At 35.8% G+C, this 230686-nt stretch carries 232 protein-coding genes, 1 other RNA gene, 4 pseudogenes, 4 riboswitches and 1 other annotated feature (2 of these 242 running past the window's edge); of the genes and pseudogenes, 46 read left to right on the top strand and 191 right to left on the bottom strand.

Features of this window, described 5'->3' with window-relative positions; genetic code table 11:
- On the top strand, positions 1-617 hold the 3' portion of the coding sequence (locus tag BLE01S_RS05915; RefSeq protein ID WP_066138316.1) for a DUF3900 domain-containing protein. Its footprint begins 454 nt before the window's first position; only the last 617 of its 1071 coding nucleotides appear in the window; its start codon lies beyond the left edge, outside the window; it ends in the stop codon at positions 615-617.
- A 776-nt stretch (positions 618-1393) separates the two neighbouring features.
- On the opposite strand, the gene BLE01S_RS05910 is transcribed toward BLE01S_RS05915, so the two are convergent.
- Positions 1394-2350 (bottom strand): tRNA dihydrouridine synthase, encoded by a 957-nt coding sequence (locus BLE01S_RS05910; RefSeq protein WP_066138314.1) that lies wholly within the window; start codon positions 2348-2350, stop codon positions 1394-1396.
- A gap of 494 nt (positions 2351-2844) precedes the next feature.
- Positions 2845-6015, bottom strand: coding sequence for an ATP-binding cassette domain-containing protein (locus BLE01S_RS05905; protein ID WP_066138311.1), 3171 nt, complete (start codon positions 6013-6015; stop codon positions 2845-2847).
- 762 nt (positions 6016-6777) lie between these two features.
- Here BLE01S_RS05905 and BLE01S_RS05900 point away from each other — a divergent pair.
- Positions 6778-7392, top strand: a complete 615-nt coding sequence (locus BLE01S_RS05900; RefSeq protein ID WP_066138308.1) for a 3D domain-containing protein — start codon at positions 6778-6780, stop codon at positions 7390-7392.
- Between the two features lie 75 nt (positions 7393-7467).
- Here the strand turns inward: BLE01S_RS05900 and BLE01S_RS05895 are convergent, their stop codons facing one another.
- From BLE01S_RS05895 to cysK, 7 genes are all read right to left on the bottom strand, one after another.
- Positions 7468-7770 carry a hypothetical protein gene (locus BLE01S_RS05895; protein ID WP_066138306.1) on the bottom strand — a complete coding sequence of 101 codons (303 nt, stop codon included), beginning with the start codon at positions 7768-7770 and terminating at the stop codon, positions 7468-7470.
- Between the two features lie 71 nt (positions 7771-7841).
- A complete protein-coding gene (metA, locus tag BLE01S_RS05890; protein ID WP_066138303.1) occupies positions 7842-8747 on the bottom strand; it encodes a homoserine O-acetyltransferase MetA in 906 nt (301 codons plus the stop codon).
- Positions 8748-8859: 112 nt separating this feature from the next.
- Complete coding sequence (locus BLE01S_RS05885) at positions 8860-9255, bottom strand: glyoxalase superfamily protein (protein WP_066138301.1); 396 nt, start codon at positions 9253-9255, stop codon at positions 8860-8862.
- A gap of 116 nt (positions 9256-9371) precedes the next feature.
- Positions 9372-10379: an aliphatic sulfonate ABC transporter substrate-binding protein gene (locus BLE01S_RS05880; protein WP_066138298.1), complete on the bottom strand. Its 1008-nt coding sequence runs from the start codon at positions 10377-10379 to the stop codon at positions 9372-9374.
- A gap of 32 nt (positions 10380-10411) precedes the next feature.
- The gene (locus tag BLE01S_RS05875) at positions 10412-11170 is read right to left on the bottom strand and encodes an ABC transporter permease (RefSeq protein WP_066138295.1); all 759 of its coding nucleotides are present in this window, start codon (positions 11168-11170) and stop codon (positions 10412-10414) included.
- Entirely contained in the window at positions 11103-11945 is an 843-nt protein-coding gene (locus tag BLE01S_RS05870; protein WP_066138292.1) for an ABC transporter ATP-binding protein, read from the bottom strand. The genes BLE01S_RS05875 and BLE01S_RS05870 overlap by 68 nt, the downstream gene beginning before the upstream one ends.
- Before the next feature lie 223 nt (positions 11946-12168).
- Positions 12169-13101 (bottom strand): cysteine synthase A, encoded by a 933-nt coding sequence (gene cysK / locus BLE01S_RS05865; protein WP_066138289.1) that lies wholly within the window; start codon positions 13099-13101, stop codon positions 12169-12171.
- A 173-nt stretch (positions 13102-13274) separates the two neighbouring features.
- Here cysK and BLE01S_RS05860 point away from each other — a divergent pair, with 173 nt between their 5' ends.
- Entirely contained in the window at positions 13275-14978 is a 1704-nt protein-coding gene (locus BLE01S_RS05860) for a transglutaminase domain-containing protein (RefSeq protein ID WP_082788596.1), read from the top strand.
- 59 nt (positions 14979-15037) lie between these two features.
- On the opposite strand, the gene BLE01S_RS05855 is transcribed toward BLE01S_RS05860, so the two are convergent.
- From BLE01S_RS05855 to BLE01S_RS05845, 3 genes are all read right to left on the bottom strand, one after another.
- Entirely contained in the window at positions 15038-16819 is a 1782-nt protein-coding gene (locus BLE01S_RS05855; RefSeq protein WP_066138286.1) for an ABC transporter ATP-binding protein, read from the bottom strand.
- Positions 16820-18538, bottom strand: coding sequence for an ABC transporter ATP-binding protein (locus tag BLE01S_RS05850; RefSeq protein WP_066138283.1), 1719 nt, complete (start codon positions 18536-18538; stop codon positions 16820-16822). It abuts the gene before it with no gap.
- Between the two features lie 148 nt (positions 18539-18686).
- A complete protein-coding gene (locus BLE01S_RS05845) occupies positions 18687-18968 on the bottom strand; it encodes a hypothetical protein (protein WP_066138281.1) in 282 nt (93 codons plus the stop codon).
- Positions 18969-19166: 198 nt separating this feature from the next.
- On the opposite strand from BLE01S_RS05845, the gene BLE01S_RS05840 reads away from it, so the two are divergent.
- Positions 19167-20525 (top strand): sodium-dependent transporter, encoded by a 1359-nt coding sequence (locus BLE01S_RS05840; protein WP_066138279.1) that lies wholly within the window; start codon positions 19167-19169, stop codon positions 20523-20525.
- Positions 20526-20541: 16 nt separating this feature from the next.
- On the top strand, positions 20542-21069 hold the full coding sequence (gene msrA, locus BLE01S_RS05835) for a peptide-methionine (S)-S-oxide reductase MsrA (protein ID WP_066138276.1): 528 nt from the start codon (positions 20542-20544) through the stop codon (positions 21067-21069).
- Positions 21070-21140: 71 nt separating this feature from the next.
- Here the strand turns inward: msrA (BLE01S_RS05835) and BLE01S_RS05830 are convergent, their stop codons facing one another.
- From BLE01S_RS05830 to thiT, 3 genes are all read right to left on the bottom strand, one after another.
- Positions 21141-22703, bottom strand: coding sequence for an FAD-dependent oxidoreductase (locus tag BLE01S_RS05830; RefSeq protein ID WP_066138273.1), 1563 nt, complete (start codon positions 22701-22703; stop codon positions 21141-21143).
- A gap of 201 nt (positions 22704-22904) precedes the next feature.
- A complete protein-coding gene (locus BLE01S_RS05825) occupies positions 22905-23087 on the bottom strand; it encodes a cold-shock protein (protein ID WP_066138270.1) in 183 nt (60 codons plus the stop codon).
- A gap of 82 nt (positions 23088-23169) precedes the next feature.
- Positions 23170-23772 (bottom strand): energy-coupled thiamine transporter ThiT, encoded by a 603-nt coding sequence (gene thiT / locus BLE01S_RS05820; RefSeq protein WP_066138268.1) that lies wholly within the window; start codon positions 23770-23772, stop codon positions 23170-23172.
- Between the two features lie 70 nt (positions 23773-23842).
- Positions 23843-23941, bottom strand: a riboswitch (TPP riboswitch).
- A 159-nt stretch (positions 23942-24100) separates the two neighbouring features.
- On the opposite strand from thiT, the gene BLE01S_RS05815 reads away from it, so the two are divergent.
- On the top strand, positions 24101-25720 hold the full coding sequence (locus BLE01S_RS05815; RefSeq protein ID WP_066138265.1) for an ABC-F family ATP-binding cassette domain-containing protein: 1620 nt from the start codon (positions 24101-24103) through the stop codon (positions 25718-25720).
- A 173-nt stretch (positions 25721-25893) separates the two neighbouring features.
- Here BLE01S_RS05815 and BLE01S_RS05810 read toward each other — a convergent pair whose 3' ends face one another.
- From BLE01S_RS05810 to BLE01S_RS05785, 6 genes are all read right to left on the bottom strand, one after another.
- A complete protein-coding gene (locus BLE01S_RS05810; RefSeq protein WP_066138262.1) occupies positions 25894-26763 on the bottom strand; it encodes a DUF421 domain-containing protein in 870 nt (289 codons plus the stop codon).
- 17 nt (positions 26764-26780) lie between these two features.
- On the bottom strand, positions 26781-26987 hold the full coding sequence (locus BLE01S_RS05805; RefSeq protein WP_066138259.1) for a DUF1657 domain-containing protein: 207 nt from the start codon (positions 26985-26987) through the stop codon (positions 26781-26783).
- A gap of 95 nt (positions 26988-27082) precedes the next feature.
- A complete protein-coding gene (locus tag BLE01S_RS05800) occupies positions 27083-27286 on the bottom strand; it encodes a DUF1657 domain-containing protein (RefSeq protein WP_066138256.1) in 204 nt (67 codons plus the stop codon).
- Between the two features lie 132 nt (positions 27287-27418).
- Complete coding sequence (locus tag BLE01S_RS05795; RefSeq protein WP_066138253.1) at positions 27419-28486, bottom strand: AI-2E family transporter; 1068 nt, start codon at positions 28484-28486, stop codon at positions 27419-27421.
- A 121-nt stretch (positions 28487-28607) separates the two neighbouring features.
- Positions 28608-29576, bottom strand: coding sequence for an oxygen-dependent tRNA uridine(34) hydroxylase TrhO (gene trhO / locus BLE01S_RS05790; RefSeq protein WP_066138249.1), 969 nt, complete (start codon positions 29574-29576; stop codon positions 28608-28610).
- Positions 29577-29767: 191 nt separating this feature from the next.
- Positions 29768-31222, bottom strand: coding sequence for an Msr family ABC-F type ribosomal protection protein (locus tag BLE01S_RS05785; RefSeq protein WP_066138246.1), 1455 nt, complete (start codon positions 31220-31222; stop codon positions 29768-29770).
- 431 nt (positions 31223-31653) lie between these two features.
- Here BLE01S_RS05785 and BLE01S_RS05780 point away from each other — a divergent pair, with 431 nt between their 5' ends.
- On the top strand, positions 31654-31932 hold the full coding sequence (locus tag BLE01S_RS05780) for a DUF2277 domain-containing protein (RefSeq protein WP_066138243.1): 279 nt from the start codon (positions 31654-31656) through the stop codon (positions 31930-31932).
- Positions 31933-32105: 173 nt separating this feature from the next.
- Here BLE01S_RS05780 and BLE01S_RS05775 read toward each other — a convergent pair whose 3' ends face one another.
- A complete protein-coding gene (locus tag BLE01S_RS05775; RefSeq protein ID WP_066138239.1) occupies positions 32106-32954 on the bottom strand; it encodes a deoxyribonuclease IV in 849 nt (282 codons plus the stop codon).
- A gap of 21 nt (positions 32955-32975) precedes the next feature.
- A complete protein-coding gene (locus BLE01S_RS05770; RefSeq protein WP_066138236.1) occupies positions 32976-33785 on the bottom strand; it encodes an Fpg/Nei family DNA glycosylase in 810 nt (269 codons plus the stop codon).
- Positions 33786-34163: 378 nt separating this feature from the next.
- Between BLE01S_RS05770 and BLE01S_RS05765 the strand changes: the two genes are divergently transcribed.
- Positions 34164-35054, top strand: a complete 891-nt coding sequence (locus tag BLE01S_RS05765; protein ID WP_066138233.1) for a YitT family protein — start codon at positions 34164-34166, stop codon at positions 35052-35054.
- 71 nt (positions 35055-35125) lie between these two features.
- Here BLE01S_RS05765 and BLE01S_RS05760 read toward each other — a convergent pair whose 3' ends face one another.
- A complete protein-coding gene (locus BLE01S_RS05760) occupies positions 35126-36349 on the bottom strand; it encodes an MFS transporter (RefSeq protein ID WP_066138230.1) in 1224 nt (407 codons plus the stop codon).
- Positions 36342-36683: a DUF1033 family protein gene (locus BLE01S_RS05755; protein WP_066138227.1), complete on the bottom strand. Its 342-nt coding sequence runs from the start codon at positions 36681-36683 to the stop codon at positions 36342-36344. Before BLE01S_RS05755 ends, BLE01S_RS05760 begins: the two co-directional genes overlap by 8 nt.
- A gap of 129 nt (positions 36684-36812) precedes the next feature.
- Here BLE01S_RS05755 and BLE01S_RS05750 point away from each other — a divergent pair, with 129 nt between their 5' ends.
- The 4 genes from BLE01S_RS05750 to BLE01S_RS20360 all read left to right on the top strand — a co-directional run bounded on the left by BLE01S_RS05750 (position 36813) and on the right by BLE01S_RS20360 (position 39152).
- Complete coding sequence (locus BLE01S_RS05750; RefSeq protein WP_066138224.1) at positions 36813-37052, top strand: YkuS family protein; 240 nt, start codon at positions 36813-36815, stop codon at positions 37050-37052.
- 407 nt (positions 37053-37459) lie between these two features.
- A complete protein-coding gene (locus tag BLE01S_RS05745; RefSeq protein ID WP_066138221.1) occupies positions 37460-38038 on the top strand; it encodes a LemA family protein in 579 nt (192 codons plus the stop codon).
- The gene (locus BLE01S_RS05740) at positions 38038-38793 is read left to right on the top strand and encodes a TPM domain-containing protein (protein WP_066138218.1); all 756 of its coding nucleotides are present in this window, start codon (positions 38038-38040) and stop codon (positions 38791-38793) included. Before BLE01S_RS05745 ends, BLE01S_RS05740 begins: the two co-directional genes overlap by 1 nt.
- Before the next feature lie 80 nt (positions 38794-38873).
- Entirely contained in the window at positions 38874-39152 is a 279-nt protein-coding gene (locus tag BLE01S_RS20360) for an acylphosphatase (RefSeq protein ID WP_082788594.1), read from the top strand.
- A 49-nt stretch (positions 39153-39201) separates the two neighbouring features.
- Here the strand turns inward: BLE01S_RS20360 and BLE01S_RS05735 are convergent, their stop codons facing one another.
- The 3 genes from BLE01S_RS05735 to BLE01S_RS05725 form a co-directional block, all read right to left on the bottom strand.
- The gene (locus tag BLE01S_RS05735) at positions 39202-41118 is read right to left on the bottom strand and encodes a vWA domain-containing protein (RefSeq protein WP_066138215.1); all 1917 of its coding nucleotides are present in this window, start codon (positions 41116-41118) and stop codon (positions 39202-39204) included.
- An 11-nt stretch (positions 41119-41129) separates the two neighbouring features.
- A complete protein-coding gene (locus BLE01S_RS05730) occupies positions 41130-42005 on the bottom strand; it encodes an ATP-binding protein (protein ID WP_066138211.1) in 876 nt (291 codons plus the stop codon).
- Positions 42006-42177: 172 nt separating this feature from the next.
- Positions 42178-42699, bottom strand: a complete 522-nt coding sequence (locus BLE01S_RS05725) for a Rok-like winged helix domain-containing protein (RefSeq protein ID WP_066138208.1) — start codon at positions 42697-42699, stop codon at positions 42178-42180.
- A 234-nt stretch (positions 42700-42933) separates the two neighbouring features.
- Between BLE01S_RS05725 and BLE01S_RS05720 the strand changes: the two genes are divergently transcribed.
- The gene (locus tag BLE01S_RS05720) at positions 42934-44418 is read left to right on the top strand and encodes an aldehyde dehydrogenase family protein (RefSeq protein WP_066138205.1); all 1485 of its coding nucleotides are present in this window, start codon (positions 42934-42936) and stop codon (positions 44416-44418) included.
- Between the two features lie 127 nt (positions 44419-44545).
- Positions 44546-44668, top strand: coding sequence for a sporulation histidine kinase inhibitor Sda (sda, locus tag BLE01S_RS05715; protein ID WP_066138202.1), 123 nt, complete (start codon positions 44546-44548; stop codon positions 44666-44668).
- A 101-nt stretch (positions 44669-44769) separates the two neighbouring features.
- Here sda and BLE01S_RS05710 read toward each other — a convergent pair whose 3' ends face one another.
- The 4 genes from BLE01S_RS05710 to BLE01S_RS05695 all read right to left on the bottom strand — a co-directional run bounded on the left by BLE01S_RS05710 (position 44770) and on the right by BLE01S_RS05695 (position 50748).
- The gene (locus BLE01S_RS05710) at positions 44770-45606 is read right to left on the bottom strand and encodes a DUF2935 domain-containing protein (protein WP_066138199.1); all 837 of its coding nucleotides are present in this window, start codon (positions 45604-45606) and stop codon (positions 44770-44772) included.
- Positions 45607-45933: 327 nt separating this feature from the next.
- Positions 45934-46275: a zinc ribbon domain-containing protein YjdM gene (locus BLE01S_RS05705; protein ID WP_066138196.1), complete on the bottom strand. Its 342-nt coding sequence runs from the start codon at positions 46273-46275 to the stop codon at positions 45934-45936.
- Between the two features lie 283 nt (positions 46276-46558).
- Positions 46559-47809, bottom strand: coding sequence for a 2-oxoglutarate dehydrogenase complex dihydrolipoyllysine-residue succinyltransferase (gene odhB, locus BLE01S_RS05700; RefSeq protein WP_066138193.1), 1251 nt, complete (start codon positions 47807-47809; stop codon positions 46559-46561).
- Between the two features lie 98 nt (positions 47810-47907).
- Positions 47908-50748 carry a 2-oxoglutarate dehydrogenase E1 component gene (locus BLE01S_RS05695; protein ID WP_066138190.1) on the bottom strand — a complete coding sequence of 947 codons (2841 nt, stop codon included), beginning with the start codon at positions 50746-50748 and terminating at the stop codon, positions 47908-47910.
- A gap of 369 nt (positions 50749-51117) precedes the next feature.
- On the opposite strand from BLE01S_RS05695, the gene BLE01S_RS05690 reads away from it, so the two are divergent.
- From BLE01S_RS05690 to BLE01S_RS05680, 3 genes are all read left to right on the top strand, one after another.
- Positions 51118-51561 carry an Hsp20/alpha crystallin family protein gene (locus BLE01S_RS05690; RefSeq protein WP_066138187.1) on the top strand — a complete coding sequence of 148 codons (444 nt, stop codon included), beginning with the start codon at positions 51118-51120 and terminating at the stop codon, positions 51559-51561.
- Positions 51562-51661: 100 nt separating this feature from the next.
- Complete coding sequence (locus tag BLE01S_RS05685) at positions 51662-52141, top strand: hypothetical protein (RefSeq protein WP_066138185.1); 480 nt, start codon at positions 51662-51664, stop codon at positions 52139-52141.
- A 646-nt stretch (positions 52142-52787) separates the two neighbouring features.
- Positions 52788-54050, top strand: a complete 1263-nt coding sequence (locus BLE01S_RS05680; RefSeq protein WP_066138182.1) for an MFS transporter — start codon at positions 52788-52790, stop codon at positions 54048-54050.
- Positions 54051-54112: 62 nt separating this feature from the next.
- On the opposite strand, the gene panF is transcribed toward BLE01S_RS05680, so the two are convergent.
- The 5 genes and pseudogenes from panF to BLE01S_RS05655 form a co-directional block, all read right to left on the bottom strand.
- A complete protein-coding gene (gene panF / locus BLE01S_RS05675) occupies positions 54113-55552 on the bottom strand; it encodes a sodium/pantothenate symporter (protein WP_066138179.1) in 1440 nt (479 codons plus the stop codon).
- Positions 55549-55830 (bottom strand): YhdT family protein, encoded by a 282-nt coding sequence (locus BLE01S_RS05670; protein ID WP_066138176.1) that lies wholly within the window; start codon positions 55828-55830, stop codon positions 55549-55551. The genes panF and BLE01S_RS05670 overlap by 4 nt, the downstream gene beginning before the upstream one ends.
- Before the next feature lie 198 nt (positions 55831-56028).
- Positions 56029-56742 carry a class I SAM-dependent methyltransferase gene (locus BLE01S_RS05665; RefSeq protein ID WP_231955925.1) on the bottom strand — a complete coding sequence of 238 codons (714 nt, stop codon included), beginning with the start codon at positions 56740-56742 and terminating at the stop codon, positions 56029-56031.
- A gap of 257 nt (positions 56743-56999) precedes the next feature.
- Positions 57000-57436: pseudogene (locus BLE01S_RS05660) on the bottom strand (NADPH-dependent FMN reductase).
- A gap of 12 nt (positions 57437-57448) precedes the next feature.
- Positions 57449-58507, bottom strand: coding sequence for an LLM class flavin-dependent oxidoreductase (locus BLE01S_RS05655; protein WP_066138170.1), 1059 nt, complete (start codon positions 58505-58507; stop codon positions 57449-57451).
- A 387-nt stretch (positions 58508-58894) separates the two neighbouring features.
- On the opposite strand from BLE01S_RS05655, the gene BLE01S_RS05650 reads away from it, so the two are divergent.
- Positions 58895-59671 carry a DUF2268 domain-containing putative Zn-dependent protease gene (locus BLE01S_RS05650; protein ID WP_066138167.1) on the top strand — a complete coding sequence of 259 codons (777 nt, stop codon included), beginning with the start codon at positions 58895-58897 and terminating at the stop codon, positions 59669-59671.
- 89 nt (positions 59672-59760) lie between these two features.
- Here BLE01S_RS05650 and BLE01S_RS05645 read toward each other — a convergent pair whose 3' ends face one another.
- The 3 genes from BLE01S_RS05645 to BLE01S_RS05635 all read right to left on the bottom strand — a co-directional run bounded on the left by BLE01S_RS05645 (position 59761) and on the right by BLE01S_RS05635 (position 61513).
- Positions 59761-60012, bottom strand: coding sequence for a hypothetical protein (locus tag BLE01S_RS05645; protein ID WP_066138164.1), 252 nt, complete (start codon positions 60010-60012; stop codon positions 59761-59763).
- A gap of 706 nt (positions 60013-60718) precedes the next feature.
- Positions 60719-61081 carry an ArsR/SmtB family transcription factor gene (locus BLE01S_RS05640; RefSeq protein ID WP_066138162.1) on the bottom strand — a complete coding sequence of 121 codons (363 nt, stop codon included), beginning with the start codon at positions 61079-61081 and terminating at the stop codon, positions 60719-60721.
- The gene (locus tag BLE01S_RS05635) at positions 61082-61513 is read right to left on the bottom strand and encodes an SRPBCC family protein (RefSeq protein ID WP_066138159.1); all 432 of its coding nucleotides are present in this window, start codon (positions 61511-61513) and stop codon (positions 61082-61084) included.
- A 535-nt stretch (positions 61514-62048) separates the two neighbouring features.
- Between BLE01S_RS05635 and BLE01S_RS05630 the strand changes: the two genes are divergently transcribed.
- Positions 62049-62459 (top strand): DUF5342 family protein, encoded by a 411-nt coding sequence (locus BLE01S_RS05630; protein WP_066138156.1) that lies wholly within the window; start codon positions 62049-62051, stop codon positions 62457-62459.
- 287 nt (positions 62460-62746) lie between these two features.
- Here the strand turns inward: BLE01S_RS05630 and BLE01S_RS21265 are convergent, their stop codons facing one another.
- A complete protein-coding gene (locus tag BLE01S_RS21265; protein WP_274379900.1) occupies positions 62747-62869 on the bottom strand; it encodes a hypothetical protein in 123 nt (40 codons plus the stop codon).
- Between the two features lie 184 nt (positions 62870-63053).
- On the opposite strand from BLE01S_RS21265, the gene BLE01S_RS05625 reads away from it, so the two are divergent.
- The gene (locus tag BLE01S_RS05625; protein ID WP_066138154.1) at positions 63054-64649 is read left to right on the top strand and encodes an acetolactate synthase large subunit; all 1596 of its coding nucleotides are present in this window, start codon (positions 63054-63056) and stop codon (positions 64647-64649) included.
- A 61-nt stretch (positions 64650-64710) separates the two neighbouring features.
- Complete coding sequence (locus BLE01S_RS05620) at positions 64711-66030, top strand: PQQ-dependent sugar dehydrogenase (protein ID WP_231955924.1); 1320 nt, start codon at positions 64711-64713, stop codon at positions 66028-66030.
- On the opposite strand, the gene BLE01S_RS05615 is transcribed toward BLE01S_RS05620, so the two are convergent.
- The 9 genes from BLE01S_RS05615 to BLE01S_RS05575 all read right to left on the bottom strand — a co-directional run bounded on the left by BLE01S_RS05615 (position 66017) and on the right by BLE01S_RS05575 (position 76527).
- Entirely contained in the window at positions 66017-66580 is a 564-nt protein-coding gene (locus BLE01S_RS05615; RefSeq protein WP_066138148.1) for a hypothetical protein, read from the bottom strand. The genes BLE01S_RS05620 and BLE01S_RS05615 overlap by 14 nt on opposite strands.
- Before the next feature lie 215 nt (positions 66581-66795).
- Positions 66796-67737, bottom strand: a complete 942-nt coding sequence (locus BLE01S_RS05610; protein WP_082788668.1) for a polysaccharide deacetylase family protein — start codon at positions 67735-67737, stop codon at positions 66796-66798.
- Positions 67738-67934: 197 nt separating this feature from the next.
- Positions 67935-70526: an ABC transporter permease gene (locus BLE01S_RS05605; RefSeq protein ID WP_066138142.1), complete on the bottom strand. Its 2592-nt coding sequence runs from the start codon at positions 70524-70526 to the stop codon at positions 67935-67937.
- Positions 70523-71206 carry an ABC transporter ATP-binding protein gene (locus BLE01S_RS05600; protein WP_066138139.1) on the bottom strand — a complete coding sequence of 228 codons (684 nt, stop codon included), beginning with the start codon at positions 71204-71206 and terminating at the stop codon, positions 70523-70525. Before BLE01S_RS05600 ends, BLE01S_RS05605 begins: the two co-directional genes overlap by 4 nt.
- A 130-nt stretch (positions 71207-71336) precedes the next feature.
- Positions 71337-72338 (bottom strand): sensor histidine kinase, encoded by a 1002-nt coding sequence (locus BLE01S_RS05595; RefSeq protein WP_066138136.1) that lies wholly within the window; start codon positions 72336-72338, stop codon positions 71337-71339.
- 1 nt (position 72339) lies between these two features.
- Entirely contained in the window at positions 72340-73023 is a 684-nt protein-coding gene (locus BLE01S_RS05590) for a response regulator transcription factor (protein WP_066138134.1), read from the bottom strand.
- Positions 73024-73340: 317 nt separating this feature from the next.
- Entirely contained in the window at positions 73341-74558 is a 1218-nt protein-coding gene (locus BLE01S_RS05585; protein WP_066138131.1) for an MFS transporter, read from the bottom strand.
- 21 nt (positions 74559-74579) lie between these two features.
- Positions 74580-75581, bottom strand: a complete 1002-nt coding sequence (locus BLE01S_RS05580) for an ROK family transcriptional regulator (protein WP_066140952.1) — start codon at positions 75579-75581, stop codon at positions 74580-74582.
- A 370-nt stretch (positions 75582-75951) separates the two neighbouring features.
- Entirely contained in the window at positions 75952-76527 is a 576-nt protein-coding gene (locus BLE01S_RS05575) for a maltose acetyltransferase domain-containing protein (RefSeq protein ID WP_066138128.1), read from the bottom strand.
- 240 nt (positions 76528-76767) lie between these two features.
- On the opposite strand from BLE01S_RS05575, the gene BLE01S_RS21075 reads away from it, so the two are divergent.
- Positions 76768-77184, top strand: a complete 417-nt coding sequence (locus BLE01S_RS21075; RefSeq protein WP_231955923.1) for a YuzC family spore coat inner layer protein — start codon at positions 76768-76770, stop codon at positions 77182-77184.
- Between the two features lie 98 nt (positions 77185-77282).
- Here BLE01S_RS21075 and BLE01S_RS05565 read toward each other — a convergent pair whose 3' ends face one another.
- The 5 genes from BLE01S_RS05565 to BLE01S_RS05545 all read right to left on the bottom strand — a co-directional run bounded on the left by BLE01S_RS05565 (position 77283) and on the right by BLE01S_RS05545 (position 80327).
- On the bottom strand, positions 77283-77468 hold the full coding sequence (locus BLE01S_RS05565) for an H-type small acid-soluble spore protein (protein ID WP_066138125.1): 186 nt from the start codon (positions 77466-77468) through the stop codon (positions 77283-77285).
- Positions 77469-77631: 163 nt separating this feature from the next.
- Positions 77632-78051, bottom strand: coding sequence for a DUF1801 domain-containing protein (locus tag BLE01S_RS05560; RefSeq protein WP_066138122.1), 420 nt, complete (start codon positions 78049-78051; stop codon positions 77632-77634).
- A 46-nt stretch (positions 78052-78097) separates the two neighbouring features.
- A complete protein-coding gene (locus BLE01S_RS05555) occupies positions 78098-78895 on the bottom strand; it encodes an HAD family hydrolase (protein WP_066138119.1) in 798 nt (265 codons plus the stop codon).
- Positions 78896-79024: 129 nt separating this feature from the next.
- Positions 79025-80023 (bottom strand): LLM class flavin-dependent oxidoreductase, encoded by a 999-nt coding sequence (locus BLE01S_RS05550; RefSeq protein ID WP_066138116.1) that lies wholly within the window; start codon positions 80021-80023, stop codon positions 79025-79027.
- Positions 80024-80042: 19 nt separating this feature from the next.
- Positions 80043-80327, bottom strand: a complete 285-nt coding sequence (locus tag BLE01S_RS05545) for a DUF3219 family protein (protein ID WP_066138113.1) — start codon at positions 80325-80327, stop codon at positions 80043-80045.
- Between the two features lie 806 nt (positions 80328-81133).
- On the opposite strand from BLE01S_RS05545, the gene BLE01S_RS05540 reads away from it, so the two are divergent.
- A complete protein-coding gene (locus BLE01S_RS05540; protein ID WP_066138108.1) occupies positions 81134-81838 on the top strand; it encodes a DUF421 domain-containing protein in 705 nt (234 codons plus the stop codon).
- A gap of 305 nt (positions 81839-82143) precedes the next feature.
- On the opposite strand, the gene BLE01S_RS05535 is transcribed toward BLE01S_RS05540, so the two are convergent.
- Both BLE01S_RS05535 and BLE01S_RS05530 read right to left on the bottom strand, forming a co-directional pair.
- Positions 82144-83589, bottom strand: coding sequence for a UDP-N-acetylmuramoyl-L-alanyl-D-glutamate--2,6-diaminopimelate ligase (locus BLE01S_RS05535; protein ID WP_066138105.1), 1446 nt, complete (start codon positions 83587-83589; stop codon positions 82144-82146).
- 191 nt (positions 83590-83780) lie between these two features.
- Positions 83781-83957 carry a hypothetical protein gene (locus BLE01S_RS05530; protein ID WP_231955922.1) on the bottom strand — a complete coding sequence of 59 codons (177 nt, stop codon included), beginning with the start codon at positions 83955-83957 and terminating at the stop codon, positions 83781-83783.
- Between the two features lie 572 nt (positions 83958-84529).
- On the opposite strand from BLE01S_RS05530, the gene BLE01S_RS05525 reads away from it, so the two are divergent.
- A complete protein-coding gene (locus BLE01S_RS05525) occupies positions 84530-85204 on the top strand; it encodes a DUF421 domain-containing protein (protein WP_066138099.1) in 675 nt (224 codons plus the stop codon).
- 12 nt (positions 85205-85216) lie between these two features.
- On the opposite strand, the gene BLE01S_RS05520 is transcribed toward BLE01S_RS05525, so the two are convergent.
- Both BLE01S_RS05520 and BLE01S_RS05515 read right to left on the bottom strand, forming a co-directional pair.
- Positions 85217-85789, bottom strand: coding sequence for a DUF6944 family repetitive protein (locus BLE01S_RS05520; protein ID WP_066138095.1), 573 nt, complete (start codon positions 85787-85789; stop codon positions 85217-85219).
- A gap of 117 nt (positions 85790-85906) precedes the next feature.
- Positions 85907-86533, bottom strand: coding sequence for a phosphatase PAP2 family protein (locus tag BLE01S_RS05515; RefSeq protein WP_066138092.1), 627 nt, complete (start codon positions 86531-86533; stop codon positions 85907-85909).
- Positions 86534-86915: 382 nt separating this feature from the next.
- On the opposite strand from BLE01S_RS05515, the gene BLE01S_RS05510 reads away from it, so the two are divergent.
- Complete coding sequence (locus BLE01S_RS05510) at positions 86916-87344, top strand: VOC family protein (protein WP_066138089.1); 429 nt, start codon at positions 86916-86918, stop codon at positions 87342-87344.
- Between the two features lie 69 nt (positions 87345-87413).
- Here the strand turns inward: BLE01S_RS05510 and BLE01S_RS05505 are convergent, their stop codons facing one another.
- The gene (locus BLE01S_RS05505) at positions 87414-88700 is read right to left on the bottom strand and encodes a nucleobase:cation symporter-2 family protein (protein ID WP_285864267.1); all 1287 of its coding nucleotides are present in this window, start codon (positions 88698-88700) and stop codon (positions 87414-87416) included.
- A gap of 215 nt (positions 88701-88915) precedes the next feature.
- Here BLE01S_RS05505 and BLE01S_RS05500 point away from each other — a divergent pair, with 215 nt between their 5' ends.
- The gene (locus BLE01S_RS05500; RefSeq protein WP_066138086.1) at positions 88916-89890 is read left to right on the top strand and encodes a Rieske 2Fe-2S domain-containing protein; all 975 of its coding nucleotides are present in this window, start codon (positions 88916-88918) and stop codon (positions 89888-89890) included.
- 206 nt (positions 89891-90096) lie between these two features.
- On the opposite strand, the gene BLE01S_RS05495 is transcribed toward BLE01S_RS05500, so the two are convergent.
- From BLE01S_RS05495 to BLE01S_RS05450, 10 genes are all read right to left on the bottom strand, one after another.
- Complete coding sequence (locus BLE01S_RS05495) at positions 90097-90351, bottom strand: hypothetical protein (protein WP_066138083.1); 255 nt, start codon at positions 90349-90351, stop codon at positions 90097-90099.
- 269 nt (positions 90352-90620) lie between these two features.
- Positions 90621-91442, bottom strand: coding sequence for a sugar phosphate isomerase/epimerase family protein (locus BLE01S_RS05490; protein WP_066138079.1), 822 nt, complete (start codon positions 91440-91442; stop codon positions 90621-90623).
- Positions 91443-91452: 10 nt separating this feature from the next.
- Positions 91453-92616 (bottom strand): dihydrodipicolinate synthase family protein, encoded by a 1164-nt coding sequence (locus BLE01S_RS05485; protein ID WP_066138076.1) that lies wholly within the window; start codon positions 92614-92616, stop codon positions 91453-91455.
- Positions 92585-93778 carry a Gfo/Idh/MocA family protein gene (locus BLE01S_RS05480; RefSeq protein ID WP_066138073.1) on the bottom strand — a complete coding sequence of 398 codons (1194 nt, stop codon included), beginning with the start codon at positions 93776-93778 and terminating at the stop codon, positions 92585-92587. The genes BLE01S_RS05485 and BLE01S_RS05480 overlap by 32 nt, the downstream gene beginning before the upstream one ends.
- Before the next feature lie 180 nt (positions 93779-93958).
- Positions 93959-95221: a TRAP transporter large permease gene (locus tag BLE01S_RS05475; protein WP_066138070.1), complete on the bottom strand. Its 1263-nt coding sequence runs from the start codon at positions 95219-95221 to the stop codon at positions 93959-93961.
- A complete protein-coding gene (locus tag BLE01S_RS05470) occupies positions 95218-95739 on the bottom strand; it encodes a TRAP transporter small permease (protein ID WP_066138067.1) in 522 nt (173 codons plus the stop codon). Before BLE01S_RS05470 ends, BLE01S_RS05475 begins: the two co-directional genes overlap by 4 nt.
- 57 nt (positions 95740-95796) lie before the next feature.
- A complete protein-coding gene (locus BLE01S_RS05465; RefSeq protein ID WP_066138065.1) occupies positions 95797-96834 on the bottom strand; it encodes a TRAP transporter substrate-binding protein in 1038 nt (345 codons plus the stop codon).
- A gap of 159 nt (positions 96835-96993) precedes the next feature.
- On the bottom strand, positions 96994-97815 hold the full coding sequence (locus tag BLE01S_RS05460) for a helix-turn-helix transcriptional regulator (RefSeq protein ID WP_066138062.1): 822 nt from the start codon (positions 97813-97815) through the stop codon (positions 96994-96996).
- Positions 97816-97930: 115 nt separating this feature from the next.
- Positions 97931-98803: a cation diffusion facilitator family transporter gene (locus tag BLE01S_RS05455; protein ID WP_066138059.1), complete on the bottom strand. Its 873-nt coding sequence runs from the start codon at positions 98801-98803 to the stop codon at positions 97931-97933.
- A 348-nt stretch (positions 98804-99151) separates the two neighbouring features.
- Positions 99152-99820, bottom strand: coding sequence for a carboxymuconolactone decarboxylase family protein (locus BLE01S_RS05450; RefSeq protein WP_066138056.1), 669 nt, complete (start codon positions 99818-99820; stop codon positions 99152-99154).
- A 136-nt stretch (positions 99821-99956) separates the two neighbouring features.
- Positions 99957-100066: riboswitch (SAM riboswitch) on the bottom strand.
- Between the two features lie 221 nt (positions 100067-100287).
- A riboswitch (cobalamin riboswitch) is annotated at positions 100288-100485 on the top strand.
- Between the two features lie 124 nt (positions 100486-100609).
- Here BLE01S_RS05450 and BLE01S_RS05445 point away from each other — a divergent pair.
- From BLE01S_RS05445 to BLE01S_RS05425, 5 genes and pseudogenes are all read left to right on the top strand, one after another.
- Positions 100610-101473, top strand: coding sequence for a ribonucleotide reductase N-terminal alpha domain-containing protein (locus tag BLE01S_RS05445; RefSeq protein WP_066138054.1), 864 nt, complete (start codon positions 100610-100612; stop codon positions 101471-101473).
- A gap of 236 nt (positions 101474-101709) precedes the next feature.
- The gene (locus BLE01S_RS21070; protein WP_066138051.1) at positions 101710-102561 is read left to right on the top strand and encodes an HNH endonuclease; all 852 of its coding nucleotides are present in this window, start codon (positions 101710-101712) and stop codon (positions 102559-102561) included.
- Positions 102562-102670: 109 nt separating this feature from the next.
- Positions 102671-104113: pseudogene (locus BLE01S_RS05435) on the top strand (ribonucleoside-diphosphate reductase subunit alpha); the annotation flags it as partial.
- The gene (locus BLE01S_RS05430) at positions 104101-104535 is read left to right on the top strand and encodes a flavodoxin (protein ID WP_066138048.1); all 435 of its coding nucleotides are present in this window, start codon (positions 104101-104103) and stop codon (positions 104533-104535) included. The pseudogene BLE01S_RS05435 and the gene BLE01S_RS05430, both read left to right, overlap by 13 nt.
- Positions 104520-105560, top strand: a complete 1041-nt coding sequence (locus tag BLE01S_RS05425; RefSeq protein WP_231955921.1) for a ribonucleotide-diphosphate reductase subunit beta — start codon at positions 104520-104522, stop codon at positions 105558-105560. Before BLE01S_RS05430 ends, BLE01S_RS05425 begins: the two co-directional genes overlap by 16 nt.
- A 99-nt stretch (positions 105561-105659) precedes the next feature.
- Here BLE01S_RS05425 and cspD (BLE01S_RS05420) read toward each other — a convergent pair whose 3' ends face one another.
- The 3 genes from cspD (BLE01S_RS05420) to ku all read right to left on the bottom strand — a co-directional run bounded on the left by cspD (BLE01S_RS05420) (position 105660) and on the right by ku (position 107912).
- Positions 105660-105860 carry a cold-shock protein CspD gene (gene cspD / locus BLE01S_RS05420; RefSeq protein WP_066138041.1) on the bottom strand — a complete coding sequence of 67 codons (201 nt, stop codon included), beginning with the start codon at positions 105858-105860 and terminating at the stop codon, positions 105660-105662.
- A 513-nt stretch (positions 105861-106373) separates the two neighbouring features.
- The gene (locus tag BLE01S_RS05415; RefSeq protein WP_066138038.1) at positions 106374-107012 is read right to left on the bottom strand and encodes a phosphatase PAP2 family protein; all 639 of its coding nucleotides are present in this window, start codon (positions 107010-107012) and stop codon (positions 106374-106376) included.
- Positions 107013-107081: 69 nt separating this feature from the next.
- Complete coding sequence (ku, locus tag BLE01S_RS05410) at positions 107082-107912, bottom strand: non-homologous end joining protein Ku (protein ID WP_066138035.1); 831 nt, start codon at positions 107910-107912, stop codon at positions 107082-107084.
- Positions 107913-108064: 152 nt separating this feature from the next.
- On the opposite strand from ku, the gene ligD reads away from it, so the two are divergent.
- Complete coding sequence (gene ligD / locus BLE01S_RS05405; protein ID WP_326255776.1) at positions 108065-109885, top strand: DNA ligase D; 1821 nt, start codon at positions 108065-108067, stop codon at positions 109883-109885.
- A gap of 109 nt (positions 109886-109994) precedes the next feature.
- Here the strand turns inward: ligD and BLE01S_RS05400 are convergent, their stop codons facing one another.
- The 3 genes and pseudogenes from BLE01S_RS05400 to BLE01S_RS05390 all read right to left on the bottom strand — a co-directional run bounded on the left by BLE01S_RS05400 (position 109995) and on the right by BLE01S_RS05390 (position 112621).
- Positions 109995-110738 carry a hypothetical protein gene (locus BLE01S_RS05400; protein ID WP_066138030.1) on the bottom strand — a complete coding sequence of 248 codons (744 nt, stop codon included), beginning with the start codon at positions 110736-110738 and terminating at the stop codon, positions 109995-109997.
- Between the two features lie 790 nt (positions 110739-111528).
- Positions 111529-111927 (bottom strand): annotated as a pseudogene (gene imm47, locus BLE01S_RS05395) (Imm47 family immunity protein); the annotation flags it as partial.
- Between the two features lie 373 nt (positions 111928-112300).
- Complete coding sequence (locus BLE01S_RS05390; RefSeq protein ID WP_066138027.1) at positions 112301-112621, bottom strand: DUF4870 domain-containing protein; 321 nt, start codon at positions 112619-112621, stop codon at positions 112301-112303.
- Between the two features lie 136 nt (positions 112622-112757).
- Here BLE01S_RS05390 and uptA point away from each other — a divergent pair, with 136 nt between their 5' ends.
- The 3 genes from uptA (at position 112758) to BLE01S_RS05375 (ending at position 115723) form a co-directional block, all read left to right on the top strand.
- Positions 112758-113354 (top strand): undecaprenyl phosphate transporter UptA, encoded by a 597-nt coding sequence (gene uptA / locus BLE01S_RS05385; protein WP_066138024.1) that lies wholly within the window; start codon positions 112758-112760, stop codon positions 113352-113354.
- 271 nt (positions 113355-113625) lie between these two features.
- Positions 113626-114189 (top strand): GNAT family N-acetyltransferase, encoded by a 564-nt coding sequence (locus BLE01S_RS05380; protein ID WP_066138021.1) that lies wholly within the window; start codon positions 113626-113628, stop codon positions 114187-114189.
- Between the two features lie 157 nt (positions 114190-114346).
- Positions 114347-115723: an MATE family efflux transporter gene (locus BLE01S_RS05375; RefSeq protein ID WP_066138018.1), complete on the top strand. Its 1377-nt coding sequence runs from the start codon at positions 114347-114349 to the stop codon at positions 115721-115723.
- 127 nt (positions 115724-115850) lie between these two features.
- Here the strand turns inward: BLE01S_RS05375 and BLE01S_RS05370 are convergent, their stop codons facing one another.
- Positions 115851-116669: a CAP domain-containing protein gene (locus BLE01S_RS05370; protein ID WP_066138015.1), complete on the bottom strand. Its 819-nt coding sequence runs from the start codon at positions 116667-116669 to the stop codon at positions 115851-115853.
- A 394-nt stretch (positions 116670-117063) separates the two neighbouring features.
- Here BLE01S_RS05370 and BLE01S_RS05365 point away from each other — a divergent pair, with 394 nt between their 5' ends.
- Complete coding sequence (locus tag BLE01S_RS05365; protein WP_066140943.1) at positions 117064-117306, top strand: DNA alkylation repair protein; 243 nt, start codon at positions 117064-117066, stop codon at positions 117304-117306.
- Between the two features lie 364 nt (positions 117307-117670).
- Here BLE01S_RS05365 and BLE01S_RS05360 read toward each other — a convergent pair whose 3' ends face one another.
- From BLE01S_RS05360 to BLE01S_RS05310, 12 genes are all read right to left on the bottom strand, one after another.
- Positions 117671-119128 carry a lmo1851 family serine protease gene (locus tag BLE01S_RS05360; RefSeq protein ID WP_231955920.1) on the bottom strand — a complete coding sequence of 486 codons (1458 nt, stop codon included), beginning with the start codon at positions 119126-119128 and terminating at the stop codon, positions 117671-117673.
- Positions 119129-119334: 206 nt separating this feature from the next.
- Positions 119335-120216 (bottom strand): D-alanyl-D-alanine carboxypeptidase family protein, encoded by an 882-nt coding sequence (locus BLE01S_RS05355; RefSeq protein ID WP_066138009.1) that lies wholly within the window; start codon positions 120214-120216, stop codon positions 119335-119337.
- 41 nt (positions 120217-120257) lie between these two features.
- Complete coding sequence (gene deoD, locus BLE01S_RS05350) at positions 120258-120965, bottom strand: purine-nucleoside phosphorylase (RefSeq protein WP_066138007.1); 708 nt, start codon at positions 120963-120965, stop codon at positions 120258-120260.
- Between the two features lie 146 nt (positions 120966-121111).
- Positions 121112-121282 (bottom strand): YozD family protein, encoded by a 171-nt coding sequence (locus tag BLE01S_RS20350; RefSeq protein WP_082788593.1) that lies wholly within the window; start codon positions 121280-121282, stop codon positions 121112-121114.
- A gap of 57 nt (positions 121283-121339) precedes the next feature.
- Positions 121340-121564, bottom strand: a complete 225-nt coding sequence (locus BLE01S_RS05345) for a YozE family protein (RefSeq protein ID WP_066138005.1) — start codon at positions 121562-121564, stop codon at positions 121340-121342.
- A gap of 288 nt (positions 121565-121852) precedes the next feature.
- A complete protein-coding gene (locus tag BLE01S_RS05340) occupies positions 121853-122008 on the bottom strand; it encodes a YjcZ family sporulation protein (RefSeq protein WP_066137999.1) in 156 nt (51 codons plus the stop codon).
- 118 nt (positions 122009-122126) lie between these two features.
- Positions 122127-122627 carry a PTS sugar transporter subunit IIA gene (locus BLE01S_RS05335; protein WP_066137996.1) on the bottom strand — a complete coding sequence of 167 codons (501 nt, stop codon included), beginning with the start codon at positions 122625-122627 and terminating at the stop codon, positions 122127-122129.
- 54 nt (positions 122628-122681) lie between these two features.
- The gene (gene msrB, locus BLE01S_RS05330) at positions 122682-123107 is read right to left on the bottom strand and encodes a peptide-methionine (R)-S-oxide reductase MsrB (protein WP_066137994.1); all 426 of its coding nucleotides are present in this window, start codon (positions 123105-123107) and stop codon (positions 122682-122684) included.
- Positions 123100-123645: a peptide-methionine (S)-S-oxide reductase MsrA gene (gene msrA, locus BLE01S_RS05325; protein WP_066137991.1), complete on the bottom strand. Its 546-nt coding sequence runs from the start codon at positions 123643-123645 to the stop codon at positions 123100-123102. Before msrA (BLE01S_RS05325) ends, msrB begins: the two co-directional genes overlap by 8 nt.
- A gap of 30 nt (positions 123646-123675) precedes the next feature.
- Positions 123676-124260, bottom strand: a complete 585-nt coding sequence (locus BLE01S_RS05320) for a YpmS family protein (RefSeq protein WP_066137989.1) — start codon at positions 124258-124260, stop codon at positions 123676-123678.
- Positions 124261-124274: 14 nt separating this feature from the next.
- The gene (locus BLE01S_RS05315) at positions 124275-125066 is read right to left on the bottom strand and encodes an SGNH/GDSL hydrolase family protein (RefSeq protein WP_066137987.1); all 792 of its coding nucleotides are present in this window, start codon (positions 125064-125066) and stop codon (positions 124275-124277) included.
- Between the two features lie 139 nt (positions 125067-125205).
- Positions 125206-126048, bottom strand: coding sequence for a DegV family protein (locus tag BLE01S_RS05310; protein ID WP_066137984.1), 843 nt, complete (start codon positions 126046-126048; stop codon positions 125206-125208).
- Between the two features lie 174 nt (positions 126049-126222).
- Here BLE01S_RS05310 and trhA point away from each other — a divergent pair, with 174 nt between their 5' ends.
- Complete coding sequence (gene trhA / locus BLE01S_RS05305) at positions 126223-126873, top strand: PAQR family membrane homeostasis protein TrhA (protein ID WP_066137981.1); 651 nt, start codon at positions 126223-126225, stop codon at positions 126871-126873.
- Positions 126874-126931: 58 nt separating this feature from the next.
- Here the strand turns inward: trhA and BLE01S_RS05300 are convergent, their stop codons facing one another.
- The 10 genes from BLE01S_RS05300 to mntR form a co-directional block, all read right to left on the bottom strand.
- Entirely contained in the window at positions 126932-127417 is a 486-nt protein-coding gene (locus BLE01S_RS05300; protein ID WP_066137978.1) for a dihydrofolate reductase, read from the bottom strand.
- Positions 127414-128208 (bottom strand): thymidylate synthase, encoded by a 795-nt coding sequence (locus BLE01S_RS05295; RefSeq protein ID WP_066137976.1) that lies wholly within the window; start codon positions 128206-128208, stop codon positions 127414-127416. Before BLE01S_RS05295 ends, BLE01S_RS05300 begins: the two co-directional genes overlap by 4 nt.
- An 11-nt stretch (positions 128209-128219) precedes the next feature.
- Positions 128220-128915, bottom strand: coding sequence for an anthrax toxin lethal factor-related metalloendopeptidase (locus tag BLE01S_RS05290; RefSeq protein ID WP_066137973.1), 696 nt, complete (start codon positions 128913-128915; stop codon positions 128220-128222).
- Between the two features lie 133 nt (positions 128916-129048).
- Positions 129049-129654, bottom strand: coding sequence for a YpjP family protein (locus tag BLE01S_RS05285; protein ID WP_066137970.1), 606 nt, complete (start codon positions 129652-129654; stop codon positions 129049-129051).
- Between the two features lie 351 nt (positions 129655-130005).
- Positions 130006-130443, bottom strand: a complete 438-nt coding sequence (locus BLE01S_RS05280; RefSeq protein WP_066137967.1) for a BrxA/BrxB family bacilliredoxin — start codon at positions 130441-130443, stop codon at positions 130006-130008.
- A gap of 20 nt (positions 130444-130463) precedes the next feature.
- A complete protein-coding gene (locus BLE01S_RS05275; RefSeq protein WP_066137965.1) occupies positions 130464-131597 on the bottom strand; it encodes a conserved virulence factor C family protein in 1134 nt (377 codons plus the stop codon).
- A 133-nt stretch (positions 131598-131730) separates the two neighbouring features.
- Entirely contained in the window at positions 131731-133620 is a 1890-nt protein-coding gene (locus tag BLE01S_RS05270; protein WP_066140940.1) for an ABC-F family ATP-binding cassette domain-containing protein, read from the bottom strand.
- A 111-nt stretch (positions 133621-133731) separates the two neighbouring features.
- Positions 133732-134436, bottom strand: coding sequence for an AIM24 family protein (locus BLE01S_RS05265; RefSeq protein ID WP_066137962.1), 705 nt, complete (start codon positions 134434-134436; stop codon positions 133732-133734).
- A gap of 25 nt (positions 134437-134461) precedes the next feature.
- Positions 134462-135139 carry a class I SAM-dependent methyltransferase gene (locus BLE01S_RS05260; protein ID WP_066137959.1) on the bottom strand — a complete coding sequence of 226 codons (678 nt, stop codon included), beginning with the start codon at positions 135137-135139 and terminating at the stop codon, positions 134462-134464.
- A 50-nt stretch (positions 135140-135189) separates the two neighbouring features.
- Positions 135190-135633, bottom strand: coding sequence for a transcriptional regulator MntR (gene mntR, locus BLE01S_RS05255; protein WP_066137956.1), 444 nt, complete (start codon positions 135631-135633; stop codon positions 135190-135192).
- A 240-nt stretch (positions 135634-135873) separates the two neighbouring features.
- On the opposite strand from mntR, the gene cspD (BLE01S_RS05250) reads away from it, so the two are divergent.
- Complete coding sequence (gene cspD, locus BLE01S_RS05250) at positions 135874-136077, top strand: cold-shock protein CspD (RefSeq protein WP_066137954.1); 204 nt, start codon at positions 135874-135876, stop codon at positions 136075-136077.
- 62 nt (positions 136078-136139) lie between these two features.
- Here the strand turns inward: cspD (BLE01S_RS05250) and BLE01S_RS20345 are convergent, their stop codons facing one another.
- Together BLE01S_RS20345 and BLE01S_RS05245 are read right to left on the bottom strand one after the other, a co-directional pair.
- Positions 136140-136319, bottom strand: coding sequence for a zinc-finger domain-containing protein (locus BLE01S_RS20345; RefSeq protein WP_082788592.1), 180 nt, complete (start codon positions 136317-136319; stop codon positions 136140-136142).
- A gap of 23 nt (positions 136320-136342) precedes the next feature.
- Complete coding sequence (locus BLE01S_RS05245; protein WP_231955919.1) at positions 136343-137002, bottom strand: reverse transcriptase-like protein; 660 nt, start codon at positions 137000-137002, stop codon at positions 136343-136345.
- Positions 137003-137091: 89 nt separating this feature from the next.
- Between BLE01S_RS05245 and BLE01S_RS05240 the strand changes: the two genes are divergently transcribed.
- A complete protein-coding gene (locus BLE01S_RS05240) occupies positions 137092-137478 on the top strand; it encodes a reverse transcriptase-like protein (protein ID WP_066137947.1) in 387 nt (128 codons plus the stop codon).
- 105 nt (positions 137479-137583) lie between these two features.
- On the opposite strand, the gene BLE01S_RS05235 is transcribed toward BLE01S_RS05240, so the two are convergent.
- From BLE01S_RS05235 to aroC, 14 genes and pseudogenes are all read right to left on the bottom strand, one after another.
- On the bottom strand, positions 137584-138054 hold the full coding sequence (locus BLE01S_RS05235; protein ID WP_066137944.1) for a YndM family protein: 471 nt from the start codon (positions 138052-138054) through the stop codon (positions 137584-137586).
- A 147-nt stretch (positions 138055-138201) separates the two neighbouring features.
- Positions 138202-138676, bottom strand: a pseudogene (locus BLE01S_RS05230) (amino acid permease); the annotation flags it as partial.
- 206 nt (positions 138677-138882) lie between these two features.
- Positions 138883-139380 (bottom strand): DUF3231 family protein, encoded by a 498-nt coding sequence (locus BLE01S_RS05225; protein WP_066137938.1) that lies wholly within the window; start codon positions 139378-139380, stop codon positions 138883-138885.
- A gap of 256 nt (positions 139381-139636) precedes the next feature.
- Positions 139637-139921: a DUF6123 family protein gene (locus BLE01S_RS05220; protein ID WP_231955918.1), complete on the bottom strand. Its 285-nt coding sequence runs from the start codon at positions 139919-139921 to the stop codon at positions 139637-139639.
- Between the two features lie 143 nt (positions 139922-140064).
- Positions 140065-140976, bottom strand: coding sequence for a 5'-3' exonuclease (locus BLE01S_RS05215; RefSeq protein ID WP_066137937.1), 912 nt, complete (start codon positions 140974-140976; stop codon positions 140065-140067).
- Between the two features lie 64 nt (positions 140977-141040).
- Positions 141041-141886: a sulfurtransferase gene (locus BLE01S_RS05210; protein ID WP_066137933.1), complete on the bottom strand. Its 846-nt coding sequence runs from the start codon at positions 141884-141886 to the stop codon at positions 141041-141043.
- 26 nt (positions 141887-141912) lie between these two features.
- Entirely contained in the window at positions 141913-145515 is a 3603-nt protein-coding gene (locus BLE01S_RS05205; RefSeq protein ID WP_066137928.1) for a dynamin family protein, read from the bottom strand.
- Between the two features lie 422 nt (positions 145516-145937).
- On the bottom strand, positions 145938-147200 hold the full coding sequence (cypC, locus tag BLE01S_RS05200) for a CYP152 family fatty-acid peroxygenase CypC (RefSeq protein WP_274379899.1): 1263 nt from the start codon (positions 147198-147200) through the stop codon (positions 145938-145940).
- Positions 147201-147398: 198 nt separating this feature from the next.
- Entirely contained in the window at positions 147399-147908 is a 510-nt protein-coding gene (locus BLE01S_RS05195) for an isoprenylcysteine carboxyl methyltransferase family protein (RefSeq protein WP_066137924.1), read from the bottom strand.
- Positions 147908-148990, bottom strand: coding sequence for a type III polyketide synthase (locus BLE01S_RS05190; protein ID WP_066140931.1), 1083 nt, complete (start codon positions 148988-148990; stop codon positions 147908-147910). Before BLE01S_RS05190 ends, BLE01S_RS05195 begins: the two co-directional genes overlap by 1 nt.
- Before the next feature lie 147 nt (positions 148991-149137).
- The gene (gene aroA / locus BLE01S_RS05185) at positions 149138-150427 is read right to left on the bottom strand and encodes a 3-phosphoshikimate 1-carboxyvinyltransferase (protein WP_274379898.1); all 1290 of its coding nucleotides are present in this window, start codon (positions 150425-150427) and stop codon (positions 149138-149140) included.
- 12 nt (positions 150428-150439) lie between these two features.
- On the bottom strand, positions 150440-151549 hold the full coding sequence (locus BLE01S_RS05180) for a prephenate dehydrogenase (RefSeq protein WP_066140926.1): 1110 nt from the start codon (positions 151547-151549) through the stop codon (positions 150440-150442).
- A gap of 18 nt (positions 151550-151567) precedes the next feature.
- Positions 151568-152647 (bottom strand): histidinol-phosphate transaminase, encoded by a 1080-nt coding sequence (hisC, locus tag BLE01S_RS05175; RefSeq protein WP_066137921.1) that lies wholly within the window; start codon positions 152645-152647, stop codon positions 151568-151570.
- Positions 152648-152685: 38 nt separating this feature from the next.
- Positions 152686-153858, bottom strand: coding sequence for a chorismate synthase (aroC, locus tag BLE01S_RS05170; protein ID WP_066137918.1), 1173 nt, complete (start codon positions 153856-153858; stop codon positions 152686-152688).
- A 55-nt stretch (positions 153859-153913) separates the two neighbouring features.
- Positions 153914-154142: a binding site (T-box leader), on the bottom strand.
- Positions 154143-154511: 369 nt separating this feature from the next.
- On the opposite strand from aroC, the gene BLE01S_RS05165 reads away from it, so the two are divergent.
- Positions 154512-155600, top strand: a complete 1089-nt coding sequence (locus BLE01S_RS05165; RefSeq protein WP_411825150.1) for a bifunctional 3-deoxy-7-phosphoheptulonate synthase/chorismate mutase — start codon at positions 154512-154514, stop codon at positions 155598-155600.
- A 72-nt stretch (positions 155601-155672) separates the two neighbouring features.
- Here BLE01S_RS05165 and BLE01S_RS05160 read toward each other — a convergent pair whose 3' ends face one another.
- The 12 genes from BLE01S_RS05160 to BLE01S_RS05105 all read right to left on the bottom strand — a co-directional run bounded on the left by BLE01S_RS05160 (position 155673) and on the right by BLE01S_RS05105 (position 164813).
- Positions 155673-156977, bottom strand: a complete 1305-nt coding sequence (locus BLE01S_RS05160; protein ID WP_066137915.1) for a nucleobase:cation symporter-2 family protein — start codon at positions 156975-156977, stop codon at positions 155673-155675.
- Positions 156974-157561 (bottom strand): xanthine phosphoribosyltransferase, encoded by a 588-nt coding sequence (locus BLE01S_RS05155; RefSeq protein WP_066137912.1) that lies wholly within the window; start codon positions 157559-157561, stop codon positions 156974-156976. The genes BLE01S_RS05160 and BLE01S_RS05155 overlap by 4 nt, the downstream gene beginning before the upstream one ends.
- Positions 157562-157702: 141 nt before the next feature.
- Positions 157703-157804: riboswitch (purine riboswitch) on the bottom strand.
- 80 nt (positions 157805-157884) lie between these two features.
- The gene (locus BLE01S_RS05150; RefSeq protein WP_066137909.1) at positions 157885-159813 is read right to left on the bottom strand and encodes an ATP-dependent DNA helicase; all 1929 of its coding nucleotides are present in this window, start codon (positions 159811-159813) and stop codon (positions 157885-157887) included.
- Positions 159814-159877: 64 nt separating this feature from the next.
- Positions 159878-160057, bottom strand: coding sequence for a hypothetical protein (locus tag BLE01S_RS05145; RefSeq protein ID WP_066137902.1), 180 nt, complete (start codon positions 160055-160057; stop codon positions 159878-159880).
- A 57-nt stretch (positions 160058-160114) separates the two neighbouring features.
- Positions 160115-161263, bottom strand: a complete 1149-nt coding sequence (locus BLE01S_RS05140) for a THUMP domain-containing class I SAM-dependent RNA methyltransferase (protein ID WP_111703450.1) — start codon at positions 161261-161263, stop codon at positions 160115-160117.
- A 167-nt stretch (positions 161264-161430) separates the two neighbouring features.
- Positions 161431-161832: RNase P RNA component class B (gene rnpB / locus BLE01S_RS05135), an RNA gene on the bottom strand.
- Positions 161833-161903: 71 nt separating this feature from the next.
- Positions 161904-162203 carry a cell division regulator GpsB gene (gene gpsB, locus BLE01S_RS05130; RefSeq protein ID WP_066137898.1) on the bottom strand — a complete coding sequence of 100 codons (300 nt, stop codon included), beginning with the start codon at positions 162201-162203 and terminating at the stop codon, positions 161904-161906.
- Between the two features lie 103 nt (positions 162204-162306).
- Positions 162307-162852, bottom strand: a complete 546-nt coding sequence (locus BLE01S_RS05125; protein WP_066137891.1) for an SLOG family protein — start codon at positions 162850-162852, stop codon at positions 162307-162309.
- Positions 162853-162919: 67 nt separating this feature from the next.
- Entirely contained in the window at positions 162920-163240 is a 321-nt protein-coding gene (locus BLE01S_RS05120; protein WP_411825151.1) for a CotD family spore coat protein, read from the bottom strand.
- Between the two features lie 249 nt (positions 163241-163489).
- The gene (locus BLE01S_RS05115; RefSeq protein ID WP_066137883.1) at positions 163490-163972 is read right to left on the bottom strand and encodes a YppG family protein; all 483 of its coding nucleotides are present in this window, start codon (positions 163970-163972) and stop codon (positions 163490-163492) included.
- An 84-nt stretch (positions 163973-164056) separates the two neighbouring features.
- Positions 164057-164437, bottom strand: a complete 381-nt coding sequence (locus tag BLE01S_RS05110; protein ID WP_066137880.1) for a YppE family protein — start codon at positions 164435-164437, stop codon at positions 164057-164059.
- A gap of 178 nt (positions 164438-164615) precedes the next feature.
- Positions 164616-164813: a hypothetical protein gene (locus BLE01S_RS05105; RefSeq protein ID WP_066137877.1), complete on the bottom strand. Its 198-nt coding sequence runs from the start codon at positions 164811-164813 to the stop codon at positions 164616-164618.
- A 338-nt stretch (positions 164814-165151) separates the two neighbouring features.
- On the opposite strand from BLE01S_RS05105, the gene recU reads away from it, so the two are divergent.
- Positions 165152-165760 carry a Holliday junction resolvase RecU gene (recU, locus tag BLE01S_RS05100; RefSeq protein ID WP_066137872.1) on the top strand — a complete coding sequence of 203 codons (609 nt, stop codon included), beginning with the start codon at positions 165152-165154 and terminating at the stop codon, positions 165758-165760.
- A gap of 45 nt (positions 165761-165805) precedes the next feature.
- Complete coding sequence (locus tag BLE01S_RS05095) at positions 165806-168484, top strand: PBP1A family penicillin-binding protein (RefSeq protein WP_066137867.1); 2679 nt, start codon at positions 165806-165808, stop codon at positions 168482-168484.
- Positions 168485-168694: 210 nt separating this feature from the next.
- Here the strand turns inward: BLE01S_RS05095 and BLE01S_RS05090 are convergent, their stop codons facing one another.
- From BLE01S_RS05090 to BLE01S_RS05015, 17 genes are all read right to left on the bottom strand, one after another.
- Positions 168695-169150: a YpoC family protein gene (locus BLE01S_RS05090; RefSeq protein WP_066137865.1), complete on the bottom strand. Its 456-nt coding sequence runs from the start codon at positions 169148-169150 to the stop codon at positions 168695-168697.
- The gene (gene nth / locus BLE01S_RS05085; RefSeq protein WP_066137863.1) at positions 169137-169802 is read right to left on the bottom strand and encodes an endonuclease III; all 666 of its coding nucleotides are present in this window, start codon (positions 169800-169802) and stop codon (positions 169137-169139) included. Before nth ends, BLE01S_RS05090 begins: the two co-directional genes overlap by 14 nt.
- A gap of 33 nt (positions 169803-169835) precedes the next feature.
- Positions 169836-170531: a DnaD domain-containing protein gene (locus tag BLE01S_RS05080; protein ID WP_066137861.1), complete on the bottom strand. Its 696-nt coding sequence runs from the start codon at positions 170529-170531 to the stop codon at positions 169836-169838.
- An 89-nt stretch (positions 170532-170620) separates the two neighbouring features.
- Entirely contained in the window at positions 170621-171913 is a 1293-nt protein-coding gene (asnS, locus tag BLE01S_RS05075) for an asparagine--tRNA ligase (RefSeq protein ID WP_145981926.1), read from the bottom strand.
- 47 nt (positions 171914-171960) lie between these two features.
- Complete coding sequence (locus tag BLE01S_RS05070) at positions 171961-173160, bottom strand: pyridoxal phosphate-dependent aminotransferase (protein ID WP_066137856.1); 1200 nt, start codon at positions 173158-173160, stop codon at positions 171961-171963.
- A 17-nt stretch (positions 173161-173177) separates the two neighbouring features.
- Positions 173178-173654, bottom strand: coding sequence for a cell wall elongation regulator TseB-like domain-containing protein (locus tag BLE01S_RS05065; protein WP_066137855.1), 477 nt, complete (start codon positions 173652-173654; stop codon positions 173178-173180).
- Positions 173655-173675: 21 nt separating this feature from the next.
- Entirely contained in the window at positions 173676-173810 is a 135-nt protein-coding gene (locus BLE01S_RS21260; RefSeq protein ID WP_274379897.1) for a hypothetical protein, read from the bottom strand.
- Positions 173811-174006: 196 nt separating this feature from the next.
- Entirely contained in the window at positions 174007-176808 is a 2802-nt protein-coding gene (gene dinG / locus BLE01S_RS05060; protein WP_066137853.1) for an ATP-dependent DNA helicase DinG, read from the bottom strand.
- 257 nt (positions 176809-177065) lie between these two features.
- On the bottom strand, positions 177066-177452 hold the full coding sequence (gene panD, locus BLE01S_RS05055; RefSeq protein ID WP_066137851.1) for an aspartate 1-decarboxylase: 387 nt from the start codon (positions 177450-177452) through the stop codon (positions 177066-177068).
- Complete coding sequence (gene panC, locus BLE01S_RS05050) at positions 177437-178312, bottom strand: pantoate--beta-alanine ligase (RefSeq protein WP_066137848.1); 876 nt, start codon at positions 178310-178312, stop codon at positions 177437-177439. The genes panD and panC overlap by 16 nt, the downstream gene beginning before the upstream one ends.
- 1 nt (position 178313) lies before the next feature.
- Positions 178314-179147 (bottom strand): 3-methyl-2-oxobutanoate hydroxymethyltransferase, encoded by an 834-nt coding sequence (panB, locus tag BLE01S_RS05045; RefSeq protein ID WP_066137845.1) that lies wholly within the window; start codon positions 179145-179147, stop codon positions 178314-178316.
- A 271-nt stretch (positions 179148-179418) separates the two neighbouring features.
- Positions 179419-180402, bottom strand: coding sequence for a biotin--[acetyl-CoA-carboxylase] ligase (locus BLE01S_RS05040; RefSeq protein WP_066137842.1), 984 nt, complete (start codon positions 180400-180402; stop codon positions 179419-179421).
- Entirely contained in the window at positions 180387-181580 is a 1194-nt protein-coding gene (locus tag BLE01S_RS05035; protein ID WP_066137839.1) for a CCA tRNA nucleotidyltransferase, read from the bottom strand. Before BLE01S_RS05035 ends, BLE01S_RS05040 begins: the two co-directional genes overlap by 16 nt.
- The gene (gene bshA / locus BLE01S_RS05030; protein ID WP_066137836.1) at positions 181580-182725 is read right to left on the bottom strand and encodes an N-acetyl-alpha-D-glucosaminyl L-malate synthase BshA; all 1146 of its coding nucleotides are present in this window, start codon (positions 182723-182725) and stop codon (positions 181580-181582) included. The genes BLE01S_RS05035 and bshA overlap by 1 nt, the downstream gene beginning before the upstream one ends.
- Positions 182722-183441 (bottom strand): bacillithiol biosynthesis deacetylase BshB1, encoded by a 720-nt coding sequence (bshB1, locus tag BLE01S_RS05025; RefSeq protein ID WP_066137835.1) that lies wholly within the window; start codon positions 183439-183441, stop codon positions 182722-182724. Before bshB1 ends, bshA begins: the two co-directional genes overlap by 4 nt.
- 15 nt (positions 183442-183456) lie before the next feature.
- Positions 183457-184260 (bottom strand): 4-hydroxy-tetrahydrodipicolinate reductase, encoded by an 804-nt coding sequence (gene dapB / locus BLE01S_RS05020; protein ID WP_066137830.1) that lies wholly within the window; start codon positions 184258-184260, stop codon positions 183457-183459.
- A gap of 1 nt (position 184261) precedes the next feature.
- Complete coding sequence (locus BLE01S_RS05015; RefSeq protein ID WP_066140912.1) at positions 184262-184600, bottom strand: nucleotide pyrophosphohydrolase; 339 nt, start codon at positions 184598-184600, stop codon at positions 184262-184264.
- Between the two features lie 248 nt (positions 184601-184848).
- On the opposite strand from BLE01S_RS05015, the gene BLE01S_RS05010 reads away from it, so the two are divergent.
- Positions 184849-185724: a YitT family protein gene (locus BLE01S_RS05010; protein ID WP_066137827.1), complete on the top strand. Its 876-nt coding sequence runs from the start codon at positions 184849-184851 to the stop codon at positions 185722-185724.
- Between the two features lie 255 nt (positions 185725-185979).
- Here BLE01S_RS05010 and BLE01S_RS05005 read toward each other — a convergent pair whose 3' ends face one another.
- From BLE01S_RS05005 to ndk, 13 genes are all read right to left on the bottom strand, one after another.
- Positions 185980-186660, bottom strand: a complete 681-nt coding sequence (locus BLE01S_RS05005; RefSeq protein WP_066137825.1) for a zinc metallopeptidase — start codon at positions 186658-186660, stop codon at positions 185980-185982.
- Between the two features lie 56 nt (positions 186661-186716).
- Positions 186717-187505, bottom strand: coding sequence for a sporulation protein YpjB (gene ypjB, locus BLE01S_RS05000; RefSeq protein ID WP_066137824.1), 789 nt, complete (start codon positions 187503-187505; stop codon positions 186717-186719).
- A 90-nt stretch (positions 187506-187595) separates the two neighbouring features.
- Entirely contained in the window at positions 187596-188189 is a 594-nt protein-coding gene (gene lhaT, locus BLE01S_RS04995) for a lipoprotein heptaprenylglyceryl N-acetyltransferase LhaT (RefSeq protein ID WP_066137821.1), read from the bottom strand.
- 73 nt (positions 188190-188262) lie between these two features.
- Positions 188263-189030: a menaquinol-cytochrome c reductase cytochrome b/c subunit gene (locus BLE01S_RS04990; RefSeq protein WP_066137819.1), complete on the bottom strand. Its 768-nt coding sequence runs from the start codon at positions 189028-189030 to the stop codon at positions 188263-188265.
- A gap of 58 nt (positions 189031-189088) precedes the next feature.
- Positions 189089-189763 (bottom strand): menaquinol-cytochrome c reductase cytochrome b subunit, encoded by a 675-nt coding sequence (gene qcrB, locus BLE01S_RS04985; protein ID WP_066137818.1) that lies wholly within the window; start codon positions 189761-189763, stop codon positions 189089-189091.
- Between the two features lie 14 nt (positions 189764-189777).
- Positions 189778-190293, bottom strand: a complete 516-nt coding sequence (locus BLE01S_RS04980) for a QcrA and Rieske domain-containing protein (protein WP_066137815.1) — start codon at positions 190291-190293, stop codon at positions 189778-189780.
- Positions 190294-190443: 150 nt separating this feature from the next.
- Positions 190444-190902, bottom strand: coding sequence for a YpiF family protein (locus BLE01S_RS04975; RefSeq protein ID WP_066137813.1), 459 nt, complete (start codon positions 190900-190902; stop codon positions 190444-190446).
- Between the two features lie 136 nt (positions 190903-191038).
- The gene (locus tag BLE01S_RS04970) at positions 191039-191584 is read right to left on the bottom strand and encodes a ReoY family proteolytic degradation factor (protein ID WP_066137810.1); all 546 of its coding nucleotides are present in this window, start codon (positions 191582-191584) and stop codon (positions 191039-191041) included.
- Between the two features lie 27 nt (positions 191585-191611).
- The gene (locus BLE01S_RS04965; RefSeq protein WP_066137807.1) at positions 191612-192874 is read right to left on the bottom strand and encodes a tetratricopeptide repeat protein; all 1263 of its coding nucleotides are present in this window, start codon (positions 192872-192874) and stop codon (positions 191612-191614) included.
- Between the two features lie 26 nt (positions 192875-192900).
- Complete coding sequence (locus BLE01S_RS04960; protein ID WP_066137804.1) at positions 192901-193788, bottom strand: hypothetical protein; 888 nt, start codon at positions 193786-193788, stop codon at positions 192901-192903.
- Positions 193789-193888: 100 nt separating this feature from the next.
- The gene (gene aroB, locus BLE01S_RS04955) at positions 193889-194965 is read right to left on the bottom strand and encodes a 3-dehydroquinate synthase (RefSeq protein ID WP_066137801.1); all 1077 of its coding nucleotides are present in this window, start codon (positions 194963-194965) and stop codon (positions 193889-193891) included.
- 25 nt (positions 194966-194990) lie between these two features.
- Positions 194991-195770 carry a CheR family methyltransferase gene (locus BLE01S_RS04950; protein ID WP_066137799.1) on the bottom strand — a complete coding sequence of 260 codons (780 nt, stop codon included), beginning with the start codon at positions 195768-195770 and terminating at the stop codon, positions 194991-194993.
- Positions 195771-195884: 114 nt separating this feature from the next.
- Positions 195885-196331, bottom strand: coding sequence for a nucleoside-diphosphate kinase (gene ndk / locus BLE01S_RS04945; protein WP_066137796.1), 447 nt, complete (start codon positions 196329-196331; stop codon positions 195885-195887).
- Between the two features lie 336 nt (positions 196332-196667).
- Between ndk and BLE01S_RS20710 the strand changes: the two genes are divergently transcribed.
- Entirely contained in the window at positions 196668-196805 is a 138-nt protein-coding gene (locus BLE01S_RS20710) for a hypothetical protein (RefSeq protein ID WP_157419483.1), read from the top strand.
- Positions 196806-196930: 125 nt separating this feature from the next.
- Here BLE01S_RS20710 and hepT read toward each other — a convergent pair whose 3' ends face one another.
- From hepT to prsW, 19 genes are all read right to left on the bottom strand, one after another.
- Positions 196931-197893 carry a heptaprenyl diphosphate synthase component II gene (gene hepT, locus BLE01S_RS04940; protein ID WP_066137793.1) on the bottom strand — a complete coding sequence of 321 codons (963 nt, stop codon included), beginning with the start codon at positions 197891-197893 and terminating at the stop codon, positions 196931-196933.
- Between the two features lie 18 nt (positions 197894-197911).
- Positions 197912-198616 (bottom strand): demethylmenaquinone methyltransferase, encoded by a 705-nt coding sequence (locus tag BLE01S_RS04935; protein ID WP_066137792.1) that lies wholly within the window; start codon positions 198614-198616, stop codon positions 197912-197914.
- 3 nt (positions 198617-198619) lie between these two features.
- Positions 198620-199441 (bottom strand): heptaprenyl diphosphate synthase component 1, encoded by an 822-nt coding sequence (locus tag BLE01S_RS04930; RefSeq protein ID WP_066137791.1) that lies wholly within the window; start codon positions 199439-199441, stop codon positions 198620-198622.
- A 124-nt stretch (positions 199442-199565) separates the two neighbouring features.
- Positions 199566-199805, bottom strand: a complete 240-nt coding sequence (gene mtrB / locus BLE01S_RS04925; RefSeq protein ID WP_066137790.1) for a trp RNA-binding attenuation protein MtrB — start codon at positions 199803-199805, stop codon at positions 199566-199568.
- Positions 199806-199847: 42 nt separating this feature from the next.
- Positions 199848-200414 (bottom strand): GTP cyclohydrolase I FolE, encoded by a 567-nt coding sequence (folE, locus tag BLE01S_RS04920; protein ID WP_066137787.1) that lies wholly within the window; start codon positions 200412-200414, stop codon positions 199848-199850.
- Between the two features lie 201 nt (positions 200415-200615).
- Positions 200616-200888 carry a non-specific DNA-binding protein Hbs gene (gene hbs, locus BLE01S_RS04915; protein WP_066137785.1) on the bottom strand — a complete coding sequence of 91 codons (273 nt, stop codon included), beginning with the start codon at positions 200886-200888 and terminating at the stop codon, positions 200616-200618.
- Positions 200889-201121: 233 nt separating this feature from the next.
- On the bottom strand, positions 201122-202600 hold the full coding sequence (gene spoIVA / locus BLE01S_RS04910) for a stage IV sporulation protein A (RefSeq protein WP_066137782.1): 1479 nt from the start codon (positions 202598-202600) through the stop codon (positions 201122-201124).
- A 160-nt stretch (positions 202601-202760) separates the two neighbouring features.
- Positions 202761-203465, bottom strand: a complete 705-nt coding sequence (locus BLE01S_RS04905) for a YphF family lipoprotein (protein WP_066137779.1) — start codon at positions 203463-203465, stop codon at positions 202761-202763.
- 58 nt (positions 203466-203523) lie between these two features.
- Entirely contained in the window at positions 203524-203724 is a 201-nt protein-coding gene (locus tag BLE01S_RS04900; RefSeq protein ID WP_066137776.1) for a DUF2768 domain-containing protein, read from the bottom strand.
- A gap of 269 nt (positions 203725-203993) precedes the next feature.
- The gene (locus BLE01S_RS04895; protein ID WP_066137774.1) at positions 203994-205049 is read right to left on the bottom strand and encodes an NAD(P)H-dependent glycerol-3-phosphate dehydrogenase; all 1056 of its coding nucleotides are present in this window, start codon (positions 205047-205049) and stop codon (positions 203994-203996) included.
- Positions 205050-205291: 242 nt separating this feature from the next.
- Entirely contained in the window at positions 205292-206602 is a 1311-nt protein-coding gene (gene der / locus BLE01S_RS04890) for a ribosome biogenesis GTPase Der (protein WP_066140909.1), read from the bottom strand.
- 164 nt (positions 206603-206766) lie between these two features.
- Positions 206767-207363 (bottom strand): YphA family membrane protein, encoded by a 597-nt coding sequence (locus tag BLE01S_RS04885; RefSeq protein WP_066137772.1) that lies wholly within the window; start codon positions 207361-207363, stop codon positions 206767-206769.
- 137 nt (positions 207364-207500) lie between these two features.
- Positions 207501-208637, bottom strand: a complete 1137-nt coding sequence (gene rpsA / locus BLE01S_RS04880; RefSeq protein WP_066137768.1) for a 30S ribosomal protein S1 — start codon at positions 208635-208637, stop codon at positions 207501-207503.
- A gap of 145 nt (positions 208638-208782) precedes the next feature.
- Positions 208783-209367: a lysophospholipid acyltransferase family protein gene (locus tag BLE01S_RS04875; protein ID WP_066137766.1), complete on the bottom strand. Its 585-nt coding sequence runs from the start codon at positions 209365-209367 to the stop codon at positions 208783-208785.
- Positions 209364-210047 carry a (d)CMP kinase gene (cmk, locus tag BLE01S_RS04870; protein ID WP_066137760.1) on the bottom strand — a complete coding sequence of 228 codons (684 nt, stop codon included), beginning with the start codon at positions 210045-210047 and terminating at the stop codon, positions 209364-209366. Before cmk ends, BLE01S_RS04875 begins: the two co-directional genes overlap by 4 nt.
- Positions 210048-210443: 396 nt before the next feature.
- Entirely contained in the window at positions 210444-211094 is a 651-nt protein-coding gene (locus BLE01S_RS04865; protein WP_066137758.1) for a flagellar brake protein, read from the bottom strand.
- A gap of 129 nt (positions 211095-211223) precedes the next feature.
- Positions 211224-212573 carry a germination protein YpeB gene (gene ypeB, locus BLE01S_RS04860; RefSeq protein ID WP_066137756.1) on the bottom strand — a complete coding sequence of 450 codons (1350 nt, stop codon included), beginning with the start codon at positions 212571-212573 and terminating at the stop codon, positions 211224-211226.
- A 15-nt stretch (positions 212574-212588) separates the two neighbouring features.
- On the bottom strand, positions 212589-213362 hold the full coding sequence (gene sleB, locus BLE01S_RS04855) for a spore cortex-lytic enzyme (protein WP_411825158.1): 774 nt from the start codon (positions 213360-213362) through the stop codon (positions 212589-212591).
- 265 nt (positions 213363-213627) lie between these two features.
- Entirely contained in the window at positions 213628-214317 is a 690-nt protein-coding gene (gene prsW, locus BLE01S_RS04850) for a glutamic-type intramembrane protease PrsW (protein ID WP_066137752.1), read from the bottom strand.
- Between the two features lie 104 nt (positions 214318-214421).
- Here prsW and BLE01S_RS04845 point away from each other — a divergent pair, with 104 nt between their 5' ends.
- Positions 214422-215402 (top strand): asparaginase, encoded by a 981-nt coding sequence (locus tag BLE01S_RS04845; RefSeq protein WP_066137748.1) that lies wholly within the window; start codon positions 214422-214424, stop codon positions 215400-215402.
- 381 nt (positions 215403-215783) lie between these two features.
- Here BLE01S_RS04845 and BLE01S_RS04840 read toward each other — a convergent pair whose 3' ends face one another.
- The 11 genes from BLE01S_RS04840 to BLE01S_RS04790 all read right to left on the bottom strand — a co-directional run bounded on the left by BLE01S_RS04840 (position 215784) and on the right by BLE01S_RS04790 (position 227413).
- Entirely contained in the window at positions 215784-216752 is a 969-nt protein-coding gene (locus tag BLE01S_RS04840) for a YpdA family putative bacillithiol disulfide reductase (protein WP_066137746.1), read from the bottom strand.
- A gap of 188 nt (positions 216753-216940) precedes the next feature.
- Positions 216941-217513: an adaptor protein MecA gene (locus BLE01S_RS04835; RefSeq protein ID WP_066137745.1), complete on the bottom strand. Its 573-nt coding sequence runs from the start codon at positions 217511-217513 to the stop codon at positions 216941-216943.
- Between the two features lie 75 nt (positions 217514-217588).
- Positions 217589-218368, bottom strand: a complete 780-nt coding sequence (locus BLE01S_RS04830; RefSeq protein ID WP_066137743.1) for a metallophosphoesterase — start codon at positions 218366-218368, stop codon at positions 217589-217591.
- A gap of 396 nt (positions 218369-218764) precedes the next feature.
- Entirely contained in the window at positions 218765-220186 is a 1422-nt protein-coding gene (locus tag BLE01S_RS04825) for an MDR family MFS transporter (protein ID WP_066137741.1), read from the bottom strand.
- Positions 220187-220212: 26 nt separating this feature from the next.
- On the bottom strand, positions 220213-220788 hold the full coding sequence (locus BLE01S_RS04820; RefSeq protein ID WP_066137739.1) for a TetR/AcrR family transcriptional regulator: 576 nt from the start codon (positions 220786-220788) through the stop codon (positions 220213-220215).
- A gap of 145 nt (positions 220789-220933) precedes the next feature.
- On the bottom strand, positions 220934-221983 hold the full coding sequence (locus tag BLE01S_RS04815; RefSeq protein WP_066137737.1) for a C45 family autoproteolytic acyltransferase/hydrolase: 1050 nt from the start codon (positions 221981-221983) through the stop codon (positions 220934-220936).
- 464 nt (positions 221984-222447) lie between these two features.
- Positions 222448-223437 (bottom strand): SEC-C domain-containing protein, encoded by a 990-nt coding sequence (locus BLE01S_RS04810; RefSeq protein WP_066137736.1) that lies wholly within the window; start codon positions 223435-223437, stop codon positions 222448-222450.
- 321 nt (positions 223438-223758) lie between these two features.
- Complete coding sequence (locus BLE01S_RS04805) at positions 223759-224751, bottom strand: SPFH domain-containing protein (protein WP_066140906.1); 993 nt, start codon at positions 224749-224751, stop codon at positions 223759-223761.
- 63 nt (positions 224752-224814) lie between these two features.
- A complete protein-coding gene (locus tag BLE01S_RS04800) occupies positions 224815-225618 on the bottom strand; it encodes a TPM domain-containing protein (protein ID WP_326255645.1) in 804 nt (267 codons plus the stop codon).
- The gene (locus BLE01S_RS04795; RefSeq protein ID WP_066137732.1) at positions 225615-226643 is read right to left on the bottom strand and encodes a TFIIB-type zinc ribbon-containing protein; all 1029 of its coding nucleotides are present in this window, start codon (positions 226641-226643) and stop codon (positions 225615-225617) included. Before BLE01S_RS04795 ends, BLE01S_RS04800 begins: the two co-directional genes overlap by 4 nt.
- Before the next feature lie 92 nt (positions 226644-226735).
- Positions 226736-227413 (bottom strand): PspA/IM30 family protein, encoded by a 678-nt coding sequence (locus BLE01S_RS04790; RefSeq protein WP_066137730.1) that lies wholly within the window; start codon positions 227411-227413, stop codon positions 226736-226738.
- A gap of 423 nt (positions 227414-227836) precedes the next feature.
- Here BLE01S_RS04790 and BLE01S_RS04785 point away from each other — a divergent pair, with 423 nt between their 5' ends.
- Positions 227837-228211: a hypothetical protein gene (locus BLE01S_RS04785; RefSeq protein WP_066137728.1), complete on the top strand. Its 375-nt coding sequence runs from the start codon at positions 227837-227839 to the stop codon at positions 228209-228211.
- A 145-nt stretch (positions 228212-228356) separates the two neighbouring features.
- Here the strand turns inward: BLE01S_RS04785 and BLE01S_RS04780 are convergent, their stop codons facing one another.
- The 4 genes from BLE01S_RS04780 to BLE01S_RS04765 form a co-directional block, all read right to left on the bottom strand.
- Entirely contained in the window at positions 228357-229007 is a 651-nt protein-coding gene (locus BLE01S_RS04780; protein ID WP_231955917.1) for a DsbA family protein, read from the bottom strand.
- A 54-nt stretch (positions 229008-229061) separates the two neighbouring features.
- Positions 229062-229910 (bottom strand): M56 family metallopeptidase, encoded by an 849-nt coding sequence (locus tag BLE01S_RS04775; RefSeq protein ID WP_066137723.1) that lies wholly within the window; start codon positions 229908-229910, stop codon positions 229062-229064.
- Between the two features lie 6 nt (positions 229911-229916).
- A complete protein-coding gene (locus tag BLE01S_RS04770) occupies positions 229917-230327 on the bottom strand; it encodes a BlaI/MecI/CopY family transcriptional regulator (protein ID WP_066140903.1) in 411 nt (136 codons plus the stop codon).
- A gap of 347 nt (positions 230328-230674) precedes the next feature.
- Positions 230675-230686: the end of an ABC transporter ATP-binding protein gene (locus tag BLE01S_RS04765; RefSeq protein ID WP_066137721.1), read on the bottom strand. It continues 597 nt past the right edge of the window; 12 of the gene's 609 nt are visible here — the last part of the coding sequence; its start codon lies beyond the right edge, outside the window; its stop codon occupies positions 230675-230677.

The raw sequence follows: 230686 nt of genomic DNA, 5'->3' as shown, positions 1-230686 counted from the left end.
TAGCTTCGATTGCAGACGAATCAACTTTAATCCGCAACGTAGAAATGGCGATTACTACAAAAAACATGAAGTCGATCCAATATCCTTATATGCCTGAAGAAGGAATGATCGAAGCAAGCGAATTAAAAATTCATCAATCCTCCCACGCACGCTACTTCGAGGACTTCTTGAAATTCGTGGAATACGGTGAATCGATGCCGGAAATATTAAGGACACAAGTCAAAACGATGGTGGAAGAACATTTTACCGAAGTATTAGCAGATAACAGCGAAGAGTTAGAGCAATTTGAAAAAGAAATGGAGATTTGGGAAGCAAGCCCACAGCGAGAAATCCAAGAAAGATTAACGACCGAACAAGTAGTAGAAGCATCTGCACAAATCGTTGAACTTGCTCCTGAAACTGAGTTGAAAATGACAGTTGGCGATACTTCTATTAAAGGATACCTTGCCGATTTTGGCGAGAGCATTCATCTAGCAAAAGTAAATGACAAATATGTTTTACTTGTAGAAGCTGATTCTATTACATTTGAAAAAGGGGTTTCACCTATTGAGTTTCATAGACCCGATGATTTGCAGGAGATTATTGGGAAGATAAATGGAAATAAGATAGGAGTATAGTAGTTATTTAGAGGTTAGATTCATATTATAAAAAATGATATGTCCAATTTCGTGACCATTAGAGGAAATAATATAACTCTGCTCTTTAACTTGTGGCAGGTTTCCTGTCACTCAATCAGTTGATTATGGTATTAATTCATAGGGATAGCTTCGGCTATCTCTTTATATTTCGTTCCTATACATTGATTTCACGGAGTTTAGTTAGCCCTTTCAATCTCTTTTCTTATTCTTACCGTGATATAATGCGAGCTATTCAAATTACAGTTCCCTTTTCGTTCCCTTATATTCTTTAATTTTATCACCTCATTGATTCCCTTTCTAAGTAACTCATATCGCCTAAACTATTATGGCTTTTTGGGCTTTCACCACCCAAAAAAACATTGAAAAGAGCCAAAATCTCATGCCTTCAATCCCATACGAGAAAAAGGGATTTTCACGCCTTGTTTATTCAAAATGCCGATTTTTCGGTTAACAAATAAAGTGTAGAAAAAAATCGATCCTCTTGAGGCGGTATGAGATGATAATTGGATTTATATTGAAATAAACGAGTGGAATAATGGATAACCCGAGACATGGCAAGGTAAATAACAGAATAAAGGAAAGAGGGAATAGAACTCTTGTCCCTCTTTCCTGCATCTATTACCCCAGTTTTCTATTGAAAAAAACGAGCAATTATTGAATTCAGACTGTTGAGGCGAAGGGACAGACTTAAGTCTTACTTTACTTTTACTTGAAATCGGTACACTCCTCCCTCTCCTCGTGCCATAAATATTCTTTCACTTAAAGTTATGGAGTAATGCACGCACTTCATCTGTTGACTCTGTACTAATCAATTCATTTCTTAATTCACTTGCTCCTCGAAATCCGCGGACATATATCTTGAAAAAGCGACGAAGAGGTTTGAATGGACGTGGCTCCAATTCTTTTGAATATTTATCGTGGAGATCCAGATGCACCCTTAAGAGATCTAGCAATTCTTCACTGCTATGGTCTTTCGTCTCTTTTTCAAAGGCAAACGGATTTTTAAAAATACCTCGCCCAATCATCACTCCATCCACACCGTATTGATCAACAAGCTTCAAGCCCGTTTGACGGTCAGGAATATCTCCATTAATCGTCAAAAGTGTATCTGGTGCTACTTGATCACGCAATTTCTTAATCTCTGGAATCAGATCCCAATGAGCATCTACTTTACTCATTTCCTCTGTTGTACGCAGATGAATGGAAAGATTTACGATGTCTTGTTGCAATAAGTGAGTTAACCAGTCTTGCCATTCGTCTACATTCGTGTAACCAAGCCTCGTCTTTACACTTACCGGCAAGCCTCCTGCTTTTGCTGCTTGTATGAGGTTTGCTGCAACGTCTGGACGGCGGATAAGCCCGCTACCTTTCCCATTCTGTGCTACATTTGGTACAGGGCAGCCCATATTGATATCCACCCCCCGATAACCTTGTTTTTTCATATCAATACTCATTTTTCGGAAGTATTCGGGCTTGTCCCCCCATATATGAGCCACGATTGGTTGTTCATCTTCTGTGAAAGTTAAACGCCCACGCACACTGTGGTTTCCCTCTGGATGACAATAACTCTCTGTGTTTGTAAACTCAGTAAAAAACACATCAGGTCTAGCTGCTTCACTCACTACATGGCGAAACACAACATCCGTCACATCTTCCATTGGTGCTAGTACAAAAAACGGTCGTGGTAAATCACGCCAAAAATTATCTTTCATATTTAAATTCGAATCCTCTCATTATGGGACACTAGGCCAAACCCTTGTCCCTAAAATAAAAAGCAAAGGTTCCCCTGCTTCTATTACACTTATACCATGCTTAAGCACTTTTTAACAAACTGATCGGAAATGTTTATTTTCATTAGACAATTCCTATTTTTTAACTTTATAAGTCTAAATAGCCAGTTACAATCATACATGTTCATTCTCTTCTATTCAAATGATTTTATCACACGATCGATTACCAAGATTTGCTCCGATCTTGTATAAAATTATTTGCTTCCAACTCTGCGTTATCCACCGAGACTCTCCCCTTCTGCTGGACACACAATCGCCATTTTATACCCGAATAAATCACCTTTTTATATTCTTATAAACCAACAAGCTCCACTTCCGGATAACATGAAAACTCATTTGCAATTTTTTATTGCAAATGAGTAATAGTCATCACCTGATATCTAACTTTGATTTAAAATATGACTCGCTATTAACATTTATTTATTTTGCTCAAGACATTCATAAACTGCCATCATATCTCGTTTATTTAACTCACGAATACGATTGAAAATGGGTATATCAGCAACAACCTCATTATATAAGCTTTTATCAACAGCATCACGTACTTTTCCAGTTAGCCATGTTTGCACTTCTATCCCATCGACGATTTCCTTACGTCCTTCTTCATTGATGCCAGTTGCATAACAACTGATGCACGGAATTGTTAATTTAAACACGCCATCATGTAGATTATCTTCTGATATAACTTTCTTTCCTTTACAGAATGGACATGGATGGCTTTTTTTAATTTTATTCATTTGGGTAATTAATTTTTTATAACCAAAAGCTTCATACACATAGGTTAGTTTTTTGTATTTTCCATTCGTGAAATACTTATCAATAATAATCTCTCTTGTTTCATTGATATGAGGAAAATCACATATCGTCACTTGATTATTGTTGCTTATGGATTCGATTTTGTCTTTTACTGTGTCCCAGAATGGTAAGATATTTTGTAATACTATTTCGTAACCCGTAAAGCTTGATTGTTCTAATTCAAATATTTTCAATGCAACTTGTGTTTTTCTGGGCAGTAAGGAAACATCTTCTGTTAAGATCATATCGCCACCTACAATCGATTTCAGTTTGACGAGCGCAGGCATATCACCAACAATTTCCATTACTTGGTCAATCGACTGATTGATCATTTCACGAATATCTGTGTCTTCAAATTTAAGCAGTTTATGGTGGTTTAAAACAGTACCCTCGCAAATTGGACATGTAATCTTTTCTTTGGATGCTTTCATTTGTTCTTTAATAATTGATTTTGAAACGACAATATACATACCAAGGATGGTATTAAAACCTACCCATGTTCTTCGCGCTTTACTTTTCTTATCATAAAATGACTTCTCATAATAGCCGTACCAAAATATATGCTTTTCTTCCTCTGACATCTCATTATAACTCGTTGTCAGGTCAAAGCCGAGCTCATTCTTAATTTCTTCAAATAGAAATTCTAATTTTGAATATTGATAAAATTTCAATACCTCCATTAGTTCTGGATAGAAGAGACCATCCCAGAATGGAAGATTTTTGTCTTGAATAACAAGATCTTTATCGAATATTTCAATCTTAAGACGTCCCGAACATGATGGGCAATGATTGCCCTGAGAAAAGAAATCAAAACTTCTCGTATCTTTATTAGTCGGATGCGACGCTATAATATGGTTAATTATGCCACCAATTTCAAAAAGAAAACTATATTGACTATACAAATGCCTTTCAAAATCTATGGCAATGACAGGTGCAATGGTATTTGAATCATGTTCACTATAAATCAAACGGGCCATGGATGATAGACTTTTTAAAATGCCGCCTTTATAGATGTTTTCTGCATTTTTAAAATAGTCCATATGATTTTCTTTTAAATACTTAATGCCCTTTTTTTGCTTAAGAGTGGAATATATTGACGCTGGAGCTGCAAAAACTTCTCTATTGTTTGGATGAAAATAAACATCATGGCTGACAACTTCAAGATGCTCCACAGGTGTAATCTTTCTCTTACCAAAATCACCGATATAATCAGAACTTTCCAGCATATAGGCATTATGTTCAATCATTATGATAGAGACAGATTCATCTTGCAGAATGTCCCTGACACTATCAATGAACTGGTTTAGTATATTTTGTGATAAACCTTTTGAAGGTTCGTCAAAAATAAACAGCGTATGAGCCTTTCTTGAGTTTGAAAATAGCTCTGAAACCAGATGGACACATTGAAATTCACCTGTCGACAAAGTCTGTGTTTTCCTTTCCAACGTCAAATAACCAAGTCCCAGTTTGATCAATAGACTTAAGCGTTTATGAGCAATGGCTTCATTTGGAAGCTCCTCAACAATGTCTTCAATTGAGCGCTGAAAAATATCATCAATTTCGTCACTATATTTGTTGATTTTCTGCTTGATATCAAGAAATGTTGCAACAGTTGAACGACTTGTAATCGACTGGTTTCTGTCCTGTCCTACCATGACCAGTTTATCTTTTGGATATCGCTTGAGAAAATCTTTAGCTATACACTCATTTACAAGTGTAGACTTACCACATCCAGATTCACCCGTAATAGTTACTAGTCTATTTTTCGGAATTTGAATTTCAGCCACTTGAATATTACGACAGTAAAGGTCATTAAATTGATAGTATTCTGTTGGCTTAACTTTATTGCGTTCTTGAAAAACAGGGTTTGGGCGCGGGGATTCTTCGACAATTTTTCCACCGTATTTACCACTGCCAGGCCCAAAGAACACTTGATCATCAGTTGTTTTTAAAACTGTATCAGAATGATCAATAAGCAAAATTTGATTCTTACAGCCCAATTGTTTAATCTGCTCTAAAATTTTTAAAAGGGTTTGATGATCAAGACCAACAGAGATTTCATCAATAATAATCACAGCATTTTCACTGGCTGCCATGAATTCCGCTAAGTAAAGTCGTGTTAATTCCCCTCCTGACAATGTGCCCATGATCCGATTTAAGGTTAAGTAACCGATATTCATATGTATGATATTACTAAGAATACGTTGTTTTTCTTCACTAATATGTAATTCCTCTGAAAGAGAAAGAATCGATTCAACGCTTAAATTGTTGATGTCTGAGATACTATGTGGTTGACTCCTTAATTCTATCGTATTTTTTTCTACTTCATGATTAAAGCGCCTGCCCCCACACTTTTTACATTCGACCTTATTTGTAGTACCGCGTCCTTTGCACTTGGGACACCAGCCTAATTCATTATTAAAGGAAAACATTTCTGGCGAAAGATTATATTTTTCTGCAAGCCTCACCCGAAGCTCTTTAAACACGCCAGTATGAGTACCAACCGTTGAACGTGGATTAGAAGAAATCGATGATCTCCCTAGAAATAGAATCAAAGGCATGTCCTCCATCTTGACGGCACTAAAATTCGTTTCCATTATATTAGGAAACAAATATTGATATTCAGCCTTAGGCAATAAGGAAACAAGACGCTTCTTGGATTCATCACCAATGGTTTGACAAAATGTACTTTTACCAGATCCGGATAAACCAGCAATTCCTAATGATTGATCCTCCGGCAATACAGCATCTAAACGACTAATATTATTAGCAATTAATTGATTAATTTTCATCAGATATTCCCTCCATTCTCTATATAGTATTTCCATGCAAGCACTACTTCAAATAAATTTATCACATTCATTAAAAAGGTCACATTTCTTGTTCTAGAAACGCGCCCTATAATTTTTATTTAATAGAGGTCGTCATACATTCCTTCTACACTTTTTCGAGTTGTGAAAATCCATATTCGTGACCCTTTAATCCGCTTTTTTGCTGACTTCCGTTTGATGAAGGTATAGGTTGGTATTTTCATCTAATATTTCTTTTAAAGTCCAAGTAATATATGTTCTAATTATCTAGCTAATCCACTTCTATTACTTTACCATTTACGATTCCATCCCTCCATTCACTTGGCTCAGCACAAATTGGAATTTGTGTCCTACTACTGACTTAAAGCTATTTTCCTTTCACACGTGTCCAAAATCTATTAACCTCTGTTAGTATATTTAAAAAAATCCTACTTTTTCTCTCTCCATCTACATGTTCTGAAATCAATATCTTTATATACTTCATCTATTAGAACTGCTCCCAATTAAATACCTACGTTTCTTTTTGAAGCAACACAACCTCCCCTATCATACTAACTAAAATTAAGAGTGTCCTTAGCAGTACTTCCAAACATCAATTTATCTTTCTATTCCGTTTTACTATTTGGAGTAGATTATCGTAACTCAGCTCTCTCTTTTGTAACACAATTACTATATTCATGACATATGATTGTTACATTAAATTGATATACTAACTCTACTATTCAAGAAGAGGGGACCATTCATTTGAAAAAGATAGTAATTACTATGATTACAGCTTGTTTTCTAGTATTTGGCTTTTCGGGAGTCTCATCGGCCGCAGCACCTACTACATACAAAGTCCAAAAAGGCGACACTTTGTGGAAGATTGCCAAGAAACATAAAGTAACTGTCAATCAATTAAAAAGCTGGAATAGCTTAAAAAAAGACATGATTAAACCAAAACAAGTTTTAAAGATTACTAAACCTAAAGCTAAAGCTACACCTACAAAAAAAGCAGTATCTAAAAAAGCTGCTCCAAGCAAGAAGGTAGCTACAAATAAAAAAGTTACAACAAATAAAAAACCTAAATTTAAAACAATGACAGTTAAAGCAACAGCTTATACTGCTGGTTGTAAAGGCTGTAGTGGTATCACTGCTACGGGAATAAACTTAAAGAAAAATCCTAATGCTAAAGTCATTTCTGTAGATCCAAAAGTAATTCCCCTCGGAACTAAAGTTTATGTAGATGGATATGGGGAAGCAATTGCAGGAGACACTGGCGGTGTCATTAAAGGAAATAAAATTGACTTGCACATGCCAACTAAAAAGAAAGCTTTTAGTTGGGGCGTTAAAACTGTAAAAATTAAAGTTTATCAGTAGAATATAAAAAATCGGATGCAAATAAGCATCCGATTTTTTATATGGTAGCCTACCTCTAAGAGAATAACGCGATTACTAAAGCCAATTGTTCACTTCGATGCGAATTGGATCATCTAATTGATAAAGCTGAATAAACGCTTCCGCAGCTTCTAACGTTTCAAAATCATTTCTACAAACGCAATTGCCGGTAATTTCGATTTCTTCTCCATCGGAATCAGTCATGGAAAATACACCGCCTTCATCTGACATACATAGCCCATTGCGCAATATGTATACATACGGACGGCATGAAGTAAAGTGTATCAGTATACTGAAATAAGATCCTATCTCAACATTTTTATCATTATTATCGTAAAGACTTTTACTTTTCCAAAACATACATACTCCCCTTTTTACGTTTTAAATCTTTTATATTGTAGAAAAAACTGATCATTATCTGATCAGTTTCTCTACTTCCAATCAAATGGTGTTTGTTGATACACATAGTAATTTAACCAATTAGAAAATAATAAATGACTATGAGAACGCCATGAATTAACGGGTTTTTCGCTTGGATCGTCGTTTGGAAAATAGTTTTCCGGCGGAGCGATCGTTATTCCTTTCTCTAAATCGCGTTGATATTCTTCATTCAGTGTAGTAGTTTCATATTCTAGATGCCCAGTAATCATAATATTTTTTCCATCTTTAGAAGTGATAATGAATGGTCCTGCATCGCCTGAAGATAGTAACGTCAATTCGGGATGGGCAAGGATTTCATCTTCGTGAACGCTCGTGTAACGAGAATGTGGCGCTGGAAAGTGATCATCAAAACCACGAACAAGTTTTATTGTTCGGTCTGAAATTTGATGTGGAAAAATACCGAAGACTTTCTCGGAAAGCTTAAATTTATCTATACCATAATGATAAAAAAGTGCTGCTTGCGCTCCCCAACAAATATGCATAACGGAGGTTACTCGCGTTTTCGTCCACTCCATTATTTTTTTCAATTCCTCCCAATAATTAACATCTTCAAACTGCAAATGTTCAATCGGGGCACCAGTAATGATCATGCCATCAAAATACTTATCTTTCACATCAGAATATGTTGTATAAAACTGATCAAGATGTGATTTACTTACATTTTTCGATTCATGGGTTTCCATATGTAAAAACGATACATTCACTTGCAGTGGTGTGTTCCCAAGAAGCCGAAGTAAATGAACTTCCGTTTTTTGTTTTTCTGGCATTAAGTTTAAAATTAAAATATTTAAAGGACGAATGTCTTGTGTAATAGCCCGCTCTTCATCCATTACGAATATCTTTTCTTTTTCTAATATTTCTCTTGCGGGCATTTCTTTCGGAATATTAATTGGCAATATGAAATCCTCCTTGCGTGAAAAAACTAATACAACCAATTATAGAGTTATTTGAGAATTTCGGCAACATCATTTCTCTTAATATTTCATAAACTCCAAGTATATCCCCTTATCATCGCTTTTTTTCTAGAGCAATATTTTCGTAAAAAACCAATCTATTATTAAAAGGGTCATGGACCGTTAATTCTACTAGATTCCATGGGGTATCTTCGATGCCCGGTCGCGCATACTTATAGTTTTTAGCAAGCAATTTAGATTGGAACCCCTTAATATTTTCTAATTCGATTCTAATAGCAGCGCCAGGGCTACTGTCAGCATGATGCTCGGATAGATGTAAAATGCAGTCACCTTTTGATATTTGTATATATAATGGGAAATCCTTTTCAAACCGGTGCTCCCAATCTACTGTATATTCCAAAAAGTCCACATAAAATTCTTTCGCCTTTTGTACATCAAAAATCCTCAAAATGGGGGTGGTATTTTTTATAACCACTTCCTGCATCTCCATGTATTCACTCCTCCTCTTTTCATTGGTATTAATTACATGATATCATTGACACTCTTACTTGGGTATAAATAAAACAGGCATGCTGTATTCTACATACCTGTTTTAGATAGTAATCTTTAATTATCGATAGAATTAAGATGCGACAAATCAATCATACCTTCGATATCATTGCTTGTTATATATCCAGCTTCTTTGCTAATATCCGCCATTTCTTGAATTACCTGTTCGTTTACGTCAGTCGTAACTTGTAATCTTTTAAAAGCAGCAGCAGTTTCTTCTTTATTTATCTCTTTACCTGTGAGATCTTTAATATGCTTAATAACCAACTCTTGCGCTTCCTCGGGATTTTCTTGGATAAATATAACAGCTTGTTTATGTGCTTTTAAATAAGACGTAACAAGGTCTTTATTTCCCATAAACGCCTCGCTTGCAGCTACCACTGTATTAGTTGAATCTTTTCCCCATGCGAATTGATCCCAATCTAGAAGAAGTTTCCCTTTTGCTTGTGTTTCAAGGATATTCCCCCAAGGTTCTTGGGTTGCAGCAGCATCAACTGATTTTTGAACAAATAATGTAGCAGTATCTGCTGGCGCGGCTGCAAACAGCTCAACTGTCCCACCATTTTCTTTCGCTTTTAAATTTACTGTTTGTAACGCTTTTCTTAGCATAACGTCCTGGGTGCTCCCAATAACAGGAATGGCAACTCTTTTCCCATCGAGGTCCTCCAGTTTTTCAATATTGCTATCTTCACTTGCAACAAGAACGGCGCCACCATTTACTGCTCCAGATATAATATGAAATTTCGGATTTTTTACGTAAAAATTTAGTAGCGGACCTGGACCAACAGTTCCTACATCAATTGCTTTAGTCGTCATTGCTTCCATGAACAAACCGCCATTACTCACAGTCTTTGTTTCTATTTCAACGTTCTCACCAAATGAATCTTCAAAATACTTATTTTCAAGCGCAACAATTGTAGCGATATGCGTTAAATTGGGAAAGTATCCAATCTTTACAGTCTGTTTGTCACTGTTTTCATTGCTTGTGCCTTCCCCTTGTGAGCATGCGCTTAAAATTCCAATCAATAAAATAGCAGTAATAGTGATAATTAATTTTCTAAACATCCTTTATTCTCCTCTTTGTTGTTTTTATTTATTTAATGCTGATTAACTCCCCATTTTGTTTGAACAGAACGTTCCAAACGCATAAACACAACATTATCCATAATCGTTCCTATCACAGCGATAATGATCATTACAGAAATAACAAGGTCCATTTGCCCGAGTGACCTACCTGTTTCAAGTAACTGTCCTAATCCTCCACCAGCACCAAGCAATTCTCCAGCCATTAATGCTCTCCAGGAAAAAGCCCAAGCAATCCGCAAACCGGATAATAGTTGTGGAACCGATGCTGGCATAATCACTGTGCGCAGAAAATGAAATCCGCTTGAACCAAACGTCTTTGCCACACGCTGGTATAACTGCGGAACATTTTTGAAGCCACTTGTTGCACTGATCGTCATCGTCCAGGTGGCACCGATTGTAACAATAAATAAAATGGCGAAATCATTTAGGCCAAACCAAATGATTGCAAGGGGAAACCAGACAATGCTCGGTATAGATTGAAGTGCGGTTACTAAAAAACCAAGTGTATCTTCAACTATTTTAAATCTCCATATGAGATAACCCATCATAATACCTAAAATAATAGCAATGGAAAAACCAATTAAAATCCTACTAAAACTTTTACCTATTGCTGCTGTAATTTGTCCATTAATCAAACCATTGAATAGCGTTTCGAATATTTGAGTCAACCGGGGAAACATGAAATCCGGGAGACCGGAAAATCTAGATGTGACTTCCCATATCGCCGCTATCATCGCGATGAATATGATCCGTCTTAAAGCTGTAGTCATCTCCCATCTCCTCCTTCAACACTTTTTCAATTTCCTCTTGTAGAATCGATAATATTTTTTGCTCCGTATGAAGTGTCACACTATCCGGCATGACGCCATCTTTCGTTGTGGGTACTGTAATTACCTCTTTTATTTTTCCTGGACGTGTAGCAAATACAATCACTTTTTCTGACAACAAAACCGCTTCCCTAATATTATGTGTGACAAAAAAGATCGTTACTTTTGTTTTTCGCCAAATATCAAGTAGCTCTTTATGAAGAACCATTCTTGTTTGCTCATCAAGTGCTGAAAATGGTTCATCCATCAGTAAAATATCTGGCTCCATGACAAGCGCGCGAGCTATGGCTACCCTTTGCTTCATCCCACCAGAAAGCTGATGCGGATAAGCATTAATATATTTACTTAGATGGACCATTTTTAATATATCAAGCGCCTTCTCTTTCGCTTTTTCTTTCGTCATTTTTTTCAAATGCAAACCATAAATAACATTTTCAAGTACAGTAAGCCAAGGGAATAACCCTGCTTCCTGAAAAACAACAACACGATCTGGACCCGGTTTTTCTACTTTTCTTCCCATAATCTTAATTTCACCTTGATCTGCTTTTTCCAAACCAGAAATTAAGTATAGCAGTGTAGATTTACCACATCCTGAGGGACCGACAATCGAAACAAAACTGCCCTTTTCGACTTGCATATGAATGTCATCTAACACTAGTACATTTTGATTCTTTTCATTAGTAAATTTTTTCTTTATTCCATCAATTGTTAGATACATATTTTCACCCCAAAAACATAATCTTTAGTAAGCACTTCTCTATTATTATTAATCTTATCAATTTAGTCAACTATAGATTTAAATAATATACAGAGCCCTAGTTATTAGCAAGGGGGATCTGTATATAAAAATAGTTATTTACTAGATCTGTTTGGACACACTACACTCATAAAGTAATTATTCTTCTAATAAGGATGTATCGTGTAAATCTAATCATCAATTCCTATTCTTTTCTAAACAAATCGCTTGATAAGTATCTTTCTCCTGAATCTGGTGCAATACAAACTACAGTTTGATTGGGTGATAATCGTTTAGCTACTTGTAAGGCAGCATAAACAGATGCCCCGCCTGAAGGCCCAAGTAGGATTCCTTCTAATGCTGCCAGCTTTCGAACAGTACTATACGCTTGTTCATCCTCAATTTGAATGATTTCGTCGTATACAGATGTATTTAATATAGGGGGAATGAAACCAGGACTCGTTCCAACTAGTTTATGTTTGCCTGGCTCTCCTCCTGATAATACAGGTGATCCAGCTGGTTCAACGACATGTACTGTAATCGAATCATCATATTCTTTTAGTGTCTCGCCGGTGCCTGTAATTGTGCCACCAGTACCAGATGTGCCCACAAATGCGGCTAAGTCTTTTCCGTTCTCTTCAATAGCTTCAATAATTTCTTGAGCTGTCGTCGTGCGGTGGATATCAGCGTTTGCTTCATTTTCAAATTGCATTGGTACAAAGCTATTAGGTGTTGTCGCTGCAATTTCTTGTGCCTTTTGGATAGCGCCAGGCATTTTCTCTTCGCTTGGTGTAAGCACAACTTTAGCTCCATAAGCTTTTAATATATTAATACGCTCCATTGTTGCGGAATCTGGCATAACAATGATTGAATCGTATCCCCTAGCAGCCGCATTCATAGCCAAACCAATTCCAGTGTTTCCCGATGTTGGTTCAATAATAGTAGCACCTGTAGTAAGTAAACCAGATTTTTCAGCTTCTATTATCATATTATAGGCTGCTCGATCTTTCACACTGCGACTTGGATTAAAATACTCAAGTTTCACGTATACTTCAGCACTATGTGGATTAGAGAGATGATTTAGTCTCACTAATGGTGTATGACCAATCAACTCGGCAATATTATCGACTACTTTCATGCTTCTCGCCCTTTCTCCCGTTCTGTATTAAACATAGTGTGTATTATAGCAAATACAATGGTAATTAATCAAACAAGAATACAGTGAATTAAAGCTTCCTATATCATTTCCCCTATTGTTTACCTAGATCCAAGGGGATATTGAACAACTGGAAAATCCTAAGGAGGAAGGAAATGCAGAAAAACAGACTGCTTGCAATCATAATTATATTTGCTATTTTTCTAGAAACTGCATGCACGATTGATTCCTTTCCTGTTAGTAGTAATACTACGAAGGAAGAAAAGAGTGAAGGCGATAAATATGAAGCACTTGCCGAAGAATTAAATAGGGAGTTAGCACTTAAAACTGTACAATTGACTGGGTACGCTGAGATTGTTGGGGCCACTTTAGAAGAGCCAATTCATCAATTTTTTGCCGTAAACCGTGAATTCACTATCAAAGGAAATGTAGAAAATTACAGCCATTTAAAAGGTCCATACGTTTGGATAAAAATGGAGCATCTGGACAGTGATATGGCGAATCATACATATGAATATTATTCGCCTTTGGTAAATGGTGAATACGAGCAAATCATTCACTTTTTTAATGGGGAAGGAAAATATTCCATACAAATTATGCTACCTAATAATGAACGAAATAATTATTTTTCTGAACTTGCTACATTTGAAGTAATAAATGTCAATCCGAAAATAGAGAGAGATATTATATACACTCCGTTTGCTATTAAATCTGGACTTGTAATGGATAAACCTCTTACTGGTTTAATCCAAAGCGATAAAGTAGTTTCTTTGTCAGGTAAGCTTTTGAAAGCAGATGGAGATGACACTATCATGTTGCAAATAAAAAAGGATGATGAATCGTGGCAACATATCATCCCTCTTAAAGATGGTGAATTTTCATATGATCTTCCACTATTCTTCGGACAAGGTATTCATGAAGTGCACGTGCTTGTTCCAGATTTAAAATTAGAAGATAGTTATCAATACGCAAGCACCATGCTTGTAGATAATACTTCTGATAAACAAATGGAACCAATTGAATTTCACCGAGGTTATGAAGAGCGCGGAATTCAATTAGAATCTCCTTCAATTGGAGGCAAAAATATTGACCTGCTATTACAAATAAAAGGTGAAATTGATTCAGCGATTCAAAATGCAAGTGAGATCACCCATTTATATGTTAGGACAAAAAAGGACCAGGATGAGGCACTTGATATCATCCCAGTTCAAAATTTTGCATTTGATGATACTGTATATTTACGTTTTGGTCCTGGGAAGTATGATGTAACGATTAATATTCCAGAACCTAGAAAAGAAAACAGTGCCTATTTCAGTTTTACCTCTGTCGCTACATTTACAGCCAATAATATAGCGCCTAGTGATCACCGCGATTTACTACCATCTCGTGGTATTCAATCAGATTTCCCTGAAATTATCGAGCTAGCAAGCAAGATTACAAAGGATAAACAAAATAATCATGAAAAAGCGAAGGCTATTTACGAATATACAGCTAAAAATATCGCATATGATGTAGAAAAATTTCATCATTATAATTTTGAATGGGATGATAGTGCTATTAAGACATTAGAAACAGAAAAAGGTGTCTGCCAGGATTATGCCTATCTAGCTGCCGCTCTTCTTCGTGCAAGTCATATAGAAGCAAGATTCGTTACAGGTACAGCGGGAGCTGGGCATGTGAAAGATAATCACGCTTGGGTTGAAGCGAAAGTAGATGGAGATTGGCTCGTTATGGATCCTACATGGGGATCAGGTTATATAAAGAACGACCAATTTGTTGCACATTACACGGATGAATATTTCGACCCCAATGAAATAGAGTTTAAAAAGACGCATATTCGCGAAAAACCCGAATATTAAAATACACAAGAATAGCTGTCAATCAAAGAATTGACAGCTATCTGATAATTTTAGTTTGTTTAACTACTCTCTTGCTTTATTTGGCTATGGAAAAGTCCATAATAGAATCCTTTATTTTTAAGTAATATATCATGTGTTCCTTTTTCAATAAGTTTACCATTGTCTAAAACTAAAATTTGATCAGCTTTTTGAATGGTGTTTAATCTATGCGCGATTACAAAGCTTGTTCTTCCTTTCATTAAGCGTTGCATCGCTTCCTGAATTCGCATTTCTGTAATCGTGTCGATATTACTTGTAGCCTCATCCAAAATTAATATCGAAGGATTTGATAACATCGCTCTAGCAATGGATAATAGCTGCTTTTGTCCTTGGCTAATACCACTTCCATCTTGTTTTAAGACTGTATCATATTGATTGGGTAGTTTCATAATAAAGGAATGAGCGTTCGCCATATCCGCAGCTCGTTGCACCTCTTCATCTGTTGCGTCTAATTTACCATAACGGATATTTTCTTTAATAGAACCTTGAAATAAATATGAATCTTGTAATACGAATCCCATCTTGCTACGGAGGTTATCGCGTTTAATATTTGTTACATCATGTCCATCCACAGTAATTAGACCAGAATCTGGTTCATAAAAGCGTGCAAGTAAATTAATGATCGTTGTTTTTCCCGCCCCCGTTGGTCCAACGAGCGCTATTGTCTCTCCAGGCATCACTTGAAAGCTAACATCCGTGATTGTTTGTTGATCATCTCCATATGAAAAAGATACTTGCTGAAATTCCACTTGACCAATCACTTTTGATAATCGAATGCTTGCTTGGTTATCTCGCTCTTTTTCTTCATCTAAAATATCGAATACCCTTTCCGCTCCTGCCACAGCAGATAATAGTGTATTAAATTGATTGGCAAGATCATTCAGCGGTCGCGTAAACTGACGAGAGTATTCAGTAAATACGATTATTACTCCAATTGTTACATATCCATTGACTGCCAATATTCCCCCTACCCCCGCAATAATAGCAAAGCTTAAGTTGTTAAGCATATTCATTAATTTCGGAATAAAGCCGGAATATGTTTGAGCCCAATAACCCGCATTTTTTAACCGTTCGTTTTTTTCCATAAATTCAGCGATCATCTTTTCTTCTTGTGAAAATGTTTTTACGATCGTTTGGCCTGAAATTGTTTCTTGGATAAATCCATTCATATCTCCTAGATATCTCTGTTGTTCTTTAAATAACTTACCGGTTCGGTTTGTAATCCACTTCATACCGAAGTACATAAATGGAACAACAGATAAGGTAATTAACGTTAAAGTTGGACTCAGTACTAGCATGACAGTAATCGTTCCAACAAGTGTTAGTATACTTGAAAAAACTTGAATAACAGAACTGTTTAACGTTTGACTCACATTATCAATATCATTTGTTAGCCGACTCATCAGTTCACCGTGCTGACGTTTATCAAAAAATTTGATAGGTAATCGATGCAACTGGTGGAAAAGTTGTGTTCGCATCGTAAAAACAGTCCTTTGACTAATACCAATCATCCAATAGTTTTGTAGAAAACTAGATAATGAAAAGCAAAAGTATACCGCTGCAATAAATATTAAAACAAGTTCGATCGTACTTCCTTGTTTACTCGTAATGTAACTGTCAACTGTTTTACCTATTAGATAAGGGCCTAGCAGTCCTAATCCAGAACTTAGTAATACCATAAAAAGAACGATTATAAGCTGTCCTCTATGCACATCGAGATATTTCCAAACCCGCAATAATGTATCTTTCCAATTTTTCGCTTTTAAAGGCGGGCGATTGGATGCTTGTATTCTACTAGACATCTAAAGCGCCTCCTTAGCTAATTGTGACTGGCATATATTTTGATAGAGTTCAGATGTCTCCATTAAGTGTTGATGGGTACCATTAGCAATAATTTTACCTTCATATAAAAGGACAATCTGATCAGCTTCCATTGCGGTAGTAATTTTTTGTGTAATAATAAATGTTGTACAATCATATTTTTTGAGCGCAGATAAAAGATTGGCTTCCGTCTTCATGTCAAGGGCACTTGTACTATCATCTAAAAATAATAGTTTGGGTTTTCTGATAAGTGCTCTAGCTATCGAGATTCTTTGTTTTTGACCCCCTGATAGATTTACTCCCTTTTGTCCAATTTTCGTTTCATATTTCTGCGGTAGATTTTCAATCGTCTTATGAATTTGTGCGTCTTTCGCACTTTCTATTATTTCCTCGCTTGAAGCATCTTCTTTTCCCCAAGCGATATTGTCTTTCACTGTCCCTGTAAACAGAATAGATTCTTGAGGAACGAATCCAATCTGTTTTCTTAGCTTTTCCAACGTCATTTTTCTAATATCTATTCCATCAATCTTGATAGTACCTTTATCAATATCATATAATCTCGGAATAAGTTGGAATAAAGCTGATTTTCCAGATCCGGTTGCTCCCATCACAGCAACTGTATCACCGGGTTCTACGCTAAAAGATAAGTTTGATAAAACTGGTTTTGGTGTACCGGGATAGGTAAACGTTACATTTTTAAAATCAACAGCTCCATTTGCTATCGTTTTCTTAGAGCTAGATTTTGTATCCATTAAATCTACATCCGTTGTCAGTACCTCCGATATTCTTAAAGAGGATGCTCTTCCTCTTGAGATAGCCATTATTATAAAAGTTAACATGGAAAGCGCCGAAGTAATTCGAAATCCGTAATTTATAATAGCAACGACATTCCCTACTTGCATACCGCCTTGATTTACTCGGATACTCCCATACCATAATATAGCCAAAATCGCTAAGTTCATTACAAAAAGCAATATCGGAGCAGTTACTTCAACTAAACGTAAAGCCTTCACCGTTTGATTTTGCAAATTTTTATTTGCAAGCTTAAATCTATTTTCTTCATAATTCCTTCTAATAAATGCTTTAATTAAACGCATTCCAATTAAATTCTCTTGCATGACATTATTCACTTTATCTAATTTATTTTGAACAGATTGAAATATTTTTCCACTTCTGTTCATCATCCACATTAATAAAACAATCAGGATGGGTATTGGTATAATTAGAAACAGTGCTAGCCTAACATCTACTAACAACGCCATGATAGCTCCACCTATAACAAGTAGTGGCGCACGAAGCGCAATGCGCAAACTCATAAAAACCATATTTTGAATTTGAGTCACATCATTTGTTAAACGAGTAATGAGTGAGGATGTTTGAAAATGTGATAAATTATTAAAAGAAAAAGACTGCACTTTCTTAAATAAAGCTGCTCTCACGTCATACCCAAAGCTTTGGCTTGCGTGGGAGGAAAAGAAAGAATTCACTATCCCTGCAATAAAACCAAATAAAGACATGCCGACCATGATTCCTCCCCACTTCATGACTGCGCTTACATCATTTTGCATGATCCCTTGATCGATTATTTTAGCGATAAATAAAGGATGGAAAAGTTCTACAGTCAGTTCTACTAACATCAGTCCCCATGCAACAGCCATCGCTAATCGGTATGGCTTTAAATAGGTTAATATTCTCCTCATCTAACAATCCCCCATATGAAATCGATCGTTTTCTAGCCATATATGTAATATTAAAATACAAATAGAAAAATGTCATGTGAAGTGGACTGACGTGATCAATAATAATCCCCGCCTACTAAGGGCGAGGAATTTTTTCTTCTTCCATTTATTAACTTTTATTTCCAGCATTTCTTTTCATTTTTCCAGTGAGGAATTCTTCGGAAAACTCCATAATCGGGTTGTTCCTTGCTATGCCAGCTACATTCGGAGTACCAGTAGCGTTCAACTTCTTCATTATATTTTGAACAGAACTTGGCAACTTTTCTTTTTGATATTTTTGAATGCCGTACATAGCCACACCAATTCCAAGCGTTGCCATGAGTGAAACCCACATCTTATTCGCTTTTTTCGTTCTGTCATTTCTTAATGGTATAACCGAATTAGATTTCACAGAACAGCACCCCTCTATTCCTTATTATGTCCTTCGTTTATAATTTAGGACACTATTTATTATTTGTCAGGAAGGAACAGCTTATACAGATTCTTGGCTTACAAAAAATCTCATGTTTAAAAACTGGTTTTTAAAGCATATATGCCTTATGATTATGAAGGTTATTTAATGGAATTTGATATGTAAAGGAGTATTTGGATGGATCAACATCGAGAGCAATGGTCTTCAAAATTAGGTTTTATCTTGGCAGCTGCAGGTTCAGCAATTGGACTTGGTGCCATTTGGAAATTTCCGTACGTTGCTGGGACGACAGGCGGCGGGGCTTTCTTTCTTGTTTTTCTATTATTCACAGTAGTAATAGGCCTCCCCATACTACTTGCCGAATTTACAATTGGTCGCGGATCTCAAAAGGATGCAGTTCGAGCGTATCAATTCTTTGCCCCAGGGACTAATTGGCATTGGTTAGGCAAAATGGGCATGGCAGCTAGTTTCATTTTATTATCTTTTTACAGTGTTGTAGGTGGATGGATTTTTATTTATTTATACAATACAATAACTGGTAAGCTTGCTGGGCTAACAGAACAAGATTATGGCCAGCTTTTTTCCACTTCCATTTCCCAGCCATACACCGCGGTTGGTGCCCAATTTATTTTTATAGCTGTAACTATTTGGATTGTTGCACAAGGAGTGCAAAAAGGAATCGAGCGGGCAAATCAAATAATGATGCCAGCGCTATTTATTTCTTTTATCATTTTAATTATTAGATCGGTAACACTCGAAGGTGCAAGCGAAGGAATAGCATTTTTCCTTTTACCTGATTTCTCTGCATTAAACTCAAAAACAATCTTGTATGCTTTGGGACAATCCTTTTTCGCATTGAGTGTAGGTATCTCAGTAATGGTCACTTATAGTTCTTATTTATCAAAAACAGAAAGCTTGCCAAAGTCTGCTTCTGTCATCGTTTTAATGAATATTTTCATTTCATTGCTCGCTGGTTTAGCAATATTTCCTGCGGTCTTTTCATTAGGGATGGAACCTACTGAAGGTCCTGGGCTTCTGTTCGTAGTATTACCAGCCGTCTTTGATCAAATGCCATATGGTATGATTTTTCTTAGCATTTTTCTCTTGCTATTTCTATTTGCTACCCTTACATCTGCATTTTCCATGCTTGAAATTATCGTAGCAGCTATAGCAAAAGATGATGCATCTAAACGAAAAAAGATAACATGGATAACAGGCTTCTTCGTTTTTCTTGCAGGTATTCCATCAGCCCTTTCATTCGGAGTTTTAGATGATGTATTAATTTTTAATAAATCTATTTTTGATGCTGCTGATTTTCTCGTTTCCAATATTTTATTGCCTATTGGCGCATTAGCTATATCTTTATTTGCGGCTTATAAAATACCTAAGCATTCTTTATTTAATGAAATCCGGACCGGAACTGGTAAAGCAAAATTGATTTTTGCAATTTGGTACTTCTTAATACGATATATTGCACCTGCGGCTATCATCATTGTTTTTCTTGATGTAATTGGTTTTTGGAAATGGTTATTTTAATTTAGGAGGTTTGATCATGACGAATAAATTAGATGTTGCAACATTTGCTGGTGGTTGTTTTTGGTGTATGGTAAAACCCTTTGATCAATGGGATGGCATTCATGGAGTCGTGTCAGGGTATATGGGTGGATACATTGATAATCCAACCTATGAGGATGTGAAGTCAGGTAATACCGGTCATTATGAAGTTGTACAAATTACATATGATCCCGCTATATTCACTTACGAACAGCTATTAGAAATTTTTTGGCAACAAATTGATCCAACTGATGCTGGAGGGCAATTTCAAGATAGAGGCGATTCTTACAGAGCTGCTATTTTTTATCACAATGATGAACAATTGTCTACTGCGAAAAAGTCCAAGATAGATTTAGCTCAATCTGGTAAATTTAATCAACCAATCGTAACTGAAATTATTAAAGCAACTCACTTCTATCCTGCTGAAGAATATCATCAAGACTTTTATAAGAAAAATGAAGAAGATTATTTGGCAGACCGAAATAATTCAGGAAGAGATACGTTCATCGAAAAATATTGGAAATAACATTTTCCATAGTCAATCGACTAATTTATAATAGCGGATATTCTCCTACCTTGAGCATATCCGCTATTATTTTATGACTTGGTATAATCGATACTATTAGGATCTATTTTCTTTAAAGGTCTCGCTGCCGGCCCTTCCATTACTTCCCCTTCAAAGGAGAATCTTGAACCGTGACATGGACAATCCCAAGTTTTATCTCCCCCATTCCAGTTCACTTCACAACCCATATGGGTACATGTCGTGTCAACAACAAATAATTCTCCTGTTTCAGTCTTATAGGCCCCTGCTCTTGCCCCTTTAATCGTTACAACAGAACCTTCACCTTCTTTTATGTCTTTCAATTCTTTGTCAGGCCGCTCTAACTTTCCACCAATAAGATTGGTTGCCACATTCACATTTTCTTTAATTATCTCTTTTATGCTTGGATCTACGACAAATCTTGATGGAGTGTATAAATCTTCATAAGGGTTCGCTTTGCCAATGATTAAATCTGTGATAAGCAAAGCTGCAACTGTACTCGTTGTCATTCCCCATTTCCTAAACCCTGTTGCTATAAAAATATTCTCATGCCCTGCCGATATTTTTCCGATGTATGGAACCTTATCAACTGTAACTAAATCTTGAGCTGACCACCGGTATAAAATATTTTTTGTATTGAAATTTTCTTTAGCGAATTTTTCCAGCGCTTCATAATGTTTCATTTCAACCTTTCCTTGACCAGTTTTATGTCCATCACCACTAAATAGAAGGAATTCTTCCCCGTTTATTGTAACGGATCTAATGGAGCGGGTCGGCTGTTCAGCATTAATGTACATGCCACCTGGAAATGTCTTTTCAGGCTTTGCTGCAATAACATAAGAACGTTCAGGATGCATGCGAGCAAAATACCCTCTCCCATCATGAAAGGGAAAATGTGAGCTGGATATTACATATTTTGCAGTCACTTTCGATTCATTTTTAAAATGGACGATTGCCGGATTTCCATCTTCCATCCGAGTAGCCACAGAGTTCTCATAAATCTCTCCCCCGTTTTCCTTTATATAGTCCAGTAATCGTGTCACATACTGCAGGGGATGAAACTGTGCTTGATTTTTCATTATGACAGCAGCTTTAACATTTAAATCAAGTGGGATACTTTCCGTATACTCGCCATCAATACCAAGCTTCCGATAAGCTTCCGCTTCTTTTTCGAGGTCTGCTAAGTAATCACTAGAAGTTGTATAAAGATAAGCATCTTCTTTTCGATATTCACACTCAATTCCATGTAAGTCTATATTATTTTCGATATATTTTGCTGCATTTAAGTTAGCCTCATAGTATAACCTGGCCTTCTCCTTACCAAAGTGTTGGATTAATTCATCGTAAATCAGTCCATGTTGAGCTGTGATTTTTGCAGTAGTATGTCCTGTAGTGCCATTAAGTACTGAACTTGCTTCAAAAATTGCTACTTTAAACCCTTCTTTTATGAGTGCATATGCAGTTGTAATCCCTGTAATTCCACCTCCAATGATAGCTACTTCTACTTCGATATCATTCTTTAGTTGCGTAAACGATTTCATTTCTGTTGATTTGATCCAATATGATTCTGTTTCTTTAGGAAGTTGCCCGTCATTATTAGTATTTTTCACATTCATATTAATGCCTCCTTTTTCACTCTCTACTTGATATCCCCTAATCAGTAGTAAAACATGCGCAAAATAATACAAATCTGACGATATAAAGGATTTCTTAGTATCGATATTCTTCGAGCTGGTGAGAGGACATTATATTGTCTCTCAAAAAAACAACTCCCACATAAAAATGTGGAAGTTGTTTGTCTGTTGTTATATCAACAATTAACTTATTACTGGTAACACTCTAGTTTCTTTTTCCATTTCTGACTTGCAGATAGGACAAACTGTTTTTTCTTCAGTAGAAAAGGCATCTCTCATCCAACAAGAACAATCTTCATTTGTGCATGACCAGACAACTGTTTCTTCTTCAGGGATAGGCTCCTGAGGTCCCCTTCTATATGCCATGGCTTAGATCCCCCTTCTCATAATAGTTCTATTATACGCTAAAAACCAAGATAATCCAAATCGCTCTTCAATAAATCATCTATTAAGAGGCTTTACTTTTATGTAGGGAAATATCCCTTTTATTTGTTTTTATTAGCTCGGGTCTGATGGACATTACTATACAGATAACAATCGTACATAGTAGAAAAGAAAAAATCATTGTCGTACCGTTCATGATAAAGGAAAAAACAATCGGAGTTTTACCTGCTTCATAAGCGTATTTAGCAAAGAAAATAACTCCTGCAATAAAATGCCAAAAGTAGCGAGCTAAGCTTCCAAGAAGGACACCAATAGTAATGGTGCATATCATTAAAGCTTTCTTTCCTTCAGAAGCTAATTTTTTTACAGCAGGCGCAAGCAAACCGGCAAACCCAATAAAACTAAAAGCAATAAAATATTCTATGAAGCCCTGTAGTGGTGTTACGATATAATAATCACCGATAGCAATTTGTAATAGACCCCATAATAATCCAGAAATAAAGGCAGTCTTGATTCCCCATCTGAACGCTACGATAAAAATTGGAACCATCGCAAATGAGATAGAGATTGAAGGTGTAGGCTTGATGGATGGAAGCAAATCCAAAACGAGTGCCATTGCAGCAAAAATGGACGCTTCAATCATTGCCTGTAAAGAAATTCTTTTCATAAAAAAACCCCCTATGATTTAAGTTCTGCACGTATCCATAGGGGAATAGAAATAGTGCATAAAAACACTATTTCTTATTCAGCCACATTCCTGCGCTAGTATTAACTAACAGGTTCGAAGGGTCAGGATTATTATCCACTCTCAGCATATAGCTCCCCCTGTGGTACGTCGATTCAATTATGCTCAACCCTCATTATATACTAGATGTAAGAGATTGCAACTAGATCGTACAAAAAATCAGACAATTCCTCTTTTGTAAATAATAAGACGTGACAACTAAAACATGCTATAATACTTTGATAACGTTATATTGGAGGATGTGTGCATTTTGATTACTGTTAATAATGTTGGTCTCCGTTTTGGTGATCGCAAATTATTCGAAGATATAAATATTAAATTTACGCCTGGAAATTGCTATGGCTTAATTGGTGCAAATGGAGCTGGGAAATCTACTTTCCTTAAAATTTTATCAGGCGAACTTGAGGCTCAAACAGGAACTGTATCTATGACTCCCGGTGAGCGACTTGCTGTTTTAAAACAAGACCACTTTCAATACGAAGAAGAAGAAGTATTGAAAGTAGTTATGATGGGTCACACTCGCTTATATGAAATCATGCAAGAAAAAGATGCAATCTATATGAAAGCTGATTTTTCAGAGGCAGACGGCATGCGTGCTGCTGAACTTGAAGGAGAATTTGCCGAATTAAATGGTTGGGAAGCAGAATCTGAAGCAGCGATTTTGCTTAAAGGTCTAGGTATTGATGAAACTTCACATGATAAGAAAATGGCAGAACTTTCTGGTTCAGATAAAATCAAAGTTCTACTTGCACAAGCTCTTTTCGGTAAGCCCGATGTTTTATTACTGGATGAGCCGACAAACCACCTTGATTTAAAAGCAATTCAATGGTTGGAAGAATTTCTAATTAACTTTGAAAATACGGTTATCGTTGTATCGCATGATCGTTATTTCTTAAATAAAGTTTGTACCCATATCGCAGACTTGGATTTTGCAAAAATACAAGTTTATGCTGGAAACTACGATTTCTGGTACGAATCAAGTCAACTTGCTCAGCGTATGGCTTCAGATGCAAACAAAAAGAAGGAAGAGAAAATAAAAGAACTACAAGCTTTTATTGCGCGCTTTAGTGCGAATGCTTCCAAATCAAAGCAAGCTACTTCCCGTAAAAAGTCTTTAGAGAAAATCACATTAGATGATATTCAACCATCCTCTCGCCGCTATCCATTTGTTGGATTTAGCCCAGAAAGGGAGATCGGAAACGACTTACTTAGAGTAGAAGGACTTACTAAAACAATTGATGGCGTAAAAGTGCTTGATAATATCAGTTTCATCATGAATAAAGATGATAAAATTGCGCTTGTCGGAAAAAATGAGATTGCCAAAACTACACTATTCAAAATCTTAACTGGAGAAATCGAACCCGATGAAGGATCTTTTAAATGGGGTATTACAACATCTCAAGCATACTTCCCTAAAGATAATTCGGAGTTCTTCGAAGGCAGCGAATTAAATCTTGTTGATTGGCTGCGTCAATTTTCTCCACAGGATGATAGTGAGAGCTTCCTACGTGGTTTCTTAGGTAGAATGTTATTCTCTGGTGAAGAAGTATTGAAAAAAGCTTCTGTATTATCTGGAGGCGAGAAAGTAAGATGTATGCTTTCAAAAATGATGTTAAGTGGAGCGAATGTACTACTACTTGATGAACCTACAAACCATTTAGACTTAGAGTCGATTACAGCGCTCAATGATGGCTTAATTAGTTTTAAAGGATCTATGATATTCGCTTCCCATGACCATCAATTCATTCAAACAATCTCTAATCGAATTATCGATCTTACACCTAAAGGAATGATCGATAAAGAAATGAGCTACGACGAATACCTTGCAGACGAAAAACTACAAAAACAAGTCGAAGAAATGTACGCTTAATAAAGAAAAGCGGAAGGCCCTCGACGTTGCCACACAGGAAGTGGTATATTCTAGTCGAGTGTCCTTTTAGACAAGATAAGGAAAACGAATGTTAACTTATCACAAGGATATTCACACCATACAAATCTAAAACCCTGGAGCATGAGTGCTTTCCAGGGTTTTAATTTGGCTTTTTATTCATTGGCAAGCAAATGTTCTGATTTTTTTATCACTCGTTCAAGAATTTCGGCATTCTTTTTATACATTTCTTTCACATCTTTTAGATCAGTTTCAAGCGCATACGACTCCATGTCTGCCTGACACTTTTTTAGAGACATTAATAATTTTTTTCGCGGATTTGCTGTCGGTACATTTATTTTATCATCATAAATGTCAACAGTCAGCGTTCCATAAGAATCCACTTGTCCAATATATACATTATCAAGTGCAACATTTAATTTTTCCAATTCTACCTCTAACCACGCTCTCGTATGCCCACCAGCCGCAAGTGCTGAGTCTACTACCTCCCCTTCAAGTATAACCATTTGAGGTACTTTTTCGGGCGCGACATCCATTTGCATATCTTTTGGGGTTAGTGGTTGCTTTTCTTTTTTCAGTAACACATTTAATTCGCCATCTGCTTCCAATATAGCAAATTCAACGTCTGCTACTTGAAATGCATTTTTCTTGCGTAGTAATTGCATCAATTCATCCACCGTATATTTTTCTTTTGATAAATTTTCTTCCTGAATCTTTCCATCTTGAATAACAATCGTAGATGTTCCTTCAATAAAGTTTCTCGCCTTTTTGCTTTTTAATCCGATAACTCCAGCAAAAAACGGGATAGCAGTCCATACAACCAAACTATATAACCCATGTGCAAAGTTTGACTCAATCCCTGTTGACATTTCAGCAGCAATACTACCAATCGTGATACCAGCAACATATTCAAAAAAAGACAAATGAGACAGTTGTTTTTTCCCTAGCCATTTCATTAGCAAAAATAAAACAATTACTAAAGTTGCCGACCTAATTATTACTTCAAACCAACTTGGAAGATCCATTGTAATAACCCTCCCTCTCAAGACTTTCTATATTGTAGTTCTTCCGCTTTCATATATTCTACTCTTAACTGTAAACTTTGAGCGACTTGTTCTACATCCAACATACATTCGTGAAAGATAGCCCGCGCCTGTTCATCAGAAGCAACTTGAGCATAGTGAGAAAATTCGGATTGCATAGCTTTTATACTTGCAAGTGAACCTTTTATATTTGAGATAATCGTCAATTTCATTCATCTCCTTTTATAAAATCCATCACATACTTTATTATTGTTGAAAAGGAACAGAGTGAATAGATATTCACCCTGCCCCTATTTATCAATTATTGATTGTATTGTGGCTCTTCTTGCAATATTTCTTGCATTCTCGGTTCTAAGGAGTTTATCACAGATTGTGTTTGTTCTGCTGCCATTTTATATAATTGTTTTGCTTGTTCATTATCAGTTTCTAGAGCAAAACCTTCCAAGCTTGCATGTGCACTTTTTAATCCTACAATTGTTTGTTTCACATTAGTAATGACAGTCATAATGAGACATCTCCTTCTTCAGTATATTTTTGGTCGCAAAAGATACCTTTTATAGGATGTGGAGGAAAAGGAGAAAGTATAAGTTGTAAATAATAACAAAAAAGACCTACAAATGTAGGTCCAATAAATTTTTTATTCCAGTTTTATATAACGGTATAAATGACTAACAATTACTTTCAATAGTGCATATGTCGGTACGGCTAAGATTAACCCTAATAACCCTGCAAATTGTCCAGCGACCAGTAAAACAAATATAATGGTCAAAGGATGCATATTTAATGCTTTTCCCATTACAAGTGGGGAAATAAAATTACTCTCTGTTTGCTGGGCGACAACAGCCACTATTGCAACTAACAATGCTTGGAGTGGAGATGTAAGCAAACCTACAATAATTGCTGGAAATGTCCCAATCCAGGGACCAACAAAAGGAATGACATTTGTTACCATCGCAAGTACACCCAGTACAAGTGAATATTCAAGACCGATAATTAAGTATCCAATGTAAGCCAGTAAACCTACACAAAAGCTAACAATTAGTTGACCTTGTATGTATGAACTTAATGCCTCATCCATTTCTACCAATATCTTTTCCGCTTCCACTTGATGCTTTTTAGGCAGAATTTTCATTAGAAATTTAGGCGCTTGCTTTCCATCCTTTAACATAAAGAACAAAACGAAGGGAATTAATACAAGCACCATCACAATATTTGCTATAAAGCCTACTGTTTCAGCAATAGTTGATGCAATATTTTGGAACATGCTTTGTGCGTTTTCTTCAAACTTAGCAGTTAGTTTGTCAATCGAAAGATAATCATTTTGTATTTGCTGAAACCATTCATTTTGCGATAAACTAGTTAGTTTATCTTGAAGAATTTGTGCATATCCTGGAAAGTTTTTAATTAAATTATCAAATTGCATTTGTAATTTAGGCCCTATTAAGAATACAAGTCCGGTAATAATCCCGCCAATGGCGATAAATGTAATAAGAATTGCCAATGTACGTGGTATTTTCTTAGACAAAAAATTCACGATAGGTCTCATTAAATAATATAAGACGCCAGCTAAGATAATAGGTGGAAATAAAGTTGTAATAATAACTACAAGTGGTGTAAAAATAAAACTGATCTTCGTTCCTAACCAAATAATTAAAAAAATCATGATGATCGCTACACCAAATTTAAACCATTTTTCCTTTTGCATGAATTCTCCTCTTCTCTATCTGTATCATTACTAGTTATTATCGCATGAATGGCACGAATTTCAATAATAAACTAATATAAATAAATACCTGGCACCCATAATTTTGGATACCAGGTACTAATTAATTAACAGACATTTCTTTTTCTAAAGCTTGAAGTCGTGTTTGTACTTCTTCTTCTGTGAGTTCGTGTTCTTTAATGTATAAATTTCTAGGGTGAACCCGACATTCATCAGTGCAGCTTCTCAAATATTTATGTTCATTCTCTTCCGAACTGAGAAATTGTTTATTGCATTCAGGATTTGCGCAGTTGATATAACGTTCGCATGGCTCCCCATCAAAATAATCGCGACCAACGATAACGTGCTCTTTCTGATTAACTGGAACAGCAATTCTTTCATCAAAAACATAGCATTGTCCATCCCAAAGCTCGCCTTGCACAACAGGATCTTTCCCGTATGTGACAATTCCCCCGTGGAGCTGTGATACATCTTCAAAACCTTCTTCGAGTAACCAACCGGAGAACTTTTCGCAGCGAATACCACCTGTGCAATACGTCAATATTTTCTTACCTTCGAACTGATGCTTATTTTCGCGCACCCAATCTGGCAATTCACGGAACGTAGTAATATCTGGCCGTATCGCTCCTCTAAAATGTCCAAGATCGAATTCATAGTCATTTCTAGCGTCTAAAACGACTGTATCCTCTTGTAGCATCGCCTCATAAAATTCTTCTGGGCTTAAATAATTTCCAGTTACTTCTTTTGGATTGACATCATCCTCGAGTCTAAAAGTGACAAGCTCTTGACGCGGACGAACATGCATTTTTTTAAAGGCATGTTTATCAGCATCATCAATTTTGAATGGCATATCAGCAAAACGAGGATCATTATGCATCATTTCCATATATTGATTGGTCTGTTCAATTGATCCTGAGACTGTCCCGTTTATACCTTCGGCAGCAACAAGAATTCTTCCTTTTAATCCAAGCTCTTTACAAAATGTGAGATGTTCGCTCGCAAATTGTTCTGGATCTTCAATTGTTACGTATTGATAATACAATAATACTTTATAATTTAGATTTTCCGACACAAAAAATTCCACCTATCGATTTATATTTGCAAGATATAGAATCGGTTGCCTTAAGATTATACTATCTTTTATTATTCTTGGCAAACCAATACCTTGCACAAATTGCTATAGCACTATGTGTAAGAAGTTAATAATTATTTTATGCAATTTATAAGCCGTTGAGTATTGTCTCAACGGCTTATCTTTTTGCATTAAATTAAATTTACTTTTTTTGTATCAATATGATACTGCACATCAGCTACATTCTTTGTGAATGTTTGATCATGCGATACGAATACAATCGTTCCCTCATATGCAGCCATAAATCGTTCTAATGCTACGATCGCATGGATATCTAAAAAATTATTCGGTTCGTCTAACAATAAAATATTATATTCCCCGAGGAAGAGCTGACAAAGTTGGAGACGTATCGCTTCTCCGCCGCTTAACGACTTCACAGCTTTCAGAATATCTGTATCAACAAATTGCATTGCATGTAAAACACTTCTTAAAAACCCTTCGTCATATTCTGAACGTTGTTTTAAGAATTGCAATACCGTTTCGTTACTTACAAATTGATAACTCATTTGACGAAAGTAACCAATTTTTGCCTTTGGAGAGATGGTTAAACCTGCACCATTGATTGCTATATGATGAAGCAACGTACTTTTACCAACACCATTTGCACCAGTAATCGCTATTTTTTTACCAAGTGGTAGTTGGAAGCTTACCTCATTTAATAACATGTTATCCTTCACATGAAGGGTTAATCTGTCTGCCATAATTGGAAACTTATTATGCAATTCCAAAGCTTTTGATTGACGGAATACAATTTGCTTTTCTTCCTTTACAGCCTCAACTTTATCAAGCTTTTCTATTCGCTGTTTAATCGCTTTGGTTATGCGATGTACCGCTTTTTGGCTCGTAGCTTTTGATTTTGTCTCAAACATACGATTTGCTTTTGCTTTCGTTTCTTTTTTTGACATACTGCCTGCTTGAGCAATTTTTTCAGCTTTTAGCATTTTATCTTTCGCTGCTTTTTCGAGACGATCTTTCTCTTTTATGAACTGTTCATAACCTTGGCTTTGTTGTTCTCTTTCTATCTGCTTTTGAGCCATATATTCGCTATAATTTCCTGTATAAACGCGCACTTTACCATCACACACTTCCCAAATGGTTGTAACAAGTTCGTCTAAAACTGTGCGATCATGACTAATTAATACAAGTGCTCCATAGTAGTATCGCAATTCATTGAGTAAGAACGAAATGCCAGCTTGGTCCAAGTGTGTTGTAGGCTCATCTACAAGTAAAATTTCATAATAATGCGTAAATAATTGTGCGAGCTTCAGCCTTGTTTGCTCCCCACCGCTCAACTGCTCAGTATTCTGTGGGACTGCTAATTTTCCGAGCAATGTTCTATCTGCTTTTGCAACGGATGGAGCTTCAAGTTGTTCAAAATAACCAGACTCCATGTAGCACTTCATTTTCCCGCTTGTCGGTTGAATCTTGCCAGCAAGTAACTTTAATAATGTACTTTTCCCTGCGCCATTTCTTCCAACGATACCGATGCGATCAAATTGATGTATAGCTAAGCTTTCAATCTTTAATACTTCTTTATCTAAATAGTTCACACTAATATTTTCAAGTTCAAAACATATTTGTTCCATATTCGCTACCCCCGAAATTTTGTAATTTCGTATCGATAGCTAGGATCGATACGAGCTTGTATAACTAAGCTCGTATTAATAGAATAGTAACATCATCATATATAATTCCTCCAAATAAATAAACATACGGTCTGTAATGGCATATATATCCCGTAGAACGATAACCTTTTACTACCTCTCTAAGCTTACATGTTATGAACGCCCCTGATTAGAAAAATTGTAAAAATGCCTTGTTTATCGTTCCATAAAATCTTCTTCCGATTATAACTTTTTGTCCTAGCCAAATCAAACGCTAAAAAAATATACGTTGTACAAGTTCGCAATATGGATTCTAAAAGGTAGCAGCATATGCTTGTTTAGCATGCTACATGTCTATATAGATCTCTTAGTATGATACAATCGATAAAATAATAAAGAAGGAGGACAACGATATGTGTCGAAATATAAAAACATTATTTAACTTCGAGCCTTCAGCTACCGAGGATGAGATTTTTGCAGCTTCACTTCAATTTGTACGTAAGGTCTCTGGCTTTAACAAGCCGTCGCAGGCAAACGAGGAAGTATTTAATCGAGCTGTAGAAGAAGTAACTATCATTACGCAGAACTTACTAGACTCACTAGTGACCAACGCCAATCCGCGTTCCAGAGAAGTTGAAGCAGAAAAAGCGCGGATTAGAAACGCTAAAAGATTTGGAATGAAACATAATTAAGTTGATCAAATATCAATATTAATAGCAAACTAATACTAACTTTCATCCCAATTGTAACGTTATTAGGTCAGTCTTATAAAAAAAGAACGAATAACCTTCGAAACAAAATCAGCGGCGTGCTTAAAAAGCGCATCGTTGATTTCCTAACAAAGAGATTCATAAGATTATCTCCATCACCATCCCGAAGCATTCCCCCATTTTTTCTGCAGTAGCTCTATCTCCTTTTGATGTGGCATTTCTTCTTTTGGTGTTTCCAATATAAAAGGAATGTTTGCAAGCTGAGGCGTTTGTACTAACTGGTCAAATTGATCCTCCGTAATGTATCCTGGCCCAAAAATAGGAGCATGTCGATCCTTTCCTACACGTGTTTCATACTTCGAATTATTAAAATGAATCAGCTTTAATGCTCCAAAATAGTCAAGTTCCATGCCTTTACTTAGCACGCTATCCCAATTATCACCATCCCATAAGCCGCAAGAGAATGCATGGCAGGTATCAAAACAAAATCCTATTTTTTCATGATAAGTGCATAATTTGCGTATTTGAACTAATTCTTCCAAGGTTGTTCCAATCGCTCCGGGCAAACCTGCATTATTTTCAAGTAATAGCTTTGCATTTCCGTCCCATCTTTGAAGAATTTCATTCAGCATATCAATGACAAGTTGGTAGCTTGCAATGGGATCTGTATGACTAATCTGTTTGCCAAAATGCACAACTACACCAATAGAGCCACATGCCTCGGCGATATCTAAATCATTTAACAATGAACGAATTACTAATTCGCGTTTTTTCTTATTTTGGGGCGTCAAACTAGTTGGATAAGGCGAATGGCTGACAGACATAAGCGACTTTTCTTCGCAAAATGCCTTGCATTGCATTGCATCTTCATGACTAAAATTTTTCACTGCTAAACTTTTTGGATTTTTAGGGAAATATTGAAAAGCTGCAGCATTCATTCGGAACGCTTGCATTGCAGCTCCTAAATAACCCTCTCTAATAGAAGTATGGCAACCGAATTTCATATGAATTCTCCTTATGCATGTCTAGTGCTGACAATTTCCACAGTAAAATGTATTACGAGCAGAAATCTCTACTTTCAAAATTGGTGATCTACATCGCTTACACGGTTTTCTTTCTTGATCATGGACGTACATCTTGTTTTTGTAACCGCCAGTCTGGCTATCCCCTTGAAAAAGAGGTTCATCCATATAACCACCGCTTTGAATGGCTTGCTCTAAAATAAATTTGATCGATTCGTATAAGCGAACCTTATCCCCCTCTTTTAGTCCATTCATTTTTCTTTCTGGTAGCAATTGCGCATTCCATAAAATTTCATCCGAATAGCGATTACCGATCCCCGCAAGGAATCTTTGATTAAGAAGTGTTGTTTTCATCGTTCCTCTTCTGTTTTTTATTATTTCCAGAAAAACATCTAGTGAAAAGTTCTTATCAATTGGTTCTGGACCAATATCTTGAATTTCCTCCTTTAACTTTTCTGCTGATAGCAGATGTAGATAACCTAACCGAAGCCCGATAAAATACAAATGGTGATCTCCAAAGCTTAGCTGTACTTGTACCGTGCGATTTGGTTTGTTGTCTGCTTGTCCATAAAACATCCAACCACCAAGCATAAGATGTAGTAATAGACAGGAACCATTTTGCAGCCGAAAAATTAAATATTTGCCCCTTCTTTCTACGTTTTTAATTTTCTGATGTAATACATGATCTTTAAAATATTCCAATGACACATTGATTGATTTTTTTCGGTTGATCACAATATCGGTTATTGTTTGATCAAGGATTTTTTGCTGCAACAGTAATTTGTAAGTTTCCATTTCGGGGAGTTCTGGCATTGTTAGCCCTCCATTATTAAAGATTATAATCCCATTATCCCTCAATTAAAGAAAATCATGATAATTAACTGAGATACTCCTTACACTTTCCGAATATTGTTTGTGATCACCGATTCTCCTTTTAGGGGGAGGGTTTTTTTCATAAAGATAGCGCCTATTTTGAAATGATAGTAATCAATACATGTGCTCTTATATCTTTAAATAATTAAAAAAACGTTATATAAATCGTTTAAGTTCTTTTCGGTATTGATACGTAAACTTTTTTCCCCTAATTGTTTCAATCACTGACAGAGGGATCGTGTTTAATATTTATAGATGCTTATAGTGTCCAGCTCTTCAATTTTTGATTATAATAAAATAAAGTGAAAGGATGATGAGATGGATATTCCTCAACAAATAACACCGCAAATTAAACACAAAAGCTTGCCTAGGAAAATTTTATTTTGGCGAATTGCACTTATAACACTTGGTGCTGTACTAATGGCAGTAGCCTTGGAGCTATTTTTAGTTCCAAATAATATTTTAGATGGCGGAATTACAGGTATATCGATTATTTTAGCTCATTTAACCGGTTGGCGACTCGGGTTTATTATTTTCATTTTAAACATTCCATTTATATACCTAGGATATAAACAAATTGGAAAAACCTTCGCATTCACTACTTTTTATGGTATTTTCATATTATCTATCGCTTCTATTTTTCTCCATGATGCCATAGTAGTTACCGATGATCTGCTTCTCGACACTGTATTTGGTGGTATCGTTCTTGGGATAGGTGTTGGAATTGTAATCAGATATGGTGGCTCTCTTGATGGTACAGAAGTTCTATCTATTTTACTCAGTAATAAACTACCTTTTTCCGTTGGAGAAGTAATTATGTTTTTTAACTTTTTTATTTTTGCGACAGCAGGTTTTATATTTAGTTGGGAACGGGCAATGTACTCGATCATTACATACTTTGTGGCATTTAAGGTAATAGACATTGTGATCGAAGGATTGGATGAATCTAAATCGGCTTGGATTATCAGTGAGCATGCAGACGAAATAGGTAATGCTATTCTAGCTCGACTAGGTCGTGGAGTGACCTATTTAAAAGGTGAAGGCGCCTACACTGGCGACGATAAAAAAGTGATATTTTGTGTGATTACTCGTCTAGAGGAAGCGAAACTTAAATCAATTATTGAAGAATTAGACGATAGCGCCTTTCTAGCAGTGTCCAATATTGCTGAAGTTCGCGGTGGTCGATTTAGAAAGAAACACATTCATTAAAAAACTCGTTGCTATTTTTTGCAACGAGTTTTTTACTTCAATTACATTTGAGTTTTTCAACCATTTTGCGCTTACTCCGCATTTAACTCACGAACTTTCTCATCACTAGGCAATAGCCACGTAAATATGCCGAATAATGGCAACAAACTACATAGAATCATTACAAATTTGATACTGTAAAGATCTGCAAGTGTACCGAGTAATACTGCGCCGACAGCACCCATTCCAAAAGCAAAGCCGACAATTAATCCAGATACCATCCCAATTTTCTGCGGAACGAGTTCCTGTGCATAGACTACGGTAACACTAAAACTAGATGTGATAATAAATCCAATTAGAAAAAATAATGGGATGATCCATCCTACTGATACATATGGTAATAAAATGGTTAATGGTGCTGCTCCTGCCATTGATAAAAAGATTATATTCCTGCGACCGAAACGATCTGCTAATGGTCCTCCTAAAAATGTTCCCAGTACACCAGCAAACATAAATATAAATATGTATAATTGCGCCTGTTTTATCGATAAACCATAATCATTAATTAAATAAAACTGATAAAAGTTCCCAATGCCCGCGGAATACCAAGAGCGTGCAAAAACAAGAAAAACAAGTAAAGCCATTGCCGCTTTAATTTTTGGTTGAAGTGGTATTTTAGTCTCATCAATCGACTTTTTCTTCGGTTTATACATATCGATCTCTAGACGAGTCTTATACCACCGTGAAACAAACAACAATAGTATAATGCCCATTAAAGCAACAAAAGTAAAACCGAGCGCTCCTTTTTGGCCAAAGCGTATAAATATGAAGGCTGTAAATACTGGTGCTAAAGATTGCCCAAAGTTTCCACCTACTTGATAGATTGATTGTGCCAGACCACGTTTTGCCCCTGCAGCCATGTATGCTACACGTGATCCTTCAGGATGAAATATAGCTGACCCAAGTCCGATAAAGAAAACGGAAAGTAGTATAAAATAATAATTGGTTGATAGGCCAAAACCGATCAATCCGATCATACTTAGTAGCATACCAAATGGTAATAGGAACGGTGTTGGTTTTCTATCGGAAAAGTAGCCAAAGACAGGTTGCATAAGTGAAGAAGTCATATTAATTACAAAGGCGATCCAGCCTAATTGTGCGTAAGATAGACCAAGCGATTCCTCGAAAATCGGATTCATTGCTGGAATTACAGCTTGAATGGCATCATTAAAAAGATGACTACCACTGATGGCAAACAATACACCATATACGGTAGCCATCTGTTGTACATTATTTTTAGTTTGAGCACTATTCATTTCCATCTCTCTTTTCGAGTTGAGCTAACGTTAGATCGCTGAATGGTTCGTCGTTTTTCATTAATAAAAGACCATAATATAATTGCAAGTCATCATCACAACTTGTGCAAAATACATACTCACCTTCATTCCAAAAAGCTGCCATTGTATTTTTTTTAACCTTTACACATTGATATTTAGTCTGCAAAGCTGAAAACTGTTGTAAATAATATTCAATGGCGGATAACTGATCTTTAAAATCTTTAGATTCAATGATGGCTTCTTGCCAACCTTTAAAAAACCACCATGGTTCTGATTCACCTTTTGTTGTAATAACTTTCCATTTGTCGTACACAGTAAAACCTCCACATTTTTAAAAATGATAATATGTAGTTTATTATACATTACCATTTTGTCTAATACACTTTTTGAATATTTCATGCTAAAAAAGGACAACTTTATGTATAAGGGAGGTGTATGTTTTATGGCGATTATTGGAGTAGAAGAATCATTAACAAATGTACAGCAAGCACTGCAAGAGAAAGGACATGAAGTGATTTCTATTCGAAACGAATCTGATGTAGCGAACTGTGATTGTTGCGTCGTTTCAGGAATAGATTCAAACGTCATGGGTATGCAAACAGTGGCCATGGAAGGATCAGTAATTGAAGCAAGTGGGTTGACAGCTGATGAAGTCTGTCAGGCTGTGGAAAGCAGAATATGATATAAATTAATTCGTTTATTACTCACTAGTGAGTCCGTTATTCCAAAAGGAGCTTGAAACCTAAGCTCCTTTTTAATTGAAATAGCATTCTTAATGTTCACACTTATTGGCTATGTAAGTATAAAAGATAAATCTTTTATTGATTTTACTTTCGTTTACTCGCCATCTACTGTCCTTCAAGTAAGAAATACTGGCCCCACCACTTTTAATAAGTAATATACTCGGGTAAGCATTCTGTATAAGCACCGACCTCCTTTCCCTTCTAGTTATTTAGTTTCAAGAAGCTATATGTTTCTTAATATGAATTATATTGAATTTCAAGTATAATTCTTATTGAATGATTTTTAAAAACAGAATGAAACTTTTCGGCGATTCATTCGTTATTATTGTGTGAGGAGTGGTGAAAAATGAAAAAAGGCTTAGGAGCTATTATCGGTATTATCGTCGTTATCGCTCTCATAGCATTTCCTTTAATAGGGAGTTACAATGGCTTTGTCAATGCAGAAGAAGATGTCGATCAGAAATATGCTCAAATTGAAAATCAGCTTCAACGAAGAATGGATTTAATTCCCAACTTAGTAAGTACTGTAAAAGGTTATGCGAGTCACGAAAAAGATGTGATGGACGACATTGCTAGTGCACGATCACGATTAGCAGGTGCTGATTCATTGAAAGAACAAGCAAATGCCGATGCGCAATTAACCGGTGCTTTGGGTCGATTGTTAGTTATCTCGGAAAATTATCCTGACCTAAAAGCCGACACACAGTTCACACAGTTGATGGATGAGCTTTCTGGTACAGAAAATAGAATTGCTGTAGCACGTATGGATTATAATGACCAGGTCACATTATTTAATAAAAAAGTAAAACAATTTCCTGGTCGACTCGTATCAGCCATTTTTGGTTTTGATGAAAAAGCATACTTCAAAGCAGACGAAGGTGCAAAAGAAGCGCCGAAGGTTGACTTTGAAGGGAATGAGGATTAATGAAACCCGTTCATTCTATTTTCCCTTCTTTTTTGATTATATTATTTTGTCTACTAAGCAATCAGGCACATGCAGCTAATGTGCCTGCACCTGTAGGCGATATATATATTCAAGATTTCGCTGAAGTTTTATCCAAAGAACAGAAAAAAGAATTAAATGAACTTGGTACTTTATTAGATGAGCAGACAGGTGCTCAAATCGTCATATTATCAGTAGACTCACTCCAAGGCCAACAAGTTGAAGAATTTGCATTAGAGGCTTTTCGACAATACAAGCTTGGGGATGCGCAAAAAAACAATGGAGTGCTATTACTATTGGCACTTAATGACCGAAAAATCCGGATTGAAGTTGGTTACGGTTTGGAAGGTGCTTTGCCAGATGGAAAAGTAGGTCGGATTTTACAAAGCTACGCTTTACCATATTTAGAAGAAGAAAATTTCAGTATGGCACTTATGAATACGTATAAACAACTTTTTAATGAAGTTTCTGCTGAGTATAAGCTAGATAACCGCACAGATACGAAAGCTTTTGAGCCTGAAACAAGTGACGGTCCTTCTTTAATTACAATAATTATCTTTTCATTGATTGCGCTCGGAATTGTCTTTCTAGATATGCGTTTCCTTGGGGGAGCATTAACTTTAAGCATATTACGAATGTTGGCTGTCATTTTATCACGCGGTGGTGGAGGTGGCAACGGCCCACGGGGTGGTGGTGGAGGTTCATCTGGTGGCGGCGGTGCTAGTAGAGGCTGGTAAGATTTCTCACCTTGAAAAATGTTTTTCAAGACTTTCGCCTTAAATGAGCAAATCCACATTTTACAAAGGAGTGTCATGTTATTTCATATTCAGTTCACGTTATTGTCCGAGGCAAGGTTCAAGGCGTTGGCTTCCGATTTTTCACCCAACAACTAGCAAACAAATATCACTTAGACGGCTGGGTAAGAAATCTACATGATGGAAATGTTGAAATTCATGCGGAAGGAAAAAATAGTGAATTAGATGCTTTTTTAGAAAAATTGAAATCAGGTACTTCTCCCTTTGCACATATCGAACAAATGATAATAAATACCTCAGATGAGTTAAAAGGTTATTCCTCATTTAAAATTAAATACTAAGTACTAAAAATCCATCGTCCGAATCTGGGAGATGGATTTTTATTTCACTTTATCTAATTGATTGGAATAATAATTTTCTCAAAAGCGGGAACAACATATCAGGAAGCTTATCAATAGAAGGTACGACTAAGCTATACGGACCGTAGATATTTTGGAACACTTTCCTTTGTTCCTCCTCTACCCCATTCATTGATAAAAATATATTAAAAACCTCTATTCCGCGTTTCCTCGCTTCTTGGACTGCCTCATGTGTATCTATAATTCCATTTTGGCTATATCCATAAGCAGCAGGCTCACCGTCCGAAAAAATCAACAGAAATTTTTGTTCTTCTATTCTCTGATACAATCGTTCACTACAAACTCTGATTGCATATCCGTCACGATTATCTTCTTCGGCCTCTAATTGTAAAATCTCAGGACCTGACTTTGCATGAAGGGAGGTGGAAAAATCAATTACCTTTTTAAAATAATTAGGCTGATCTTTCTCAGAAGCTTCACCAGCATCTTCCCAAAATCCCGTTATCTCATGCGGAACTTTTACCGATTTTAATGCTTCATGGAATAAGGTGATCCCTAGTTTCGTTTCCTCCATTTTGTCTTGCATAGATGCAGAACAATCGATTAATAAACCAAAAACTGCATTTATTTCATTGGAAGGCTCATTTTTTTTGTAAAATAGACGCGGTTGTTCTTCTGTAAAAAAGCGAAGTATTTTTTTATTAAGTCTCCCATATAATAAATCTGTACGTGGTTGAATTTTTTTATGTTCTAATGTAATATCAATAACATTTTTTAATTTTTTTTGGTAGAGACTAACATTTTTTTTATATCCTGCATATTTATTTATTTCATCTTGTGATGGAATAACTTTCGGCAAGAAGATCGGCCTCGCATATTTATTTTCTTTTCCATATGGAGTACCCCCTTTCCCGCTTTCAATTTCCATGCTTTCCATTGATTGAAGATCAGAAAAATCTTTATTTGAACTTTTTCTAGCTGAGCCTTGGACAATCGCTAGTGCTTGATCACCTGCTTCGCCTTCCCTTGCTTCATTTGCAAGGATATCCGTTTGCGTACCTTGCTCAAGGTCAAATTGCATAAAGCTTTTACCCGGATCACTTGTTTCACGATGCCATGTTTTCATTTCTTCGTTAAATACTTCTTCGTCCCCACTTGCACTTTCTTCTGCTTGATCATCGTTTTTAAGTGGGTCTTTACGTAATAACTCTGAATATGTCTGTCCACTTACATCTTCTGCATCCAGTTGTGGTAAATGAAAATAATCATTGATCATATCTTTATTTATATAGCTCTCTACTAGTTCAGCAATTTGCAAAGATATGTCAGCAACTTCTGCTGTCGTAGTTGCATCAAATAATTTCTCTAAATTACTGCGGTATAGAGGTAACATTTCATTTACTTGAGCATTTAATTGAGGATAACTGATATTGGGGCTATCCGTATTTAAGAGAATATATGCCAAATTATATATCGCATCAAGTTGAAAGCTTTTTGCCACATTCACAGTTAATTGTGATTGAAAATAGTTCATATAAATTTGTCTTCTTACAGTAAACTCTTTTATCATGCCAGGTCTTATTTTTTTACATTCTTCTTCAATTCTTAAATCTTCTGCTAGTTTAAAAAGTTGCTTAATAAATCGTGGATGTTTATAACCTTCTACTTGTTCATAAAACTTAATTGCTGATGGAAAGTTTGTAAATTGTATATTTCCAAGCGCTCTTAAAAAAACATCACTTTTCATGCCAGCTCGCATTATGTCAACTGGACGATGATTCCAAAAGTGACTCACATATACTCTTTTCTCACTTTTATCTAGATAGGAGTGAACACGAAATTCTGTTTCATACTCATAATCTTTTGTTAAAGTTCTTGTTAGATCTGCTAACTCCATTAATAACATGGAGTCTATTTTTTCATCATTAAAATGGATGAATCGATACAATATGCACCCTCCTAAGAAAACAAAGTGGCCGCAATATTCATTACAGCTGACTTCTCCCTCTCTTCTTCCAATTTATCTACGATTCCTCTTTGAATGGCACGAAGTGGAGGCAAATACTCAGCAAGATCGCATGTATCAATTAGGGCACGAATAGAAGCCGCTTCTTCCGGAATTTGTCCATTGCTTACTTGCGTAATTAAGTCTTCGGATAGTTTAACGAATGTATCAATCATTGCTTCATTACGAAGATTGCTTTCATTCACTAATACTTTTTTTAATATGTCATTTTGAACATACGGAATATCTATCACAACAAAACGATTCTTTAGAGCTTCGTTTAACTGCACCGTTCCAATATATCCTTCATTAATTGCAGCAATCACACCAAAGGTTCTTTTTGCTTTAATCACTTCGCCCGTAAAGGGATTAAATAATGTTCTTCGGTAATCGAGTACACTGTTTAAAATCGGTAAAGTTTCTGGTTTTGCCATATTAATTTCATCAATATATAGTAAATGTCCCATATTCATTGATTTGACAACTGGACCAGGGACAAATTCGATTGTATTTACTCCTGCTTCCACTCCAATTGTTTTAAATCCTAGCAATGCTTCAGCATCCATATCTACAGAGCAGTTAATACTATGCATAGGTTGTTTGAACAAATGAGAAAGTGTTTCAGCAAGCTTTGTTTTACCCGAGCCCGTTGGCCCTTTTAGTAATACGTTTTTACCAAGTGAAAGTGCGATGATTGCATCTGTCAATATGTTTTCATCTGCTGCAATAAACCTACTTTCATTTATTCCTTCGTCATCTACATTTGAAAATATAAGGTGACGGTCTAGCATAACCTTCTCAATATCGGCAGGTAATTCAACTTTATTCATTATTCATTTCCTTCCCATTTAAAATCATGTTTTTTATACTCTCTCCCTATCTTATCAAATTTAAAAACATTATTAAAAAAAAAGCATGCAAAAGGCAGGCTTTTCAATGGAAACTCAGTATTCGCTTTTTTGGCATTTATCTAAAAAGTCATCATTGCATTCCCTTTTCTATTTATTCAACATCACCATTTCCTATTAATATCACTTCATTAGCTCGCTTCGTTTGGTAAGTATATAAGCCCCGACCAATTTTTGAAATATTTTCATCATGCTTTTCAATGGTATGCATAAAGGTGGTCATATTAGCAATTTTAAAATCAGTACGTTCTTCAATCAGTCTTTTCAATTCTGCACCACGAATTGGTGTCGTACGTTCCTTTAATATAGTGATTGCTGACTCACGCATTTTAGTTGTCTTACTACGGCGAGAAGGACGGTTTTTTTTATTTTTAGAGGGCTTTGATGTTTGATGAATATTTTCACTTTTTATTTCACTTTCTATAAAAGGTGCGGTCGATTCTATATAATGAAGTTCGGAAGAAACCTCCTCCTCAACAGGTTGATCTTTTGTATCTATTTCTCTAAGACGACTGAATATAAAAGCTCTCTCTTTTTGTAATTCTCGCATCAAACGCTCTTCCGTATCAATCATTTGTTCTAATCTCATTTTCAAAGCCATTCTTTCTGTAAACATCTTCCATCCCCTCCACCAAATGATAATTATCTATATTAATAATATAATAAATGGGAAATTAGTAAAGTGATTTTTTGGAAAATTCCTTACATTTAAACATCATGTAGTTACTAATAGAAATTCAACTATTTATTATTAATTTACTTGTTTTTATAAATTAGATCTAGTAAACTACTATTTGTAAGCGCTATCAATATTATTGAATGATTTTTTATTATTTTAAGGAGGAATTCAATGAGCCAAGTTACGATCGAAATAAACGAGAAACTACAAAAATTTCTGCAAGGTACTAAAAAGATGTATATCAATGGAGATTTTGTTGAGAGTGTCTCTGGTAAAACGTTCGAAACTCCGAATCCTGCAACTGGAGATGCGCTTGCTACCTTATATGAAGCTGATGAGCAAGATATTGATAAAGCTGTTAAAGCTGCTCGGAATGCATTCGATGATGGAGAATGGTCGAAGATGAGTGCTGCATCAAGAAGCAGACTCATGTACAAACTAGCAGATTTGATGGAAGAAAATAAAGAAGCATTGGCACAATTAGAAACGCTTGATAATGGAAAACCGATCAGTGAAACGATGAATGCAGATATTCCTCTCGCGATTGAACATATGCGCTATTATGCCGGATGGTCGACTAAAATTACTGGTCAGACCATACCAGTAGCCGGACCATATTTTACGTATACCCGCCATGAAGCCGTAGGAGTGGTTGGTCAAATTATTCCTTGGAACTTCCCATTGCTAATGGCAATGTGGAAAATGGGTGCTGCACTTGCTACAGGCTGTACGATTATTTTAAAACCTGCAGAACAAACACCCCTCTCCGCATTATATTTAGCTGAGCTCATTGAAGAGGCAGGTTTCCCGCCGGGAGTTATTAATATTGTTCCAGGATTTGGCGGAACTGCTGGACAAGCTCTCGTTGATCATTCTCAAGTTGATAAAATAGCTTTTACCGGTTCTACTGAAGTCGGAAAATTAATTATGCAAAGAGCTTCTACTACTTTAAAAAGAGTAACGCTAGAACTGGGTGGGAAATCACCTAATATTATTTTACCCGACGCAGATTTAACAAAAGCAATACCAGGTGCATTAAATGGTGTCATGTTTAATCAAGGACAGGTTTGTTGTGCTGGGTCTCGAGTATTTATTCAAAAGAAAAATTTTGATAATGTAGTGGCAGATATGGCATCACACGCCAAAAACATTAAACAAGGAGCGGGATTAAATCAAGATACACAAATAGGACCTTTGGTATCTTCTGTTCAGCAAAATCGGGTATTAAATTATATAGAGAAGGGAATTAATGAAGGGGCAGAACTGCTTACTGGGGGGCAAAAGCCGCGTGAAGAAGGTTTTTTTGTAGAACCAACCATCTTTGCGGATGTAAACGATGATATGACGATTGCAAAAGAAGAAATTTTTGGACCCGTTATTGCTGCGATGCCATACGAAGATTTAGACGAAGTGATAGATAGAGCAAATAATAGTGAATATGGACTTGCAGCAGGACTGTGGACTCAGGATGTAGCAAGCGCTCATTATGTAGCAAACAAACTTCGGGCTGGCACAGTGTGGGTGAATTGCTATAATGCTTTTGATGCGGCCGCACCATTTGGTGGATTTAAACAATCAGGTATCGGTCGTGAAATGGGATCGTACGCACTGAATAATTATACTGAAGTTAAAAGCGTATGGATTGCTATGGAATAATTAGAATGAATGTCGTTTATATTAATTGAATAATAATTTCGTAGTTAATACTTTTCTTTTTGTTTCAAACAGTGTAGAATAATTAAATATAGAGAATTATTCAATTTCAAGAGGAGGTTTTGCACGGATGAGAGTTATGACTAACGAACAGCTTGTTGCAGCCTATCGAGATGCGAAAAAGAATGATCACGGAGATAATGTCGTTAGATTGTTGAAATCTGAAATTAGAAAACGCGGGTTAAATCCTTGATGGTCAAACTACTTCTCTATTTAATAGAATAAATAAAAGTATAGCGTGCGAGATCACTTGCACGCTTTTTTTGTTTTTATATAACCATCTAAATTTATTTATTACTTTTCAAATCTAGGTGAAGTAGGATCACACTCAGGCTCTGGTGTATTAGATGATTTAGCTAATTGATTTAGATAATAGCATTCTTCGCGAAACATATGATCTGCCATTAAAGCAGGAAAATTCCCAAGAATTTTTTCAGAAATTTCTAGTTCCAATATTTCATTTAAAAACAATTGAAACGCCTCTATCTCTAACTTTATATCATTGTTCATTCTATCTAATGCCGGGAAGTGATGTGCTTTTGTACGTATAAAACCGGCGAATTCTACTGCTTTTAAATAAAGATGATTAAAGTCTTGATTGAATTCAGCGCTTTTCTTTTTAAATGCTTTTTCCGTTGCATCGAGTTTATCTTCAATTGCCCCAGCATGCCCAGAAGCATCTTGCAGCCAAAGTAAGTGATGGTGTAATTCATGTACAATTGGTGGAGATTCTTTCCTCTTATAATAACTAATAATCCGTTCAAATTCTTCTAGTTCGTTAACCATATGATTCATAAAAGTTGGAGAAAGGTGAAATGTGATTTTATTAAAAAGCAACTTTTCCAAGATGGATAGTTTAAATTTTTTCAATCCAAGCACCTGTGGTTCAATTTGCGCTAATAATTTTAATGCATTTTCTAATGTATTTAGCTGTCTTGCGTCGGTTAATAATCGATCAAAATTGCTTTTAAATGTCTTAGCAATTGCGATATCATTTTTCTCTGATGGACCTAATGAATCAAGGATAAATCGAGAATGATCCCCGAAAACTTGTAACCAGAATTCATATTCAAACTTTACCTCTTTTAATATAATGGACAATAAGTTGGCCTCCTTTATACGCCTGCTCATGAAAGCATATTCTATTCTTTTGTTTTCATACCTATAAAAATACAGTTATAACTTTGTAAGGTTTAGTGTTAAATGAACATTATGTCAAAGAAAAAGAACCTATATTGATGGAAATACTAATCAATATAGGTTCTTACTTATGTAAAATGGATAGCGTACTTTTTATATAATTGTTCATATTAATGTTGATCGGTTAGGCTCTCCGTTCCAAACCTAACTCTACAAATATACTCCTATAAATCTATGTTTGTTTTATTGTCATCATATTTGCTCGTTATCTGTTACTTAGTGGCATTGATTAAACTCCCACCCTACGATTACATTCTTTTAGACCTTTTTAACAAATTCAGATTTGAGTTTCATAGCTCCGAAACCATCAATTTTGCAATCAATATCATGATCACCGTCTACCAAACGAATACTTTTTACTTTTGTACCTATTTTTACAACGGATGAACTACCTTTTACTTTCAGGTCTTTGATTACTGTTACTGAATCACCATCGTTCAAAACATTACCATTTGCATCCTTAACAATCTTTTTATCTTCAATCATTTCTGCCTCTGTCTCGATTGCCCACTCATAGGCACATTCTGGGCACACCAAGAGACTCCCATCTTCATAAGTATATTGTGAATTACATTTTGGGCATTTTGGTAAATCAACCATTAATCATTTCCTCCGTCCATAATTGTTCGTTCCTTGATAAATTATCTTCAATCCTCTTCTCTTAACATAAGTGTACAAGAAGCTACTTATATGTTGCCATAGTCTTCTTATAAAGACAAACCTTGACTAAGGTATTTAAGATATAAGTCTATAGAGTTATATTTAGACATTAATAACTAGACAAATATAAAACACCCCATTAGATATTAGTGTCTAATGGGGGAAATTAGGATAATTTTATTTAAAGCTAATATATTAATACTCTTTTATGATCGAGTGAAAATCAGCCTTCTAGTAGTAGATCTTCTGGATTCTCTAGTAATTGTTTAATCGTTACTAGAAATCCAACGGCTTCTTTTCCATCAATTACACGATGATCATAAGATAGAGCGACATACATCATAGGGCGATTTTCCATATTCTCAGCATCGATTGCAACAGGGCGTGTTTGTATTGTATGCATACCAAGGATCCCTACTTGTGTTCCATTTAAGATCGGTGTCGATAATAATGATCCAAATACCCCACCGTTTGTAATCGTAAACGTACCACCTTGCAGATCACTTAATGCTAATTTATTGTCACGCGCCTTTTTCGCTACTGCAAGAATATCCCCTTCAATTTCTGAGAAGTTTTTGCGGTCACAATCGCGAATGACTGGGACAACAAGCCCTTCATCCGTTGATACAGCAACACCGATATCATAGAACTTTTTCAAAACTAGTTCATCACCATCTAGCTCAGAATTTACTGCTGGATATTTTTTTAATGCGGCAACTACAGCTTTTGTGAAAAATGACATAAAACCAAGACGAACGTCATGTTGTTCATAGAATTTATCTTTTTTACGCTTACGTAAATTCATGACAGCTGACATATCAATTTCATTAAACGTTGTTAACATTGCAGTGTTTTGCTGTACTTCGACAAGTCTTTTAGCAATTGTTTGACGACGTCGTGACATACGAACGCGCTCTACAGGCTTTCCATCATTTTGATTATATGTTGGAGCTGCCTTAGGAGTAGCGGCTTTTTCCGGTGCTGGTTGCTTTGGTTCATTAGAAAATGATGTAACATCTTGTTTGCGAACTCGTCCTAGCGGATCTATCGTTGGAACTTCACTAAGATCGATCCCTTTTTCTCTAGCGAGCTTGCGCGCTGCAGGAGAAGCAATTGGGCGATCTTTTCCTTCATCCTTTGTAGTTTCTTCTATTACTGGCTGAGCTTCTGATTGAGCAGGTGCTTGTTTTTCTTCCGCTGCTTTTTGTGGTTCACTAGATGTTTCGGAACCTGATGTAGCTCCAGCTTCAACAATTGCTATTACATCCCCAACTTGGACAGTATCCCCTTCAGATGCTTTTAGCTCTTGTACAACTCCTGCTTCTTCGGAAATTACCTCTACGTTGACTTTGTCTGTCTCTAATTCAACGATGTACTCTCCTTTTTCAACATGATCGCCTGGTTTTTTTAACCATTGCGCAATTGTACCTTCTGTTATCGATTCTGCCAGTTCTGGAACTTTGATTTCTGCCACTTTAAAATCCTCCTCTAATATATAAAGCGATGTCAGCTGTTAATAAGCAACTACTTCTGGTTTGAATTAACAAAACTACAAAAGTTTTTGGTTCAAGTTTATTTCGTGAATGCGGCTTGAAGAATTCGAGTTTGTTCTTTTCTATGGATAGTTGGATCTCCCTCAGAAGGACTTGAACGTCTACGACGACCAATGTATCTAACTTCCGCACCCTCTAAGGCGATTTTTCTTAAATATGGTTCAACATGTAACCATCCACCCATATTTTTTGGCTCTTCTTGTACCCAAACAAGATCTTTTGCGTTCGGATAGCGATTAAAGATAGTCGTTAATTCTTGTGTTGGAAAAGGATATAATTCCTCCACTCTTACAATGTGAAGCCAATCTACATCTTCTTTATCTTTTAAATGTTCTTCCAAATCAATCGCTACTTTACCACTACAAAGAATGATACGCTCTACAGAATCATAATTACTTCCGAGCCCTTTTTGTTCAAGAACAGATTGGAAACTACCTTCTGATAGATCTGTTATATCGGCTGCAGCAAGCGGATGACGTAGTAAACTCTTCGGTGTCATAACTACTAATGGTCTAACCCATTCTTCCCTTAACATAGCTGCTTGTCTTCTTAACAAATGAAAGTACTGTCCTGCGGTAGATGCGTTAGCTACAGTCCAGTTATTTTCAGCTGCACTTTGCAAAAATCTTTCTACCCTTCCACTTGAATGCTCAGGACCTTGTCCTTCATATGCATGGGGCAGTAACATAACTAAACCAGATTTTTGTCCCCATTTTGCTCTACCGGAAGAAATAAACTGATCAAAGAAAACTTGGGCCATATTAGCAAAGTCTCCAAATTGCGCTTCCCATATTACTAGAGTCTCAGGTGCGAAAACATTGTACCCATATTCGAAACCAACTACAGCCGCTTCTGTTAATGGACTATTGTAAACGACAAATGAGGATTTCACATCTTTCAAATGATGCATCGGGATGTATTCTTCTCCTGTTTTCTCATCATGTAATACAAGGTTTCTTTGTGCAAACGTTCCACGTTGAGAATCTTGACCAGTAAATCGAATCGGTGTTCCATCTTTTAAAATAGAACCAAATGCAAGTGATTCTGCATGCGCCCAGTCAATTTTGCTTTCGCCTTCAACAAGATTGGATCTTCTTTTTAAAATACGGCTAAGCTTCTGAAATACATTAAAGTTTTCAGGCCACTCTAAAAGTTCTTGATTAATAGTTTTTAACACATCTGCCTGAACATTTGTTTTTAATTCTCTGTGACCGTTTACTATATGTTCCGGAGGGTTCATAGCAGTATCCCGTTCACCATCTTTATTCGTGACAGAATCATAAGATTTTTGTAATTTCGCTTGAATTTCTTCATCAATCTGTGTTGCTTCTTCTTTTTGCAATATCCCTTTTTCGATAAGACGTTCAGTATAGATTTCTTTCACTGTTGGATGTTTACTTACCACATTGTACATGAGTGGATTTGTAACCATCGGCTCGTCCATTTCGTTGTGACCAAAACGTCTATAACCGACTAAATCAACTACGAAGTCTTTATGAAACTTTTGACGATATTTATAAGCCAATATTGCTGTAGCAATTACAGCTTCTGGATCATCCGCATTTACATGAACAATCGGTACTTCAAAACCTTTTGCTATATCTGAAGCATATTTAGTTGAACGTGAATCAGAACTTTCGGTAGTAAAACCGATCATGTTATTCGCGATGATATGAATTGTTCCGCCAGTATCATAGCCCTTTAAACGTCCCATATTTAATGTTTCCTGTACAATACCTTCTCCAGGAAAAGCGGCATCTCCATGAACTGAAATAGCAACACAGCTTGCTTTATCTTGATCCGGATAACCGGCTTTGTTTCGATCCTCTTGGGCTGCTCGTGTATATCCATCAACGATAGGTCCAACAACCTCAAGATGACTCGGATTATTAGCCAAGGTAATTCTAGTATTCGCTGTACTTCCTCTTTTGACTTTACGATCGGCACCTAGGTGATATTTCACATCACCTGTCCATCCGTACGTAATCCCGATTGAACCCTCAGAAGGGATCAAATCTTTGTTCGGGGCATGTTGAAACTCTGAAAAAATCAATTTATATGGCTTTTCGAGAACATGTGCCAGTACATTAAGACGCCCACGGTGAGCCATACCTATATTAACAGTTCTCGTACCTGTTTCTACTGTAGAACCAATGATTTGATCCATTAATGGAACGAGCGTATCTAGTCCTTCAATGGAAAATCTCTTTTGACCAACAAATGTTCTATGGATAAATTTTTCAAAACCTTCTACTTCTGCAAGTCGATATAATAAAGCAATTCTTTGTTTTTTTGATAGATTAGGATAGAAACTTTCTGACTCAATTTGTTTTTGCAACCAATTTTTCTCTTCCAAGTCATGTACTTGATGATATTCAAATGCAAGTTTCTGAGTATACACTTTTTTCAAGTGAGTAATCGCATCCAAACCGTCTTTTAAGTCTGACGGAGCATTTGGTGAAATAAAAGATGCGGGAATTTGTTTTAAATCTTCTTCTGTCAAATTGTATTCCGCGATATCTATTCTTCTGATATCAGGTATCTTATCACTTAACGGCCTAATATCTGCAGCCAAATGACCATATGTCCGAATATTATCAGCCAATTTCACGGCAGCTACAATTTTACTATACATATCTGGATTAGCTGGTATTTGAAAAGATACATCTGCCTGCCCTTTTGTCGTTTCAGATTCAATTACAGGTGAGGGTGCCCCCCATTGTTCAAACATTCCTTTTAATTCGGGATCAACACTCTCTGGATCATTGACATACCGGTCGTATTCTTCAATTACATACCCAAGGTTTGGTCCCGAGAATTCTTGCCAAGGTGTTCCTTGATATGACGCACGTTTACTCATTAATAATACGCCTCCACAATTTTCGACGATATTTTTTTCTTAGATTAATTAAACGATGTAATTATGTATTACTGAAGCATTTTCAAAAAACGCTTACACCTCCATTTTAACACTGTAAATGAACAAATTAAAGTATTAATATCATTTACATCGTTTCCATGACCGTTATTTAATTTAGATATTACAACAGTACTTTCTTATAAAGGAACTATTAAAATTCCATATACAATCTTACTACTATTAAGCAAAAAATCAAACGGTTTTGTTTCAAGTTTACTATTTAATTTTATTTTGCGTAATTTTTCAATTTCTTTTTTTTCGATGACGCATATATATAAATAGAAAGGTAATGATTGTGGGGTGAAAAATATGATTCCTTGGGGAAGTTTCCCATTCAAAGATGAATTTAAAAAAATGGCTGAGGAAATGAAACCGGGTGATATTCAATCTTATGTAAATGATATGATGCGGAAGTTTAATATTTCACAATTCCCTGATACGCAAGAAAAGTCACCAAGCACATCAGAAGATACTGCGTTAGGGAGTAATGTGTTCGAAACATTTGATTACGTTTATATAAGATTGACCTTACCGAAGGAAGTAACACTTAAACAATTACGTATTTTTCATACTTCCAATCAGGCAATTCTTGAAAACATACACGAAGAAGGGAGCAGAAAAGTAATCGTTCTCCCTTGTGTTGTTAAAAAAAAGGGAGCTACTGCCCAAGTGAAAGATAATATTCTAGAGATAAAGATCCCTAAAAGTGATGATCTACAATTTACCGAGATTTCTATCTCTGAAAAACTCTGATTAAATAATAATGTTTAATTACAATGGAATAAGTGAAAACATCTATTAATCATTGGCAAAACATTTTTATAATATATGACGATTATTAAGGAGTAATAATTTGTTTACATTTAATGATATGATGACTTTTGTCATTGCTTTTTTTGTAACATTACCACTTGTGGCACTTATTCATTCTTTAGGTCATCTCTTCTTCGCAAAATTATTTGGCGGCAAAATTAAATTAGCATTGGGTAGGGGTAAAACTCTATTATCTTATGGCATTTTTGAATTGCGTCTTGTTTACTTTTTTGACTCAGAATGCCATTATCAACAATTAAAGATTAACAATAAGTGGACTCACTGTCTCGTTCATGCAGGTGGAATCATTTTTAATATCTTAGCAATTGTCTTGGTAAATTCGTCTATCTACTTAGGCATTTTACCAAAACATTTATTCTTTTATCAGTTCGTATATTTTTCAGTTTATTATATATTCTTTTCTCTCCTCCCTATTCAATATGGGGAAAATCATTTTAGTGATGGAAAATCCATTGTGACAATTATTCGAACTGGTTCCCCACCGGATTTATTTGACTAAATATATTTCTTAAGTATAAGTTTTTCAAGCATTGCCTTAGCAAGCTAAGGCATGGAAAAATATATGATGTATGTTATTAATAGAAACAATTGGATTAGGACGGGCTTGTAATATAAGTTTGACTTCCTTGTCGATTTCTCCAAATTCAGGAGATTTTGCAAAATAACCAATTTCCCCTGTCCAACAACCTCAAAAAGCACACCTTTTTCCTTATTATAAGGGTCAATCGTTGAACATGGGATTTTCCCCTACGTAATTTGAATAGTTGTATCACGCATCGAGTAGATTACAGCATTACACTTGATCTTCCTCGATACCCATGTTGGTGATGTTTTCCCAAGATACAGGTACGGGCAATTGTATTTTATATGTTTGCTTCAATCATTCATAGTGTTAAATGGATTGAAGCAAACAGCCCAGTCTTCCCCGCCTTGATGCTACAGATCAGCTATTTCATCACTTTCGAATCCTTGTTTGTTTAATCATGCTGATTACTTATTAATTCTTACCTTTCTATCTTTATTTAACTAATGAACATACTTATTTTGCCCTTTGTTACATTTGATTTCTTACCTATTCTACAAATGAAGGATAAATAATTAAAATTAGTAAATATTAATTTTACTATGTGTGAAAGGAAATAGCCATGGGACAAAATCAAAATGAAGTTAGGGCAAGTAGTGGAATATCCGAGAAAAAGTGGGCCATTCTTTCTATCGCTTCAATCCCACTAATCATGACATTGGGGAATTCCATGCTTATTCCAATTTTACCTCAATTGGAGAAAGAACTTGATATTACAAAGCTGCAATCAAGCTATATTATTACTGTTTATTCCATCGTAGCAATAATCCTTATACCGATTGCGGGTTTTCTATCTGATAAGTTTGGGCGGAAAATTGTAATAGTCCCTTCGTTAATTATCACTGGAATTGGTGGGATTATCGCTGGATGGGCATCTTGGCAAATGGATTCTGCATTTATGTGGATTATTATCGGAAGGGTTCTACAAGGTATTGGTGCTGCCGGAGCTTTTCCTATCGTTCTTCCTCTTGTTGGAGATTTATTCAAGGATGATAAAGACGTAAGTACCACTTTGGGATTAATAGAGACCTCTAATACATTTGGAAAGGTGTTAAGTCCTGTTCTCGGCTCTCTCTTAGCAGGTTTGGTTTGGTTTCTACCGTTTTTTTCTATTCCGGTATTTAGTCTCATTTCTTTAATTTTAATTTTATTCTTAGTAAAAAAACCGAAAAATGACAAGCATGAGTTATCTTTTGGCAGATTCTCCAAAAACACCAAAGAAATATTTAAAGCACACCGAAGATGGTTAATAGCCGTTTTTATTATTGGGGCAATATTAATGTTTATTTTATTTGGGTTGCTTTTTTATTTATCCTCCATTTTGGAAGATAATTATGGATATGATGGTATAAAGAAAGGTTTCTTGTTAGCGATACCTTTAGCTGCTTTATGTATCGCTTCATTTACTGCTGGGAGAGTAATTAAGGATAGTTTAATAAAAATGAAATGGATTTCATTTTTTGGCATCGTCTTGGTAGGTGCTACTGTAGCTGCAACTATGATATCTGATAAGTTTATTTATTTGATTATTGTTTTTTCTTTTTGTGGAATTGGAATTGGCGCTGCTCTGCCTTGTTTAGACGCCATTTTAACACAAAGCATAGAAAAAGAAATGCGTGGTACGATTACATCCATTTTCAGTTCTATGCGCTTTGCAGGAGTAGCTGCAGGGCCTCCAGTTATTGCGTTATTAATGAAAGGAAATAATATTGACATGATTCTCCTGCTTGTCGGTCTTAGTCTTATTGGCGCTTTGCTTGCCCTTATAGCAATAAAACCTGAGAAAGAAAAGCAAGCCATAGAAATAAAGCCTGTTTTAGAGTAATTGATTTTTTCTTTGGCACAGCCCACAGGAGATAAGGATCTTCTGTGGGCTTAACCTGTTTATTAGTATGTAATACGTTTATGTTTAGCGGATGTTGATATAGACACAAGGACAAATACGATAAGAGAAATGAAGACAGGTAGCACAACCGTGTGCATACCAAAAGCATCTGGATACCATAAATGAAAAAATATATATGATCCCATACCTGCAACCATGGAGCTAATAGCTCCATATTTATTTCCTCTATGCCAATATAGACCGAGCACAACAGGCCATATAAATACAGCTTCCAATCCTCCAAAAGAAAATAAATTTAGCCAAATGAGTAATTCAGGAGGGTGAATCGCTAAAAGAAAAACTGCTCCGCCGATTAAAGCGGTTGTCCAAAAACTAATTGTCTTTATTTTAGATATTTCCGCCTTTGGGTTAATATAACCAACATATAAATCTTTCACTATTGCCGATGCAACAAGCAATAGCAATGAATCCACAGTTGACATAATTGCTGCCATAGGTGCGGCCAATACGATCCCCGCTGCCCATGGCGGCAAAATAGAAAGTGCTAAAGTTGGCATCACCGTATCTGGTACATTAATACCTGGTATGATCACTCTCGCAAACACTCCAGCAAGGTGCATACCGAGCATAATAATTCCAATCACAATCGTACCAATGATGATTGCCTTATGCATCGATCGAGCATTTTTATATGACATTGCTCTTACAGAAACTTGTGGCAACCCAACTACACCCACTCCTACGAGAATCCAAAACGAAGAAATGTATAATGGCGTTAAACTCTTGTCAGAGCCATATGGACTTAATAAATTGGGGTTCTCGTTTCTGAGCTCGGTCATAATGTTTTCTATGCCACCACCCGCGATAATGGCTGCAACTACAATGATGATTGTTCCTCCAAGCATAATCATTCCTTGGATACCGTCTGTAATCGCAACTGCGCGAAATCCACCGATAATAACATAAATCATAACGGAAACAGCAAAAATGAACAAAGCTGTTGTATACGAAACGCCAACAACCGATTCAATTAGCCTTGCGCCCCCTACCCACTGCGCCGTCATTGCTGAGAATAGAAATATAATAATACTAATCGCTGAGATAATGCTTACCCAATGAGAGTTGTACCTGCTTTTCAAAAAGTCGGTTAAAGTAACTGCGTCGTATTTTCTAGCCATTATAGCGAACTTCTTCCCAAGCACCATAAGAAGAAAGTATCCAGATACAACTTGAGTCATAGCTAATAATACCCATGCGAGTCCGTAATGATAGGCTGCACCGGGCCCACCGAGAAAACTACTTGCACTTCCGTATGTAGCGATCATTGTCATCGCCAATACAAATCCACCCAACTGCCTACTTCCAAGAAAATACTCTTGTAAAAATGAATCCGAAGTTTTTATATATTTTGCCGCGTATATCCCCGCAATGAAAATGATGATAAGAAAGAATAATAAAGGCAAGATGACTTGAATATTCACTTCTTTTCCCCTTCCTCATCATCAAATGGAATATCTTTGAATAAAAACTTTATAGCTATAGAAACGAGAAAAACCATTACAATAAATCCAAGCACACAACTATAAAAGAACCATGCTGGCAATCCAAATACATATGAATATTCTTCAACTGGCTTTTTACCTAATCCAAATGCAAAACCAAACCACCATAGAAAATGAATAATTACTAAAATAACACCAATCCACGCTTCTTTATGTGCTATTTTAAAACGCCAGTCCATTCTTTCTTTTTCTTCCATCCAAAAACTTCTCCTTTTCTTGTTGAGCTAATCTTTCATATTATATAGAAATGAAGGTATAGACACAATAAAAAAGAAAAGTCATAGGACTCCACGTATTCATTAAATATTCGTTTATTATTTATAAATCTAACTTCACCCATTCATCGCTTGCAACATTCGATTTGAAAAGCACTTTAATATATAAGATCGAATAATTCAAATACAACATCTAAAAACTCGGAAACCTAGGATATCCTTGTATTTTGTTGTAAAATACTCGTGTTGTTCAAGAATTTCAAATATATTTTCATCTATATTTTCAGATAGTGAAAAATCAGTAGCATTTTGCACTTCATTTTTAGCTAATTGAAGCTTAAATTTCTCAACATTTACTTGGGTAAATCCAGCTTTCTGGAGAAGATTATGCCATTCTTTTTCTGTTAATAATTGAGTAACTCCATAAAAATCGACAATTGTTTTTAGATCTTTTTCAGCTAATGATTTTTCAAGAACCATTTCAGTGGCGATCAATACACCATTCTGTTTTAATACTCTTTTAAATTCACTTATTGTTAGACATATATCTGTAAAACAAATAACTGATTCTGAAAGGATCATGTCAAACATCCTCTCCTCAAAAGGAAGTTTTTCAGTGCTCCCTTCCTTCACCTTGATCGGCAATTGTATGGATGAAAATCTCTTTCTAGCTTTATCTAACATAATTTTGTTAGAATCTAATGCTGTCACTTGGCATTGATACCGTTCAGCAATATATGCAGATGTTTGCCCTGTTCCACATCCTGCATCAAGAATCAATTTTGTTTCATCTATTTTTTCTTTAGATAAAAGCTCTTTGGTTAGTTGAAGCCCCCCCGGATGTGCTCCGCCAACTCCTAATGCTGACAAACAGTCAAGATAAGTATAATTCAATTCAAGTCCCATCCTTTTTAGAAAATGTACATTATTTTATGATCATGGAAATAATTGGTTCACCGATTAAAAATGAAGCTGGAATAAAAGTATTTAACCAATGAAAAAACCGAACTATTTACGAAACGACGGTTAGGTTTCGTAATAGTACGGTTTTCTTTGTTTTTTTTACTTTGTTTATTAAAACATCATTTGGCTTTATGCAGGGGCGTTTTAGTTATTTCCTAGCTACATTCATTGTTTTAAAGGACTGAATATCAAAAATCATATTTAGCTTCTTGTGCTTCTCTAAGTTTTGTATAGGTATCTGTTAACGAAATGGTATCTTCAACTAGACGTTCCTTCTAAAAAGGATATCATCATTTACAACTTCCTTACGATTAAAATCTTTTTCTTTGATAAATATATAAGTTTGAACAAAAAATGTTCTTTCATGTTCCTGGAATAGAAACCTGGAAAATAGGCGTTCCTATCATAATCGCATCAGCTTCCATCATCTGTTTTGCCACAAATCCAGTATCGGCTTCATATTCCAAATAATTACGTCCATCACTAAACTGAACATTATATTCCGCTAAGTCGATTAGCGTATATTCTGCTTCTGGATATTGCTCGAGACTTCCTTAGAAATATAATTCATTGCTTTTTTTGTTTTAGAACCAACAATTGAACCCGATAACCCTACAATTTTCATATTTATTTACTCCTATTTTTTTACTGTATACTTTCTGATAGCTGGTAAAATTTCGGTGCCGATTATCTCGATATTTTTCGCTAATTTATCAAATGGCATCCCCCCGAAATCCATCTGGGCGAGATAACGTTGATGACCAAATAGCTCATGTTGATATAATATTTTTTCGATGATTTCTTGTGGACTACCTATATTAATAACATTACGTTTATCTGCTGCCTGTGCGAATGCTTGTTTCGGAAATCCTTGTCCGTTTGTTAGAATCATCCCTTCATTAATATAGGGATACATCTCCCTCATAGCCTCTTGTGTTGTTTCTGCTGCATAGAAAAAACCAGTTGTACCAACTGGTAGAATAGCTGGGTCAAAACCATTACTAATAACAGTATCTCTGTATGCGTCAATCGTATTTTTAAAAATACTAGCGGAACCTCCTAATGTAGCCAGCATCATTGGAACACCAGCATAACCAGCTTTCATGGCACTAGCAGGGGTACCACCAACTGCACGCCAAATGGGGAGTGAGCCATGCATAGGTCTAGGTAAAACTTTAGCATTCCTTAAAGGCTCGCGAAAATCTCCGCTCCAATTAACTACTTCTTCTTCATTGAGCTTAAGTAATAAATCAAACTTTTCTTCAAACAACGCTTCGTAATCCCGGACTTTATAGCCTAATAAATCAAAAAGTCCTATACGAGATGCACGACCAGCAACGATTTCAGCTCGACCATCTGAGATCAAGTCAATAGTCGAAAAATCTTCAAACACTCTAACGGGATCCGATGTACTGATAATCGTAGAAGAACTAGAAATTTTTATTTTTTCTGTCGCTTGCGCAATAGCTGCTAAAACAACAGAATGTGCTTGAGTTGTAAAATATTCTTGATGACTTTCTCCTACACTAAAAACATCAATACCCGCTTGTTCAGCTAGTTTAGCTAATTCAATGATTTCGTGTATCCGTTGCTTTTCTGATATACGCTTTCCAGTGTAAGGATTTGGAATATGGTCCCCTAATGTATAAAGGCCAAATTCTAGACCCTTACCTTGGTTGATTCTATACTTTTCCACAATATTCAACCTTTCTCTATATAACCTTAGTTTTCTATTGCAACTTACACTATTATTACACATAAATTTTAGCTTAATAAGCGAAGGATTCTATGCAGAAAAAAAAGATGATAATAGCACAAAATTATCTTGCGGTGAAAGCAGGTATATTAGTTGGCAAGCGCTAGCCTAGTGTGAAAAACGAAATATACTAAATCAAAACCAAAAATATAAAAAAAGCAATACACATTGCAGCTGTACGACAACCTTTTTATACTTTTATGCAGCGTTTGGGTCGAGTATAAAGACCCTATATATTACAAATGCACTATTATTAAATGTCGGAACGTTTATATAGCAAATACCATATTGTATTTTAAGCATAATATGGAATTTAGGGGTGCTGGTATGGGTGTAATTAGAACAGATAAATGGTTAATTGATTCATATCATAAGCCAATTAAAATATGTGAAAAAATACGAATGCACTTTAATGATGCCTCAGCAGCTGATATCTATGATTATTTAATTTCACATGGAATGTATCATCCTATCAGGAACGGAGACATTGTAGTAGATAAGTTACAAAAAAACAAAGTGTGGAAAATTGTACAAGATGAAAATCTTCAACTTCAAAAAGCTTGGGATGGTCCAAATATTCCTATCTTTATTTTTCCATCAGCTGCGAACAATAGAATCTTAAATCAGGACTTTAATGGTAAGTCAGGTTTGGCTTTCAAAGATAAATTGTTTTTATTTATTGCTGATACTAACACAGAAATGGAAATAAGGGCTTTGTTTACTCATGAGTATAATCATGTTTGTCGATTATCAAAGTATAAAAAAAACGAAGAGGATTACGTCTTGTTGGACACGATTATCTTAGAAGGAATTGCTGAAAATGCGGTACGTGAAAGATTCGGGGATAGGCTTTTAGCTAGGTGGACATCGTATTATTCAAATGACAAAATAAAGCATATGTGGAGTAATGTCATTTTTCCGAATCGAAATATTTCAAAAAGTGATCGTGAACATCAAAACATATTATACGGATTACGTTCCCATCCAAAAATGTTAGGGTATTGTGTTGGATTTTATTTAGTGAAAAAATATATGGAAGCAACGAATAAATCATGTAAGGATCTACTAAATATCGAAACAAATACTATTGCTCAATTAGATTGAAGATACAATATACTTGAAAATAAAACAGACGAAAAAGAATTCTCGTCTGTTTTGTTGGGCTAATTTAATTAATAACATGGTTAAATCAATTACCAAAAGAATAGAGATAGAACGGCCAATGAAGTAATAAAACCAAGAGCGATTCCAGCTCCCCAGCCCCAGCCCCAACCGCCGTAACCAAAACCGCCCAAATTCCTAGTGCGGTCTAATGGTTGAAGATACACTCTATTGTCGGTAACTCGATGAATGATCCCTCTATGTGTCCTCCCGTCACGGGTTCTAATTTCAACAGCTCTACCCATATGTCTTTGACAAAGTCCTTGATAATGTCCAACTGACATGATTTCACCCCCATTTACATATGAACCGTACGACATTATATGTAATGAAAAAAATATCGTAATGGACAAGTGCAATAGGTTATTAGTGGAAACTCATATTCTTTGACATTCACTTTCAACAAGATTCTCGAATATGCAATAGGAAGGAATCTCTCTCTTCTATTTTTTCCTAACTGACCAACATTCTTTTGACCTGAACCACTCGAGTCTTTACGGTCAGTTATCCCCACTTATCCTTCTTCGATTTCTCTAAGCCTTGAAGTAGTTTTTTACTGCCTCTTCGGAAACATATACTTATCCGGAACGTCTAAAACAATTTGTTATGGGTAGACATACCCTAAGCGGATTATTTGCCTTATGGACGTTTTTTATAATGCCTAATGCATTTTAAACATATATTGCCATGGGACCATCGATTTAGTGGAATAATTATCAACTCCAAACAAATATGAAACCGGACGAATGAAAACCAGAGGAAACGTCTTCTCACCACAGTAGATGAGCAAGAACGTTTCATGGTTGATGATGCGATTCAATTAATTAATCGATTAGGGGAGATTAAACGAGAATATATGGAGGGTGCAATTTATATATTGCACATAATGAGAATCATGCATCGATTGTACCTACAACGATGAGTCGAGCAATAATGACTTATTTTATGTTTATATAGACTGGAAGCAGGCATATGACATTCTTACTGATCTTACCTCTCTAATTCTTTTTCCATCAGTTTTACGCCATTATCCTTTTGATCTTCAACAATATGTTTAAGGTTAGAAAGCTTATTCTCCCAAAATTGTTCATAAAAAGAAATCCAATCTTTTAATTCCGCTAATGGTTCTGCTTGCAACTGGTACCGTTTTTCTCTTCCCACTTTTCGACCACTTACTAATTTCGCTTCTGAAAGAATGTAAAGATGTTTCGCAATGGCTGTACGGCTCATTGTAAATTGAGCGGTTATTGCTGAAATTGGCAATTCCTTTTCAGCAAGTAATTGAAGTACCTTTCTGCGAGTTGGATCAGCAATAGCTTGAAAAACATCGTATTTTTGTACCGACTGATTCACTTAACCTTCCACAATCTTTCGCAGTTTCTCTATTATGCCTGTCCAACCTTTATTCATACGTTCGCGAATAATAGAAACTTTTTCACCGGCTTTTGGAACGATCGCTTCCCCATCTTTCCAACCACTATGAATAAGTGTAAATTCTGTTTTGCCACCCAAATCTTTCAGAATAAATGAAACGATCCAACCATCTGTATCCCACGTAAAGGAAAGGCGATTTGGTACCTCTATCTCAATTACCTTACAAGGCGATGGGCCAAAAGGTGATTGCAAATGAAATTCATGTCCTTGTTTTAACTGAAAATCATTTGGCATGAACCATGATTCAATTCCTTCAGATGTAGATACCTTTTCCCAGACTTTCTCAATAGGCGCATCAAAAATAACCATCTGTATAACGTCTTGTGCAGTATTTTGTTTATCTTTTTCCATCTTTTAACCCTTCTCTCTCGTTTGATAAAACCATTTAGTTTCACTTTTATTTTATAACACCTTTTGGTTTCATGTCTATATTAACTCAAAAAATATTTGAATAATAATGATAAGCTTTTCAGTAGTAGTAAAGAATATTGTCTTTACGTCTCTTAAGTATTTATATGTACGATTATTATCTAATCATCAAGTTCTCTCGTAAGAAAGAGTAAATAATAAATGCATATTATAAGTAATATTTACTCGATTATGCTTTATTCGCATTTATGAATATTTTGTGAAGTTAAAAGTAAGTCCCATGTCATCTCACTTTGGCATAGTAATTAAATGATAGAATTAGTTCCTTATTTAGGAAAAGTCCGTTTACGGTAGAAATCCATCGCAAGATAATGTTAAGGTTTAAATAGTTAGCTTTTCTCATGAAACTTTCATCTTTTTCTTTTTGGTTTCTTATTTTGATTAGCTACTATTAAAATACAAAAAATAATGCACTTTGAGAAAAAACTTAGATTACAATATACAAGGAGGCATACACATGTTTCAAGATTTTGAAGTAAAACCAATGTTCGAGGGTCAAACGCATGAACGCCATCAGTTTACACTAAATATTGAAGGGCATAGTTATCAAGGAATCTATCATGAGGAAGAAATTCAGTGGTTCCATCCACATCCGCAAAATACGCTTGAAGAAGATATCTTTACTGGGGTTGAATCAAAAGTATCAGATTTGATGGCTAACCAAGTTCAATCTTTTGAAGTAAAGCCAATGTTTGAAGGTCAAGTACATGAACGTCAACAATTCACATTAAACGTAGATGGAGATAACTACCAAGGGATTTTTCATGACGGAGAAATTCAATGGTTTCATCCACTTCCAAAAAATAAACTCGAAGAAGATGTTCTTGAAGACATTGAATTGAATGTTTCTGACTTGATAAAAGATTAACACTCTGTAAAACCCATACAAAAAAAAGGATAGAATAGCAGGAGTAATTGCTCTTCTATCCTTTTTTTGTATGTAATGTGATAACTTGCGTTGACTTAAAATTACGTCGACGTCCAATGTCTTGTAGAATTTCTGTCATGTCATATATATAAATTATTAAACGATCATGATTAGGGTGCTTTCCCTTCTATCATTATTGTTTTTTCATCCCTGCTTTATAACCTTTATTATAAGCCTTTACATACTCCTCTCCTCACGTTATCAGTATTTATAGGCTGCTTTTCTTCTTATTTTAGCCCTTGTTCTCTTCCAGTCACATATTGTTCCTTTTTTATTATTTCAAACCTCTCACTATTGCCTATGGTAAACCCCTCTTCAAATATTAATTCTGTTTTTGGGGATTTCATCAAAATGTAATTCTTCCTGCTCTAAACATTGCTCATAACCCTTTTAGATAATTTATTATGGTTCAATCATTTTATTTGGCAAACTTATGTAATTTTTCAAATTAAACACTCAAAGTTCTCCATAATTCATACTTTCATACTCTATAACACATACTAGTTTGAAAATACATACCACAGGGGAGCTACTATGAAATCAACAGACGTATTCATACAGTGTTTAGAAAATGAAGGTGTCGAATATATTTTTGGCATTCCCGGGAAAGAAACGCTCGATCTAGTCGATTCCATTTCTAAGTCTAAGCAGATCCAGTTCATCAATGTTCGGCATGAGCAAGGGGCAGCGTTTATGGCAGACGTATATGGACGACTATCTAATCGGGTAGGCGTGTGTTTATCTACATTAGGCCCTGGTGCAACAAATTTGGTAACTGGGATTGCTAGCGCTAATTTAGATCATTCCCCGGTTGTTGCAGTTGTCGGACAAGCTAGCATAGTGAAACAGCATAATGAATCACATCAATACATCAACATTATCAAGCTAATGGATCCAGTTACAAAATGGTCTGTAGAAATAAAAGATGCAAACACGATCCCGGTAATTATTCGTAAAGCGTTCCGATTAGCAATGTCCGATAAGCCTGGTTCTGTTGTTATTGAATTACCGGAGAACATAGCTATAGAGGCTGGGATTTCCAGGGCATTGCCTGTTACCCACGTTCCAGAGAATGTGCCGACAACAGAAGCTACGCAGCAGGCAGTCAAGATAATCAGCCAGTCACAAAGACCATTTGTCATCGTAGGTAATGGTGCGATTAGACAAAGGGCAACAGAAGAACTTCAAATATTCGTTGAACAACTTCAAGCGCCTGTTACACATAGTTTTATGGCCAAGGGGATATTGGCGAAAGACGATGTACTTAACTTTTTTTCGTTTGGATTTCAAGAAAATGATGATATATTACGCGGTATTTCGGAAGCTGATTTACTGATTGTGATTGGTTTTGATTTTGTAGAGAGAATGCCCAAAGACTGGAATAAAACAAAGATCCCAATAATACATTTAGATACCTTGCCGGCAGAGGTTGATGAACATTATCCAGTTCAAATAGAGTTAGTTGGAAATTTAAAAGAAACGCTAAAAATCATGAATACTTTTGATGGTTTAGCTACACCATGGTGTCCTTCAGGAAATCTTAAGAAGCAAATAGCACAAAACTATCAAATAGAATGGAATCATGAGCATATCCGATCTTTGCCATTAACAACGGAAAATATTTTACATGTTATTGAAGGTCTCTCATCAGAAAAAACGATTATTATTTCTGATGTTGGCGCACATAAACTTTCAATTGCTCGCACATTTCAACCTAAAGCACCTAATCGTTTAATTATCTCAAACGGTTTTGCTTCCATGGGAATTGCACTTCCTGGTTCGATTGGGGTTAAGTTAGCTTGCCCAAATGATCCTGTAATCTGTATTACTGGTGATGGTGGAGCATTAATGAATATTTCTGAAATAGAGACCGCAAGACGATTAGGTCTTTCATTCATCATCATTGTTCTTAACGATTCCGTATTAAAATTGGAAGAGCAAATGATGATGCAGAAGTTTGGAAATAGCGATGGTGTGACATATGGAAATCCCGATTTTGTTCAATTGGCACAAAGCTTCGGAATAAATGGAGTGAGAGCAAATGATATACATCAATTTAGGCAACTGTTATCTTCAGCTCTACATGCTCAAAAAGATATCACACTTATCGATGTTCCTCTAAATACTTAGAATAAGACCCCCCCTCTTAAGAATAGTTATGAATATACCTATTTTTGGGAGGATGGACAACTTGAGTCAAACTGAATTACTTAAAAGAAAAGTAAACGTCGAGGATATTGCCCTTCCTAAGGGGTATAAAATTGATGTGTTTGCTCGCGGACTAACAACACCTATTAATATTACGTTCAGCGATGATGGCGACATGTTAGTTGGTGATGCGGGAATTACGTCAGGGAATGGTAAGATATTCAGGCTTACTGCAAGTGGACCCCAATTAATAGCAAAAGGATTTAATCCACCGTTAACAGGGATCACTTTTTATAAGGGGGATATCTATGTTTCCCACCGTGGATTTATTACGAAAGTGAAGCCAGATGGTAAGAAAGAAAATGTTCTTTCAGGGCTTCCTAGCTTTGGAGACCATCATAATAATCGGGTTATTTTTGGACCTGACGGAAAGATGTATTTTGGTCAAGGTACTGCTACCAATTCTGGGATTGTCGGTGAAGATAATGACTGGGTAGAAAAATATCCATTCTTTCATGACTACCCTGGTGGATTTACTCCATTAAATGGCCATAACTTTAAATCCAGCAATATTTTATCCAACTCACCTGATGACAATATTTGGACAGGGGCTTATTCTCCTTTCGGTGTTCCTTCTTATCAAGGTGAGTTAATTAAAGGGATCACGAGAGCCAATGGAAGTATTTTACGTGCCAATCCAGATGGATCGGAGCTTGAATTAATTGCTTGGGGATTAAGAAATCCATTTCGGTTAAGGTTCGATCGTCAAAATCGCTTATTTTGTGGTAACCATGGGATAGACGTGAGAGGTAGCCGCCCGATTGCTAATTCGCCTGATGAATTCCAATGGATCAGATCAGGTATCTGGTATGGTTGGCCAGATTATACAGGAGGAATGCCTGTTACTGACCCCTTCTTTAGACCGGAAGGAAAATCTCAACCAACTTTTTTACTTACACAGCATCCGATGCAACCGCCAAAACCGATCACTACATTCGCTCCTCATTCAGCGATTATGGGATTTGACTTCAATTTTGATCCTGATTTCGCTCCAGTTGAAGAAGCATATATTGCCGAATTTGGCAGTAATGCCCCTACAACAACCGGCGGGAAACCTGCTCCAAAAGTGGGTCACCGTATCTCACGAATTAATGTTAACTCTGGGAAAGTTACGACTTTTGCTATTAATAAATCAGGGCTTGCTGCATCTGCTACAGGGGGTGGTGGTTTAGAAAGACCCATTGATGTTATCTTCGGAAAAAGAAAAGACATGTACATTGCTGATTTCGGCATTACAAATCCTAATAGCTCCTATCCATTCGAACCACAATCCGGCATAATATGGAAGATTACGAAATTATGATGCTTTTTAATCTTCCAAAACAAACAATACTCAATTCAACCCATAGCCAACTGTAGAAAAGGGAGAATAAAATGATCGCTCCTCCAGTAAAAAAAGAAAACGATGTTGAAACAGTGGGTCCTAAAACAGGAAACTTAATTATATATAGTAGGGTCGTAATTCCTAGCGTTAATATCATGGTGCTGCCTAAAATAATATTTAGCCTTCTTTTGAAAAAACAGAAGGAAATACCAATCCCAAACCCTAGTAAACCCGTTGTGAATGGAAAAACAATTAGCTCACTTGGTTGAATGATTAGTAATAAAAGCATGGTTAACATATAGCTAAGTAATCCAAAGGGCAGTGATAGAGCTGTGCATAAAAGTAATGGCGCTGTTGCTAATGGACTAATCAAGTATCCGATTCCTGGAAATAACCCTCCTGCTGATTGAAATATCGCTGCTAAGCAACTAAAATAAGCAATCAATACAAGTTTATTCGTTTTAGATAATCGTATAAAGTGGAGATGCATTTTTTCAGCATCATCTGCAATTACTTTAAATATATACACAATTCTCTCCCCCCATCGAATCTTTTATAGTATATGATTGGAGGGTAATCTATCTTGACTATCTTTCATTAACAATTAGTCAGAATTGAATAAGATTTATGTAAAAACGAATGAAAAAGTAGTTCCGTTATGTACCCTGTACACCTAGACGGAACTACTTTATTATTGGCATTTTACTGTAATTTTAGGGATTTAGTTTTGCATTCAATGATGCTTCATTCTTTATTCTCCACACGTTTTTCACTCATCAGATCACTTACAGTTCCTATCCTAAGTTCCTTCGCTTTAATTTCCGTTATCATTGTCTTTAGTCCTTCTGCAACAGGTTTTGTTGGATGCATGAGAACCATTGATCCATTTTCTACTTTTGACACGACTCGACTCACCATTTCGGATGTTTCAGGTTTTCTCCAATCAACTGTATCAACCGTCCACAGAATTGTTTTCATATCGAGGTCATGAGCCACTTGAATTGTATTTTGGTTAAAACTTCCACTTGGTGGAGCAAACCATTTTGTTTTTTTACCAAGGGTTGCTTCAATAATATCGTTGGTCTTTTTTATTTCTTCTAATGTATCAGCCTTTGATCGTTGTTGGAGGTCGGGATGGCTGTAAGCATGGTTGCCAATCTCATGACCCTCTTTATCAATCATCATCGCTAGTTTCGGATTCTTTTTAACCCAACTACCATCGAAAAAGAATGTTGCCTTTACTCGATGGTCTTTTAATGTTTGAAGAATAGTGGGGATATACTCATTTCCCCATGCAACATTGATTAAAAGCGATACCATTGGTTTTTCTGGGTTACCTCTATAGATCGGTTCAGGTGGTAAATCTTTCAAATGAATATTTGGAGATATTTGATTAAATACAATTTTACTTTTATCAAACTTACCGTTTGCTTTCATTTTTTTGTAACTGGATTGAATATTTACTTCCATTCCATTGTATCCAGGTATTGCCTTCCACACACTATCTACTCTCGCGTCAATCGCTTCTTCCTTATTTTGCTCACTAAATAATTCAATTTCCTTGTAAAGCTCATCTTTATTTACTTTGGAAGCAGAAAGTCCATATATTGTATCGGAACTCTGTGCCATCGTTGCATGACCACCTATTGTTAATGCTAAGGCGCATCCAATCAATAGATGTTTCATGATATATCCCTCTTTCATCATGCTCGCCCCTTTATAAACACATAATGATAATCAAGTAAACTCCAATCTAACGAAGGTTGGTTTAGAGATATTTTGCGTGCAATTACCTCCTCCCTTAGTTATATAAAAGATATTTTTAGGTTTCCCTTTTACGATAAGACTATACTAAGGTTTGAATGCGGGCCTGGCCTGATAACTTATAAGCTTTCTTGCTTTAATGCATCAATTATATTTTCTTTTTTTACTTTTGCGCTAGAATATAGCATCGCTGAACTTACAATGAGAAATACTGCTGCGATCACATAAAAAATATTTATCCAAGGTAAAACAAAACCATAGTCAAAGCTGTTCATCAATGACCTATGGATTAAATACATCACAATTATACTTATGGGAAGTCCGTACAACAATGACTTCATTCCATAAAAGATACTTTCATAGTTGATCATTTTATTAAAGCCTTGCGGTGTCATCCCCACAGACTTTAACATTGCAAATTCTCTTTTCCGAAGTGAGATACTCGTTGAGATCGTATTAAAAATATTTGCAATTGATATCCCGGTAATGAGCACGATAAATCCATAAGTAAATACGGACATTAACAAGATCATCTGTTCTTCCTGTTGTCTGCCTTGATACACATTGTGAACATAGATATTGTCCTCTTTCATTTCCTCGATTTCCTGTTGTGTTGCCATTGGATCCTTACTTTTTAAGAAAAGCCTTGACCTAACATTAACATTACTCTTTTCACTAATCATTTGATCCAATACTTGTTCAGAGACAATCATATCTACATTGCCTATCCCCGCTGGAAAAACTCCCATCGGAAATTGATCCGTCAATGCGGCGATTTGTACAGATTTCAAATATTTCTCTTCTTCTGTTTCTCCATCTAAATAATAAAAATCTAGGCTTTCGCCAATTTTGGTGTGAATAGCTTTTGTTTCAACAAATTTACCTACTTCCATATCCTCATAAGGAATCGTATCAATTACAATAGCAGATAATTTTTTTATGTCTGTTAGCTGATTATAATCCGCATCAATCTTTTTTGCATATGCTTTTAGACTCTTCTCATCTAATGCATGGATACTAATAAAGTAAGAATATTTTCCATTTTTGATCATGCTCTTATCCACCTCCACCATATCTTGCAGTTCATTAGCAATGGAGGATTGGTTAATCCAGGAGGACACACCCGCTTCTTTCATGACAGTAGATTCTGTTACACCATCAAGAGAAGCAATTGTATTCATTAATCGATCATCGGTAATTTCAGCGTCGATCGTTACTTCGATATCATAATTTACTCCATCTTGTGAGAGTACAAGTGACTTAGTTAAACTAGAGGTGAAAAATGATACCGCCAAGAATAGAACAATGCTTATAACGAGTGAGAATACAGTTGCTTGGTATCTACGTTTATTTCTTTTTAAGTTTTTCAAGCCTATTTCCGCTTCTATACCGAAAAGTTTGCGAATGAACTTTGACGTTTTTACTGCTTTACCTGTAAGCTTCACATCTGACGTTTGTCGAATTGCATCAATAGCCGAGATTTTAGATGCTTTAATTGCTGGTGAATAGGTTGAAATAAAAATCGTCAGCATTGATACAGCACATGCAATCAAGATCGATAATGGTGTGATGACCACCGTTAATTTTTCAGTAATCCCTAATGCCCCTTCAATGATGGAATTAATAAACCAAAAGGTGGTACCTATTCCAACTAGTCCAGCAATAACTCCGATTGGGATACTTATCAACCCAATGATAACTCCCTCAAAAAACACCGAGTTTCTCTTTTGCCTTTTTGTGGCTCCCACACTCGCGAGCATGCCTAAGTGACGAGAACGTTCAGAGACTGAAATCGCAAAAGCATTATATATTAACGAAATGGAGCCAATAATTATTATTGCCATAATGATTGCTGACAGAGAATACAGCGTGGTACTCAAGCCTTCATTATTCGTCACTCCATAATATCTCAGTAAGCTATTATTAAAACCAAATTTTTTTATTCCATTTTTCTTTGCTAATTTTTCCGCATGACCATACAGTTCACCTTTAACCTTGTTTAAAACAACTGTAGCATCGACTGAGTCATCTACCCCAACCATCCCTTCATCTATATAAGTTATGATCGTATAACCAGGGGCCCATGTAGGTTCCCATGTGGGACGTTTAATGAAACCAACTACAGTATATTTTTCTGTTGTTTTATCTTTTATTGTTTCTAGTATTTCGTTTTCCTTCATTTCTAATGAATAAGTCTGATCTAATGGCTTATCATCCCCCTCGGCTTTGAATCGTTCACCAACATCAAGGGTTAAAATATCGTCCAACGCATACTTAACTTTTGCATTCGTAGCAATTTCTTCCGAAATAACCACTTCATTGGCTGCTTTTGGAAGCCGCCCTTCACTTAATTCAATCGGAAATTGTTTAAAACCTTGTTTGTTATACTCCTTGATAAATAAATACGGTTTATTATCATTCTGGCTCCCTTTCAAGAATGCGTAGCCACGATCCCTTGAAATGACAACTGCTTTTGTAGCTTCATCGTTTTTAACTGCTTCCAGCTGATTTTTGTTCACATCCTCGTAAAGGACATGCCATTCTCCTTCATCGGCAATTGTTTGCTTTTGCATTAATTTGATAAAAGAAACACCAAGCGTCGCAACAGCTGTCACCATGGCTACAGAAATAATAACACCAATAATCGTCACAAGCGTTCGTCTCTTGTTTTGCTTCAAATGTCTTACAGTTAATTTATTAACAATATTCATGGGCGGATCACCTCGTCCTTGGCAATCCTGCCATCTTGAATGGAAATAACCCTGTCCGCTTGCAAAGCAATCCGCTCATCATGCGTAATAATAATTAGCGTTTGATTATAGGTTTTATTAAACATTTTTAATAAATCAACGATTTCTCCACTATTCTTACTGTCCAAATTACCAGTTGGCTCATCAGCCAACATTATCGCCGGATTGCTAATTAACGCTCTGCCAATCGAAACCCTTTGCTGTTGTCCACCTGAAAGTTGGTTTGGCAAATGGCTTAAGCGTTTCTGTAAATTTAACGTTTGTACAATATTATCAAACTGTCGCTGATCTACTTTATGTTCATCTAGTAACAGTGGCAGCGTAATATTCTCCTCTACAGTTAGGACCGGAATCAAATTATAAAACTGATAAATCAACCCTATTTGTCTGCGGCGAAAAATTGCTAGCTGTGTTTCATTTAGCTGATAAATATCTGTATTATCTACCAGAACTTTTCCGATTGATGGCCTATCTACACCACCAAGCATATGCAATAGCGTTGATTTTCCCGAACCAGAAGGACCAATAATCGCAAGAAATTCCCCTTTTTTCACGGAGAAAGAGACATCATCAAGCGCAGTTACTGCTGTTTCGCCTTTTCCGTACACTTTAGACAGATTTTCTATTTTTAAAATATCCATAATGTAAAACCTCCATAAATTTTGCTGATGGTCATAGTTTATCTGTCTAAAATGACTTTCAAGTGACTTTAAAATGACAATTTAGTCACTTAACTTTCTTTTGTTGTAAGTATTAGTTTAGACATCACCGCTAAATAACTTGTTTGTAAAATTTAACCCGAAACTGTGTGCCACTTTCTTTGTCACTTCTCACATCAATATCACCGTTTTGACTTGTAATAATGCTGTGGGCCATCGCTAGGCCAATGCCGATACTTCCATCACTGGCGTTCTTTCCTTTATAAAAACGTTTAAAAATATGGCGGATATCCTCTTCGGCGATTCCTTTACCATTATCAGTAATAACAATTTCTGTAAACAAAGGGTTTGCCGAATACAAAATATCAATTGCACCACCTTCACGCGTATGCTCCACACAGTTTTTTAATATATTAATCACGGCTTCGGCTGTCCAATTGAGGTCACCAATGAATGTGACAGTGTCGTCACCTTTTATCGAAACGGTTTGTTCTTTAATATCCAACGGAATGAGAATCGGCTCTAATGCCTTTTGAATCAACTTTTCGACTACTATTGATTCTTTTTTGAATTGCGCTGTTCCCGCATCGATTTTCGACAGCTTTAATAAGGAAGATACAAGCCATTCAATCCGTTCAAGCTGGATCCGAATATTACGGGTGAACTCTGTTTTTTTTGTTTCTGGCAGATTAGTATCACTTAATAAATCAGCCATTACCATCATGGATGTAAGGGGTGTTTTAAGCTGATGGGATATATCTGAAATGGCATTCGTCAAATGTATTTTATCTTGACGTAATAGCGATCCTTGTTCTGACAGCATTAGTGTCACTTTATACATTTCGCTCTTCAAAATACTAAGCTCCCCTTCTTCATTATCACGGACATCAAGCGTGTAGTCTCCAGCGCTAATTTGGCGCAAATAGCTAGAAAGCTTTTCAATTTCATGATATCTCCAGCGCGTAAATATAACACTACATCCGATTAGTAGTGTAGAAGTGGCAAGAATAAATAGAATCGAAATCGGCGAAATGAAAATTGCTACACCTATGACTATCAAGCCGATCAAGCACATTACAAGTAAATAAATCCGAATCTCTTTATTTCGAAGCATGCTAATCACCAACCTTATAACCAAAGCCACGTACCGTTTTGATAATCATCGGAGTTTGCGGATGGTCCTCCAACTTTTCACGCAGCCTTTTTATGTAAACAGTCAATGTATTATCATTCACAAAGTCCCCTGCTACATCCCAAATCTGCTCTAGAAGCTGGTTTCTCGAGAGCACCTGTCCGAGATGATTAGCAAAAATAAGTAATAAGCGATACTCTAAAGCAGTCAATGGAATCTCAACATCTTTTTTAAAAACTTTTCCTTCAAGCGTATTAATTCGGATATTTTCTATATCGATCATCGCTTTTATCTGATTTTGCTTTTGATATCTTCGCAATACTGATTTGATCCTTGATAGTAGTTCACGAATTCGAAAAGGCTTTGTTATATAATCATCTGCTCCCATATCAAGCCCCATTACAACATTGACCTCATCATCATTCGCTGTTAAAAAAATGACAGGAATATCACTCCGCTCTTTCACAATCGTACATAATTCATAACCACTTCCATCTGGTAACGATAAATCAAACAAGCATAAGGCAATTTGATCTAACTCTTTCGCAAGCATCTTTTTTGCAGAGGTGATATCGTGGCAAAGAATCGTAGAAAATTGTTCCTGTTGCAGCGAATATTCCAGACCAGATGCAATTATTTTATCATCTTCCACTAGCAAAATTTTCATCTATTGATCATCCTAACTTAATTATGAAATTTAACTACATACGATTTGCAATTCATGAACATTGAAAATACTAATCTCTTTTCAACAAAAAAATCCTTTATATATGGAAGGACAATAATTTCTGTCCAAATTCAATACAAAGGATACAATTTATCATTAAGAATAAACTAATAACATAACTTGGTAAAGGACTGTAAGATGAAATTATAAGCATGAGTCTCATAAATCACTGGTGAATAGCAGGATATAATAAAGATTTAACAATTAACCTGACTTATTACTAACGCTTATTCCTTTTAACGTATTATCCCTCTCATTTATGCTTTTAAATCAATATCTTCCTTACTCTGAAATAGTCTAGTTTTCATCAAAGTATTCACTTTTTCAGAACTAATTAGCATCAAAATAATATAAACAATAATAAAAATAGAGAAAATACCAATGGATAATTGAGATGCCATCAAGCCTAGAAGTGGTGGCAAGAAAGTACTTCCTGTATAAGCAACGGCCATTTGATACCCCATAATTCTTTGAGAATGTTCTTTACCAAAACGCACAGGCGTCTCATGAAGCATACACGGGTAAATCGGTGCTAACCCTAACCCGACAAATATAAAGCCTACAAGCGAGAAACTAACTGGTATTGGCAATATTAAAAGAATAGCCCCAATTAATGCCGTAATTTGTCCTGTCCGAATAAGGATTAGATTACTTATCTTCAATGTAATAAATCCTGTCACCAATCTACCAATTGTAATTCCAGCGTAAAAAAAGGAAATCCATTTCGCTGCCGTCGCTGGTGAAAGTTCTTTTATATTTACGAGAAAACTACTTCCCCATAATCCCATCGTCGCTTCCACACCACAATAAAAAAAGAATGACACAAATGCTAATTTGACCCCTTTAATTTGTAATGGTTTGACATTTTGAAGGTTCACATCAGGAGAGTAATCAGAGTCCTCTGTTATCTCTACTTGTCTATTTTTCGCAACTTTATTCCATAATGGGAGAGTAACTAATAGTAGTACTACCAAGGAAAATTGAATGATTGCAATAGCAACATAACCACTTCTCCATGAAAATTGACCTGAAATAAATACTGACATAATAATCGGTCCAAGAGTGGCACCGACTCCCCAGAAGCAATGTAGCCAACTCATATGATGAGCTTTATAATGTGTTGCAACATAGTTATTTAATGCTGCATCGACAGCTCCCCCGCCCAATCCAAGTGGAATAGCACATATAATTAACCATATAAGGGATGATGAAAAAGAAAAACCTAGTAAAGCAATAGCTGTCATGAAAACACTGATAACAGTGACTTTACCCGTCCCTATCATTTTAATGACCTTTCCACTTAATAAACTTGAGACGATTGTCCCTCCAGCGATAACCATATACAGAAAGCCGGCAGTCTCAAGTGGTAATCCGTATTCTGGCTGCATGACTGGCCATGCGGCACCCAACATTGAATCCGGCAATCCTAAACTAATAAAAGCCATATATATGATAATTAAAAAGAATGTTGCCATAGTATAAATCCTCTCTCGATATCAATTATTGGTAATCATATGTTCAAGCGCAAGATACTGTAATCCATTTAGATAGTCCTCTTTCCAATTACTTAAAACTAACCTTGGAAGATGTTCCTTTGGCACATACTGAGCAGCTTCTATAGCGATATTTTTAAGAATTATTTCATCCATTTCTTCTTTGGAGAAAATAACCGTATGAGGATTAATGATGGCAACGAATGAAGCAATTAAACGTCCCATTGCTTGTATTTCATGCTCTCTACTAAAGCGTACCTTTCCTACATTTTTCCCTGCTCTTTCTTTAAGTGCTTGAAAGAAATTACGGTCATCGTACAATGGTACGAAGGAAACCTCTCCCGTAAAAAATGTACTTCCTCTAACCACATCTCCATTGAGGAGGATACCTGCTCCTGGTCCATTCTTTCCGGAATACACATACACAAGTGATTGATTTTCTTCTCTCTTGTTCATATGATGAAACCCTAATACAGCAGCATTCATGTCGTTTTCTACTACTACTGGTATAGTAAACACTTTTTCATAATAGGCTTTTAGATCAATATTATGAAAACGCTCATAACTTGGGATATAGAATATTCGGCCATTGTCGACAGCACCTGGCACACCAATAGCAATGGAATTTATTTTCGGATAAGCTGTAATATTCTTTTTTATCAACTCCGTTAATGAATCAAGGTCATCTTGAACCATGACTTGTTCTATTCCTTTTTCCTTTACTTCGCCCACACAGTTAAAAATAGTAGATACCGTCTTGTCTTCTTCTAAAAAAAGTGCCAAACCTAGCATATAATCGGGATTATAAGTATAGCGTTGCGCTCTTCTGCCCCCGCTTGAATCATCTAATCCAGATTCATACACTTCGCCTTCTCTTTCCATTTGTGCGATAACCTTACTTACAGTCGGAAAGCTAATATCCAGATGCTGGCTAATTTCTACCTTTGTAGCACTTTCCAGTTGTAATAAAGTTGTTCGAATAGCACGTGGTATGACCTTTTTCATAGATTTTGGGGTTATAAAGTGTTTATCCAATAAATTCACCCTCTTAATCAATTAATAGTATAGATTGACTAGCATTATAAGATTTTGAAGAATTGGTTCTGTCTAAGGTCTACTCAGTATTTTTATCTGGTTATGCAAGGGCATATAAATTGCTACTTTTGGATGTATTGTCATGTTATCAACTGTCTCTTTACTAAGAGAGCAATTGCCAATCATATTAGCCTGCTCCTCCTTGTCTATGCCTTTCAAGAAATAATTTACAATCAGGCTCCACTACTAAATTGTACAAAGTACCTTTCAAATTCTTTTAACTTGTTTATTTATATTATGAATTGACTGGCATTCGACATATTTTTTTGAAAAGTTTTTCTTATTTTGCGAGCTTTGTATCTTCTATGCGTTTAATTATTCTCGCAGGATTTCCTGCTACGACAACATTATCCGGTACATCTTTAGTTACAACTGCAGCAGACGCAATGACAGCGTTATCTCCAATTGAAATGCCCGGGTTTATTGTTGCTCTTCCACCAATCCATACATTATTTCCTATTGTAACTGATTTTCCAAATTCTGGTCCCGCAATTCGTTCAAGTGGATCCAAAGGATGTGCAGCAGTATAAATATGTACGCCTGGAGCAAGTAAACAATCATCACCTATCTGTACTTCGCAAACATCTAAGATCACACAATCATAATTCGCATAAAAGTTTTCTCCAACGTGAATATTATAACCATAATCACATTTGAAACTTGGCTCAACGTGTATATTATTTCCGGTTGACCCGAAAAGATCCTTTAATAGTTCCGTTCTTATACTTTCTTCTGTCTCAATTGTTTGATTGTATAGGCGACTAAGTCTTCTTGCATTAATCCGATCTCTCGTTAATTCTGGATCTGCAGCATCATATAACTCACCAATTAGCATTTTTTCTTTTTCCGTTCTCATGTTGATTCTCCTCTTTTCTATCAGTATATAATGTTTCAAAACCACTTATTAAAGTGGTTTAATAAGTCTGTTTAGAGTACCATACAACACAAGTATTACGCAAACTAGTTTTATTTAGATCCTTATAATTACAATAACTTCGTAAAATGATAAGTAAAAATTAAAAACGTATGATAAGCATCTTCTAAAACCTTACATAAGATAAATGATGTAGTCCACCAAGTAAAATGAGGGATGCTTGTGTATTATACTCCTAATGTATACTATCCATTTCACTGTTGCCATCAGCGAAGGAAAACGCTAGGAGCTGGTGGGTATAGGTCTCTGCCATTACAAGTAGGAAGTACGGTTAGGGCTCCACATAACTATCCACCTATAGATATCCATGAACTGAATCAATCAGCGAAAAAACTTCAAATTCTTATGAAACAGGCTCAGTTATTTGTAAACAAAATCACTCATTCGCCACAATTTGCTCACGACCTAATGGATGCAGCCCAAAAGTCTGATCAAAAAAAAGTCGAAAAATTAATTTTATCTACAGGAATTACAGTTAACATCAAAAATCATTTTACACCAGACGGAATTAAGATTGAATTAAACAATACTGATAGTGAAGGAGCTTGCTGTTCATTAATTGTAGGACTGAAATGGTAGTTTTGTTACCGTATTTGTGCTAACTGCATACATGGTAAATCCAGAAAATGAAAGTAAAAAACTGCCACCTTTATCTCAAGATAAAGGTGACAGTTTTTTTAATTCTCTTCTAAATCCGATATATCTACATCTGATCTTTCTTCAAGAGGGCGTGGATCTCTTACATGTACTGTTGCTGTCATACCATCTTCATTTAGCTTATCTATCCACACTGAAGCACCTTTATAATGGACATCTATATCGCCTGACGAAGAAAGAATTTGTTTTAACCGATTAATATCCATGATTCACTCACTCCTTGTTATTTTTCATTATATATTTTTAGAAAATAAGTGAATTTTATGTAAGTAAATAATTTATAGTTTAGAGGAAAAATCCAAAAAAAAGGATAACTCAAGTCCGATTTTCATCGAAAATGCACGTTATCCATTTTATGTAATTTGCACATTAGTTTTTTGGGTAAGTTTCTTCCAAAAATACAATAGATTGATTTATTAACGTTTTTAAAACATCCACGTCAATGTCTGCTACTTTATTGATATACACACAAGCCTTACCTGAAGTGTGCTTACCGAATTTCCCTAATAATTCTTCCCGTTCATCACCAGGGGCAAAATATAAACTAATTTTCGCTTTTCGTGGCGAGAAACCGACGAGTGGAGCATCACCTTCGTGACCTGATTCATATCTATAATGATAGGTACCAAATCCAATAATACTCGGTCCCCACATTTTCGCTTCATAACCTGTTGTTTCAGTAAATATATCTAATAACTGATAAGCATCTTCACGTTTCTTGAGGCTTTCTACTCTTTCTATAAACTCAATAACACTATTATCTGTTTCTTTTGTTTTTAATTCATACATGTTAGAAAAGTCCCCCTTTCATACACATCCTCATCTATATTTCTTATTAAACACTTTTAACTGTAAAATTTTCCAATATATCAAAAAGGCCCTCTAAATGCTGAATTTCGTAAGTAGGAACGACTTCATTCCGCTCTTTTTCATGACGGTTAATCCAAACCGATTTGATTCCAGCTCGATTAGCTCCTAGAATATCAGTCATCAAATTATCTCCAACCATGAGTACTTCATCTTTCTCTAGTGACATCAGAGACAATGCGTGTTCGAAAATGGAGGGATCTGGCTTACCCTTTCCAAAGCCACCAGAAATAACAATTTGGTCAAAGTATGGGGTAAGCTCTGGAGTGATCTTAAGTTTCGTATTTTGTAAATCTGGCGAACCATTTGTGAGAAGTAAAAGGCGATAATTCTCTTTTAGTGTATCTAAAACATTAAAAGTTTCTTCGTAAACAAATGGTAGCTTTCTCCGTTCTTCAGGGAAACGTTCTGCTAGTTCGTATCCAAAATTAGTATCATCAATACCCATCTTTTTTAACCCTTCTGTCCATGCTTCTTTACGATAACCAGGAACAATCTCCTTCATTTTTCTGAAATGGTCATGATCATCTAAAAAATTTCCCCATAACCCTTCAAATGGATTAATTCCTATCATTTGCGTAAATGAATACGTTTCGTATGTAGAATACAAATTACTTGCTGCTTCCCTTACTGCTTCTTCAAGCTTGGCTGGATCAACCCTATATCGATTTTCTGCTACTTTACAAGTTGCCACAAAGGCTTCCTTTACGCTTTTCTGATCCCATAGAAGTGTGTCGTCTAAGTCGAAAAAAATTGCTTTAATCATTTTATTCCCCACTTTTTCATCATTTTATATTTAACACTAGTTTACCATTACTTAAGAATGAAAGACTATCTTTTATGAATATTCATCAGATTGACATGTTCAATTATTATTTACTCTTTTTATATTTTATTAAGAAAGTATTTCTTTCGCTATACATCTATATGATTGAATTCGATCTCCCGGTGAATATGTAATTGTATTGATCATCATTTCATCGGCTTTATATGTATTTTTTAATTCTATTAATTTCCGTTTTAATTCTTGAGGATTGCCAATCACCATATTTCGTTTCATACTCTCTATTTTTTCAGATTCTCTTATAGTCAGTTTATAATTTTTCGCATCTTGAATAGACGGTACACCTTGGTGGGCGTCCCCTTTATCTTTTTGTATAGACCAAATCAATGAACTTAACGCAATCTCTTCCGCTTTTTCTGTCGTTTCCGCGCAAATAGCTGAAACAGTTACAATGATTTGAGGTTTTTGTGTTTGTTCTCTTGGTTTAAAATGATCCAAATATTGCTGTACGATAAAAGATCCATCATTATCGCTCATAAAATGGCCAAATGTATATGGGATACCATTTTTCGCAGCTAGTAAAGCACTTTTTTCACTAGTACCAAGAAGCCAAGGTACTGGCGCAATTTCTGGTTGCGGAGAAGCCGATACCTTCGAAAATTCATGTTCTTCAGGGAAGGTATTATCTAAAAAGTTAAGCAGATCATTTATTAAGCTAGGAAACCTCCAAACATTTTGTAAAAATTTATCTGATAATGCATTGGTTGCTTCAGCAGATCCCCCTGGTGCTCGTCCTATACCAATATCTATTCTATTTGGAAACAATGTAGCTAGCATATTAAATACTTCGGCAATTTTATACGGTTTATAATGAGGCAATAAAACAGCTCCCGAACCGATACGAATTTTTTTTGTATTCGCTCCAATATAACTTAACATAACTTCTGGTGCTGAACATGCAAGTCCAGGTAAGTCATGATGTTCGGCAATCCAATAGCGTGTATAACCCAAAGCCTCACCAGTTTGAGCTAAACGCATTGACTCATTCAATGCCTCTTTCGCAGTTTGATTTGCAGAAATTGGTGATTGATCTAATATACTTAACCTCATTGCAACCAAGCCTTCTTTCTTAATTATTCACTTCAATCAAAGTCAATGTAAAAATACCTATTTGATCTTTTTTATATAAATTTGTAAGGGAGGTTGAATAATGGTAGATTTTCCCCTTAAATGCTACATCATTATCTGGAATCTTCACATCAAATATTCCCTCATACAATAAGGTTGTAATATCATGGTATTGCTCACTCGTTACGTCAAATTCCACTGAAACCTTATATAAATTGTTCACTTTTTCTTCTATACATTTACTTACCTTGATAGTAGTATCATTTAAGATTAATTCACTTAGCAAATGATTTTCTCCCCTCTATCAATTTTTTAAAAATGAAATGAAGTTTCGTTCTACCCAATAATGAGCTAAACCTTGTTACGATCTCTAAATTCTAATAATACCAATTTTCATGGCTTCGTCATGGACTAGCTTAACAAATTATTGACCACTTTATCATTATTCTTCGTTCTTGCTAATTTTATTAAAAGTCTATCAATAATATTAACTTCTTCATTTTGTTTGAAATAAATTTAGTTGATTGATCAACATCAGTGGGGATGGATATCCTTTATTACATTTGAGATTTATGTACTACCCCATTATTATAATATATCTATTTCAGTCAGCAAACGCTTATTAATCAGTTGTATCCATGATCATATGTAAGCTTTGATTCTTTGGCTTTTAAAAAACACCATCGGAACATAAGTTCTAATTATTGTAATGGTTAAATAACACAAATACAAGTAGTTACTACCTTAATTTGTTGAGACTCCTGCGGCTAAATCCGCAAGCCTTATACCTACTGGTTAAACGGGTGGGATTCTTGCATGACTTTGATAGCCGCATTCCATACAAGCTACAAATCTTCAATGGGAATATCCAAAGACAAAAAAGCCATTAGACTATTAGTCAGAAAATATATGCTTATTATCATTCATAAATGGATATTACTATCTAGATGAGTAAAACAATAATCAAGCGGGTGAATCTCCATATCAAATTTCCTATGTTCCGGAAACTTCCAATGAGTATTCATTCCTTGAATTATAAAGCTTAATATTGATGAATGGAAATACTATTGATAAAGGGAAAGGTGAATACGCATGGATTTTTTCCATAGTCAAGAATCTTTGACTGCAATGCAATGGATACTGCGAGCTGTTGTTGCTTACTTCTTTATGCTTATTACGGCAAAATTAATGGGACAACGGTCTATTTCACAGTTAAGATTACTTGATTTTGTTATTGCTTTAATCATTGGAAATATCATTGCCCATCCATTGTCAGATGAGGGTTTAGGCTTAAAAGGATCCATGATCACAATGAGCGTACTCGTTGTTTTATATACATCAAGCGTTATTGTAAGTTTAAAGTCGGAAAAACTAAGAAATTTTTTTGATTCATCTCCACTTCCCCTGATTAAGAATGGAAAAATTTTGTACAAAAACTTGGGCAAAGCTAGAATTACACTTGATGACCTGATGGCGGAATTAAGGAAAGCAAGTGTTGAAGATATTCAAAAAGTCGCCCTCGCCTTGTGGGAATCGGGTGGGACTCTATCCTTTTTTCTAAAACCTCAATATCAGCCGGTAACACCATTGGATTTAAATTTCCCTCCCAAATCTTTTGTATTTCCCAGAACAATTATTAAAGAAAGGAAAATTGATGTATCTCTATTGCATGCGATGGGCCGAGAGGAAAACTGGCTGAAATTAAAGATAAAATCAACATACAATGCTGACATTCACAATATTTTATTAGCAACCATTGATGAAACTGAACATATTACTATTTTTTTATACGAATAGGAATTACTTTGCCTCTTGCATTTTTGTATCGCTTTTTGCAATTGAAATATATGCCTTTATAATATTTTTAGTATATGTCTTATTTTATGGGCAATATGTTCCATGAACGATGAATTTATGATTGATAAGGATAACGAAGGTGTTGCAATGTTAACCCTTTAAGAAATAGATGGGGATATCGTAAACAATACGGTTAGCTTTACAGTAAAAAAAATATTAAATCATTGTAATAATAATCCTTTATTATGAAATAGGATTCTTATTATTAAACTCCATATTTTTGCACCGTTTATTAAAAGATGCAATTAATCAATGGAGTGCAGAAATCGTATTGTTTCTCCATCAGTAGTTGTTGGTAAAAAAAATTGTTGCTTATACTTCTCTGTGCCTTTTCCAGTAATAATAATCCAATCCCCATCTTCCGCCTCATCCTTAGCATATCGAATGGCTAATGTTCGATCTGGTATTATTACCGCTTTCGAAGGAGAGTTTACTCCGTGTAGTATTTCTACCATTTTTTCATAAGATATTTGGTTTAAATCATCTAATGTTAAAATCACTTTATCACTTAATTCATAAGATATATTCAACATGCCTATTCTCTTACTTTTATCACGATTCCCTCTAAATCCAAAAACATGGAATATACGTTTCGCTCCAAGTTCTCGTGCTGTACTTAAGCAGTTGAAGAATGCTTCTGATGTGTGCGCATAATCAATAACGACAGTCGCTTCTTTTGGCTGTTTAATCAACTCAAAACGACCTGGAACACCCTGAAATGTTTGTAAAGATTGGATAATTATTTCTCCAGGGATGTTAAGTTTTCTTCCTGTTAAAAATGCCATAGCCGCATTATACACATTATGTATCCCTAAGATTTTGAGCTTCAATTGATATTGATGGTCTCCTTCAAAAATAGTGGCTATTCCGGGCTCGTTTTTTTTATAACGTGTGATTTGTAAATGATTGTCCTCTGCGTCTCCCATCGCAAATATATTTTGTCCATTGTTTTGAAGTGAACGGAAAAGTCTTTCTCCCCAACTATTATAGCTATTAATAATGCCCTTTCCTTCCGGCTTTAGTTTATTAAATAAAGTCGATTTAACGGAAAAATACTCATCCATATCTTGATGATAATCAAGATGGTCATGGTCGAGATTTGTAAATAAGCAGTAATCAAATTCAATTCCATCAATACGAAACTGAGATAAACCATGTGAAGAGACCTCTATGATAACGACATCATCTTGACAATTAGAAAGGTGTCTATGCAATTCAAGGGCATCAATCGTTGTATTAACAGAAGGTAGTTTCTGTCCATTTACAACATTATGAATCGTTCCAAATAAAGAACAAGATAATCCTACATTTTCAAGGATATGTTTTAGCATAAAGGATGTTGTTGTTTTCCCATTTGTACCTGTTATACCTATAATAGTGTGCTTTTTAGAAGATGTTTGATAAAAATTTTTAGCAATGTGTGCGAGTGCTAATCGACTGTTAGAAACCTTAATATAAGGTATATTTAATAGATCCATTTCTTTCTCTCCAACTACAGCGCTCGCACCTGCAGCTATTGCATTCTCTATATATTGATGACCATCTTGCTGAAATCCGGAAATTGCTATAAATAAGTCGTTTAGACCGATTTCAGCTGAGTTGGCTGATACTCCTTCCACCTCTATATCATAAAACGATTTATCAAAGTTATTATATGCTATAACATTTTCTAAGAGTTGACTTAATTTCATTTTTCCTTGCTCCTTTTAAATTAAAATTGCAATTGTAGAATTTCTTTTTATCCAGAAGTTCTTTTTAATATTTCCTATGTTCGTGTTTTCTTACCCCAATTATTTATCTTTTCTAAATGTTTATATAGGATCCCCCAATCTAATCAATGACTAGATGGGGGATATTTGTGGTATAGAGAAGTTTCAGAAAATTATTTATTGTTTCCGGATTGTTGTTGATTCTGTCCTTGCATTCCAGTTCCCATGCCCATCATATTCGCGGCGATCGGCATCATGCTTTTCATATTATTTCCACCTTTACCACTCATCATCTGATATGTTGCGATACCTACTCCCACTGAAGCAAAGACTGGTAAAACTTTATCCATTGACATCTTCACCAACATCACCTCAAAATTTATATTTTGTTCATTAACTGAACCTTATTATCTTGTCTTAAAACAACGTAATCATTTAAGGTGTTTGTTACCAAATAAATTTGTGTGATTAAGTTCCCGCACATGGTTTTTATCATTAAAGGAAGAAGTACAACTTTGAAGAGAATAACTTAACGTGGTCAGTGTCATTATTATAATATTGGTAGCCGTTTGGATGCCTTTTTTAATGGTTTATGATTATGAAGATGAATTGTCATTTGTGGTAGTGGGAATGGTAAAAAAGAAGGGATGATGTCAACCATTTTATCCTTGGGCTTATTATTTGGCTGTGATGGTGTGGATGAAGATGAACCAGATCCAACTGAAGAACCATCTGAACAAATGGAAGATAACTCCCAATAATAAAAGCATTATAAACAAATGGCTGGCAAGCCAAAGTCAGCCTTTATTTATAATGCAGGATATCACTCCAAATTGGAATAATTTTACTATTATTAGATGTATTGTGTAGACAAAAAGCAAATTATCATCATGAATTTTGATGAGACTGGAGTATGGATAAAATGAAAGTTATGTATCTAACTATTGAACTTATTATTGGTTTTTTTCTTCTTTTTATTATCGTCAAGTTCGTTGGAAAAAAAATCATTAATCAAATTACTCCCTTTACATTTATTGCCTCCATCGTGTTAGGAGAATTACTAGGGAACGCATTATATGACCCTAAAATCGGGGTATTTTATGTTATTTACTCGATGGCATTATGGAGCATTTTACTCTTTATTGTTGAGTATCTAGGACAAAAGTTTTTATCTTTTCGAGGCTTCTTTGAAGGAAAACCGTCTGCTCTTATTAAAAACGGGATCGTTGATCGTGAAGAATTGAAAAAAAATCGTATGAATATTAATCAACTACAAAGCTTACTTCGCCAAAGTGAAACCTTTTCCATTCGAGAAGTTGCCTTTTGTTTTTTAGAGGCGAACGGCTCGCTTAGCATTCTCAAAAAGACAAAGCATCAAAAAACTACGCAAGAAGATTTCAATATTCCAATAAAGTCTGTGTATGTTCCCGTCACGATCATACGTGATGGCGTAGTGTTATGGGATGAACTAAATGGATTAGAATTTGATGAAGCATGGTTAAAAACACAACTGACTTCACAAGGTATTTCTGATTATAAAGATATTTTTGTAGCTGAATGGTTGGAAGATGACGGATTGTTTGTACAAACTTTTTAAAGAAGAAGGCAATCATCTATTATTTTCCTCTGTGACTTCCTCCAATTGACCAATAAGAGAAAGCACAGAACCTACAGCTTGTATCCAACTTCCATTTACTTGTAGCGCTTGCCCCTCATTACTTTTTTTTTCATGAGCATGTTCTAGTTCATAAATTCCTCCTATTGCCTGTAATGAATTACCGATAACCTGTAATATATTACCAATAACGTTATATGCTTGTGCTGACGATCCAGTAGGTTCTATTTCATCTGCGAGGGAGATACCTCCTCCTAAAGCTTGTATCAAATTACCTTTGATTGTTAACAACTGCTTTGTTTCTTCCTTAAAGTTAATGATCATTCCCGCAGTAATAGTGCTATTACCAACCGCTTGAACTTCGTTACCTAACTTGTCTAGTGTAAATGTCTCTTGCCCATCAGCTATTAATGAATTTCCTGTTGCTTGAAGGACATTCCCCCATAGGTCTAAGCTTGATCTATATTCACTAGTAAGTACACTTGATGGTGTATTTCCAACTGCAGAAGTAATAGTTCCAATTGCTTGAATCCAGGAGCCAATAATTTCTTTAAGTTGATTATTCATCCTTGATCGCCCCATCACTTATAACCTTATTATATTGTATTCATAAGGTCGTTCATGCGTTAACTCACTTGAAGTTATTTATCAAATCCATTTAAAATTAGGATTAGGCATGATTAATCATGTACCATTTTTTTGAATAAGTGCTGATGCAAACTGATATAAATATATAATCAAGAAGAGGTACAAAACACCATAACATGCTCCAGCAACAACATCTGTTAGATAATGCACTCCGAGATACACCCTGCTTACAGCTATGAGGATAACGATTATTAAGGTTAAGAATAGCCATAACAGCCGATGCTTTATTCCCACTTTCAAAATACGCACAAATAAATATAACAAAAAGCCTATAAAAGCAATAGAATTCATTGTATGTCCACTTGGAAAGCTATAGTCGCCAACTTCTATTAACGCATTGAACGATGGACGCTCTCTTTCAAACCATTCTTTTAACATATAGTTGGCTCCCCTTACTCCCCAAAACGTGAACATCACAAAGAAAGATTCAAGATAGCATTTCTTCATTAACAGAAAAACTGTCACTATGATAGCTAATAAAAGCAAAAATTTTATTGAACCAATTTCAGTAAAAAAGTAAAACAATTCATTAAAAGATGCTGTACGAATATCCTCGAAAAACATCAGAATTTTTACATCATACGTATTTATTAGAGGTTGTTCAACCGTTAAGGCCAATCCGATAGCCAAGAATAAACAGATCACAATCGTCATCCACTTCATTTTTTACCTCCAATAGTTTAAGACATGCAGCCATTTAACAGATTGATCCTTTGGCACACCCTATTCTTTGAAAAACTTCTATTATATTGTGTTTTATCGCTATCTATTTATATAAACATTCCTACTCCTCTTAGTGGGTTTCTTCATAAACTTATATCTTCATTTTATTATGAATTCTTCCTATTCATAGGATATAAATTTGTTGACACGTCTTCCACAATTCTTTTTAGTTTCTCCTTCATTTAAGAAAGTATTTTGAAAAGCAAAAAGGTATTGAGGATGCCTCAAAAAAACTCGCATTTCATTATGTATTTTTGATTTTATCCTGTTAAATGCTAAACTAAGATAAAAGATTTACATTTTAATACTTAGGAGTGAGTAAATGGCTATTAACGTGTACCTTAATTTTAATGGCAATTGCCGAGAAGCCGTAGCGTTTTATGCTAATGTTTTCGGAACAGAAAGACCAAAAATAACGACATTTGGAGAATTGACGCCTGATCCAGAATTTACTCTTCCTGAGGAAGCAAAAAATTTAGTTATGCACACTCGCCTTCGCCTCAATGGAAGCAATGTTATGTTTTCTGATACATTTCCTGGTATGCCTTTCGTTGTAGGGAATAACATAAGCCTTGCATTTGTCAGTGAGAATTTGGATGAAGTTAAATCTGCCTTCAATCAACTAAAAGAAGGCGGTAAGGTAGGTATGGAACTTCAAGAAACATTTTGGAGCAAATGCTATGGGCAGCTAACAGATAAATTTGGAATCGAATGGCAATTAAATTTCGGCAGTGATGAAGAGGCTTTTTAATTTTATACACGAAAAAGGCGATTGAACTTTTAAGAAAAGAATCTATCGCCTTTTGATTACCTACTTTATTCAGCTTTCTTTTTCTTCAGGAATCGCCAAATTTAAAATGACAGTTGCCAGCGCTCCAACGGTAATTCCAGATGATAATATGTAATTAGCCCAATCAGGTACAATGGATAATACTTCTTGCGGTAAAATAGTAACAGCGATCGTTAACAAAATAGGAATGCCAATAACCATCATGTTTCGATCATCAATCATTATTGGTTGGATGACTTTCATACCATTCGTCACAATGGCAACACATACGATACCGAAGATTCCATTTATTACTGGTTCAGGAATACAAGTAATGGCAGTTGAAAGTTTCGGCATAAGACCAAGGCAAACAAGAATAATGCCACTTGCTATAATTGCCATTCTACTTGCAACACCAGTAATAGCAAGTAACCCAGCATTAGAAGAATATCCAGTCATCGGGGTACTGCCAAATAGCGAACCAACAAGACAACCGAGTCCTTCACCAACAGATGCGCGATTTAACCGCTTTTCATCTAATTTTTCTCCAGTAACGGAGGACACGACAAACCAAGTTCCAGTCGTTTCTATTAAAATTATTAAGTAAACAAATACCATTGTAACAATAGCACCCACATTAAACACTGGCTTTCCAAATGGAAAAAACGTTGGTAAAGAAAACCAACTTGCGTCTTTAACAGGTGTAAAATCAACAGTTCCAAGCAAGCTTGCTGCTACAGTACCTGCTACAATCGCAATAATTACTGACACAATCCGAAAAAAGGTACCAATCCCTCGAACTCTGCGCCCAAGCAACATACAAATAATTAACACACCTGCTGAAACAACCGCAACAACAATATTATCACCTATATTTCCTTCCGCGTGATAGATATTATTTAGCCCTATCGGCATTAAAGCAATTCCGACAATAATGATTACGGTCCCTCCTACAAGAGGTGGGATAATCTTTCTCACCGCTTTTGCAAACCATTTTAATGGATAGCCAATAAGCGTAATAATAATTGCTCCAGGAATTAAACTCCCAGCAATTGCTCCAAGTCCGAGTTTTCCACCAATCGCTGCAATTGCTCCAATTGGTACATAGGAGGGACCTTGAACAACAGGCAATTTAATTCCTGCCCCTGTTTGTATTAAGGTTGCAATTCCTGTTGCTAGAAAACACATTTGTACAAAAAACGATGTATTTTCTGTACTTAAAGAAAGAAGACCAGCAATAATAATTGGAGCGATATATAAATCCATTGCCAAAACATGCTGTAGACCGAGAAGGAATGCTTTTTGATAACTGATTTTATCGTTCACACCGATAATCATATTGTTTTCTGCTTTTTTCTCCACCCCATAACTCTTCCTCTCTAATCGTAAATTTAAAACATTTGATTGAATTATATATAATAAAAAAGAATTTGTATAGTGAAAAACGAACATTTTTAATTGTATAACCATATTTGGTTCGCCTTTGGTATTGACCGAATCGCTTTCTCAAATTAAAATAAGAAAGAGAAACTTAACTGCGGAGGGATTCATACATGTTACAAGATAAAGTATTACTAGAAGATTGGCTCGTTGCTTGCCGTTCAGAAGACGTCAAAGAAAAACCTATTCAAGTTATTCTTATGGGTGAGCGTCTTGCCATTTTTAGAAATAGTAAAGGAGTACATGCATTTAAAGATTTATGTATTCATCGGGGAGCAGCATTATCTTTAGGTGAGGTGAAAAATGACTGTTTAGTATGCCCGTATCATGCATGGGAATATGAGGATAGCGGCGCATGTGTCAAAATCCCTCAGCTTCCAGAAGAAAGAGCCATCCCCCGAAAAGCAAAAGCAATCTCTTACGGTTGTATAGAAAAATACGGATTAATATGGATTAATTTTGCAGGAAATAAACCTAACTTATTCCATTACCCACCAATGGAAGACAAAAGTTATCATAATGTTATCTGGGGACCTCAAGAAGTTGTAGCAAAACCACCGCGCATCATCGAAAATTTTCTCGATGTAGGACATCTTGCAGTTGTTCATGAAGGTTTTTTAGGGACGGAAAGTCATCGCGAAGTCCAAGATTATAAGGTACACAAAGAGAATGGTAGAATTTTTTCAGATGAAATTGCTATATATCAGCCTGACCCAGATGGTTCAGGTACTCCAAAGTATGTTTATTATACATATGAAATTCATCGCCCTTTCACAGTGAGCTTTACAAAGAGGGATCGCGAGCATGGTAATTTAATGACCATTTTATTAACAGTTCGTCCTATTAATGAAGAGAAATCTGTTGCCTATGGTATATTATCATTTAATTACGAAACTGGTTTGTCAGATGAAGAGATTATTCAATTCCAAGACGATATTTTTATTCAGGACAAGCCGATTGTTGAAAATCAAAAACCGGAAGAACTACCGCTTGATCTACAAATCGAGCTTTCACTCATTTGTGACCGTATGAGTATCTCCTATCGTCAATACTTGAAAGAGCTTGGAGTTGTACTAGGAACAGCGTAAAGTTAATAGAATGGTAGCAAAATCCCACATGTAGGTATAGAAATACTTTACTGTGGGATTTTCCAATGGCAAACATGGTAATTGAATAATACACAAAATATTCAGATTTTATTTTTTTCATTAAAACAGTCTATCTCCGTTTCTATATTTCCCTACGAAAAAAATGAGTAAAGTTGCCCTATTAATCTGCTTCCAACACCTTTTTATTAATAATACGGATAACCTCCATACGGATATGTTGGATATGGATAGGTTATTGGTACTGGATATAGATAGGGTGTTGGATACGGATAACCAGCATATCCAGCTCCTGGTGACGCCAATGCCCCAAGTGTAAGGCCACCTAAAACGCCTCCGATGAACGGTGTGCCAAATCCTCCCAAGCCATGATTTGGGCCAGAATGATGCCCTCCATGATTCCCGCCTTGAGCTCTTCCATACACATTATTTAAATCCATCATTATTTTTCAGCTCTCTTTCTGCAAAAATAATCACCCATTATACAATATGCAAGATAAACGTCTATGGAGTAGGCATAGCTAATTAATATGTATGAAAAGTGTCCCTATATAAGATAAGGTGAGTTTTTTTAAAAACAACCATCTTAAGGTTTTTGCACACTTAAAATAGTTTCATTCTCACTTCCTATCTTTTTTAATATTTCCCCATTTTTCAAAGATCAAAAAAGTGCATCCTTAAAGGATGCACTTTTTGTCAATACTCATTTTTATTATACAAATTCTAAATAACGCTCTTTTATCTGCCCTAATACTTGATCCCCTGGACGATTCCAAATCTCTTCATTAAATATTTCAACCTCAATCGGGCCTTTATATCCTGCCTTTTCTACTGCATTTCTTATTTTCCTTAAATCAATCACACCGTCCCCCATCATCCCTCTCCCCATCAACAAATCAGGAGTAGGAACGATCCAGTCTGAGACATGATAACCTAAGATTTTTCCACTTGCGCGGGAAATTTGATTATATAAATCTGGATCCCACCAAACATGAAATACATCAACAACTACCCCTACCGCATCCGTCTTGAATTGTTCTACAAGTGTATTAGCTTGGTTTAATGTGACGATGACGCTTCTTTCCGCTGCATACATAGGATGAAGTGGCTCAATTCCTAATTTAATACCATGCTCTTGAGCAAACGGAATGATTTGCTCAATTCCTTCAGCTACCATTTTTCGAGCAGCGTCGATATCCTTATCAGGTGCTGGACCGCAGACAAGTACCAATACGTCAGTACCTAATTCAGCTGCCTCCTCTATTGCCCTTTTATTATCTTCAATTCTTTCTTGGCGCTCCAAGTTTGTAGCTGCTGGGAACATTCCACCTCTACAAAGACTGGAAACACTTAGGCCAGCATCCTGTACTACTTTTTTACTTTCAGCTAAACCCAGTTCCGTTAATTTGTGCCTCCATATTGCGATTGAAGGGATATCAGCACGTGCACATCCGTCTACAGCTTCACGAAGATTCCATTTATCCGTTGTAATTTGATTTAAGCTAAGCCGCTCTATCGTTTCTATGTTTCCCATTTTTCCTCTCCTATTCGATTCCTGAAATGGATAATATTTTTTGCATCTTATTGGCAGCGTGGTGTGGGTCAACTAGTAATCCTGCTTCATCTGCTAGTAAAAATAGTTCAGATAGATGGGTTATCGATCTGGCACTTTCTGCTCCACCGATCATCCGGAAATGCTTTTGATGTCCATTTAAATATGCCATAAATACGATTCCGGTTTTATAGGAATAAGTAGGCTGTTGAAATATATGTCTAGATAAAGGGACCGTTTTTTCTAAAACAGAATTATATTTACTGATATCTCCATTATCAAGTGCATGCAGAGCTACTGCAGCAGCCGGCGCAATCGCATCAAAGATACCTAATAATGCGTGACTATAGCCTTTTTCGTCACCACGGATTAATGAAGGATAATTAAAATCATCACCAGTATACATTTTCACATCTTCAGGTAATAATCTTCTCATTTCAATCTCTCGGTCCGCATCTAAAAGCGATATTTTTATTCCATCTACCTTTTCACGATTATCCCAAATAATATTAAGGCAAACTTCCATTGCCTCATCGATATTTTTATGTCCCCAATAGCCTTTTAATGCGGGATCAAACATATCTCCGAGCCAATGGAGAATGACAGGTTGGGAAACTTGCTGTAAAATCTTGCTATACACTCTGTCATAATCTTCTGGACCATCTGCACAGGCAGCGAGTGCCCTACTTGCCATTAATATAATTTGACCACCTTCGTTTTCAATAAAGCTACATTGTTCTTCGTATGCTGCTTCCACTTGTTCCAATGTAACTTGTGCGCTAGGTAATAATTGGTCAGTACCTGCGCCACAGGCAATCCGTCCACCAACTGACCGAGCCTCCGCGACTGAGCGTTGAATTAACTCCTGTGCGCCATTCCAACTAAGCCCCATTCCGCGTTGCGCTGTATCCATCGCCTCGGCAACGGACAATCCTAGCGACCATAAATGGCGACGATAAGCTAATGTATCTTCCCAATCTATTTGCGGATTAGTAAGTGGGTCTGTATTTGCTAATGGATCACAAACTACATGCGCTGCTGAAAACGCAATTCTATTTTGAAATGGCGTTGTCGGAATTTCAAATACCGAAGATTGACTAGGCTCATAATAACTAAATGTACCGTTAGCTCTTGGTAACTTTAACTTTTTCCCCATGAGATGCACCTCCAATAGTCAATTCCGGAATATCAATCCAACGGCGCTCTTCCCAAGATTTTAACCCAAGGTCTGATAACTGCGTTCCTTTTGCCCCTTCAAGTAAATCCCAAGGAAATGATTCATCGTTTACAATATGTTTTAAAAACAGTTCCCACTGCACTTTGAAACCGTTATCTAACACATCGTTTGTTGGTACTTCTTCCCACTGATCCATAAAATCGAAAGGGTTTTCAATATCAGGGTTCCAAACTGGCTTCGGCGTATTTACACGATGTTGGACTTTACAATCACGCAGTCCAGCCACAGCACTACCTTCTGTACCATCTACTTGGATTGTGAGGAGATCATCGCGGTTCACTCTCACTGTCCATGAAGAATTGGCTTGGACAATAATGCCGCCTTCCAATTCGAATGTTGCGTAAGCTGCATCATCCGCTGTACATGTATAAGGCTCTCCTAGTTCATCCCATCTTTTCGGTATATGTGTAGCTCCGAGACAAGAAACACTTTGCACATTTCCAAATAAGTTATCAAGTACATAACGCCAGTGCGCAAACATATCTACTATGATTCCACCACCATCTTCTTTCCGATAATTCCATGAAGGGCGTTGACCTGGTTGCCAATCTCCCTCAAATACCCAGTAACCGAATTCCATGCGAACAGAAAGTATTTCTCCAAAAAATCCCGAATCAACAAGTCTTTTAAGTTTCATAATACCTGGAAGGAATAATTTATCTTGCACTACCCCATTCTTTACGCCCGCTTCATATGCCAAACGTGCAAGCTCAAGTGATTCTTCCACACTAGTCGCTGTTGGCTTTTCACAATAAATATGTTTCCCCGCCTTAATAGCTTTTCGTATATCCTTTGCACGTCGAACAGTCGTTTGAGAATCAAAGTAAATAATGTCTTCAGAATTACTTAAACATGTATCTAAATCCGTACTCCAACGATTAATACCATGTTCTTCTGCTAATGATCTTAATTTATTTTCGTTTCTTCCAACTAAAATAGGATTAGGCATAATAACGTCACCATTCGGGAGTGTCACTCCACCTTGCTTTCGAATAGCGACAATTGAGCGGATCAAATGCTGATTTGTCCCCATTCTTCCTGTAACTCCATTCATAATAATTCCGACATTAATATTCGACATAAAAACACCTCTTCTTTTTAATTTGATGAATAGATCTTATATTTATTTTATATTTGATAAGAAAAAACGTCTTATCTATATGAGAAACCAATTCGCATTATCGGAAATGATTCAATTAGCTTAGGAATTACTTGCTTTCTTCTCAAAAATACAAATTAGCGATCTTTTAATCTACCATGTTCACATAAATTTCTCTGGTAAAAATAACGATATTTGCGGAATGAAAGTAAGCACCAATAACGTAATAATAAGAACAATAATAAAGGGAATGGCACCTCTCGTGACTGACGTAACGGACATATTACTAATCCCAGAAGCTACATATAAATTTAGCCCAAATGGTGGAGTTAACATTCCAATCGCTAGATTTATAATCATGATTACACCAAAATGAATTGGGTCAATCCCCATTTCAATAACGATTGGTAAAAAAAGTGGAACTAAAATCAACACCGCTGCACTGGAATCCATAAACATTCCCACTAATAATAAAACGATTGTGACAATAATTAAAAAAATGAATGGAGTTGTCGCAAATTCCATGATGTTCGACGCTAATTTAGTTGGTAGCTGCTCATATGTTAAATACCAACTGAATGTTTTAGCAGATGCTATAATAAACATAATCATTGCCGAAGTGACAACAGATCTTTTAGTGACAGTAAATAATTTTTTAATGGAAAGTTCCTTATATACGAAAAAACCAATCAGTAAACTGTACACAATTGCTACTGCAGCTGCTTCAGTCGGGGTAAAATATCCTTTATATATTCCTCCTAAAATAATAACAGGCATCATAATTCCCCAAATCGCACCTTTTGCTGCAATCCACAACTCTTTCAGACTTACTCGTTTATCCGGTTGATGCCCTTGCTTTTTTGCAATAATATAACTTACAACCATTAATACAATCCCAATAAAAATACCAGGTATAATGCCTGCAATGAATAGCTTGCTAATGGAGACTTCAGCAATCGCCCCATACACTAATAACGTAATACTTGGTGGTATAATAATCCCTAAAGAGCCGGCTGCACACATTAAGCCAACCGCAAATCTTGGCGAGTACCCAGCATCTTTTAACGACGGAATCATAATACTCCCAATAGCCGCAACAGTTGCTGGACTCGATCCAGATAGTGCAGCAAAAACCATGGAAGAAAGAACTCCCGCAATTGGCAATCCACCCGTTGTCCATCCAACTAATTTTTTAGCCAAATCTATTAACCTTTTTGATGTGCCACCCGCAAGCATTAAATCACCGGCAAAAACAAAGAAAGGTATTGCCATTAAAGTAAATGAATCAATTCCGGAGAACATGGTCCGACCAAACGTATCGATAGAGATGTTTCCTTGAAACATGGCAATAAAGCTAGATAACCCAATAGCTGCAGCAATAGGAGCACCGAGTAACATTAATAAAATAAAAATGACAATGATCATAGTTTTGTCATCTCCTCATGAGAGTTACTTATAGTCGCCTTATCTGCTCTAAGATTTCTTATTTCATCTAAAAAAATTTGAAAAAAGCGAATAAGCATTAAGGTCCCACCAACAGGAATAGCTAAATAAGGAATATACATTGGCATCCCTAAAGATGGAGTGACACTACCATATTGCATGACATTTAAAATCGATTTACAACCGGATAAGATAATAACGATACAAAAAACCATAGCTATAACATTTGCTAAAATAGCAAAAAACTTCTTCATTAGGTTAGGTAATATAATTACAAGTGCGTCTACCGTTGCGTGAGCCTTTTCTCTTACTGCAATACTACTGCCTATAAAAATAAACCAAATAATTAAGTATCTAGCTACTTCCTCCGACCAGTGGAGTGAATAATTAAATAAATATCTCAGAACTACTTGTGCAAAAACTAATAATGAAGTAAATATCAATGTAGTAACAGCTATATACTCCTCGATGTAATTTAATAGTTTATTAACCTTTTTCAAAAAATCCCCTCCCTATTTAAATGGGACGGCAAAAGCCGTCCCGTTAGTTGTTATTTGCTAATTTCCTTCTTCCTTAACCGCATCTAATAATTCTTTTGCACCCTCAATTTTCATAAACTCATCAAAGACATCATCGGTTAGTTCTAAAAATTCCTCTTTATCTTCTTCCTCGAATTCAGTAATCTGTATTCCCGATTCTTCTAGCACTTTCATATACCCTTCTTCATCAGCAGTAGCTAAATCCCATTGCCACTTAGTTACTTCCTCAGCAACTTCATCAATCGCCTTTTGAAGGTCTGTTGGAAGGTCCTTATAAAATTCGTCACTAATAAGTAACACATATCCCATATAACCATGTGCACTTAATGTTAAATAATCTTGTACTTCATAAAATTTTTTACTATTCACATTTGATAATGGATTTTCCTGCCCATCAACCGTTTTCGTTTGAAGCGCTGTATAAAGTTCAGCAAAGTCAATCGAAACCCCACCAGCATTTAACGCTTTAAATTGAGAAATTAATAGCGGACTTTGTGAAGCACGCATCTTTAATCCAGATAGGTCTTTCGGGGACTCAATGGGATGCTTCGAATTAGTAAAATGCTTAAAACCTCCATCCCAGTATCCAAGTCCTCTTAAACCTTGCTTTTCCAACCTTTCATTAAGCATATCGCCTAACTTACCATGCATCGCTTTATAAGCAACTTCTTTATCAGCAAATAAGTAAGGTAAGTCAAAAATCTCAAATTGTTTCACAAATGATGGTAGAACACCTGTAAAAGGAGCATTCATTTGAATGGTGCCGGATTGCATTTGTTCAGTTATTTCCCTATCAGAACCCAATTGCGAATCAGGAAAGATTTCCACCTTAATTTGTCCCTTTGTCTTCTCTTCTATTAGCTCAGCAAACTTTTCTGCGGCTTTCCCTTTTGCAGTTGTCCCACTTACAACATGTGCAAACTTTATAACATATTCCTTTTTCTTTCCTTCTCCCCCACTTTCTCCATTATCAGTTGTTGTTGATTTGTTACAACCAGCTAATATGATAGAAAATAGCAAAATACAAACAGGAATTGCTCCCCAAATTTTCTTCAATACATCACTCCTCCTCTTAATTAAAGCGCTTACATTATTTGTATCCATTATGTAATGTAAATCTTTGATTGTCTTATAAGATTAGGAGATAAATTCTTAATTTCGGAAAAACATATGTGGCCAAGCAACTATTTTTAAAAAATAAGATAGCGAAGCTTGTTATTCTATGCTCTCTTTTTTAATAGTCCTAAATTTATTTGGCGACATACCTACGATATTTCTAAATGTACGATAAAACGTTGAAAGTGTTTCGTATCCTACTTCAAAACAAATAGAAACAATGTCCTTATCTGATTCAATTAGCAATTCCTTTGCGCGATTAATTCTTACTTTTTGCAAATATTGTAATGGCGTTTCATGAAATTTCGATTTAAAAATATCATTGATATAACGAGTGGATATACCGAATGTTGCGGATAAATTTTCAGCTGTAATATTCTCAAAATAACGCGTATCAATATAATTTCGCAATCTTAATGATCTCATATCATTTGCATCTTCAGATTTCTTCTCCTTATTGAAACGGATTAAAATCAATAGTAATTCATATAAGTAAACCGGTGCTGCATACTTGCAGAGAGGGTCATAGTCGGTTTGTTCAAATAAGATTTTTCGCAATATTTGTCTTACTTCACTTGCACGAACAACATCAAGTTGATAATGCTGTGAGTGTTGTTGAAGCCCATTTAATAATCCCTCTTCTATATGATGACCTAAAGCAGTTGGAGAAAAGGCCAACACTAGAACTGATAATTTGGCATGTGCAGTAATAGAATGAACAGAGTTAGGGACAATTAACACAACCCGATCTTTAGAAAATTCATATTTTTTGTCATCTAGCGTCAATTCACCTTCTCCATTTAACGCATATAAAATTTGAAAATGATCATGATAATGGTCTGAAATATGATTGCCGCGATGGTGCTGATTCTCATATAAATGAACTTCAGTTATTGGTGTACGAGTCTTTTGTAATTGCATGTTAATCTCCTTTATATTCAGAATGTTACACAATTTATATTTTACTGTAATATGTGACACTCTACAAGATACATGAATAAGACACCAAAAATGATTGGTGTCTTATTCTCACGATTTATATATCTGGTTCCACATGTACATGCACGTCATACACATCATGTTCATTAATTAATATTTTTTCTACTTTTGTCGAGATATCATGAGCAGTGTTTATATCTAAAGTGGAATCAACTAAAATGACTATATCCACTACCGCATTATTGCCGTAATTTCTCGCCTTCATTTCTTTTACTCCCATTACACCTCTTACATTTTGAATTGTTTTTTTATAAGTTTCAATCTCTTCCTCATCAAAGCCATCAGTTAATAGATGGGAAGTATCACGAAAAATCTCCCAGGCTGTCTTACAAATTAAAAGACCAACAATAACAGCTGTTAACGGATCAAGCCATGGCAGGCCGAGTTGCGTCCCAAAAATACCTATTGCTGTTCCAATACTAACCCAAGCATCGGATATATTATCTTTCGCTGCGGCCATCACCGCTTGACTATTTACTTTCTTCGCCAACTTACGATTATACATATATACCAGATACATGAGAAGAGCTGAAAACACACCTACCCAGCCAGCGAGCATGTCTGGCGATTCTTTCGTAGCATCGAACAGCGATTTTATTGCGCCATAAACTACTTGCAATCCCACCGTCATCATTATAAATGAAGCGATCATGGAAGCAATTGTTTCACTTTTCCAATGTCCATATAGATGGTCTTCGTCGGCTGGTCTTTGGGATAACTTCAATCCAATTAATAAAGCAATAGAAGCAACTATATCTGTTGTATTGTTAAAGCCATCAGCTTTTAATGCTTCTGAATGACTGATAACACCAATAAATAACTTCAAAAAGGCCAAAAATAAATAAGCAATAATACCAATAATTGCTCCACGTTCTGCTAACTTTAAGTTAGCATATTTTTGTTGATCCATAAAAATAATCCCTCCATTACTCTTGTATATGGTATCAACTAGGTAGCTAGTGGGTCTATAGCAACGTTTTGTCCTCTCTTCATGTTTATAGCTGGTAGCTAAGATTATTGGTCATGGCAAAGAATTTAAATTAAGTAAAAAGATAAAATCTGCGAAGTTTTAATTAATTTTACCTGACCGCTGATTTTTATCCATTATTGTGTACGAATATCATTGTTTTGAGCAATTGTTTTTCCGATCAAAAATAGCAGTTCTACTAGTCAAAGAAATAACGACTTGTAGAACTGCTATTTAAGTTGTATAAAATGATGTGTTTCGATTCTAGCTTCCCATTATTTTCACGAATCTTTATTCGTCATACGCAATTAATGCATTGACGCTATGCGCTAACGCTGAACCCGCTTTAAGAGCAACAGCGACAAAAACAGCCTCAGAAATTTCTTCTAAACTAGCTTCTGCCTTTTTAGCTGCCTTTGTATGAAGATCGATACAGTACGGGCATCCTGTTGTGTGGGCAACAGCAACTGCAATAAGCTCCTTTTCTTTTACACTTAGTTCTCCAGCTGCTAATGCCTGCTTATCAAAATCAATAAAGCTTTTAAACGCATCGCCACTCAGTTTTGAAAACTCCGCTATGCGATTGAAATAGGCCGCTTTATATAGCTCATCATCTTTTTGACCATCAAATGAATTCAAAGCATTTACTCCGTGAGCAAAAGCCGAACCCGCTTTTAATGCCGTAGCAACAAAAACAGCTTCCGCCACTTCTTCCTTCGTAGCCTCGACTTTTTTTGCTTCAGTGACATGTAAGTCGATGCAATATGGACACCCAGTCACATGTGCAACTGCTACTGCGATGAGTTCTTTAAGTTTAACTGACAGCTTACCTTCCGCTAGCGCTTTTCCATTAAAATCAAAAAATGCTGAAAATTGTTCAGGTGCATGCTTTTTCAATTCCGTTATTCTACGAAAATTCGACTTTTTATAAAGACTTTCTACCTTTTGTGTTGTTGACATCATAACTTCCCCCTGTTGATAGTATTTTTATGTATAAACATACCGCTTGTCCAGCGCTTCCAACAATTAAACCTTCCTTTACAAACAAAAAAACCACTTCTGATTAGGAAGAGGTTAGATGTATGTATCGGGCTCTCCCTTATCTTTCAAACTGTATCAGTTTGCTGGAATTGGCACCTTTTTGCTTGGAAGCAAGGGTTGCCGCGGGATCATAGGACCAGTTCCTTCCCCGACTCTTTATAAGGAATAAAATATAATGTTTAATGTAACTTCATTTTAACTATAAATGAAATTACTGTCAAGGCTGAATTGCGAAAAAATTCACACACCTAGATTCAAATCTAGATTTTATTACCTTATCTTATATTTCGGATGGTTTTCTGTTGCGATTCTTTTTTACACATGCTATTATCAATTAAGTACAACACTATATTTAGTGTCTGTACACAAAAACAAATACTACATATTGAATTTCTGCATGTCAAGGTGCCTAATCAAGGCTTAATAGGGAATCCGGTTAAACGCCGGAACTGTCCCCGCAACTGTAAATGTGTACGAACGGGAAATCCACTGCAATAGTTAGTTTAATGACTAATAATCATGCGGGAAGGCCCCAAGTAGGTTAATACATGAGTCAGGAGACCTGCCTTACTTGTCTGAGTTTCAATTCTTCGGGGATTGGGAAGATGAAACGATAGTGACAGTATTTTTCTGTCTTTTTTCTATCGTTCCATCCGCCTTTCCTTGAGGGCGGATTTTTTTATTATAACGAAAGATTAGGTGGTAAAAATGACAACATTCATTACAAAAGATCATGGTAACAGGAAATTGGAGTTTGACAAAGAACGGCTATTTGCATTTATAGAAAATAACACCTCCATTACCTCCACACAATACAAAGAGAAAATCGTTCGAAGTATAGAATCTAAAAATGAATTAAAAGCTAACCATATCACTGACCTTCTTATTCATACAGCATTAGAAAATGTAGATGAAGCAAACACACAATGGACATATGATGCTGCAAAATTATATTTAAAGAATCTCTATAATAAAGCGAGCCAAAACCGCGCATATGACAAGGAATTAAAATATGGCGATTTTTACGGATTATTAAAAACATTAGCTGGTAAAGGCATTTATTCTCCAAATATATTAAAAAAATATAGTAGAGAAGAAATTATAGAATTAGCTAGTTTAATCGACCCTGATCGCGATCTATTATTTGACTATATTGGTCTACATACTTTAGCTACGAGATATTTAGCAACAGACCATCAGAAAAACACATTTGAATTACCTCAAGAACGTTGGCTAGTTATTGCTCTTCATCTAATGCAAGACGAACCCATCGAGAAAAGATCAGAACTTGTCGCTGAAAGTTATTGGGCTTTATCTAACCTGTATATGACGGTTGCAACTCCAACGCTAGCAAATGCCGGCCTTGCTCATGGACAGTTATCTAGCTGCTTTATCGATACAGTCGATGATTCGCTTATGGGCATTTATAATAGTAATACAGATGTAGCAAGACTATCTAAAGACGGTGGCGGTATTGGTGTTTATATGGGGAAAGTAAGAAGTCGTGGTAGTTCGATTAAAGGATTTAAAGGGGCATCTTCTGGGGTTGAACGTAGCCCTCTTGTAGCGTAAGTTACGAGTAATAAAGGTGGTCAATTGCGGGAAACTCCGAGTATCTCGAGGTAGGATACCATGCAGTAATGACATGGCGAACCCTAAAAATCCAAGAGTGCGGACAATCCGCAGCCGAGCTACCTAGCACGCTAGGTAGAAGGTTCAACGACTAAGTAGTTATTAGAGAGATCTTATAGCTCGAACCACCTATCCACTTCTTCCAATTTTTTTATAGAAATGGGAGGTATTATTCCATGACTTATAATAAAAATTATATTAGAAAAAAATTCCCTTTTGACTGTAAATTTTGTGGTATAACATTTCATGCATATAAAAAAGGAAAAGCAACACAAAAGTATTGTAGTCAAAAATGTTCTAACGAAGCTCAAAAAAACGGTAAAGAATACTTATGTGAAATTTGTAAGGCAATTGTTATACGTACTCCTGGAAACATAAAGAAAAAAATTTATTGTAGCAAAAAGTGCGCCGATATCGGGAAAATTGGAGTGCCTGTTAACACAACAGAAAAGGTAAAATTCACCTGTATAATTTGTAAGAAAACTGAAAATTTACTTCCTTGTTATGCTAAGGCGAAAGTAGTTTGCTCAAGAAATTGTGCTGCTACACTACTTTCACAAAGAGGTACTATTTCAGTGGCTTGCACGAATTGCAACTCTATGATTATAAGGAATAAATCAAGAGTAAGAGGAAAATTGAACTTTTGTTGTGATGAATGTATGATTACTCATTTTAGGGAGTCAGACTTTATGAAAGGCGAAAACAATCCAAATTTTCTTGGCGGTACAATAAAATATTATGGTCCTGATTGGCATAACCAACGAAGATTGGCTAGAAAAAGAGATCTTTATACATGTCAAGATTGTGGCATCACTGAGATAGAACGCGACAAAGAACTAGATGTGCATCACAAGATTCCATTTAGATTTTTTGAGTATAGTAATGACGCAAATAATCTTAACAACTTAATTTCTCTTTGCTCTGATTGCCATAGAAAGTGTCATACAGGAGAACTAAATCCTTCCAGGTACGATAAAACAAAAATAAAAATACCGTTCGGCTCAAAAGGGAAAACAAAATACCGTTAAATTAATAAGGGAATGTGGATAAAGATATAGTCTGTTCTGTACAGCGATGTACAGAGATAGGCAGAAATGACCTATCCCTCTAATTTTTTTAGAGAGTAACAATTAAAGTCTTCCATGGATAAAACAATTAAATAATACAGCTGTCAGCGTGGATCAGCTCGGTCGTAGAAAAGGTGCCATTGCTGTTTATCTTGATGTATGGCATGCGGATATCCTATCATTTCTCGACTTGAAGCTTAATAATGGTGATGAGAGGCAAAGAGCACATGATATTTTCACTGGGGTTTGCTTGCCAGACTTATTTATGGAGCAAGTGGAAAGACGAGGAGATTGGTACTTGTTTGATCCACATGAAGTGAAAAGCGTCATGGGTTATTCGCTTGAAGATTTATATGATGAGAAAAAAGGATCTGGTTCTTTCAGAGAAAAATATGATGAGTGTATTCAAAGTAATGCTTTGAATAAGACTAAGATCCCCGCTATTCAGATCATGGCAAGAATCATGAAATCACAATTAGAAACAGGTACTCCTTTCATGTTCTATCGGGATGAAGTCAATCGTAAAAATCCCAACAAACATGAGGGTATGATATATTCTAGTAATTTGTGTACAGAAATAATGCAAAATATGTCCCCTACTGTGCAATATGATGAAACAGTTGATGGTGACACGATTATCACATATAAAAAAGCTGGCGACTTCGTTGTTTGCAACCTCTCTTCTATTAACCTTGGAAAAGCTGTATATGCAAATAATGACAACCAAGACTTATTAAAACGATTAATCCCTATCCAAGTAAGAATGCTAGATAATGTAATTGACCTTAATACGATTGATGTGAAACAAGCTACAATTACTAATAAAAAGTATAGAGCTGTAGGATTAGGTACTTTCGGTTGGCATCATCTATTAGCATTGAAAGGAATTAAGTGGGAATCAAAACAAGCTGTTACATTCGCTGATGAACTGTATGAATTTATTTCTCAATTAACAATCAAAGCAAGTGTGGAGTTAGCGAAAGAAAAAGGAGCATATTCTAAATTTGTAGGCAGCGACTGGCAAACAGGTGAATATTTCAGACAACGCGGCTATTTAAAAGGCCCTAAGGCAGATACTTGGACTGAATTGATGAATGAAGTAGCTGAACACGGAATGAGAAATGGATATCTTATGGCTGTTGCACCTAACTCAAGTACATCCGTAATCGCTGGCTCAACTGCTAGCATTGATCCAATTTTCAAAGCCTTCTACCATGAAGAAAAGAAAGATTATAAATTACCAGTTGTTGCACCAGACCTAGATCACAATACGTATGATATTTATCGCCGATCTGCTTATATCGTGGATCAACGTTGGTCTGTTCAACAAAATGCAGCAAGACAACGTCATATTGATCAATCTATCTCATTTAACTTCTACGTCCCAAATAATATTAAAGCACAAGTAATGCTAGACTTGCACTTACAAGCTTGGGATTCCGGGTTAAAAACAACTTATTACGTTCGGTCTACTGCATCGGACATCGAGGACTGTGTCTGGTGCGAATCTTAATATGTTATGCAAGCTATAGTGGAAACACGAAAGAAGTTGCAGAACTAATAGAACAAAGGTTATTAGAAGAGGTAAATCATTCAGTGTTTGTATATCGAATTGGAACAGGGATCATACCTGATCCCTCCCTTTTCGATTTGATTATGATTGGAACTTTTACATGGGGCAAAGGCGCAACACCAGATGATGTCAAAGATTTTGTGTATGAGATTGGCTATAAACCACCTAATGTCTTTATTTTCGGCACAGGAGATACACAATTTGGCGGCGACACATTATTTTGCCATGCGGCTGAAAAACTTGCAAAATTTTATCAATCTACTTACAAGCCATTAAAAATAGAGCAAAGTCCAAGAGGATCACAAGAAAATACAGTGATAGAATGGACAGAAGGAGTGTTAAAACATTGTCTCAAACATTAACAAAAGTAAAAATATTAGAACCCATTAATCCAAATAAATCAACAGCCCTTTTTGGTGGCAAAGCAAGTGGCATATTGAACTGGAATGATATCGCCTATCCACATTTTTATACTCACCGCGAACAAATTCGTGCTTTGTTTTGGCGTGCAAGCGAAGTAGATATGACTCAAGACACGAAACAATTTTCTACACTGTCTGAAGAAGAACAAAATGCCTTTTTAAAGATAATTGGGTTACTAGCAACTTTAGATGGTCCCCAAACAGATATTGCTGGTAGAATATCTAATTTATCTACTGATCCATCCGTTAAATCGATTATGGCCACAATTGCTGACCAAGAGAGCGAACATAATCATAGCTATGCTTACGTACTATCATCTGTCGCTACACTGCATAAGCAAAATGAATCTTTTGAAACGGGTCGCAAAGACGAAGTACTCTTAAAACGTAATGAACGAATTATGGAAGTGTACAATGAATTTTCCGAAAATCCTACGATCGCAAATTTATTAAAAGCCATGGTTTATACTACCCTACTTGAAGGTTTGTTCTTCTATTCTGGATTCGCATTTTTCTATAATCTTGCTAGAAATCAAAAGATGGTTGGTACATCCACGATGATCTCTTACATCAACCGTGATGAACTCCAGCATGGACGCTTTATAAGTGACCTATTTCGCGCCACACTAGCAGAAAATCCGGAGTACAACACAGCAGAATTCACAGACTGGGTGTATGATCAATTTCGCCACTCCGTTGAACAAGAAACAATATGGAGTAAATATGTGCTTGCTGGGATTGATGGAATCGATCTTCTGGAGATGGAAGGATATATTAAATATCGCGCCAATAAAATGCTTCGTTTATTGGGGTTAAGTGATATTTATGAAGGATATACAGACAATCCAATGAAGTGGATTCGTGCATATGTAGATAATTTCGATGACACTAAAACAGATTTCTTCGAACAGAAATCAAGACAATATACAAAAACGAGTGATTTAAACGGATTCGATGAACTGTAAATGAAATCTTTCAGAATTAAGAACAATGCAAAAAAGCAGCCAATCGGCTGCTTTTTTGTTATAAAAAAACTGCCCCTAGAGGCAGTTTTAAATGAACTATTATAGTTTAACAACGTTTTCTGCTTGTGGGCCACGTTGTCCTTCAACGATTTCAAATTCAACTTGTTGACCTTCGTCAAGTGATTTGTAACCTTCGCCTTGAATAGCGCTGAAATGTACGAATACGTCATTTCCGCCTTCAACTTCGATAAAACCGAATCCTTTTTCACTGTTAAACCATTTTACTGTTCCTGTTGCCATGGGTAAAAACCTCCAAAAATTTTTTAATATGTTACTCATATTTACGGTGTAAATAAAACTTCACATATTATAAACAAGATCCACATCAGTGGTAGATATTCTTTATAATATGCAAAAACTTCAAACTCCATAGATAACAATATTATTCGTAATGCAGCCAGCATCTCGCGGTAAATTACAGGAAAAACATAAATGCTCTATTTGTCTTTCAAAACAACGAAAGCCCTTCCTCTCTCTCGTCCTTGCGGCTCCATGACCGCTCCAGTGAGATTTGTCTGTACAAAACAATGAGTTTTCACAATCGCTCATTGGAGGAAAAAGGATTTTAGTAGCTGATCAAGCATCAGCCAAAACTTAAGTTCTTTATTATCATACATGAGGTGCATACAAATTGCAAGAAGATGAAGGAAAATCTTTTAAAGCCCTTATAAAAAAGCGCTATCATTTTTATATAAAAGTATTAATTCCTAAACAAATTTCTTTTACCTATGTTTAGGATTATAACACTTTTTTTTAAACTTTCAACATTTTTATCAAACTTTTGTAAAAAAAATTACTTATCGTTACCCATATGACACCAGCGACATATCCTGCAATGATATCAGTTGGATAATGGACACCAAGATAAATGCGGCTTAGCCCGATGATAATAATTAATGTTGCCGCCATTACCATACAAACAATCGTTAGCTTCACCATTCCATTCATCTTATATAATATAAGGGCAATTCCCCCAAATAAAATGACAGATCCCATTGCATGTCCACTGGGGAAACTAAAACCACTTTCCGAGACAATCCGTAACATATCAGGCCTCTCGCGCTGAAAGAAAGCTTTTAAAAGCTTATTTAATATACCTGCACCTACTCCTACAGAAGTAATTAAATACAGCCCGTATAAATAGTTCCTACGATAAAAAAGGTAGCAAAAGAAAATGATAGTTATTATACTGACTCCCTTAACAGAGCCGATAAAAGTAACAGCAAGGAAAAAGGTTGTTAAAGGAGCCGATATCATACCTTGGATACTCTCGATGATTGCCGTGTCAAATTGCTTTAATGCTTTTCTATTTACAAATATTGCAATGATCGTAAATAAGAAAACACATAAAGCAATCAAAAAAACTGAGATACTCACTTTATGTTTATGCATTTAAATCCTCTTTTTACTTGATAATAACATAAATCTTTGATCTCATAAAGCTTAAAAAATGAAAGCCCATTACTTCGCTACATCCTTTTTGGCTGTCGCTTTCTTTCGTCCAGGCTTTTTCTTTGTTGTTGGTTTTGTTTTATCTATGGAAGCCTGTAAAGCCGCCATCAATTCATTCATATTTGCTGCTGGTTGTTTCTGTTTGACTGTTACCATTTCTTTTCCACTTTTCTTTGCTTCTATAAGATCAAGCACTTGAGATCTATATTCATCATTATATTTCTCCGGCTCAAATGTTGATGTTAACTGGTCGATTAATAAGATGGCTGTATCAATTTCTTTTTTTGATACTTCGTCTGCAGTCGATATATTTGGTACCTCTGCCGCCTTGCGTACTTCATCAGGGTAATGTATTGTTTCCATTAGCAATACTCCCTCAAACACTCTAATTACCGCAAGTTGTTCTTTTGAACGTATCATTATTTTGGCAATCCCCGCCTTTTCAGACTGTATAAGTGCTTTGCGAAGTAGTCCATACGCTTTTGTACTACCATCTGGAGACATAAAATAACTGCGATTATAATAGATAGGATCAATTTCATCTATTTTTATAAAGTCAATAATCTCCACAGCTTTTTCTGCCTTAGAAGCACTGAGTTCCTTTAATTCTTCCTCTTCTACTATGACGAACTTTCCCTTCGTTACTTCATAGCCTTTCACAATTTCTTTTAACTCAAGCTCTTTTTCACAGACGGGACATATTTTTTCATATTTAATTGGTGTATGACATTCTTTATGAAGGGAACGGAATTTTACATCTTTATCTTCTGTTGCTGCATGCAGCTTTATTGGAATATTGACAAGACCAAAGCTGATACTACCTTTCCACATCGTGTGCAAATTCTCACCTTCTTTTCTTTTATCTTTAGTATTTACTTAATAAGATCTCAAACATCCCTATCAAGTTTTGGTAAAAATATATGAATTGGTAAAGCTAAAAACATGTATTGTACTGAATATATTTAATGAAGAGGTGTTAACTTTTGAAACCCATGCTCCCAACCTTAGCCTTTCATCCTCCAAGCCAAGGAAATTGGTTTTTTGAAATAAAATATGATGGCTTTCGTTGTATTCTTGATTGGAGTGAAGATGAATGTTTTTTATGGAGTAGAAACGGAAGGGATTTACTTCCTCTATTTCCTGAAGTAAAGAAATTTCTAGATAGATCTCAAGCTATTGCTGCTGATTTACTTCCTTTAAAAATCGATGGTGAACTTGTAATCCTCCAAACCGACGCAAAAGCAAATTTTTTAGCCATTCAAAAAAGAGGTAGATTGCGTTCAAAAGAAAAAATTGATATCGCGGCAGAGACAAGAGCATGTAAATTGCTTGTTTTTGACCTTTTATCCACTAATAGTATTGATACTACTTCGCTCCCCTATATAAAAAGAAAAGCAAAATTGTTATCCATATGCGTGTCATTACAATTTTCGTTGGCTCCATCCATTCAAACAGAAAAAGTCGTGCAATATATACCTTATTATTCCGATTATCAGGTAATTTCTGAAAAAGTGGTGCATGAGGATAGTGAAGGAATTGTAGCAAAGTTAGGCTCCAGCTTATGGGAAGAGGGCAAAAGAACGTCCACGTGGCTAAAAATGAAGAATTGGAAAATAGTCTCTTGCTTTATAACAGCTTTGGATGAAAAGAATGGGTATTTCCATGTTGGTGTATGGAAAAATGATAAAATTCAAGCTCTTGGCCTTTTTATTAATGGGTTAGATAAAGAAACAAAAATGGCTCTAAAAAATGCAATAAGGAAAAATTCCGATGTGAAAAATGGTAATTTCCTGAGAATTCAGCCTAGTATTTGTCTTGATCTATATTATTTAGAATGGAGTGAAGACAATCTTCGCGAACCTTTCTTTAAGTGTTTACGATTTGATTTACTTCCGGAACATTGCACATTTGAAACATTTTCAATTGATAATGCTGTTTTTCCTGAAGAGGTTACAATTTCAAATCCTGATAAATTACTATGGGATAAACAAGACGTAACAAAGTTGGCCTATCTACGTTATCTAAGAGGTATCTCTAGTTTCATGTTACCTTTTCTTCAAGATCGCCCATTAACAGTCATCCGCGCGCCTCACGGCATTTTCGGTGAGGCTTTTTTTCAAAAGAAACGCCCTGAGACTGCGCCAGATTATATACAGTCATTTATACAAGAGAATTCAGCCATGATCATATGTAATGATTTAAAAACTTTAATCTGGCTTGGTAATCAGCTTGCGATAGAATTTCATGTGCCTTTTCAAACGATAAAAAGCAATTATGTTAGCGAAATTGTATTTGATCTGGATCCACCTTCGCGAAAGGAATTTTCCCTAGCCATCCAGGCAGCTTTTCTACTGAAACAAGTGTTTGATACGTTAAATTTAACCACTTTCATTAAAATCTCCGGTAATAAAGGAATGCAAATCTATGTACCGCTTCCTGACGAACAATTTACATGGAAAGAAACACGGCTTTTTACAGAATTTATCGCCAACTTTCTAATTACTACAGAACCTCATGCTTTTACAACGGAAAGGTTGAAAAAAAACCGACAGGGCAAACTATATGTTGATTTCATTCAGCATGCGGAAGGTAAAACAATTATCACTCCTTACTCCGTTAGAAACAATGAAGATGCGCTTGTCGCTGCACCGCTATTTTGGCATGAAATAACAGAGGATTTAAGACCGGAAATGTTCACTATGAATAAGGTATTAGATAGAGTAAATATTTTAGGCGATCCATTTGCGACTTTTTTTTCATGTAAAAGAAACCAACCTTTTGATCATGTCTTAAAATTGATTCAAACAGAGTAACTTTTATATACTTATTATGGACCTTCTGCTAATTACACTCTTATCAGTGGTGATGATTATCTTGTTTCCCACTGATAAGCGCCCTTCACAACCTCTCTGTGCCTCTCTTCTATAAATACACTAATAAGCATAAACATAAATATTTTTGGTCTTCTGTAAGACGGCTTTCAAAACTCAACACTGGAGTGTTTGGTTGAAACAGTGCCTGCATTTTAATAGGCATGAACCCTTTTTTGATCCTCATCAATACTTTTTCATCTGTGGATAATATATAATCTGCATATTGTCTTTTTAAATGGTAGGTTTTTGAACCAATTAATATCTCTTTTTCTCTAGAATTTATTTGTGTAATTATTAGAGGTATCTTATTATCTTGAATAAAAATAACCGCATCATTTGAATTCACATGAATATAAGAGATATTTGCTGACCCTTGTTGCTCTAGCCTAAACATTAATTTTGCTTTTGTAGTTTCACTAAGCTTATTTCTACTTCGCTTCTCCTTTCCTTTCACCATAGATATCGAAAAACGGCAGATTCCATCAGCAGAATAAATATCAAAGTATGAAAAGGATGATGGCGATCGGAGTAAGATATAGGATTGCGCTTTACTCATTGTAAAATCCTTAGAACTAATTAAAGTTGAAACTTCACGGTTTTTTCCCGAAAAATATACATACTTCAGAAAAAAATTAAATAAACAGAGTGACACAACAATACCAGCTAAATTGACATGTAAAAAATCAACCTGTTTAATGCTAGGTAGAATGATAGTAATAAAAACCAATGAAAATAACACTGTTTGATTCATGTACAAGCGAGTCATTCGAGAATAATAGTCTTTTATATTCATACGATTCCCTTCCCCCTGCTAGGATTATATGAACCATAGGAACAATTTAGGACTTTTCTTGTGAAAACCTTACATTCTTTGTATTAAAATCGGGGAAAGCAAGTAACTCTATGTAAAATATTAATTTTTTATACTAAGAGGAAGACTGTAATAGATAACCGAACTACTAATGAAATCAATACTCCACAATTGTAGAAGCGGTTTGTTCGAATAAACATTTATCACGGTTAATTCTACATTTTGGATCATCTAAATTAAAAGTAGTAGCTTAACTTTCTTTTTTCCTCATGTTTAAAGCTTGTATCCGTAGAAATATTTTTGCCCCTTTTCCCAATCTTTAATGGAAAGTCTATCTATATAATCAATAAAATCCTTTTTAAGTTTACCCAAAAATAAAGCTTAACCTTTATATGAAAACAGGCATCCCAAAAATGAATTTTTGGATGTTTTAAGTCTTTTAAAAGGAAAGGGTCTACTACATAATACTGTTGATTTCCGCTCCAAGGGGACGCTTTCCGCGGGGCGGTTCGTGAGCTTCCTCGTCGCTTCGCTTCTGCGGGATCTCACATAGACCGCTGATCCCGCAAGAGTCGCCCCCTTCCGCTACAATCAACGCGATCTGCTAAAATCAATATTCAAGTTTAACAAAGACAAAAGGAAAAAGCCCCCAAAAAATGTGTTGAAATTTTATTGTCCAAAACAAAATAAAACACAAAAAAGAGAGCTTCTTCATGAAAATTTATACCACACTTTCCCAAGATATTTATACTACTAAAAGGGCAATTATTGACTTTTCTTCAAAATCAAGAAAAAAGTCAATAGAATCTTTTATAATAATAGCTGTATCACTAATTTCATTCCACTCTTCAAGTAACACTAATAAGTAAGGTATTATATCCAAAGAAAGTGAAGTTACAGCGGCTGATGCAAAAGTATTGATTGTTTCCGTCGTTCCCTTATTAAGAAATCGAAGATTATTTGAGCCCCTTAAGTCCTCATGAGTTGCTACAGATAAAAATACTCTGACACATAAATTCAAAACATCTTTATCTTTAGTCTGATTCATTATTTGAATCAATAAAGGTTTTTGAGTAAAATCCCCTATTTTAAATAATTCTATTAAGTAAAATAAAACATCCGACTCTGTAACAGCTTTTAACATATTTTCTTTGATTATAGAATCGGACAGAGTTGATTTTCATATACTATTCATAAGGTTTCCTATGCTCCTCATAAACACGCCTACTTTCATTCATTGAATAGTTTTATATTTTCTCTTAGCACTTTAAGTTCTCATGTTAGAGTAACTCTATATATCGGAATTATCCATTTGCTAACGGCTGATTCTCCTATTTTCTTCATATTAAATTCACATTTTCTTCTTTAAAACAAAACCTTATCTTTGAATCCCTCGTCCAACATTTTTGTTTCTCTTTCATAGATTTAATATTTCTAAGTATCAAAAATTCTATAACGCATCACCAATACAGTGCATCCATACTAAACCCACTAAAAAAGCACATCACTATTAAGTGATGCACTAGACATTTGTTCATTTATTCTTATAACACTCGAAAAATAAATGGGATCCGATACGCTTGACCTTCGTATGCTTTGATCGCTCCGATGATCGTAAAAATAAAACCAAGTAGACCTACAATCGGTAATAGAATAAAACCAATTAAAACGATCATAGAGATGGCTGCAACTATTCCGTAAACAGTATAGGAAATTAAGAAATTTAAGTATTCCCTTCCGTGATAGTCTATGAAAGATGATTCATCTTTTTTAATCAACCAAATAATTAAAGGTCCTATGACTGCAGTAAAAAAACTCGACACGTAAATTACTGTGGCTAAAGTTCTCTCTGTACTATTTTCCATTACTTCCACTCCCTTAAATATCTCTTATTATATAGTACGATTTCTCATTCTAAAAGTTTCATAAAAATACTTATTTATTTATACAAGCATATTATTCAGTATAGGGAATTTCTACTGAATTTAAAGGGGGATTTAAATGGATCATCAGTGGATTGTTCATATTTTGCAAACATTAGGTGAGTACGGATTTTTTGGGATTGCTCTTGCACTTATGTTAGAAGTTATTCCTAGTGAAATCGTTCTTGGCTATGGTGGATATTTAATTGCTTCAGGAAAAATTTCATTTCTATCCGCTTTAATGGCTGGTGTACTTGGAGGAACAATTGCACAATTATTTCTTTATTGGCTCGGTATTTATGGCGGTCGTCCCTTTTTCGATAAATATGGAAAGTTCTTGCTAATTAACTCTAAACATTTGGACGCTTCGGAAAAATGGTTTCAAAAGTATGGAACAATTGTCATCTTTACAGCAAGATTCATCCCAATAGTAAGACATGCTATATCCATTCCAGCTGGGATCGCTAAAATGCCTTTTCATCAATTTAGTATTTATACAGCGGCGGCAATGATCCCATGGACTGTCCTATTTCTCTTTATCGGGATTCAATTGGAGTCTCATTGGGATGAAATTGGACAGGTTGCTCACGTCTACTTAAAGCCGATTATCATCATTGCCACCGTCTGTTTATGCTGCTACTTCCTTTACCATTTTATATCAAAAAACAAACAATAGAGAACTGTCGAAATCAGTCGAAAAAAAGTGAAAAATATTTTGTTTTTTCTATTTGCAAAACTGATTTTTTTTTGTATGATGTCAATAGAAATATCTTGAAAATTAAATATTAGCTCATAATTGAGGGAAGGCAAATGGTGCGCCACCAGTCCTGTTCTTTGGCTGGTCCTAGTGGGTTCGATTCCCACCCCGAAATTTTTTATGCAACTTTAAAAAATTTCGAGGGTAGGAACGAATCTACGGGACTACCCTGCCCAGGAGGGGGTTCATAATGCTGAAAAAACGTGAATTAACTTGGCATGAATGTCATGCATTATATGATTTAATGGCGCACCCGGATGTTTTCCCTTTTGTACGACAAAAAGCATATTCTTATGAAGAGTTTATGTTTGTAACGAAACAAACAATCGAGGCCGAAGAACGTGGAGAATTAATTTCAAGAACGATCATTGATGAATGGGAAAATCCCATTGGTACGATCAATCTTTATGATATAGAAGGTTTAGCCGGATTTTTAGGTACTTGGATCGGTAAACCTTACCATGGTAAAGGTTACAATATATTAGCAAAGGAAAGCTTTTTTCAAGAATTATTTTTCGAAAAAGAGATTGAAACGATATATATGCGTATTCGCAATGAAAATATTCGTTCCAGAAAAGCTGCTGAAAAATTTCCCTACGTTATTCAAGCAAATGAAACACGTCCTACTATATTCAAACAGTTAAATCAGGATAAATATCTTTATGATTTATATGAAGTTCCTAAAGATTTATTTACGATGAATTATATTCGACATTCCAATGAATCAGAAGAATTACAACCACTTGAAGCTTAGTAAAGATCTAAAAACCAACCAGTACCTCCTGGTTGGTTTATTATTAGGTCTCACTCTTTGTTTACATAATAATATTATCGACATTTAAATAATGTATATTTAATGATATTATGCTATAATCTTATCTTAATGAAATTTTTTGTAAGTGAGGGTAAAAATGAAACAAACAGATAATTTACGAGAAAAACTTCTACAACTTTGGGTGATTTTACTTCCCTTATTAATCACCCAGCTAGCAATGTTTTCTATGACCTTTTTTGATATTATGATGACCGGGAAATATTCTGCCCATCATTTAGCCGGTGTCGCTGTTGGATCATCCTTGTGGGTTCCAGTATCTACGGGGCTTAGTGGTATTCTTTTAGCTATTACGCCGATTGTTGCCCATTTAATTGGAGCAAAGAAAAAACAAGATGTTCCTTTTTCCGTTGTCCAAGGGATTTACGCTGGCGCTGCAATGGCAGTTGTTATCATTATAATTGGAACTATCATTTTGAGACCAATATTAGACTCTATGCATTTAGAAAATGATGTAAGGCATGTTGCTACTAATTATTTATTGAGTCTGGCTTTCGGAATAGTACCACTCTTCATCTATAATGTTCTTCGTTCCTTTATTGATGCGCTTGGAAAAACAAGAGTAACGATGGTCATAACACTTAGCTCATTACCTATTAACTTTGTGTTAAATTACATATTCATATTTGGGAAATTGGGGCTACCTGCGTTAGGCGGTATTGGAGCCGGTATTGCGTCTGCTATCACTTACTGGCTTATTACCTTGATTGCCATTTGGGTTATCCATACGAAAAGGCCTTTTATGGATTTTGGCTTATTTAATACATTGCATCGCATCCATTTGCGCAAATGGAAAGAAATTTTTGCGCTTGGACTTCCGATCGGATTGTCCATATTTATTGAAACAAGTATTTTTTCGGCTGTTACATTATTTATGAGTGAATTTGGTACGAAAGTAATTGCAGCCCATCAAGCAGCACTTAATTTCTCTTCTCTACTTTATATGGTTCCTTTAAGCATCTCGATGGCACTTACTATTCTTATAGGCTTTGAAGCTGGAGCTGGTAGACATAAAGACGCGCGTTCCTATAGCATGCTTGGAATTATTGGCGGTGTAAGTTTATCACTTGTAATGGGATTATTATTATTTATATTTCGTGGAGAAGTTGCACAACTGTATAGTGATGATATAGATGTGGTTAAACTAACATCACAATTTTTGCTTTTTGCAGTATTCTTTCAACTATCAGATGCTGTTCAAGCACCGATTCAAGGAGCGTTAAGAGGCTATAAAGATGTAAATATTACGTTTATTATGGCTCTCATTTCATTTTGGGTAATAGGATTACCTTTTGGTTTCATATTAACCAAATTTACAGAGCTTGGTCCCTATGGGTATTGGCTTGGTTTAATTACTGGTTTAGCTGTTGGTGCTGTTACACTTTCATTTCGCTTACGATATGTACAAAATAAAAATCAAGGTTATAAAGGACAACAGAGAGAAGATCTATCATAATCTTTATTGCTTTAGCACTTTCTCCTTATATACAAGGACACTATGATTTATAAAATGCTTTTTCATAAAAAAGGAACGGGTGCAGCCTAATGGCTCCCCCGTTCCTTTTTTTATATTTAGAGAAATATTATTTACCAATAAATTGTTGTGTCCAGTAGTTACCATTAGCATCATGTCCAATTCCAATATGTGTGAAATCATTGCTTAAAATATTCGCACGGTGACCAGCGCTATTCATCCAAGCAGTTACTACTTCTTGAGGTGTACGTTGACCCATGGCAATATTTTCACCTGCAGAACGATACGTAATACCGAATTTCTTCATCATATCGAATGGTGATCCGTATGTCGGACTATTATGATCAAAGTAATTATTTGCAGACATGTCTCTTGATTTTTCACGTGCTACTTTACTTAATTCAACATCTACTTTTAATGGTGCTAAACCATTTTTTGTTCTTTCTTGGTTTGTTAAATCAAAAACTTGCTGTTCAAATTCGCTTAATTGTGAATTTGTTTCTGTGGCAGGCTTATCCTCTTGAGTTGGTTTTTCCTCTACTTTAGGTGTTTCTTCTTGTACTGGTTTTTGCTCAACCACTGGCGCTTTTTCTTGTTCCACTGGTTTTTCTTGTTCAACAGGCTTTTGTACCGGCTGTTCAACTGATTTTTCTTGTTCTTCAGGTGCAGTAGGCTCTTCGACAGGTTGTTGTGGTTTTGCAGCTTCAGAATGATATATTTCTTTAAAATTATTTTTCTTCCAACTAATATTCAACTTCTTAAATATTTGCTCACACCAATCAGCATTACTTGATAGATTAGCAGTATCAAACTGATAATAAACTACCTTAGTTTTAATAGGTTGAACTTGAGCCGCATCTGCTTTCCCCGCAAAAGGTGCAGCCATGATTGCTACCGCAGCAGCAGTTGTAAATATGATTTTTTTCATTTCTTTTTTCCTCCCCAAAACTTCTTTTCTAGTACAAAAATATCTTAACATATGATTTTTGTAATATTTAAGGGAGGATATACCAGTTTCATAGAAACATAAACTTTTTTTGATATTTTATAGATTGTTACATGTATCAAGTCTTATGAATTCTACTTTTTTAGCAAATTAGCATTTTAACTTACTTTGGCGCTATTTCCATTTATGTATAGCTGTTGCCATAAACTACTATGTAATACATATTGACAGTTTTTTTTATTCGGCTTTTCGTTACAATTGTTACGCATATATAACAAATATTATATTTCTTTACATTCATTACTTTCCTGTGCTGATTATCTGGCGTGTATATGGACAAACTATACATATGACTATTTATTGGAGGTAAGATATGATGACCACTAAATATTGTTGCCCTAATTGTAAAACAAATCGATCTCGCTTTAATATCATTGATCAAATTGCTCATGCAGTAAGACTGGATCCCCAATCAGGAGAAACAATTGAGCAATTCGAATCAATGGAAGATGCTGGCCCTTTTCATACAACCTATAATGGCCCTTCACGAAGAATACAATGCGGATCATGTGGCTTAATAGAAGATGAACATACCTTTATCAAGTTTGGAGAAAAATAATGAAATACAGCCGTTTATACGTTGCATAGAACATGGCGATTTTATTTGAGAAACCATAATATCGGATGACAATAGTCATTGGTACAAACTCATGATACTAGTTTGGAAGCATCTTGTAGAGGAAAGTATCTTTTTTCCTTTACAAGCCTTTTTACTAGGGTAAAAGAGCAATTTCACCAGCGACCATCCGAAAGATATAGGCGATCGAAATGTTTATATTTGGCATAGCTATGGCTCTCTACATACTGCCTGTAGTTACATGGGATAGAGCTCTCCATTACTTTTCAGAATTTAAATATATAAATACAAAAAAACTGCCGTGGTTTTTCACGACAGCATGATTCTAAAAACATTATATGATGTGTTATTTTCCTTTTGTTAATAATTCGATCGCTTTCTTCACTTGTGGATCATCTTTTAAAATCTTTTCACGGATCTTTTCCATTAAAGCTGCAGTAGATTCTCCTTGAAGTATCCCGTTAGGTTCAAGCTTTACAGTTTGTTGAAATTCCTTTACAGCTTCAACAGTTTTCTCATCGTAATGTGTGTCAACTGTACCAGGATCAAAACCAAGTACTTTTAACATTTCTTTAGCAGATTTCACTTCATTTGCAACAGAATCTTTTTTAAATTCTTTATCTGGATCAATATACGATAATTCTGCATAAGCTGGAAGCGCTACTGCAAAATCAGGTTCAATACCTTTTTCATGAATCCAATTGCCATTGGGTGTTAACCATTTTGCCATTGTATATTTAATGTTAGATCCATCTTTGAAATCTTTAGTCGTTTGCACTGTCCCTTTACCGAATGATTTTTCACCGACTAATTGGATATTAGCTGATTCTTTAAAGGCTGCGGCTAAAATCTCCGATGCACTTGCACTACCTCGATCAATGAGCATAACAGTTGGCACGTCTATTTTCTGTCCACCACTAGCTGGAAATTCTTCCTTACTTCCATCTTTATATGCAACTTGAAATAGTAATTTTCCTTTCGGTACAAATAAATTAGAAATATTAATCGCTTGATCAAGTAATCCGCCTGGATTCTGTCTTACATCGATAATTAATGATTTCATACCTTTATCTTCCATCTCTTTTAATGCGGCCTCTAAATCTTTATCAGTATGGCTAGAAAAACTTGTGATTTGAATCTTTGCAACACCATTTTCTAACATTTCCGCATACACAGTATTGATCGGAATTTCATCTCTCGTAATTGTTACATCTATAAGTTCCTCTTTCTCTCCACGTTGGATTTGAAGAGCCACCTTTGTTCCTTTTTTCCCTCTGATCAATAGAACAGCTTCGTTTGCACTCATTCCTTGAATATTTTCTTCATCCACCATAATAATTTTATCTTTCGGTCTAATTCCCGCTTTTTCTGCAGGTGAGCCCTTAATAGGAGAAACTACAACAATGTTTCCGTTTAGTTCCTGTATTTCTGCACCAATACCTTGAAATGACGATGAAATACTTTCGCTAAACTGACTTGCTTCTTCTTTTGTCATATAATCTGAATATGGATCTTCTAATGCATTAAGCATCCCGTTTATGGCTCCATTTACAAGCTCATCTTGATTAAGATCTTCAAAATATTTTTTTTCTAACTCATCATATGCTTGATACAATTTAGTAAAATTCTTTCGCTCTGGAACTACCACATTCACTGCTTTCTCATCACCTAAACCAAGTGCAATGAGGGTAATACCGGCAGTGGAGAAAACAAGTAAAAAAATCAACATGACAAATGTAAATTTTTTCATGCGAATATGACTATTTTTATTTGTGGTTTCTTCTGTTTCATTATTATCTTCCATTCTATTCACCACTTTCATTCTCGACAGCTGAAACACGTTGTAACAGCCCTCTATTTCTTTTATAAAGCATACTGCAAGCTAGGATATGGATGCGAAAAGATAATATGTATGATCTAATATTAATGAAAAAACTCCCATTTAGGGAGTTTTCTATCATCACCTAGTCATTTTATTTTAACATCTCTAGTATTTAATTAAATGTCAATTTAAATTTTTTCTACTTCTTGGAAAAACTCCTCAAGTGTCCAATCGTTTTCATAAACCCATTTGGCTACCTTTTCGCCTACATAGCGGAAATGCCATGGTTCATATTGATAGCCTGTAATTCCTTCTTTATCTTTTGGATACCTAAGTATATAGCCAAAACGATGGGCATTCTTTTTGAGCCACTTACCGTCTGCTGTATCACCAAAATCTTCTGTGAGAAGGAAGTTGGCTTCTTGACTTGAAATGTCCATTGAAAGTCCTGATTGATGTTCACTATTCCCTGGATTCGCAACAACTTGCATCGCTTTCTTTTCGCCAATTCTTGCGATTTCTGCATCCAGTATTGTTGTTTGTCGGTTGTATGAACGATATCCTGAAACTGCAAATAAGTGAATATTGTCCTTTTTAGCTTCCGCAAACATTTTTTCAAGAGCTACTGCGGCTTCTTTTCGCAAATAACTTTTTTCTATATCTTCATCGCCGAAAGAAAAAGCTACTTTCGGACGCACCAAATCATCTGGCTCATAATTTCCCGGTAAGGCAAATTCTTTATTTACCAAAGCAACAATGTTACTAGGATTTTTTATTTCTAACTTATTATTTACTTCTTGTATATCATTAAAATATGTTGCCTCAAGTGCTATTTCAGATATTTCATTCGAGCTATCTTGCTTCTGTTCTCCATTTTCTTCATCGATGTTATTATCAGGTTCTTTTTGTTCTTCTGGTTTCTCAAGTTCCGAATCTGAAGTCATATTATTATCATCTTCTATTGTTTCTTCCGTCGGTGATTCCGGTTGTTCTTTTTTCTGAAACGGATTTTGCAAGGAACATCCTGTTAATAATAAAACCGCTGTAATCATGTACAATACTTTTTTCATATTTCTCCACTTCTTTTCAACCTACGTAAGATTTCGTATTTTTATGCTTTTTTGATAGCTGCGTCTAATGCCACTTGAATCATTTCATTAAAAGTAGTTTGTCGTTCTTCCGCTGTTGTTTCTTCACCTGTTAAAATATGATCGCTCACCGTTAGTACAGAAAGTGCTTTTCTGCCATATTTTGCTGCTAGTGTATAAAGTGCTGAAGTTTCCATTTCTATCGCAAGAATACCATATTGTGCCCATTTTTCGTGTTCTGCATTATCATTATAAAACATATCTGCAGTGAACACATTTCCTACCTTTAATTTTAAGCCCTTTTCCAGTCCTGTCTCATATGCGTTTTTCAGTAAATCAAATGATGCTGTTGGTGCATAGTCAACACCGCCAAAAGTTAGTCGATTCATTTGTGAATCAGTTGAAGCAGTCATTGCTAAAATGACATCACGGACTTGTACATCTTTTTGAATCGCTCCGCATGTACCAACCCTTATTAAATTCTGAACGTTATAGCTATTCATTAATTCATTTATATAAATTGATATCGACGGAACGCCCATCCCAGTTCCTTGGACGGAAATTCTTTTTCCTTTATACTCACCGGTGAATCCGAACATATTCCGTACTTCATTATAGCATATTACATTTTCTAAAAACGTTTCAGCGATGTATTTTGCCCGAAGTGGATCTCCCGGCAAAAGAACTGTTTCTGCTATTTGATTTTCTGATGCACCGATATGTATACTCATTATTATTTCCTCCTAATCATTACAATCAACTATTTACATTTTAATTGTTTCGCCTATATCATGCAAATATTCGAGCATAGGGTAATGGAATGAAAAATAACGCCAGCTATTAGCTGACGTATCATATACATTCTTTTATATGAGATTTATTCTTCAGAATCTTCATCAATGATACTTTTTTCAATGAGATAATCAAATGTAATATCTGCTAAAACATCCGATTCTTCTTCGCTAGGTGTGTACCCTCTCTGAAGTAGCTCCCGATAGAAAAATTCAGCGATCTCTTCCGTGTCGATAATTACTTCCATTTCACGCATTATAATCGCCCCTTATCATCATATTTCTATCAATAAGCCCGTATTTGACGAAACGATTTATTTATTTTCCGCTTCTACATATAAATCCCATGCATAATCAAACAATGACATATTAGCTATATAATGACCATTTAGCTCCAAATAGTTGGAGAGAAGATGGTAATCATCTGAACTTTTTGGGAATTCATGGTCATGATAAGCAGCATTAGCAAACTCACTAAGCTCATCTTTCTTAATTGCATGACGGTATTTCATTAAAAAGTGATAAAAAGATTTATTCATGAAGACTAGTCCGCCTCTCTATTTACATTGCTCTCATAAATATAGCGGATTGTAAGCTCACGGTAAATATAATTCACTTAAAAAAATCATCTTGAGTTCCATTCAATTTCATTCAAAAAAATAATTATTTTCCAAATGCACAGAATGATTCTTTGCTTACACATCCCTCCATATACTTTTCTTACTTATAAATGTATGCATATGCTAATATTTCATGCAAATGTTCATCTAATAAAAAAAACCCTGAAAAGAGTTATTTATTTCTCTCAGGGCTTCAAAATTGGATATTTAATTAGGGAAGCACCAGCATGCACCAATAATGATTAGCAGAATAAATAATACGACGATAAGGGCGAAGCCGCCGCCTCTTCCGCCACCACATTCATTACCGTATCCGTAAGCTGGATAAACTCCATCACAACAGCCATAGTTTTCATAAAACATAATATCACTCCTTAGTCTTATATTGCTTTCGCTGATATTCTATGTAGAATTTGGATGGGTGTATGTGCTATCGCCTATAAAACAAAAAAACACCCGTAATCAACAGGTGTTAAAAAAGTTATTTCATTGTTATTTCCATAATTACTGTTTCTCCAGCTGTCACATGTCCAAGCGGTTGTTTTGTAATAGAGGCTACATCATCACCATTAGTAATAATAATTGGCGTAATCGTACTAGCTGCTTTTTCAGTAACAAGGGCATGATCAAACTCAACTAATGTATCCCCTTTGTTTACCTTATCGCCCTCTTTAATAAATGTTGTAAAACCTTCACCTTTCATACCTACGGTCTCAATACCAATGTGGAGTAGTATTTCTGCACCATTTTTTGCTTTAATGCCAATGGCATGCTTAGTAGGGAAAACCTGAATTATCTCTCCATCAACAGGTGCTACAACCTTCCCGTTTTCAGGATTAACTGCCATTCCATCTCCCATCATATTTTGGGAAAAAACTGGATCTGGCACTTCTCCTAATTCTATAAGTTGTCCACTAAGATGGGAAACAACTGTAATTGTTTTTGAGACCTCTTCTTTTTTACCAAATAATTTTTTCAACATAATAATTCCGCCTTTCATAGATGTTAACAAGTATTATATTTACACAAATAAAGTTTATTTGAAAATATCTTTATACTGAGCATAGCCCTCTTCTTCCAGTTTCTCTTTAGGTATAAAGCGAAGAGCAGCCGAGTTTATACAATATCTTAATTTCGTTGGGCCTGGTCCATCCGGAAAAACATGACCTAAATGAGAATCAGCTTCTTTGCTTCTAACTTCTGTTCGGATCATACCGTGGCTCATATCTTTCTTTTCAAGCAGTTCCTCTTCGTCGATTCCTTTCGTAAAACTAGGCCAACCACAACCAGCATCATACTTATCAGTTGAACTGAATAGTGGCTTTCCTGATATGATATCTACATAAATACCATCGTCTTCATTATCCCAATATTCATTTTGAAACGGAGGCTCTGTTCCATTGTTTTGCGTGACATTGAGTTGCATAGGTGTTAGTTTATTCTTTAGCTCTTTGTTATTCATGAGACTCCCTCCAATGTCTTTGTATAAAACCAGCACGACCTGAACCCATTTGATAAGATGTATATCTTTGCGGGTTCTTTTTATAAAATTGCTGATGATAATCTTCCGCAGGATAGAATGTCTGGGCTTTTTCTATCGGAACTACAATTGGCCGATCAAATCTTCCGCTATCTTCTAAATCTTTTTTAGACTGTTCAGCAAGAAGTTTTTGTTGCTCTGTATGATAATAAATGACAGGGCGATAAGAAACCCCTCGATCATAGAATTGACCACCACTATCAGTCGGATCAATCTGCATCCAAAATAAATCCAATAATTTATCATACGAAAATACAGTCGGATCAAATGTAATTTGCACAGCTTCTGTATGACCAGTTAGCCCAGAACAAACTTCCTCATATGTAGGATTTTCTGTTGTTCCACCTGTGTAGCCTGAGATAACAGCTGAAATTCCCGGCTGCTCATCAAACGGTTTCACCATGCACCAAAAACAACCTCCGGCAAATGTGGCTATTTCTTGTCTATTATTATCTTCCATCCTATTCACATCCTCTCACTCAACTCGTTATTAATCGACTGGCACGAACATTCTCATCGAAATGTTATTTTCGACTAAATCAAAACTCTTTGCTTTAACCGTGATGCCACTATTTAACTTCATTTTATTTAATGCAACATATACTTCTTTATCATTAGGTTGAAGAATGACCCATTCTGGAAATTTGTATGCATCTCCTATTAACTTTAGTATATACGAGGCAGGTAATTTAACATCACCGAGAGAAAGCACCTTTTGCTTTAATAAGAGATCACCATTTTCTAATGCAATTGGTTCAAAGGTCATTTTTAACTGCATCGTTTGTGAGAAAACTTTTATTTCTCCATACAGCTCTACTTCATCTGTCAATAAAACTTGATAATGTACTGGTCCATTAAGGCCTTCTTCCTCAATATAATGGTTAATCAGTTTGTTTAAATCCTTTTTACTCGTTTGAATGACAAATTCAGAATCATTAGTATTGGATGTTGTGATTTTCGGAATAGGTTCTTGATCTGTTGAAATAAATAATAACATTGCCAAACCTATAATAACTATGATGTTAATTAAAAACAATATAATAAAGAGGGGTTTCCAAATGTTTTTTTTATTCAAAGTACCACACCTTTTTAATCAAATAAACTTTTAAGCAGCTGTTCCTGTTCTAGATGCAGGTAAACTCGTTCTGCAATCAATTCATACCCTCTATTATTGGGATGAAAGTAATCTGTATAAAGAAGACTTTCCTCATTATTCTCGAAAATATCTGCAACAGGTACAAATAGCGCTTGATCAAATGAAGCAATTTCTCTTGAACTTGCTTCATTCCAATTTTCCACTATTTCGTTCATTTCCTTAATATCCGAGAACCATTTGATAAACGGATTATATATCCCTATTAAAACGATACCTGTATCGATATTATACTCACGAATTGTCTTTAAAATCTCTTGTAATCTTTCACTGTACCCATTTGCTGCTGTAATAAACTTATCTATTTGCAAGCCCATCATATTGTTTTTGAACACTTGCATGACGTCATTGCCACCGATTGTAATAATAACCATATCCGCATTAGTAATAGCAGTTTTCACTTCTTCCTGCTTCAAACGTTTTAGGAGTTGATCACTTCTATTTCCTCTAACACCAAAATTTTGAAAATTTGCAGTTGAAATTAACTTACTATCTTCCATTTTTGATTGTAAATAAGGAATATATCCACCTAAATCCTGAATATCCCCTACCCCCTGTGTCAAAGAGTCCCCAACAGCAACAACAGAGATATCTCTAGGTACAAAATCAATAGGTGGATTTTGTTTCAGTTCACGAGAAAATAAACGTTCTTCTTGACTAGATATTGTGGCGGAACATCCAGATAATATGACCAAAAAGGTGAGTAAAAATAATAATAATTTTTTCATTCGTTGTTTTCATCCTTTTTATTAAATCAGAATTATTATAACACGATAAGGTCAAACGAAAACAAAAAATGGCTAAACCTAAATGGGTAACAAAAATAACGATCCATAGAGACCGCAATGCTCATACATGCACATAACGCTACTCAGCATGATACATAAAACCTATTGCCCCTTCCCCTGCATGTGTACCTATGATGGGAGTAGTATCTTCGATCTCTACCATCTCGAAGCCAGTAAGTTCTTCAATTTTATGTTTAACTTTCAAAGCAAGTTCTAGCCCATTTGCATGTGCTAAACCTACACTTCTAATCGTTTTACCTTCAATGTCTTCTGTGAATTGTTTAATCAAAAACTTTATGGCCTGTGATTGATTTCTAACCTTGGCTACAGGGGATAATTCTCCATCTTCTAACATTGCAATTGGCTTGATGTTAAGTAGAGAGCCTATCATTGCTTTACTTTTTCCAATCCTACCGCCTTTTGCGAGATTCTCCAATGTGTCCACGACAAGAAATAATTTTGTGTTGCTACGCACATCATGTAATTCTTCAATAATATCATTTACTTGTTTTCCTTCATTCACCAAACTAACAGCTCTCTTAACTTGAAAAGCTAATGCTTTAGAAATAAATAAAGAATCAACCACGGTTACTTTGGTTTTACTCATTTTAGCAGCCGCTCTTGCGGCCTCAACAGTCCCACTCATCTTTCCAGTCATATGAATAGATAAGACTTCGCTGCCATCCTCGCCTAATTCATCGTATAATTTTACAAATTCACCTATAGCAGGTTGAGAACTTTTAGGAAGTTCTGGGGATAATTTCATTTTTTGCATAAAAGTTTTTGGTGTAATTTCAATTCTGTCTAAGTAAGTCTCTCCATTAATAGTGACGGATAAAGGGATAACGTGTATGTTTAATGCGTCTATTTCAGGCATAGATAAATCACACGTTGAATCTGTTACAATTTTAATTTTATTCAAGTAGTCACATCCTTATAAGCTTCACATATATTATACAGGTTTCGCGCTTAGAAGCATAGAATTGACTCCTTTATTATTCCTCTTACTGACTTAGCCTTTAAACCTTACTCCTCGTATTTGCTTTTCACTGACTGTGACGATAAAATGAACAGATAAGGGATTGGAGGTTTTCCAATGGAAACTACTTTTTATACCGACGGAGAGTCATATAACTGGAAAGAAGAACTTGCTAATGCTATTACACATGGGATCGGCTTTCTTTTAAGTATTCCAGCACTTGTTATATTAATTGTATCAGCAGCACAAAAAGGTGAACCACTTCAAATCGTAAGCTTTACTATATTTGGCATTTCCATGTTACTACTCTATTTATTTTCAACTATGCTGCATAGTTTCAAGCCCTCCAAAGCAAAGAATGTGTTTGCGATACTTGACCATTCCGCCATTTATCTATTAATTGCGGGTACATATACACCACTTGTATTGGTAGCAGTAAACGGGGCATTGGGATGGACTTTGTTTGGGATTGTCTGGGGATTGGCAATAGCCGGAATCACTTTAAAATGTTTTTTAATTAATCGATTTCGTGTACTATCTACTGTCTTCTATCTAATTATGGGCTGGTTAGTCATTATTGCTATTGAACCTCTTTACTCGAGTCTTAGTGGCGCTGGGTTTGGATTATTACTAACTGGTGGATTATTATATTCAGTCGGAGCCATTTTTTATATATGGCGCAACTTACCATACTCCCATGCAATTTGGCACCTGTTTGTCATCGCTGGAAGTGCATGCATGTTTTTCTGTATATTATTTTATGTTTAAGGCTTCTTTAAAAGAGCCTATCTCTAAAAGAAAAAAAGCGGGCCCGAGGCTCGCTTTTTTATTTTCTCTTATACATTTGAAAGAAATAATCATATGGGTTTTTTTCGTCTTTCAATCCTTTTTTTTCGGAGATCAACGTCCAATCATCCCAATTTAATATAGGAAAATACGTGTCACCTTCAAAAGTAGCATGGATTTTAGTTACGTATAATTGATCAACTTCATCTATAAAAAGTTTAAAAATCTCTGATCCACCTGTAATAAAGACTTCAGAGTCATTTTGTTCTGCCCAGTTTAAAAGTTCCTGTTTGGAATTTAATACAAGGCAGCCTTCCTGTTTATAGTTGGAATCATGAGTTAATATAATGTTTGTACGCCCAGGTAGCGGCCTGCCGATAGATTCATAAGTTTTTCTTCCCATTACAATGGCATGTCCCATTGTTGTTTCTTTAAAGTATTTTAAATCAGCTGGTAAACGCCACGGTAAATCATTATCCTTACCAATTAATCGATTCTCATCTTCTGCCCATAAAAAAGAAATCATACACTTACCGCCCCTTTAATATGTGGATGTGGATCATAATTTTCTAATGTAAAATCATCAAAGGTAAATTCAAATAAATCTTTGACTTCAGGATTGATCTTCATTGTAGGAAGTGACCGCGGTTCACGACTTAGTTGTAACTTTACTTGGTCAAGATGATTCGAATAAATATGTGCATCTCCAAGCGTATGTACAAATTCGCCTGGTTCTAAATTTGTGACCTGTGCCATCATCATAGTCAATAAAGCATATGAAGCAATATTAAATGGAACCCCAAGAAAGATATCCGCGGACCTTTGATAAAGTTGGCAAGACAACTTTCCGTCAGCAACATAAAACTGAAATAGACAATGACATGGAGGTAAAGCCATTTTATTAATTTCGCCCACATTCCATGCATTTACAATCATCCGGCGTGAATCAGGATTGGTTTTTATTTGTTGGAGTACATCTTTGATTTGATCAATCGTTGAGCCATCTGCGGTTTGCCATGAGCGCCATTGTTTCCCATATACTGGACCTAATTCGCCATTCTCATCCGCCCATTCATTCCATATCCTTACTCCATTCTCTTGTAAATACGCAATATTCGTATCTCCTGCTAAGAACCAAAGTAGTTCATGGATAATTGATTTTGTATGGAGTTTTTTTGTAGTAACTAGCGGAAAACCTTTTTGTAAGTCAAATTTCATCTGGTAACCAAATGTACTAATTGTACCAGTTCCTGTTCTATCTTCTTTCTTTGTGCCCTTCTCAAGTACATCACTAATTAAATCTAAGTATTGTTTCAATTTAACCCATCCTAACGATTAATATAATCTGATAATGAAGCATACGTATCTGGAGCAAGTTGTTTCAATTTCATTCGATTTTCTTTAGAGATAAAGTATAACGCAAAGCTTTCTGCAAAATACTCTTCTTTGTAATTCAGAAAATAACTTTGCTCTGGAAATAAAGCTTTCGCTTCTTGTTCCCATGCTAATGTAATATCCGCCATAATGCTATCATTTTGCATGTAATTATATATAGAGTGAGCAATTTCATGATATTCAAGATTAATTGAACCATGGCCTTCCCCTTGTTCGCTATGGCCAATTTTTATAAGTATCAATTTGGAACCACCTATACCTGGTAAGTCATCCCATACGATATCAGGCGGATAACCTCTTGGTACAATTCCTTCTAAATGTGCCGCGCTTGGATTATCTGTTAGTTTTCCCGTGAATAAAATTACTTTCATTCCTTTTTGCTTCATATCTTGCAATATAACGGTTGGAAGAGCAGCAATCCTGTCGATTATTTCCCTTACTTCAACCTCATTGAACCTATCTTCTGGAATAACAATAATATCTTTTATTAATTCCATAGATTGTATCTCTATATTTTTATATAAGTAACTGTCCTTTAAAAGCAGTCCATTATATTGGGGATTTGATAAGCCTGTCCCTATCACAATGATGCTAATTATTATTGGAAAAACAATCCACTTTTTCACCACACTCTTCAGCTTCCTTTATAATGATAAATTCTAGTAAGTTAATAAAATGTACTTTATTATACCATTTTTACTCACTATTTAAGAGTGTGATATTTTACCAGAAAAAAACAAGCACGTCATGCGTACTTGCTCTTTAAACTGCTTTCCATTTTGGCGGGGTATTTTTATCCCAATATATTGTGCCAAGCGTATAATGCGTTTGAAACTGATCATGATAAGTATGATAATGAAAATTAAAAGTATACCCTTCCAAAGGGGGCTTGTCCCGCCTTACATGGAAGCGAATAATATCTTGCTGCGTTTCGTTATTAAAAATATGAAAAATCTTTTCACTTACACCGCCTCCCGGTGTTTCGGTGATTTCTAAATTTACCAATGCATCTTCTGGAAATTGTGTAGCTGTCATTTGAATAGCTGATTCAATGTTAGGTAATACAACCTCACGGAATTCATTCTCAATTACATTGGATATCTTTGGTCCAAATTTCAAGAATGCTTGCCGCTCAGCTTCCACTGTCATATCAGCTATAAATTGATCTTTGTCTAGTTTGTCATCTTCGGATTGTAAGCTAGCTTCAACTGTTGTTGAATGCGCAGATTGGTCAGCAGAAGAAGCTCCTCTTTGCTGAGATTTCGGAACACCTTGTTCCTCCGACCATAATGCATGTGACGGTGTGACTGTCCCGAATGTTAGAATGGATACAATCACGATTAGTGATTTTCTAAGCCATTGTTTCATCGCCGCTAATCCCTTCTTTAGTTTCTTTCTTATATCATATACTTTTTTATACGAATATTCTATAATTAAGTTCCGTTATTTTTAAAATGGTAATAATTCTATACTAAGGTATAATAGATTTATTGCAATAGAACAAAGGAGGTACCGGCATGCAAGCAGCGCTTATCAATATTGGAGCTTTCGTAATGATCGGATATTTTGTATATTTAGCGATTGCAGATTAGAGCTAAGGGCTTTGGCCCGTAGCTCTATTTTTAACTTTAATATTTATAAACAATTTCGTCTAACTTTGACGTACAGAAAATGCTAATGCTACCTTAGATCGCAATTCTTGTGGCGGCATTAGGTTTTTTATTCGCAATGTTTCTGAAATGCAGTTGTCAAGTTTTGGACAATCTCTTCTACGTCATTATCCTCAATATCTTCTCTAGGAATAAAATGCACTACTTCTTTTCCTTTTAATAATGCCATAGATGGAGATGATGGTTCGTAATCAGTAAAGTATTCTCGCATTTTACTTGTTGCTTCTTTATCTTGACCAGCAAAAACTGTTACAAGTTGATCGGGTTTTGAATTACTGGATGTAACAGCTTGCACCGCTGCCGGTCTAGCAAGCCCTGCAGCACACCCACAGACAGAATTAATTACGACTAATGTAGTACCTTTTGCTGTTTCCATAAATTGTTCAACTTCATTTTCAGATATTAACTCCTTAAAATCAGCCTGTATTAATTCTTCTCTCATTGGTTTTACTATTTGTTTCATATATTCTTCGTATGCCATTGACATAAATGATTCCTCCTTGTTTACTAGTTTTTTTGTCTTGCCTCCGTCATTTGTTTCCAGACTGATCCTTGCGCTGCTTCTCCGCCTTCAATTCGTTCAATTGCCATTTTGATTTGTAATTGAACTTCAAATTCTGGATCATCGGCTGCTGACCTTAATGCTGGAAGAACACTCTCATCTCCTACTTCATATAAAAACATTGCAGCTCTCCAGCGCACAATTTTACTTTTATCTTGTAAAGCCTCGCTCATTTCATTCATTGCTTCCGCAAAACCTAAATCTGATAAACAATCTCCAGCAGTTCTTCTCACTGGCACAGTCTTATCCCTTAACGCTTTATATAAAAGAGGAAGAATTGCCGGATCTTCCACCATACCCATGTATACTACTGCAAGACGACGAATAGACGACCTTTCGTCTTCAAGCGCCTTTTCTAATAAAGGAATATCTTCAACAGTTGGATCTTCCATTTGCTCCAACATCTGATACCGCATTTTCCAATCTGGATGATCTAAGTCTTTCGGGAATAGTTTTATTAACTTTTTTGCTTCCCTAGTTTCTCCACTAGCAGTTGGATCTTGTGCATGTTCAATAAGTTGTTGCAATCTTTCGCTTGGATAAGCAGCTCCAAGTTCATCTGCAACTTCTTTACCAATCTGTTCTAACTCACCATATCGCACTCCAAAATCTTTCCATTTTCTTAAGAGCACATAATTTTCACCATCAAGCTGAGCAGCTTCCATCGCTTCAATGAAAGACTCTGACAATGCCACTCTCTTCTCTTCAGTTCCTGAATTTAATTTTATTTGAACTGGAATGTCTTTGAACATTAATACATGCACATTTACTTCTCCAAAATGTTCATCAGGTTTAGTCTCTTCTTCACCATAATCACTAACTGCTTCCCCAAAAGCTAGTCGTACTTGGGGTAGTATCTCTTGCCAACTATATTTACCGTTTCTTTCAACAGCTAAAAAGTCGGCAACATGATATACACCTTTCACACCCTCTATTTCAAGGATTGACTTAATAATAGCAGGCGCCTCGTTAGCTTGCTCTTTTTTATAATTGTTACTTTTACCTGCTGCGAGCTCTGTATCCAAGTTAATTTTCATCGTATTCGGACTAGGCGTTGGCTCGATTGTTTTAATATTCATATCGTTCCACCTTTCATGACCTTCATATGACAATAAGGTTAACATCATTTATTGTATCATAGGCCCTAATGTCAGCTCTAACTTAGTGACTTCTTTCGCCATAAAGGTAAGTCTCAAGCTAACATCTATCTTATTACTCTTCAAATTCTGATAGATATGTCCATCTATCTATCAAATGTTCCAACGTCATGTTCTTTTGTTGACTTTCCTCCATTAATTGTTGTGCAGCTTCAAAGTCACTACCTACTTGTTGTAGTTCCAGATTAATTATTTCTAAACGTTCTTCGACGTCTGCAATCTCACTTTCAATACTTTCCCATTCCTTCTTCTCTTTGAATGTCATTTTTTTCTTTTTATCATTTTTATTTTGCGGTGGTGTATCTTGACTGTTTTTTTGCTTTGAAGAGGGAGTAGTGATTTCTTCTTTTTCTTCAGATTCCAAGTAATCAGAATACGAGCCGAAATATTGTTGGATTTTCCCCTCCCCTTGAAACACTAATAGTTGATTAGCAGTTTTATCAAGAAAATAACGATCATGAGATACTGAAATTACGACACCTGGAAATTCCTCGATATAATTTTCTAATACCGTTAATGTTGCAGTATCCAGATCATTAGTAGGTTCGTCAAGAAGTAATACATTTGGCTTTTCCATTAACAATTTTAATAAGAACAACCTTCTTCTTTCCCCACCAGATAACTTTTTTATTGGTGTTCCGTGTGTACTAGTTGGAAATAGAAATCGTTCAAGCATTTGGACAGCAGAGATTGTCTCTCCTCCAGAAGTTTCTAACACTTCCCCTGTTTCTCGAATATAAGCAATCATTCGTTGATTTTCATCCATCACTTCATTTTCTTGGGTATAATAAGCGATTTTTACTGTCTGACCGATATGTAGTTCGCCATGATCCAATGTTAACTGACCAGCTAACAGGTTTAATAAAGTTGATTTACCACTACCATTTTTCCCGACGATACCAAATCTATCTCCAGGTTTTACGAGCCAATCAAACTTATTTAAAATCAATTTATTTTCAAACGTTTTTTCCGCTTCAATAAATTCAAACACCTGTTTCCCTAATCTGCTTCCTTGTAAAGCAATATCTACGTTTTCTTTCAGCGGGACTTTCCCTAAATCAGACTCGAGAGAATCGAATCGATTAATTCGGGCTTTTTGTTTAGTTGATCTCGCCTTTGCGCCTCGTTTAATCCACGCTAATTCTCTTCTATATAAATTACGTCTTTTGTCCTCGGCTTGCAGTTCTTGCTCTTCTCTTAATGCTTTCGCCTCAATAAATGATTGATAATTTCCTTTATATGAATATAGCTTCCCATGATCCAATTCCAAAATTCTATTAGCAATATTATCAAGAAAATACCTATCATGTGTGACGATCATTACTGCGTTAGGATATTTACCTAAATACCCTTCCAGCCATCTAATACTTTGATAATCAAGATGGTTTGTAGGCTCGTCTAATAGTAGTAAATCTGGCGTTTCTATTAATACTTGTGCTAAAGCAACCCGCTTTTTCTGCCCACCAGATAATGTCCCAACCTTTTGAGATATATCATCTAGACCTAGTTTGGACAGGATCACTTTTGCATCTGTGCTCGCTTCCCAGCCATTTTCGGCGTCCATTTGCTTTTGCAATCGAAATAGATTTTCTTGCAGCTTTTCGCTTTCAGGTTCAGCAGCTAATTGTAGCAATGCCTCTTCATGGGCCTTCATTAATCTTATTATTGGTGCATCACTTTGATACACTTGGTCTAGAATCGTCAGCGCTTCATCAAGATCAGGTATTTGCGGTAAATATCCGATTGAATAATCCTTTGGATGAATAAATTGTCCAGCATCAGCATCATCTACACCAGCAATTATCTTTAATAAACTTGATTTACCAGTACCGTTCACACCAATAATACCAATCCGTTCTTTCTCTTGAATATGAAATGTTATATCATCAAACAGTTGCTTCTCTCCATATGTTTTTGTGATTTTATCTACAGAAAATATTTTCAATTTCGACCATTCCAATCATTTTATTTCCTTATTCTTATTTTGTATTGTAACATGCTAAGGTGATCATTGTATGCAAATCCAAGGCATCTCTCTAACGAAAAGGAAAGCTGGTTAACTACTACTTGGTTGGGTGAAGTATGTTTCTTCATACGGTTGAACAACCACGAACCCATCTCCTTCAAATTTCATCTGAATGGATTCACCGCTACCACGCCCAAGAAAGGTCTTAAATGATATATCCGTAACAAATTCCGGTTGAAGATTACCAGACCATGCTACCGTCGCATTTGGATCTGTAAAAACTGGATTATTCGGTGATACAAGGAGAGTTAGTGGTTCATAGTGTGTTGTTATAGCTACCATACCAACGCCTCCCATTTTCACATTAAAGAGACCACCTGCAAGCATTCCAGCAACCCGCTTCATTAATTTAATATCCCAATTGAGTTCAGATTCAAATGCAAGTAGATTATTTCCATTCACGAAAATAGATTCATTATTTAGGTTCAAAATAGAAATCTTTTTACCATTATCCGCTAAATATAATTTTCCACAACCAGATGCTTTCATAAGCGACGTACCTTCTCCAGTAAAAGCTTTTTTAAATAGCTTTCCGATACCGTGCTCTAATATCCCTTCTCGGACAAATTTAATATTTCCGCGATAAGAAACCATAGATCCAGCTTTTGCCCACACGTCCCCATTTACATTTACTTCTAGAAACCTTGGTGTTTCCAGCTCAAATAGTCCTTGTTCCTTATCTTCCTGTTTCGTTTCTTCAATGAATTCATTAATAGAATAACGCTGTTCGGTCATATATACCTTCCCCTCCCATTCATTTTTAACTTTCTCGTTGCAGTATAAACAATTGCATAAAAGTGAGTGCTTGTTTTAATTCGGTTGATAGGCCGAGTAAAAGCTTTTCAGATACGCCTTTTTTGTATACACCTTTTTCCGCAATTTTTCTCCAGCCATTTTCTCTAGCAAGTCGTTCAAATTCCCATGGCATCATTGTATTACATATCGCATTTTTTCCAATTAATCTTGGATAACTATTTTCACGCGGTTTCGCCGTTGGTCCTAATATTCCGATACATGCGTAACCGCCATTTTTAGTAATTCTATGTATTTCGTAAAGCGATTTAAATGGATCTTTCGTCCATTCTAGACAATTAATCGCAATAACACCTGTAAAACTTTCATCTCGAAATGGCAGATCTTGCACATCTCCTGTGATAAAATGAATATTTTCATTATTTTCTTTCGCTAGCCTGATCATTTCTTCCGATATATCTATTCCGATTACATGATAACCTTGCTCCATTAGCAACTTGGAACCATAACCATCGCCACAACCTATATCGATAATATCCACACCATAAGGAATATGCTTCCTAAAAAAAGGTATGATATCTTTACGACTCCCTTTTTCCCACATATCCACACTATTTGTATGCCAATAAGAAGCTTTTTGATTCCATGAAGTTTTGACATCTTCATTCCAAGAGTATTCACTCATCTTTAACCCTCCTCTCTATTTATACAAATCAGTATAAAAAAAGAACCAGGTTATATTGGTTCTTTATCACTTACTTCCTCTTCGCTATTTAAGTGCAGCAATTCTAATTCTTTTACTCGTTTGGAATCAGCTTCGAAATATTGAACGAGGTCACCTATTCTATCGATTGAATTCCAACTCAAATGATGTTCGATGCCTTCCACATCTTCATAAATGTTTTCTTCCTTTACACCGATTATATGCAAAAACTTTTCTAGGAGATCATGACGTTCTACAAGTCTCCTGCCTATTTTCTTTCCTTTTGACGTGAGTATTAGTCCTCTATATTTCTCGTAAATAAGATAGCTATCTCGGTCTAACTTTTGGACCATCTTAGTAACTGATGATGGATGAACAGCTAAAGCTTCTGCTATATCAGAGACTCGAGCGTATCCTTTATTTTCAATTAATAAATATATTTGTTCAATATAATCTTCCATACTAGGTGTTGGCATTCTATCCCTACCCCTTATAAGTATTTATAAGCATCTAAAAGTTTACTATATAGCTTTGCTTTTCACAAGGATAGGCATACTCATCTCATCCAAAGCTTTCTATTGTTTCAATAAATAGATAATAAGGCAATCGCCTTTACATTGAAAGTGTTTTATCGTAATATAAAAATATCATCTATATACCGATGATAATATTTTTGATAGCACATTGTGCTGTATGATTTAGGAGGAATAAGTACTATGCAAAACGGTAAAGTAAAATGGTTTAATAATGAAAAAGGATTTGGCTTTCTTGAAATTGAAGGCGGCGACGATGTATTCGTTCATTTCTCAGCAATTTTAGGTGAAGGCTTCAAATCATTAGAAGAAGGCGAAGAAGTTTCTTTTGAAATTGTAGAAGGAAATCGTGGACCTCAAGCAGCTAATGTAACTAAACTTTCATAATATAATTGTAAAAGCTGGCAAAAAATTTGCCAGCTTTTATATTTAACCAGAGGTTCTATTCCTCATTTTAATAAGGTTTTTCCTTTAGTCTGAATATGTTTTCCGACAGTACATTGCTTTATACAAAATGTATGTGCTTGAGCTTTACTATATGTCTTCCTATGGTATGTTTTTAAAAAACAACCTTCACAATAAGTAGATAGTAATTCATCTATTTCTTTAATTATTTGACAACGCTTCATATTTATAACCTTTCTGCCATGGATTAAACCATTTTCGAATGGCTCTGAATTATTTTGTTTTCAAGTGCTTGGGTAGCAAGTTTATCCGCCTCTTTGTTTTCCGTTCTTGAGATGATTTCATATGAAGGCTTTATACCTAACTTTGTAATTTTTGCTTCAATTCTATCCAGCCATTTATTTAAAGTCTTTTCGTAACACGGCCACTCTCCTGCCAACTGTTTTAGGACACCTTGAGAATCTCCTCTAAATATACATGGCAATTGTTTCATCCCTATCTCTTCCAATGATGATAGTGACTGATACAACGCCGCGTACTCTGCTTCATTATTGGTTTCAAGCTCATCTAATTTTGCATTTATTCTATATCTATATGTGGCATTTCCTTTTTCATAATAAATAACGATACCAATCCCTGATTCACTAGTATCTCTATCAAAGCCTCCATCAAAATAAACAACTGGGTTTTTCGGTTCACTTTCCATCTTTTGTTTCAGTTTTTCATACTCTTTTCTGTTCCATTCTCTCCCCATCTCATCCATAATGGTTATATCCTTTATTCTTCCTGTTTTCTGTAAATCCACGAGCAATGGATCTGTATATTTTTCTTCTATCCATTCGGATTCAAATGGAACTGCGATTGTTTTTGTGCCTTGATAAGTAATTTTTAATTTTATTTTCATCATTAGTCACACCTTTCGTTTAAGGCGAATCTGTTCTTTATTATGATACTTCCCGGAGGTTTTATTATTAATCATTGAAAGGAGAATTTCAAATGGTTGAGGTTTATATTGATGGTGCGAGCGCTGGTGACCCAGGATTAAGTGGTGCTGGAATTTTCATTAGAAATAACGGAAAAGTAGAAAGCTTCTCTATTCCATTAGGTGTAATGGACAATCATGAAGCAGAATTTCATGCTTTAATTTCAAGCTTAGATATCTGTTTGGAAAATGGATATTCCATCATCTCTGTACGCTCCGATTCTTCCGCGGTTGTTAACGCAATAGAAAAGGAATATGTACGTAATGTGAAATATCGACCACTATTAAATACAGCTTTGGAATTATCAAATAGGTTCGATTTATTTTTCATAAAGTGGATACCCTCCAAAGGGAACAAACAAGCAGATCGATTAGCTCGGAAAGCCATTTACGAACGATGACATAATACTAAACATATTATTTTATCCAGAATTTAAATATTGTATTTACAAAAACATTTAATTTAATAAGGGGAACTCCTATTTGGTTTCCCCTTTCCGTAATGATTAAGTTGATTTAATATAATCGTTCATCTTCTTTTTTTTATTTTTATCACTTTCTGGGTACAGCTCTTCTGAAGCCTCTGTTTGATATTGCAGGATTTCTGATTGATGACCAACTTCTTTTGGGGTTTCGTCAATTACATATTTTGCTACATATTTATGAAAAATCAATTCAAATAGTGCGATCCCTAATGCTGAAATTAATGAAATGGCAAAGGTATTCTGATTAGTTGTTAAATTAGCTGTCATTACCCATATAACAATTAAGGCAAGACCAAAATCTGAAAAAGTTGCAATCATATTGTTCGTTCTTGGCAGTATAAGCAAATCACCTATTAAATAGGAGGTAATCCCCAGAACCATTGTAATCAAAAACACATTAGTAAAACTTAAACCATAGATTACTCCAAGCAAAATATACAGAAGAACAAGGCTAGAAATGAATTTAATTGCTAGCGCTGTAACATGCTTCATTCGATCATCTCCTTATCCTGTATTCTGCTTAGTTTAAGGGATTTTATCCCCCAAAAAGTTCTACTCCTTTCGACACCAAAAATTAAACACATTATCTCACTAGCAGATCTATACTTGAACAATTTTCCTTTAGCTACTCATTTTTTTAAAGATGTTTTGGATCTGCTCAAATCCCTTCGTACCTATGACAACAACTAGCACACCAAGAATTGCGTAACCTGTAGCAAACATCCATAATTGGGACATTCGGGGAACCAAAACCTAGAAAGAATAGATAATACCGTTAGTTGACTTCCAGTGATTAGCATTTCAGAGAACCAATAAACCCAGCCAGTCGAAAGCCAGCCCAAGCATCATATGCCTTTTTAGCGTAAGAACGAAATGAACCCTCTTGAGGATCCTGGGCAGACATTTTTGCCAGCACTTCAAAAACGATATATGTACCTATTCCCGCAAGTATAAAGGAAATAAGATTAGAAGGTCTCGTCATCTTAATACCAATACCTAAACCTAAAAAGTATCCTGTTCCAATAATACGTCCAACACCTATAAGGGACAACTGCCACCAGGCCAATTTTTTTAAGTTGTCTTTATTCTTTTTCTCCTTTTGGTGAGCTTGTATTTTCAACAGTAATCCCTCCTTATGTTCAATTTATTATTAGCGAGGGTCATTTTAATATATAGCTAAACATGTTCCATGTACCATAGCAGCACAGTAAAAAACTTTACCTTTCCTAGGTAAGTTAATAGGAGCCCTCCAAAAAATCGGGCTCCTTTACAGCATACCATTGCATTAAGAACATTCTCCAGAGGATGCTCTATGTTCAATTATTTATGATGTAGTGGAGGAGGTATTAACCATCCTTTTTCCTTATTTAAACGAAGTAGTTTTGCACCTAGCGCAGCTTTTTGCATATGGATTTGACCGAACATTACCGCAATGTCTTCCCGGATAGATTGTCCCATAATTGTGCTGCATGCTATTAAGCCAGCTGCAGTATCAGCTGATAATTTAGCCGCAATTTCAGGATCCTGGAAACGAGCACCTACTGGGATTTCATCCACGCTGGTGTTAGGCCGTTCGGGTGGAGCGGGTGGTAATCCAACCCCATTTTCCTTTAATAACTCTTCTATTTGTTTCATTTCATTCGTGCAATGCTGGATTGATTCTTCTATCAGCTTTTTCAAGTCCTCGTCCCCGGCATGATTAGTAAGTGCCTGATAAGCAGCTACCATTCCTTTACCTGTCATTAAAAAAGACCATGTTCCAAATACTTCACCATAATGCATTGGTTCATCTTTTGGATTGCCACTTAATATTCCCAACATAATCCTCCTCAAGCTAGCATATTTTTTACTAGTTTATCTTGCCCTTCTGGATTAATTGCATACTTACTAATTGTTTTTTTAAATAAACATATTATATGCAATAAAGTTAAGCGCTTCAAATAGCCAGTTTAATCATCTTCATTTACCATAGTCCTAAAACGAAGCGGGATCATTATATAAAGGTATAGAAAAGCGACATTTCGTATGTATCGAAATGTCGCCTTTTAGAGTATATATTAAGTTATTATTTCTATCATGAATTTTTAAGCAAACCAATATCCTTGGCAAATTCATACGCCTGCACACTCGTTTGAATATTGTTTTCTTTCAGAGTTTCAAGTAAAGATAAATAAAAGCTACCGTCAAATCTTTTTTGATTTTTAAGCGTTAATTCGATGGATAGCGTAACAAGATTGTCTGTAGATCCAGTTAACTGCTTTCCGAAGTATATAAACGAGATAGCATCTTCTTTAAATTTAAAACCTTTATCTTCTAAATTTAGAAGATAATTTTCCAAATCATAATATTTCAATGCCAATGAATTCTTCCCCTTTGCGTTTAAATAGGAAAGTAGAACCCTGAATAACTATACTAAAATTGGTATTTTTAAATAGCGGCTACCAATAAAAAAATCTTCGACGCAGTTTATACTTAACTTACTGGCGTCTGAGCTATTACTTATTAACTACTAAAAATTTCCCCTGCTCCAGAGTACATGGATGATTTAAGCAAATAACTGTGTATTGTTTTCAACTCATGTTCTGATATGGCATCCCATGCTGTAGAAGGGACTTCTTCCCATGTGCAATCATTTATATTTATTTGCAGGAGTGGTGTGTCACATTTTATTTTGGCTAATTCCCTGCATAAATGTAAGACTTCTGTTTCTGCTTCAATCTTCTTTCTTTGTCCTGGTGTAATATGTGCAATGTTTTCTAATAAACCCTCAATATGATCGTATGTTTGGATGAGCTTCAATGCTGTTTTTTCACCAATCCCTTTTACTCCCGGGTAACCATCACTAGAGTCGCCCATCAATGCCTTCACGTCTATAAGCTGCTTTGGGAGTATGTTAAATTCATCCCATACTAAAGAAGTTGTATATGTTTTATAGTTGCCCATCCCTTTTTGCATAATTAGGACTTGCACATTCTCATCTACTATTTGGATTAAATCTCGATCACCAGTTAGTACAGAAATATTCATTTGATCTTTATACTGCTCGCAAATTGTTCCGATACAGTCATCTGCTTCAAATCCTGCTATTCCAATGTTAGGAATGTTAAAAGCAGTAGTAACCTCTTTCGCAAGATCAAATTGAGGAATCAATTCTTCTGGTGCAGCACCTCGGTTAGCCTTGTACTCCGGATATAAATCATTACGAAATGTCACACTACCCATATCCCAACAAACTGCCACATGCGTTGGGTTTACATGTTCAACTGCCATCAGTAAATGTTTGATATACCCTTGGACCGCATTGGTCGGCACACCCGCAGTATTGACCATAAAATATTTACTTACTGCTGTTGCATAAAAGGAACGGAATAAAAGTGCCATTCCATCGATTAATAATAAATGCTGTTGTTTCATTACTAGATACACCTCTCCAAATCATTTCATTCTTCCATTATAACATATGAAAACAGAGCCGAAATTAAGGCTCTGTTTTGTCAGTTATTCCTTCAACCGGATTTTCATCATAAGAAACCCAATCAGAGTAGCTGCCTGCATATAATTTTACATTCTCAAATCCTGCACTCATCAGGTTAAGAATATTTGGCGTCGCAGTTACCCCTGATCCACAATAAACAATTATTTCAGTTGAATGATCTAATTCAGTAAATCGAGCTATTTGATCTTGTTTGCTTTTCCATTTACCATCCTTAAATCCCTCCGTCCATACTTTGTTTATCGCACCAGGAATGTGACCAGGCCTTTTATCCATTGGCTCTGTAAGTCCGAGATATCGTTCTTTAGCTCTTGAATCTATTAATACCGCTTGCTTGTCTGCACTTCTTTGTTTAACTTCAAGATAAGTTGCTAGCATATGCTTATTCTCAAAAATAGAAAATACCGTCTCTTCGTATTTCATTGTATGTGAGGTTATAGGATAACCTGCATCTTTCCATTTCTTTAATCCTCCATCCAATACATACACTTGGTCATGTCCGATATATGTTAGTAACCACCAGAACCGAGAGGCAAATGAGCCCTCACCATCATCATAAGCTACTACAATCGTTCGATTATTAATACCGGCTAATTCTAATTTATGCTTAAATACACTTAAGTCTGGTAAAGGATGCCTTCCGCCATGTTCTTGTACAGGCCCTGATAAATCTTTTTCTAAATCAAAGAAAACTGCTCCCGGTATATGATCCTTTTTAAAAGTTCTTTGTCCATATGATCGATCTGTTAGCGAAAACCTACAATCAATAACTCTTATATTCACATTATTTAATCGCTCATTTAACCATTCGGTTGATTTAATATAGTGCATTAGCATTCCTCTTTTCAATGAAATCATTATCTCTGTAATGTAGATTGGATTTTCATCCATTCTGAAAGTTTTTTGTTATCAGTTAAAGCAGTAATCCAAGCGTCGTATTGCTCATCTGTATCAAATCTGATGTTATCCACCATTTCTGAAAACTTATCATGAAGTGCTTCTCCATAATAATCATTTAACTTAACACGTTCACTTTCTAAATAACTTTCAGCTAAAGGAGATAATAAATCTTGCAAAGCTTCTTCCATTTGCTTTTTTTCGTTATTTTCAAAGAATGCCTTAGGATTTTTGAAATACTTAAAAACAGTTTCTAAAGGCTTACGTTCTACGCGAACAAATGCAGATTCAAAGTTAGGTGTAACTCCATTCTGTATTTGCAGTTGAGAAAGTGTAATCTCGGATTGTATGGACTGTAATTCTTTTTCTATCTCTCCAAATCGGCCATAGAGTAGTTTTTTCGTAAATTGTTCTAACCGCAAAGATGTAGCTCTCATTTCTTGAGCAAAATCATAGCCCATTGTCGCTAATAATTCATCTAATTGTTTTTTCAATTGATCTCGACTATTTCCTTTTAGCACTGCTGGATTGAATGCTTCCTTAAAAAAGTCTGGGAAGCGGAAAAACACTCTTTGTTTAACATAAAATAAAAGTTCCTTTATCTCTTGCTTAAGTCGATCACTCAATATGTTAGCTTTATTCTCTAAAAGTAATCTATCTATTTTTTCTTTTGTAGAAATTAGCGATTCTCGTCTTTGCGTTTTTACACTTTCATCTTCATTGGCAGATTGGATTAGCTGTTCAAGCATAACCAATACTCTTTGGTAATCCTTTTCAGCTGAATTAACAGCCATTGCATTTAAATCTTTATCTAAAAAGTAATTAAATTCATTTGTAAATGCTTCTAAGTTGGAGGCTTTCTTATCCTCAGCTATTAAAGCTAATTTGCTTGATAACCCATAAATTTTCGGGAAACGAATGCCATTTTTAGTAAGCTCACTTTTTACGTACGTAAGCACTTCTGCTACTTCTTCTTCAGAGCTAGCTAAATCAATAGCATTCACAATAAAAAACATTTTATCAAGTTCGAAAGCGTCCTTTACACGACCAAGTTGAATTAAAAACTCTCGATCTGCTTTTGAAAAAGCATGGTTATAATATGTTACAAATAGAATCGCATCGGAGTCTTTTATATATTCAAATGCAACTCCTGTATGTCTGGCATTGATGGAATCTGCACCAGGTGTATCTACTAATGTGATCCCTTTCCTTGTAAAAGAACAATCGTAAAACAAATCAATTGCTTCAACAAAGCATGATTGTGCTTCATTCGCAACAAAACTTTGAAACTCTTCTAAGTTTGTTTTAATATCCGTACCAAGCTTTTCACGATATAACTCAAATCCTTGGATAAATGCAGTCAAAAACGTTATATGAATCTTTTCTTTTCCCTCTCCCTTTTGATGGGAAAGAACTTTCGAGATAACTGAAAATGCTTCTTCTAATGTAGTAGTTGCATAATTGAACATCGATAATGACTCGTTTATATCTGCTAAAAGTTGATCAGCTTCTTTTAAACGTACAATAGCTGTACCATGAGCGTTTTCATTCGTCGGCGGGCAAATACGATTAATGGCAGCCGTCGTTGGGTTGGGAGATACAGGAAGAACACTTTCACCTAATAATGCATTGGCAAATGATGACTTTCCTGCACTAAAAGCTCCGAATAAGGAAATCGTAAAACTTTGGTGCTTAAGCCGTGAGCTCTTTTCAAATAATTGTTCTGTCATTCTGTTAAAGCCTTTTATTCCCGACAATAAGGTAACAGCGCGATCTAGTTTTTCAATTATCGTATCCCTATCGATCGATGAGTCTATTTTTGTATTATATTCTTTAAGGGGCTCAACAACAGCGGGAATCGCTTCAGGTATGTTCACATTCTCATCATTATATATGGCTACATCTGATTTTTCTTTCTGCCATTTTTTGACCAAAGTTATTAATTGTTCTTCTTTCCCTGAAGAAATATAAAGCAGGCCCTTCTTCTCATCATACTCTTTTTCCAACTCGATTAATGATCTTAGTGCAGTAGTTTCTTTTTCTAGCTTAGCTAAATGTTTATTTACCATTATCAGTTGTGTATCTATACGAACTTGCAATGTGTCTGCAACAGCTGTCTTAAACTGATCAGAAGTCTTCCTTGCTATATTCCTAAGGCGATTGGCTATTTGTTCACAATAATGGAGTACATACTCACCATTTATTCCGGCTCCTTTATGAATCGCATCAGTGAGCAAACTTTCATCAAATGTAATTTCGATTTGTTGTGCTGCTGCTTGCAGATCCTCATCAAGAAGCTCTGTTTCCTCCACTTTTTTCACTGCTAGTTGTTTCAGATGCCAATTTATTTGCGATTCTACCTGTTTTTTAACACCCATATAGAATGCTTGCAACCTAGCTGATCTTTCGTCATCTGTTTTCTTTTTGCTAAATAAAAATCCTTTTTTAAAATCTGCTTGGGCGGAAATTAAGTATTGCTCTGCAAGCTCCCTCGTCTCAAAGGGCATTAAATAAGCATTTTTCAGAATCACTTCACGATCCTTTTCAAACGCCTTTTCCCAATTTGGCGCAGTGTGCATGACTGTTTCTTTTTCAATCTTTAATTTACTCTCTTCTATGAATAGCGTCCGAAGTCCTTCTTCGGAATATTCAGCAACTACTTGTTCATATGGCTGTGTAGCTAAGTCCATTTCCTCTTGCAGCCAGGCTTCATGTTCAGTAACTAACCGATTAAAGGCTGCATCTATTGTCCCCTGTATTAAGTCATCATGATGTAAAAAAGCATGATCGATCAATGATTTTATCGTAGCAAATTCATTTTCTGGGTGGTTTGGATCTTTTAATGTAGTAAAATATATTCCTGCTGGCTCTACTTCCCAACTAGTAAACGAATCATGGACAGACTTTTTAAAGGAAGTGAATGATAACTCTTGCTCATTATGCTTATCAATTTGATTAATGATCAAATATAATTTGACACCATGTTTAAGTAAATTTTTCGTATACATAAAATTAAGTTCTGATTGTACATGGTTATAATCCATCACATAAAATACAATGTCAGCTAAGTGAAGTGCCGATTCAGTAGATATGCGATGCGCATCATCTGTTGAATCTACTCCTGGTGTATCCATAATAGTTACACCTTTGGGAAGTAACGAAGTCTTTTTTCCTATTTCTATATTTGTTACATCACCATTTTTGCAGTATGCTTTTACAGTTTCAAAATTATATGGTGCCTGGAATAATAATGTTTTTTGAGAATGCGAATACACTTTCGCATAATCTTCGGATGACTTTAATACCTTTACTAAATTCGCGCTTGTAGGTATCGGACTTGAAGGCAGCACTTGATCGCCAATTAAAGCATTAATCATCGTCGATTTTCCCGCTGAAAAATGACCACTAAAGGCAGTAATGAATTCCTTTTCATGTATTTTTCTTAATAATTGTTCTGCTTTTTCAACCCGAACGCGATCTCCATTTTGCTGAAATCTATCCAATAATGTAAGTGTTTTTTGAAGTTGGCTATCTTTGGTAATCTCTTCTAATATGTTAACCATGTTGCTAACAAACTCCTCATCATGCTCATTTCCTTCTATTTTACCTAAGTTTTCAATATTTTCATATAGATTCGTATGAGTTCCTTAAAACAAAAATGCAAGCGCTCGTTCAGGGCCAGCAAGTATAAGATAAGATGGCTAGAAGGTTGGTCTTAACCTTCTGCAAATTGACTTATCGTAGAAAAAATCGTTCAGTTTATTAGTCACTGAACGAAGATCAACTTAGATCGCCATGTCCGGGGACAATTGTATATAGGGACATCGAAGTTAGACGAAGAGCTCCTTTTTAAAAGTTTCCCACTAACCTACTGTTTTATGATCTCATATAAAAAAAGAATATTGCCTATTAGCAACATTCTTCCAAATTATATGATTTAAATTAAAATTTGAGCTTAACACCAACTGAACATTAACTTGGTTTTCTAGGATTTCTTCTCTATATTTTTAAGCACTACGCTGCTTTTAGGTATACTTGGAATGTTTACCAAACTGAAACTTAAGTCTTGATTAGGAATTTCATAATCAATTTGATTCATTAGATAATCTAGACTCACTTTCATGACTTCCATCGTAACCCACTCACCAGCACATCGATGGTCCATAAAATAATCGCCACCGCCTTGAGGGATGAAATCAAATGGGCTGCCTTCCCAATCAACAAATCTCTCTGGTTGGAACACATCCGGATTGTTCCAAATTTCCGGATCATGATTCGTACCATACAGATCAAGCAAAGTTAATATCCCTTTCTTAAATATATACCCATTCCAAGTAAAATCCTTTTTCACCTTTGCTGCAGCAAACGGAAAAAAAGGATAAAAGCGACGAACTTCCTGTACAAACATCTCTGCATATTTACCGTCATCTGACTTAGACAATTTTTCTGTTTCTTCCGGGAAGTGATGCACTGCCAATGCCGTAAAATTGATATAAATGGCGATAGCCACAATCGGTCTTAAAATATTTATCACTTCCACGGCAGCAATGCTGGTGTCTAGAAGATTTCCATCTGGGTCTTTGTGCCAGGCAATTGTATGTAACGCTGTTCCTTCTGTTGGATTCACTCTCTCATCCCTCACCTGATCGATAAGCGTATCCATCCACTTTTCCACTTTATTTTGGCTATATCTTCCTTGCCAATGCTCTGGACCGATCGCGGCAGGCGCTTCGAACATCGCACTGAGCTCTTTTGTCTTTTGCTTTAATTCATCTTCCTTTAATGGTACACCAGCCCATTGACATGCTGTAATGCATAAGATTTGCTTCGCTTCTTCATATAATACAATTTTATCCATCTGTTTCCATTCATTAATCGCAATCTCCCATTGTTTTTTCAAGATGTCATTCAGTCTTTTTATTTGTTCGGGTGACATCAGCGACATAAACATTTCTTTACGATGTTTGTGTGCCTGACCATCTAACGTCTGGACACCCTTTTCACCAAATAACGTTTCCACAACCCTCTTTGGTGCTGCACCGTTTCTCTTGAATTTCTCGTTATCATAAAAAATTTTAGTTGCTTCCTTTCCACCCATGCATATTGTCTTTTGCCCAAGCAAACGGGTCTCGAAAATATCGGATGCAAAACTACTACGTCTATTCTTTATATACATATATCCTTCCCTCATAAGGCTTAGACTATGATCCAAGCCTTCTTCATAAGGCATTTCATTTGTATTAGACACTTGTCTTCATCTCCTTCTTCCTGGAGTTTTTCCACTTGTTTCTTCTAATTCTTCCCTAATCACGTTGATTAAAACAAAACTTCCTCATAAGCTGACTTGAAGCCTTCTACACTACTAAGATGTTACGTCTTCATATAAAAAAACAAGAAAGTCCCTTTTCAAACATCCTAAGGTTGTTTAGAAAGGGACCTCTCACGATTAATAATCTGTATTTTCACGAAGTGCTTGTTCTTCTATCGGTATTCTAATAGCTAAAATAATTTGATTTAAGAAGAAAAAAGCAATCATGGTTAAGTACGCTTGGAACATGAGTGGCAAGATGATTAATTCGATCGTAACAATTAAATAATTTGGGTGTTTGATCAATTGGAAAGGACCTTTCCTCACAATATTACTTCCTGGCAATACAATTATTTTTGTATTCCAATACTTTCCTAAAGACAAAATAACCCATATTCTAGCCGTTTGAATTATAAAAAAAATAAATAGTAATATAAGCCAATATGGATGCACAGATTTGTTGGTAAATATCACTTCGACAATAAGCGAGATAAAGAAACTTATATGCATGAGGACCATATACACATAATGACTGTGTCCATATTCAATTGCTCCTTGGCTTTTCATCCATTGTTCATTTCTATCGGCCAGCATTAACTCTAATAACCGTTGGATTACTACGAATGTAAATACAATCCAAAATAACATTATTCCCACCTAACGAGTAATAGTTCAGAACTAAAACCCGGACCTAAAGCAGCAATTAAACCACTTTCACCTGTTCTAATTTCTTTTTCCATAAATAATTGCAATACAAACAATACGGTTGGAGAGGACATATTTCCAAACTGACTCAAGATATGTAGAGAAATTGCTGTCTTCTCTGGTGAAAGTGCAAACGCCTTTTCATAAGACGAAATAACTTTTTTTCCACCTGGATGCGCAATAAAGTGTTCTATATCTGCAATCGTTATATTATTTTTTTCTAGGAACTTGCTGACATTTGGTTCAAACCAGTTTTCTACTAGCGTAGGTATGCTCTTAGAAAATACAACATACAAGCCATTATCTTTAATATCCCAGCCCATCACATCAAGTGATGCCGTCATTAATGTAGACTGTGTATCAATAATGGTCGGTAATGGGCGACTTGTATATGTAAGATACTCTACTTCATCTCCACCCAGTAAAACGCTAGCTGCACCATCCGCAAATAAAGAAGTTCCTATTAAATTACTCTTACTGAGGTCATCTTTTTGAAAAGTAAGACTACATAATTCAATAGTTACAACAAGTACTTTAGATTTTGGGAATGCCTTGCAATAGTCATGTGCACGAGCTAGACCTGCTGCACCACCTGCACAGCCAAGCCCCCATATTGGAATTCTTTTCGTATGTTCAGAAAATGGTAAGTAATTCATGATTCTAGCTTCAAGACTAGGAGTGGCTAGGCCCGTTGAGCAAATCATAAATATCGCATCAATTTCCTCATATGAGACTGATTGTTTAAGCATGGAAGATTTTAAACAAGCATTAATCGATTCAATACTAAGCTTCACAGCGGCCTCTATAAATGCATCATTTTTCTCTGAAAAAGAGTGTGTTTGCTTGTACCAGTCCATATCTTTGACAAAATGGCGCTTTTTAATTTCACCATTATGGAAAACCTTTAATAAACGGTCGAGATCTTTCACTGACGTAGAGAATAATTGCTTGGCGAATTCCATTGTTTCTGTTTGTGTTACGGAGAATTCTGGAATTCCAGTTCCAACCGACATAATTTGTGGCACACGCCCAGCTCCTTTCATCCATAATCCCATCTGCAAAAAATACGAACCATCATTGTTCATATTAAGAAGAATGATGGTTCGTATTATTATTGTTACCCAATTCGCATATTAAAATAACCATAAAAACATAGGGACATTACTATCAATTTAATTATTTACCTTTAACTTATCTAATTGTTCAAAGAATCCAGGATATGAAATGGAGATTGCTTCACTGTGCGCTATTTTTGTATCTCCATTCACGAGACATCCTGCAATTGCCAACATCATACCAATTCGATGATCACCGTGACTTTCTACATCTGCAGCATGCAATAAAGATTTTCCATAAATCTTCATCCCATCATCAGTAGCCTCTATATTTGCCCCCATCTTTTTCAATTCTTCAACAACAGCATCAATTCTATTCGTTTCTTTCACTTTTAATTCAGCCGCATCTTTAATAATTGTCACACCTTCTGCTTGTGTTGCAGCAAGTGCAATAATAGGTATTTCGTCAATCAATCTAGGAATAATTTCCCCGCTGATTTCCACCGCTTTTAAGTTCGATGTAGAAATAGTAATATCTGCGAAAGGTTCTACTGCGTTCTCGTCTACATTATCAATAGTTAGTTTAGCTCCCATTGATTTTAATATATCAATAATCCCAGTTCTTGTAGGATTAATACCGACATTTTTGATTGTAATCATACTATTTGGTAGAATCGCCCCACCTACAAGGAAAAAAGCAGCTGAAGAAATATCTCCTGGAATGTTAATCGTTGTTCCCTTGAGTATTTGTTTTCCTTGAAGCGACTTTTTCAAACCATTTTCTTGGACTGTACAACCAAAGGCTCTTAACATCCGCTCTGTATGGTCTCTAGATAACTCTGGTTCCGTAACAGACGTTACACCATCAGCATATAATCCAGCTAATAATACAGCAGACTTTATTTGCGCACTTGCAACTGGCGATTGATAATTAATCCCTTTTAAGCCACCACCTCTGACACTTAATGGTGTATATGAACCATTTGATCGTCCATCTATTTGTGCGCCCATTTCTTTCAATGGAATTGTTACTCTGTCCATTGGCCGTTTAGCAATCGACTCATCTCCAATAATGTTTGTGTGGAAAGGCAAATTAGCTAAAATCCCAAGCATCAACCTTATTGTTGTACCAGAATTTCCGACATCCAATACTTCACTTGGTTCTTTTAATCCATCTAAGCCATTCCCGTTTATTTCTACGTAATCCCCATCTTGATGAATATCCACTCCTAATTTTCTAAAACACGCGATCGTATTTAAACAATCATCGCCTGTAAGTAGCCCGGTAGCGACCGTTTTACCTTGCGCAATTGCTCCAAACATGACGGAACGATGGGAAATAGATTTGTCACCTGGCACTTGCATCACGCCATTTAATTGTACATTCTTACTCGTTACTGTCGCCAATTCAGCCACTCCTCACATACTCATATACGTTTTATAGCCTCTATTATTTAAGCTTTTCTTTGCTTTTTCTAAATCATTTTCTGTTTGAAAACTTACTCTTAATACACCATATACATCTTCACGCGCTTCAATAATTCGAATGTTCGTAATACTAATATGTTCTTTTGCCAATAAAGTGGTTATATCTGAGATGACTCCTGGACTATCTAGTACATCTACATATAAATCATAAAATGCAGCTATGGCACCTTTGGCCCTTACTGGTAAAGAATCGCGAAAATGTTTTGCACCAGAAAAGTATTCGTATAATTGATTGCTATCACCATCATTAAGTAATTGACGAATTTCACTCATCTCTTTTTCCCATTCGTTAAGTAATGACAGAAGCATCGGTTGATTATGTTTAACTATATCACGCCACATTTCTGGACTACTTGACGCAATTCTCGTGATATCTCGAAAGCCACCCGCGGCGAGACTGCTAATATGTTCATTACCTGAAGCGTACTTTTCCACTTGACGTACTAAACTAGCAGCTACAATATGCGGAAAATGACTGACTACGCCCGTAACCAAATCATGTTGCTTAGCATCCATCATAATGAAATTTGCTTTTGTGCCTTTAAGCCAATTTTTTAGTTCAGCGATTATCGAAGGATCCACCTGTTCGGTTGGCGTTAAAATATAAAAAGCATTTTCAAATAAATGTGCTTTAGCACTTCCTGGTCCTACTTTATGGGAACCAGCCATTGGGTGACCACCAATAAAAACAGCACCATGAAAAGAAAGCGATTCTGCTTTCTCAATAATTCTCCCTTTTGTACTACCGACATCAGTGATAATCGTATGATCGCGTAAAGGTAGATTAGCCAACACTTGCAAAATTTGTTCTGCTTTCTCAACAGGACATGCAAGAATAATGAGATCGGCTTTTACTGCCTCTTCTTCCATATTATCAGTGTAAGCATCAATTACGTTCATTTTTTGGGCTAAAATACAGTTATCCCGTTTAATATCACAACCTATAATAAATGCATCATGTTCTTTCTTAATTGCTAAAGCAACAGAACCGCCTATTAGACCGACACCTATTAATAAAACATGCTTTCTATCATTTTTCATTTTCAACGGCCACACTCTCTATTGTTTTACAAGAATCATTTTTTCTATCTGTTCCAGTAATTCTTTATTTTCTTGTTCTCTGCCAACTGTAATTCTTACACCTTTTGGAAAAGCTCGAACAATAAAGCCTCTTTCAAGCAAATGCTGAAATACTTCTTCGCTGGATTTTCCAGGTATATTGATATAAATGAAATTTGTTTGCGAAGGATAGAATGTGATTTGATGCTGATCGAAAAAATCATAAAACTTTTTGATTTCTTCCCTGTTCTTTTTCACACTATGACTTACAAATTCTAAATCTTGTAACGCGGCGATCGCCGCTGTTTGTGCTAGGACGGATGTATTGAACGGGAGCCTAGCTATTTCTAATTGTTTTATAAAAGCAGATGAACCAATGCCATAACCAATCCTAAATGCTGCGAGCCCAAAAGCCTTTGAAAATGTCCGCAAGACGAGTAAATTTTCATATTGCTTTAATAATTCAATCGTTTGTGGGTAATCATCAGCTATCGCATATTCATAATAAGCTTCATCAAGAACAACAAGTACATGTGATGGAACCCGAGATAAGAACTGTTCCAAGTCTTTTTTACCCACATAAGTTCCTGTTGGATTATTCGGATTACAAATCCAAATAACTCTTGTGTTGCCATCTATTTTACTGGCCATTCCGTCTAAATCATGGGTGCCATCTTTCAAAGGTACCTCACGAATTTCGGCATTTTCAATTACTGCATGATGTTTATATTGGGAAAATGTCTCCTCTGCCATAATGGCATTTGTTTCTGGTGATAAGATGGCCCTACTAATTATTTGAATGAGTTCGTCTAAACCACTTGAAAATAGAAGCTGATCTTCATTAACTCCCACATATCGAGCTACCGTTTCCCTTAATTCAACTGCTGCACCATCTGGATAAATAGCAAAACTCGGAATAGCTGTAGATATAGCTTCTAATACAGTTGGCGAACTGCCATATGGATTTTCATTAGATGCCAACTTAACGATCTTTTCTAGGCCATATTCTTTTCTAACTTCCTCACTAGATTTCCCAGGGACATATGCTTTTAATGTAAGTAGTTGTTTTTTGACCTTCATGTCTTCCCGCCTTTTCAAAATGAAATTATCCTATTTAATTAGAAATCTCGAGCGTATGTTTGATGATTATTAATATTTTCTTTAATCGAATCCATCCGATCACGGCCGAATTGTTCTACTAACGCATTTGCCAATTCCCATGCAATAACTGATTCTGCTACAACACTTGCTGCCGGCACCGCACAACTATCTGAACGTTCAATGCTTGCTTTGAAAGGCTCCTTTGTATCAATATCGACACTTTGTAATGGTTTATATAATGTAGGAATTGGCTTCATTACACCTCTAATAACAATTGGCATCCCTGTTGTCATTCCACCTTCAAATCCTCCTGCATTATTTGTACCGCGTGTATAACCATTTGTTTCGTCCCAAAATATTTCATCATGAACCGTACTACCTGGTCTACTCGCTGCCTCGAATCCAATACCTACTTCTACACCTTTAAATGCATTAATGCTCATCATGGCTCCAGCGAGTATCGCTTCTAATTTGCGATCATAATGTACATAACTACCAACGCCGATCGGCATTCCTTCCGCGATTACTTCCACTATCCCTCCAATGGAATCGCCATTTTCTTTCGCTGAGTCGATGGCACGCATCATCTTCTCACCTGCTTGCTCATCAAGGCAACGAACGGGAGATGCTTCTGTTATTGTTTGCAATTCTTCTATAGATTGGTAATTTGTATTTTCTGATTTCACTCCACCTATCTCTAACACATGGCCGCCGATATGAACACCGAGCTCTTTGAGGATAATTTTGGCAACTGCACCAGCAGCTACTCTAACTGTCGTTTCACGCGCCGATGACCGCTCTAACACATTTCTCATGTCACGATGGCCGTATTTTATTGCGCCATTTAAATCAGCGTGACCAGGTCGTGGTCTCGTTATTTTTCTCTTTACTTCTTCATGTTCCTCGTCACTGATAGGTGCTGCTCCCATTATTTTTGTCCAATGTTTAAAATCATTGTTTTCCACGACTAAAGCAATAGGACCTCCGAGCGTCAAACCATGACGAACGCCACTCGTAATGTGAACTTGATCTTTCTCAATCTGCATACGTCTTCCTCTACCATATCCTTTTTGTCTTCTTGCCAATTCACTATTAACCATTTCAGCTGTTAAATGTAAACCTGCTGGAACACCTTCTATAATCGTTGTTAATTGCGGACCATGGGATTCTCCTGCTGTTAAATATCTCATTTTTTATTCCTCCATATTTTTAAATTGATAAATACAAAAATCGCCCCTGCTAAATAGCAGGGACGATTGAATATCGCGGTACCACCCTTATTGTGGACAGATGCCCACCTCTCGATTGGATAACGGTGCTACCGTCTTTTTTTACTGATTGGCTAAAGCCAAATGTTCGAAAAAGAAGCTCAAGGAAGTAATTCGCAATCAGATCTGTGCTGATTTCCACCAACCATCAGCTCTCTGGATTTTACAGGAATATGATCGCTACTGTGCCCTATCATTGCTTTAATTTTTAATTATATAAATTCAATTTTAACCACAAAAATGATAAGTTGTAAAGCAAAATTTCATTTTTTCTAAAATTATGCCAATTACTCATATTTATAGTCTCGCATTTAATTTATTATTTTATTCATACATCACAACCCTTTTTCTGCACATTATTCAAAGATAAACATCAAATATAAAAAAAACGAAAAATATTCTGATTATCTATTGACAGTTAAGAAAATAAAGTCTAATGTATTGAGCTATCAACAAAAATAATCTCTAACACACTTTACAGCGTTGAAGCTTTAAAGTAAAAAAGTTTGTATGTTATTTTGATGAATATTGTGTTATTGTTGAATTATGATGTTAAATACAAGGAGGGCTTATCGTTGTCTGAACTAGAATTATTAAGAGCTAAAATCGAAAAAACGACTTTACAAATGTTAGAGTTGTTTAATGAACGAGGTAAAATTGCGCAGGAGATCGGCAAATTAAAGGAAATGCAAGGCGTTAAACGCTTTGATCCTATTCAAGAAAGAAAGTTATTAAATTTACTTGCTGAACATAACGATGGTCCATTTGATACTACGACTGTTCAACATGTTTTCAAAGAAATTATTAAGGCAAGTCTTGAGCTGCAAAAAGATGATAACAGGAAAGCACTCCTTGTATCTAGGAAGAAGAAACCTGAAGATACAATTGTATCCATTTTAAATGAAAATATTGGTGACGGAAATGCACATTTCATTATGGGTCCATGTGCAGTTGAAAGTTATGAGCAAGTAAAAACAGTTGCACAAGCAATGAAAAAACAAGGATTAACACTTATGCGTGGTGGAGCTTTTAAACCAAGAACTTCTCCATACGATTTCCAAGGTCTAGGTTTGGATGGTTTGAAAATTTTACGACAGGTTGCAGACGAAGAAGGAATGGCTGTAATTAGTGAAATTTTAGATCCGAATGATATGGAAGTAGCTTTGGACTATGTCGATGTTATCCAAATTGGTGCTCGTAATATGCATAACTTCGAATTATTAAAAGTCGCAGGTGCAACAAACAAACCTGTTTTATTAAAACGTGGATTATCTGCAACTATTGAAGAGTTCATTTATGCTGCTGAATATATTATTGCGCAAGGTAATGATCAAATCATTCTTTGTGAAAGAGGAATTCGCACATACGAGAGAGCAACTAGAAACACGCTTGATATTTCAGCAGTACCAATTCTAAAGAAAGAAACTCACTTACCTGTAGTTGTTGATGTGACGCATTCTACAGGACGTAAAGATCTATTACTCCCTACTACAAAAGCAGCAATTGCTGTTGGTGCTGATGCGGTCATGGCTGAGGTTCATCCAGATCCAGCAGTTGCATTATCAGATTCTGCACAACAAATGGATATTGCAGAATTTAACGCATATATGGATGAAGTGAAAGAATTTGCAAAGGTAGTTCAAAAATCACCTGCACAAGTTTAAAAATTTAATTATAAATAAAGCCCCCTTTATGAAAGCTTTCATAAAGGGGGCTTTTTATATGAACAAACAATATCATCCTACTTTTTGTTCCTCTAATACTACTAGCTTCTTTTTACGAGAAGGAATCATATTAAATAAAATATTTAATATGATTGCAGTCATACTACCTGCAACAATTCCGTTGCTCGTTAAGATTTGCAAGCTAGATGGAAGTTGCGCAAATAGTTCTGGAACAACTGTAACACCTAAGCCAATTCCAATAGAACACGCAATAATCATTGAGTTTTCTTGTGAGGAACCCATCACATTACTTAGCATTTTTATCCCTTGTGAAATTACCATTCCGAACATAGCGACCATTGCACCACCAAGGACTGCATTTGGAATGATCGTTGTAACAGCACCTATTTTCGGAATAAATCCCAGTGTAATCAACATACCACCCGTAATATAAATAACATTCTTCGTTTTAACACCTGACATCTGCATTAATCCAACGTTTTGTGAGAATGTCGTATATGGAAAGGAATTAAATAAACCGCCTAAAATGATTGCTAGTCCTTCAGCGCGATAACCCTTTGACAAATCATCTTTTGTTAAATCACGTTTACAGATATCTCCTAATGCAAAATAGACTCCTGTAGATTCTACTAAACTCACCATCGCCACTAATATCATCGTGATAATTGCAGACCATTCAAATGTTGGTAGACCAAAATAAAATGGCTTAACGATATGGAGCCAAGAAGCATCTAATACAGGTCTAAAATCTACCATCCCTACAATCGCAGCAACAATAGTACCAACTACTAATCCTAGTAATATAGAGATTGCTCTAAGAAAACCGGTGGAAAATCGATAGACTAAAATGATAAATAGCAGTGTTCCAAATGCAAGTGATATATTAGTCACGGAACCAAAATCAGCAGCTCCATCTCCACCACCCATATTATTAATTGCTACTGGTATTAATGTTATTCCAATTATTGTGACAACAGAACCAGTTACAACAGGAGGAAAAAAGCGAACTAATTTACCAAAAAATGTACTAATTACGACAACGAATAAACCAGAGACGAGAATAGCACCATAAATGGCCGATATCCCAAACTCTCCACCAATTGCAATCATTGGACCCACTGCTGTAAAAGTACATCCGAGTACGACTGGAAGACCAATACCAAAGAATCGGTTATTCATTACTTGAAGAATCGTTGCCACGCCGCACATTAATATATCAATCGAGATGAGATAGGTTAATTGTTCCCCTTGTAGGCCGATCGCAGCGCCAACAATAAGTGGTACGAGAACGGCACCCGCATACATCGCTAACACATGTTGAATGGCAAGAGCCGATAAACGAAGAGGACCTTTCATCGAACAAGTTCCTCCTCTAGAAAGGACACAGTGCCATTTTCAAGACTTTTTAAGATCGCTAATGACTCAACGCGAATGCCTTTTTCTCGAAGCATACGGCCACCGTCTTGGAATCCTTTTTCAATTACAATTCCAACCCCGACGCTACTTGCACCAGCTTGATCGATGATATCCATTAACCCAAGTACAGCTTGTCCATTAGCAAGAAAATCATCAATGACTAATAGTTTATCATCAGCATGAATGAAGTCTTTCGATACACAAATTTCATTTGTTTCTTTTTTCGTGAAAGAGGTAACTTCTGCTACATAAAGGTGATTATTTAATGTTAGTGATTTACGTTTACGAGCAAAAATCACTGGTACACCTAGCGTTAAACCGGCCATAAATGCTGGAGCAATTCCCGAGGATTCAATTGTTAATATTTTCGTTATTCCAGTATCTTTAAATCTTGCAGCAATCTCTTCCCCGGCCAATTTCATTAACTCTGGATCTAATTGATGGTTCAGAAATGAGTCGACCTTTAACACTGTATCTGATAAAACCGATCCTTCATTTATTATTTTCTCTTTTAATTCTTTCATTTTGCTTTTCCCCTTTCGAATTTAAAGCCCATAGGCAAAAAAATGAAGCCTATAGACCCCTGCATCCAAACATGATTATGAGTGGAGCAATGTCCTTCGAGCTTCTATATTCGAAAGGAATATAAAGGTTCCGTGAAACACGATCCCTTCATTGCTGCTCATAGTCGATTTGTTTACGGCAAACCGGTAGAAACTTGCGAGCCATATCCCCGCGATTATATGAGTGAATGCGATTAAGAATGTAACTATTATAACATTAGAAGGTCATTTTTCAATCCTATTACAAGTTTTATATCTAGGTAGAATATTCAATAACTTATCCCCTAAAATAAATATGTGGCAGGAACTGGTAAGTTCTTTTTCACTTCTGATAAAACACTAGCTCTTTCTTCTTCTTTTAGCCATATATGAATCGTACCTGTGTCGGTGGAAGTTCTTATTACTCTTCCAACCCCTTGTTTTAACCTTAATAGCATATACGGAAGGTCCACCTCTAAATATGCGTTTTTCGCTCCACTTCTTTTTGCATCAAATACAGGATCATATGGAGGAAAAGGAAGAGATGCGATGAATACATTCTCAAGGGCAGAACCTGGTATATCGAGGCCTTCCCATAATGTATATGCACATAATACCATTTCTTCTTGCGCTTGGAATTGTTGGATGAGGTTACTAATTTCAGCATCACCTTCGTATATAACCGGTAGATCACTATATTGTTCATCTAGCAAATATGTTTTAAACTCTGCTAAATCCCATTTATTATTGAATAATACTAAAGATTTTCCTTGAGCTTTGGTAATAGAATTCAAAATATGTTGCCATTTTTTTGTACGATCCTCTTCCGAGTGGATGGTGATCGCCAACTTTTCTTCGTAATCAAAAGGCGACGGAACACTAAGTGATAAATAATCGTCCACACCTAACGTATTACTCAAATAAGTAAAATCACCATCAGTTGAAAGTGTTGCCGAAGAAAAAATATAAGGAATTTTATTTTTGAATACACGATTACCTAATATTTCACCAATCAGTCGAGGCATAATGACTAATATTTGACCTGTAGAGCCATTTTCAAACCAAATGATCCCTTTATCATCCTCTATTAAAAGTGTTAAAGAATAAATAATTTGATCTAAATACTCTTCTACAATTCTTAGTTCGTATTCATCAATTGTATATAACTCCGATTCAAATACTAACTCTTCTGCTAGCAAATTTATCTTTTCTAATAATAGATTTGCCAAGACCATTATTTGAGGTGTCTTTTGTAGTTCCATTCGCTCAGATCCTTTAACCGGCTTAGCGACCTCACTTAGAAGCGAAAACAAACTACTATTTAATTCAATAACTTCTTCTATTGTGATTAGTGTTTTTTCACGAACATCATTCTCTTGAAGTCTGTTTAATAATAGATCTAGCATTTCATCACTAATTCGATAGGTTAATGCCTTTTGACTTGCGAATTCCAATAAATGCCCTTCATCAAATACTACACTACTTGGATCAGGCAGAAGAGGCAGCTGCCCTTCTCGAATTCTCGAATCCTTTGTCCATATGTGCTCCATATAAAAATCATGTGAACATACTACAAGATCAGTTGCTTTTCGGTAATGATCACGATTTAGTGTTTGTCCACAACGATGGCGCTTTGAACACGATAAACAATCCTGAAGAGAGTCCCATGCTATATCTTTCCACTCTTCTTCATTTAAACTTGGATAATCTTTACGATCACCATATCTGAAAAACTGGTTCATTGAAGAATTATCATGTACAAACGGAGGTAGCTCTTCATATATATTATTATAGATCTGCGTATCAGATTGACTTATCGCTCGATCTAACTTTTGCAAACACAAATATTGATCTCTTGATTTCGCTAATCGAACATCAATTTCCATTCCAAGTGCTTTTTCAATTTTTTTAATATCGCCTTCTTTTTTTACAAGTTGTTCAATTAAAGATTCATCCGCACAAGCAATGATAGCTGGCTTTCCTATGTATCTGGCATAAGCAATCGCATATAATAAATATACTAATGTTTTGCCTGTCCCTACCCCTGCTTCACCAAAAATCACCTTTTTATTAGAAAATGCCTTTTCTAATTGAAAAGCCATAAAAATTTGTTCATCTCGCAATTCATAGCCCTTGCTCGGTAAAATATCATAAAACACATCTCCGATCCAATCTTGAAGCTGCTCATAAAATGAACTTGTTTTAGTTAATTCGAATGGAAGTGGTTGCCGCATTTCTAGTTTCCTCCTGATATGAAAAACAAATGAAAACGCAAGTGCGAAAACGAGCACTTGCGTTTTAAGTGTATCGATTATTTCTTTCTGGTGACAATATATGATTTAATGCTCGGTTCAGACTATTTTCCGCTTCTTTTAGATTATCTAAAGCTTGTTGCGATGTTTCGCTATGACGAAGTAATTCGCCTGACGATGAAATAGCCTTTGTAATCTTTCCAATTTCCAATATCTCATTATTCATGAAAACCCCACTCCTTGCTGAATGATATACATAAAGTATATTCAGCAAGGAGCATTATTATACGTTTTGATTCGTTCTTGGTGGTCGTGGCCCCCAATACTGATACAAATCAGTACGAATAAAACCATTAAATAATTTCCTTTTTTTCGTTGCTTGTTTTCCATACAACTTTTCAAATGCTGGATGAGAGGTAAGAATATAATAAGACCATGTATCAAATTCTTGAAAAGTCTTACCAATATCACGGTACATTCGTTCCACCATTTCTTTGTCACCGATTCTCTCACCATAAGGTGGGTTGGATAATACGACACCATATTCCTTCTTTGTGCTGAAATCAGTTGCTTGCATTTGTTTAAAAGTGACTAGCTCTCCTAATCCAGCTTCGAAAGCATTCAGTTCAGAGATTTTAATCATATTGTGGTCAATATCTGTTCCGTGTATATCAAGTGGCTGATCATAATTCGCTAGGTCTTCTGCTTCTTGTCTTGCTTTGTCCCATATTTGGTCGTCCATCCATGGCCATGCTTCACTTAGAAAATCCCGATTGAACCCTGGAGCAATATTTTGACCAATTAACGCTGCCTCAATTGGAATAGTTCCGGATCCACAAAAAGGATCATGAAAGGGTCTATTAGGTTGCCATTTCGTTAATTTTACTAGAGCAGCAGCTAAAGTTTCTTTCAACGGTGCTTCACCTTGCTGAGCCCGATATCCTCGTTTATGTAATCCAGCTCCAGATGTATCGATCGTAAGTAATACCTTATCTTTTAATAAAGCCACTTCGATTTTAAATAATGCCCCTGACTCCTCCAGCCAAGACGACTTGCTGTAAGCTTTTTTTAATCTTTCAGCAATGGCTTTTTTTACGATCGCTTGACAATCTGACACACTAAATAACTTCGATTTCACTGATTTACCTTGAACAGGAAATTGAGCATTCTCAGGAAGAAGTTCTTCCCAATTGATTGCTTTTGTTTGTTCAAAGAGATCATCAAAAGTTGTAGCAGTAAATTCACCAACAACTATTTTCACTCTATCCGCAGTCCTCAACCACAGATTAGAACGAGCAATGGCGAGTTTATCTCCTTGATAAATTACTTTTCCATTTTCAACTTCACAAGTATAGCCGAGCGCTCTAACTTCTTCTGCTGCAATAGCCTCGATTCCCATCGCAGTTGTAGCAATTAGCTTAAAAGTTTTCAATTAGACCCATCCTTAAATAACTGATTTATGTCTCATATTATCACCAATAAAGAACCCTCTTTTAAAAGTTGTCCACAAACCTATCTTTTTATAAATTTAACAATAAAATAATGCCCTTCTCATAAATGAAGAAGGGCATATCGTAGTGCATGAACCTATAATAACATTCATGTAAGCCATGTTCTGTACCTTCGTACTACATGCGGTCATAGGTGGACCTCGTACTCCAGCGGTAATCATCTATCTGCAGACTATTTAAAGATAGCCTGCCTCTTTCTTTGTTCAATTCCTCAGAAAGAGTGCCCCTACCAATATTTGAGTTTCTCGCTCGCGGGGTTTACCTCGTTCCACCTCTATTGTTTCCAACAGAGCTTCGTCACTGTGGCACATTATAGGTAGTCACTCCATATTCATTAAGAACTTAGGTGTTTTCCCTGCCGTCAGTCCAGATATTCTCCAAACTGCCCTGGCTTATTATTTCGCCAGGCGCGATCACTACGGGCATCTCAGCACCGTGCGAGCATGGACTTTCCTCTGCCGACAATAGTCAGCAGCGATTACCCGAATGTTATTAGCCTCACCGACTTTTTATTGTAATACTTTTCTCTCTCTGTTGCAATAGCAAATAAAAAAATAAAGATTATTCGTCTAGCTTACTACCAAATACATGTTTTTCTAAATTCGACAAACGTTTTAGGATATCAAAATTTGTTGTACCTGCGGGTTGTACAGGTTGGCGACGCGTACTCACTTCTAACTGCTTTTTCAATCGCAAGTTTTCTTGCTGCAGTTCATCAATTGTCATATGCATCGTTTCATAATCTTTAATGATTATATCTAAAAATTTGTCCACATCTTCTTGTTTATATCCACGTACACTCGTTTTAAATTCTTTTTCCAATATTTCTTTTGCTGTCAGTTTTAATTTATCAGCCAACATCCGAAACACCACCTCGACATTCACTGTACAATATATTTATAATGTCAAAACAAACTCATTTTGTCAATTTTACAATCTTTATTTCGGTAAAATTCACAATATGTTAAAAGTTGCTTTCATCTACTGCTGCCTGTAAATCATAAAAATCAATCATTCGGAGCTCATAAGATTTTGATTGTTGGTAAAGCTTTGCTGCTTCGTAAAAAAATTTAGGTGATCCTTCTTTTTCCTCATCATATAGGATGATGGCAGCATCTGTTTTTTGCAAGAAAAAATTATTTTTATTACGAAATTGCCAAGGTGCAGTGTATGGGAGTTTAGATAATGATTCTGTAAAATCTGCTTGCATCATCACCATTTCGTATAATTCTTTATTGTCCTCCTTCCATTTCTCTTCTTGATTTAGAAAAGGAGTAATCAAGGCAAGTTTTAATTCGTTATACTCCTCTTGCAACTCAAACACAACTTCTGCCGCCCATAATTCTACACCTGGTTGACCGGAAATGATAACCCATTCAAGCCCATCTTCCATAAGTTCTATAATCCTTCGGGAGATTGTTTTTTTTATGTAATCAATTGCCGGATCATTATTTTTATATATGCCGAGTTCATATGACTTATACCCAGTTAAGGCTGCGACCTTTATCATTTTCCTCCTCCTTTACTTCAAAAAGCAAGGATGGAAAAATTCCATCCTTGCCACTAAATATAGCATATTAATAAGGGAAACCTGGTCTTGGACCACAGCAACCCGGCCTTGGTCTATGTCCGGCTGGTCCTACACCCATTGGGCCCATTCCCATTGGCCCCATTCCTGGTCCTGGTCCAGGCATATTCATTTGCTGATTTGACACTTCATTTACGACTGATTCTGTGTGCGGGAAATAATGTTGATGTTGAAAATTCGTATGGTTGACGTTTGTCGTATGTGTTGGATGAATTTCTGGAACGATGACATTTTGGTGAGTGTGCTTTACACAACATTTAGTCGGATGAACAACTGCTGGAAGAACTTTTGGTCCACAATGATTAAACACATCAATTGCTCCTTTCATGTCTGTGATTTCTTTACACTTCTAGCCTATGAGAAATACTTGATACATGTACTAATGTAAACACCTATTTATTAGTGCTAAAATGTTTCAAATTCTGACTAAATAGTACAAATCTGAACTAGTTATTTATACATTTGTATATTTCACGTCGATTACTGCGCTTGCCCGGGAAATGAATTGATTATTTTCATTTTGTTTCCAAAATAAATCGCTTGTCTCACTATTATAAATCTAAAGTTTAAAAAATCCGCCGATACCTTTTGCCATAGATGATACTTGTGATAATGCATTTACAAGTTGCCCTGTTGTATTAACCATTTTATTTATATCATATGTGCCGTCTTGTGACTTAAAAGAATTTAGGATGGAGTTACTATTACCACCTTGTTTATTGTTGGAAGAACCAGTTTTTTGTGGATTTCCATGTTGGAATGCTACTTTCGGATTTGGTGTTCCATAAAAGTATCCATCATCAGGTTGTAATGGATTTTGAAATAGGTCATGACCAAATCCTTTTATTTTATTTTCATAAGGCGCATGATAATTTAGGTAAGGATGAAACCCTGCCGAATACAATGGGTAATTTGGATACATTGCTGGACGGGGCTGAGCTAGCCCATAATTTGGATACATTACATATCCATCCATAGAATGTGGGTAATATTGTTGTGGAAGTGACTGGCGATATATTCGGTTAGGATTATGATTGAACATTTTTTTGCCCTCCTAATCCATTCTTTTTACTATAGATTATGATATTAATATCTTATATGTGAGAACATTAAAACTCTCTGGCAATTAGTTATTGCCATGAGAGTCGGATAGATTAAGTTCATCAAGTAAACGGCTTAATACAAAATCAATGGATTGAATATGACTGTTAAATTTTTTCAAGCTGGACTCGGGGAAATAGGCACGTACAGAGACCATTTCAATATTTTCAGCAGTGTTTTTAATTTGCATAGGGTATAAGTTTTTTGGTTTATTTTTAATCGTCCACAATACTGCCTCTGGCTCCCATTTGTCACGACACTCTTTAACTTTGTCGGCAAATGGTTTTACTTCGCTATAAAAGTCTCCTTGTTTTCCAGTTGCTCGGCATCGATGAAAGTTTTCGAATGCTTCTTTATTATAGTTACTTAATCGTAAGGTTAACTCAAATAATTCATGCTTTTCCATTACACCACATCCTTTCTTTCATTTATCGTGCATTATATTTTGGATCCTATCGGATATAGATGCTAGCCACCTATCTTTTCACAATTATAGTTTCTTTACAAACAAAAAAAGCAGCATAAATGGCATGCTCCTTATCAAACTTCTATCATCGTAAACTTTAGCTGATGTATTATCAAGATTAAGAAACTCTTTGTATTTTATCTTTAGAAGCTAATTCTAAATATTGAAGTTTGTTTTCTATTTCCTGGCTACTTTCCCCCATCATTTCTATGATCCCGCTTCTTTCATTCTCTAACTTTTCCTCCATCAATTTCTCCAATTGTCGCAATTGAATATGGATCCCTTCCAGTTTTTTTAGACAGTCTGCTTTATTCATGCCTCCGCCTCCCTTCATACTCTATGATATTTATATTCCATATCTCTTTTCTTCTTCCTTCCTCACTGACAAAACTAGAAGCAATTCGGCAAACAAAGTGCTAACATGCTTTAACTCCGCTTTTTTTCGACAATGTTTTTTCATATATAATTATAAAAAATTCTTAAATAATGAAACTTAAGACGGTTTAATTACGTCTTATAGTGTTATAGGATTAGATTGGGGCATATTCTGTAATTCTGCATCTTTTTATGAATGTATGAGTCGGGCACTTCTATTCATATTTTTAGCACTTGATAGAGCTGTGGTATAATTTAGCAAGTGAGGTGAACACGATTATGGAATTTCATTACCCGAACGGAAGGAAATATACGTTAGACGCACGAAAGAAACTAACAACTCCAGCGCAAAAAAAGATTTCTTATTCTAAAAGAGGTATGGCTCTAGAAGATGACATTAATGAAACAAATCAATATTATTTAGTAAATGGAATGGCTGTTATCCATAAAAAGCCCACTCCCATTCAGATTGTCGAGGTAGATTATAAAAAAAGAAGTACTGCTGTTATAAAAGAAGCATATTTTAGACAAGCTTCTACGACAGACTATAATGGAATATGTGAAGGAAAATACATTGATTTTGAAGCGAAAGAAACACAAAGTACCACTTCTTTTCCTTTAATGAATTTTCACGAACATCAAATTAGTCATATGCAAAATATTGTGCAGCATAAAGGCATTGCATTTGTTATATTAAGATTCGCAAAAACGGATGAAGTTTTTTTATTAGAATGTGAAGTTCTATTTAACTTTTGGGAACGTATGAATAATGGCGGTAGAAAATCAATTACAAAGAAAGAAATTCATGATTTTGGACATAAAATCAACATAGGATACCACCCCCGATTAGATTACTTAAAAATCCTAAAAGAAATTTATTCTTTCTAATTTTATTGTATTTATTTGATATATCGAAAGTGAGGAATACTGCATATGGCAGAAAATCAACAATCACGTGTAGCAAGACGAAAACAGTCAACAAGTAAGAAAACAAATAAAGGAAAACGCACGAACATTTTCAAAAAAATCTTGTTTATTATACTAATCCTTGGGTTTGTGGGACTCGCATCTGGGGCAGGTCTATTTGCTTACTATGTAAAGGACGCGCCAAAGCTTGATAAAAGTTTATTAATTGATCCGGTCGCTTCACAAATATTAGATATGAATGATGAGCCAATTACCATTTTAGGAACCGAAAATAGGGATTACGTTGATTATGATCAAATCCCCGAAAAAGTTAGAGATGCAGTGTTAGCTACGGAAGACGTTCGCTTTTTCAAACATAGTGGAATTGATTTAAGAAGACTTGGAGGAGCTGTATTAGCCAATGTAACAAGAGGTTTTGGTTCTGAAGGAGCTTCTACTATTACACAACAAGTTATCAAGAGATCTTTTCTATCTGATGAAAAAACACTAAAAAGAAAAGCACAAGAAGCTTGGTTGGCTTTTCAGTTAGAGAGAAAATACTCTAAAGAACAGATTTTTGAAATGTATGTGAATAAAATTAACTATGCGAATGGAATTCATGGGATTGAAACTGCGTCCAAATATTATTTCGATAAAGAACTTTCCGAGTTAGAATTACAGGAAATGGCTTTACTTGCGGGACTTCCCCAAAGTCCATACAATTATGATCCCTATGCCTTCCCTGAAAAGTCTGATAAACGGAAAAATATTGTGTTGTCATTAATGGCACAACACGGAAAAATTAGTAAAGCCGAGATGGAAAAAGCACAAAACATATCTATTACTGATACATTAGTGCCAGAAGAATCAAATAATAAAAATGCTTATAAATATGATTCTTTTATTGACCAAGTCATTAGAGAAGTAGAATCACTAGGCGATTACAATGTATTTGCCGACGGTTTAATCATTCATACAACACTTGATCCAGATGCACAGGAATATACGGAAAAAATGTTGTTAACAAATGAAGTAATCGAATATCCCGATGAAGATCTTCAAGCAGGTATCGTTTTACAAGATACACAAACAGGAGAAATTCGAGCAATTGGCGGAAATCGTTTTAAGGATATTAAGCGTGGCACTAATTATGCAACAACACTTAGCACGCGTTCGCCAGGATCAACGATTAAACCAATCTTAGATTATGGACCTGCTATTGAATATTTAAACTGGTCCACATATGAACAAATTGTGGATGAACCATATAATTATACTGATGGTCCTCCGATCAGAAACTTTGATCAGAATTACCTTGGACAAATGTCGATTAGAGAGGCATTGTATCGTTCAAGAAACGTTCCAGCTTTAAAAGCATTTCAAGCAGCAGGATTAGACAAAGCTAGAGAGTTCGCATCACAATTAGGGCTAAATTTTAAAGATGATGATTTTTATGAATCAGCCTCGATTGGTGGAGTAACTAGCATTTCTCCAATGCAATTAGCTGGAGCTTACGCAACTTTCGGTAATAATGGTATGTATAATAAACCGCACACAGTAAGAAAGATCATCCTTCGCGATGGTGAAACGGAAGTTAAAAATACAATCAAGCCCCAAATTGCAATGGAAGATTCGACAGCATATATGGTTACAGATATGCTGAAAGATGTATTATCTGAAAAAGCTGGGGCTACGGGCAAAACGGCAATCATTCCTGGTCTACCAGCTGCAGGTAAAACTGGTACATCGAACTATACTGATGAGGAGATAAGCAAATATAATTTGAGTAGTGGTGATGTGCCCGATTCTTGGTTTGCGGGATATACGACTAATTATTCCCTTGCTGTCTGGACTGGTTATGATCAAAGAAAAAATCCATTACGTGCATACCCACATAATGACCAGCAAATAGCAAAAGAGCTATATAAGAACCTTATGCAACATGTATCCGAAGGAATAGAAACACCAGACTTCACTATGCCCAAAAGTGTTGTCAAAGCTGCGGTCGAAAAAGGATCAAATCCTGCGAAGAAACCAAGTACACACACTCCAGATAGCAATATCATCTATGAGTTATTCGTTGCAGGCACTGAACCAAAAGAAGTATCAATCGCGTTTGATAAACTGGATGCTCCTTCTGTAAAAGGTGAATACCATGAAGAACAAAATGAAATTCTTTTCTCATGGGATCATTCCGAAAAGAAAGATAAAGATATCAAATTCGAAGTGTCAATCAAAACTGCAAGTGGTCAAAACCAATCAGTAAGTGGAAATAATGAACAGCAATATACATTGACCGATGTAGAACCTGGAGAAACCTATTCAATCGAAGTTATTGCAATTAGTAATAAACAACGCAGTACACCTGGTACAGCAAGCGTGACCGTTCCTAAGGTAGATGAGGATGAAGAAAAAGAAGAAGAAATTGAAGATCCTGAAGACGAAACCACACCTCCTACAGAAGAAGATGCAAACGAAGGTGAGGCTGACAAGGATAAAGAGACTGATAAAGACAAAGAAAACGAAGGCAATGGTGCTGACAATAACAACAATGGAAATGGTAATACCCCTCCTGGAAGAGAGGAAGAAACTCCAGAAGCTCCTGAAAATCCAGCTAATGGAGAGAATGATGGACCCAATGAAGAGCAAGATTCTAATACAAACACTAATGAGCAACAACAGTCAGATGCTTCCAATAATAGTTAAAGATAAATAGTATGCAAAAATCCTGGGGTTTCCACCCCAGGATTTTTATGTTTTGTTGTAAAATAACTTTCCGAGTTAAAAACTACTATTGTGAGCGCGGTTGAAAGAAATTAACGCCACACCCTAAGCTTTCAGTACTTGCGCCTCTACTTTATCTCTCAATAGTTAATATTGTGGGCTGGCCTAGTTTTTACGTCGCTTAATAGGCGTTTACGCTTTCTTAACTGCAAACTTTTTTTGTTGTTCTAGCATTAATTCTTGCAGTTGTTTGAATGTATGAAAGGATGTAGGGCGGGAAAAAATGAATATTAGTCGATCATATATATTAAAGGGTTTGATCTGAAAGTTAGTTAATTTTCCCTCTAATTGTTTGAGATTTACAGGTTCTCCGTTTGTCCAAAATAATAGTTGTAAAAAAATAGCTATAGCCCCTAACATCATGTTTTTTTCACCATTTTTATTAACTTTAAATTGCTTTTCCAATACACCATTTAATTGTTCCCATTGAAATAGTAAACCTGTTATATTTTGGTCCATTTGTTGCCATGGGTATACTTTCGTTTTGTCTCTGGTATAATAGCCGATCTCTTCAGAGAATAATTTAAGCTGAGCCTCGTTAAACAATGGATGTTGTAGTTGATCGGGAAGTTCATTATACTTTTTCAATGGATTTTATCTTCTTCATTCTTTTTTTTCCTTCTCTACAAACTTCCAGTAACGGACAAATCGAACATTGTGGATTCTGCGATTTACAGTGATACCTTCCAAAGAAAATCATTCGATGATGAGTTACAGACCATTCATCTTTTGGAACTTTACGCATGAGGGCTTTCTCTACTTCAAGGACATTATCTTTCCAACGACAAAATGCTAGACGTTTACTCACTCGTTCTACATGTGTATCTACAGCAATAGCCGGTTCACCGAAAGCTACCGACATTACTACGTTTGCTGTCTTACGTCCGACACCTGGCAACTTAACTAACTCTTCACGCTCAGATGGAACGATCCTATCATAATCATCAATCAACATTTGCGATAATTTTTGAATGTTTTTAGCTTTATTTCGAAATAAACCAATGGAACGAATGTCATTTTCGAGTTCAGCTAATGGCACTGCTAAATAATCTTCAGGTGTTTTATATTTTTCAAATAGTGTTTCTGTTACCCGATTTACCAACGCATCCGTACATTGAGCTGAAAGCGCTACGGCGATTACTAATTCAAATGAATTAGAATGATTTAATTCGCAATGTGCGTCGGGAAACATTTTCCCCATTTCATCAAGACAAAAGCGAATTTCTTTTTTATTCAACATAAGATTCACTCACCCTTTGACCTTTTGCAATAATTATTGTTCTAGCCAATTAAAAAAGGGAACTGAATTCGAGTTTTGAACAGGCGGATTAGTTTGTTTAGATTTTTGGCGAAATTTTAATCCTTGTACTCGGGCTTGTTCCACAGTATTTACTCCGTTTTTCTTCCATTCTAATAAAATTCGATCAATATAACGGAAATTTAGTTTTCCAGACATAACTGACTCCCTTAAAGCAGCTTTAATCATAACTGGATCCTGTCCGTCCTGATCCATCCACATTCCTAATGATTCACACTCAATCGGCGTAAGCGGTCTTCCAAATTCCTGTTCAAATATAGAAAATAAATCTTGCTCTTCTGTTAGTACCTTCTCGAGATTTGATTGTTTTTTCTCTCGAATCATTTCTTCAGCTAATCTAATCCATAACGGTGTAAGAGAGTATCTTTCAAACCTGATTTCTTCCTCGGAGCAACCCTCTTCAATTTTAATCATACCAAGCTGCATCAGCTTTCTTAATATGGAAGCACACTCGCTGCTCGTAATTGTCATTCGTTCAGAAATTTCTTCAGGCGTAGGAAACTTATTCCCTTTTTCAGAAAAAGAAAAAATATGCAATAGTACAACTAATTCTTTCTCGTCTAAACCTATCTGACGATAGTTATTCATTAGTAAATTAGGTACGTGTATCATTCCCTCTTCAATCCAAGATACCATTATTTCTTTATCCATATGGATCTCACCTCTTTTCAAGTTTTCTCTATGTTGTACATCGATAGCAAGGCCACGCAACAACCATAATAGTTGTACGTGGCCTTTTGTTAAGGATATAGACGATTTAGGAGTCTTGGGAAGGGTATTGTTTCCCTTACATGTTCTACCCCTGATATCCAAGCTACAGTGCGTTCCAGACCTAGGCCAAAACCTGAGTGAGGAACGGATCCGTATTTCGATAAATCAAGATACCATTTATAAGCGTCAAGCGGAAGCTGGTGCTGCTCAATTCGCTGCTTCATTAATTCATAGTCATGAATACGTTCAGACCCACCAATAATTTCACCATATCCTTCCGGAGCAATCATATCGGCACAAAGGACGACATCATCTCGATCAGGCGCTGGTTGCATATAAAAAGGTTTAATTTTTGTTGGGTAATGAGTAATGAAAATTGCCTGGTCATAATGATTGGCAATGGCTGTTTCGTGAGGAGCACCAAAATCATCCCCCCACTCTATATCATCAAATCCTTGTTCATGAAGAAACTTAATTGCCTCATCATACGTAACCCGCGGAAATGGAACAGAGATTTTTTCAAGCTTTGCCGTATCTCTTCCTAGTCTCTCTAACTCAAGAGCACAATTTTTCAATACAGATTGAATAATATGTGTTATATATTCCTCTTGAACTTTTAAGCTGTCTTCAAACTCATAAAAAGCCATTTCCGGCTCAATCATCCAAAATTCAATCAAGTGACGACGCGTTTTTGATTTTTCTGCTCTGAATGTAGGACCGAATGAAAATACCTTGCCAAGTGCCATCGCTGCAGCTTCCATATATAACTGACCACTTTGGGATAAGTAAGCATCTTCATCAAAATATTTTGTATGAAATAATTCTGTTGTTCCTTCTGGAGAACTACCCGTTAAAATAGGTGGGTCAATCTTAACAAAACCATTTTCATTAAAAAACTCATACGTTGCACGGACGATTTCATTTCGAATCTTCATAACAGCGTGTTGACGGCGTGAACGTAGCCATAAGTGGCGGTTATCCATTAAAAATTCCGTGCCGTGCTCTTTAGGTGTTATCGGATAATCTATTGCTGCTTGGATCACTTCCACCTTTGTAACTTGCATTTCAAAACCAAATGGTGATCGATTATCTTCTTGGATCGTACCAGTAACGTAAACAGATGATTCTTGAGTCAACGATTTAGCAGTTTGAAAAACCGCCTCTTCTACCTCACTTTTTACCACTACACCTTGCATAAATCCAGTTCCATCCCTTAGTTGTAAAAAGGCAATTTTCCCACTGGATCTTTTATTGGCAAGCCAAGCTCCAATTGTAACTTCTTGGCCAACATATTTACTTACCTCTGAAATCGTTGTTTTCACAAAAAACATCCTTTCAAACCATTGATCTTTAACAAGATTAATCTTGCTTATTTATTGTCGTTTATCTTTTTTTCGATAAATAGACGGATTCGCTCTACAGCTTCTTCTAAAAGTTCTAGGGAAACTGCATAGGATAAACGAATATTTTCCGGAGATCCAAAACCCGAACCAGGAACTACTGCTACATGTGCTTCCTCTAGCAATCCAGTAACGAAGTCATCTACTTTATCATATCCCGCCATACTAGCAGCTTCCTTCACGTTCGGGTATAAGTAAAATGCACCTTGGGGTTTTTTACAGCTAATACCTGGGATAGCGACTAATTTATCGTAAATGATATCCAACCTTTTTTCAAATGCTTGTCTCATTGTTTCAACTGTGTCCTGCGTTCCTTCATACGCTTCGATTGCACCAAACTGTGATGTGGTTGTTGGATTTGACGTAGAGTGGCTTGCAAGATCTGTCATTGCTGAAATAATACTTTGGTCTCCCGCTGCATATCCAATCCGCCAACCAGTCATAGAGTGTGATTTTGAGACTCCATTAATAATAATCGTTAAACCTTTCAATTCTGGAGATACTTCAGCAATAGATGTATGTGTATGTTGCCCGTATACAAGTTTTTCATAAATTTCATCTGAGATGATTAAAAGATTATGTTTCACACACACTTTACCAAGTGCTTCCAATTCTTCTTTTGTATAAAGCATTCCTGTCGGATTATTAGGTGAATTAATAATGATTGCTTTTGTTTTTTGCGTAATAGCTGCTTCTAGCTGTTGTGCATTTATTTTAAAATCATGCTCCTCGGTCCCTTCGACATAAACAGGTACACCGCCAGCAAGCTTTACTTGTTCAGGATAGCTTACCCAATAAGGAGTAGGAATAATTACTTCATCCCCCTCATTTAATAGTACTTGAAATAACGTAAATAAGGCATGTTTTGCTCCATTTGTGATGATAATTTCATTATTTTTATATTCAAGTTTTTGGTCATTTTTCAATTTATTAATTACAGCCTCTTTTAATGCTGGTAGCCCACCAGAGGGAGTATACTTTGTCATTCCATCTTGCATGGATTGATATGCGGCTTGAATGATATTTTCAGGTGTATTGAAGTCTGGCTCACCAGCTCCTAATCCAATCACGTCAAGCCCTTTTGATTTTAGTTCTTTTGCTTTAGCTGTGATTGCTAAAGTGGAAGATGGTGTTAATGCATTCACTCTATTCGCTAAAGAAATTGTCATATAAATCCCTCTTTCGCCTATAAATTGTCAATTTTTCTCCACCATTCCCCAGTATCGAAATGGATATAATAATAATTTAAATTGGATTTTTCATCTAAATAGGCAAGCTCCCAAATTGGCAAATCTTTTTCTATGCCGAGCCGTACCCCTAAAATTTCTTTCGGTTTTTCTTCATTAAAAAGTTTATTAATAGCATCCTGTTCAGATATCCCGTCAGACAATTTTTTAATTACTAATTTTTCTTTTGGGTTGTCTGGTATCCATACAACTTTTTGGACTCCTGCTTTGTCTTTACCAACGATTGTATAGTAGGTATGAGAACCATTATAAATGTAATATTTGTCGATCGAAACAATTTCTGCTTCTTTTCCCGCTTTTTTTTCTGCCATTTCCCTGTCGTTATTAAATGGTGCTCTAGCCTTAGAATAAATGACGATCGAAACGACAGCGATAATTAAGACGATGGAGGAGATAAGTAAAATCCATTTTTTCATGTCTTAGGTTCCTTATAGACATTAAATTGTGAAAATAAATGGATCATGACCTTTTCGACCTACTTCATAAAATTGATTTTCACTATATATTCTCTTTGATACATTTCTCATACAAAATAATTCAGCACTAGATTGTGCCTTTACTGATTTTTCCAATCTTACTCCTCCTTATTACAACAAAAATTGGCATTAGTAACAGTCGCTCTTCGGGTAATACTAATTTTACGAACCGCAAGACCACTTTCTCATTATATCAGCATTTGAAGCAAAACATGAGAAATTTGCGTTTCCAAATAAATCTGACCCACAACCTTGGGAACACTACGTTTTTATACGTGGTTGTTCCCTTCTATCATAGCCACTTTTCTATTGTTGATATAATCTCTTTTAATGGCCCTCTTTCTATTGGAACGTTTGGTAAAGACTGCAGAAATGCTTGGCCATATGAACTTGTATCAATTCGCCTGTCCATTACAATAACAACTCCACGATCTGTTTCTGTTCTGATTAATCTTCCAAATCCTTGCTTAAAACGAATGACTGCTTCAGGCAATGAGTGTTCAGAAAATGGGTTCTTTCCCCTCTTCTTAATCGCTTCATTTCTTGCTGCAATGATTGGTTCGTTAGGTGGGGAAAATGGCAACCTCACAATAACTAAACAAGTTAGATCCTTTCCAGGTATATCTACACCTTCCCAGAAACTACTTGTGCCAAACAGAATTGCTTTATTAAATTGCTGAAAACTCTTTGTTAAACGCGTGCGACTTCCTGATGTAACACCTTGTGCTAACATAATAAATTCATCGAGTGCCCCACTATCTTTCATTAAGTTATATGTCTTTCTCAACATATCGTAGGATGTAAATAATACGAGCATCCGCCCATCTGTCACGCTAGCTATGGCCGCTAAATGTCCAGAAATCGCTTCAATATATTCTTCAGTCTTGGTATGACGAACTTCTGGAAGATCTGTAGGGATCATTAATTTAGCCATCTTATCGTATGCAAATGGAGATGGTATGATCGTTTGCATAAGTGAGTAATTATTTAAGCCTACCTCTTGAAGAAAGTACTTAAATGAGTGATCAACTGTAAGTGTAGCTGAAGTCATGACAACACTTTTTTTATCCGAGAAAAAATGCTCTTTTAGAAAACCACCAGGATTTTCAGGTTCAGAATATAAGCCAATACTATTTGGCAATGTCCTAGTATCACCCTCCATCCATACTACTTCTTGGATGTTAGGGGTTAGCATAAAATCTTTTATTTTTGCGCCTAATGTCAGCCATTCCAACATAAAGCTATTTGCTTCTTCAACGAAAGCTCGTTCTGTAATTGGAATTTCTTTTTGTTCTTTTATAAGTTCAAGTCGATCTTCCAATCCCAAACGAATTTGTTTATGGAAATCAAGCGTTCGCTCCGCACACATCAATACAGATTGCCAATCCCTCTCTTGTCTCATCTCTTCGGTAAATCGCACTTGATGTTTCGCCACATTTTGGGAAAGTTTGCGTTCACTTTTAATAATCCATTTACTTAATAGCATAAAGAAATCATCGACTTCTGCGTCTAAGCGTAAGATTAAATTATCAAATTGGGAAGTAGAAACCTTTGGGACGATATTATGATGCTGAATAATTTGCTCAATTTTAGCAAATAATTGGTTTTTATCAAAAGTACCAATATTATTAATTAAAAATTTGAAAGCATTAAACTCTATTTTTTTCCCTAAACTTTTACTCGCTGCCTTGATGAAATTATGCGCTTCATCGATAATAATAAACTGTGAATCTGGAAGCAAGTTTCGTTCTTGTTCTATATCCACTAATAACATAGAATGATTTGTAATTACTATTTCTGACTGAAGTGCAAGATGTCTAGCATGCATATAAAAGTCACGAGAGATCCATGGATCTTTTTCCTTTTGTAAAAACCATCCATCATGTTTCATTCTCTCTTTGTAATGTTTCCCACCACTTGAAAAGTTTACTTCGTCCATATCACCAGTCTCTGTTTGAATAAGCCAGACGAGTATTTGCATTTTAGTCAGAACATTATCATATGAGTGGTCCCTATCAGTGAGTGACTGCTCGAATTTCAGCATGTTTAAATAATTGCTTCTTCCTTTTAGAACTGAAACACGAAAAGGAAATGGAATAATATCTTTGAGTCTTCTTATTTCATTATATAAAAGTTGATCCTGCATTTGCACCGTATATGTACTTATGATGACCGATTGATGATGTTTAACAGCATAATATAATGCGGGAATTAAATATCCGAGTGATTTTCCAATTCCTGTCCCAGCTTCAATAACAGCATGCTTTTCACCAACAAAAGCCTTATAAACCGTATCCATCATTTGCATTTGACCTTCTCGTTTTTCATATCCATTTACAAATGAAGTTAATAATTTTTGTTTTTCTTCCATGCTAGAAGGGTATTCCACACTCTCATTATTATCGACTGTATCTGGTTGGAATTTTTTTCTCAGGGCAATCCCGCGATGCACTTCCAACGCTTCTGGCAAATCTTCCAATTTCATTCTTTTTTCTTGAATAATCGAATGTAATAATAATGCAATATTACTTTTTAAATGATGAGCTAAATCTGTTAATTTCTCTATAGTAATGAGCGGTAACTGTCTTATGTTCTCAATGAGAAACAGAAGAAGTTCTGAGGTTACTAGGGCATCACTATCAGCTTGATGGGGATTTTCGTGTTCAAAACCAAGCATCTCTGACATATCTGATAGCTTATAGCTAGTTGACATGGGCATAAGTACTTTAGATAATTCAACAGTATCTATAGATTCAGTAACGCAATTTCGATAACCTGCTGCCCCCAATTCCCCTTGTAAGAACCCAAGATCAAAAGGTACATTATGTGCTACAAAAATAGAATCAGCTAATAAACCGTAAATTTCATCGGCAATTTCTGAAAACGTTGGAGCATCTTTAATCATATCATCATGAATGCCAGTCAGCTCTTCAATAAAAGGCGGTACTGAAATCCCCGGATTTACGAATGATGTAAATTGATCTACAATCTGATAATTTTCTATCGTTACAGCAGAAATCTGGATGATCCGATCGCCTTTTTCATATGTATTTCCAGTTGTTTCTAAATCTACAACGACAAATTTACGTGACACATTTACTCACACCTTTTAGGATGTTCAAAAAAAGACTGGAATTTACTTTTTCGAACGCCTATTAGTAACAAACACCGTTAAATACTCCACGTAATTGTATCATGAATTCATCACTTGATAAACAAATGTACAAGTATATAGCTATAGAAAAATAACGAAGTCTTGAGAAATTTGCTTTATTTAATGAACATAAATTGAAAACTCGAAAAAAACAGCTGGCAACTTTGGATGGATGCCAGCTGTTTTTCACTTTTACTTTATGAATAAACAGTCGCTTCAGGTTCATATTGAATGACTTCTTGGATTTTATTATTCGATTCCATCAGCGCTATTTTAGGCTTATGAATCTGAATACTTTCATCTGGAATAAGTGCGTAAGAGAGGATGATAACGATATCTCCTGGTTGAACAAGTCTTGCAGCCGCTCCATTTACACAAATGACTCCAGAGTCTCTTTCACCTTCAATAATATATGTTTCAAAGCGAGCACCATTATTATTATTAACGATTTGCACCTTTTCATTAGCCACCATTCCAACTGCCTCCAATAGAGCTTGATCAATCGTGATACTACCAACATAATCAAGATTAGCTTCAGTTACAGTAGCTCTATGAATTTTTGCATTCATCATTGTACGGAACATTTTGTTACCTCCTTGTTTACAGTAATAATGAGGTTATCAATTAATCGTGCTTTAGAGAATTTTACGGCAATGGCGATAATAACTTTTCCTTCTAATCTGATTTGATAACTTAACTGTGGGTATGACAATACTTCGACGTAATCAATTACACCATCCGTATTTTTCTCTATATATTCCTTCACAAGTTGAGTGATTACGGCAGGATCACTTTCTCCATCTTTAATTATCTTTTCTGCTTTAAGCAAGCTTCGATAAATGGCTGGTGCTTGCTGACGCTCATTATTAAGTAAATAGACATTTCGCGAGCTTTTAGCGAGACCATCAGCTTCTCTTGCAGTTTCTACAGCAATTAGTTTAATAGGAAAATTAAAATCAGCAATAAGCCCTTCGACAATTGCAGTTTGCTGTGCATCTTTGCTGCCAAAGTAAACGCGATCAGGCAAAATAATATTAAATAATTTAATGAGCACTGTAGCTACCCCATTAAAATGCCCAGGTCTGCTTCTTCCACATAAAACATCTGCTCTTTTAGTCACTTCAATGTTCATCGATAATTCATTAGGATACATATCAGCTGCATCAGGCATAAATATAACATCCACTCCTGCCTCTCGTGCAAGCTCTGTATCCCTTTTAGGATCACGCGGGTATGCTTCCAAATCCTCGTTGGGACCAAATTGTAGCGGGTTAACAAAAATACTAATTACAGTTATATCATTTTCACCAACTGAATTTTTGACAAGTTTCAAATGTCCTTCATGTAAATATCCCATCGTTGGAACGTAACCGATTGTTTTTCCTTGTCTTTTAAGCTCGGCTGCTTTTTGTTGCATCATAGCTGAAGTTGTAATTATTTGCACACTATTTCCCTCCATACAACAGCGCTAATTCTTCTTCATTCATTGTAAACGAATGTTTATCCTCTGGAAAAATGCCAGCTTTTACTTCTTCCACATATGTGTGTAGTCCCTGTTCTACCACTGCATTAACATCTCCGAACTTTTTCACGAATTTCGGAACTCGATCCACTCCAAATGTCAGAAGATCATTATATACAAGCACTTGGCCATCAACTTTAGGGCCTGCACCAATCCCAATCGTTGGGATTGTAAGGCGTCGAGATACTTCTTGCGCAAGTTGCTTAGGAATACACTCAAGCACAATGGCAAAAGCACCAGCTTCTTCGCACTTTATTGCTTCTTCTATTAATAATGAGGCTGATTCAGCTGTTTTACCTTGCACTTTGTAACCACCGAGCACTCCTGCGGTTTGCGGGGTTAAACCTAAATGTGCAACAACAGGTACACCAGCTGTTGTTAGTTTCTTCATCGTTTTTATTACTTCACCGCCACCTTCTACCTTTACAGCGTGGCATCCACCTTCTTGCATAAGTGTTCTTGCTGCTTTCATTGCCTCTTCTTCACTCACATGATATGTCATAAATGGAAGATCTGTAATGATAAATGTATTAGCCGCGCCTCTTTTCACTGCTTTTGTATGATGTACCATATCAGCTATTGTTACAGGCACGGTAGAATCATATCCTAACACTACCATTCCAAGCGAGTCACCGACGAGAATCATATCGATTCCCGCTTGTTGGGCAAGCTTTGCTTGGGGAAAATCATATGCTGTGACGACTGCAATTTTTTCTCCATTGGTCTTCATTTTGACAAAATCCGTTGTACTCTTCATTACGAAACATCCTCCTTTTTTATCAGAGGGGACGAACGCAACCGAGTGGTAGAAAGCAAGCCTATACTTTCTTATCGCAATATAAAAAGGAGTCTCCTGCAATTAGGCAGAAGGACCCCTTTGTTCATTTCACTCGTTTCGGCCCTCTGTCCCAGTCCACTATGGATCAAGGCAGATTAAATTGTTCAATTTATCTTTTTTATTCTAACGCAAGGTGCAGTTCATCTCTGATACTGCCCATCAAAATTATAACAAACTTTATGTGCTATGCCTATGGTTTAATTTCGATATCCGCTGAATAAACATAATGTATTTGGCCTTCAGCATCTTGAATCTTAAGTACGCCTTCCTCAGTAATTCCTAGCGCTTTTCCAACAATTTCGCCGGAAATAGTGCGAGCAATAATTGATTTACCAATGCTCGTTACATAGCTTTCCCATATTACCTTTAATGTTCCAAAGCCTTTTTCTAAATATAATTGATAATATTTCTCAAAGTTTTTTAAAATATGTTGGAGAAGTATTACCCTAGACACTTTCTTTCCATTTTCAATTGCTAGTGAAGTTGCAATCTCTCTAACTTCTTCGGGGAAATCGGGCATCTCTTGATTAACGTTTAAACCAATACCAATAATAATAAAATTAATTTTATCCGCTTCACTATGTAGCTCCGTTAGTATACCAGTCATCTTTTTGCCGTGAAATAAAATATCATTAGGCCATTTTATCTCCGGCTCCTTTCCAGTCACTTCTTCAATTGCACGGGCGATCGCAATAGCAGTAATTAAAGTAAACTGAGGGGCTTTTTCTGGCGGAAGCTGTGGTCTTAAGATCAAGCTCATCCATATCCCCTTATGTTTGGACGAATGCCATTCTCTAGCCATTCGCCCTCTACCGCTCGTTTGTTCTTCCGCTATAACAATGGTTCCTTCTGGAGCATCCATTCTTGCTACTTCATTTGCTTTATTTTGCGTAGAATCGATCGTATCAAAATAGAGGATATTTCGGCCAAGAACACTCGTTTCTAATCCCATTAAAATTTCGTTCTCTGATAATTGATCTGGCTTATGAATAATTCTATAACCTTTTTTTCTAATTGCCTCTATTTCAAAACCAGACTTACGTAACTCCTCTATCTGTTTCCAAATAGCTGTGCGTGAACATCCTATCATTTCGGCAAGTGCCTGTCCTGATAAAAATTCATTATTAGCCTCGAATAGAGCAGCGATTAACTGTTTTTTTACGGAAGTAGACATGTTATTATCCACCTCCTAATCTCTTCCTTCTCATTAGCTATTTCCTTAGTCAGAATGGCTTTTTCTAAATGTATGAAGAGCTCTTTCATCCACGGACCGCCTGACTTTCCAGTCCATTCTAGTACATCATTTCCCGAAATCACTATATGCTCACGTGATGTAATTGGAAGTTCATTAAATCTAGCAACAAGATTTTGTTCTACATATTCGCCACTTTTTCCGTTAAGTGTCTGGTATAGTTTTTCAACGGTAATCGCTATGTGTTCTCCTGCACGATATAGATCATACACAGACCATTCTTGACATTTCCGAATACTGAGTTCATTTAAAGCGCGATTTAAAAATTGGATTTTTTTAGCGGGAAACTTCCACTTTTTCATTAAATCGGTTGGTTCATCAGATTCCGTTAAATACAGAAATAATAACCACATATCTGTTTCATTTAATTGATTTATCGGTAATGATAATACTTCACTAAGTATATGTTCTTGATTACACAAAGAAGGAAAAAATTGATACAATTTTGTATTTAACGCAATAAGAAGGGCCTTTTCTTTGTATTTTCCGCCAAGAAGCTTTTGCATTTCAGCTGAAATTCTTTCCACAGCGATATATTCAAGCAAATTAGCATGTTTTGATATTGCTGCTTCTGTTTCATTATCTAAGTGAAAACCAAGCTGACTAACGAAACGTATGGCTCTCATCAATCGCAAGGCATCTTCTCTAAATCGATCATCTGCCTCCCCCACTGTTTTAATCATATTAGCTTTTAATGCCAATCTTCCATGAAACGGATCAACGATATTCCCATTTCCGTCCATAGCAATTGCGTTCATTGTAAAATCACGACGTTGCAAATCTTCATATAACGAGCGAATAAACGTAACTGATTCCGGCCTTCTATGATCTTTATATTCAGATTCAGATCTGTAGGTAGTTACTTCAAAGCTTTGATTTTTATATAACACCATAATGGTCCCGTGCTCTATGCCAACATCAACCGTATGTGCAAAAATCTTCTTCAATTCGACTGGAGTAGCAGAGGTAGCAATGTCTACATCATGAATATCTCGACCTAGAATATAATCTCTGACTGATCCACCTACAAAGTAAGCCTCAAATCCAGCCTTTTCAATTGATTTAATAATCGGTAAAGCCGATATAAAAAAATCATTCATCAAGAAAACCCCAAACTACTAGTTGTTAGAAGATTACGATATAAATCTTCATATTGTGTGATGATCCTATCTGATTTGAACTGCTCTTTCGATGTTAATGAAGCATGATGGGAAAATTGTTGTAATAGCTCCTGATTTTGCAATAATTGGATTGCTTTCTCAGATATTTGTTTAATATTACCTAACTCACATATATACCCATTGTAATTTTCCGTAATGACTTCTGGAATCCCCCCAACATTTGTTCCAATACACGGGACACCGCAAGCCATTGCTTCCAAAGCAACCAAACCAAAACTCTCTTTTTCAGATAGCAATAGCATCAAATCACTAATTGAGTATAACTCCTCCAATTGATCCTGCCTGCCAAGAAAAATTACTTTTTCTTCAATATCTAAAGTTTTTACTAACTTACATAGACTCGTTTTTTCAGGACCATCACCAACTAACAAAAGTTTTGCTGGCACTTCATTAACAACACGAGCGAAAACAGTGACAACATCTCTTACCCGTTTCACTTGACGAAAATTTGATACATGTATAAGTACTTTTTCTTCCTTTTTTATTCCGTATGCTGATTTTAAACCCGGAGTATCAACTTTCCGATATACTTTTTCATCTATAAAATTATGAATTACTTGTAACTCTTTATCTGGCGCAATTACATCTACCGTTTCTTTACTTAATGCATGAGAAACCGTAGTAACTGCATCAGATTTTTCAATTCCAAATTTAATAGCCTCTGTAAGAGTTGGATCATTACCTAAAACAGTTATATCTGTACCATGTAATGTTGTAACAATCTTAACGTCAGTACCAGCCATTTGTTTAGCCAAAATCGCACACACTGCATGAGGAATAGCATAGTGAACATGTAGGATATCTAGTTTCTCACGTTTTATTACTTCCGCCATTTTACTAGCTAATGCAATATCATATGGTGGATATTGAAATACTGAATATTGATTTACATATACTTGATGAAAGAAAATATTATGATGTAATACATTCAAACGGAATGGTATATTCGATGTGATAAAGTGAATATCATGGCCTCTATCAGCTAAAAATTTCCCTAGTTCCGTTGCTATCACTCCTGAACCCCCGACAGTTGGGTAGCACGTAATCCCGATTTTCATCTTCATATATTTTCTCCAAATAAGTTATTATTTACTAAGATGGGAGTATTCGCTTTAAAGCCTTCCGCAAAACGAACGCCCGATTCCTTGCCAAAAAGCCGTTCTCTTGCAATAACACTATCAATATATCCCTCTGTTAATGGTGTCGTTACCCCATCCGCCTCTTTAACGAATTGAGATTGATATGCAGCCAATGCCGACTTTTTTTGTTCGATAAAATTAGAGATATCAATAAAAAAATCTGGAATAGAATAACCATTAATGAAATATTGAAAGAGATTACGTGCTTTGTGTGGCTGATAGAGACTTGCTTCATAATTATATTTTTTTATCCCTGCTGAAAAATATGCCTCTCTTACTAATTTTGCGCAATTACCATGATCTGGGTGCCGATCTTCATGATAAGGAGCAAAAATTAATTCAGGTTGATATTTACGAATTACTTCCGTGATAATACAGATATATTCATCTGTCATAAACAAACCACGATCTGGGAGCTTTAGATTGATTCGTTCAGATACTCCAAGTAATGCAGCCGCGGTTGCTGCTTCTTCTTTTCTTTGCGGAACAGAACCATTCGAAGATAATTCAGCTTCTGTTAATTCACAAATAACGATCCTTTTTCCCGCATCCACCCACTTTGCAATCGTCCCAGCCATACCTATTTCTATATCATCAGCATGGGCACCAATTGCTAGAACATCTATCTTTTGTTGCTCCATAAATCCTCCACCCTTTTAATCCAAAATATGTTCTAAACCATAAACAAGCGTTTCTAGATTCATTATCGTCTCAACTGACACTTTTACACCTGACATAAAGGAAGCGCGGTTATACGAATCATGCTGAATGGTTAATAATTGCCCATCTGCGCCAAATAATACTTGTTGATGAGCAACCAGGCCTGGAAGTCTCACACTATGTATGCGCATGCCCTCTAAATCAGCACCTCTTGCACCTGGTAATGTTTCTTTTTCGTTTTCATGTCCTTGCTTAATGCTTTGTCTGCTTTCTGAAATCATTTCTGCTGTTTTCACCGCTGTACCTGATGGGGCATCTAATTTTTGATCATGGTGTAATTCAATAATTTCCACATTTTGAAAATACTTTGCAGCCATTTGCGAAAATTTCATCATTAATATTGCGCCGATAGCAAAATTTGGAGCAATGATACAGCCTAATCCTTTGTCTTCCGCGAGTTTTGTTAATTCCTGAATTTGCTCTTTAGTAAAACCTGTTGTACCAACGACGGGACGAACACCATGCAACAATGCTGTTTTTGTATGTATGTAACCTGTTTCAGGTATAGTTAAATCAATTAATACATCTGCTTCCACTTGTTGAAAACATTCTTCTATATTTGTATATATTGGTGCACTTGATCCTGTGAATCCTTCTAATTCATTAAGATTCGTGCCATTATTCTTCCGATCGAGTACAGCTACAAGTTCAAAATTAGGAGTCTCGTCCACGAGTTTAACTGCTTCTTTTCCCATTCGTCCACGAGGACCTGCAACAACTACTTTAATTATGTTAGTCATATTACTCACCTTCCTCTTTCTTAGTCCATCGATCTTTATCTCGAACATTAAATTTTTCCATTACACGGTCATGTGCTGTCTGTAAGTCAATCCCAAGTGAATTTGCAAGACAAATAGCAACAAATAATACGTCTCCTAATTCTTCTTCGATTGAATTATCAGGTTCAGTAGATTTCTTCGGTTTTTCTCCGTATTGATGATTGATTTCTCTCGCTAGTTCCCCCATTTCCTCCGTTAACCTAGCCATCATTGCTAATGGACTAAAATAACCTTCTTTAAATTGACCTATATAAGCATCTACTTCGCTCTGTAACTGTTGGATTGTTTTATGTTCTCTCATTTTTTCACCTTCCCACATTATGTTAGCTAATTCCTTTTTTTAATACAAATAAAAATGCTTATTTTCTTGCAGTTAAACAAATTATAGACAGTGGGATTATGGATGAAGGCTCTATTCGCCCAACTTCGACGTATAGGATGTATGATCCCTCAGGCGCTTATGTTTTGTTGATGTCTTGCTTGTATCAATTATATTTGTTTATAATGAGTAAGTTCTATATCTAAAAACTTCCATATGGAGGGGATAAAGTGATTTTAGGTTTACGTATTAAAAATGTTTTATTTATCATACTCGGTGCTGCCATATTTTCTTTTGGGCTCGTTCATTTTAATATGCAAAACAATTTAGCAGAAGGCGGATTTACCGGCATCACATTATTATTATTTTTTATATTTAATATTGATCCTTCCATATCCAATTTAGTGTTAAATATTCCATTGTTTCTTGTTGGTTGGAAATTACTTGGTAGAAAGTCTTTTGTGTATACACTAATTGGAACTGTTTCTGTTTCTCTCTTTTTATTTATTTTCCAAAGGTTCCATTTCAACATTCCACTTGATGGAGATTTATTTCTTGCAGCACTGTTCGCCGGGGTTTTTATCGGAATCGGTTTAGGTATTACTTTTCGTTTCGGTGGCACAACAGGTGGCGTAGACATCATTGCCCGCCTTCTTCATAAATATAAAGGAATTAGCATGGGAAGAACAATGTTTATGTTTGATGCGATTGTTATTACCGTATCCTTACTAACATATTTAAATCACAAAGAGGCTATGTATACACTCGTTGCGGTTTTTGTAGGTGCAAGAGTAGTTGATTTTATGCAAGAAGGAGCATACGCTGCCAGAGGTGCACTGATTATATCAGAAAATCATCATCAAGCAATTGCAGATATGATTATGGAGCAAATGGAGCGTGGCGTCACTGTTTTAAATGGACGTGGGTCCTTTTCTAAACAAAATAAGGATGTCCTTTATTGCGTAGTAGGTAGAAATGAAATCGTCCACCTTAAAAAGCTTATTAACGCAATCGACCCACATGCTTTCGTATCATTAATCGTTGTACACGACGTAATGGGCGAAGGATTTACATTTGACGAAAATAAAAACCCATATGATGCCTAGAAAGCTGAGGCGCCCGGTTAGCGGCGTACAAACTGCGCTCACAGGATGTGAGTGCGTCGACGTTGCCACAGGACCATGTCGATTTTATTCCAGGAACCTTAAATGCATTGAAATACGAGATAAAGGATACACGGTGAAGCCTGTCTTGCTAGTCGCTGGGCGCCGGAGCTGGACAATAAGAAAAACGAGCTACTGTTTAGCGATCAATGACTTATTTCTACAAAAAGAAACCGAGCGATACGCCCGGTTTCTTTTTTAGTCTCTATTACTGCTTGTGAAGATTAAAATCAGACGAACAAGTTCAAGAACTGCAACAGCTGCAGCTGCAACATATGTCATCGCTGCTGCGTTTAATACCTTTTTAGCATCTCTTTCTTCCGAATTGCTAATTAATCCAAGTGACACTACTTGATCCATCGCTCGGGAAGAAGCGTTAAATTCAACCGGCAAAGTAACAAGCTGAAATACCACCCCAGCAGCAAATAGAAGAATACCTATTAATAAAAAGTTGGACAAAGTACTTACGAAAAAACCTAACATAATAAATACCCATGCCATTTTCGAACTAATATTTGCTACTGGCACGAGTGCATGACGAAAGCGTAGCGCAGCATATCCTTCTTTATCTTGAATAGCATGTCCAACTTCATGAGCAGCTACTGCTGCACCCGCAATTGAATTATAATGGTAATTTGCAGAGGATAAATTGACTGTTTTTGTCATCGGATTATAATGATCGCTTAACATCCCCGGCGTTTCTTTCACGGCTACATTATGCAACCCGTTAGCATCTAATATTCTTCTCGCTACTTCAGCACCACTAACTCCAGTAGAAGAAGCAACTTTCGAATACTTTTTGTACGTGTTTTTTACTTTATATTGCGCATAGATTGGTACAATCATAATTATTGCCAAATATATTAAATAACTTCCCATATTAAACCCCCACGTCCTGTTGTTACATACTATTTTATTAGATGAAGCTCATTTGGTCAACGATTTGCATCTCTTCTACTCTTTTTTTGCTTTTGTCCTCTATATTTTTTCCAACTTACATATGAAAGTGTCGTGATAATAATACTGCTAGTCATGATGATCACCCACCATACGGATGGATCAATTTCATCTTGGCTTATTTGCTCAAAAAGTTGCTTGAGATCCGTTTCTATCGTGTCCAATTCATTTGCCCATTCCTGCTCGGAAAATTTAGATCGATATTTATCCAGATAAGTCATTTTCGAATCAAGTTTTTGTACGTTTTCTACTGACATATCTATTTTCAAACTAGGTTGTATAACGGAATATGTGCTTAGAAATTCATTTAACGCTTGATTGTATAAAACATTATCACCATCTAATGCTGCATTTTTCACTTGCTGAAAGGATTGTAATATTTGACTTTCCATATCTAGCCACATTGGTTGGTATTTAGATATAACTGCATCAGTGGCCAACCTAAATGCAGTTACTTTCTTAATCCTATCATCTTTGTTCATACTAGCACTTGTAACTGCTTCTAATGCCTCATTTTGAGATGTAGTTAAAACCCTTAATTCATCGATAGTAAAAGTTTTTTCTGTAACACCTTGTTCAGCAAATAGCTTACCAAATTGGGCAATTAATCCTTTAGCTTCTGCAAAACGCCCAAACCTAGTTAATTGCAATGCCTCGTCAGCGATTTGATCTAATTCAGACATGGTTGATATTGGTTGTTTAGCTGCAACCGTGTAACTAGCAGTGAATAGACAAAGCCACAGAAGGAATATGGTCACATATTTCATTTCTTGTCCCTCCTCATACTACTTTTAAACTTTATGAGTAGTTGGACAAGAATAGACCTGATAATATCGGGTTGTTTGTTTTTTCTATTATTAATACATGCTTTGGTTTCTCACTTGGTTTCTTTTCATTAAGAAAGCGGCTAGTCCAATGGAAATAACACTTAACCAAAATGTAAAATATCCAATCTCTTTTACGTATATCTCTAAGTCAGCATACTTAGGGTATTGCATGAACACATAGTCGATGACGTCATTATGGAGCGTCCAAATAGCCGCAACAATTACATGCCAAAGCTTCATCTTATAAAAGTCCGCATAAAGTATCCCTTGTAATGCCATCGCACCATGTGAGGCAATTAACATATACCCTTGCCACGGAAGATCGCCGGTAACAGCCAATGTTAAAAAGTTCATTACCACTGCCCAAATACCGTATTTAAATAAGGTGATCAGTGCTAACGCTTCAATCAATCCCCAATTTTTATGTAATAAAAAAGCGAGTAAAACAAAACAGAAAAATAAACTAGCTGTAGGGCTATCAGGTACAAATGGAATGAAATGAGCTTGTGTCTCGCTTATTTGTTGCTCATACCAAATATAACCGTATATTGTTCCTCCTGTATTTATTAGGAGAAGTAACCAAAGAAAACGACGATCACTTAAAATAGCATATATGAGATTCATATGAGTCGTAATATCCTCCATAATAAGACTTTGAAAAAAAGAGCCGGCAAAATGCCGGCTCTCGTATAACTAATTATTCACTCTTTAATTCAGCAAGATATTCTGCTAGTTTATCCAGATCTTCTTCTGAACCATCATATTGACCTGCTGGCATATTTCCAATACCATTATGGGCAATATCTTTAATTTCTTCAGGTGTATGTTCCATGTCAACCAATGCTGGAGCCGCAGCAGAACCTTCTAGGTTTTCACCGTGACAGTTAATACAGCTTTGATTAGCATAGATTTTATACCCTTCAGCTTCTTTATCTACCTCAAATGCTTGAGTAATCTTACCTTGCTGTTCAGCAGCAGCCCAGTCATGCATATCTACTGCTTCCCATGTCAAATAGAAAACCGCAGCAAAAGCTAGTAACATAAAGCCAGTTGCAAACGGACGCTTAGATGGGCGTCGCTCAGGTCCTCTATCGATAAATGGTGCTAAAAGCAATCCACCAAAAGCAAGACCAGGAATAATTGCCACCCCAAGAAGGTTATATGGTCCAGATGCAAATTGGTACTTTATTAATTGATAAAGAAATAAGAAATACCAGTCTGGCATCGGAATATATCCTGTTTCCGTTGGGTCAGCAATTCCTTCAAGCGGGGCAGGATGTGCTACTGTCAAACATAAAAAGCCAATGAGGAAAACAGCTCCAACCAACCACTCTCTTAGTAAAAAGTCTGGCCAGAATGCCTCTGTTTTGCCTGGGTATTCGGAATAGTCTTTAGGAATATTCGGCTTTCGCTCTGCAGATACCCGGGAATCCCCAACAAACTTCATTCCTTTTCCACGATGCATGATGTCCCCTCCTTATATCCAATATCTGTTCATCATTCTCATTTTAAATAAGTAGTTCTTACAACGGACCAGAAATACCTTGTCTACGGATCATTATAAAGTGAGCCGCCATTAGACCAAGTAATGCCGCAGGCAAGAAGAACACATGAATCGCAAAGAAACGTGTTAATGTTTGTGCCCCAACGATCGTTGGATCTCCCGCTAACAATGTTTTCATTGGAATTCCGACAAGCGGAATTGATTCAACAATGTCCAATGTAACTTTTGTTGCGAATAACGCCTTCATATCCCACGGTAATAAGTAGCCTGTAAGTCCAAGACCGAGCATAACAAAAAAGATAAGTACTCCAACGACCCAGTTTAGCTCACGTGGCTTCTTATACGCTCCTTGGAAGAAGACGCGAAGCGTATGTAAAAACATCATCACGATAACGAGGCTTGCTCCCCAGTGATGCATACCGCGTACAATTTGGCCGAATGCCACTTGATTTTGAAGATAGTATACGGATTCCCAAGCGTTTTTAATATCAGGTACATAATACATAGTAAGAAACATTCCTGATAGGATTTGGATAACAGTTACAAAGAACGTTAACCCACCAAAACAGTATACAAACGCAGAGAAGTGATGTGCCGGGTTTACGTGTTCAGGCACTTCATGGTCTGCGATGTCCCTCCATATCGGCGTAATATCCAAACGCTCATCAATCCAGTCGTACATTTTGTTCAGCAATGATTACGCCTCCTTTACTTCTTTCTTACGAATGGATTTTCTTCTGGTGTACCCAACATCAAAAAGCCATCTTTTTCTTTTGTTGGATAAGCATCCAATGGACCCCTTGGCGGAGTTCCTGGCACATTATTGCCATCCTTTGTGTAAAGACCCATATGGCATGGACAAAAGAATTGATCCGGGTGCTTTTCGCTCCCATTCCAGTTTACTGTACAGCCAAGATGTTTACAAATTGGAGAAAGCGCTACGATATCGCCAGCCTCATTTTTGTATACCCAAGCCATTTGCGTAGTTTCCGAAGTGTGCCAAGCATCTACTTGTTCATATTTGAAATCAACACGAACTGGTTCCGCTGTAATATCAGCAATCTTCTTATCAGTCATTTTGAAATCACCGCTTGCCTCAGCTGTCAACACGGGATCAATCGCAAAACGAAGCATTGGTAAAATCATTCCCGCCGCCATAAAACCGCCTACACCTGTAAGTGTGTAGCTTAAAAATTGACGTCTTGTTACAGGATTCTTGCTCATCCTTATCCCCCCTCTATCAGTAAGGTAAGTCCAACGGACAAATTTATGCACATAATAACAAACTAGGACATAATTATGATATATCAATATCACATATAGGTCAATAATATACGATCTTAAACATTGTCAACAATGTGGCGAAATGAATAATTATGAAATTGATTGCCATCCTTCCACGATCTCAGCCATCATCCGTTTTAACTGTTCTTCTACTAAAGATTGTTTTTGGACTTCATCCATATGTTGTATAGGAACGGAGGGAACATGAATAAATTTACTGTTTTCAATTTTTTTAGTAGATATCCATCTATTATCTGCAGTTAACAAAAAGATATAAGTAAATCCGCTTTCTTTTAATTGAAATACCCATTTTTGAAGCAGTTTAGAAGCATCTTCTAATTCATCCACATATGTAAATGCAGGGAGAAATAGCATTCTTCCTTTAAATTGTCGCTCTAATTGTTGGGACAATAAATTGATATACTCCCCTTGCTCAGCAGCATGTCTCATTTTCGGACCAAACATAATGGGAAGCACTGGGATTACGACTGTGTCAATATATTCTTTTTCTTGAATATAAGTTTCCACATCTTTTGCATTCCAATTCATTCTTACACCTCGTAACATTAATTATTTATAAGGTTTATACTACCATTCTCTCTTATGATTAGCATATATTTACACTTAATATTCCCTTGCTGTGCTATCTAATCAGCAAAAAATCCTCCTAATTTCAGAAGGATTTTCAAGACTTCCTCAGTTGATTTAATTCTAACGAAAGTTTTTCAAATGTATCTTTATCGTTAGAATCCAAAGCACGATCGATAGCCTTTAACAATTTTTCTTCTTTGAAAGTCACTAAACTGTGAGCGAGTAATTTTTCAGCATACACTTTATCTTTTTCACTTAAAAATAGATTTGTTTGAAGAAATGGATTTTCCTCAAGTACGGCAGCGTAATGATGCGATAGGTTTGCCGAACGGAAATTTATTTGAATATAAATTTCCTCATCACGATTCAACCGGATATCATGGAAGGATTTCTCAGCATCTGTTGTCATGATATTATCTTTATAAAAGCGAAATGGGACATCTCTTGTACAGTGTGTAGACATAATCAATCCCCTCGGACAGCACTGTGCTTCCTCAACAAAATGAACTTTTTCCATCAGTTTATCGTGGCTCATCAAATAATTGAGAATCCAAACTGATTCTCTTCTTTTTAATTGATATCGATTTAGAAACCACCGGATGAACTCTTTCTTTTCGTTGACAGATACAGGGGTTGCCATTTTCTTCCCTCCTCTGCAAAGCCATCTTTAATTTCCTTGAAGATTCTCAATCATCTCATACCATTCTTCATTCACTGGTTCAAGTTCAGTGAGCTGTTGGAATATATTTATTGCTTCTGGTCTTTTTCCTTCCTCAATTAAAAAGTATCCATAATCAACTAGGAAGTCACGGTTATGTTTGAATTCATTATATGCAAGGTCATATTGTTTTAATGCCATGTTATATTGCTCTGTGTGTTGAAAAGATACAGCGGCATCCCAATGAAACTGTGGATCGGAAATATCATCAAGTTCAAACATCGCTATTATTTCTAAAACATCTTCATATTTTTCTTGATGCAGCAACAATTTATTTAATTGGGCAGCTGCTGCAGTAAACTCAGGATCAAGTGCTAATGCATCTCGGAAATACTTTTCCGCTTTTATTTCATCCCCTTGCTTAAGCGCAAGTTTACCAGCGAATAAGTGTAATTCATTATTAAATTCATCCATAGCAATACCTGAATCAACAGCTTCCAATGCCTCTGTTATCTTTTCTTGATGTTCATATGATTTTGCCAAATATAAATAAAGTGAATGATATTCCGGATCCATTTCTTGAAGCTGTTTAAAAGCCTTGATCGCTTTATCATATAAGCCCGCTTGATAGCTTGTTAATGCATATCCAAATAAAACATTAATCTCCATTTTATTTTTTAACGAGGTTTCGTAATATGATAATGATTGTTCAAAGGAGCCTCCAGCACTTAACGCTTCAGCCATACGCCCATGAATATCAATTTGAACAAATTCCGAATGTCCCGCTTCTAAAAGTAGATTGAAATTACGTGCGGCCTCTAAAAACCTACCTTGAGACATATACAATTCCGCTAGTGCATAATCAATTACAGGTTCACTTCTTACTAGCTCCTTTGCTTGCAAGAGTTTCTGCTCACTCACTTCATATAAACCTTGCATTTCATACAAATCAGCTTGCACGAGTAACGCCTGGGGATAAAGTGGATCATTATGATCAATCTTTTCTAAATATTGAAATGCCTCATCTTCATTATTCATTTCAATTAGCGTTTCAGCAAGTAAAATTTTAAGTTCTGCCTCATCAGGATGTGTACGAGATAGTATTTCATATAATTGCTTCGTTTCTTCTAAAAAACCATAATCAAATAATTGCTGAGCAAGAAAAAACACTTCTTCGTCATTATTTTCTTTTTTCACTTTTTCAAAATATGTTTTAGCTTTTTCAAGATTTTGCTCTTCTATATATTTGATCATTAGTTCCGCATTGTTCATACATAATTCCCTTCCTATCCAGCTAGCTATACAAAAAGAGCTGTTTGATTTATCATTAATTCTTCCCCATATCCCGGTCGAAAAAAAGGTTTTTTATCAATAAAAGCAAATTTTCCTTTTTGAACCGCAACAGCGAGTTTCAGATTATCATAGTACAATGTCTTCGGATGTTCAACTCTGCTGTTTTTAAAAAATAGGTTATAATTAATTTCGCTGCCAGTTCGTAAAAGTCCTCTTTTCGGATATAAACCAATTTTTTTAATTTCAAATTCATCTAACGGTTCATAACTAGGCAAAGGTTGGGGAAGATGACTCAATTTTTCTTTTTCCAATAGCTTAGCCCAATATTTACAAGTTTTCTTCTGAATGGAATGTTTCATATAGCTAGGAAACACAGGGATTAATACTGGATTATAAGGATAAGAAGCCTCTTTAAGCCACCCCCACGGTAGTGCTTTTAGCTCTTTCACATCATTTATTTCAACAAAAATCAGTGGGATTTTGGCGACTTTACATTTTTTAATTATTGTTGTATTTATTTTAGACGCTGGAATTCTAACCCCAAGAATATAATCTAGCGGACTATTTAATAACGACGTTCGCTTTTCGAGTAACTTTTCTTCAAATTCAAAATCATAATTAATTGAGAACTCTGTAATGATCGTGCCGCATCCCTTCGATAGTAAGCGCTTTACAAAGTGTTCTTTAAACTGATAGAAAGAATCTGTTGGTATATTCGGGGCAAACATAACAAATGAAGGCGTGAGAACAAAAGATTTTATATCCATTTTCATCGCAGAAAACATAGAAACATCATCACCTATATAGCTAATTTCATTATTCTTAACTAATAGAGACTTTTCCCTAACCTTTTTTCCGTCTATGATTGTGGCACTTTCAATTATATAATGCATACCATCCCCCCTTCGCTTAAATCGAAGTCTTGCTTAAGACAAGCTATGTTTACAAGGGAGGAAAAATGCATAATTTCTTAACGTTGTAAGTTAACAATCACTATTCCATTTGTTTAAAGGTTATGAATGTCTTTTCGGCTAGGCTTTTTTCAACTTCTTCTAATACGGGTTTGCCTACACTAGCCAATAGTACAAAGTAAGGTTTATTTGCTACTGATTTTTTATCACGTTGCATCGCTTGAAACGCTTGGTCAAAGCTTAAATAATTTGGTATATGCGAATCATACCCAAGTTGATGAATCCATTCTATAAATTTAGAAATATCGTATGTTAAGCCTAGTTTTTCCTTACTTAAATATAAAGCATACACCATACCAATCATTACAGCCTCACCATGCGTATATTTCCCATACCCTGCTGTCGCTTCAATGGCATGGCCTAAAGTATGTCCAAAGTTAAGCACAGCTCGTACCCCTGTTTCCTTCTCATCTTCCGAAACGACGGCTGCTTTAATTTCAATTCCTCTTCCGAGTATGTACACAAACATATCATCTGTTATCTCTGATAAACTCGTGATATTTTCCATTAAATACTTTAATAATTGCGGATCAGCAATTAATGCATGTTTAACTACTTCTGCGAACCCAGATCTAATCTCTGAAGTTGGCAATGTCTTTAAGAAATCTATATCATATATGACTGTTTCAGGTTGATGGAAGACTCCTACCATGTTTTTTCCTAAAGGTAGATTAATTGCAGTCTTTCCTCCTACAGCACTATCATGTGCTAATATGGTAGTCGGAATCTGAAAGAAATCTATCCCTCGCATATAAGTAGCTGCTACAAATCCTGCGAGATCTCCTACAGCACCACCACCAAATGCAATGATGCACGAATTTCGATCCAACCCATTCTCTAATGCAAATTCAAGACATTGTTCATACACGGAAAACTGTTTCGCTTGTTCGCCTGAAGGAACTTGAAATTCGACTGCTTCTAAATCATTGGGAAGTTGAGCCTTTAATGTGTCAAGATGTAGGGGACCAACAGTTTGATCGGTTATAATGTATAATTTTGTATACTTTTTAGCATTCAACTGTTTTCCAAGCAGTTTTATTGCCCCAGACTTGATAATAACGGAATAACTTTTTGAAGGTGTATTAATCTCTACTTTCATTTTCCACATCCCTTTCCAAGAATGATTATTTACCTACTTTTCTATAAAAGAAAGTATCTTCTACTTCGAAGCCATACTTGGCAGGATTAAATATTTGTTCTGTACTACCGACAAATAAAACCCCTCCTTCTCTTAAGGATGCTGCAAATTTTTTATAAAGTTCATCCTTTGCCTCTTCCGTGAAATAGATTAATACATTCCTACAAACGATTAAATCAAAATTAGTCTCAAAACGATCGGCAAGTAAATTTAGTTTTCGGTAGTTTACCGATTGTTTTAATTCGTTGGAGAATTTATAAAATGATCCATCTTTTTGGAAATGTTTCTCTTTCATATTTTTTGGCATTTCTTGAAAAGATCGTTCAGGATAAAGCCCAGTTTTCGCTGTATCAATCGCTATTTCATCAATATCAGTAGCCAAAATAGAAATATGATTTATCGGTAAAATATCAGAAAGAATCATCGCAAGTGTATAAGGCTCTTCGCCAGTAGATGAGGCTGCACTCCATACTTTCAATCGTTTATTTTCTGATATTAATCTAGGAAGGATCTTTTGTTCTAACACATCCCAGCGACTTTTATTTCGATAAAATTCAGTCACATTAATGGTCATTCGATCGAGAAATTCATCTAGTAGAGAACTGTCTTTCACCATTCCTGAAAAAAAGTGTTCGAAGGAGTCGAATCCCTTTTTTTGATAAAGTGAAGTCAATCTCCTTTTCATTTGAGCTTCTTTATAAAGAGATAAGTCGATCCCTGTTCTTTTTTTTATTTGCAAAATAAAATTTTCATAATCTACATCCATTCAACACTATCTCCAATCAATTATCATACTGTGACTATTATACCTCAAATATAAAATGATTTTTATATTCTTTGCAGAAAAAACCGCCTGCTAGTTTCGCAAGCGGTTACTTTTTTAATATATCCAATTGTTCATTAGCTTGGAGTATTCGACAAGTTCCTCGTCTTTAAAAAACAAACCAATCTCTCTTTCAGCACTCTCGTTTGAATCTGAACCGTGAATGACATTTCTATTAACTGCTAGGCTATAATCTCCACGGATTGTACCTGGTGTACCATCTTTCGGGTTTGTCGCCCCCATCATTTGTCGTGCTAGCGCTACGACATTTTCCCCTTGCCAAACCATGGCGAAAACAGGCCCTGATGTAATAAAATCGACTAAATCACCAAAAAAAGGACGTTCTTTATGTTCACCATAATGCGTTTCAGCTAATTCTTTTGAAATACTCATCAGTTTCGCACCAACGAGTTGAAACCCTTTTTTTTCAAAACGAGAAACAATTTCCCCAATTAATGCTCTCTGTACCCCATCTGGTTTCACCATTAAAAACGTTTTTTCCATCCATATTCACCCCTGAGTTTAAATCAACCTACAATAGACATATATCAACAAAAGAATAACACCTTTTTCAAATTTTCGCAATATAGAAAAGAGGAAGCGCCTTGGTCATCGACGTACAGACTGGAAGGATTTTCGTACGAGATAAAGGAAACACGATAAGCCGTAGGCGAATCGATGTTGACTTATCGTAGGGAGAAATCCTGAAGTCTGCTAGTCGATAGGCGCTGTAGCTAGACAATATAGAAAAGCACAAGACACTCGTTTAGCGAAGTGCATACTGCGCTCCCAGGATGTGATTGCCTCGACGTTGCCACAGGACGTGGCGGTTTTATCCGAATGACATTGAAAGATAAAGGAAACACGGTAAGCCTTCATACAGACGGACTCGCTGCTATTCGATCTACTCTGTCTGGTTTGGAACCATCATCACCTCACCATAGATTACTAGCAAATCATAGTTGGCGAAGCGGGTAGTATAGTCAAAAATAAGCTCAGCTTTAACGAAGGTAGATCTTCCCCTCTAAAGCACTGAGCTTACGGCATATCCATTAGAACGTCCATAAAGATATGCCTAGTTGGCTATCTCAATGATGGCGAAACTAATATTTTCGTTTTCCGATAAAATTCGCAATTTCTCGCAATGTTTTTCTAGCTCGATTGGCCGGAAATTCATCCAGAATGGAAAGAGCTTTTTTTAAATAACGTGAACTAATAGCATGGGATTGTTCAATCGCTCCTGAAGATTTGATTTGAGCAATAATGGAGTCCATCTGCTTCTTACTTGTATCTTCATTAATGGTCGAAATAAGCGTCTTTAATTTAGGATTTTTCATTGCATATAATGCAGGTAAAGTGATATTCCCTTGACGCAGATCTTCACCTGCTGGTTTACCAAGATCTTTTTCAGATCCTGTAAAGTCTAAAATATCATCTGTTATTTGATATGACATACCTATAAAATAACCGAATTTATACAATTGTCTTTGCATTTGCACATCTACTTCTGCCGCAACTGCACCCAATTCACAACTTACAGCAATCAGTAAGGCTGTTTTCCTTTTTATACGCCTTAAATAATCACGTAATGTTTGATCAAATCGGTATTTGTCTTTAATCTGCTCCACTTCTCCGATACATACTTCAATAATAGCGTTTGAAAGAATTTGATGAGCGATTGGCTGCTTTATTTTCGTCATATATTCAAGAGAGCGGGCGAGTATATAATCTCCTGCATACATGGCGATTTTATCATTCCATTGATAATTAATTGTTGTGATCCCTCGGCGGAGCTTCGCATCATCGATTACATCATCATGGACGAGTGATGCCATATGAATCAATTCCAAAGCAACAGCCACATTTTTCACTGTATGTATGTCGTAAGTGCCGAACTTAGCTGAAAGCAAAACAAAAACAGGACGAATTCTTTTTCCCCCTGCTTTTAATAGTTGGACAGTTGCATCATTCAACATCTTTGTTTTTGAATGAATGGCAATCTCGAGTTCCTGTTCTATTAAATCAAAGTCACCTTTTAAATTTGAATTAAGTAATGATAGTTTCATTTTATTTCCACCCGGCTATTATTTCTGTTTTATTCCTATATGGGAAGCTGCTGCACCACCGCTAAAGGATTTATAGATGACATTCTCAAATCCTGTTTTCCAGAACATTTGGGCCAGTTCCTCCATTCCTGGAAAATCTCGAGCAGATTCTTGGAGCCATGAATATTCTTTATAGCTTTTAGCGAAGAGTTTTCCAAACAAAGGCATAATAAAACGAAAATAAGTGTAATATAGTTGGCGATAGACAGGTAATGTCGGCTGAGATGTATCTAAACAAACAGCCATACCTCCTGGTTTTAACACACGATTCATTTCCTTTAGCACTTGTATGTAATCTGGTACATTGCGCAGACCAAAGCCAATCGTAACATAATCAAAAGAATTATCAGAGAAAGGGAGTTCCATCGCGTTCCCTTGGATCAGCTCGATTTGTTGTAAATTTTCTTGATCTGTTTTCTCTTTGGCGATTTTCAACATATTTTGACTGAAATCTAAACCAACGACTTTTCCTTCCTCGCCAACATGTTTAGCAAGAGCAATTGTCCAGTCTCCGGTTCCACAGCAAAGATCTAAAGCTTTTTCACCTTTTGATACCGCCATCTTTTCCATCGTAGCATTTCGCCATTTTATATGCTGCTGAAAACTAATAATAGAATTCATTTTGTCATAATTACCATAAATTTTCTCAAATACATGATGTACACGTTCTTCTTTAGACTGCATCTCTTAACCTTCCTCCACGCTTAATCTTGTCAAGCCATGAATTCTCGATAACACCTCTTGAATCCGCATTTGGAGCATGGGTGGTAACACTGGCAAGTCCTCGATCATATTATTTAATCTGTTTATTGATTCTTCCACATAGTTATAGCTTAATTGACTTAATTTCTCACTATCATCTTTTGACAGATTGCTGATAGGTACATTTGTACCTTCCTGAAAATAATGCTCTTTAAGCCGCTCAAAAAACAAGACGGACTTTCCAGCTTGAAATCCTTCATATTCCTTGATCATTTTTTTCAAAAATAGAAACTCATTAAAAAAACTTATGTATTTCGTTGCTTGAAAATGTAGACAAAACTGTTCTATTACTGCTATTTCTACTTCTTTAAATTCGTTTAAAAATTCCTCAAATGTATGTACCGTATTTTGAAATAGTGATATGTTATGTTCATTTACCACTTTTATTGCAGTTGCAAGAGATGTGATTAATTCTGTGTTCTCAAGATAAGCTAATAAATGATAATACATCCCACTGTAATAATCTCCCGCTAATACAGCTAATTGTCGTTCTTGCCGCACAGCGTCCGGATCTGCCACTCTCTCGTGCGTATTTAAGGCAAGTTGAACGAGCATAGCCGAGGTAATATAAATATTTTGTTCAGGAATCGTTAAATTAGTATCTTGAAGAGAAATGGACATCATGAGTAGGCGATCTTCATCTATCTGAGGTGAGCCAATCACTTTCTGGAAATAGCTGTTATAGCTTTTCTTATTTAACAATTCTTTTATCGCATTCATTTGTTCAACGTAATCACACACAGCCATGACGAGCGTCTCCATTTCTTTCTCGATTTATTTCTTCTCTTTACTCTAGGTCAATTATATCATAAAGACTAAGTGAGGTGCGAATGACTTAATTCTGGTAAAGTAAACCGCATCCTATTAATTATCATTTATGAGGTTTTCCTTCACTTTGGAGTTCTCCAAATGAAGTAATAATGTTCGCCTTACCACGCACTTTCATTGCAGACGTGTGCTCTGTAAACTGCGCAATCATCACTTCCCCATTATCGAGTTTTTCAGAATGATGAAATCTCGTGTCAGTCCCACGTGTTAATCCGATAACATTCACGCCATCTTCTAGCGCTTTAATTACAATAAACTCTGATGGTCCAGTGCTTTCTTTCATTCCATTCACCTCAATAAAAAAATAAAGATAGATGCTTATATATTATTCTTTAATTAATGATAGTACTTCAGCACGCGCTTGACTATCATTTGCAAATGCACCTCTAACCGCCGATGTAACAGTTTTAGCACCTGGCTTTTTAATACCTCTCATCGTCATGCACATATGTTCAGCCTCAAGGATAACCATTACTCCATATGGTTCCAGTTTTTCCATCATTACATTTGCAACTGTTGAGGTGATTCGTTCCTGCAATTGTGGACGAGCAGCAACTGTTTCCACAGCTCTTGCCAACTTACTCAAACCTGTTACCTTGCCATTTCGCGGAATATAAGCGACATGCGCTTTACCAAAAAACGGAACAAGATGATGCTCACACATGGAGAAAAACGGAATATCTTTAACAAGAACCAATTCTTCATGCTCTTCTCCAAAAATAGTTTCAAAATATTCTTCGGGGTTTTTATCTAGGCCGGAAAAAACTTCCTCGTACATTTTCGCTACACGTTTAGGAGTATCTATTAATCCCTCTCTATTAGGATCTTCTCCGATTGCCTCCAGTATCATCCGCACCGCTTCTTCAATCTGCGGGTGATTAAACTTTTTCATATTACATCCTCCCACTTTACAATCCATTTCATATTCTATTTAATCATTAAACTTCAAAAGAAAATAATAAGCTCATCTTATCATATCTTTCACTCTAATCAAAAGTAGAAGCGCTATATATGTATTTTTTATTGAAATTGAAAAGGAATCGTCCACAGACGATTCCTTTTCACATACGTTTCTAATTCAGAATGTATGTAATTATTTCACAGCATCTTTAAGTGCTTTACCTGGTTTGAACGCAGGTACTTTGCTAGCTGCGATTTCGATCTCTTCGCCAGTTTGAGGGTTGCGGCCTTTACGGGCAGCACGCTCACGCACTTCAAAGTTACCAAAACCGATCAATGCTACTTTGTCGCCATTAGACAATGCGTCTTGAATTGATTGGAAAACAGCATCAACGGCTTTTGTTGCATCTTTTTTAGATAGTTCAGTTGCTTCAGCAACAGAATTAATAAGTTCAGTTTTGTTCATACCATTCACCTCCTCCCGAATAAGAGAGTTCTTGTTCTGTAACTACTATTACATTTGTGAACAATTTAATGGATTTCTAAACATAGATGTAAAAGAAATCAATTGAATTACTGATGATTCAAGGTCTCAATAGCAATTCTGTTAAAAGATTATCATATTAAATTTGCGTTAGCAAGAATAAAAGCTGTATTTAATAGAAAAGGTGCCGAATATGGGATATTCGGCACCTTTTTCTATAAAATAATGGCAATTAATCCGCCCGATCCTTCGTTAATGATTCTTTCGAGTGTCTCTTTCAATTTATATCTAGCGTTCTCAGGCATCATAGCTATTTTTGCTTGGATACCTTCCCTAACAAGTGAACTTAAGCTTCGACCAAATATATCTGAATTCCAAATAGATAGTGGATCATCCTCAAAGTCTTGCATCAGATAGCGCACGAGTTCTTCACTTTGCTTTTCTGTTCCAATAATTGGAGCAAATTCAGATTCGACGTCCACTTTAATCATATGAATGGACGGGGCAACCGCTTTTAGCCTTACACCGAATCTGGAGCCTTGACGAATGATTTCCGGCTCATCTAAGCTCATGTCCGCTAATGATGGAGCTGCAATACCATAACCGGTTTGTCTGACCATCGCTAGCGCATCGGAAATTTGATCATATTCACGTTTCGCATCAGCGAAATCTTGCATTAATTCTAGTAAATGGTCCTTACCTCGGACTTCCACACCTACAATTTCTTTGAGAACTTGATCATATAAATCATCAGGGGCATTTAAATCAATCTCTGCAACCCCTTGCCCCATGTCCACACCTGCAAGCCCTGCATTTTCAATAAAATCAAAATCATAAAATTGTTGTACTACTCGATCTACATCACGTAGTCGCTTGATATCTTTCACCGTTTCCTTCACGGCATCTTGATAGCTAGACCTGAGCCAGTGATTATCATTTAATACCATGACCCAACTAGGTAAATTGACATTCACTTCTAATACTGGGAACTCATATAATGCCTCTCTGAGCACATTGAGCACATCTGCCTCTCGCATACCTTCTACAGACATTGCCAACACTGGAATATCATACTTCTCTCCTAGTTGCTTTCGCAAGTCCTCTGTCTCTGGGCTGTGCGGACGTGCAGAGTTAATGACCATAATAAATGGCTTGCCTACCTCTTTTAACTCCTCTATGACGCGCTCTTCTGCTTCTACATAATCATTACGAGGTATCTCTCCAATAGTCCCATCTGTGGTTACGACAACACCTAGCACGGAATGCTCTTGAATGACTTTCCTTGTTCCTATTTCGGCTGCTTCATGGAAAGAAATAGGTTCTTCATACCATGGAGTGGTGATCATTCTAGGGCCATTCTCATCTTCATACCCTTTAGCCCCTGGCACAGTATAACCAACACAATCTACAAGCCTTACATTTACATCTAATCCCTGTTCCACTTGAACAGAAATAGCATTATTAGGAACAAATTTGGGTTCTGTCGTCATAATCGTTCTTCCTGCAGCACTTTGTGGTAATTCATCTTGGGCTCTTGCGCGATCTGACTCATTTTTAATATTCGGTAAAACAACTAGTTCCATGAATTTTTTTATGAATGTAGACTTACCAGTTCGTACAGCGCCTACTACCCCTAAATAAATATCTCCGCCAGTTCTTTCTGCAATATCTTTAAATATATCTACCTTTTCCAAGAGGTTCCCTCCCATCATTGCGTTTTAAAGATCGTTCATCTTCAAAACGATTGGACACTATATGTTTATGATGTTGTCCGATTCTGTTATGACTATTAAAATAATAAAAACAAAAAATCCTTCTTCCACATTATATTGTGTAGAAGAAGGATTATGCTTATTATTCCATATAAACCGGTTCATTGTTTTCGTCTATTGTATAAGGTAATGAATATGCAGGTACGATTGGTGAATGATTAGATAAGATTTGTCTAATATCGTCTCCTGGTGAAAAATTATGGTCATTTTCTTGTAAACTAATAAATAAATCGCTGCTATAATCCACATATATTTCACCAGTACTTGTGATCACCAAAGGAAGATTATTATTCGTATAAGGCGATACTACATATGGTTCTGTTTTGTAACCGATTTTTGAATAATCGATCGAATAAATATTTTTTGCTATTGTCTCTTTATATGGAGGATATCCTTGTACTTTCATTCTTGTCTTTATCTCTCGTATTTTCTCAGCAATCCTCAAATCAATGACTTTTACGGTTGGTTTTGTTTCTACATCAATTAATACATATTGATATATTCCACCGCTTTCATAAGCATTTCCCGGTGAGCTAGATAAATACTGAGGTGTAAGCTTAAGAAAATCAATAGGATACTTTAAATACATCGGTGTATCCATATCTTTATTTTTAATTGGTAACAAACCACCACTAGATTCTTGAAATGTATCTACTGCTAGCTGTACGCTTTGAATTTGATCTTCATATGGGATTTGGTTTTCCTTTTTCTTTTCTTGCGGATATAGACATCCCGTTAATAATATGGATACCATAATAAACATCGATAGCTTAAAAATGGCCTTCATCGATCGCGTCATCCTTTCAACTCTTCATGTATCTACTCACGTGATCCGTTATCTATATTTAACTTGTAGGACCCGTCAAAACGACAAAAAGCATGAGCAAACCACCCAAAATCATAAAAATCCACGCTGTTAGTGTAGTTACAACTTTTAATATACCTCTATTTAATTTATATCGGCTTATGTATATCGTGAACATTGCCAGTGCCAATAGAATCATACCAATAATGGATATCCACATTTTTTGCATAGATAATGACATTTTCTTTCCTCCATAGCTTATTTTATGTATACGTACTCATACTGTATTTTCCCAAAAGCAATTATATCATGGCAAAAAAAATAAAAGCAGTTAAAAACTTACGAATTGATGTCCTTTTATACAATCATGTTGCAAAAAAACGAAGAAGCAAAGGAAAGAATCCCTTGCTTCTTACACGACAATCAATACCCATACCAACCGTTTAAGCAATGAACTTCACCGCATTATATGCTAGTAATTAAATTTGGCATTACCTTTAGCCCAGCAATCTATTGTTGTTCTAATTGCTCACTTAATATATCAACTAGATCTTCCATCTCATGTGTTTTCAAACGGCCCATTAACCTATCGACAGCTTCTTTTGAATCGACACCATTAAATAACATGCCATAAAGTGCCTCTGTAATAGGCATTTTAGATTGATATTTTTCAGCAAGCTGGTAGGCAGCCTTCGTAGTCCTCACACCTTCTACTACCATCCCCATATTACTTAGGACCTCTTCAAGCTTATGCCCTTTACCAAGTAAATTTCCGGCTTTCCAGTTCCGTGAATGAACGCTCGTACATGTAACAATTAAATCTCCAATTCCTGCCAAACCAGAAAACGTTAATGGGTTAGCTCCCATCTTTGTTCCTAATCGCGAAATTTCGGCCAAACCGCGCGTAATTAGAGCAGCTTTGGCATTGTCACCATAGCCTAAACCGTCGGAAATACCGGCTGCAAGCGCAATAATATTTTTTAATGCTCCACCAATTTCAACACCTATCATATCTGGGTTCGTATACACACGAAAATTCTGATTCATAAATAAATCCTGCACTTTTCTAGCATGATCCATATTTTTTGACGAAACTGTAACCGTTGTTGGGTGGCGTAGACCTACTTCCTCCGCATGACTTGGACCAGATAGAACGACAACATCTGTTAATAATTTCTCTGGGACTTCTTGTTCAATCATTTCTGATATCCTTAATAATGAATCAGGTTCAATACCTTTACTAACGTGAACAAAGGTTAAAGCATTTTCTTGTAAAGCGACAATTTGCTTCATCATATCCCTGATTGCCTTCGTAGGTACAGCTATTATAACTGTTTCAATATTTTTCAATACTTCCTCAAGAGATGTAGAAGCATGTATATTATTAGGGAGACAAATACCTGGCAAATATTTTTCATTCATATGTTTACTATTGATTTCATGAGCATGCTCACTATTTCTAGACCATAAATGAACTTGATGCTCATTATCTGCTAAGACAAGTGCCAATGCTGTCCCCCAACTACCAGCACCAATAACAGCAATTTTCTCTTTTTCATTCTGCATATGGCTCACCTACCCAATTCATAAAAATATACCCTACTATTTCTTACCTAATTATGTTCAAGTGCCTTCGACATCTCGCGCTTCTTCCACGTTGAAAGGAACGTAGACTAAAACCGCCACGTCCTTGTATTTGCTAGCCTCAGGTGCTAGGGGATAGAGATCATAGTCACACTCCGCAAAGATTAAAATCAATCCTCTCACCTGCTCGCCCCTAAACAAGCACCTTCCTCTTTTCTTATCATCTAGCTCCGTTGTCTTGTAATAATTCTAATTGGTGTTCCTTCGAAACCAAAAGCATCTCTAATTCTGTTTCGTAGGAATCTTTCGTAGGAAAAGTGCATTATTTCCGGTTCATTCACAAAAACGACGAATGTTGGCGGCTTGATGGCGACTTGTGTAGCATAATATACTTTAAGCCTACGCCCTTTATCTGAAGGAGCTGGGTTCATAGCAACAGCATCCACGATCACTTCGTTAAGTACACTAGATTGCACACGTTGCGAATGATTTTCACTTGCTGTTTTAATGGCAGGCAATAAGTTCGTTAAGCGTTTCTTTGTTTTTGCCGAAACAAACACTATTGGTGCGTAATCTAGGAATAAAAAATGCTCTCTAATTTGTTCCTCGAATTTCAGCATTGTTTTCTCATCTTTTTCAACTGCATCCCATTTATTTACGACAATAATAACCGCTCTTCCTGCCTCATGTGCATAGCCTGCGATCTTTTTATCTTGTTCTAGAATTCCTTCTTCACCGTTGATGACTACGAGGACAACGTCAGAACGTTCGATCGCTTTTAACGCTCGTAGTACACTGTATTTCTCCGTACTTTCATATACTTTTCCTTTTTTACGAATCCCTGCCGTATCAATAATCACGAAATCTTGATCTTCATATTGATAAGAAGAGTCAATTGCATCTCTTGTCGTTCCAGCGAGATCACTTACTATTACACGATCTTCATTTAGCAACGCATTTACAAGCGAAGATTTACCAACATTAGGCCTGCCGATAAAACTAAACTTAATAACATCTTCATCAAAATCATCTTCATCAATCTGCGGAAAATTCTTAACAACTTCGTCTAATAAATCTCCCAATCCTAAACCATGTGAACCGGAAATAGGAAATGGTTCTCCAAAACCTAAAGCATAAAAGTCATATATCTCTGCGCGCATTTCAGGATTATCTACCTTATTTACCGCTAACACAACAGGCTTTTTAGAACGGTAAAGGATTTTTGCCACTTCTTCATCTGCAGAAGTTACACCTTCTCTGCTATTTGCAATAAATATAATAACATCCGCTTCCGCAATTGCAATTTCTGCTTGTTGACGGATCTCTTCCAAAAAGGGAGCATCTCCAATTTCAATGCCGCCCGTGTCAATTAAATTAAATTCATACGACAGCCAATCACCAGGACTATAAATTCGATCCCTTGTTACACCTGGGGTATCCTCTACGATTGAAATTCTCTCTCCTACAATTCTATTGAAAATTGTTGATTTTCCTACGTTAGGGCGACCTACAATCGCCACTGTTGGTTTAGCCAATGCCATCACTCACTTTAATCAAATTATTCATTACTAGCTTTTGAAATACTTTCATTTTCATCCGCTTCAAACTTCATTTTCACTTCATGTTATCATAGTTTTTTATAAAGTGAAACTTCCACTTCATTGATAGACATACTCCCATCAACTAGATGCAACAATACTCATTGTTGTATTTTCCTTTTATTATTTAGCGTAGCTAAATCCACTAACTTTACTACGCTGTGTATAGATAGTAAACAAATAAAAGTTAAACATATAATGTCAAAAAATGCTGCCGATCCAATTAAATAAGGCATACTCCAGCGCGAGAGTATTACAGCAAATAATATTTCACCATGTATTGTGCCTAAACAAATAAAAACAAATCTCCATTTTAGAGATGAAGGGTAAATAAAGTAAGATAAACTAAGAAAAATAAATGATAATATGATTTTTCGATCAAAAAAAATCCAAATAGGATCGTACAACTCAAATAATTGGAATCCTGAATATCCGACCATTAAAGCAATAACCGCTAATATCATGTATATTCTTTTCAAAATTGGTAACTTAGATGCAATATAATAATTAATGAATAGTAAGAGTAAAACTGCACCGCTGATGGTAATAGAAAAAACAGGTATGGCATACGGAAACACAATAATTATTAATAACACTATTAACGCTATAGGGCGGCGTAAAACTTCCTGTTTATCTATTATAAATGTGGCAATAATCCATATACCCCATAAAAAAAATAAAGTTAATATTCCATCCACTATTATCCCCTCCACCTATACCATTATCGGAATATAGGTAGAGATTTAATCAATAAATATAAAAAAGCTGTCTTTTCGTTTGTTTATACCCCTCAAGAATAATAGAGAGAATAAACAACGAAAGGACAGCTTCCAGCTTACTTTTTAAAGTTTTTTAATTTATCGCCAATCATATCACTTAACTGAAAACCTTTAGATTCTTCAGGCACTTCATAATCCTTTTGCTGATATTCAGCCTCTTCCAGCTCTTTCATACTTAGGGAAAGACGTTGGTCATGTTCATTAGCATCAAGAACTTGTACTTTTACTTGCTCGCCTTCCTGTAATACTTCATGGGGGGTTCCTATGTGCTTATGAGAGATTTGTGAAATATGCACCAAACCTTCCACACCTGGAAAAACTTCTACAAATGCACCAAATGATACAAGACGTTTAACTTTTCCTTCAAGAACAGCGCCTTTTGGTGCTTTTTCTTCAATATTTGTCCAAGGCCCAGGAAGCGTTTCTTTTATAGATAGTGAGATTCTTTCATTATCACGATCTATTGATAATACTTTTACCTGAACTTGGTCCCCTTCTTTCACAACGTCAGATGTCTTTTCAATATGTTCATGAGACAATTGTGATATATGAACCAAGCCATCAACTCCGCCTATATCAACAAATGCACCAAAGTCAGTTAAGCGTTGTACTGTGCCATTTAATGTTTCACCTGGCTCAATTTTTTCTAATAAGGATTTTTTCTCTTGCTCTTTCTCTTCTTCTAAAACAATACGATGCGATAAAATCAAGCGATTCTTATCACGATCTAACTCGACAATTTTAAAGGAAAGCATTTTCCCTTGATAATCTGAGAAGTCTTCTACGTAGTGGTCTTCTACCATAGATGCTGGTACGAACCCTCTTACACCTAAATCTACTACGAGTCCACCTTTTACAACTTCATTTACTTCCGCATCAAACACTAAATTATTATTAAATCGCTCCTCAAGTGCTTCCCATGCACTTTCTGCATCCACTTTACGTTTAGATAACACTAGTAATTCTTCTTCCACTTTTGTTACGACTAAGTCAAGTACTTCATCTTCTTGAACGACATCTGATGCTTTTTCCACGTGTAGACTTGAAAGTTCACTAATGGGAATAATTCCATCGACTTTACTGCCTTCCACATTTACAAGGACCTGTTTTTCTTCAATTTTCGTGACAGTTCCTTTTACTTTATCACCTTCAGAAAAATTCCCTACTTCTAAATTATCCATTTCCTCAGACATATGTACTCCTCCTATCGACTTAAAAATGCTAGAATTACGCGTTTATATCATTTAACACGTTGATTGCTAAAATCCTCACATAATTCGAAATAATTATCTTGTTACTAACTTCTTACAAAGCTTGGTTTTTGTCAAGTATTTACCTTTATGATCGATTAGCTTCAAGAATGTTTTTAATCTCTGCCATGATTACTTCAGTTGCTTGCTCTGCAGACACTTTATTACTGCGCATTTCATCGAGATCAATAGGCGGACCATATACAACTTTTAATTTCCTGAATGGTTTATACGGACCAATTATCGCACAAGGAACAACATGAGCGTCAGATCTTAAAGCGAAAAACCCCGCTCCTGCAAGCCCTTTTCCTACTTCGCCATCCTTACTACGAGTCCCTTCAGGAAAGAGTCCGACAACCTCACCGGATTTTAATAATTTTAATCCTTTTCTTAATGCCTCTCTATCACTCATACCCCTTTTGACAGGAAACGCTTGAATACTTTCCATCAATTTCTTTGACATCGGATTTTTAAACAATTCTGCCTTTGCCATGAAGTATACAGGCCTTGGACAAGTAAAACCGACTACAGGTGGATCAAGATTATCAATGTGATTCGAACAAAGCAGGACACCACCGTTTTTCGGAAAATGTTCTGCTCCAATTACTTCAATTCGATATAGTGGTTTTAATATTGTTCTCACTACTGCCCTAGCAAAAATATAAAAACTCATTGGGCTTCGATCCTTTCTTGTGCCAACTTCATTATTTCATGAGCCACCTCATCAATCGAAAGATTGGAAGTATCAATTTCAATTGCGTCTGCCGCTTTTACTAATGGTGAAACTTCTCGTTCCATATCAGATTTATCACGGAGTTCGATTTCCTTCATTAATTGGCTCATATCAGACGAAAATCCTCTAGATATATTTTCTTGATGACGCCGCTGTGCCCTTATTTCAACACTCGCTAACATAAATATTTTTAATTCTGCTTTCGGGAGCACACTCGTTCCAATATCTCTTCCATCCATTACTACGCCGCCATTTTGTCCCAACTGTTGTTGCCTTGACACCATTTCTTCACGTACAGCTCGGGATGCGGCTACAATAGATACTTTATTCGTTACAACCGCCTCTCGAATCGCAGCCGTTACATCATTACCATCTAAAATAACCAATTGGCCATTTTCAGACGGTTTTAATTCAATTTTTGTTTCAGGTAACAACTTTTTTAACTGTTCTTCATTATGAATATCAACTTGCTCAGTTATCGCTTTATATGTTAATGCCCGATACATAGCTCCTGTGTCAACATAAACGTAGGACAGTTTCTCAGCTGTTAATTTGGCAACCGTACTTTTACCTGCTGCTGCCGGACCATCAATAGCAATACTAATTTTCTTTTTGCTCATCTTCATCACCTGCTAGTTCATTAATTACAATTTTTATTTCTTATTCAATATTAACACACTCGTGGCATTAAAATTAAGGAAAAAGAAGCCCGGTTGACGAAAAACACGTGCTTCTTGCTTATTTATATGTATAAACATAATATCAAATTATTCTGTCATCGGATCATTTCATGGCAAACAAACGCATATGGAAATGGGACCAAAGTTGATTTCTGCTCCAATCAATAAAGCTAAAGCCTTCTATTGGTGAGTTATTAAATGTGCTTAAGGGAAATGTTCGGATTGTGGTCCGATTAAGCATTGATGATATTAACTCGACTATAAATAAATTATTTCTTTAAACGGCTATAACACCAATAAAATCTGTCATTTATGTAGGTTCTATTTAGCTCAGTGTTAAATCTCTATTTCTTTTTTTCGTCGTTCCAGTTGTTTTTCGAAACTAAAGCGGATTAATTGTTGTTCATACTTATCGCTGTTTAAAAACTGTAATGAAGCTAACGTAATATTTTCTTTTTCATGTATCCGTGTAACCCTGCACTCTAATTCTAGATAATGATATTCTTTATTTTGCATCGGTAAAACGACAGTCGTCATTCCTACCTCACCATTTTGCAGATGTATATGTTTCGGGATAACGATTGCACACCCCCCAGCACTGAAATCATCTGAAATAGTCGTAAATTTGGACTCACTTATCGGAAAATCACAAGCGATATCTACAGAAGTTTCTATTCTGACAAATTCCCTACGTTGTATTCTTTGTATCTTTTTCTCTTCCGGTAAATGAAGCGCTATCATCGGTATTGGATCTTTTACTCGTCCTGTAACATAAGATTCAAACGAATAAGCATCTGATTGCTCATCAACAAAGTTTACAGAAATAGTCATCCCATTTGCTAAAAATGAAGTTTTTTTCGTGATCAAGCTTACTGGGTATTGGATAAAGACTTTTTCATTTGTAAAATCAGCAATTTTAGATTTATACTTCTCTATTTCAGTTTCTGAATGTATTTCAAGAATGACTTCCATACCAACCTTTATCATTTTCGCCACATCCTATAGAATAGTTACATTTTCCTATTCTATTATCGCATTTTATCATCCATTCTGCCACTCTTTCTATACAAATGAAGACGCGGATTAGCTTTATGGCCAACCCGCATCTTATGTTCTCTATACGACATCCTCATATACTCTCTCAGCATTTTGTAACTTTTCGATTTTTTCTTCCTGGCCACTTTCTGCATTAATATATATTCGATACGTATCATGGTCCATTGTCCCTATGAATTCATAGCATAAAACTTCATCACCTAGATCATTGATGATGATCGCTAAACGATTTTCCATTATTTTAACATTTGAGTTTATATACTCACTCGCATCTGACAGTGAGATACCTGGTTCAGGTATTTTACGTTCCTTAGTACCCTTTAAATAGTCATCAGCTGCAAAACCAACAATTTGTCCATTATCTAATGCTACTTTTAATTTAATTGATTCTGGGTAGATAGTTACATCGTCCTGAACTGATGTAAATGTTAGCAATCCAATTGAATCATATTGCATACTTTCTGATAGCTTTAGCTTTTGATAGTCATTATCCTTCAAAAACTTCTCTGCCTTTGCTACCGCATCATTTAAACTGATTTTTTGATCACTTACTTCTCGATGATTAATGAACCAGATAGGATAGCCACCTTTTTTAGTGATATCTACACTAGTAGTGTTTCCCTTCCCATCATCAAGATTTACACTATAAAATCCATACTTGGCGCCCTTCCCATTTTCAGCAACTACAGCATCTTTAATAGTAGATATTCCAGCTTGTTTTTTAGCAAGCTTTACTGCTTCTTCCTTTGTAATTGCTTTTCCTTTTAAATGATCATAATTTTCATCTTTTTGTTTAAATGAAACGATAGTTGGGTCTTGTAAATTTTCCTCGTCATATCCTTTCACTTGCTTTTCGACGGTTTTAAATCCGTCAATTATTGTATTATCCGCACTTTCTTTTCCAGCAGCTAAAGCCATCTCCACATCCATCCAACGCAAATTATTTTTTAAGACGAGGTGTTGCACATTTCGTAATTCATTTCGTATTTCATTGCTTTGACCGTACATTTTTTTCAGTGTTGCATATTCTTCATCAGATAGTGGCTCTTTATCAAGATCACGGACTGAAGTTTTATAACTAAAGTCTCCGATATTTGCTAGAAATTCTTCCGTTTTATTAAATGGAATCAACGTGAGGGGTAGTTGACCTACTTCACCTCGTGCTTCTGATGTGATTCTCCAAACATCTGCCAAGGTTGGTGATAAAGATTTCTTAGAATTCATCGCTAACGTGGAACCTATTTGATCATGAAGATGGTCCATTTGATATGTTAAATTATGAAATGCACGCTGATAAGTATTTTCCGCATTAATTAATATCGCATTTTTTTCTTGATGTTCTTGGTATCCCCAGAATGCTGTTCCTGCGACACCAATAGCCAAAACGACAATTAAAATATTCCTAAACATTATTGTTCACCTCCGTTATTTACAAAAAATATGTTTGCCAATTTTTTTAATTTGGGGCCTTGTCCATATCCATGCACTTGTTGCTGTATCTGGATTAAAATAATACAAGGCGCTTGTGGACGGATCCCAACCATTAATAGCATCTAATACCGCTTCTTTTGCTCTCTCGTTAGGTGTTAGCCAAATTTGACCATCGGCAACTGCTGTAAATGCCCTTGGTTCAAATATCACTCCTGAAACAGTATTAGGAAAGGATGAGCTATTCACTCTGTTTAATATTACAGCTGCGACTGCTACTTGGCCTTCATATGGCTCTCCTCTTGCTTCTCCATATACGGCGTTCGCCATTAATTGAATATCATTTTGCGAGAAACCTGCAGGTGAGTTCATTCCTTTATTTTGGGATTGCACTGTCTGATTGTTCGAACTTGCTTGACCCGATTGTTTTGATAAATCTGTACCACCATAATGACTAAATGAATTCCCTTTGTTTAATTGTTCTTGTACAAACGTCTTGTCATAATTGGAAGCTTTCGTTAATTTTTCCTTTGTTTTTCCTCCTGCTAAACCATCAACAGGAAGCCCAAAGTCGTTTTGGAAGTTTCTTAACGCCCAGTACGTCCCCCACCCGAATACACCATCAATTTTCCCAGTATAAAAACCAAGATATTGAAGCCGTGACTGGAGCTCAATCACATCATCTCCAACAGCGCCTTTTTGAATAACCTGATTTGTAAACGCCTTGGCTTCCTGTATGGGATGTGCTGATAGCATTATGGCACATATCATTAGAACAGAGATTAGTTTAATCATTCTGCCAGACTTCATTTTATCAAACCCTCCAACATAAGATTTCATGAAGATAGTGTCTGAATTAACAAGTTTTTTTATTCACTTACTTAAAAAATTAGTAGAAAAATGAAAATTGTAGTTTTGCGACGAACATACTACGCACACGGAATATGAAAACGCCGATACACTTAGCCACTTGCGAGTTAAAATAAATATTCGATCATATGTACAATTTAACGAAAAAAATACACCACTCTATCATTCAGAATGGTGTACTTTTTTCGTTAAATTTCTGCATATAATGTTTTTTTGTTAGTATATGGGCGTGCTTAACTTTCCTTATTCCGAACCACCAAAGAAAGAACATAAATGGAAGTAAGTAATAAAGCCATTTTTCTTGTGTTAAAAGGATATAATCATATAAACCATGTAATAAAAATGGGACAAAAAAAGATATCAAGATCCAACGATGTTTTTTACCACCAATATTAAATTTAGCTTTACCAAGATAATAACCCATTAACACCCCAAACAAGGCATGACTTGATACAGGAAACAATGCCCTACCAAATGCAAAACCAACCCCATTTGCGACTAAAAAGAGTATATTCTCGACAGTAGCAAATCCTAAGGAGATACTTACTCCATACACAATTCCATCATATGGCTCATCAAAATCTGCGTGTTGATATACAGCAAAAAATAACATGAACCATTTAAAAAACTCTTCTAATAATGAGGCGGATACATAGGAATGAAGAATATTATTTGTTATCAGGCCTTCTGCATCTATTACATATTGGATGAACATAATCGGAAAAGTGATGAATACTCCAAATAAAAAGACTTTAAATACCATCAAGACTGGCTCTTGATCGTATTGATCTTTTAAATAAAAGTAACTGAGCAAAGCAAGTCCTGGGGCAATACCAGCTGATAAAATAAACAGCATAAACAGCCCTCTTTTCTTTCTGTTTCCTTCATCGTATCATGGAAGAGAGTAATTGAACATGCACTTTTTAAAAGCAAGTAATTATGAAAGCAAGGTGTTGACAAATGAAGCGCATTCTTATCATTCATACAGGTGGAACAATCGCAATGCTAGAGGATGAACAAACAGGTGCAGTAGCTCCTAGTGAAAATAATCCACTAATTGGATTAACAAGTAAAATAGATGGACTTGCAGATTTTATAATAAAACAGCCGTTTAATATGCCCTCTCCCCATATTACACCTAATGAAATGAATATTTTAAAAAGATTAATCGAGAAAGAAACGAAAGATCAGCAAGTGGACGGTATTGTTATCACACATGGGACAGATACATTGGAAGAAACCGCTTATTTTCTTGACCTTACTGTTAACTTAAATATCCCTATCGTTATGACTGGAGCTATGCGGTCGAGCAATGAAATTGGATCCGACGGGTTGTATAATTTTATCTCTTCTGTTCGTGTCGCATCTTCGGATGACGCCAAAAACAAAGGAGTACTCGTTGTTCTAAACGATGAAATCCACACGGCAATGAATGTAACAAAAACACATTCCAGCAATGTCGCTACTTTTCAAAGCCCACAATTTGGTCCAATTGGAATTGTCACTAAAGGAAAAGTTATTTTTCATTACCAACCAACCTATCGGGAAAATTATGATCTGACAGAGGTAAGTAAACGTGTTGCATTAATAAAAGCATTCGCAGGTATGGATTCTGAACTCTTCCAAGCGATACAAGATTTAAATTATGACGGTGTGGTAATAGAAGCGCTTGGCCAAGGTAACCTTCCTCCAGCAACACTGCAAGGAATAAAAAATTTATTGCAATCAAATATACCAATTGTTCTTGTTTCAAGATGCTTTAATGGTATTGCCCAAGATATTTATAGTTATTCCGGTGGGGGAAAGGAACTGAAAGATCTCGGAGTCATCTTTTCCAATGGGTTAAATGGTCAAAAAGCAAGGCTAAAATTACTTGTTACACTTACACAAACAAATAACCCTAATCAACTTTATCGCTTTTTTGATAACAAAACCAAGTAAACATAAACAAAAATATAGCCAATTAACTAGGAGCACAGAATCAAATTCTTTTTAGAAAGTAGGTTTTTCGAAGCTTACTGCGAGGCAAGCGGACGATTCACCAATAAAATATGAAATTCCACTTTTCTAATTACGCATTCCTTTTTATAATGAAAATAAGATTATTTTAGAAGTGTGTAGTTTAAAAACCTTCTACCTGATAGATCTGTAAATCATAGAATTCTTAAAAAAATATTCGTATTTTCTTAAATATTCTCTCTTTTGCTTTTAGTCGTGTATATGAAAAAAAATCAAAGAAAACTTTAAAAGGCAGTTGGAACAATTCATTCCAACTACCTTTTGTCTTCAATCTGTAACCCTAGCATTCAATTAGGACTTTTTTTATGTTTCTTTCATCTGGATAGCCTGTGCAATTTGGCCGCCATGAAAGCGTCCGTTTTCAATAAATATTTCATTTGCGTCATTTCCCGCCGCTATCACACCTGCGATATATAGATGAGATACATTTGTTTCCATCGTATTTGAATCAAAAATTGGTTTGCCAGTTTCAGTTTCAATTTCTACGCCAATATCTCGCAAAAATGAGTGATCCGGATGATAACCTGTCATCGCGAACACAAAATCATTAGGGATTTCTTTTACTACATTATCAACCTCATATTTGATCGTTTTATTGGTAATTTCAGTCACACAAGTATTAAATTCCATTTTTATTTCGCCGCTCTTTACAAGCGCAATAAATTCAGGAATAATCCATGGTTTAACACTTGGTGAATAATCACTTCCTCGATATAAACATGTTACATGCGCTCCAGCTTTATGCAGTTCTAAAGCAGCATCGACCGCAGAGTTTTTCCCGCCGATCACTGCAACTTCTGTATCAAAATAAGGATGACCTTCTTTAAAGTAGTGATAAACCTTGTCAAGTTCCTCTCCAGAAATCCCCATATAATTCGGTTGATCATAATAACCGGTTGCGATAATAACATATTTTGATTGATAATGACCTTTATTTGTTTTTATCTCAAAAATGCCATTTTCTCGTTGTTGAATATTTTCTACCGTTTCAAAGCGGTTAATTCGTAATTCCTGACTTCTCGCTACTTCACGATAATAAGTTAAAGCTTGATTTCTGAATGGTTTCCTCTCCACAGTAATGAAAGGGACATCACCTATCGAAAGCTTTTCACTTGAACTAAAGAAAGTCTGATGGGTTGGATAATTGTAAATAGCATTTACAATATTCCCTTTTTCAATGATAAGTGGATTTTTCCCAATTTCTTTTAATGCAATGGCTGCTGCAAGACCACACGGCCCTCCACCGACGATAATGCAATCTTCAATTTGCAAAGCTGTACTCTCCTGTCTTACCGATCACAAGCTTTCACCCAAGTACTGTACAGGCTATCTTTGCTAGTACGAACTTGATATTTCAAGGCTACATTTATTTTCATTGAAAAGTGATTCGGATAATAGTGTAAAAAATCTCCTATCTATACATGATAGGAGATTTTAAAATGTAGTGCAATTAAATTGAATTAAAAATACTTACAGAGTGTTGCAATGGCTTGTTTTTGACTAATTAACTTTCCATATTCATTTAAGACAATAGATGAAAGCAACGAGCTACAGCCGAATTCTTGGCATAAAGTTTCAATCCCTATATACTTTATCGTTTCGATTTTGATTACTAAGTAATAAATATCTTCCATTGCATATAATGAGCTCTCTAATAGTTCAGGCTGTAGCTGATTAATAGCTTTAGCTAAGGAGATACAATGCTCGATATCATGAAAACTAAAAACGAAATTCTCTTTTTCAGTAATGTCTTCCTCCAACACTTTCTCTATTCTAGGTACTATTTGTTCCTCATCATCCAAAGTCAAAATTAAAACAAGTTCTTTCGATGTAAGCGAAAAAATTTCAATTGCTACTGCTTCGCATTCCTCCAGCTCAAAAATCTTGCTTGCTTCAACAAGCATTTCATCAAACAGTTCATCCCAAATAAACGATTCTTTCATTATATCTTCTTGAATAAACCCTCTCACTTTCAACTCTTCAAATGTAATGGAGTATCTAATCTGATTCGGTGAAATTCGCTCAAGCTTCATGAAAACGCCCCCTGAATGCTGCTCTTATCTATATATTATGAAGCGCAAAGAGGATGGTTCATGAATTGAGTTTGATCATATATTCTTCGTATCGCCATATCCGATTGTAATAAGATGTGTTTCGGATTTTGCCCCAAGTCTAAGGGGGAGATGCCTTGTTCCATAACCGTTACTAATAAATAATGTCGTGCCATTTATATTTCTGATTCCCCCATGACTGTATGGACCAAAGCCAAAAATCCGAATTTGACCTCCATGTGTATGTCCACTTAAAACAAGTGAAATATTATGTTCCTTTTCGAGAACATGAATAATATCTGGATTATGGCTAATTAACATGCGGAAATCATCTTTTTTCCTGCCATCCAGAATATTCTCTATCGGTTCCCTACTATTCATAAGATCATCTATCCCTATAATCACGAACTCTTTATCTTTTTTTCGTATTGATAAAGTTTCATTATTAAGAATAATTATTCCACATTCTCGTAAAAGTGAAAGAAGCCGGTCCGTGTTAACCTTATAATCGTTATTTCCCCACACGAAATAAACAGGCCCGATTTGCTTCAGTTGGATCAAGTTATTTTTCACACGTGCAAATGGTACCCCTTTTTCAGTTAAGTCTCCACCAATTATAACGATTTCTGCTTTATCCTTTACTCCATGAATTATCTCTTCATTAATTGTGCGTCGATGGATATCTGATATGAATAAAAATGTGAATTCTCCAAGACTTTTAGGAAATCCATCGAAAGATAATTTTTCTGCTATTATTCGATTGGAGAATGCTTCACGCAACATATAGGAACCTAAAGTAATAAACCCAATCATTACTAAGATTAAAACGATTTCCATACACTCACCCTAAGTTTAGATTAGCTTTTATCATATCATATTCCTTCATAAGGAAAAAAAGAATGTTTTCTTAGGTATGCGGACTAGTACTTCATTATACGATTAAATGATAGGAGCAAAAAGGAGGAATTCATTCCTAGTTTCTAAAATGTATAAACCTTTTTTTAAGGTGGCTAATGCGTTCGGTACTGGTTTTCAGTACCCTCAATAAACTAAGAAAATTCTCCATAATTGTAATATAAATGTAGTTAAACTTTGCGACAGCCTTCTTATGGCATCTTATAATAAAAAGTTTTTGGAATTAGACATTGCTATATCCAAAAACTTCGATTGATAGTAAATTATCTACAGTAAGTAATACTGCTTATTAAAACAATATCAACTAACAGACCACTCTTATTCATTTAGTATTTTCCCTTTTTCTCTATTTATCGTTTCTTGCTTTTTTACACGGAACGACAATAAAATACCTAAAATCCCTACTATAGATGCAATCATAAATGCATCTTGAATCCCAACCATTGCTGCTTGTTTAGGTTGTTGAAGTGATGTGTTTAAGGATGCATTACTCATAACAGAAACTAGGATTGCAGTTCCAATTGATCCGCCAACCATCCGGATTGTATTGCTCATTGCAGTACCATGAGGAATAAGATGGCGCGGCAAGGCATTAATGCCAGCTGTCATTAACGGCATCATCATCATCGAGATACCAATCATCATTATGAAAAATATTGTCGCAATCCATACGATAGATGTATCGAGTGACAAGTTTGCATACAAAATCAACGACACCGTAATTATGGAAAAACCACTTACAGAAAGCCACTTCCCACCAAACCTATCAAATACCCTCCCAGTTACCGGAGACATAAAGCCCATGATTAGTGCCCCTGGAAGCAACATTAAGCCCGATTCAAGAGCGGTAAAGCTTGCTATATCCTGTGCGTAAATGGGTAATAGTGTTTGTGTTCCTACCATGGTCGCAAATACTAAGACAGACAATATTGTTGTGACCGCAAACATTGGTGAGTTAAAGACACGGAATTCCAACATCGGCTGCTTTAGCTTCAACTGTCTTAGGATAAAGATGAATAATGCTACCGCCCCAACGCTAATTGTCCCAATAACTTGCGCGCTCGTCCATCCTGCTGTACCAGCGATACTAAATCCGTAAAGTAAACCTCCCCATCCAAAGGTGGAAAAAACAATAGATATAAGGTCTATTTTTATTTGCTTTTGTTCGGTTACATTTTTCATGAGGAATATTGCTAACAGTAGAACGATCAAAGAAACGGGTAGCACAGTGTAAAATAGAGATCTCCATGAGAAATGGATAATGAGCCAGCCTGCTAATGTTGGACCTATTGCAGGGGCAAAACCCGTGACAAGGCCAACCAGTCCCATTGCAGATCCTCTTTTCTCAGGTGGAAAAAGGGTTAGCATAACCGTCTGCATTAAGGGCATCATGATCCCAGCCCCAACAGCTTGAACAATTCTCGCTAAAAGCAACATAGAAAAACTAGGTGCGATTGCGCCTACCAACGTTCCGAGTGAAAAAATACTTAACGCAGCAACTAAAAGATGTTTGCTTGAAAACCTTTCTATAAAAAATGCTGTGACCGGTATTAATATTCCGTTCGTTAACATAAACGCCGTTGTCAGCCACTGGGCCTGACTTGGATTAATTTGAAAATCACTCATTATAGGAGGAATGGCTATAATGATTAACGTTTGATTCAAAATGGTAACAAAAGACGCCGATAACAAGATTCCGATAATAAGGTTTCGGTTAAATGACTGTTTTTCAGATATCATCTATTTTAAGCTCCTATCAACTAAACTTATTTTTTTAATGCTTCACAAAACAAATCGATCGTATTGAGTAAAAAAGATTCCTCCCACTCATGCAGGAAATGGTCTTTCCATAAAGAGGTGGATGAAAAATAGCCATATAAAGTTGTTAAAAAAATAATGGCCTGTGCTTCTACGTTCACTTCCTTCATTTGGTTTCTCTCTTGCATAGAAGTAAAATAAGAGATGATTAAACTTTTAAGCTTCATCGTATTCTTGGCGATTACTTGATTTAACTCTGGAAAATCGCTTCTTTCTTGAATAGCAATTAAAAAAATGGATTTATTTTTATTCATCAAATCAAAGTAAGACTTTGCTATTAATGTCAAGTCCGTTTCCAAGTCCCAAATAATTTGCTCTGCAAAAATTTTTTCAAAGCATGGAATATAAGAAAATTTTTCTACAGCTGATTCAAAAACACCCATTTTAGTTTTAAAGTATCGAAACACCGTCATTTCACTCACTTCAGCATGATGTGCTATTTCCTTTATTGAAACCGATTGATAGCCTTTATCTTGCATTAATGTTAATGCTGCCTGAAGTATTTTATCTGAAGTATTTAGCATCTCATTTCCTCCAATTATATTTCAATCTTACTAATGTTAGTTAGCCATAACTAACATTAGTATAAAAAAATATCTAATAGCGTCAATTTATTCATACAAATTATTGTGCATTAATCACTTATTGTACAATAACAAGTACAGACTATTAGTCGTAATCCATGTTAACAAATGGTGTATGATAATTAAGCGTGCCTTTGACTTGCTTAATATTTATTTTTTCACCTTCTAAATAGCGATTAAAATCAAAGATAACTGGCATTCGATTGCCACCAATTGCAAACAAAGCCTTCCTTTCTCTCGGAATGTAAGCAGATGTGTGTATTGTTCCGGCCGAAGCATCATATTTGTTAGAAAATATATCTTTTTCTTTATCGTTCAATATTTGATATGCCTCATATGCATCTAGATCATCACTTTGCTTTCCTTCTAATTCCTTCTCTCTCCTTAATGAGTCATCCATACGATAGCGATTTTCTTCTGTTAACACTTCAAAATGATTCGTACTAATATTCGATTTTCTAGCTTCTACCTTTCTTGGTGAAGCTTCTACAACAAATGTTTCACCATTCGGATCTAACAATACATAACTAAATGACGTTCGGTGGGGAATTTCCTTTAATAAAGAGATAGCTTCATCTACATTAGCACAAGTTTCTAAAATAATACGGCCAATCATATTACATACAAATCCATTTTCTGAGCCAACACGGTTAATAAAATTATAGCCCATTGCAAGTCCTTTTTCATTCATTCCATCTGTACGTCCAGTAATTTGCATGGAAGGACCTATAACAGCATAGCCCGTATCTGTTGGGTTATAGATCGTATACCTTCCTTCATAGTAACCAGGATGACTATCATAATTTCTAATTAAAAATTCAGAACCTGTTAAAATAGAGCATCCACTTTTCTCATACTCAACATAATAACCTCCAAAGTCTCTTAAGGCATCCTCCATTGTCCAGTTTAGCGCATCCGCTAACCCATGTAGCTCATCCAACATACTAGGAATAAATTTGGAGAATAGATGAATCGCTTCTTTTTCATTGATATTGAAATGACGTTTTCTCATTGAGGTCAATTGCTTTTCACGATTGGACAGAATAGGAGACTCCTTTAACAATTCACCTTGCATATAGCCAAAATCATAATGATTTCCTTTGAACTGAATGATATCGCTATAAAAATGATTCATATATAACCTCCTCAATTATATTGTAAGATTTTGTTTCATCTCTTTCTCTCTTTTATTCACTTTACAAATCAATTGATAAGAAGTCAAAATTAAAGTCTTGATTTCAAGCTTTATTTACCAATCTATAAAATGTCACCTGCATTCAACGTTGTCCTATGTATTAAAAACAGATTTATTCCTGAGGTCCTTTGCTCATCATTTGCCCAATTCCATTCGAACACCTTTCTTATTATAACTTCACTTTACCTATCAATTGAAAAGGAATCAAGTTAAAAATCTCGAATGAAAAATTTTGCCCCTATAAAGTTGATTATATTAGGTGATTTCGCAAAGCGACCTTTTAAAAAGGAAATAATCTGAAGCGGATTGAACCGCAAAAAGCTATTTTAACTATAGCCTCACTTAGTATAAAAAAATCACTATAGCAAATATGCTATAGTGATTTTTCTGTACTAAAAAGATATTTACTTTTTATTATTATAATATGTACTTAACTCATTACAATATTTATTTAGAGATGAAGTGGATACTCCGAACCACTCAGCAATTTCTTTTATAGTTAGTGAAAGAGGTTCAAAAAAGGAATTCTCTTGACCAAATCGGATAGCTCCAGCTGCTATTGCTACTTCTTTTCGAGCATTTGGCTGCTGTTCTACTAAATAATCTTCTACTATTTCTAGTAATTTTTTTGGATCCCGATTATTCCTCTCTAAAAAATCCATTGCTTCGATCAGCACTCCCGCTTCAAAGTCGGTAAATTCTCCTCCACCATATCCATCTTCAACAAGTAGTTGCCAAAATAAGATTCCATTTTCTTTTAAAAACGCTGAAGCTGATTGTTCATTTTCAGCTTCAAATTGCTTTGCGAATTCCGTAAACACAGCATGATGGTCAGTCGGGAAGAAAATTAAGCTTGAAACTGCCAAATAGTGATTTTCCTTAGAAGTTCCATCAGGTAAAATGAAGCAATATACATGCACACCTACTGGAATAGGTTTATGACTTTCCCGTCTCAAGCAAATGGTTTCATCTTCCAAAATATTTTTCACAGACATATAAGCCTCATCAACCGCGATGACTTCACCAATGAAAACACGTGGATTTGTCCATGTTTTTAAAACTTTTTCTACAGACGGACGGATGATCTTCTTCTGTTGTTTTTCTAAATAGTTCTTCCAAATTTCCGGTTTGTGATGGAAAAAGAATTCATCCATCACAATCGTTTCAATCATTTCTTCCATTAAATGCTGCTTTAATGGTTCACTCCACTCTCTAACTAATTGCAAATAATTACTTACATCTCTTCTTTCGGGATACTCATCGTAAAAAGTTTGTAATATTCTTTCAAGTTCTTCCTTTTTCACTTCTTCTATAGATGTTTCCTTTTTTGATTGACAACATTTTTTATACTTCTTTCCGCTCCCGCATGGACACGGATCATTGCGTCTTACCACATGAACACTTCCTTCAACTCATAAAGATATTATTTAAGTCTAACATTATTTCGCAATAATATGTAGTATAGCTATATGATTATAAATATCTTTAATAAAGCCTAGCTATTGTTTATGTATATTAGTATTTGTGAATATACCTACATTATAGTCGGCTATATAAAATACTATTCCAATCTTTAAAAACATCTCTCACATTTAAACCTCATTTAGCGAGATTAATTGGTTTGGCAGAAATTTTAATTATACAAAAAACGTCTCCTTTTTGCCAATGCTTAGCCAAAGGAGACATTCCATTCGTTATATCCTATGAATTGAATACTATGAAACTAGTTTTTGTCCGCAATTCCCACAAAAGTTACCGCCGCCAGTTTTTTCTCCGCAATTAGGACAGAAATTAGGCTTTTGATTACCTGCAGAATTTTTCTGTTCTCCATTGTTCGAATTTGCTTGGACCGGGTTATCATGATTCTGATTCATATTTTTCATCATTTGATTGGCTACATTCATTCCCATCATCATTCCGGCCATGTCTGATGCAGCCCCACCGCCTTTCACTTTCCCCGAGGCAATTCCATCTGTCATGGAAACCTGTTGATACCTGTTTACATCGCCAATCATTCCATGGGAAGCGGTCTTCGTGATCATATCTTGAATTTCTTTTGGATAGTTGAAGCTCATTATATTAAAGCCTGTGACTGTCATCCCACTATCGATAATCTGCATATCAAGATCCTCTCTAATGCCTTTTGCAATATCGAAAGCATTGGCTTGCAGATTAAACATATCTTTCCCTTCTCTAGTAATCCATTTCATTAATAGCTGGTCAAGAATGGAAGTAATCCGAATCTTAATATCCTCAACTAGATAACTATTTTTTATCCCTGCCACTTTATCTATAAGAGCAATATAATCATTGACTTTAAAATTAAAAGTACCATTAGCACGAATAGGCATGCCACCAGGAAGTTGCGCAGTTGGAATATTAATTGCATTTTTCGTGCCCCATTTAACTGTGAACTCTTTCGTATTCACAAATAATACTTCCACTCTCATGCCGCTATTAAAACCAAATTTAAAACCTTTTAGCGTTGATAAAAAAGGGATGATTTGCGATTCAATATTATAATCCCCCTCATCCTCAAAAATACCTTCGACCTTACCATTATTTAGAAATATCGCATCTTGGCCAGGACGGATAATAAGTCTACTTCCTTTTTTTATCTCCTCATTGCTCCACTTCCAAAAAATCATATCATCCCTAAATTCTTCCCATTCCACTACATTAGCAAATTGACTTTTAAAAAATGCCATCATTCATCATTTCCTTTCTGGATACATCCATCTGTATTTCTTGTCACTTTCTGTAACTATTGATTAAAATTTGCCTCTACTACCACTATGGGAGTGTCCACCCCTTGTAACTCCACCGCCACCACTGCTCCGTCCGCCACCGCTACTGCTATTATTTGATGGCTTTTTACGTTTTGAAGTGGATGTTCTTATATAAGTATCTCTTCTTTGAAGCACCTTCGAACTATTTGAATCACGATAAGTCTTTTCACTAATCGTCCGCTTTCCACCTGAGTTATAAACCATCACACTGACAATCAATCCAGCGAGTGCAAGGGAAGCAATGAGTTGAAACCAAATATTAAATAATAGATTATCTGGATCTACCCCTGGTCTAATTCCCATATATTTATAGGATGTTTTAATAAAAGTTTGAAACGCTTGCTCATAGTTTCCTTTAGATAGATTCGGAGTGATCTTTTCACGGATAAGATAGAGTCTATCATTATCCAAGTATTCTTTCGCCTTATAAAATCCTGCCAAATATACATCTCTCGTGTCCATATCAATCGTTAAGATGGCAGTATTTCCATGAGGTTTATCATACCCAAGTGCATTGTCATCATAAAAGTCTTGCATATATGGAATAATATCTTTACCTTCTGTATCATTGGTAGTTAATATAATAAAGTCTGTTTCTCTTTTTTTCCCATACTTATGAGCCAAAGCTTCTAGATTCTCAATTTCATCTTGATCTAAAAGATTCGCATAATCATAAATATGCTGCTTCGGCTCATTAGCGGCTAGGACCGGATTGACTACCGATGGAATCAATAGAAGGATGACTAGAAGAGAGAACATCATACTTAAATATAATTTATTTCTCACCAAAAACCACCACCCATAATCAATGAGATTAATTTTAATGTAATAAACGAAGTACCAGCAATACCGCTAAACCACAAAGCAACTTTCGAATAACTAATTGGTGGTTTCCCAATTACTTTACCTGTTTGCCCATTCATCGCAAATGTATGTTCCGTTTTATCAAAATCATAATACACCATCCACACTGGGAGAAGCACATACGAAGCATTTTTTTTCTTTGTATTTATTTGTTTGTGCTTGTAACTTACAGAGGAATAACCTGAAATCGTAGAACTAATATAGGTTTCTATGAAGTTCTGTATTTTTGTTTTTGCTCGGGGCAATAGATCCGCATCTGTATAATTATACTTTTCCGCAATATAACCCGCTAAATAAGGCGTTTTAAATGGTTTTAATTGATCATAATGATAAGGTTCCAATTTATCCATTATTTCATCATTCATTTTTTCCGATGCATCAACAGGTACTTTCACATAATCTAGATTGATATCCCGGTATACATCGAAATATTTTGTTTCTGTATAAATATAATCGCCTCTTGTATATGTCCTCACTTTAGTACCTTGAGCATCGACCTTAACCTTACTATTTAAATCATACAACCAAAAAGGAACATACATCCCGGTTATCCCTTTTATTCGGTCAGCTGTCATAAAACCCTTTGGTGTCAGCAAGCCATTCTTACACCAGGTCTGAAAAGCTTTTTTTGCTTCATCCTTACTAATTGTAAAAGGAATAACCTTTGCGGGCGCTAACATTCCAGAAAGTCGATCCCCAATAACAACCGCCGCTCCACAAAAGCTACAAGTGGTTGCTGTAGTTTCAGCTTCTGTTATGAGTATAGCGCCACAATTTTCACAATGATATTCATTCGCTTCATCTTCTGAAAAAGTAGCTGTAATTAGATCTTCTGAAAATTCTTCTATATTTTCTTTTCTTCCGCAACTATGACAAGATAGCGTTCCTGTTTCGCTATCAAATTCCATATCATCCCCGCAGTTAGGACATTTGTATTGTATGATCATCTTCTATTCACCTCTGTTGATAACACATTCACCCCTATCTACTAATAAAGCTGTAGCTTTAGCTACAGCTTTACGGTAAGGGTCTTAGATTGTTATTCTTTATTGTTTAACTTTGCCTTTAAAGCAGCTAACTCATCATCTACACCGGTATTACTATCATATTTTGTCATTAAATCCTTTATGTCATCTTTTGGATTCGTATTCAATTCAGCCATTGCATTGGCCTCATCAAGTGCTTTATTCACTTTTTCTTCCATTCTTCCAAATGCTGACACCGATTGATTGGCACCTGAGATAGATGAACCCATTTTATTCAATCTCTCTTGCGTTTTTGCTACAGCCATCTTCCCTTTGATAATCGTTCTGCGCGCTTCCAACTCACCAATATCAGAAACAAGTTTATCATGCATTTCTCTCATACGAACGGCATTAGATGCTGCCAAGCTATAAGCTTGTTGTAATTCAGACTCTTTCCCTACTAACGTAGTTTTCTTTTCCAAAAACTTTCTAGCATCCTCTTCATTTTCAGATTCCAATGCCTTGATTGCATAATTCTGCATTTTTTCGATTTCCGATACACACTCATTTAACGCTCTTTTTGATCTTTGTTCTTCCGCCATAACAGAAGCCGTTTCAGCCTTCACCTTGCCTAAATCACTATTCAAGTTCCTCATATATTGATCGATCATCTTCTCTGGATTTTCAGCTTTGTCCAATAATGCATTAATATTACTTGCCATAATATCTTTAAATCTAGTTAAAATACTCATAATATCCTCCCTGTTTTTAAGTTATAAGTATATATACTGTCTTTATACATAAAAGGTTTCATTTTTACTTAAAAAGTTTCAAAAGAATAATCAATTGGCCCTTGATTCCCTTGCCAATATGTCCTACATGTATCAGTTATGTAGTAGAAATCTCTTAAAAAGAATCAACCAACCTTACATACAACCTTTGATCTTTCTAACTATTAATCTATAGTTAGTTTTAGATGTTTGAAATTTCCGATTTTTAATTATAATATTAGGGTCTCTTTTTCTTTATCTTACTTAAATTAACATACGCAAAAGTACGGGTCAATGCGGAAGCTTAAATGCTCACAGCAGAAAATCAGTATTGTTATAGAATCTAATAATAATTAAATTTAAAAGCAAGGTAGAATCTGATTAAATTCATCGTGGGGTGATATCATGAAATACTTTGAAGAAGCGAAAAACATTTGGAAAAGTTATGTTCCAAAGAGTGGTCAATCAGATATGGTGGAAGGGGAACTAATAAGAGCAACTGAAAAACTTCGATATGAAGCACAAAATAATGGAAATGCAAACTGGGATGAAGGGTTTGAACTATTTTGCCAGTACCTCTGGGACACTCTAAATGATGAAAATGTTTTTGGACATCATGTTTTAATGGAAATAAGAACAGACATTGATACATTGTTTAATCATGAACAGCCATATTTCGATGATGATCTATATGATAGAATTACAGACCATATTATTGAGTGGAGCTTAGCTCATAAGGGGCCAGTTAAAAGAGAAAAGGATCAAAAGCAATTTAGATAATTTGTGAAACAAAACAAAGGATAGATAAAGCAAATTCTATTATGCTCTTCTATCCTTTGGGTATGAGATCAAATAGAATTAGATTAACTTCTTTAAAAAGGAACGCATCTACTAATCCCTCTATTCTTAATCAAAGAGGAATATTCTACTCACCACTGACAGTCGCCTTTTCAACCATCTCTTTTAAATCATCCAAGGTCTTACCTTTGAATTGCTTTCCATTTATATAAAGTGATGGTGTACTAGCTACGTTTAGACTTTTGGCAATTGCCATGTCTTTTTCCCATGCGACTTTTCCTTGATTTTCTGCAAATGCCTTCATTACTTTATCCGTTTCTTCCACATTTGCTACTTCCGACAACGTTTCTTTCAAAAATGTATCCGTATATAGATCTACTTTCTCGTACGACAAATCATCAGGTTGCTTCTTAAACAACAAGTGATGGAAAGACCAGAATTTCTCATTTCCTAGCTCTTGATAAACGGTTTCTGCAAATTGCGCAGATCGATGTGAATCGATATTAATAAATGAATAATTCATGAAATAAAATTTCACTTTACCTTTTTTCACAAATTCCTGATCTATTAGCGGATAAAGTGACTCGTCAAAATCTTTGCACGCAGGGCATTTATAATCGCCAAACTCAACAATGTCCACAGGTGCAGACTCCTCCCCTAAAAATGGCTGATCTTCATAGTCAATCACAGCTGATTTTTTCTCCATATCAGTTAATAGAATAATACCTACAATACATACTATAATAATACCTAAAAACCATAACATTTTTTTTAACAAAGCTTCCAACTCCTTATTCATACTACATAACGTAGTGTACTCTCCTAAAAAAATTTACGACAAAGCGTAAATAAATAATCCACAAAGTATAGAAAAAATTGAAAATGACATTACAGTTAACTTTAACGGAATTTTTAAAGGTGGTTCCGTCAAAGGATCTAAAATATATTTAATTCGATAGTTAACCGATGTATCTGCGAACGAGACATAAGAGAATGGCATTTGTGCTTGCTTCCTAGCCTTTAACATTTTTAAAAGTGCACTACCTATATTCACAGGAGTTCCCTGCTTGTCCAAAGCATGTTCATCAGCCAGTAATTCCTTAACAATTTTGAATCTCTGATGGAACCACCTCAAAATTGGAATATACCACATTGTTGAAGCGCATAAAGAAATTAAAAATATTTTCAGTGGATCATGATTGTTTTGGTGATATAATTCGTGCAAAATTACTGCCTCTAGTTCCCCTTCATCAAGCAACTGCATCATACCGGTTGACAAAACAATCCTTGGCTTAATAAACCCCATCGTCACCGCAATCGGCGCTGGATAAGATATAACCGTAAAAGCTTCTCTTCCATTAGTATGTCTGTCATTCAAATCTAATGTGAGCTTGTTCTCTTTATAATACTCAAAAATTCTTTGCATACGCTTAGTCCAGAAAATTTGCGAACTAACTTTCCTTACTAACAGAAAGACAGTAAAAAATACAAGTGCATCAAGACCATATTCAAGAAAAGACAGTCCAATTGATTTAACGATACTATGACAGACTGTCACAAGATTAAATCGAACCTCCCAACCCGCTAGAATCGACAGTACATACAGAGTCATTTGGAGCAAAACCGTTCCCGTAATAAGCAAAGTGGCAATAAACATAACATTTACCTGACGTTTTGACATCTTTCATTATTCCTTTTTTAAATCTTTTATTTTTTGTTCTAACTTAGCGACAAGATCATCATCTACATCTTCAAGCGCATCGAGCATATGATTTACCACAACGCTTCCAAATTCATTCATGAGTTCATGCGTCATTTCTTTCGATTGTGTGTGAAGGAATACTTCCCTTGAATGGATCGGTTTGTATAGTGACTTTCTCCCCTCTATTCTTTTATGCAGAATTCCTTTTTCCACTAATCTGTTCATCACAGTCATCACTGTGTTGAAATTCGTTGCTTTTTCTCTTTCGAGAACATGCTGTACTTCTTTAATGGCCATCTCAGTACCATCCCATAAAATGTCCATAATTTTTGCCTCAAGGGGTCCAAAAAAACGATTAAGTCCACTTTCATTCATCTTAAATTTTCGAATTCTCACCATCCAAACACCTCACATTACACATTGTAGTGCATTCTCCATTTGATTGAAAGTATTTTTTCTCACTAACGTTGTAATACCAACAATTATGTGAATTACAAATCAATAGTGGTTTTCATTTAAACTAAAAATAGTTTGATTTTTTTGGGGTACTTAGGGAGCTTTTTAATATAATAAGTGGACATGTGTTTATACTAAACAACTGTAATACAACGAAAATGCTTCTAACAATATTGCTCTTTATATAATAAAAAAGATGGTTGTAATCTACAACCATCAAAATAAAACGTTTAATATTATGGGATCTGACTCTTTTTAGCGTAAATTAATCTAATAAATCATTATATTCATACCTTAAA

The organism is Lederbergia lenta NBRC 16444 (genome assembly GCF_001591545.1).
In the GTDB taxonomy this organism is placed as follows: Bacteria; Bacillota; Bacilli; order Bacillales; family Bacillaceae_C; genus Lederbergia; species Lederbergia lenta.
This window is presented reverse-complemented; position numbering and strand designations above follow the sequence as displayed.

Bases quoted from the DNA above. Each gene is read 5' to 3' on its own strand.
- BLE01S_RS05580 (WP_066140952.1), bottom strand. From the start codon at position 75,581: ATGAAAAAGGTCATACCACGTGCTATTCGAACAACTTTATTACAACTG.
- BLE01S_RS05460 (WP_066138062.1), bottom strand. From the start codon at position 97,815: ATGCAATTACAAAAGACTCGTACACCAATAACTGAAGTTCATTTATAT.
- cspD (WP_066137954.1), top strand. From the start codon at position 135,874: ATGCAAAACGGTAAAGTAAAATGGTTTAATAATGAAAAAGGATTTGGC.
- BLE01S_RS05400 (WP_066138030.1), bottom strand. From the start codon at position 110,738: ATGAATATAAAAGACTATTATTCTCGAATGACTCGCTTGTACATGAAT.
- BLE01S_RS05495 (WP_066138083.1), bottom strand. From the start codon at position 90,351: ATGATGGATTTAAATAATGTGTATGGAAGAGCTCAAGGCGGGAATCAT.
- BLE01S_RS05205 (WP_066137928.1), bottom strand. From the start codon at position 145,515: ATGGTTAACATATTAGAAGAGATTACCAAAGATAGCCAACTTCAAAAA.
- msrA (WP_066137991.1), bottom strand. From the start codon at position 123,645: ATGGAAGATAATAATAGACAAGAAATAGCCACATTTGCCGGAGGTTGT.
- BLE01S_RS20345 (WP_082788592.1), bottom strand. From the start codon at position 136,319: ATGAAGCGTTGTCAAATAATTAAAGAAATAGATGAATTACTATCTACT.
- BLE01S_RS05830 (WP_066138273.1), bottom strand. From the start codon at position 22,703: ATGAATGTGAAAAATACTAATAATGACGGGCAACTTCCTAAAGAAACA.
- BLE01S_RS05265 (WP_066137962.1), bottom strand. From the start codon at position 134,436: ATGACCGAACAGCGTTATTCTATTAATGAATTCATTGAAGAAACGAAA.
- BLE01S_RS05750 (WP_066138224.1), top strand. From the start codon at position 36,813: ATGGCGATTATTGGAGTAGAAGAATCATTAACAAATGTACAGCAAGCA.
- BLE01S_RS05760 (WP_066138230.1), bottom strand. From the start codon at position 36,349: ATGAATAGTGCTCAAACTAAAAATAATGTACAACAGATGGCTACCGTA.
- BLE01S_RS05335 (WP_066137996.1), bottom strand. From the start codon at position 122,627: ATGTTGAAAAAATTATTTGGTAAAAAAGAAGAGGTCTCAAAAACAATT.
- BLE01S_RS04905 (WP_066137779.1), bottom strand. From the start codon at position 203,465: ATGAAGGCCATTTTTAAGCTATCGATGTTTATTATGGTATCCATATTA.
- BLE01S_RS05365 (WP_066140943.1), top strand. From the start codon at position 117,064: ATGACCACTAAATATTGTTGCCCTAATTGTAAAACAAATCGATCTCGC.
- BLE01S_RS05065 (WP_066137855.1), bottom strand. From the start codon at position 173,654: ATGAAAAAATGGATTTTACTTATCTCCTCCATCGTCTTAATTATCGCT.
- BLE01S_RS05485 (WP_066138076.1), bottom strand. From the start codon at position 92,616: ATGGGGAAAAAGTTAAAGTTACCAAGAGCTAACGGTACATTTAGTTAT.
- prsW (WP_066137752.1), bottom strand. From the start codon at position 214,317: ATGCTGTTTATTTTATCAGCTGGTATTGCCCCAGGACTTGCTTTGCTC.
- BLE01S_RS05480 (WP_066138073.1), bottom strand. From the start codon at position 93,778: ATGTCGAATATTAATGTCGGAATTATTATGAATGGAGTTACAGGAAGA.
- BLE01S_RS04875 (WP_066137766.1), bottom strand. From the start codon at position 209,367: ATGAGTTTTTATATTTTTGCTAGGGCAGTAGTGAGAACAATATTAAAA.
- BLE01S_RS05705 (WP_066138196.1), bottom strand. From the start codon at position 46,275: ATGGTTGATTTACCAAAATGCCCAAAATGTAATTCACAATATACTTAT.
- BLE01S_RS05875 (WP_066138295.1), bottom strand. From the start codon at position 11,170: ATGACTACAGCTTTAAGACGGATCATATTCATCGCGATGATAGCGGCG.
- dapB (WP_066137830.1), bottom strand. From the start codon at position 184,260: ATGACTAACATAATTAAAGTAGTTGTTGCAGGTCCTCGTGGACGAATG.
- BLE01S_RS04865 (WP_066137758.1), bottom strand. From the start codon at position 211,094: ATGATAAAGGTTGGTATGGAAGTCATTCTTGAAATACATTCAGAAACT.
- deoD (WP_066138007.1), bottom strand. From the start codon at position 120,965: ATGAGTATACATATCGGTGCATCAGAAAATCAAATAGCAGAAACAGTT.
- BLE01S_RS05895 (WP_066138306.1), bottom strand. From the start codon at position 7,770: ATGTTTTGGAAAAGTAAAAGTCTTTACGATAATAATGATAAAAATGTT.
- BLE01S_RS05870 (WP_066138292.1), bottom strand. From the start codon at position 11,945: ATGTATCTAACAATTGATGGAATAAAGAAAAAATTTACTAATGAAAAG.
- msrA (WP_066138276.1), top strand. From the start codon at position 20,542: ATGACGAATAAATTAGATGTTGCAACATTTGCTGGTGGTTGTTTTTGG.
- BLE01S_RS04935 (WP_066137792.1), bottom strand. From the start codon at position 198,616: ATGCAGTCTAAAGAAGAACGTGTACATCATGTATTTGAGAAAATTTAT.
- BLE01S_RS05245 (WP_231955919.1), bottom strand. From the start codon at position 137,002: ATGATGAAAATAAAATTAAAAATTACTTATCAAGGCACAAAAACAATC.
- BLE01S_RS05520 (WP_066138095.1), bottom strand. From the start codon at position 85,789: ATGAATAATCAACTTAAAGAAATTATTGGCTCCTGGATTCAAGCAATT.
- BLE01S_RS05740 (WP_066138218.1), top strand. From the start codon at position 38,038: ATGAAACCCGTTCATTCTATTTTCCCTTCTTTTTTGATTATATTATTT.
- BLE01S_RS05530 (WP_231955922.1), bottom strand. From the start codon at position 83,957: ATGGATAAAGTTTTACCAGTCTTTGCTTCAGTGGGAGTAGGTATCGCA.
- mntR (WP_066137956.1), bottom strand. From the start codon at position 135,633: ATGCCAACACCTAGTATGGAAGATTATATTGAACAAATATATTTATTA.
- BLE01S_RS05015 (WP_066140912.1), bottom strand. From the start codon at position 184,600: ATGAGAGAACATAAAACAATCCAACAGTTACAGAGCGAAGTAGATGCT.
- BLE01S_RS05795 (WP_066138253.1), bottom strand. From the start codon at position 28,486: ATGCAAAAGGAAAAATGGTTTAAATTTGGTGTAGCGATCATCATGATT.
- BLE01S_RS05370 (WP_066138015.1), bottom strand. From the start codon at position 116,669: ATGAAAAAAATCATATTTACAACTGCTGCTGCGGTAGCAATCATGGCT.
- BLE01S_RS05125 (WP_066137891.1), bottom strand. From the start codon at position 162,852: ATGATAAAGGTCGCAGCCTTAACTGGGTATAAGTCATATGAACTCGGC.
- BLE01S_RS05110 (WP_066137880.1), bottom strand. From the start codon at position 164,437: ATGGAAAAGCATGAATTATTTGAGTTAACCTTACGATTAAGTAACTAT.
- BLE01S_RS04790 (WP_066137730.1), bottom strand. From the start codon at position 227,413: ATGAGTATTTTAACTAGATTTAAAGATATTATGGCAAGTAATATTAAT.
- BLE01S_RS04775 (WP_066137723.1), bottom strand. From the start codon at position 229,910: ATGTCAAAACGTCAGGTAAATGTTATGTTTATTGCCACTTTGCTTATT.
- BLE01S_RS04830 (WP_066137743.1), bottom strand. From the start codon at position 218,368: ATGGAAATCGTTTTAATCTTAGTAATGATTGGGTTTATTACTTTAGGT.
- cmk (WP_066137760.1), bottom strand. From the start codon at position 210,047: ATGAGCAAAAAGAAAATTAGTATTGCTATTGATGGTCCGGCAGCAGCA.
- lhaT (WP_066137821.1), bottom strand. From the start codon at position 188,189: ATGAATCTCATATATGCTATTTTAAGTGATCGTCGTTTTCTTTGGTTA.
- BLE01S_RS05195 (WP_066137924.1), bottom strand. From the start codon at position 147,908: ATGTTATTTTGGATTGTATTTACATTCGTAGTAATCCAACGGTTATTA.
- BLE01S_RS05885 (WP_066138301.1), bottom strand. From the start codon at position 9,255: ATGGAGATGCAGGAAGTGGTTATAAAAAATACCACCCCCATTTTGAGG.
- BLE01S_RS04795 (WP_066137732.1), bottom strand. From the start codon at position 226,643: ATGATCATACAATACAAATGTCCTAACTGCGGGGATGATATGGAATTT.
- BLE01S_RS05005 (WP_066137825.1), bottom strand. From the start codon at position 186,660: ATGGGAAGTTATTTAATATATTTGGCAATAATTATGATTGTACCAATC.
- BLE01S_RS04960 (WP_066137804.1), bottom strand. From the start codon at position 193,788: ATGCATTATATAATTGAAAGTGCCACAATCATAGACGGAAAAAAGGTT.
- BLE01S_RS05510 (WP_066138089.1), top strand. From the start codon at position 86,916: ATGGCTATTAACGTGTACCTTAATTTTAATGGCAATTGCCGAGAAGCC.
- mtrB (WP_066137790.1), bottom strand. From the start codon at position 199,805: ATGAAAGAAAGCACTGGACCATCAGAGTTTATTGTAATTAAAGCGCTA.
- BLE01S_RS05905 (WP_066138311.1), bottom strand. From the start codon at position 6,015: ATGAAAATTAATCAATTAATTGCTAATAATATTAGTCGTTTAGATGCT.
- BLE01S_RS04785 (WP_066137728.1), top strand. From the start codon at position 227,837: ATGAAATACTTTGAAGAAGCGAAAAACATTTGGAAAAGTTATGTTCCA.
- BLE01S_RS05770 (WP_066138236.1), bottom strand. From the start codon at position 33,785: ATGCCAGAACTCCCCGAAATGGAAACTTACAAATTACTGTTGCAGCAA.
- BLE01S_RS05500 (WP_066138086.1), top strand. From the start codon at position 88,916: ATGTTACAAGATAAAGTATTACTAGAAGATTGGCTCGTTGCTTGCCGT.
- BLE01S_RS05550 (WP_066138116.1), bottom strand. From the start codon at position 80,023: ATGAGGTTAAGTATATTAGATCAATCACCAATTTCTGCAAATCAAACT.
- BLE01S_RS05080 (WP_066137861.1), bottom strand. From the start codon at position 170,531: ATGGATAAAGAAATAATGGTATCTTGGATTGAAGAGGGAATGATACAC.
- BLE01S_RS04900 (WP_066137776.1), bottom strand. From the start codon at position 203,724: ATGTCATTATCTATGCAAAAAATGTGGATATCCATTATTGGTATGATT.
- BLE01S_RS05880 (WP_066138298.1), bottom strand. From the start codon at position 10,379: ATGTTTAGAAAATTAATTATCACTATTACTGCTATTTTATTGATTGGA.
- BLE01S_RS05115 (WP_066137883.1), bottom strand. From the start codon at position 163,972: ATGTTCAATCATAATCCTAACCGAATATATCGCCAGTCACTTCCACAA.
- cysK (WP_066138289.1), bottom strand. From the start codon at position 13,101: ATGAAAGTAGTCGATAATATTGCCGAGTTGATTGGTCATACACCATTA.
- BLE01S_RS05910 (WP_066138314.1), bottom strand. From the start codon at position 2,350: ATGAAAGATAATTTTTGGCGTGATTTACCACGACCGTTTTTTGTACTA.
- BLE01S_RS05455 (WP_066138059.1), bottom strand. From the start codon at position 98,803: ATGGATCAACAAAAATATGCTAACTTAAAGTTAGCAGAACGTGGAGCA.
- BLE01S_RS05565 (WP_066138125.1), bottom strand. From the start codon at position 77,468: ATGGATATTAATCGGTTAAAACAAATTCTTTCTTCGTCAGGCGATATA.
- BLE01S_RS04980 (WP_066137815.1), bottom strand. From the start codon at position 190,293: ATGAGCAAGAATCCTGTAACAAGACGTCAATTTTTAAGCTACACACTT.
- bshA (WP_066137836.1), bottom strand. From the start codon at position 182,725: ATGAAGATGAAAATCGGGATTACGTGCTACCCAACTGTCGGGGGTTCA.
- BLE01S_RS05690 (WP_066138187.1), top strand. From the start codon at position 51,118: ATGATTCCTTGGGGAAGTTTCCCATTCAAAGATGAATTTAAAAAAATG.
- BLE01S_RS05150 (WP_066137909.1), bottom strand. From the start codon at position 159,813: ATGCGGCAACCACTTCCATTCGAATTAACTAAAACAAGTTCATTTTAT.
- rpsA (WP_066137768.1), bottom strand. From the start codon at position 208,637: ATGTCTGAGGAAATGGATAATTTAGAAGTAGGGAATTTTTCTGAAGGT.
- BLE01S_RS04930 (WP_066137791.1), bottom strand. From the start codon at position 199,441: ATGGCTGTGTGTGATTACGTTGAACAAATGAATGCGATAAAAGAATTG.
- BLE01S_RS04815 (WP_066137737.1), bottom strand. From the start codon at position 221,983: ATGAATCATTTTTATAGCGATATCATTCAGTTCAAAGGAAATCATTAT.
- BLE01S_RS05840 (WP_066138279.1), top strand. From the start codon at position 19,167: ATGGATCAACATCGAGAGCAATGGTCTTCAAAATTAGGTTTTATCTTG.
- recU (WP_066137872.1), top strand. From the start codon at position 165,152: ATGGAATTTCATTACCCGAACGGAAGGAAATATACGTTAGACGCACGA.
- BLE01S_RS05235 (WP_066137944.1), bottom strand. From the start codon at position 138,054: ATGAAGCATGTTACAGCGCTAGCAATTAAATTCATTTCTAGCCTTGTT.
- BLE01S_RS05720 (WP_066138205.1), top strand. From the start codon at position 42,934: ATGAGCCAAGTTACGATCGAAATAAACGAGAAACTACAAAAATTTCTG.
- BLE01S_RS05800 (WP_066138256.1), bottom strand. From the start codon at position 27,286: ATGACTGTCATTACTAATGTGAAACAAACAATTGTAGGATTAAAAAGT.
- hepT (WP_066137793.1), bottom strand. From the start codon at position 197,893: ATGAAACTATCATTACTTAATTCAAATTTAAAAGGTGACTTTGATTTA.
- BLE01S_RS05505 (WP_285864267.1), bottom strand. From the start codon at position 88,700: ATGATTATCGGTGTGAACGATAAAATCAGTTATCAAAAAGCATTCCTT.
- BLE01S_RS04990 (WP_066137819.1), bottom strand. From the start codon at position 189,030: ATGCATCGTGGAAAAGGAATGAAGTTTGTTGGGGATTCCCGGGTATCT.
- BLE01S_RS21070 (WP_066138051.1), top strand. From the start codon at position 101,710: ATGACTTATAATAAAAATTATATTAGAAAAAAATTCCCTTTTGACTGT.
- BLE01S_RS05860 (WP_082788596.1), top strand. From the start codon at position 13,275: ATGCAGAAAAACAGACTGCTTGCAATCATAATTATATTTGCTATTTTT.
- BLE01S_RS05605 (WP_066138142.1), bottom strand. From the start codon at position 70,526: ATGAATATTGTTAATAAATTAACTGTAAGACATTTGAAGCAAAACAAG.
- BLE01S_RS20710 (WP_157419483.1), top strand. From the start codon at position 196,668: ATGACATTGAAAGATAAAGGAAACACGGTAAGCCTTCATACAGACGGA.
- BLE01S_RS05850 (WP_066138283.1), bottom strand. From the start codon at position 18,538: ATGAGGAGAATATTAACCTATTTAAAGCCATACCGATTAGCGATGGCT.
- bshB1 (WP_066137835.1), bottom strand. From the start codon at position 183,441: ATGGAGCAACAAAAGATAGATGTTCTAGCAATTGGTGCCCATGCTGAT.
- cspD (WP_066138041.1), bottom strand. From the start codon at position 105,860: ATGGCAACAGGAACAGTAAAATGGTTTAACAGTGAAAAAGGATTCGGT.
- ligD (WP_326255776.1), top strand. From the start codon at position 108,065: ATGCTCCCAACCTTAGCCTTTCATCCTCCAAGCCAAGGAAATTGGTTT.
- BLE01S_RS05780 (WP_066138243.1), top strand. From the start codon at position 31,654: ATGTGTCGAAATATAAAAACATTATTTAACTTCGAGCCTTCAGCTACC.
- BLE01S_RS05625 (WP_066138154.1), top strand. From the start codon at position 63,054: ATGAAATCAACAGACGTATTCATACAGTGTTTAGAAAATGAAGGTGTC.
- BLE01S_RS05650 (WP_066138167.1), top strand. From the start codon at position 58,895: ATGGGTGTAATTAGAACAGATAAATGGTTAATTGATTCATATCATAAG.
- BLE01S_RS05285 (WP_066137970.1), bottom strand. From the start codon at position 129,654: ATGAAACAATGGCTTAGAAAATCACTAATCGTGATTGTATCCATTCTA.
- BLE01S_RS20350 (WP_082788593.1), bottom strand. From the start codon at position 121,282: ATGCGTGAAATGGAAGTAATTATCGACACGGAAGAGATCGCTGAATTT.
- BLE01S_RS04970 (WP_066137810.1), bottom strand. From the start codon at position 191,584: ATGGCAACCCCTGTATCTGTCAACGAAAAGAAAGAGTTCATCCGGTGG.
- hisC (WP_066137921.1), bottom strand. From the start codon at position 152,647: ATGAAGGTCAAAAAACAACTACTTACATTAAAAGCATATGTCCCTGGG.
- BLE01S_RS04950 (WP_066137799.1), bottom strand. From the start codon at position 195,770: ATGGATGTAGATTATGAAAATTTTATTTTGCAAATAAAAAAAAGAACA.
- BLE01S_RS05095 (WP_066137867.1), top strand. From the start codon at position 165,806: ATGGCAGAAAATCAACAATCACGTGTAGCAAGACGAAAACAGTCAACA.
- ypjB (WP_066137824.1), bottom strand. From the start codon at position 187,505: ATGAAATATGTGACCATATTCCTTCTGTGGCTTTGTCTATTCACTGCT.
- BLE01S_RS05105 (WP_066137877.1), bottom strand. From the start codon at position 164,813: ATGAATAAAGCAGACTGTCTAAAAAAACTGGAAGGGATCCATATTCAA.
- aroB (WP_066137801.1), bottom strand. From the start codon at position 194,965: ATGAAAGTAGAGATTAATACACCTTCAAAAAGTTATTCCGTTATTATC.
- BLE01S_RS05070 (WP_066137856.1), bottom strand. From the start codon at position 173,160: ATGACAATTTCTTTAGCGAATAGAGTGAATGCATTAACACCATCTTCC.
- BLE01S_RS04820 (WP_066137739.1), bottom strand. From the start codon at position 220,788: ATGCTAAATACTTCAGATAAAATACTTCAGGCAGCATTAACATTAATG.
- BLE01S_RS05775 (WP_066138239.1), bottom strand. From the start codon at position 32,954: ATGAAATTCGGTTGCCATACTTCTATTAGAGAGGGTTATTTAGGAGCT.
- BLE01S_RS05730 (WP_066138211.1), bottom strand. From the start codon at position 42,005: ATGAATAAAGTTGAATTACCTGCCGATATTGAGAAGGTTATGCTAGAC.
- BLE01S_RS05785 (WP_066138246.1), bottom strand. From the start codon at position 31,222: ATGGAACAAATATGTTTTGAACTTGAAAATATTAGTGTGAACTATTTA.
- uptA (WP_066138024.1), top strand. From the start codon at position 112,758: ATGGATCATCAGTGGATTGTTCATATTTTGCAAACATTAGGTGAGTAC.
- BLE01S_RS04835 (WP_066137745.1), bottom strand. From the start codon at position 217,513: ATGAAGCTTGAGCGAATTTCACCGAATCAGATTAGATACTCCATTACA.
- BLE01S_RS05390 (WP_066138027.1), bottom strand. From the start codon at position 112,621: ATGGAAAATAGTACAGAGAGAACTTTAGCCACAGTAATTTACGTGTCG.
- BLE01S_RS05555 (WP_066138119.1), bottom strand. From the start codon at position 78,895: ATGATTAAAGCAATTTTTTTCGACTTAGACGACACACTTCTATGGGAT.
- BLE01S_RS05475 (WP_066138070.1), bottom strand. From the start codon at position 95,221: ATGATCATTGTCATTTTTATTTTATTAATGTTACTCGGTGCTCCTATT.
- BLE01S_RS05590 (WP_066138134.1), bottom strand. From the start codon at position 73,023: ATGAAAATTTTGCTAGTGGAAGATGATAAAATAATTGCATCTGGTCTG.
- panD (WP_066137851.1), bottom strand. From the start codon at position 177,452: ATGTTCCGTACAATGATGAATGCAAAAATTCATAGAGCTACTGTAACT.
- BLE01S_RS05635 (WP_066138159.1), bottom strand. From the start codon at position 61,513: ATGGAAAAAGATAAACAAAATACTGCACAAGACGTTATACAGATGGTT.
- BLE01S_RS05300 (WP_066137978.1), bottom strand. From the start codon at position 127,417: ATGATTTCTTTTTTATGGGCAGAAGATGAGAATCGATTAATTGGTAAG.
- BLE01S_RS05240 (WP_066137947.1), top strand. From the start codon at position 137,092: ATGGTTGAGGTTTATATTGATGGTGCGAGCGCTGGTGACCCAGGATTA.
- BLE01S_RS05280 (WP_066137967.1), bottom strand. From the start codon at position 130,443: ATGTCAATGGCATACGAAGAATATATGAAACAAATAGTAAAACCAATG.
- BLE01S_RS05695 (WP_066138190.1), bottom strand. From the start codon at position 50,748: ATGAGTAAACGTGCGTCATATCAAGGAACACCTTGGCAAGAATTCTCG.
- BLE01S_RS05215 (WP_066137937.1), bottom strand. From the start codon at position 140,976: ATGAAACAACAGCATTTATTATTAATCGATGGAATGGCACTTTTATTC.
- folE (WP_066137787.1), bottom strand. From the start codon at position 200,414: ATGAAAAAGTTTAATCACCCGCAGATTGAAGAAGCGGTGCGGATGATA.
- BLE01S_RS05725 (WP_066138208.1), bottom strand. From the start codon at position 42,699: ATGTTTACAGAAAGAATGGCTTTGAAAATGAGATTAGAACAAATGATT.
- BLE01S_RS05260 (WP_066137959.1), bottom strand. From the start codon at position 135,139: ATGAGTGAATACTCTTGGAATGAAGATGTCAAAACTTCATGGAATCAA.
- BLE01S_RS05600 (WP_066138139.1), bottom strand. From the start codon at position 71,206: ATGGATATTTTAAAAATAGAAAATCTGTCTAAAGTGTACGGAAAAGGC.
- BLE01S_RS05585 (WP_066138131.1), bottom strand. From the start codon at position 74,558: ATGGCAACATTCTTTTTAATTATCATATATATGGCTTTTATTAGTTTA.
- BLE01S_RS05375 (WP_066138018.1), top strand. From the start codon at position 114,347: ATGAAACAAACAGATAATTTACGAGAAAAACTTCTACAACTTTGGGTG.
- BLE01S_RS05490 (WP_066138079.1), bottom strand. From the start codon at position 91,442: ATGGGAAACATAGAAACGATAGAGCGGCTTAGCTTAAATCAAATTACA.
- BLE01S_RS05610 (WP_082788668.1), bottom strand. From the start codon at position 67,737: ATGAAACATCTATTGATTGGATGCGCCTTAGCATTAACAATAGGTGGT.
- BLE01S_RS05645 (WP_066138164.1), bottom strand. From the start codon at position 60,012: ATGTCAGTTGGACATTATCAAGGACTTTGTCAAAGACATATGGGTAGA.
- BLE01S_RS05160 (WP_066137915.1), bottom strand. From the start codon at position 156,977: ATGAAAGGTCCTCTTCGTTTATCGGCTCTTGCCATTCAACATGTGTTA.
- BLE01S_RS05035 (WP_066137839.1), bottom strand. From the start codon at position 181,580: ATGAATGATTTTTTTATATCGGCTTTACCGATTATTAAATCAATTGAA.
- BLE01S_RS04805 (WP_066140906.1), bottom strand. From the start codon at position 224,751: ATGGCATTTTTTAAAAGTCAATTTGCTAATGTAGTGGAATGGGAAGAA.
- BLE01S_RS05630 (WP_066138156.1), top strand. From the start codon at position 62,049: ATGTTTCAAGATTTTGAAGTAAAACCAATGTTCGAGGGTCAAACGCAT.
- BLE01S_RS04825 (WP_066137741.1), bottom strand. From the start codon at position 220,186: ATGATATCTGAAAAACAGTCATTTAACCGAAACCTTATTATCGGAATC.
- trhA (WP_066137981.1), top strand. From the start codon at position 126,223: ATGGAAACTACTTTTTATACCGACGGAGAGTCATATAACTGGAAAGAA.
- BLE01S_RS04965 (WP_066137807.1), bottom strand. From the start codon at position 192,874: ATGAACAATGCGGAACTAATGATCAAATATATAGAAGAGCAAAATCTT.
- BLE01S_RS05710 (WP_066138199.1), bottom strand. From the start codon at position 45,606: ATGAGCAGGCGTATAAAGGAGGCCAACTTATTGTCCATTATATTAAAA.
- hbs (WP_066137785.1), bottom strand. From the start codon at position 200,888: ATGAACAAAACTGAACTTATTAATTCTGTTGCTGAAGCAACTGAACTA.
- BLE01S_RS05445 (WP_066138054.1), top strand. From the start codon at position 100,610: ATGACAACATTCATTACAAAAGATCATGGTAACAGGAAATTGGAGTTT.
- BLE01S_RS05670 (WP_066138176.1), bottom strand. From the start codon at position 55,830: ATGGAAGAAAAAGAAAGAATGGACTGGCGTTTTAAAATAGCACATAAA.
- BLE01S_RS05535 (WP_066138105.1), bottom strand. From the start codon at position 83,589: ATGAAATTAAGTCAACTCTTAGAAAATGTTATAGCATATAATAACTTT.
- BLE01S_RS04845 (WP_066137748.1), top strand. From the start codon at position 214,422: ATGAAGCGCATTCTTATCATTCATACAGGTGGAACAATCGCAATGCTA.
- ndk (WP_066137796.1), bottom strand. From the start codon at position 196,331: ATGGAAAAAACGTTTTTAATGGTGAAACCAGATGGGGTACAGAGAGCA.
- msrB (WP_066137994.1), bottom strand. From the start codon at position 123,107: ATGAATAACAAAGAGCTAAAGAATAAACTAACACCTATGCAACTCAAT.
- BLE01S_RS05525 (WP_066138099.1), top strand. From the start codon at position 84,530: ATGAAAGTTATGTATCTAACTATTGAACTTATTATTGGTTTTTTTCTT.
- BLE01S_RS05210 (WP_066137933.1), bottom strand. From the start codon at position 141,886: ATGCACTATATTAAATCAACCGAATGGTTAAATGAGCGATTAAATAAT.
- thiT (WP_066138268.1), bottom strand. From the start codon at position 23,772: ATGAAAAGAATTTCTTTACAGGCAATGATTGAAGCGTCCATTTTTGCT.
- BLE01S_RS05540 (WP_066138108.1), top strand. From the start codon at position 81,134: ATGGATTTTTTCCATAGTCAAGAATCTTTGACTGCAATGCAATGGATA.
- BLE01S_RS05825 (WP_066138270.1), bottom strand. From the start codon at position 23,087: ATGGCATATAGAAGGGGACCTCAGGAGCCTATCCCTGAAGAAGAAACA.
- BLE01S_RS05340 (WP_066137999.1), bottom strand. From the start codon at position 122,008: ATGTTTTATGAAAACTATGGCTGTTGTGATGGAGTTTATCCAGCTTAC.
- BLE01S_RS05345 (WP_066138005.1), bottom strand. From the start codon at position 121,564: ATGAATAAATCTTTTTATCACTTTTTAATGAAATACCGTCATGCAATT.
- BLE01S_RS05810 (WP_066138262.1), bottom strand. From the start codon at position 26,763: ATGGATCTTCCAAGTTGGTTTGAAGTAATAATTAGGTCGGCAACTTTA.
- BLE01S_RS05855 (WP_066138286.1), bottom strand. From the start codon at position 16,819: ATGTCTAGTAGAATACAAGCATCCAATCGCCCGCCTTTAAAAGCGAAA.
- gpsB (WP_066137898.1), bottom strand. From the start codon at position 162,203: ATGTTGGCTGATAAATTAAAACTGACAGCAAAAGAAATATTGGAAAAA.
- BLE01S_RS05145 (WP_066137902.1), bottom strand. From the start codon at position 160,057: ATGAATAATGAGATATTGGAAATTGGAAAGATTACAAAGGCTATTTCA.
- BLE01S_RS05315 (WP_066137987.1), bottom strand. From the start codon at position 125,066: ATGAAAAAATTATTATTATTTTTACTCACCTTTTTGGTCATATTATCT.
- BLE01S_RS05180 (WP_066140926.1), bottom strand. From the start codon at position 151,549: ATGAAAAATGATAGAAAGCATGTTTTATTAATAGGTGTCGGTCTAATA.
- BLE01S_RS05745 (WP_066138221.1), top strand. From the start codon at position 37,460: ATGAAAAAAGGCTTAGGAGCTATTATCGGTATTATCGTCGTTATCGCT.
- sleB (WP_411825158.1), bottom strand. From the start codon at position 213,362: ATGATATGTGCCATAATGCTATCAGCACATCCCATACAGGAAGCCAAG.
- BLE01S_RS05355 (WP_066138009.1), bottom strand. From the start codon at position 120,216: ATGAAAAAAGTATTGTACATGATTACAGCGGTTTTATTATTAACAGGA.
- BLE01S_RS05415 (WP_066138038.1), bottom strand. From the start codon at position 107,012: ATGCATAAACATAAAGTGAGTATCTCAGTTTTTTTGATTGCTTTATGT.
- BLE01S_RS05515 (WP_066138092.1), bottom strand. From the start codon at position 86,533: ATGAAGTGGATGACGATTGTGATCTGTTTATTCTTGGCTATCGGATTG.
- BLE01S_RS05680 (WP_066138182.1), top strand. From the start codon at position 52,788: ATGGGACAAAATCAAAATGAAGTTAGGGCAAGTAGTGGAATATCCGAG.
- BLE01S_RS05575 (WP_066138128.1), bottom strand. From the start codon at position 76,527: ATGAGAACGGAAAAAGAAAAAATGCTAATTGGTGAGTTATATGATGCT.
- BLE01S_RS05360 (WP_231955920.1), bottom strand. From the start codon at position 119,128: ATGGAAGATAATAATGAAACAGAAGAAACCACAAATAAAAATAGTCAT.
- aroC (WP_066137918.1), bottom strand. From the start codon at position 153,858: ATGAGATATTTAACAGCAGGAGAATCCCATGGTCCGCAATTAACAACG.
- BLE01S_RS05380 (WP_066138021.1), top strand. From the start codon at position 113,626: ATGCTGAAAAAACGTGAATTAACTTGGCATGAATGTCATGCATTATAT.
- panB (WP_066137845.1), bottom strand. From the start codon at position 179,147: ATGAAGAGTACAACGGATTTTGTCAAAATGAAGACCAATGGAGAAAAA.
- ypeB (WP_066137756.1), bottom strand. From the start codon at position 212,573: ATGTTTAGGAATATTTTAATTGTCGTTTTGGCTATTGGTGTCGCAGGA.
- sda (WP_066138202.1), top strand. From the start codon at position 44,546: ATGAGAGTTATGACTAACGAACAGCTTGTTGCAGCCTATCGAGATGCG.
- BLE01S_RS05450 (WP_066138056.1), bottom strand. From the start codon at position 99,820: ATGTCAACAACACAAAAGGTAGAAAGTCTTTATAAAAAGTCGAATTTT.
- BLE01S_RS05040 (WP_066137842.1), bottom strand. From the start codon at position 180,402: ATGTCTACTTCCGTAAAAAAACAGTTAATCGCTGCTCTATTCGAGGCT.
- BLE01S_RS04975 (WP_066137813.1), bottom strand. From the start codon at position 190,902: ATGAATTGGAATGCAAAAGATGTGGAAACTTATATTCAAGAAAAAGAA.
- nth (WP_066137863.1), bottom strand. From the start codon at position 169,802: ATGTTGAATAAAAAAGAAATTCGCTTTTGTCTTGATGAAATGGGGAAA.
- BLE01S_RS05275 (WP_066137965.1), bottom strand. From the start codon at position 131,597: ATGAATATTAAAACAATCGAGCCAACGCCTAGTCCGAATACGATGAAA.
- BLE01S_RS04895 (WP_066137774.1), bottom strand. From the start codon at position 205,049: ATGCAGAATGAAAAAGAGAAAATTGCTGTTATTGGTGCTGGTAGTTGG.
- BLE01S_RS05765 (WP_066138233.1), top strand. From the start codon at position 34,164: ATGGATATTCCTCAACAAATAACACCGCAAATTAAACACAAAAGCTTG.
- BLE01S_RS05595 (WP_066138136.1), bottom strand. From the start codon at position 72,338: ATGCTTCGAAATAAAGAGATTCGGATTTATTTACTTGTAATGTGCTTG.
- BLE01S_RS05560 (WP_066138122.1), bottom strand. From the start codon at position 78,051: ATGTATGAATTAAAAACAAAAGAAACAGATAATAGTGTTATTGAGTTT.
- BLE01S_RS05155 (WP_066137912.1), bottom strand. From the start codon at position 157,561: ATGAAAGAATTAAAAGAGAAAATAATAAATGAAGGATCGGTTTTATCA.